General features: G+C 46.5%; 238 protein-coding genes, 2 tRNA genes, 1 other RNA gene, 4 pseudogenes and 4 CRISPR repeat arrays (2 of these 249 only partly in view). Of the genes and pseudogenes, 94 read left to right on the forward strand and 151 right to left on the reverse strand.

Annotation, left to right across the window (positions count from 1 at the left end; all coding sequences use genetic code 11):
- On the reverse strand, positions 1–2,677 hold the 5' portion of the coding sequence (locus ACMUEV_RS18915) for a DNA polymerase III subunit alpha (RefSeq protein ID WP_190648293.1). The gene continues 839 nt to the left of window position 1, outside the view; 2,677 of the gene's 3,516 nt are visible here — the first part of the coding sequence; its start codon is at positions 2,675–2,677; its stop codon lies off the left edge, out of view.
- Positions 2,678–2,916: 239 nt separating this feature from the next.
- Here ACMUEV_RS18915 and ACMUEV_RS18920 point away from each other — a divergent pair, with 239 nt between their 5' ends.
- Entirely contained in the window at positions 2,917–3,192 is a 276-nt protein-coding gene (locus ACMUEV_RS18920) for a hypothetical protein (protein ID WP_190648295.1), read from the forward strand.
- Between the two features lie 22 nt (positions 3,193–3,214).
- On the opposite strand, the gene ACMUEV_RS18925 is transcribed toward ACMUEV_RS18920, so the two are convergent.
- The 3 genes from ACMUEV_RS18925 to ACMUEV_RS18935 form a co-directional block, all read right to left on the reverse strand.
- Positions 3,215–3,745, reverse strand: a complete 531-nt coding sequence (locus ACMUEV_RS18925; protein ID WP_017287522.1) for a DUF2721 domain-containing protein — start codon at positions 3,743–3,745, stop codon at positions 3,215–3,217.
- 116 nt (positions 3,746–3,861) lie between these two features.
- Entirely contained in the window at positions 3,862–4,164 is a 303-nt protein-coding gene (locus ACMUEV_RS18930; RefSeq protein WP_190648297.1) for a cytotoxic translational repressor of toxin-antitoxin stability system, read from the reverse strand.
- Positions 4,161–4,379: a hypothetical protein gene (locus ACMUEV_RS18935; RefSeq protein ID WP_190648300.1), complete on the reverse strand. Its 219-nt coding sequence runs from the start codon at positions 4,377–4,379 to the stop codon at positions 4,161–4,163. The genes ACMUEV_RS18930 and ACMUEV_RS18935 overlap by 4 nt, the downstream gene beginning before the upstream one ends.
- Before the next feature lie 134 nt (positions 4,380–4,513).
- On the opposite strand from ACMUEV_RS18935, the gene ACMUEV_RS18940 reads away from it, so the two are divergent.
- Positions 4,514–5,626 carry a branched-chain amino acid ABC transporter permease gene (locus ACMUEV_RS18940; protein ID WP_415354620.1) on the forward strand — a complete coding sequence of 371 codons (1,113 nt, stop codon included), beginning with the start codon at positions 4,514–4,516 and terminating at the stop codon, positions 5,624–5,626.
- 2 nt (positions 5,627–5,628) lie between these two features.
- Positions 5,629–6,399: an ABC transporter ATP-binding protein gene (locus tag ACMUEV_RS18945; protein ID WP_190648302.1), complete on the forward strand. Its 771-nt coding sequence runs from the start codon at positions 5,629–5,631 to the stop codon at positions 6,397–6,399.
- Between the two features lie 148 nt (positions 6,400–6,547).
- Here the strand turns inward: ACMUEV_RS18945 and ACMUEV_RS18950 are convergent, their stop codons facing one another.
- Complete coding sequence (locus ACMUEV_RS18950; protein ID WP_017287517.1) at positions 6,548–7,039, reverse strand: DUF4168 domain-containing protein; 492 nt, start codon at positions 7,037–7,039, stop codon at positions 6,548–6,550.
- Positions 7,040–7,247: 208 nt separating this feature from the next.
- Between ACMUEV_RS18950 and ACMUEV_RS18955 the strand changes: the two genes are divergently transcribed.
- The gene (locus ACMUEV_RS18955; RefSeq protein WP_017287516.1) at positions 7,248–7,604 is read left to right on the forward strand and encodes a hypothetical protein; all 357 of its coding nucleotides are present in this window, start codon (positions 7,248–7,250) and stop codon (positions 7,602–7,604) included.
- 200 nt (positions 7,605–7,804) lie between these two features.
- Here the strand turns inward: ACMUEV_RS18955 and ACMUEV_RS18960 are convergent, their stop codons facing one another.
- Entirely contained in the window at positions 7,805–8,962 is a 1,158-nt protein-coding gene (locus ACMUEV_RS18960) for a transposase (RefSeq protein ID WP_415354608.1), read from the reverse strand.
- A gap of 67 nt (positions 8,963–9,029) precedes the next feature.
- Between ACMUEV_RS18960 and ACMUEV_RS18965 the strand changes: the two genes are divergently transcribed.
- Entirely contained in the window at positions 9,030–11,768 is a 2,739-nt protein-coding gene (locus ACMUEV_RS18965) for a GAF domain-containing protein (protein WP_190653366.1), read from the forward strand.
- Here ACMUEV_RS18965 and fghA read toward each other — a convergent pair.
- The 4 genes from fghA to ACMUEV_RS18985 form a co-directional block, all read right to left on the reverse strand.
- The gene (gene fghA, locus ACMUEV_RS18970; RefSeq protein ID WP_190653365.1) at positions 11,750–12,580 is read right to left on the reverse strand and encodes an S-formylglutathione hydrolase; all 831 of its coding nucleotides are present in this window, start codon (positions 12,578–12,580) and stop codon (positions 11,750–11,752) included. The two genes, ACMUEV_RS18965 and fghA, sit on opposite strands and share 19 nt — an antisense overlap.
- 19 nt (positions 12,581–12,599) lie before the next feature.
- Positions 12,600–13,709 (reverse strand): S-(hydroxymethyl)glutathione dehydrogenase/class III alcohol dehydrogenase, encoded by a 1,110-nt coding sequence (locus ACMUEV_RS18975; protein WP_190653364.1) that lies wholly within the window; start codon positions 13,707–13,709, stop codon positions 12,600–12,602.
- A gap of 89 nt (positions 13,710–13,798) precedes the next feature.
- Positions 13,799–15,004, reverse strand: a complete 1,206-nt coding sequence (locus tag ACMUEV_RS18980; RefSeq protein WP_190653363.1) for a homocysteine biosynthesis protein — start codon at positions 15,002–15,004, stop codon at positions 13,799–13,801.
- Between the two features lie 41 nt (positions 15,005–15,045).
- A complete protein-coding gene (locus ACMUEV_RS18985; RefSeq protein WP_190653362.1) occupies positions 15,046–16,014 on the reverse strand; it encodes a tetratricopeptide repeat protein in 969 nt (322 codons plus the stop codon).
- Positions 16,015–16,100: 86 nt separating this feature from the next.
- Here ACMUEV_RS18985 and ACMUEV_RS18990 point away from each other — a divergent pair, with 86 nt between their 5' ends.
- The 7 genes from ACMUEV_RS18990 to ACMUEV_RS19020 all read left to right on the forward strand — a co-directional run bounded on the left by ACMUEV_RS18990 (position 16,101) and on the right by ACMUEV_RS19020 (position 22,255).
- Positions 16,101–16,535, forward strand: coding sequence for a cobalamin biosynthesis protein (locus tag ACMUEV_RS18990; protein ID WP_190653361.1), 435 nt, complete (start codon positions 16,101–16,103; stop codon positions 16,533–16,535).
- Between the two features lie 79 nt (positions 16,536–16,614).
- Positions 16,615–17,082, forward strand: coding sequence for a pentapeptide repeat-containing protein (locus tag ACMUEV_RS18995; RefSeq protein ID WP_242044805.1), 468 nt, complete (start codon positions 16,615–16,617; stop codon positions 17,080–17,082).
- Between the two features lie 9 nt (positions 17,083–17,091).
- Complete coding sequence (locus tag ACMUEV_RS19000; RefSeq protein ID WP_190653359.1) at positions 17,092–18,204, forward strand: 5-(carboxyamino)imidazole ribonucleotide synthase; 1,113 nt, start codon at positions 17,092–17,094, stop codon at positions 18,202–18,204.
- A gap of 65 nt (positions 18,205–18,269) precedes the next feature.
- Positions 18,270–18,812, forward strand: a complete 543-nt coding sequence (locus ACMUEV_RS19005; protein ID WP_190653358.1) for a GNAT family N-acetyltransferase — start codon at positions 18,270–18,272, stop codon at positions 18,810–18,812.
- A gap of 180 nt (positions 18,813–18,992) precedes the next feature.
- Positions 18,993–19,177: non-coding RNA, 6S RNA (ssrS, locus tag ACMUEV_RS19010), on the forward strand.
- Between the two features lie 352 nt (positions 19,178–19,529).
- Complete coding sequence (locus ACMUEV_RS19015) at positions 19,530–20,837, forward strand: M16 family metallopeptidase (protein ID WP_225885701.1); 1,308 nt, start codon at positions 19,530–19,532, stop codon at positions 20,835–20,837.
- A gap of 134 nt (positions 20,838–20,971) precedes the next feature.
- The gene (locus tag ACMUEV_RS19020; RefSeq protein ID WP_190653357.1) at positions 20,972–22,255 is read left to right on the forward strand and encodes an insulinase family protein; all 1,284 of its coding nucleotides are present in this window, start codon (positions 20,972–20,974) and stop codon (positions 22,253–22,255) included.
- 6 nt (positions 22,256–22,261) lie between these two features.
- On the opposite strand, the gene fmt is transcribed toward ACMUEV_RS19020, so the two are convergent.
- Complete coding sequence (gene fmt / locus ACMUEV_RS19025; protein WP_190653356.1) at positions 22,262–23,224, reverse strand: methionyl-tRNA formyltransferase; 963 nt, start codon at positions 23,222–23,224, stop codon at positions 22,262–22,264.
- Positions 23,225–23,283: 59 nt separating this feature from the next.
- On the opposite strand from fmt, the gene ACMUEV_RS19030 reads away from it, so the two are divergent.
- The 3 genes from ACMUEV_RS19030 to ACMUEV_RS19040 all read left to right on the forward strand — a co-directional run bounded on the left by ACMUEV_RS19030 (position 23,284) and on the right by ACMUEV_RS19040 (position 25,407).
- A complete protein-coding gene (locus ACMUEV_RS19030) occupies positions 23,284–23,769 on the forward strand; it encodes a hypothetical protein (RefSeq protein WP_190653355.1) in 486 nt (161 codons plus the stop codon).
- Between the two features lie 26 nt (positions 23,770–23,795).
- A tRNA-Ala gene (locus ACMUEV_RS19035) sits at positions 23,796–23,868 on the forward strand.
- Positions 23,869–24,306: 438 nt separating this feature from the next.
- Complete coding sequence (locus ACMUEV_RS19040) at positions 24,307–25,407, forward strand: tyrosine-type recombinase/integrase (RefSeq protein ID WP_190653354.1); 1,101 nt, start codon at positions 24,307–24,309, stop codon at positions 25,405–25,407.
- Here the strand turns inward: ACMUEV_RS19040 and ACMUEV_RS19045 are convergent.
- The 21 genes from ACMUEV_RS19045 to ACMUEV_RS19145 form a co-directional block, all read right to left on the reverse strand.
- On the reverse strand, positions 25,404–25,640 hold the full coding sequence (locus ACMUEV_RS19045; protein WP_190653353.1) for a helix-turn-helix transcriptional regulator: 237 nt from the start codon (positions 25,638–25,640) through the stop codon (positions 25,404–25,406). The genes ACMUEV_RS19040 and ACMUEV_RS19045 overlap by 4 nt on opposite strands.
- Complete coding sequence (locus ACMUEV_RS19050; protein ID WP_190653352.1) at positions 25,570–25,788, reverse strand: hypothetical protein; 219 nt, start codon at positions 25,786–25,788, stop codon at positions 25,570–25,572. Before ACMUEV_RS19050 ends, ACMUEV_RS19045 begins: the two co-directional genes overlap by 71 nt.
- Entirely contained in the window at positions 25,785–28,940 is a 3,156-nt protein-coding gene (locus ACMUEV_RS19055) for a VapE domain-containing protein (protein ID WP_190653351.1), read from the reverse strand. Before ACMUEV_RS19055 ends, ACMUEV_RS19050 begins: the two co-directional genes overlap by 4 nt.
- The gene (locus ACMUEV_RS19060) at positions 28,940–29,293 is read right to left on the reverse strand and encodes a hypothetical protein (protein ID WP_190653350.1); all 354 of its coding nucleotides are present in this window, start codon (positions 29,291–29,293) and stop codon (positions 28,940–28,942) included. Before ACMUEV_RS19060 ends, ACMUEV_RS19055 begins: the two co-directional genes overlap by 1 nt.
- A gap of 188 nt (positions 29,294–29,481) precedes the next feature.
- Positions 29,482–30,432, reverse strand: a complete 951-nt coding sequence (locus ACMUEV_RS19065) for a hypothetical protein (RefSeq protein WP_190653349.1) — start codon at positions 30,430–30,432, stop codon at positions 29,482–29,484.
- Positions 30,433–30,464: 32 nt separating this feature from the next.
- Positions 30,465–30,755, reverse strand: a complete 291-nt coding sequence (locus ACMUEV_RS19070) for a hypothetical protein (protein ID WP_190653348.1) — start codon at positions 30,753–30,755, stop codon at positions 30,465–30,467.
- 142 nt (positions 30,756–30,897) lie between these two features.
- The gene (locus tag ACMUEV_RS19075) at positions 30,898–31,095 is read right to left on the reverse strand and encodes a hypothetical protein (protein ID WP_190653347.1); all 198 of its coding nucleotides are present in this window, start codon (positions 31,093–31,095) and stop codon (positions 30,898–30,900) included.
- Positions 31,096–31,119: 24 nt separating this feature from the next.
- On the reverse strand, positions 31,120–32,958 hold the full coding sequence (locus ACMUEV_RS19080; RefSeq protein WP_190653346.1) for a hypothetical protein: 1,839 nt from the start codon (positions 32,956–32,958) through the stop codon (positions 31,120–31,122).
- Between the two features lie 66 nt (positions 32,959–33,024).
- On the reverse strand, positions 33,025–33,891 hold the full coding sequence (locus tag ACMUEV_RS19085) for a hypothetical protein (protein ID WP_415354621.1): 867 nt from the start codon (positions 33,889–33,891) through the stop codon (positions 33,025–33,027).
- 11 nt (positions 33,892–33,902) lie between these two features.
- Positions 33,903–34,319 (reverse strand): hypothetical protein, encoded by a 417-nt coding sequence (locus tag ACMUEV_RS19090; RefSeq protein WP_415354622.1) that lies wholly within the window; start codon positions 34,317–34,319, stop codon positions 33,903–33,905.
- Positions 34,316–34,531, reverse strand: a complete 216-nt coding sequence (locus ACMUEV_RS19095) for a hypothetical protein (RefSeq protein WP_415354623.1) — start codon at positions 34,529–34,531, stop codon at positions 34,316–34,318. The genes ACMUEV_RS19090 and ACMUEV_RS19095 overlap by 4 nt, the downstream gene beginning before the upstream one ends.
- Positions 34,528–34,683, reverse strand: a complete 156-nt coding sequence (locus ACMUEV_RS19100) for a hypothetical protein (protein WP_415354624.1) — start codon at positions 34,681–34,683, stop codon at positions 34,528–34,530. Before ACMUEV_RS19100 ends, ACMUEV_RS19095 begins: the two co-directional genes overlap by 4 nt.
- 3 nt (positions 34,684–34,686) lie before the next feature.
- Complete coding sequence (locus ACMUEV_RS19105; RefSeq protein WP_415354625.1) at positions 34,687–34,878, reverse strand: hypothetical protein; 192 nt, start codon at positions 34,876–34,878, stop codon at positions 34,687–34,689.
- Positions 34,875–35,207, reverse strand: a complete 333-nt coding sequence (locus ACMUEV_RS19110) for a hypothetical protein (protein ID WP_415354626.1) — start codon at positions 35,205–35,207, stop codon at positions 34,875–34,877. The genes ACMUEV_RS19105 and ACMUEV_RS19110 overlap by 4 nt, the downstream gene beginning before the upstream one ends.
- 99 nt (positions 35,208–35,306) lie before the next feature.
- On the reverse strand, positions 35,307–35,543 hold the full coding sequence (locus tag ACMUEV_RS19115; RefSeq protein WP_415354627.1) for a hypothetical protein: 237 nt from the start codon (positions 35,541–35,543) through the stop codon (positions 35,307–35,309).
- A gap of 86 nt (positions 35,544–35,629) precedes the next feature.
- Complete coding sequence (locus tag ACMUEV_RS19120) at positions 35,630–35,860, reverse strand: hypothetical protein (protein ID WP_415354628.1); 231 nt, start codon at positions 35,858–35,860, stop codon at positions 35,630–35,632.
- Positions 35,857–36,198 carry a hypothetical protein gene (locus ACMUEV_RS19125; protein ID WP_415354629.1) on the reverse strand — a complete coding sequence of 114 codons (342 nt, stop codon included), beginning with the start codon at positions 36,196–36,198 and terminating at the stop codon, positions 35,857–35,859. The genes ACMUEV_RS19120 and ACMUEV_RS19125 overlap by 4 nt, the downstream gene beginning before the upstream one ends.
- Complete coding sequence (locus tag ACMUEV_RS19130) at positions 36,195–36,572, reverse strand: hypothetical protein (protein WP_190653381.1); 378 nt, start codon at positions 36,570–36,572, stop codon at positions 36,195–36,197. The genes ACMUEV_RS19125 and ACMUEV_RS19130 overlap by 4 nt, the downstream gene beginning before the upstream one ends.
- Positions 36,573–36,703: 131 nt before the next feature.
- Positions 36,704–36,922, reverse strand: a complete 219-nt coding sequence (locus ACMUEV_RS19135; RefSeq protein ID WP_190653382.1) for a hypothetical protein — start codon at positions 36,920–36,922, stop codon at positions 36,704–36,706.
- Positions 36,919–37,959, reverse strand: a complete 1,041-nt coding sequence (locus ACMUEV_RS19140) for a ParM/StbA family protein (RefSeq protein WP_190653383.1) — start codon at positions 37,957–37,959, stop codon at positions 36,919–36,921. Before ACMUEV_RS19140 ends, ACMUEV_RS19135 begins: the two co-directional genes overlap by 4 nt.
- A 375-nt stretch (positions 37,960–38,334) precedes the next feature.
- Positions 38,335–38,628, reverse strand: a complete 294-nt coding sequence (locus tag ACMUEV_RS19145) for a hypothetical protein (protein WP_190653384.1) — start codon at positions 38,626–38,628, stop codon at positions 38,335–38,337.
- 936 nt (positions 38,629–39,564) lie between these two features.
- Between ACMUEV_RS19145 and ACMUEV_RS19150 the strand changes: the two genes are divergently transcribed.
- Positions 39,565–40,152 carry a Uma2 family endonuclease gene (locus ACMUEV_RS19150; protein ID WP_415354630.1) on the forward strand — a complete coding sequence of 196 codons (588 nt, stop codon included), beginning with the start codon at positions 39,565–39,567 and terminating at the stop codon, positions 40,150–40,152.
- 30 nt (positions 40,153–40,182) lie between these two features.
- Here the strand turns inward: ACMUEV_RS19150 and ACMUEV_RS19155 are convergent, their stop codons facing one another.
- Positions 40,183–40,995 (reverse strand): hypothetical protein, encoded by an 813-nt coding sequence (locus ACMUEV_RS19155; protein ID WP_415354631.1) that lies wholly within the window; start codon positions 40,993–40,995, stop codon positions 40,183–40,185.
- Positions 40,996–41,392: 397 nt separating this feature from the next.
- Here ACMUEV_RS19155 and ACMUEV_RS19160 point away from each other — a divergent pair, with 397 nt between their 5' ends.
- A complete protein-coding gene (locus tag ACMUEV_RS19160) occupies positions 41,393–41,539 on the forward strand; it encodes a hypothetical protein (RefSeq protein ID WP_415354632.1) in 147 nt (48 codons plus the stop codon).
- Between the two features lie 153 nt (positions 41,540–41,692).
- Positions 41,693–42,130 carry a hypothetical protein gene (locus ACMUEV_RS19165; RefSeq protein WP_415354633.1) on the forward strand — a complete coding sequence of 146 codons (438 nt, stop codon included), beginning with the start codon at positions 41,693–41,695 and terminating at the stop codon, positions 42,128–42,130.
- A 504-nt stretch (positions 42,131–42,634) separates the two neighbouring features.
- Here ACMUEV_RS19165 and ACMUEV_RS19170 read toward each other — a convergent pair.
- Together ACMUEV_RS19170 and ACMUEV_RS19175 are read right to left on the reverse strand one after the other, a co-directional pair.
- A complete protein-coding gene (locus ACMUEV_RS19170; RefSeq protein ID WP_415354634.1) occupies positions 42,635–43,108 on the reverse strand; it encodes a Panacea domain-containing protein in 474 nt (157 codons plus the stop codon).
- A gap of 296 nt (positions 43,109–43,404) precedes the next feature.
- Positions 43,405–43,554: a hypothetical protein gene (locus tag ACMUEV_RS19175; RefSeq protein ID WP_415354635.1), complete on the reverse strand. Its 150-nt coding sequence runs from the start codon at positions 43,552–43,554 to the stop codon at positions 43,405–43,407.
- A 312-nt stretch (positions 43,555–43,866) separates the two neighbouring features.
- On the opposite strand from ACMUEV_RS19175, the gene ACMUEV_RS19180 reads away from it, so the two are divergent.
- Positions 43,867–44,085, forward strand: a complete 219-nt coding sequence (locus ACMUEV_RS19180) for a hypothetical protein (protein WP_415354636.1) — start codon at positions 43,867–43,869, stop codon at positions 44,083–44,085.
- A gap of 127 nt (positions 44,086–44,212) precedes the next feature.
- Here the strand turns inward: ACMUEV_RS19180 and ACMUEV_RS19185 are convergent, their stop codons facing one another.
- The 8 genes from ACMUEV_RS19185 to ACMUEV_RS19220 all read right to left on the reverse strand — a co-directional run bounded on the left by ACMUEV_RS19185 (position 44,213) and on the right by ACMUEV_RS19220 (position 48,893).
- On the reverse strand, positions 44,213–44,416 hold the full coding sequence (locus ACMUEV_RS19185; RefSeq protein WP_415354637.1) for a hypothetical protein: 204 nt from the start codon (positions 44,414–44,416) through the stop codon (positions 44,213–44,215).
- Positions 44,417–44,800: 384 nt separating this feature from the next.
- Positions 44,801–45,304, reverse strand: coding sequence for a hypothetical protein (locus tag ACMUEV_RS19190; RefSeq protein WP_415354638.1), 504 nt, complete (start codon positions 45,302–45,304; stop codon positions 44,801–44,803).
- A 149-nt stretch (positions 45,305–45,453) separates the two neighbouring features.
- On the reverse strand, positions 45,454–46,002 hold the full coding sequence (locus ACMUEV_RS19195; RefSeq protein ID WP_190650790.1) for a hypothetical protein: 549 nt from the start codon (positions 46,000–46,002) through the stop codon (positions 45,454–45,456).
- Positions 46,003–46,231: 229 nt separating this feature from the next.
- The gene (locus ACMUEV_RS19200) at positions 46,232–46,291 is read right to left on the reverse strand and encodes an excalibur calcium-binding domain-containing protein (protein WP_190650901.1); all 60 of its coding nucleotides are present in this window, start codon (positions 46,289–46,291) and stop codon (positions 46,232–46,234) included.
- A 3-nt stretch (positions 46,292–46,294) separates the two neighbouring features.
- Positions 46,295–46,639 carry a hypothetical protein gene (locus tag ACMUEV_RS19205; protein WP_190650792.1) on the reverse strand — a complete coding sequence of 115 codons (345 nt, stop codon included), beginning with the start codon at positions 46,637–46,639 and terminating at the stop codon, positions 46,295–46,297.
- Positions 46,640–47,404: 765 nt separating this feature from the next.
- A complete protein-coding gene (locus tag ACMUEV_RS19210) occupies positions 47,405–47,629 on the reverse strand; it encodes a metal-dependent hydrolase (protein WP_190650794.1) in 225 nt (74 codons plus the stop codon).
- Positions 47,605–48,231, reverse strand: a complete 627-nt coding sequence (locus ACMUEV_RS19215; protein ID WP_190650796.1) for a response regulator — start codon at positions 48,229–48,231, stop codon at positions 47,605–47,607. The genes ACMUEV_RS19210 and ACMUEV_RS19215 overlap by 25 nt, the downstream gene beginning before the upstream one ends.
- Positions 48,228–48,893 carry a sensor histidine kinase gene (locus ACMUEV_RS19220; protein ID WP_353736676.1) on the reverse strand — a complete coding sequence of 222 codons (666 nt, stop codon included), beginning with the start codon at positions 48,891–48,893 and terminating at the stop codon, positions 48,228–48,230. Before ACMUEV_RS19220 ends, ACMUEV_RS19215 begins: the two co-directional genes overlap by 4 nt.
- 102 nt (positions 48,894–48,995) lie before the next feature.
- On the opposite strand from ACMUEV_RS19220, the pseudogene ACMUEV_RS19225 reads away from it, so the two are divergent.
- The 6 genes and pseudogenes from ACMUEV_RS19225 to ACMUEV_RS19250 form a co-directional block, all read left to right on the forward strand.
- Positions 48,996–49,484: pseudogene (locus ACMUEV_RS19225) on the forward strand (ATP-binding cassette domain-containing protein); the annotation flags it as partial.
- 55 nt (positions 49,485–49,539) lie between these two features.
- Positions 49,540–49,989 carry a DUF2141 domain-containing protein gene (locus ACMUEV_RS19230; RefSeq protein ID WP_190650800.1) on the forward strand — a complete coding sequence of 150 codons (450 nt, stop codon included), beginning with the start codon at positions 49,540–49,542 and terminating at the stop codon, positions 49,987–49,989.
- A gap of 37 nt (positions 49,990–50,026) precedes the next feature.
- On the forward strand, positions 50,027–50,257 hold the full coding sequence (locus ACMUEV_RS19235) for a hypothetical protein (RefSeq protein WP_242044378.1): 231 nt from the start codon (positions 50,027–50,029) through the stop codon (positions 50,255–50,257).
- Positions 50,258–50,269: 12 nt separating this feature from the next.
- Positions 50,270–50,566: pseudogene (locus ACMUEV_RS19240) on the forward strand (fasciclin domain-containing protein); the annotation flags it as partial.
- A 6-nt stretch (positions 50,567–50,572) separates the two neighbouring features.
- A complete protein-coding gene (locus ACMUEV_RS19245) occupies positions 50,573–50,731 on the forward strand; it encodes a hypothetical protein (protein WP_017287495.1) in 159 nt (52 codons plus the stop codon).
- A 68-nt stretch (positions 50,732–50,799) separates the two neighbouring features.
- Complete coding sequence (locus ACMUEV_RS19250) at positions 50,800–51,237, forward strand: squalene/phytoene synthase family protein (RefSeq protein ID WP_190650802.1); 438 nt, start codon at positions 50,800–50,802, stop codon at positions 51,235–51,237.
- A 218-nt stretch (positions 51,238–51,455) separates the two neighbouring features.
- Here the strand turns inward: ACMUEV_RS19250 and ACMUEV_RS19255 are convergent, their stop codons facing one another.
- From ACMUEV_RS19255 to ACMUEV_RS19285, 7 genes are all read right to left on the reverse strand, one after another.
- Positions 51,456–51,887, reverse strand: coding sequence for a GlcG/HbpS family heme-binding protein (locus tag ACMUEV_RS19255; protein ID WP_036045643.1), 432 nt, complete (start codon positions 51,885–51,887; stop codon positions 51,456–51,458).
- 56 nt (positions 51,888–51,943) lie between these two features.
- Positions 51,944–53,131: a BMP family ABC transporter substrate-binding protein gene (locus ACMUEV_RS19260; protein WP_190650804.1), complete on the reverse strand. Its 1,188-nt coding sequence runs from the start codon at positions 53,129–53,131 to the stop codon at positions 51,944–51,946.
- A gap of 122 nt (positions 53,132–53,253) precedes the next feature.
- A complete protein-coding gene (locus ACMUEV_RS19265; RefSeq protein ID WP_190650806.1) occupies positions 53,254–54,486 on the reverse strand; it encodes an amidohydrolase family protein in 1,233 nt (410 codons plus the stop codon).
- A 203-nt stretch (positions 54,487–54,689) separates the two neighbouring features.
- On the reverse strand, positions 54,690–55,181 hold the full coding sequence (locus ACMUEV_RS19270; protein ID WP_242044381.1) for a nucleoside deaminase: 492 nt from the start codon (positions 55,179–55,181) through the stop codon (positions 54,690–54,692).
- A gap of 562 nt (positions 55,182–55,743) precedes the next feature.
- The gene (locus ACMUEV_RS19275) at positions 55,744–56,481 is read right to left on the reverse strand and encodes a hypothetical protein (protein WP_190650808.1); all 738 of its coding nucleotides are present in this window, start codon (positions 56,479–56,481) and stop codon (positions 55,744–55,746) included.
- Positions 56,482–56,584: 103 nt separating this feature from the next.
- A complete protein-coding gene (locus tag ACMUEV_RS19280; protein WP_190650809.1) occupies positions 56,585–56,845 on the reverse strand; it encodes a hypothetical protein in 261 nt (86 codons plus the stop codon).
- Between the two features lie 5 nt (positions 56,846–56,850).
- On the reverse strand, positions 56,851–57,225 hold the full coding sequence (locus ACMUEV_RS19285) for a GIY-YIG nuclease family protein (RefSeq protein ID WP_190650811.1): 375 nt from the start codon (positions 57,223–57,225) through the stop codon (positions 56,851–56,853).
- Positions 57,226–57,575: 350 nt separating this feature from the next.
- Here ACMUEV_RS19285 and ACMUEV_RS19290 point away from each other — a divergent pair, with 350 nt between their 5' ends.
- The 8 genes from ACMUEV_RS19290 (at position 57,576) to ACMUEV_RS19325 (ending at position 68,913) form a co-directional block, all read left to right on the forward strand.
- Positions 57,576–57,743, forward strand: a complete 168-nt coding sequence (locus ACMUEV_RS19290) for a hypothetical protein (protein WP_415354639.1) — start codon at positions 57,576–57,578, stop codon at positions 57,741–57,743.
- 237 nt (positions 57,744–57,980) lie between these two features.
- On the forward strand, positions 57,981–58,124 hold the full coding sequence (locus tag ACMUEV_RS19295; RefSeq protein WP_415354640.1) for a hypothetical protein: 144 nt from the start codon (positions 57,981–57,983) through the stop codon (positions 58,122–58,124).
- Between the two features lie 21 nt (positions 58,125–58,145).
- A CRISPR array of direct repeats spans positions 58,146–58,547; the repeat unit is 35 nt; unit sequence GTTTCCAACAAATCCGATCGCAGAAGATCGGCAAC.
- A 118-nt stretch (positions 58,548–58,665) separates the two neighbouring features.
- Positions 58,666–59,381: direct repeats of the CRISPR family, unit length 35 nt; unit sequence GTTTCCAACAAATCCGATCGCAGAAGATCGGCAAC.
- 120 nt (positions 59,382–59,501) lie between these two features.
- Positions 59,502–60,497: direct repeats of the CRISPR family, unit length 35 nt; unit sequence GTTTCCAACAAATCCGATCGCAGAAGATCGGCAAC.
- Between the two features lie 558 nt (positions 60,498–61,055).
- Positions 61,056–62,603 carry a Cas10/Cmr2 second palm domain-containing protein gene (locus ACMUEV_RS19300; RefSeq protein ID WP_190650815.1) on the forward strand — a complete coding sequence of 516 codons (1,548 nt, stop codon included), beginning with the start codon at positions 61,056–61,058 and terminating at the stop codon, positions 62,601–62,603.
- Entirely contained in the window at positions 62,591–63,631 is a 1,041-nt protein-coding gene (locus ACMUEV_RS19305; protein WP_190650817.1) for a type III-B CRISPR module-associated Cmr3 family protein, read from the forward strand. Before ACMUEV_RS19300 ends, ACMUEV_RS19305 begins: the two co-directional genes overlap by 13 nt.
- Before the next feature lie 19 nt (positions 63,632–63,650).
- Entirely contained in the window at positions 63,651–64,487 is an 837-nt protein-coding gene (locus tag ACMUEV_RS19310) for an RAMP superfamily CRISPR-associated protein (protein WP_190650819.1), read from the forward strand.
- Between the two features lie 2 nt (positions 64,488–64,489).
- On the forward strand, positions 64,490–64,921 hold the full coding sequence (locus ACMUEV_RS19315; protein WP_190650820.1) for a hypothetical protein: 432 nt from the start codon (positions 64,490–64,492) through the stop codon (positions 64,919–64,921).
- The gene (locus ACMUEV_RS19320; protein WP_190650822.1) at positions 64,921–66,597 is read left to right on the forward strand and encodes an RAMP superfamily protein; all 1,677 of its coding nucleotides are present in this window, start codon (positions 64,921–64,923) and stop codon (positions 66,595–66,597) included. The genes ACMUEV_RS19315 and ACMUEV_RS19320 overlap by 1 nt, the downstream gene beginning before the upstream one ends.
- A gap of 192 nt (positions 66,598–66,789) precedes the next feature.
- Positions 66,790–67,732: a CRISPR direct-repeat array (repeat unit 36 nt; unit sequence GTGAACCGATCCTTTGCGATCGGATTTGTTGGAAAC).
- Positions 67,733–68,556: 824 nt separating this feature from the next.
- Complete coding sequence (locus ACMUEV_RS19325; protein WP_190650824.1) at positions 68,557–68,913, forward strand: hypothetical protein; 357 nt, start codon at positions 68,557–68,559, stop codon at positions 68,911–68,913.
- A gap of 47 nt (positions 68,914–68,960) precedes the next feature.
- Here ACMUEV_RS19325 and ACMUEV_RS19330 read toward each other — a convergent pair whose 3' ends face one another.
- Together ACMUEV_RS19330 and ACMUEV_RS19335 are read right to left on the reverse strand one after the other, a co-directional pair.
- Positions 68,961–69,116, reverse strand: a complete 156-nt coding sequence (locus tag ACMUEV_RS19330; protein ID WP_190650826.1) for a hypothetical protein — start codon at positions 69,114–69,116, stop codon at positions 68,961–68,963.
- A 51-nt stretch (positions 69,117–69,167) separates the two neighbouring features.
- On the reverse strand, positions 69,168–69,692 hold the full coding sequence (locus ACMUEV_RS19335) for a hypothetical protein (protein ID WP_190650827.1): 525 nt from the start codon (positions 69,690–69,692) through the stop codon (positions 69,168–69,170).
- 165 nt (positions 69,693–69,857) lie between these two features.
- Between ACMUEV_RS19335 and ACMUEV_RS19340 the strand changes: the two genes are divergently transcribed.
- From ACMUEV_RS19340 to ACMUEV_RS19350, 3 genes are all read left to right on the forward strand, one after another.
- Entirely contained in the window at positions 69,858–72,341 is a 2,484-nt protein-coding gene (locus tag ACMUEV_RS19340) for a GAF domain-containing protein (protein ID WP_242044383.1), read from the forward strand.
- Between the two features lie 252 nt (positions 72,342–72,593).
- Complete coding sequence (locus ACMUEV_RS19345) at positions 72,594–74,723, forward strand: MHYT domain-containing protein (RefSeq protein WP_190650829.1); 2,130 nt, start codon at positions 72,594–72,596, stop codon at positions 74,721–74,723.
- A 110-nt stretch (positions 74,724–74,833) separates the two neighbouring features.
- The gene (locus ACMUEV_RS19350) at positions 74,834–75,544 is read left to right on the forward strand and encodes a MarC family protein (RefSeq protein ID WP_017287485.1); all 711 of its coding nucleotides are present in this window, start codon (positions 74,834–74,836) and stop codon (positions 75,542–75,544) included.
- A gap of 142 nt (positions 75,545–75,686) precedes the next feature.
- On the opposite strand, the gene ACMUEV_RS19355 is transcribed toward ACMUEV_RS19350, so the two are convergent.
- Complete coding sequence (locus tag ACMUEV_RS19355) at positions 75,687–77,207, reverse strand: ATP-binding protein (protein ID WP_190650831.1); 1,521 nt, start codon at positions 77,205–77,207, stop codon at positions 75,687–75,689.
- Positions 77,208–77,216: 9 nt separating this feature from the next.
- On the reverse strand, positions 77,217–77,957 hold the full coding sequence (locus ACMUEV_RS19360) for a hypothetical protein (protein ID WP_017287483.1): 741 nt from the start codon (positions 77,955–77,957) through the stop codon (positions 77,217–77,219).
- 1,339 nt (positions 77,958–79,296) lie between these two features.
- Between ACMUEV_RS19360 and xerC the strand changes: the two genes are divergently transcribed.
- The 3 genes from xerC (at position 79,297) to ACMUEV_RS19375 (ending at position 81,238) form a co-directional block, all read left to right on the forward strand.
- A complete protein-coding gene (xerC, locus tag ACMUEV_RS19365; RefSeq protein WP_190650833.1) occupies positions 79,297–80,427 on the forward strand; it encodes a tyrosine recombinase XerC in 1,131 nt (376 codons plus the stop codon).
- A 101-nt stretch (positions 80,428–80,528) separates the two neighbouring features.
- Entirely contained in the window at positions 80,529–80,855 is a 327-nt protein-coding gene (locus tag ACMUEV_RS19370; RefSeq protein WP_190650835.1) for a hypothetical protein, read from the forward strand.
- Positions 80,856–80,857: 2 nt separating this feature from the next.
- Complete coding sequence (locus ACMUEV_RS19375) at positions 80,858–81,238, forward strand: hypothetical protein (RefSeq protein ID WP_190650837.1); 381 nt, start codon at positions 80,858–80,860, stop codon at positions 81,236–81,238.
- A 97-nt stretch (positions 81,239–81,335) separates the two neighbouring features.
- On the opposite strand, the gene ACMUEV_RS19380 is transcribed toward ACMUEV_RS19375, so the two are convergent.
- From ACMUEV_RS19380 to ACMUEV_RS19415, 8 genes are all read right to left on the reverse strand, one after another.
- Positions 81,336–82,115, reverse strand: coding sequence for a hypothetical protein (locus ACMUEV_RS19380; RefSeq protein WP_190650839.1), 780 nt, complete (start codon positions 82,113–82,115; stop codon positions 81,336–81,338).
- A 224-nt stretch (positions 82,116–82,339) separates the two neighbouring features.
- Positions 82,340–82,858: a hypothetical protein gene (locus ACMUEV_RS19385; RefSeq protein ID WP_190650841.1), complete on the reverse strand. Its 519-nt coding sequence runs from the start codon at positions 82,856–82,858 to the stop codon at positions 82,340–82,342.
- A 321-nt stretch (positions 82,859–83,179) separates the two neighbouring features.
- On the reverse strand, positions 83,180–84,229 hold the full coding sequence (locus tag ACMUEV_RS19390; RefSeq protein ID WP_190650843.1) for a hypothetical protein: 1,050 nt from the start codon (positions 84,227–84,229) through the stop codon (positions 83,180–83,182).
- Between the two features lie 356 nt (positions 84,230–84,585).
- Positions 84,586–86,448, reverse strand: a complete 1,863-nt coding sequence (locus ACMUEV_RS19395; RefSeq protein ID WP_190650845.1) for a hypothetical protein — start codon at positions 86,446–86,448, stop codon at positions 84,586–84,588.
- Positions 86,449–86,512: 64 nt separating this feature from the next.
- Positions 86,513–87,340 (reverse strand): hypothetical protein, encoded by an 828-nt coding sequence (locus ACMUEV_RS19400; RefSeq protein WP_190650847.1) that lies wholly within the window; start codon positions 87,338–87,340, stop codon positions 86,513–86,515.
- A gap of 9 nt (positions 87,341–87,349) precedes the next feature.
- Positions 87,350–87,754: a hypothetical protein gene (locus tag ACMUEV_RS19405; RefSeq protein WP_348251568.1), complete on the reverse strand. Its 405-nt coding sequence runs from the start codon at positions 87,752–87,754 to the stop codon at positions 87,350–87,352.
- Positions 87,755–88,189: 435 nt separating this feature from the next.
- A complete protein-coding gene (locus tag ACMUEV_RS19410) occupies positions 88,190–88,504 on the reverse strand; it encodes a hypothetical protein (RefSeq protein WP_190650850.1) in 315 nt (104 codons plus the stop codon).
- 528 nt (positions 88,505–89,032) lie between these two features.
- The gene (locus ACMUEV_RS19415; protein ID WP_190650852.1) at positions 89,033–89,323 is read right to left on the reverse strand and encodes a hypothetical protein; all 291 of its coding nucleotides are present in this window, start codon (positions 89,321–89,323) and stop codon (positions 89,033–89,035) included.
- Positions 89,324–89,823: 500 nt separating this feature from the next.
- Here ACMUEV_RS19415 and ACMUEV_RS19420 point away from each other — a divergent pair, with 500 nt between their 5' ends.
- From ACMUEV_RS19420 to ACMUEV_RS19450, 7 genes are all read left to right on the forward strand, one after another.
- Complete coding sequence (locus ACMUEV_RS19420; protein WP_415354641.1) at positions 89,824–90,108, forward strand: hypothetical protein; 285 nt, start codon at positions 89,824–89,826, stop codon at positions 90,106–90,108.
- A 352-nt stretch (positions 90,109–90,460) separates the two neighbouring features.
- Positions 90,461–90,652, forward strand: coding sequence for a hypothetical protein (locus ACMUEV_RS19425; RefSeq protein ID WP_190650853.1), 192 nt, complete (start codon positions 90,461–90,463; stop codon positions 90,650–90,652).
- Between the two features lie 324 nt (positions 90,653–90,976).
- Positions 90,977–94,042: a VapE domain-containing protein gene (locus tag ACMUEV_RS19430; protein ID WP_190650855.1), complete on the forward strand. Its 3,066-nt coding sequence runs from the start codon at positions 90,977–90,979 to the stop codon at positions 94,040–94,042.
- Positions 94,043–95,564: 1,522 nt separating this feature from the next.
- Complete coding sequence (locus ACMUEV_RS19435) at positions 95,565–96,077, forward strand: hypothetical protein (protein ID WP_190650857.1); 513 nt, start codon at positions 95,565–95,567, stop codon at positions 96,075–96,077.
- Positions 96,074–96,700, forward strand: coding sequence for a hypothetical protein (locus ACMUEV_RS19440; protein WP_190650859.1), 627 nt, complete (start codon positions 96,074–96,076; stop codon positions 96,698–96,700). Before ACMUEV_RS19435 ends, ACMUEV_RS19440 begins: the two co-directional genes overlap by 4 nt.
- A 76-nt stretch (positions 96,701–96,776) precedes the next feature.
- Positions 96,777–97,169, forward strand: coding sequence for a hypothetical protein (locus tag ACMUEV_RS19445; protein WP_190650861.1), 393 nt, complete (start codon positions 96,777–96,779; stop codon positions 97,167–97,169).
- 1,157 nt (positions 97,170–98,326) lie between these two features.
- Complete coding sequence (locus ACMUEV_RS19450; RefSeq protein WP_190650863.1) at positions 98,327–99,247, forward strand: hypothetical protein; 921 nt, start codon at positions 98,327–98,329, stop codon at positions 99,245–99,247.
- Here the strand turns inward: ACMUEV_RS19450 and ACMUEV_RS19455 are convergent.
- The 6 genes from ACMUEV_RS19455 to ACMUEV_RS19480 form a co-directional block, all read right to left on the reverse strand.
- Positions 99,227–99,781 carry a hypothetical protein gene (locus ACMUEV_RS19455; RefSeq protein ID WP_190650865.1) on the reverse strand — a complete coding sequence of 185 codons (555 nt, stop codon included), beginning with the start codon at positions 99,779–99,781 and terminating at the stop codon, positions 99,227–99,229. The two genes, ACMUEV_RS19450 and ACMUEV_RS19455, sit on opposite strands and share 21 nt — an antisense overlap.
- 277 nt (positions 99,782–100,058) lie before the next feature.
- On the reverse strand, positions 100,059–100,655 hold the full coding sequence (locus ACMUEV_RS19460; protein WP_190650867.1) for a hypothetical protein: 597 nt from the start codon (positions 100,653–100,655) through the stop codon (positions 100,059–100,061).
- Positions 100,656–100,674: 19 nt separating this feature from the next.
- On the reverse strand, positions 100,675–101,043 hold the full coding sequence (locus ACMUEV_RS19465) for a hypothetical protein (RefSeq protein WP_190650869.1): 369 nt from the start codon (positions 101,041–101,043) through the stop codon (positions 100,675–100,677).
- A gap of 380 nt (positions 101,044–101,423) precedes the next feature.
- Positions 101,424–102,083, reverse strand: a complete 660-nt coding sequence (locus ACMUEV_RS19470) for an HNH endonuclease (protein ID WP_190650871.1) — start codon at positions 102,081–102,083, stop codon at positions 101,424–101,426.
- The gene (locus ACMUEV_RS19475; protein WP_190650873.1) at positions 102,080–102,550 is read right to left on the reverse strand and encodes a J domain-containing protein; all 471 of its coding nucleotides are present in this window, start codon (positions 102,548–102,550) and stop codon (positions 102,080–102,082) included. Before ACMUEV_RS19475 ends, ACMUEV_RS19470 begins: the two co-directional genes overlap by 4 nt.
- Positions 102,551–102,748: 198 nt before the next feature.
- The gene (locus ACMUEV_RS19480) at positions 102,749–103,765 is read right to left on the reverse strand and encodes a hypothetical protein (protein WP_190650875.1); all 1,017 of its coding nucleotides are present in this window, start codon (positions 103,763–103,765) and stop codon (positions 102,749–102,751) included.
- A 494-nt stretch (positions 103,766–104,259) separates the two neighbouring features.
- Between ACMUEV_RS19480 and ACMUEV_RS19485 the strand changes: the two genes are divergently transcribed.
- The 3 genes from ACMUEV_RS19485 to ACMUEV_RS19495 all read left to right on the forward strand — a co-directional run bounded on the left by ACMUEV_RS19485 (position 104,260) and on the right by ACMUEV_RS19495 (position 106,504).
- Positions 104,260–104,673, forward strand: coding sequence for a response regulator (locus tag ACMUEV_RS19485; RefSeq protein WP_190650877.1), 414 nt, complete (start codon positions 104,260–104,262; stop codon positions 104,671–104,673).
- A 432-nt stretch (positions 104,674–105,105) separates the two neighbouring features.
- Positions 105,106–105,179 (forward strand) — tRNA-Pro (locus ACMUEV_RS19490).
- A gap of 173 nt (positions 105,180–105,352) precedes the next feature.
- Complete coding sequence (locus ACMUEV_RS19495; protein ID WP_190650879.1) at positions 105,353–106,504, forward strand: tyrosine-type recombinase/integrase; 1,152 nt, start codon at positions 105,353–105,355, stop codon at positions 106,502–106,504.
- On the opposite strand, the gene ACMUEV_RS19500 is transcribed toward ACMUEV_RS19495, so the two are convergent.
- From ACMUEV_RS19500 to ACMUEV_RS19620, 25 genes are all read right to left on the reverse strand, one after another.
- Positions 106,454–106,771, reverse strand: a complete 318-nt coding sequence (locus ACMUEV_RS19500) for a hypothetical protein (protein WP_190650881.1) — start codon at positions 106,769–106,771, stop codon at positions 106,454–106,456. The genes ACMUEV_RS19495 and ACMUEV_RS19500 overlap by 51 nt on opposite strands.
- Complete coding sequence (locus ACMUEV_RS19505; protein WP_190650882.1) at positions 106,758–106,937, reverse strand: hypothetical protein; 180 nt, start codon at positions 106,935–106,937, stop codon at positions 106,758–106,760. Before ACMUEV_RS19505 ends, ACMUEV_RS19500 begins: the two co-directional genes overlap by 14 nt.
- Positions 106,918–110,553 (reverse strand): bifunctional DNA primase/polymerase, encoded by a 3,636-nt coding sequence (locus ACMUEV_RS19510; protein ID WP_190650885.1) that lies wholly within the window; start codon positions 110,551–110,553, stop codon positions 106,918–106,920. The genes ACMUEV_RS19505 and ACMUEV_RS19510 overlap by 20 nt, the downstream gene beginning before the upstream one ends.
- On the reverse strand, positions 110,550–110,954 hold the full coding sequence (locus tag ACMUEV_RS19515; protein ID WP_190650887.1) for a hypothetical protein: 405 nt from the start codon (positions 110,952–110,954) through the stop codon (positions 110,550–110,552). Before ACMUEV_RS19515 ends, ACMUEV_RS19510 begins: the two co-directional genes overlap by 4 nt.
- 163 nt (positions 110,955–111,117) lie before the next feature.
- Positions 111,118–111,798, reverse strand: a complete 681-nt coding sequence (locus tag ACMUEV_RS19520; protein ID WP_190650889.1) for a hypothetical protein — start codon at positions 111,796–111,798, stop codon at positions 111,118–111,120.
- Positions 111,799–111,875: 77 nt separating this feature from the next.
- Positions 111,876–112,079, reverse strand: coding sequence for a hypothetical protein (locus tag ACMUEV_RS19525; RefSeq protein WP_190650891.1), 204 nt, complete (start codon positions 112,077–112,079; stop codon positions 111,876–111,878).
- A 256-nt stretch (positions 112,080–112,335) separates the two neighbouring features.
- Complete coding sequence (locus ACMUEV_RS19530) at positions 112,336–112,656, reverse strand: hypothetical protein (protein ID WP_190650893.1); 321 nt, start codon at positions 112,654–112,656, stop codon at positions 112,336–112,338.
- Between the two features lie 2 nt (positions 112,657–112,658).
- Positions 112,659–112,949 (reverse strand): hypothetical protein, encoded by a 291-nt coding sequence (locus tag ACMUEV_RS19535; RefSeq protein ID WP_190650895.1) that lies wholly within the window; start codon positions 112,947–112,949, stop codon positions 112,659–112,661.
- Between the two features lie 3 nt (positions 112,950–112,952).
- Positions 112,953–113,126 carry a type II toxin-antitoxin system HicA family toxin gene (locus ACMUEV_RS19540; RefSeq protein ID WP_190650897.1) on the reverse strand — a complete coding sequence of 58 codons (174 nt, stop codon included), beginning with the start codon at positions 113,124–113,126 and terminating at the stop codon, positions 112,953–112,955.
- A 185-nt stretch (positions 113,127–113,311) separates the two neighbouring features.
- A complete protein-coding gene (locus tag ACMUEV_RS19545) occupies positions 113,312–115,153 on the reverse strand; it encodes a hypothetical protein (RefSeq protein ID WP_190650899.1) in 1,842 nt (613 codons plus the stop codon).
- A gap of 66 nt (positions 115,154–115,219) precedes the next feature.
- Positions 115,220–116,086 carry a hypothetical protein gene (locus tag ACMUEV_RS19550; RefSeq protein ID WP_415354642.1) on the reverse strand — a complete coding sequence of 289 codons (867 nt, stop codon included), beginning with the start codon at positions 116,084–116,086 and terminating at the stop codon, positions 115,220–115,222.
- Between the two features lie 11 nt (positions 116,087–116,097).
- Positions 116,098–116,514, reverse strand: coding sequence for a hypothetical protein (locus ACMUEV_RS19555; protein WP_415354643.1), 417 nt, complete (start codon positions 116,512–116,514; stop codon positions 116,098–116,100).
- 155 nt (positions 116,515–116,669) lie between these two features.
- On the reverse strand, positions 116,670–116,861 hold the full coding sequence (locus ACMUEV_RS19560) for a hypothetical protein (RefSeq protein WP_415354644.1): 192 nt from the start codon (positions 116,859–116,861) through the stop codon (positions 116,670–116,672).
- A complete protein-coding gene (locus ACMUEV_RS19565) occupies positions 116,858–117,190 on the reverse strand; it encodes a hypothetical protein (protein ID WP_415354626.1) in 333 nt (110 codons plus the stop codon). Before ACMUEV_RS19565 ends, ACMUEV_RS19560 begins: the two co-directional genes overlap by 4 nt.
- Before the next feature lie 99 nt (positions 117,191–117,289).
- A complete protein-coding gene (locus tag ACMUEV_RS19570; RefSeq protein ID WP_415354627.1) occupies positions 117,290–117,526 on the reverse strand; it encodes a hypothetical protein in 237 nt (78 codons plus the stop codon).
- A gap of 86 nt (positions 117,527–117,612) precedes the next feature.
- On the reverse strand, positions 117,613–117,843 hold the full coding sequence (locus ACMUEV_RS19575) for a hypothetical protein (protein WP_415354645.1): 231 nt from the start codon (positions 117,841–117,843) through the stop codon (positions 117,613–117,615).
- Positions 117,840–118,181, reverse strand: coding sequence for a hypothetical protein (locus tag ACMUEV_RS19580; RefSeq protein WP_415354646.1), 342 nt, complete (start codon positions 118,179–118,181; stop codon positions 117,840–117,842). Before ACMUEV_RS19580 ends, ACMUEV_RS19575 begins: the two co-directional genes overlap by 4 nt.
- Entirely contained in the window at positions 118,178–118,555 is a 378-nt protein-coding gene (locus tag ACMUEV_RS19585; protein WP_190652919.1) for a hypothetical protein, read from the reverse strand. The genes ACMUEV_RS19580 and ACMUEV_RS19585 overlap by 4 nt, the downstream gene beginning before the upstream one ends.
- A gap of 133 nt (positions 118,556–118,688) precedes the next feature.
- The gene (locus ACMUEV_RS19590) at positions 118,689–118,958 is read right to left on the reverse strand and encodes a hypothetical protein (protein ID WP_190652920.1); all 270 of its coding nucleotides are present in this window, start codon (positions 118,956–118,958) and stop codon (positions 118,689–118,691) included.
- The gene (locus ACMUEV_RS19595) at positions 118,958–119,944 is read right to left on the reverse strand and encodes a hypothetical protein (RefSeq protein WP_190652921.1); all 987 of its coding nucleotides are present in this window, start codon (positions 119,942–119,944) and stop codon (positions 118,958–118,960) included. Before ACMUEV_RS19595 ends, ACMUEV_RS19590 begins: the two co-directional genes overlap by 1 nt.
- 32 nt (positions 119,945–119,976) lie before the next feature.
- Positions 119,977–120,156, reverse strand: coding sequence for a hypothetical protein (locus ACMUEV_RS19600; protein ID WP_190652922.1), 180 nt, complete (start codon positions 120,154–120,156; stop codon positions 119,977–119,979).
- Between the two features lie 58 nt (positions 120,157–120,214).
- Complete coding sequence (locus tag ACMUEV_RS19605; protein WP_190652923.1) at positions 120,215–120,559, reverse strand: endonuclease; 345 nt, start codon at positions 120,557–120,559, stop codon at positions 120,215–120,217.
- Between the two features lie 14 nt (positions 120,560–120,573).
- The gene (locus tag ACMUEV_RS19610) at positions 120,574–120,756 is read right to left on the reverse strand and encodes a hypothetical protein (protein ID WP_348251660.1); all 183 of its coding nucleotides are present in this window, start codon (positions 120,754–120,756) and stop codon (positions 120,574–120,576) included.
- Positions 120,757–120,873: 117 nt separating this feature from the next.
- A complete protein-coding gene (locus tag ACMUEV_RS19615; protein WP_190652925.1) occupies positions 120,874–121,242 on the reverse strand; it encodes a hypothetical protein in 369 nt (122 codons plus the stop codon).
- Positions 121,239–121,364 carry a hypothetical protein gene (locus ACMUEV_RS19620; protein WP_277880449.1) on the reverse strand — a complete coding sequence of 42 codons (126 nt, stop codon included), beginning with the start codon at positions 121,362–121,364 and terminating at the stop codon, positions 121,239–121,241. Before ACMUEV_RS19620 ends, ACMUEV_RS19615 begins: the two co-directional genes overlap by 4 nt.
- A 237-nt stretch (positions 121,365–121,601) precedes the next feature.
- On the opposite strand from ACMUEV_RS19620, the gene ACMUEV_RS19625 reads away from it, so the two are divergent.
- Positions 121,602–121,877, forward strand: a complete 276-nt coding sequence (locus ACMUEV_RS19625) for a hypothetical protein (protein ID WP_190652926.1) — start codon at positions 121,602–121,604, stop codon at positions 121,875–121,877.
- 121 nt (positions 121,878–121,998) lie between these two features.
- Positions 121,999–122,586 (forward strand): Uma2 family endonuclease, encoded by a 588-nt coding sequence (locus ACMUEV_RS19630; protein ID WP_415354647.1) that lies wholly within the window; start codon positions 121,999–122,001, stop codon positions 122,584–122,586.
- Positions 122,587–122,619: 33 nt separating this feature from the next.
- Here ACMUEV_RS19630 and ACMUEV_RS19635 read toward each other — a convergent pair whose 3' ends face one another.
- Positions 122,620–123,201 carry a hypothetical protein gene (locus ACMUEV_RS19635; RefSeq protein WP_415354648.1) on the reverse strand — a complete coding sequence of 194 codons (582 nt, stop codon included), beginning with the start codon at positions 123,199–123,201 and terminating at the stop codon, positions 122,620–122,622.
- A gap of 270 nt (positions 123,202–123,471) precedes the next feature.
- On the opposite strand from ACMUEV_RS19635, the gene ACMUEV_RS19640 reads away from it, so the two are divergent.
- On the forward strand, positions 123,472–123,900 hold the full coding sequence (locus ACMUEV_RS19640) for a hypothetical protein (protein ID WP_415354649.1): 429 nt from the start codon (positions 123,472–123,474) through the stop codon (positions 123,898–123,900).
- Between the two features lie 90 nt (positions 123,901–123,990).
- Here ACMUEV_RS19640 and ACMUEV_RS19645 read toward each other — a convergent pair whose 3' ends face one another.
- Positions 123,991–124,551, reverse strand: coding sequence for a tyrosine-type recombinase/integrase (locus ACMUEV_RS19645; RefSeq protein ID WP_415354650.1), 561 nt, complete (start codon positions 124,549–124,551; stop codon positions 123,991–123,993).
- A 223-nt stretch (positions 124,552–124,774) separates the two neighbouring features.
- Here ACMUEV_RS19645 and ACMUEV_RS19650 point away from each other — a divergent pair, with 223 nt between their 5' ends.
- Positions 124,775–124,996, forward strand: coding sequence for a hypothetical protein (locus ACMUEV_RS19650; protein WP_415354651.1), 222 nt, complete (start codon positions 124,775–124,777; stop codon positions 124,994–124,996).
- On the forward strand, positions 124,993–125,418 hold the full coding sequence (locus tag ACMUEV_RS19655) for a hypothetical protein (RefSeq protein ID WP_415354652.1): 426 nt from the start codon (positions 124,993–124,995) through the stop codon (positions 125,416–125,418). Before ACMUEV_RS19650 ends, ACMUEV_RS19655 begins: the two co-directional genes overlap by 4 nt.
- A 306-nt stretch (positions 125,419–125,724) precedes the next feature.
- Here ACMUEV_RS19655 and ACMUEV_RS19660 read toward each other — a convergent pair whose 3' ends face one another.
- The 4 genes from ACMUEV_RS19660 to ACMUEV_RS19675 form a co-directional block, all read right to left on the reverse strand.
- Positions 125,725–125,925 (reverse strand): hypothetical protein, encoded by a 201-nt coding sequence (locus ACMUEV_RS19660; RefSeq protein WP_415354653.1) that lies wholly within the window; start codon positions 125,923–125,925, stop codon positions 125,725–125,727.
- A gap of 135 nt (positions 125,926–126,060) precedes the next feature.
- Positions 126,061–126,564, reverse strand: a complete 504-nt coding sequence (locus ACMUEV_RS19665) for a hypothetical protein (protein ID WP_415354654.1) — start codon at positions 126,562–126,564, stop codon at positions 126,061–126,063.
- A gap of 286 nt (positions 126,565–126,850) precedes the next feature.
- Positions 126,851–128,311, reverse strand: coding sequence for an ATP-binding protein (locus tag ACMUEV_RS19670; RefSeq protein WP_190649382.1), 1,461 nt, complete (start codon positions 128,309–128,311; stop codon positions 126,851–126,853).
- A 162-nt stretch (positions 128,312–128,473) separates the two neighbouring features.
- Entirely contained in the window at positions 128,474–128,677 is a 204-nt protein-coding gene (locus tag ACMUEV_RS19675) for a hypothetical protein (protein WP_190649384.1), read from the reverse strand.
- A 415-nt stretch (positions 128,678–129,092) separates the two neighbouring features.
- Between ACMUEV_RS19675 and ACMUEV_RS19680 the strand changes: the two genes are divergently transcribed.
- A complete protein-coding gene (locus ACMUEV_RS19680; RefSeq protein ID WP_190649386.1) occupies positions 129,093–130,250 on the forward strand; it encodes a tyrosine-type recombinase/integrase in 1,158 nt (385 codons plus the stop codon).
- Here ACMUEV_RS19680 and ACMUEV_RS19685 read toward each other — a convergent pair.
- Genes ACMUEV_RS19685 through ACMUEV_RS19695 form a run of 3 tightly spaced genes read right to left on the reverse strand, consistent with a single transcriptional unit; the run spans position 130,247 to position 133,058 of the window.
- On the reverse strand, positions 130,247–130,633 hold the full coding sequence (locus ACMUEV_RS19685; RefSeq protein WP_190649388.1) for a hypothetical protein: 387 nt from the start codon (positions 130,631–130,633) through the stop codon (positions 130,247–130,249). The two genes, ACMUEV_RS19680 and ACMUEV_RS19685, sit on opposite strands and share 4 nt — an antisense overlap.
- A gap of 50 nt (positions 130,634–130,683) precedes the next feature.
- The gene (locus tag ACMUEV_RS19690) at positions 130,684–131,247 is read right to left on the reverse strand and encodes a hypothetical protein (protein WP_190649390.1); all 564 of its coding nucleotides are present in this window, start codon (positions 131,245–131,247) and stop codon (positions 130,684–130,686) included.
- A gap of 17 nt (positions 131,248–131,264) precedes the next feature.
- A complete protein-coding gene (locus ACMUEV_RS19695) occupies positions 131,265–133,058 on the reverse strand; it encodes a M23 family peptidase (RefSeq protein WP_190649392.1) in 1,794 nt (597 codons plus the stop codon).
- Positions 133,059–133,248: 190 nt separating this feature from the next.
- Here ACMUEV_RS19695 and ACMUEV_RS19700 point away from each other — a divergent pair, with 190 nt between their 5' ends.
- The 3 genes from ACMUEV_RS19700 to ACMUEV_RS19710 all read left to right on the forward strand — a co-directional run bounded on the left by ACMUEV_RS19700 (position 133,249) and on the right by ACMUEV_RS19710 (position 136,325).
- On the forward strand, positions 133,249–134,805 hold the full coding sequence (locus tag ACMUEV_RS19700) for an ATP-binding protein (RefSeq protein ID WP_287456181.1): 1,557 nt from the start codon (positions 133,249–133,251) through the stop codon (positions 134,803–134,805).
- A 123-nt stretch (positions 134,806–134,928) separates the two neighbouring features.
- Positions 134,929–135,810, forward strand: coding sequence for a hypothetical protein (locus ACMUEV_RS19705; protein ID WP_190649394.1), 882 nt, complete (start codon positions 134,929–134,931; stop codon positions 135,808–135,810).
- Positions 135,811–135,842: 32 nt separating this feature from the next.
- Positions 135,843–136,325, forward strand: coding sequence for a hypothetical protein (locus ACMUEV_RS19710; protein WP_190649396.1), 483 nt, complete (start codon positions 135,843–135,845; stop codon positions 136,323–136,325).
- A gap of 43 nt (positions 136,326–136,368) precedes the next feature.
- Here ACMUEV_RS19710 and ACMUEV_RS19715 read toward each other — a convergent pair whose 3' ends face one another.
- The 4 genes from ACMUEV_RS19715 to ACMUEV_RS19730 form a co-directional block, all read right to left on the reverse strand.
- Entirely contained in the window at positions 136,369–136,686 is a 318-nt protein-coding gene (locus tag ACMUEV_RS19715; RefSeq protein ID WP_190649398.1) for a hypothetical protein, read from the reverse strand.
- 300 nt (positions 136,687–136,986) lie between these two features.
- A complete protein-coding gene (gene recA, locus ACMUEV_RS19720) occupies positions 136,987–137,856 on the reverse strand; it encodes a recombinase RecA (RefSeq protein WP_190649400.1) in 870 nt (289 codons plus the stop codon).
- A gap of 61 nt (positions 137,857–137,917) precedes the next feature.
- Positions 137,918–139,021: a hybrid sensor histidine kinase/response regulator gene (locus ACMUEV_RS19725; RefSeq protein ID WP_190649402.1), complete on the reverse strand. Its 1,104-nt coding sequence runs from the start codon at positions 139,019–139,021 to the stop codon at positions 137,918–137,920.
- Between the two features lie 388 nt (positions 139,022–139,409).
- Complete coding sequence (locus ACMUEV_RS19730; RefSeq protein ID WP_190649404.1) at positions 139,410–139,790, reverse strand: hypothetical protein; 381 nt, start codon at positions 139,788–139,790, stop codon at positions 139,410–139,412.
- Positions 139,791–140,311: 521 nt separating this feature from the next.
- On the opposite strand from ACMUEV_RS19730, the gene ACMUEV_RS19735 reads away from it, so the two are divergent.
- Positions 140,312–140,962 (forward strand): response regulator, encoded by a 651-nt coding sequence (locus ACMUEV_RS19735; RefSeq protein ID WP_190649406.1) that lies wholly within the window; start codon positions 140,312–140,314, stop codon positions 140,960–140,962.
- Between the two features lie 9 nt (positions 140,963–140,971).
- Here the strand turns inward: ACMUEV_RS19735 and ACMUEV_RS19740 are convergent, their stop codons facing one another.
- From ACMUEV_RS19740 to ACMUEV_RS19750, 3 genes are all read right to left on the reverse strand, one after another.
- The gene (locus ACMUEV_RS19740) at positions 140,972–141,484 is read right to left on the reverse strand and encodes a hypothetical protein (RefSeq protein WP_190649408.1); all 513 of its coding nucleotides are present in this window, start codon (positions 141,482–141,484) and stop codon (positions 140,972–140,974) included.
- A gap of 50 nt (positions 141,485–141,534) precedes the next feature.
- Positions 141,535–142,746 (reverse strand): hypothetical protein, encoded by a 1,212-nt coding sequence (locus tag ACMUEV_RS19745; protein WP_190649410.1) that lies wholly within the window; start codon positions 142,744–142,746, stop codon positions 141,535–141,537.
- Between the two features lie 481 nt (positions 142,747–143,227).
- A complete protein-coding gene (locus tag ACMUEV_RS19750) occupies positions 143,228–143,437 on the reverse strand; it encodes a hypothetical protein (RefSeq protein ID WP_190649412.1) in 210 nt (69 codons plus the stop codon).
- Between the two features lie 250 nt (positions 143,438–143,687).
- Between ACMUEV_RS19750 and ACMUEV_RS19755 the strand changes: the two genes are divergently transcribed.
- The 3 genes from ACMUEV_RS19755 (at position 143,688) to ACMUEV_RS19765 (ending at position 151,052) form a co-directional block, all read left to right on the forward strand.
- On the forward strand, positions 143,688–149,993 hold the full coding sequence (locus tag ACMUEV_RS19755; RefSeq protein WP_190649414.1) for an ATP-binding protein: 6,306 nt from the start codon (positions 143,688–143,690) through the stop codon (positions 149,991–149,993).
- A 55-nt stretch (positions 149,994–150,048) separates the two neighbouring features.
- Positions 150,049–150,678, forward strand: coding sequence for a hypothetical protein (locus ACMUEV_RS19760; protein ID WP_190649416.1), 630 nt, complete (start codon positions 150,049–150,051; stop codon positions 150,676–150,678).
- A gap of 95 nt (positions 150,679–150,773) precedes the next feature.
- Complete coding sequence (locus tag ACMUEV_RS19765; RefSeq protein WP_190649418.1) at positions 150,774–151,052, forward strand: GNAT family N-acetyltransferase; 279 nt, start codon at positions 150,774–150,776, stop codon at positions 151,050–151,052.
- On the opposite strand, the gene ACMUEV_RS19770 is transcribed toward ACMUEV_RS19765, so the two are convergent.
- Genes ACMUEV_RS19770 through ACMUEV_RS19785 form a run of 4 tightly spaced genes read right to left on the reverse strand, consistent with a single transcriptional unit; the run spans position 151,027 to position 155,294 of the window.
- Positions 151,027–152,526: a helix-turn-helix domain-containing protein gene (locus ACMUEV_RS19770; protein ID WP_190649420.1), complete on the reverse strand. Its 1,500-nt coding sequence runs from the start codon at positions 152,524–152,526 to the stop codon at positions 151,027–151,029. The genes ACMUEV_RS19765 and ACMUEV_RS19770 overlap by 26 nt on opposite strands.
- 21 nt (positions 152,527–152,547) lie before the next feature.
- The gene (locus tag ACMUEV_RS19775; RefSeq protein WP_190649439.1) at positions 152,548–153,000 is read right to left on the reverse strand and encodes a hypothetical protein; all 453 of its coding nucleotides are present in this window, start codon (positions 152,998–153,000) and stop codon (positions 152,548–152,550) included.
- A 2-nt stretch (positions 153,001–153,002) separates the two neighbouring features.
- Complete coding sequence (locus ACMUEV_RS19780) at positions 153,003–154,553, reverse strand: hypothetical protein (protein ID WP_190649441.1); 1,551 nt, start codon at positions 154,551–154,553, stop codon at positions 153,003–153,005.
- A 3-nt stretch (positions 154,554–154,556) separates the two neighbouring features.
- Positions 154,557–155,294 carry a hypothetical protein gene (locus tag ACMUEV_RS19785; protein WP_190649443.1) on the reverse strand — a complete coding sequence of 246 codons (738 nt, stop codon included), beginning with the start codon at positions 155,292–155,294 and terminating at the stop codon, positions 154,557–154,559.
- A gap of 230 nt (positions 155,295–155,524) precedes the next feature.
- On the opposite strand from ACMUEV_RS19785, the gene ACMUEV_RS19790 reads away from it, so the two are divergent.
- The 8 genes from ACMUEV_RS19790 to ACMUEV_RS19825 are packed head-to-tail and all read left to right on the forward strand — an operon-like array spanning position 155,525 to position 166,541.
- Positions 155,525–156,082 (forward strand): hypothetical protein, encoded by a 558-nt coding sequence (locus ACMUEV_RS19790; protein WP_199329366.1) that lies wholly within the window; start codon positions 155,525–155,527, stop codon positions 156,080–156,082.
- A 4-nt stretch (positions 156,083–156,086) separates the two neighbouring features.
- Positions 156,087–156,428, forward strand: coding sequence for a hypothetical protein (locus ACMUEV_RS19795; protein ID WP_190649446.1), 342 nt, complete (start codon positions 156,087–156,089; stop codon positions 156,426–156,428).
- Positions 156,425–159,211, forward strand: coding sequence for a hypothetical protein (locus tag ACMUEV_RS19800; protein ID WP_190649448.1), 2,787 nt, complete (start codon positions 156,425–156,427; stop codon positions 159,209–159,211). Before ACMUEV_RS19795 ends, ACMUEV_RS19800 begins: the two co-directional genes overlap by 4 nt.
- Before the next feature lie 11 nt (positions 159,212–159,222).
- Positions 159,223–160,086: a hypothetical protein gene (locus ACMUEV_RS19805; protein WP_190649450.1), complete on the forward strand. Its 864-nt coding sequence runs from the start codon at positions 159,223–159,225 to the stop codon at positions 160,084–160,086.
- A 13-nt stretch (positions 160,087–160,099) separates the two neighbouring features.
- Complete coding sequence (locus ACMUEV_RS19810; RefSeq protein WP_348251641.1) at positions 160,100–161,206, forward strand: hypothetical protein; 1,107 nt, start codon at positions 160,100–160,102, stop codon at positions 161,204–161,206.
- 8 nt (positions 161,207–161,214) lie between these two features.
- Positions 161,215–162,747, forward strand: coding sequence for a hypothetical protein (locus ACMUEV_RS19815; protein ID WP_190649453.1), 1,533 nt, complete (start codon positions 161,215–161,217; stop codon positions 162,745–162,747).
- Between the two features lie 3 nt (positions 162,748–162,750).
- The gene (locus ACMUEV_RS19820) at positions 162,751–165,906 is read left to right on the forward strand and encodes a hypothetical protein (RefSeq protein WP_190649455.1); all 3,156 of its coding nucleotides are present in this window, start codon (positions 162,751–162,753) and stop codon (positions 165,904–165,906) included.
- A gap of 53 nt (positions 165,907–165,959) precedes the next feature.
- On the forward strand, positions 165,960–166,541 hold the full coding sequence (locus ACMUEV_RS19825) for a Uma2 family endonuclease (protein WP_190649457.1): 582 nt from the start codon (positions 165,960–165,962) through the stop codon (positions 166,539–166,541).
- A gap of 4 nt (positions 166,542–166,545) precedes the next feature.
- On the opposite strand, the gene ACMUEV_RS19830 is transcribed toward ACMUEV_RS19825, so the two are convergent.
- The 7 genes from ACMUEV_RS19830 to ACMUEV_RS19860 all read right to left on the reverse strand — a co-directional run bounded on the left by ACMUEV_RS19830 (position 166,546) and on the right by ACMUEV_RS19860 (position 171,346).
- Positions 166,546–168,117 (reverse strand): Eco57I restriction-modification methylase domain-containing protein, encoded by a 1,572-nt coding sequence (locus ACMUEV_RS19830; protein ID WP_190649459.1) that lies wholly within the window; start codon positions 168,115–168,117, stop codon positions 166,546–166,548.
- A complete protein-coding gene (locus tag ACMUEV_RS19835; RefSeq protein ID WP_190649461.1) occupies positions 168,092–169,054 on the reverse strand; it encodes a XamI family restriction endonuclease in 963 nt (320 codons plus the stop codon). The genes ACMUEV_RS19830 and ACMUEV_RS19835 overlap by 26 nt, the downstream gene beginning before the upstream one ends.
- A gap of 97 nt (positions 169,055–169,151) precedes the next feature.
- The gene (locus ACMUEV_RS19840; RefSeq protein WP_190649463.1) at positions 169,152–169,739 is read right to left on the reverse strand and encodes a siphovirus Gp157 family protein; all 588 of its coding nucleotides are present in this window, start codon (positions 169,737–169,739) and stop codon (positions 169,152–169,154) included.
- 2 nt (positions 169,740–169,741) lie between these two features.
- Positions 169,742–169,930, reverse strand: a complete 189-nt coding sequence (locus tag ACMUEV_RS19845; RefSeq protein WP_190649465.1) for a hypothetical protein — start codon at positions 169,928–169,930, stop codon at positions 169,742–169,744.
- A 51-nt stretch (positions 169,931–169,981) separates the two neighbouring features.
- Entirely contained in the window at positions 169,982–170,212 is a 231-nt protein-coding gene (locus ACMUEV_RS19850) for a hypothetical protein (RefSeq protein ID WP_242044304.1), read from the reverse strand.
- Positions 170,184–170,681, reverse strand: coding sequence for a helicase-related protein (locus tag ACMUEV_RS19855; protein ID WP_242044305.1), 498 nt, complete (start codon positions 170,679–170,681; stop codon positions 170,184–170,186). The genes ACMUEV_RS19850 and ACMUEV_RS19855 overlap by 29 nt, the downstream gene beginning before the upstream one ends.
- Positions 170,678–171,346 (reverse strand): TetR/AcrR family transcriptional regulator C-terminal domain-containing protein, encoded by a 669-nt coding sequence (locus ACMUEV_RS19860; protein WP_190649467.1) that lies wholly within the window; start codon positions 171,344–171,346, stop codon positions 170,678–170,680. Before ACMUEV_RS19860 ends, ACMUEV_RS19855 begins: the two co-directional genes overlap by 4 nt.
- A 155-nt stretch (positions 171,347–171,501) precedes the next feature.
- Here ACMUEV_RS19860 and ACMUEV_RS19865 point away from each other — a divergent pair, with 155 nt between their 5' ends.
- Positions 171,502–172,509 carry an NAD(P)-dependent alcohol dehydrogenase gene (locus ACMUEV_RS19865; RefSeq protein WP_242044306.1) on the forward strand — a complete coding sequence of 336 codons (1,008 nt, stop codon included), beginning with the start codon at positions 171,502–171,504 and terminating at the stop codon, positions 172,507–172,509.
- A gap of 112 nt (positions 172,510–172,621) precedes the next feature.
- Here ACMUEV_RS19865 and ACMUEV_RS19870 read toward each other — a convergent pair whose 3' ends face one another.
- The 5 genes from ACMUEV_RS19870 to ACMUEV_RS19890 form a co-directional block, all read right to left on the reverse strand.
- Positions 172,622–173,146, reverse strand: coding sequence for a relaxase/mobilization nuclease domain-containing protein (locus ACMUEV_RS19870; RefSeq protein WP_190649469.1), 525 nt, complete (start codon positions 173,144–173,146; stop codon positions 172,622–172,624).
- A gap of 4 nt (positions 173,147–173,150) precedes the next feature.
- Positions 173,151–173,468, reverse strand: a complete 318-nt coding sequence (locus tag ACMUEV_RS19875; RefSeq protein WP_287456203.1) for a plasmid mobilization protein — start codon at positions 173,466–173,468, stop codon at positions 173,151–173,153.
- A 549-nt stretch (positions 173,469–174,017) separates the two neighbouring features.
- A complete protein-coding gene (locus tag ACMUEV_RS19880) occupies positions 174,018–174,152 on the reverse strand; it encodes a hypothetical protein (protein ID WP_277880242.1) in 135 nt (44 codons plus the stop codon).
- A 14-nt stretch (positions 174,153–174,166) separates the two neighbouring features.
- Positions 174,167–174,361: a hypothetical protein gene (locus tag ACMUEV_RS19885; protein WP_190649473.1), complete on the reverse strand. Its 195-nt coding sequence runs from the start codon at positions 174,359–174,361 to the stop codon at positions 174,167–174,169.
- 293 nt (positions 174,362–174,654) lie between these two features.
- Complete coding sequence (locus ACMUEV_RS19890; protein ID WP_415354614.1) at positions 174,655–175,446, reverse strand: IS5 family transposase; 792 nt, start codon at positions 175,444–175,446, stop codon at positions 174,655–174,657.
- A gap of 439 nt (positions 175,447–175,885) precedes the next feature.
- Here ACMUEV_RS19890 and ACMUEV_RS19895 point away from each other — a divergent pair, with 439 nt between their 5' ends.
- The 5 genes from ACMUEV_RS19895 to ACMUEV_RS19915 all read left to right on the forward strand — a co-directional run bounded on the left by ACMUEV_RS19895 (position 175,886) and on the right by ACMUEV_RS19915 (position 179,485).
- Complete coding sequence (locus ACMUEV_RS19895) at positions 175,886–176,131, forward strand: helix-turn-helix domain-containing protein (protein ID WP_190653379.1); 246 nt, start codon at positions 175,886–175,888, stop codon at positions 176,129–176,131.
- Positions 176,132–176,249: 118 nt separating this feature from the next.
- A complete protein-coding gene (locus ACMUEV_RS19900; RefSeq protein ID WP_190653378.1) occupies positions 176,250–176,741 on the forward strand; it encodes a hypothetical protein in 492 nt (163 codons plus the stop codon).
- Positions 176,728–177,822 (forward strand): ParM/StbA family protein, encoded by a 1,095-nt coding sequence (locus ACMUEV_RS19905; RefSeq protein WP_190653377.1) that lies wholly within the window; start codon positions 176,728–176,730, stop codon positions 177,820–177,822. The genes ACMUEV_RS19900 and ACMUEV_RS19905 overlap by 14 nt, the downstream gene beginning before the upstream one ends.
- Positions 177,823–177,836: 14 nt before the next feature.
- Complete coding sequence (locus ACMUEV_RS19910; protein WP_190653376.1) at positions 177,837–178,688, forward strand: hypothetical protein; 852 nt, start codon at positions 177,837–177,839, stop codon at positions 178,686–178,688.
- A gap of 14 nt (positions 178,689–178,702) precedes the next feature.
- Positions 178,703–179,485, forward strand: a complete 783-nt coding sequence (locus tag ACMUEV_RS19915; protein WP_190653375.1) for a DUF6753 family protein — start codon at positions 178,703–178,705, stop codon at positions 179,483–179,485.
- A gap of 78 nt (positions 179,486–179,563) precedes the next feature.
- Here ACMUEV_RS19915 and ACMUEV_RS19920 read toward each other — a convergent pair whose 3' ends face one another.
- The 6 genes from ACMUEV_RS19920 to ACMUEV_RS19945 form a co-directional block, all read right to left on the reverse strand.
- Positions 179,564–180,118, reverse strand: a complete 555-nt coding sequence (locus ACMUEV_RS19920; RefSeq protein ID WP_190653374.1) for a primosomal protein — start codon at positions 180,116–180,118, stop codon at positions 179,564–179,566.
- A gap of 84 nt (positions 180,119–180,202) precedes the next feature.
- Entirely contained in the window at positions 180,203–182,023 is a 1,821-nt protein-coding gene (locus tag ACMUEV_RS19925; RefSeq protein ID WP_190653373.1) for a DNA polymerase, read from the reverse strand.
- A gap of 39 nt (positions 182,024–182,062) precedes the next feature.
- Positions 182,063–182,782, reverse strand: coding sequence for a LuxR C-terminal-related transcriptional regulator (locus ACMUEV_RS19930; protein ID WP_190653372.1), 720 nt, complete (start codon positions 182,780–182,782; stop codon positions 182,063–182,065).
- A 126-nt stretch (positions 182,783–182,908) separates the two neighbouring features.
- Positions 182,909–183,889 carry a DUF5895 domain-containing protein gene (locus tag ACMUEV_RS19935; RefSeq protein ID WP_190653371.1) on the reverse strand — a complete coding sequence of 327 codons (981 nt, stop codon included), beginning with the start codon at positions 183,887–183,889 and terminating at the stop codon, positions 182,909–182,911.
- Positions 183,890–183,932: 43 nt separating this feature from the next.
- Entirely contained in the window at positions 183,933–184,523 is a 591-nt protein-coding gene (locus ACMUEV_RS19940; protein ID WP_190653370.1) for a methyltransferase, read from the reverse strand.
- A complete protein-coding gene (locus ACMUEV_RS19945; protein WP_190653369.1) occupies positions 184,520–185,164 on the reverse strand; it encodes a hypothetical protein in 645 nt (214 codons plus the stop codon). The genes ACMUEV_RS19940 and ACMUEV_RS19945 overlap by 4 nt, the downstream gene beginning before the upstream one ends.
- Positions 185,165–185,274: 110 nt before the next feature.
- Here ACMUEV_RS19945 and ACMUEV_RS19950 point away from each other — a divergent pair, with 110 nt between their 5' ends.
- Positions 185,275–187,005 (forward strand): type IV secretory system conjugative DNA transfer family protein, encoded by a 1,731-nt coding sequence (locus ACMUEV_RS19950; RefSeq protein WP_190653368.1) that lies wholly within the window; start codon positions 185,275–185,277, stop codon positions 187,003–187,005.
- Positions 187,006–187,093: 88 nt separating this feature from the next.
- On the opposite strand, the gene ACMUEV_RS19955 is transcribed toward ACMUEV_RS19950, so the two are convergent.
- Positions 187,094–187,270: a hypothetical protein gene (locus ACMUEV_RS19955; protein WP_190653367.1), complete on the reverse strand. Its 177-nt coding sequence runs from the start codon at positions 187,268–187,270 to the stop codon at positions 187,094–187,096.
- 323 nt (positions 187,271–187,593) lie between these two features.
- Between ACMUEV_RS19955 and ACMUEV_RS19960 the strand changes: the two genes are divergently transcribed.
- The 5 genes from ACMUEV_RS19960 (at position 187,594) to ACMUEV_RS19980 (ending at position 191,587) form a co-directional block, all read left to right on the forward strand.
- Entirely contained in the window at positions 187,594–187,773 is a 180-nt protein-coding gene (locus ACMUEV_RS19960) for a cytochrome ubiquinol oxidase subunit I (RefSeq protein ID WP_415354655.1), read from the forward strand.
- 16 nt (positions 187,774–187,789) lie between these two features.
- Positions 187,790–188,535, forward strand: a protein-coding gene (locus tag ACMUEV_RS19965) for an IS1 family transposase (RefSeq protein WP_415354656.1) whose coding sequence is annotated in 2 segments (ribosomal slippage) — positions 187,790–188,045 and positions 188,045–188,535 — 747 coding nt in all. Because the reading frame shifts where the segments join, the coding sequence is not laid out codon by codon here.
- A gap of 4 nt (positions 188,536–188,539) precedes the next feature.
- Positions 188,540–189,886: a cytochrome ubiquinol oxidase subunit I gene (locus ACMUEV_RS19970; protein WP_242045014.1), complete on the forward strand. Its 1,347-nt coding sequence runs from the start codon at positions 188,540–188,542 to the stop codon at positions 189,884–189,886.
- 9 nt (positions 189,887–189,895) lie between these two features.
- The gene (gene cydB / locus ACMUEV_RS19975) at positions 189,896–190,909 is read left to right on the forward strand and encodes a cytochrome d ubiquinol oxidase subunit II (protein WP_190653907.1); all 1,014 of its coding nucleotides are present in this window, start codon (positions 189,896–189,898) and stop codon (positions 190,907–190,909) included.
- A gap of 90 nt (positions 190,910–190,999) precedes the next feature.
- On the forward strand, positions 191,000–191,587 hold the full coding sequence (locus ACMUEV_RS19980; RefSeq protein WP_190653906.1) for a class I SAM-dependent methyltransferase: 588 nt from the start codon (positions 191,000–191,002) through the stop codon (positions 191,585–191,587).
- A 40-nt stretch (positions 191,588–191,627) separates the two neighbouring features.
- On the opposite strand, the gene ACMUEV_RS19985 is transcribed toward ACMUEV_RS19980, so the two are convergent.
- Both ACMUEV_RS19985 and ACMUEV_RS19990 read right to left on the reverse strand, forming a co-directional pair.
- On the reverse strand, positions 191,628–192,032 hold the full coding sequence (locus tag ACMUEV_RS19985; protein ID WP_190653905.1) for a DUF302 domain-containing protein: 405 nt from the start codon (positions 192,030–192,032) through the stop codon (positions 191,628–191,630).
- A 70-nt stretch (positions 192,033–192,102) separates the two neighbouring features.
- On the reverse strand, positions 192,103–193,542 hold the full coding sequence (locus ACMUEV_RS19990) for a dihydrolipoyl dehydrogenase family protein (protein WP_190653904.1): 1,440 nt from the start codon (positions 193,540–193,542) through the stop codon (positions 192,103–192,105).
- 645 nt (positions 193,543–194,187) lie between these two features.
- Here ACMUEV_RS19990 and ACMUEV_RS19995 point away from each other — a divergent pair.
- A complete protein-coding gene (locus ACMUEV_RS19995; RefSeq protein ID WP_190653903.1) occupies positions 194,188–194,832 on the forward strand; it encodes an NAD(P)/FAD-dependent oxidoreductase in 645 nt (214 codons plus the stop codon).
- A 249-nt stretch (positions 194,833–195,081) separates the two neighbouring features.
- On the opposite strand, the gene istB (ACMUEV_RS20000) is transcribed toward ACMUEV_RS19995, so the two are convergent.
- From istB (ACMUEV_RS20000) to ACMUEV_RS20010, 3 genes and pseudogenes are all read right to left on the reverse strand, one after another.
- A complete protein-coding gene (gene istB, locus ACMUEV_RS20000) occupies positions 195,082–195,879 on the reverse strand; it encodes an IS21-like element helper ATPase IstB (protein WP_415354657.1) in 798 nt (265 codons plus the stop codon).
- A 379-nt stretch (positions 195,880–196,258) separates the two neighbouring features.
- Positions 196,259–197,314, reverse strand: a pseudogene (istA, locus tag ACMUEV_RS20005) (IS21 family transposase); the annotation flags it as partial.
- Between the two features lie 197 nt (positions 197,315–197,511).
- Positions 197,512–198,222, reverse strand: a complete 711-nt coding sequence (locus ACMUEV_RS20010; RefSeq protein WP_415354658.1) for a transposase family protein — start codon at positions 198,220–198,222, stop codon at positions 197,512–197,514.
- Between the two features lie 255 nt (positions 198,223–198,477).
- Between ACMUEV_RS20010 and ACMUEV_RS20015 the strand changes: the two genes are divergently transcribed.
- Complete coding sequence (locus tag ACMUEV_RS20015; protein ID WP_190650907.1) at positions 198,478–199,029, forward strand: hypothetical protein; 552 nt, start codon at positions 198,478–198,480, stop codon at positions 199,027–199,029.
- 380 nt (positions 199,030–199,409) lie between these two features.
- On the forward strand, positions 199,410–199,715 hold the full coding sequence (locus tag ACMUEV_RS20020; RefSeq protein WP_190650909.1) for a hypothetical protein: 306 nt from the start codon (positions 199,410–199,412) through the stop codon (positions 199,713–199,715).
- A 31-nt stretch (positions 199,716–199,746) separates the two neighbouring features.
- Here ACMUEV_RS20020 and ACMUEV_RS20025 read toward each other — a convergent pair whose 3' ends face one another.
- From ACMUEV_RS20025 to istB (ACMUEV_RS20040), 4 genes are all read right to left on the reverse strand, one after another.
- Positions 199,747–200,307 (reverse strand): hypothetical protein, encoded by a 561-nt coding sequence (locus ACMUEV_RS20025; RefSeq protein ID WP_190650912.1) that lies wholly within the window; start codon positions 200,305–200,307, stop codon positions 199,747–199,749.
- A 261-nt stretch (positions 200,308–200,568) separates the two neighbouring features.
- Positions 200,569–203,280, reverse strand: a complete 2,712-nt coding sequence (locus tag ACMUEV_RS20030) for a filamentous hemagglutinin N-terminal domain-containing protein (RefSeq protein WP_190650914.1) — start codon at positions 203,278–203,280, stop codon at positions 200,569–200,571.
- Between the two features lie 410 nt (positions 203,281–203,690).
- Positions 203,691–203,885 carry a hypothetical protein gene (locus ACMUEV_RS20035; RefSeq protein ID WP_190650916.1) on the reverse strand — a complete coding sequence of 65 codons (195 nt, stop codon included), beginning with the start codon at positions 203,883–203,885 and terminating at the stop codon, positions 203,691–203,693.
- A 324-nt stretch (positions 203,886–204,209) separates the two neighbouring features.
- Positions 204,210–204,926: an IS21-like element helper ATPase IstB gene (gene istB, locus ACMUEV_RS20040; RefSeq protein ID WP_277880330.1), complete on the reverse strand. Its 717-nt coding sequence runs from the start codon at positions 204,924–204,926 to the stop codon at positions 204,210–204,212.
- A gap of 134 nt (positions 204,927–205,060) precedes the next feature.
- Here istB (ACMUEV_RS20040) and ACMUEV_RS20045 point away from each other — a divergent pair, with 134 nt between their 5' ends.
- Complete coding sequence (locus ACMUEV_RS20045; RefSeq protein ID WP_415354608.1) at positions 205,061–206,218, forward strand: transposase; 1,158 nt, start codon at positions 205,061–205,063, stop codon at positions 206,216–206,218.
- A 28-nt stretch (positions 206,219–206,246) separates the two neighbouring features.
- On the opposite strand, the pseudogene ACMUEV_RS20050 reads toward ACMUEV_RS20045, so the two are convergent.
- Positions 206,247–207,107: pseudogene (locus ACMUEV_RS20050) on the reverse strand (Mu transposase domain-containing protein); the annotation flags it as partial.
- 128 nt (positions 207,108–207,235) lie between these two features.
- On the reverse strand, positions 207,236–207,388 hold the full coding sequence (locus tag ACMUEV_RS20055) for an AhpC/TSA family protein (RefSeq protein WP_287457291.1): 153 nt from the start codon (positions 207,386–207,388) through the stop codon (positions 207,236–207,238).
- 342 nt (positions 207,389–207,730) lie between these two features.
- On the opposite strand from ACMUEV_RS20055, the gene ACMUEV_RS20060 reads away from it, so the two are divergent.
- From ACMUEV_RS20060 to ACMUEV_RS20070, 3 genes are all read left to right on the forward strand, one after another.
- The gene (locus ACMUEV_RS20060) at positions 207,731–208,174 is read left to right on the forward strand and encodes a hypothetical protein (protein WP_415354659.1); all 444 of its coding nucleotides are present in this window, start codon (positions 207,731–207,733) and stop codon (positions 208,172–208,174) included.
- A gap of 75 nt (positions 208,175–208,249) precedes the next feature.
- Positions 208,250–209,524, forward strand: coding sequence for an IS256 family transposase (locus tag ACMUEV_RS20065; protein WP_415354660.1), 1,275 nt, complete (start codon positions 208,250–208,252; stop codon positions 209,522–209,524).
- A 56-nt stretch (positions 209,525–209,580) separates the two neighbouring features.
- On the forward strand, positions 209,581–210,093 hold the full coding sequence (locus tag ACMUEV_RS20070; protein WP_190651065.1) for a hypothetical protein: 513 nt from the start codon (positions 209,581–209,583) through the stop codon (positions 210,091–210,093).
- Between the two features lie 281 nt (positions 210,094–210,374).
- Here the strand turns inward: ACMUEV_RS20070 and ACMUEV_RS20075 are convergent, their stop codons facing one another.
- Positions 210,375–210,827: a hypothetical protein gene (locus ACMUEV_RS20075; protein ID WP_190651068.1), complete on the reverse strand. Its 453-nt coding sequence runs from the start codon at positions 210,825–210,827 to the stop codon at positions 210,375–210,377.
- A 1-nt stretch (position 210,828) separates the two neighbouring features.
- Positions 210,829–212,148, reverse strand: coding sequence for a tetratricopeptide repeat protein (locus ACMUEV_RS20080; RefSeq protein WP_190651071.1), 1,320 nt, complete (start codon positions 212,146–212,148; stop codon positions 210,829–210,831).
- 121 nt (positions 212,149–212,269) lie between these two features.
- Here ACMUEV_RS20080 and ACMUEV_RS20085 point away from each other — a divergent pair, with 121 nt between their 5' ends.
- From ACMUEV_RS20085 to ACMUEV_RS20095, 3 genes are all read left to right on the forward strand, one after another.
- Positions 212,270–214,162: a hypothetical protein gene (locus ACMUEV_RS20085; protein ID WP_190651074.1), complete on the forward strand. Its 1,893-nt coding sequence runs from the start codon at positions 212,270–212,272 to the stop codon at positions 214,160–214,162.
- Positions 214,163–214,322: 160 nt separating this feature from the next.
- The gene (locus ACMUEV_RS20090) at positions 214,323–215,093 is read left to right on the forward strand and encodes a hypothetical protein (RefSeq protein WP_190651077.1); all 771 of its coding nucleotides are present in this window, start codon (positions 214,323–214,325) and stop codon (positions 215,091–215,093) included.
- Between the two features lie 13 nt (positions 215,094–215,106).
- The gene (locus ACMUEV_RS20095; protein WP_190651080.1) at positions 215,107–215,802 is read left to right on the forward strand and encodes a hypothetical protein; all 696 of its coding nucleotides are present in this window, start codon (positions 215,107–215,109) and stop codon (positions 215,800–215,802) included.
- A 47-nt stretch (positions 215,803–215,849) separates the two neighbouring features.
- Here the strand turns inward: ACMUEV_RS20095 and ACMUEV_RS20100 are convergent, their stop codons facing one another.
- From ACMUEV_RS20100 to ACMUEV_RS20115, 4 genes are all read right to left on the reverse strand, one after another.
- Positions 215,850–216,785, reverse strand: a complete 936-nt coding sequence (locus ACMUEV_RS20100; protein ID WP_190651082.1) for an META domain-containing protein — start codon at positions 216,783–216,785, stop codon at positions 215,850–215,852.
- 103 nt (positions 216,786–216,888) lie between these two features.
- Positions 216,889–217,569 (reverse strand): hypothetical protein, encoded by a 681-nt coding sequence (locus ACMUEV_RS20105; protein WP_348251656.1) that lies wholly within the window; start codon positions 217,567–217,569, stop codon positions 216,889–216,891.
- A 265-nt stretch (positions 217,570–217,834) separates the two neighbouring features.
- Positions 217,835–218,335, reverse strand: a complete 501-nt coding sequence (locus ACMUEV_RS20110) for a hypothetical protein (protein WP_190651087.1) — start codon at positions 218,333–218,335, stop codon at positions 217,835–217,837.
- A gap of 346 nt (positions 218,336–218,681) precedes the next feature.
- Positions 218,682–219,047: a hypothetical protein gene (locus tag ACMUEV_RS20115; protein WP_190651090.1), complete on the reverse strand. Its 366-nt coding sequence runs from the start codon at positions 219,045–219,047 to the stop codon at positions 218,682–218,684.
- 355 nt (positions 219,048–219,402) lie between these two features.
- Here ACMUEV_RS20115 and ACMUEV_RS20120 point away from each other — a divergent pair, with 355 nt between their 5' ends.
- Positions 219,403–219,963 carry a hypothetical protein gene (locus ACMUEV_RS20120; protein WP_190651093.1) on the forward strand — a complete coding sequence of 187 codons (561 nt, stop codon included), beginning with the start codon at positions 219,403–219,405 and terminating at the stop codon, positions 219,961–219,963.
- A 233-nt stretch (positions 219,964–220,196) separates the two neighbouring features.
- Entirely contained in the window at positions 220,197–221,051 is an 855-nt protein-coding gene (locus ACMUEV_RS20125; protein WP_190651096.1) for a hypothetical protein, read from the forward strand.
- A gap of 4 nt (positions 221,052–221,055) precedes the next feature.
- Here the strand turns inward: ACMUEV_RS20125 and ACMUEV_RS20130 are convergent, their stop codons facing one another.
- The gene (locus tag ACMUEV_RS20130) at positions 221,056–222,018 is read right to left on the reverse strand and encodes an endonuclease/exonuclease/phosphatase family protein (RefSeq protein WP_190651115.1); all 963 of its coding nucleotides are present in this window, start codon (positions 222,016–222,018) and stop codon (positions 221,056–221,058) included.
- Between the two features lie 82 nt (positions 222,019–222,100).
- Positions 222,101–222,540, reverse strand: partial view of a transposase family protein gene (locus ACMUEV_RS20135; protein ID WP_415354661.1) — the 3' end only. Its footprint extends 460 nt past the window's final position; the window shows 440 of its 900 coding nt (coding positions 461–900); its start codon lies off the right edge, out of view; the stop codon is at positions 222,101–222,103.

Here is a 222,540-nt window from a genome sequence, read left to right on the forward strand (position 1 = left end):
AGGCTTCTAAGGCGCGTTTGTTGATCGCACGGGAATCCACGCGATCGCATAAATCGGCTAAGGATTTGAACTTGCCATCTTGGTTGCGGGCTTCGAGAATTGCTTCGATCGCGCCCATACCGACGTTGCGCACGGCAGAAAGTCCAAAGAGAATCGCATCCCCGATCGGAGTAAAGTCAATGCCCGATCGATTGATATCAGGCGGAAGTACTTTGATACCCAAATTCAGACAAGTTGCAATGTAGCGCTGAACTTTATCTTGCTCTCCACTGTTGATGGTCAGAATGGCTGCCATGTATTCAACAGGATAATTTGCTTTGAGGTAAGCCGTTTGGAAGGTGACATACCCGTATGCCATTGAGTGAGATTTATTAAAGCAATATTCGGCGAACAACACCATTTGCTCGAATAGCTCTTCCGCGACTTTGGCAGAGACACCTCGCTCTTTTGCACCTTTGACAAACATGGCTTGGTGCTTTTCCATCTCAGATTTTTTCTTTTTTCCCATTGCTCGACGCAGCAGATCCGCCTGACCGAGCGAATACCCTGCCATGTCTTGAGCAATTTTCATGATCTGCTCTTGGAAGACCATGATGCCGTAAGTTTCTTTCAGGATTGGGGTGAGGATTTCGTGAGCATAGTCGATCTTCTCGCGCCCGTGTTTGCGGTTGATGAATTTAGGAATCAGCTTTGCATCGAGTGGTCCCGGACGATAGAGCGCCAGTACAGAAGAAATATCATCAATCCCATCCGGTTTGAGTTCACGCACGATTTGGCGCATTCCAGAAGATTCAAGCTGGAAGATACCTTCGAGTTCACCTCTTGCCAGTAGCTTGTAGACTTCTGGATCGTCGAGCGGCAAGGTATCGAGATCGAGTTTGATGTTGCGGCTTTGTTCGATTAGGTCGATCGTCTTTTCGATCATGGTGAGGTTCTTTAACCCCAAGAAGTCCATTTTGAGCAAGCCCAATTGTTCAATGTCTTCCATGGCGTATTGGGTCACAACACCGCCATCTTTGGTCATTTCTAAGGGCACGATTTCATCTAATGGATCTGCCGCAATCACGACCCCTGCGGCATGAACTCCGGTTGCTTTGTTTGTCCCTTCGATGCGGATTGCCATGTCTAACCAACGTCGATACGTAATCGGTGGATTGGTGTTGGGAATGACTTGATCTTGCTGGTACTTTTGGCTGAATTCTTTCGAGGGGGTTTCTTCGGGAGAAACCATCTTTTTGAGCTTTGTGGATTTGCCACGGAAAACGGGGATTTGCTTTGCCATACGATCGGCTTCGCTCAGCGGAATGTTCAACACGCGGGCAACATCTCGTAGGATGGCTTTTGAGTTCATCCGGTTGTAAGTGATGATCTGTGCAACCCGCTCTGTGCCGTATTTTTCGGTGACGTATTGAATTACTTCGCCGCGCCGCTCAATGCAGAAATCTGTATCTACGTCCGGCATCGATTTCCGTTCTGGATTCAGGAAGCGCTCGAAGAGTAGACCGTGATGAACTGGGTCAATGTTGGTAATTCCCAGTGCATAAGCGACGAGTGAACCTGCTGCGGAACCTCGACCCGGCCCGACGGGAATCTTATTGTCTCTGGCGTATTTGATATAGTCCCAAACGACTAAAAAGTAAGTTGAGAAGCCCATCTGCTTCAGCATGTTCAACTCGTAAACGAGTCGGTCTTGATATTCTTGGCTGATTTCTTCACGTGAGTTGAGCTTTTGCCGCTGAACTAATGCATCCCAAGTAATTTTTTCAATGTAGGAGTCGGCTGTATAACCTTCTGGAATTGGATAATTCGGAATTCTCGCTTCGCCTCCAAGCAGTTTGTATTCTTCAACTTTGTCTGCAACTTCTACGGTATTCGCGATCGCTGTTTCAATAATGTCTTGCGGCAAATGGTCGCGAAAGAGCGATCGCATTTCATCCGCTGACTTTAAATACTCAGTTCCGGTATATCTCAGGCGTTTATCTTCAGAAATCAGTTTCCCAGTCTGGATACACAACAATGCGTCGTGAGCTTCCACGTCATAGCAAGACACATAGTGAGAATCATTCGTTGCAACGAGTTTGATATCTAACTCTTTTGCAATTTGGACAATCTCAGGATTAACAATTCGTTCTTCTAGTAACCCGTGATCTTGAATTTCGAGATAGTAATCGTCTCCGAATAGCTCTTTATACCAAGTTGCAATCCGCCGAGCAATTTCAGGCTTCCCTTGTAGAATCGCTTGCGGAACTTCGCCACCGAGGCAGGCACTCGTCACAATCAACCCTTCGTGATATTCGGCAAGGAGATCTTTGTTGATGCAAGGACGCGAGAAAATGCCTTTACCTTGAACGCCTTTGAGATGTGAAATTGTGGTGAGTTTAACTAAGTTTTTATAGCCTTGAGTATTTTTCGCAAGGACAACTTGATGATATTTGGGACGGCGTTCTTGCTTCGTAATGTCGCCGTTGATGACATACATCTCATTGCCAATGATTGGCTTAACATTTTTACCTTGGCAAGTTTTAATGAGTTCGATCGCGCCATACATCACCCCGTGATCGGTTAATGCGATCGCAGGCATTTCGAGTTCAACGGCTCGATCGACCAGTTTGTCTAATTGTCCAGCTCCATCGAGCAAACTGTAATCGCTGTGAATGTGCAGACCGACGAAAGACATAATTCACTCAACCCACGCGAAGGAATGAGTCTTAGCGTAACCGATCTTGAACGCTATATTTATAAATTTTTTGAAGCTTTAACCCTACATATGGAGTTAACTCCTCAAATTTGGCGAACGTCCAAGGTCTAATACCAATGTACCAAATTTGGGGAGTAGGGAGTAGGGAGTAGGGAGTGGTTTCCATCTTTTCAGCCCATAACCGTTTACGCTGAAAATAGTGATTTCTATTGGGAAATATGTCGCAACTGATCCAAGTGATGCAAACCGTATTTGATAACCCTCCTGTGTCATTTAACCCAGCCAATCAAACGCTGAAAGGCTGGGCAATGTTTTGTTTACGCGATCGCGGTTTTATGGTTCAGCCTGCTCAAAATGCTGATTTTTACATTAGTACAAAGGGCGAAAAAACCGCATTTCGGGTGAGCCAGACTGAACCGAGCGACACGGCAACCGGATGGATCGTGGTGGATGCTGCGGGCAAATCTGCCAAGGTCATCGCACCGGAAGCGTAATGAACCTGTTTAGCGAACCTATTTAACGAACTGCAACGCGACGGATCGATCGGGCAACGCGAATTTTTTTAACTCGACGTTTTTTGGGCAAATCTGTTGAGAGGATATCTCGCATTTCTTGCCAAAACGGACGATCCGATTGATGCAAATCGAGCAAGACGATCGCAACGCTAAACAGCAAAACTCCAACCCCAGCCACGAACACTGCCATTGAAGAAGTGATTAACCATTCGGCACTAATCACCGTTCGGATCGACAACAGCAGCGTACTCGCAACAAATAGCGTCAGTGCGTAGTACATCACTAGAATGCCATTGTTTGCGGTCTTGACTCGCTGCTGGAGATGGCGCAATTGCTTTTGCAGCATGGCGAGGCGATTGGATTGCTCAAACCGATCGAGAATTTGAAAATATTCGATATTCGTAATTTGCAGGCGATTTTCGATCACACTGCGTCGTAGAAGTAGACCACCCAGTACAAATGCACAGGCAAGCAGCATTAGCACCGAATTGAGAATTAGCTGAATCAGTTGGGTTGTGTCGTCAATACTCATGCCGTGTTCTGATACTCTCTCTAACGCAAGCAGGATAACACAGATTTAGTACGAGGGTACTAAAATCTTTTAAAGAGCCTAGAAAGCATAGCTGGCAAGGGTTTGACGAATTGAACTCAAACGCTCGGTTTAGGCAGAATGCGAAGGAATTTAATAATCTGTCCGGTCACTTCGATGCTGATGAGAAAATTCTCGACCGTGAATCGATACCAAATTTCGCTTGTCTCAAGTGGTTGGAATTCGGGCAGATCTTGGAGTTGATGGGTGCGGTAAAACTCCTCAAACACAAAACTGTGCAGCTTTTGCATCGCTGCTGCTTCGAGTCCTTTGAGATCAATTAAGAAGGCGCGATCGTAGCGCACTTCTAACCTGGCTGGAAAAATCATGCTACCTGCCGATGAGGCTTTCGTCGGTTTCATAATGTGCGCGGTGTGGGTTGGAGGAGCGGTAAGAGTTGCATCGCTTCCTCGCGCGTTAGGGTGTCCCCCGGATTGTGAGTCCGTCTGCCATCAGCAATCGCTTTCAACATATACGCATCACAATAGGCTGTTTCTAGAACCGGCCAAAACGTTTCGAGTTCAGCATCAGACATGCGATCGATTAAATGGTGCGCGCGGTTGCGATAGAGATTCATAGCTAAGGAGGAGCAACTAGTCCCTTTGAGAATGCCCATCGATTTGCCGGAAATCCCGCTCAACTGGTGCGAATCAAGACAGATTGTGTTCCCGCTTACGGTACGATTTGCTTACACGATCGCAGTTCATGTTTATGCTAGATTACCTTTTCTCATTTGATCCCGGATTGATCGGCTATTTAGTGTTTCTCCTTGTCTCCGTTGCAATTTATGCAATTTTTAGTCTGGGGCTGAATTTACAGTGGGGCTACACCGGATTGATCAATTTTGGGCATGTCGCCTTTATGACGGTGGGAGCTTATACGACTTCGTTATTTACTTTAAGTGGAATGCCAATTTTCCTGGCTGTTTTGATTGGCGGACTATTGGCAGCATTGTTGGGCTTATTGATGGGGTTTTCAACACTGCGATTGCGCGAAGATTATTTGTCGATCGTCACGATCGGGGTTTCAGAATTAGTGCGATTAGTAGCGCTGAATGAGAGTTGGCTCACCAAAGGCGCATTTGGGGTTCAAAACTTTCCGTTGCCGCTGGCAGAATTTCGTCCCACTGTTGCGACTCGGATTGGCATGATTGCGATCGTCACTCCAATTTTTGCAGTTGTGATTTGGAAATTGGTGCAGCGGATCTTATCTCATAAAAAAAAGGTTCAGGCGATCGTATCAGGAGTGCTGATTTTGCTGACGCTGCGACTGTACAGTGTGGCTGCGGTAGCACTCTATAACTATCGGGACAATCAAGCGCGCAATGGACTGTTGTTCTTGTCGCTGATTACTTTAGCCATTGTGTATTGGGCATTAGAAAGATTAGTAAAATCGCCTTGGGGTCGGGTTCTCAAAGCCATTCGCGAAGATGAACAGGTTGCAAAGGCATTAGGTAAAAATGTGTTTAGCTACAAGCTACAATCCTTAATGCTTGGGGGCTTTATTGCAGGCATTGCGGGTGCATTTTTTGCTTGGCAGTTGAGTACGGTTTATCCGACGAATTTTGAACCGATTGTTACTTTTCAAGCTTGGATTATTATGATTCTGGGTGGAGCCGGGAACAATGCAGGCACGATTTTGGGAGCGGGCATCTACTGGGCTTACACTGCATTTACTCGCGATTTAGATGGAGTTCTTCGACTCGGGGCTGATCAAGTTGGGGCGCTGCGGATTATGTTGATTGGATTGATTCTCATGGTGTTGATGCGATTTAGACCGCAAGGCATTTTGGGCAACAAAGACGAACTGACACTAGGGAAATAATCATGCAGACTTCAAGTACTCCTGTCCTTTCTGCACGTGGATTGGTCAAAAGCTTTGGTGGAATTAAAGCGGTCAATCATGCGGCGATCGAGGTTCCCGCTGGAAGTATTACAGGCTTGATTGGACCGAATGGAGCCGGAAAAACAACGCTGTTTAACTTACTGTCGAATTTCATTCAGCCCGATCAAGGGCAAGTTCTATTCGATGGAGAGGCGATCGAGTCACTGCAACCGCACGAAATTGCTCAGCGTGGCATGATTCGTACGTTTCAGGTAGCGCGAGTGTTGTCGCGGCTTTCAGTACTCGAAAATATGCTGCTAGCGGCTCAGAAGCAAACCGGGGAGAATTTTCTTAACACCTGGTTACTAGCGGGTCAGATTCGCAAAGAGGAACGTGAAAACCGCGATCGAGCGATGGAAATCCTCGAATCAGTCGGCTTAGCAGCGAAAGCAAATGACTATGCAGGCGCACTTTCTGGGGGACAGCGGAAGCTTTTGGAAATTGCGCGAGCGTTGATGACGCGTCCGAGGCTTGTGTTACTCGATGAACCTGCGGCAGGAGTGAATCCAACGTTGATTCAGCAAATCTGTGAGTACATCCAGTACTGGAATCGGCAAGGATTAACGTTCTTGATTATTGAGCACAATATGGATGTGATTATGTCCTTGTGCGATCGCGTTTGGGTGTTGGCAGAAGGAACCAATCTTGCAGATGGAAGTCCTGCTGAGATTCAATCCAATTCAAAGGTACTAGAGGCTTATTTGGGACAGTAAAATTTTGGGATAGCAAAAAATCGACCAACTTGATCAAAGCCGATGAGCTTTGATCAAGTTGCAGACTAAATAGAAATCTTCTGAGTTCTATTCCTTTCAGACGCTCATTGGCTGGTATGCAGCACTTGAGAAGTGTAGTCGAAACTGCCTATTGGCGAATCATGTCTTGAACCTGCTGGCGCAATTGGGGATTCGATCGGACAATCTGGAAAATTTGATTGAATCGGGGGATTTCTAGCCCTTCTTTTTTCACCGCAGTTTCTACCTTAGAATCATTGTCCTTGCTGATTTGGGTCAATTTTGCAATTACACGATCGTACTTTTGCCGCTCCCCTGTTTCCACGGGTTTAGATGGCTTTTGCTGCGGATTGTTTTGAGAACGGAAGATCTCATCAAACCGTTGCTCGGTTAATCCTTCCGATTGAATTGCCTGAGTTGCCTGTTTTTCTGCTTCACGGCTGATCGCTAAGACCTGTTTGACTGCATTTGCAAATTGGCGAGTTTCGGCAGGAGTCACCGTCTGATTCGCAGGCTGGCTTGTTGGAGCAGGTTTGCTGGTTGGAGTTTGAGCTTGGACAGGCATCTGACACAGTCCACCTATCACCAAGACACATCCACTCAAGAGAAGTCGCTGAATCATTTTAATCTCCAATGTTTTGCGCCATCTTATCGAGGCAACCTGCGATTCACATCCGTTATCAGACCTTTGATCCGCGTTACATCTTTCAGCAAGTCCATCTGTAGATATACCCACATTGATAGAAATCAGTCCCCTTGATAGAGATAGTCAAAAAGCTCGATCGATAAAACAGTGAGTAGGTCAGTCTTTTTGCGTCCCCTCTAGCCTTATGTCTCTCTACCTATCTCCTCAACAACCTAGCCCAACTGCCAACACTCAAATCGCACAAATCCCGCCCGAACGCACTTCTACCCCCTCGAATTCTCCTCAGCCAGACGGGGGAATGGTGCTGATTCCCTTATGCTTTATTGCGATTTGGATTGGCTTAATCTATGTGATTGCTGATACTTGGAAGTACAACCAGAAATCGACGAGAGTTAGCCGTGAACTCGCTCGACTTCCCTGTAAGAAATGTCAATTCTTTAGTAATAATCATTACATGAAATGTGCTGTTAATCCTTATGTTGTGATGACATCAGCCGCAAATGAATGTCAAGATTATCGTTCAAAAAAGAATGGTCGTTAATCGCTCAAAAAAGAATGATTATTAGTCGAAAACCTGCGTTCTGCATGTAGATTTCCAAAAAACTCTGCCCATACTGAGGCTAAAAATAGAAACACGCTAGTTAAGAGTTTCTATAGAAGTTAACTTGTACGGATAGGGCGGAATTAAATGACGAGCGATGAGTTTCAGACGCTTAGTGATGTAGAAAACTTTTTGCTGTCTCACGATGAGAACGTGGTGACTTTGGAGAATAGAATCCTTTGATTTAAACGATCGCGCTTACTTTGAGAAGCACATGCCGTCGGTGGACTCCGACGTGGCAGAGGCTGAAATCGGGGCAAGGGTTGACCCAAATGACGAAGTTGTTTGAGATAGCGCAAACCAAGTTGCAGAAAACTCAAGCCTCGCTCTGGATGGGAATCGAGCCGTTTGCGTTGACCGCAACGCACGAGCAAAAAGCCTAAAACCAAAGCAATCAGCGTTGCCATATCGAGCAGCATGAACAGACGGGTAAGCCCTGTGGCATCGCGTAAATGAGAGCCAATGATGTCAAAGGCAGCAGATTTGTAGTCTTTAATGTGCGGTTCAATTCCGCCAAAGCGATGACCATAGCGCTCAAACGTCTGTAATGAAGGGGGTTGGCTACTGAGGACAGCCCAAGGCTCTTGTCCCCCTGGCAGTGTAGCAGTGGCGAGATGGCAGGGGATGTCTTCGAGAATTGTCACGTTCGGGAACAAGTAAGCCTGCTCGACTGGAGACAGCAATTGAGCAACAGACTGCGATACACCGGGAGCGAGGGTAATCGTGAGATTGCTTTTAGCCCGAATCAACCAGTCCCATGCGTGTCGATTGCACCACCGCATCAGTTCGCCATGCTCAAAGCCACGGTCTGCCAGCAGCGTCACCCGACAATCAGAGGGCAACAGGCTGAAAACTTGCTCTAAGACAGGAAGATAAGCTTCAAAAGCAACTGTTGCACTGCCATGTTCCAAAACCATCTGAGCTAAGGTGAACGAGCGTCCACCCCAAACAAAGCAGACCCCAATCCAACAGAACTGATCCCACAACACACTGGTATCGAGCGTCAGCAGCAAGTCTGTCCCGGCAAAGGCACAGAGCAATTGCTGCAATAATGGAACATAGAAGGTTTCAGCATTGACCTGCGGATTGGTCAGTAAGTAATTCAAGCGAGCATGGTGACTGCGGGCGGTACAACCGCGATGGCTCAAATAGGGCAACCAATGATTCAAGCAGGCGCTCTCGGATTGTAGAATTGCAGCAACCGCTTCGGATACGCCCTCTAAGTGCCGTTGGTCACGCGGTTGAATCCATTGACGGAATTGGTCGATTAGTTCACGATACAGATGGGGCAGTTGCATGAGATTGTTTTTGTGTAGGAACTTAAGCCTCTCACAATTTGCCCCGCCCAAGCCATTCTTGTCTCACATGAGACTCTCGATAAATCAGACGTTTCAGGACTTTTCTACATCACTAAGGTTTCAGACGAATGTTTCATCTCCGAATACAGAACTATTTGGGCGAGTGACACACTGGATTCGGAGGTCGAAAAGTTTATCTGAACTTTTAGCTGCGATCGCTCAGGAAATCGGTGCCGTTTTAAGTTGTGATCGGGTAAAAATCTACCAGTTTAATCCTGATGAAACGGGAACCGTAGTCGCAGAGTGGATTTGCGAACAACGCCTCCCTTCGCTGCTAGGGTTAACATTTCCTGCGAATGATATTCCCCCTGGAGCACGCGAACTGTTTGCAAGAACCGGAGCGCGATCGATTGTCAATGTGGCTGAACGTCGCATTGGACAAACGGGAATTGATTCTACTGCACCCGATGAAATCCGCTATCGTCCGCTGAACGCCTGTCATGCTGAATATCTGATGGCAATGGGAATTCAGTCTTCGCTGGTCGTCCCAATTTTGCAAGAAGGCAAGCTTTGGGGATTGTTTGTCATTCACCATGCTGAAGCGAGATCGTTTTCAGACGCACAAGTGAGTGCGCTGCAGATGGTCGTTGATTTGCTGACTGTAGCGATTGCTCAGTATCATTTGATCGAACAAGCGCGTGCTAAAGCCGATCGCGAATCGACGCTACGTCGCATTAGTTGCTTACTGCATTCGCTTTCGACGATTGAACTTCAAGCTGCTTTAGAAACAGCAGTTTCAGCCTTTGCAGGGTCAGGGGGACGACTGTGGGTGAATGCCACATCATTGGCAGTCGAACATTCTCCTCGCAATCTAAAACTGCCGAGTGCTTGTGTCAGATTGTTTCAATGTGGGAGCCAGCCGGTGGCTCCTAGAGATGAGCGTATCGAAACGGCTGAATTTGTGCTGCTCGAAGAAGACAGGGCTTGGCAAGATAAGTTTCAGTCTGAACAAGATTCAGTTTGGGCGATCGCGGATCTATATCAAGAGCCAGCATTGCAAAAGTTCTACCCTGCATTTCGATCGCTCAAAATCCGAGGGGTACTGATTTTCCCCTTGTGGTATCGCCGAGAATTGCTTGGCTATCTCACTATCTTTCGAGATGAAATTGAAACTGAGATTCTTTGGGCGGGGCAAATTAGCTCCGACGAGCGGCAGCTTTATCCGCGTCAGTCCTTTAAAGCGTGGTGTGAATCTCGACGGGGACAAATTCAGCCTTGGACAGCAGGAGATTTAGAGCTAGGTTGCGCGATCGCTCATCAGTTTTCAAGCGCGATTCAACAATATGAAACGCATCAACATGTGCAAAAGCTGAATGCCAGTTTAGAGATTCAAGTTCAAGAGCGTACGGCTCGATTGCAGAAAGCAACTGAGCAGCAGCATGTTCTGTTCAGTGTGGTGACGAATATGCGGAAATCGCTGCAAGTTGAGCAGATTTGTGCGACCGCAACCGAAGAGCTTCGGAGATCGTTGAATGTCGATCGAGTCTGCGTTTATCAATTTGATTTAGATCGTCAATACAATACAGGGCAGGTGATTGCTGAAAATATGGTTTCAGGACTTTCCTCTGTTTTGGGTACGCGTATCGAAGATTATTGCTTTGGAGAACGGTTTGCAAACCAATATCGGCATGGTCGGGTGAGTTCGATCTCAGATGTGGAAGCACTCGTAATCGAACCTTGTTATTTAGCAATTTTAGAGCGCCTTGCGATTCGTGCCCATTTGATTGCGCCCATCTTACGAGGAGATGAACTGTGGGGATTATTGTGTGTGCATCAATGCGATCGTCCGCGCAATTGGACAGAGCATGAGATTCAATTTGTGAAACAAGTTGCGATTCAGTTGACGATCGGACTTGAGCAAGCCGAATTGCTCTTGCAAACTCAGCATCAAGCTCAGCAGATCGAGGCAACGCTGCATTCTTTGAAGCATACTCAAGCGCAGTTGATTCAAACTGAAAAGATGTCGAGCTTAGGGCGATTAGTCGCTGGAGTCGCCCATGAGATTAACAATCCGGTCAGCTTTATTCATGGCAATCTCAACTATTTGAATCATTATGTGATCGATATGCTGAGGCTGCTTGACGCTTATCGCGCAGCTTATCCTGAACCTCGATCAGAAGTGATTGATCTGATCGAATCGATTGATTTTGAGTTTGTTCGCCAAGACTTACCTAAAATACTGGCTTCAATGCAAGTCGGAACAGAACGAATTCGCGAAATCGTGCTCTCTCTCCGCAATTTCTCACGGCTTGACCAAGCTAAAATGAAGCCAGTTGATATCCATGAAGGAATCGAAAGTACACTGCTGATTTTGCAGCATCGCTTGAAACCAAACGGGGGAGATTTCAGCATCGAGGTAATTAAGGAATATGCGGAATTACCCGCAGTTGAATGTTATGCAGGGCAGTTGAATCAGGTGTTTATGAATCTGCTGAGTAATGCGATCGATGCGCTTGAAACGGTCGAGAATCCCACAATTCGTATCCGCACAAAACAACTTCATGACGATCGCGTGCTCATTTCGATCGCAGATAATGGATGCGGAATTTCAGCCCAAACTCAGCTGCGTATCTTTGATCCGTTTTTTACAACGAAACCGATCGGAAAAGGAACAGGCATGGGATTAGCGATCAGTCATGAAGTGGTCGTGCGAGACCATCAGGGCAGTCTAAACTGTCATTCTGAACCGGGGCAGGGAACTGAATTTTGGATTGAAATTCCGATCCGTCAAAGCATTTCTGCATGAAAGCGAATGTGATCTTCAATGAAGGAAGCAATGAAATAGTAGCTGTGATCGTAGCCGGGTTGAATTCTCAGATTTAATGATTGTCCAACGTCTGCACAGGCTTGCTGAAATACGGTTGGCAAAAGCTGATTCGCGAGGAATTTGTCTTCGCTGCCTTGGTCGATGAGAATCGATCCGGGAAATTGTCCGACTCGAACTAGCTCACTCGCATCATACGATCGCCAGTCGTTCTGATTTGCTCCTAAGTAATTTGAGAATGCTTTCTGTCCCCACTGACATTGTATCGGGGCACAAATCGGTGCAAAGGCAGAAACCGATCGATAGCGATCGGGATTTCGCAAGGCGCAGATTAATGCACCATGTCCGCCCATTGAATGTCCGGTGATGCTTTGTCGATCGCGTAAGACTGGAAAGTTTTCACCAATTAACTCTGGGAGTTCATCGACGATATAGCTATACATGCGATAGTGCTGGCTCCAAGGTGCAGCCGTGGCATCGACATAGAATCCTGCGCCAGTTCCAAAGTCCCAATCCTCATCTTCCCCCGCAATTCCGGTGTTGCGGGGGCTAGTATCTGGCGCGATTAAGATCAGCCCATACTTTGCGGCAAACTGTTGTGCGCCTGCTTTTGCCATGAAATTCTCTTCGGTGCAGGTTAAGCCAGAGAGAAAGTACAACACTGGCAGCGATCGCGCTTTTGCTTGGGGCGGCAAATAGATCGAGAATTTCATCGGAGACTGACAAGCGATCGAGGCATGAGAATAAACCTCGATCGAGCCTCCGAAGCATTTGGTTTGACTAACTAAATCCATTGCAAGCTGCTTGTTACTTTTAGAACGTTACGACTGAGCGAATGACTTCGCCTCGATGCATCAGATCAAAGGCTTGATTGATATCGTCGATCGGTAAAATTTTCGACACCAAATCATCAATGTTGATTTTGCCATCCATATACCAATCCACAATCTTCGGTACATCTGTGCGACCTTTTGCCCCACCAAATGCTGTTCCTTTCCAAACCCGCCCAGTAACGAGTTGAAAGGGGCGAGTACTAATTTCTTGCCCTGCACCAGCGACTCCGATAATCACACTAACTCCCCAACCTTTATGGCAGCATTCCAAGGCTTGTCGCATGACTTTGGGGTTGCCAATACACTCGAACGAATAGTCTGCTCCACCTTTTGTAAGGTCTACTAAATACGGAACGATATCGCCTTCTACTTCGCTGGGATTGACGAAGTGAGTCATCCCTAATTTCTCGGCTAAAGCCCGTTTGCTCGGATTGAGATCGACTCCCACAATCATGTTCGCGCCGACCATACGAGCCGCTTGAATCACATTCAGCCCAATTCCACCTAAGCCAAAGACCACTACATTTGCACCGGGTTCGACTTTGGCAGTATTGATCACGGCTCCAATTCCAGTGGTCACACCGCAGCCGATTAAGCAGACTTTCTCGAAGGGAGCATCTTCGCGAATTTTAGCAACGGCAATTTCTGGCAGAACGGTGTAATTTGAAAAGGTTGAAGTGCCCATGTAGTGCAGAATTGGCTCTCCCCCGATCGAGAATCGGCTAGTGCCATCGGGCATCACCCCTTTTCCTTGCGTCGATCGAATCGCTTGACAAAGATTTGTCTTGCCGCTGAGACAGTACTCACAATTGCGACATTCTGGCGTGTAAAGCGGAATCACATGATCTCCAGGCTTAACACTCTTTACGTCGGCTCCCACTTCCACCACAATGCCTGCGCCTTCATGTCCCAAAATGGCTGGAAACAAGCCTTCAGGATCAGCACCAGACAGCGTATAAGCATCGGTATGACAGACCCCAGTCGCTTTGATTTCGACTAAAACTTCTCCCGCTTTTGGGGGTTCTAACTGCACCGTTTCGATCTTGAGAGGCTCTCCGGCTTTGTAGGCGACTGCGGCTTTCGTATCCATATCTTTAATTACCTAGTCAAACTTCATCGCAGTGTAGCGCTCCTGTCTCCCCTCAGGTCAACCCATTCAAAATTTGTCACCAAACGGATTTACATCCCTCGCATATCTTGGGGAATAAATGCGCGATCGTGGGGAATGGCGGCAACAGCTTCAGTTAATGTGAACGTGCCTGCCTCAATCCAGTGTTTTAGCTCGACTGCAACTTGGCGGGACAGATAAAGGCTTGCTAGCGGCGCGACTCTCACGACTTTGCCATCGATCGTTAATTTCCCAGACTTTAACTGGGCATAGTTCACCAGTCCAAAGGTGGGACGGACTCGGCGCGGAATCGAAAAATCAACGATCGGAGCAACCAAATCTTGATCTTGCACCGCACAATGGGCAATCACCTCTTCGCTCAGCACAGGCAACGGAATTCCCACCCCAAGCATCAAAGAAGCTCCATAGCCGCGGAAATAGCAGCCTCGCACCCAGCGCGCATCCATCTGTTTTGCATCACCAATTAATGCAAGTGTCGAAGCGGGTCCAATGGGTGTCCGATTGGGCAAGCGCTTTTGAAGTGGAAAATGCTGCGTTCCTTCCCAAGCGACATAGCCGATTCCCCCACCTAAAAAAATTCGTGACCCAATGCCAATCAATTGCAAATCTGGATCGTTCAACAGCGGCGAAATTGCGCCCGGATTTGAGAAAACGGCATTGCCTAACTGGGGCTGTAGCGCTCCTAAATACGTAAATAAAGGGCGATCGCCGCCATTCACGCCCACGATAAAGTTCTGATACAGATTGCGGGGATTAAATAAATAGAATTGATTAATTGTGTCGCGAGTAATGCTGGTCTCAAATGACGATCGCGGATAGCAATCCGTGACCTGGCCGACCGCTCGCAACGTCACTGATCGTCCGGCAATCAGATCCTCGATCACATGCCCTCCACCGCGCTGTCGCTGTCTTGCATCTGGGGATTCTCGATCGTCATGATCTAACGGCTCTGATCCGCCCGGATACTCCACGACCTGCGACGCACCTAAATACAAATCGACTGCGCCAAATCCGGCATATGCAGGCACTCCATCGACCCAACACTGGCGAATTTTGATCGGGGGATCAGTTTGTCCTAAGTTCAACACTGCCCCCGAAGACTCCATTGGCTCGAACGTGCCTGTCGTTACGACATCAACGAGCTTTGCGGTTGCAGCGACTCCGATTTCTGCCACTTGAGCTTTCACCTCTTCGGCAGTTCGTACGATCGCACTTCCGCGTTGAATTTTCTCGTTGATTTCAGCCAGAGTTCGCATAAGGCATCGGAATTAAGTCACCTCTGCCATTATGCGGCGAGTTAACTCCGAGCCGAAGTTGTTTTGGAAACTTCTTGAGCGAGACGCTGTTTGGCGCGGTTCAAATTGTTCTGTGCGGCTTCGTAGTTGAGATCCGTATCGACTGCTTTTTCATACTGCGCGATCGCTTCTCTGAGTTTTCCTTGCCGCTGCAAAGCAGAACCCAATCCATTCAGTGCAATGGCATGGGTATTGCCGAGATTGCCTTTGCGCTCACTCGGTTGGCTCAGCACTTCTCGGTAAGCTGTGATCGCGGCATCGAACTGATTCTGATTTGCCAAAGCATGACCGAGGAAAATATGTGCCCACGCATAGTCCGGCGCAACTTGAGCCGCTTTGCGATAGAGATTAATCGCTTCTTCTGTGCGATTTTGAGTCTGCAAGGCTCGTGCCAATCCGACATACGCGATCGCTTGCGCTTTCTCGGTTTGCTCAGGTGCTTTTAAGGCTTGTTCGTACTGCGCGATCGCTTCTGGGATTTTCTTCTGCTCTGCCAGCACATTCCCTAAACCCGCATAAGCCATCATCTGCTTCGGATTCGCCTCGATCGAGCGGCGATAAGCTGCGATTGCTTCCTCGTTGCGTCTGCGATCGGCTAGGGCATTGCCCAATCCGGCATAGGCAGAGGCATTTTGTGGATTAATTTCAATCGAGCGGCGATAGGCGGCGATCGCCTCTGCAATTCGACGTTGTTCGATCAGTGCTTGTCCCAGACCGTTATAGGCTTCAGAGTTTTCCATGTCGAGCACGATCGCTTTGCGATAAACCGCGATCGCTTCTTCGTATTTGCGACTCGATTGCAGTTCGTGTCCTAAATTGACGTAATAAGCAGGATCACCAAGCGAGAGATCTGCTGAAAGTTCTGGAGTAGAAGCACGAACTGCATCGCGAACATCATCGCATCCGGTGGTGAGTGCTGCTGCTGCTAGAGTCAAAAGGAGGGGGAGAGCCGATTGCTTAGAAACTTGCATCTTTTTTGCCCTAAAACGTTGGTGACAAGTCATTTTCCGTACCCAACGCACCCTAATTTGTTCTATTTTGCACTAAGTTGGCTGCAGTGAGAATCCGTACTCAAGAACTTTTCGACAATTGGCTTAACCTGAAACAGTCGCCGCTTTGTCTCTGGATTGGGATTGGCTGTCGTCGAGGCACGACCAAGTTGATCATTCAAACTGCAATTGATCAAGTTCTCGATCTGTATCAATTGGAGCATAGGACGATCGCAGGAATTGCAACGCTCGATCGTAAATCTGATGAAATTGGACTGGTCGAATATTGTCGAGATCACGCTTTGCCCTTACGATGCTTCTCCGCAGATCGGCTGAGTGCGATCGCGGTTCCCAATCCGTCTTTACAAGTTGCGATGACTGTACAAACGCCGAGTGTGGCAGAAGCCGCAGCAATGTGTGCTGCGCAAACGCAAATTTTGAAAGTGCCGAAACAAGTGATCCAAGGAGTGACGATTGCGATCGCGGAAAGTTCGCTACAGTGAAGGGTGTTGAATCGGCAAGATAGTTATGGGACGGCGAATCGCGATCGTATGCTTGACTCTCATCTGTAGCGTTTGGATCATGGCAAGCGCTAGTGCTGATCCCATCGTAGGAAAACGCTACGACCAGCAATATCGCCCGCCTTTGTCTTATAGCAATGCAGATGTGAAAGGGCAGGATTTTTCAGGTCAGACCTTGAGATTGGCAGAATTTACGAATGCCAATCTCACAGATGCAGATTTCTCGAATGCTGATTTGTCCGGGGCTGCGATGAGTGCATCGAATATGACAGAGACGAATCTGCATGGTGCAAATCTGCAACAGGCAATGGTCGATCAAGTTCCAATGGTGCGGGTGAATCTGAGCGATGCGATTTTAACGGATGCAATGTTGCTGCGTAGTGAATTCTTGAATGTTAATATCACTGGGGCAGATTTTACGGGGGCAATTCTCGATCGCTATCAAATTCGAGAGTTGTGCAAGGTGGCTCAAGGAACGAACTCAAAAACTGGGGTCGAGACTCGTGAGTCGCTCGGTTGCCCGTCTTAGGAGGCAAGTATGAACCGAGTCGGTGTGATTGGCGGCGGACAGTTAGCTTGGATGATGGCAGAGGCAGCCAGAAAGCTGAATCTAACATTGGTGGTGCAAACCCCAAATGAGAGTGATCCAGCCGTGTCGGTAGCACAAGAAACGCTGTTTGCGCGGGTGAACGATGCCAGTGCAACCGAGGTTTTAAGCACGCATGTCGATGTGATTACGTTTGAGAATGAATTTGTCGATCTCGATGCGCTCGCTAAAATTCAGAATGTGACCTTTCGCCCTAGCTTGTCTGCATTGCGACCGTTGCTGGATAAGTATGTGCAGCGGGAATTTCTCAAAACTTATGATCTCCCGACTCCTGATTTCTGGTTACTTGGTGAGCGAGATGTTGAATTTCCGGTGGTCTTAAAAACTCGTCGGTTAGGCTACGACGGACAAGGGACATTTATCATTCGCGATGCGGCAACTTGGGAAGCAACGATCGAGAAATTGCAGAATGTGCCGATCGTGCTGGAAGAATTCATTCCGTTCGATCGCGAATTAGCGGTGATGGCGGCTCGCTCAAGTTCGGGTGAAATCGCAATCTATCCGATTGTGGAAACGCAGCAAGAAAATCAAGTCTGTCGTCGAGTGATTGCGCCTGCTGAAGTTTCAAAAGATGTTCAGCAAGAGATTCACCGAATTGCTCAAACAGTACTAGAAAAGCTCGATGTCGTCGGAATTTACGGGTTTGAGCTATTTCTGACAAAAGACGATCGCGTTCTTGTCAATGAAATTGCACCTCGAACGCACAATTCAGGACATTACACGATCGATGCTTGTGAAACCTCACAATTTGAACAACAGCTTCGAGCCGTGAGCGATTTGCCTTTGGGCAGTCCAGCCTTGAATTGTCAGGGTGCGTTGATGGTAAATTTGCTCGGATTTGAGCAAGCAGAAAGCGAGTATTTAGAACAACGCAACGCGATCGCTCAATTGCCCAACACGTTTGTGCATTGGTATGGCAAATCTGAATCACGCCCAGGTCGAAAATTAGGACATGTCACGGTTTTACTAGACGATGTGACTGATCTGAGGCAACAAGCGTTAGAGATTGCTAGCACGATCGAAGAGATTTGGTATCGGCATTAAAGGAGCACTCGGCTTTTTCAGTGGTAGGATTTGCCCATAGCAGTTGATCGAACTGAAAGCGTTTCATGCTAACTCACGCTCCCCTAGAAACACCTCGATTAAGTCTTCGCTTTCTATCTCTAGCAGATGCGCCGTCGCTCCAGACTGCAGCAAGCGATCGTGAAGTTGCCGATATGATGATTTCGCTGCCGCATCCGTATCCTGAAGGCGAGGCAGAACGATACATCCAAGCACAAATTGCGGCGGCTGAGGCAGGACGATCCTTTGCCTTTGCGATTGAGCGTAAAGCTGAACCAGGATTATGTGGCGTGATCGAAATTGGCTCGATCGAACTCGAACATGCTCGGGCAGAACTGCGGTTTTGGCTGGCAGTTGCGCTTGGGGAACAAGGATATATGAGCGAAGCCTTACAAGCTATACTTCGCTTTGGATTTGAAAACTTAAACCTGAATCGAATTGATGCCTATCATCTGGTGAGAAATCCGGCTTCTGGAAAACTCTTTCAAGATAATGGATTTGTGCAAGAAGGCGTGCTCCGTCAAAGAGTGCGTAAAGGAGAAGTCTTTGAAGATGTGAAACTCTGGTCAATTCTGCGAGAGGATTGGTAGTGCGATTTGAAGCTCTGACAAATCGGCGAACGGCTAATCTCGGTTAGAGGGCTAAAGTTGCAACCTCGCAAAGACATTCCATCCCTCTAGATGGGCGATCGCTGCCAAAACTGATTTCCTCTCTTTATCCAAAATCTCCCTGCTTCCCAACTTCGGATTGACCCGCTAGAATAAGTGAAGGATTTGCTGCGGCGTTGGTGACTGCCAACAATGTTTTATGATCTATGTTTTTTGAATCTGGGAGTCTACAAAGGCTGATGGCAGTAGACCGGGCTTGTACCCGGAAACTTTATATCCGCCACTTCGACACCCACCTGGTTTTAACCAGGTCAAAAACTGAGGTAAGACGGCGTTGCGGTATCCTACTTCTTGATCCCTTACTAGAACCTAGTAGGGGAGTTTTTATTTTTAAACGCCCATATCCCGAAAGTTACGTTTTATCAAAAATATATTCTGAACTGTGTTTTGCAATGGGTTTTGTGCAATGAATGATCTAATTGAGATCTATCTTTTGAACGATTTATCTTCTGCACTTTGACGCAAGAAATTCATCCTGAATTATTCAAAGATGTTGCATGATTCTTAAGCTTTTCATATTTGAAGCAGGCTTGTCAGTTTTCTAGATCACAATCTGCTTTCTTAAGAAATCGATCCCCAAACCTTCGTTCTTCAATTAAGCCCTTGAACATTTATCGATCGCCCCAAAACGCTCTTTTCGTGCCTGCGACTGTTCATCGCTTCGACAATGGTTTAACGCTGATTCATCATGACTTGCCGACGACCGGGATTGCTGCGATCGATGTCTGGGTGAATGCAGGCTCGATTGTAGAACCGGATGAATGGTCAGGCATGGCGCATTTTCTCGAACATATGATTTTCAAAGGAACCGAGAAAATTGCACCGGGCGAATTTGATCAAGCGATCGAGAAACGGGGCGGCATGACGAATGCTGCAACGAGCTATGATTACGCGCATTTCTACATGACCACTGCGGCACAAGACTTTGCCGACACTCTGCCGTATTTAGGCGAACTGCTCTTAAATGCCGCGATCCCCGAAGACGAATTTGAGCGAGAACGGGAAGTCGTTTTAGAAGAAATTTTGCAGACTTATGACAATCCAGACGCGATCGCATTTCAATTTCTCGCGGAATTGGTGTATCAGCGACATCCGTATGGGCGATCGATTTTGGGCACAGAAGAAAGTTTGATGAGACGCTCCGCAGCAGAAATGCGATCGTTCCATCGCACCCATTATCAGCCTGAAAATATGACGGTCGTGGTCACAGGCGACATTCGACTAGACCATGTGAAACAGCAAGTTGAGCAAGCCTTTCACACCTTCCCAGAGGCAGACGCATGTCGAATTCACATCGCCGAGGCAGAACCCCCGATTACAACGATTCGCCGTGAAGAGATTCAATTGCCTCGCTTAGAACAGGCAAGATTATTAATGGCTTGGATGGCTCCAGGTGTGGAAGCTCCGGTAGGGCAAGTTGACGAAACGCTCCCCTGGAAACGCTTTGAACAAGCGAATCAGCAAGATCCGCTCAGAGCAGCATGTGGACTCGACTTGATCTCAGCCGTTTTAGGAGCAGGACGCACCTCGCGGTTGGTACAAGAGCTTCGAGAAGAGCGACATTTAGTGCAGGGAATTGACTGTAGTTTCTCGCTCCAGCGTGATTCCAGTTTGTTTACGATCGCGGCTTGGTTAGATGCCGACGATCTTCAACGGGTAGAAGCCTTGATCTGCGATCGCTTATCGCAATTGATGACAGTTCCCATTTCTCAAGCCGAACTCGATCGCGCCAAGCGGCTTTTGTGTAACGATTATGCGTTCTCGATCGAAACGCCTGGACAACTTGCCGGACTCTATGGCTACTACCATTCGCTGGCAGAAATTACTGCTGCTGCGGCTTATCCGCATCTGATTCAGTCCTTTACGGTTGAAGATTTGCGCGATTTAGCCAGCCAATATCTTTCGCCTTATCACTATGCGGCGATCGTTGTCACACCGGGCGACTAATGATCGCATTGCTCATCGAATTCGCGCTTCGAGTCTATCAAGACAGACTTGATTTGAGTCGCCGCGAATCGATTCGAGAAGGCAGATTCCCGACCGATTGCTAAAATCAACACACGTCAATTTTAAGAACGATCGTGACTTCAACTATTGCTTTGCCCCATAATCGCATCATTCATCGCACGGTTTTAGACAATGGCATCACCGTGCTGGTCACTGAAAATCCGTCTGCTGACATCATTGCAGCGCGGCTTTTCTTCAAAGCGGGTAGCCGTTGGGAGTCGATCGAGCAAGCTGGACTCTCCCACCTCGTTGCCGCTGTGATGACGAAGGGCACCGAAAACCATTCGTCTCTAGAAATTGCCGAACGCGTTGAATCGATCGGAGCGAGCCTGAGTACGGATGCGGCTTCAGATTACTTTTTGCTCAGCATCAAAACGGTTTCTGCTGATTTTCCCGAAATGTTGAAATTAGCAGGAGAACTACTGCGATCGGCAACTTTTCCAGAATCAGAAGTTGAACTCGAACGTCGCTTAGCGTTACAAGCAATTCGATCTCAGCAAGAACAACCCTTTACAGTGGCACTCGATCGCTTACGCCACGCCATGTATGGGGATCATCCTTACGCACTCTCAGGCTTAGGCTCAGCCGAAACCGTTGCCAATCTAAAGCGCGAAGATTTACAGCACTACTATCAAACCCATTTTCGTCCGGATAATCTGACAATTAGCATTGCAGGACGAATTACACCCGAAGAAGCAGTCTCACAAGTTGAAGAAATTCTCGGCAGTTGGCGCGCGCCCTTAGTTCCCTTGCCGAATCTGAATTTACCGATCGTCGCTTCTAATCCGACTCGCAACGCTGTTCCACAGGATACACAGCAATCGATCGTCATTCTGGGCTATCTTGCACCTTCTGTTACGCCCGAAACGATGGAAGACTATGCTGCGTTGAAATTGCTGAATACCTATCTGGGCAATGGATTATCCAGTCGGCTATTCGTGGAACTGCGAGAAAAAAGAGGCTTAGCCTACGAAGTCTCAGCCTTCTATCCGACTCGGTTAGATACGTCGTACTTTGTCACCTACATGGGCACTGCACCCACCAATACTGCGATCGCGCTGTCTGGTTTAAAAACAGAAGTCGATCGACTGTGTGATGCACCGCTGAGCGCGGAAGAAATCCAAGTCGCCAAAAACAAATTACTCGGACAATACGCGCTTGGCAAACAAACTAATTCGCAACTGGCGCAAATTTTTGGCTGGTATGAAACGCTAGGTTTAGGGGTGGAATTCGACAGTCAGTTTCAAGACGCGATCGCGAAGGTTTCCGCAGAGGCCGCCCAAGAAATTGCTTGTCGGTATTTTGGTGAACCTTACATTTCATTATTAGGGCCTGCGGACGCGATCGAGTCGCTCTAGATTTGCTTAGAGTGCTTCACCGATGGTAATCCGCATTCCATTCGCAAAATCCCATCCAGACTGGGCGCGTTTCCCGGCTAGCTGCACTTCTTTAAGCAGTAATGCCCCTGATCCAGTCTGAATCACGGCTCCCCAATTTTTGACAATTTCGACCACTTCGCCGGGTGTTCCAGTCGGCAAGTTTAACGCGCGCAATTCCTCAAATTCATTCAAAAACTCTCCTTCAAGCGGAATTGTGTGCATTACTTTCAGCCCAGTTCCTCGAAACTGAGTGTTGCAATTTGGGTAAAACCCTCGAATCTGATTGTGAAGCTCGATCGCACTTCTTGACCAATCCAATTCGTAATCCGGCTTTTTAATCAAGGGCGCATAAGTGGCTTGTTCGTTGTCTTGTGGAATCGGTGTAATCTCCGGAAATTTCAACAAGGTTTCCATTAGCAAATCAGCGCCAATTGTACTAAGACGAACTGCCAAATCATGCGCGCTATCAAACGGCGCGATCGCTGTTTTCGCAATCAATAACATTGCCCCTGTATCCATGCCCGCATCCATCAGCATCGTTGTAATTCCGGTTTCTGCCTCTCCGTGATACAAACACCATTGAATCGGAGCAGCTCCACGATATTTCGGCAAAATCGAGCCATGCACATTCACACAGCCCAATCGCGGCATATCTAGAATTTCCTGCGACAGAATTTGCCCGTATGCAACGACGACAAAGGCATCTGCGTTGAGCGATCGCAAATACTCTAATCCCTCTACATCTTTTTTAATACTCTTCGGCTGCAAGACGGGAATTTCGTGTGAAAGCGCGATCGCTTTAATCGGCGAAGGCGACAGTTCATTTCCCCGTCCCCGCCGTTTATCGGGCTGAGTCACGACAGCCGCGACCTCAAACGAGTTGGATTTCAGCAATGCTTCCAACGTGGGCACTGCGAATTGAGGCGTTCCAAAGAATACAATTTTCATCAATTTGAGTCTCGCTCCCGACAGACGCTTACACTAATTCAAGCTGATATTTTGAACTCATGAAGCCTAAATTTGCAACGATCGAAACCTGGCAGCAGGCAGAACTTCTAATGCAGCCTGCTTTTATCCGCCTGATTGATAATCTTCGCAAGCAGTTGGACAGTTCCACCTGGCGAGGAACCTATCAGGATGTGCAAATTTGGGCAGATGACATTTCAGATGAGACGAAAGCGCAGGTTTTGCAGCTTCGACAACAGCTTGAGACGGCTTCACCAGAGCAGACCGCAGAGATTGAAGCCGAATTGTCTCAGATGCCTTCACCATATCCTGGATATGAGTTGCATTTAGAGAAAGACGATCGCCAAATCAAAGTCGATCTGTGGGAATTATGCTACCGAATTTGTTTTCGCTCTCCCATGCTGGATGAGCATCCCGTTGATATCGATACCCATTTGATTGATGAAACAGGCGATGTCGATTGGAATCAGTTAGAAGAAAAAACGAAACAAATTGTTGAACAAGTTTTTGCAACTCTACCGGAGTAAATGCAGTAGGATAAATAATAACTTGGGGGGCTATAGCGCAGTTGGTAGCGCACTTCAATGGCATTGAAGGGGTCAGGGGTTCGAATCCCCTTAGCTCCATATCCTAGAAACGCTGATATATCAACGTTTTTCGGGCTTATCCTCTAGTGTTGGGTGGTTGATCCATTCTCAACAAGTAGCGTCTGAAACCCTCAGAAATCGTCAGAGAGGTTCGTAAATTGGTCTGAGTTTGGGATGACTCCCTCAGTAACGAACAACGCGATCGGGTAGAGTTTGAAAAATAAACGTAAGAGATGGGGTTTTTGGTGGTAACGGTGGTAACGGCAGTCTGAAAACCTTTATTCATAGGGATTTCAGTTGTTACCACGTCGTTTTGAGGTGGTTTCGGGGTGGTAACAGAAGTGCGATCGTGCAACAAACCAAGCTTGACTGAAACCCAATCAAGACAAGGGTTCTATGCCTGTTACCACCTTAAAGATCCACCTGTTACCACCTCGAAAACGATCGTTTCGTTTTGATCAATCAAGGTGGTAACAGATGGCAAAATCCAAAAAAGGGAGCGTTGCAATTTCCGTTGTCGATGGTCGGTTCCGTTTGCGGTGGATGTATTTTGATGAGATTCGCAGGCAGAAAAGGTACACGCTTTCGGCTGGAGCCGAAAATGAAGTGAACCGCGCCGCAGCCGAGAAACTCGCTAGGACGATCGAACTTGACATTGCCAGCGAGAATTTTGATTATTCACTTCGCAAATACAAGCAGGGTTTAGATCGTTCTGAATCAATCACAGTTGAAGCTTTATTTGATCGCTATATTTCTGCTGAGTTATCGATTGATCAGACAAGTTCGATCGAGCGCTACAAAACAATCCGGAATCATTTCACTCGATTTCAACGGTCAATGACTGGGGACGAATGCACTGAGAAAAAAGCGATCGCGTTTATGCACTACTTACAGGAGCGTGGACAAAGCGGGGAAACCGTAAACATGAATCTCACTTGTATTCGCGCGGTATGGGTTTGGGGGATTAAGAAAGGATTGGTGCATGTCAATCCGTGGCTTGATTTGAAGGTTGAAGTCGAGCCTAGAGAGCAAGCTAAGCCGTTCACCTTGGATGAAATCAGGAAGATTCTAGAGGCATTCCAAGGCAATTACTATGAGAACTTTGTGCGCTTCATGTTGGGTGTTGGATGCCGCATTGGTGAAGCTGTAGCACTCGATTGGATCGCAATAAATGAGGACTGCTCAGAGATATTCATCAAGCAGGCATATAACTTAAAAGCGCGCAAAATTAAAGGCACAAAGACGGGGAAAACTCGCCATGTGCCTGTTAGTCCTAAAATTCAAGCGTTGCTGCAAGAGTTGAGACGATCCTCTGATTCAGAGATTGTGTTTCCTTCCCCTAAAGGTGGTCGCATCGATCGCGCCAATTTTCGTAAGCGACACTGGAAGCCAACCTTAGAGAAATTAGGCATTGAGTACCGAAGTCCCTACAATGCCCGTCACACTCGTTGGAGCCATGAAATCAAAAATGGGTTAGATATTGCGACTGCTGCAAAATACGCTGGAAATCGCCCTAGAACAATGATGGATCGATATCTTGGTTCAACTGGTAGTCCGAGGTTGCAAGACTTCGACTAGGCACGTTTACGGCTAAATAGCTCTTTCCTTTTTGCCGAGATCGCTTGTTCATGCGCTGTTGGGTCACTCTGGAATCGAACAGCGATATCAACCATGTCAGGATCAAAGCGTCGCAGTTTTCCTTTTCCGCCGTAGTGAATCCCAGAGACTAAGTAACCATCTTTAATCCACCGCTCGATCGTCGATTCCGATAATTTCGTTCTCTGGCAAGTTTCGTCGAGAGTGAGCCACATCGTTTTTCTTCCGTCGATTTGATTTGTAATTTGCGTAAATTTCGAGCGTTGGGATAACTCCCGTCAGTAACTTGATCGCGCCTGGATTACGGGCAATGCGATCGATTAATTTGTGACAATGCAGCCGAAGCTCATTCAGCTCACTCATGCCGATTGCCTCTCTCGATAAGGCTCACACTCTCGAAGCAAGTACTTCTCACCCGCTTCGTTCTGAAGTTTGTATTCGCCTGTAGTCTTGCCTCTCGGTACTTTGACGATCGAGAAAGTTGTGCCTGTAGGTTTGTGGACTGCGATCGCGTTTAGCGTTACCCAAGCAGGAAGATCAGGATTTTTCGGATTGCGCGGTTCAGTTGAATCAAGTTGCTGAACGATATTTAATTCAGGTTTAGCCCAGCCTTTGGTCACTTTGCCATCAATCCGCTTTGAATCGCGCTGCCAGCCTGCTTTCTTCAAGATTTCAGCAACTCGCATTTGAGAAGCCTTGTCCTGCTTGGAAACCTCAATTTGCAAGGGTTTATCAAGGATTTCCTTGGTTGTCACAAAATCTCGATCACCGGTATAGCTCAAAACTGGATCTGTCCAAGGATCACTTGTTTGAAACTGTTCTGCAATTCCTGAAGCTGCAACCTCCTCTAAATCAGTGAGCCAATGTTGTTCGCCTGATTTGTAAAGTGCAACTGCGGCTGCCCAAATGCGATCTCGCTCTGCTTCAAGAAGTTCAGTATCAATATCCTTCAAAACAGGAATCACCCAGAATCGACGATTGCCAGTACTATCGCTCAAAAACTCGTCTTGGTTGGTGGTTCCAACAATGACGGACGATCGCAGCATCTCTTCAGTATCCCGCCCATAGGGAGGACGAACAAAATCAGTCGAACTGCTTAGAAATGCTTTTGTTGAAGCAACATCTTTTCGTCTGAAGACTGTCTCTAGCTCAGCCCACTCAACGAACCAAACTCGGTGAAGTTTTAATTTTTCGTCCTTGTCCGAGACATTGCCTAGTGAATCGTCAAAGTATTGATTTCCACCTGCAAGCAGTTTGAAAAATGTCGATTTTCCTGCGCCTTGCTTGCCTTGCAAAATCAGCGCTGTGTCTACTTTGCTGCCTGGGTTGTAAGCTCTGGCTACTGCCGAAATCAAAAAACGTTTCAGCATTGAATTGTAGATCGGCTCATGTTGTCCGAAGTAGCGCTCTGCGATTTTGCCTAGGATTTGAATGCTGTCACCATGCTCTTTTGAGACTCGATCGAGGTATTCGACGATCGGACTATAGGAATTCCGCTTCGCTACTTTGACTAAAATTCCCTCAAACTCAGTCTTAGTCTTGAATTGGAGCGACTCATTAAGGGTAAGTTCGACTCTGGCAGTTCCTACCTGGATAGGTTTTCCGTCAAGTTCTACTTGCTTTTTGAGTGTGTTGAATCGTAGCCGATCGCCCAGCTTCACCAAGGTCATGCAGTCGGACAGAATTTTATCTGAACCAACGATCGCCCAAACGCACCGTCCTCTGAGTTCCGCAATTTTCCCGAAATCATCAGAACGTCTTAGCTCTGCCAAAATTTCACGGGTTGCTTTGAATACGATCGACTCAAGTTCTTTCGCTTTTTCCTCAAGCTGACTAGCATTCAAACCTTTCCCAGTTCGAGCAACTTCAACGCCCAAAACTTCCTGAAACTCTGACGATAGAAGGTGGATTCCACACAGTCCAAGCCATGCCTTTTGGTGTTTTTTGAGGTCGGTTGCTTCCGGCGCTTGCGCCCAAATCTCAGGAACAGACTTTAGGAATTCAGGGAGAGCTTGAAATCGTGCCCAATTATAGGGAGGTTTTGTCAGGATTTCGCAGGATTTGGGAATCCAAGTCGATTTCTCCAGCAGTCCTTTAGCTTCTGAAACCGCTCTATCAAAAGCCTCAGAGCTTTGAGCCACAATCAGATCGTCAAGTCCCTTTGCGATCGCTCCATCCCATTCTGCAACTCGCACACCGATACCGTCTGCTTCTGAGCGAAGCAAGGTATCCATCCTCCGAATTGCACCTGCAACACGCTTCTGGGTGCTGGGATGAGAGTCTTGGTCGAAGGCAAGAATAAATTCTCTTTCCTCCTGACAGAACCGTTTCAAATCGTCGATTAGGCTATACGTGCCGTCTTCGTTCTTGTAATAACCCGCATTGCATCCATAGAGAGAGATCGTGACATAGCCTTGACTGATTGCTGAAAGAGATTTTTTCCCGCCTTCAGTGACAATAATCGAAATTTCTGGGTGACTCTCAACAAAATCCCAGAATGAGCCGTCTGAGGGGAATTTAACCTCATATCTTTCACTGATTCTTGCACGAATTGATACGGGAATCGGAGGTAGATAAGCTCTCGAACCATTGCCCTTTGGTGCTTTGTAAGGCTTGCCGTACCTTGCTTTCTCAGAATCCCAGCTCTGATAGCTGAGTTTTGCTTGCCACCGTGAGCCATCCTCACAAAACATCAAGGCAGCAAAGTAGCTTTCTCTGTTGCTAAATCCTGCTTGCGAGTCGCTCTGGCTCCATCCCAAGAATTCCGCGATCGGATTTTCTACAGGTTCACCATTCTTGATCCGTGTGTCACTAACAATTTCGATCTCACCTTCATCAAAGAAGTCGGGATGGATTGCACTACCTTCAATAAACTCGCTCCGAATCCCCTTTTCAAACTCGTCAAAAGTTTTGTAGAGGATTTTCTTCTTTAGCGGGTCTTGGTGAAGTTCTCCACCGTCAACTTCTTTTGCGATCGATGGATTGCTGCTCTCTGTCGAAAGTTCTGCCGGGACTCCAATAATTCGATCAATTGATTTGCGTCCCTTTCGGCATTCCCCAGCAATTCTGTCTGCGCGATCGTTCCCTTCGATGCCGCTATGTCCCTTCACCCATTCCCACTGAAGTAGAGGGACACTGGACGCAAGGGTGTGTAATTCTTCAATCAGAGCGCGGTTTGCTACTGGCTTTCCTTCTGAAGTTTTCCACCCATTCTGCTTGTATTTTGCACCCCACTTCGTTACTGAATTGATCACGTACTCGGAGTCTGAGTAGATTTTGATCGGGTAGGTGACACCGAAATCTATAGCTAGCTTTACGGCTGCGATCGCTGCTTGAAGCTCTGCGATTTGATTTGTCGCCAAATCTTTTGTACAGAAACCAAGCTCTCGAATCGTGCCATCAGAAAAATAGATAGCAACTCCACAACCGCAAATCATTTCGCGGGTTCCACTGCCATCACAGTAGATGGCTTCGATAGTTGTTACTGATTTCTGAACCAGAGAGGAGAGAGCCATTAGTCAAGTCCTCCCCCGATCGCTTGCTGTGCGGCTGCCCAGATTCGATCGATATCAGTTGGAACGCCGCGATCGTCCAAAGTCCAATCGAGTCGAACAGTCCGATCAAATAGTTCGCGAGCTTGATCCTTTGGTAATTCAAGTCGAAGCGTGAATGTGCCGTAGCGCAGGCAGTAGCGATCTCCTTCAAACTCTGAATTGATTGGCTCAACGGTTAGTGTCAAAATCGGTGCGATTGTGGGCAATGCCCACAGTTCGGCAAGCTCTAATTGTTTGGATAGAAACTGTTCTGATCTAGACTTAGGCGATACAATTGAGTTGCGGTATCGCGATCGCAAAAGATTTTGTACCATTTTCGGTTGAATATATGTTGTCAAACCCTGGCTCGAACCGGGGTTTTTTCGTATCTGGAAAGCACGATATACGATCCATTAGTAAATTCGTATCCCCGTCTCAGGATAGAAAACGCTGAAAGCTTTACATAGTAACTATTTCAGTTATATAAGTTGAAAGTCGGAAAAACGGGAATTTTTAGAAATTCCTATTGCTTTTTCTTATCTTCGGGAATATTGGTCATACGCTTGCGTCCAGATCTACCCTTTTCTCGCTTTTGGATGACATACACTTGCCCGGTTTTTTCATCTGTGATCGCATGACTGAAAGCTTTTTGTGGATCTTCTTGAATATCTTTTGCCCAGTCTTCCATCGCAGCGATGAAGGCTTTGTACTTCCGCTTTACAGCCGATCGCGCTTTCTTGACGGTGTTGTTATCAGATGGCTGGGGGATAACGATCGTTTGAATTGCTACAAACAGATCGTGATTAACGCGCCAATCTGTCGAGTCAGGATAGGGGGTTACTTTTTGTCGGCGATTTGCAATTTGTCGGTGACTTGCAATTTCTTTTCGAGTTGTCGCGAGAACTTGTTTCGTTGACGGCTCCCTTGCCTGAACAGATCGATTGATTTCTTCAAGCATTGCCATTGTGAACCCTTCCAAGAATGTGCAACGCCAAGGATTAGGAACGTCAATCAAGTCGAACGCTTTGAAAAGTGCTTCGATCAATTCAAACTTTGCGTAGACATATCCCCCGTGACTCATTAGCGCTCGATAATCCTTCCGGTTATACGGATATTCATTGACTTTTGGGTATTTCAAATAGTCGCGCAGACACCATGCGATCGCAACCTTCCACCCCATCAAACCAGCTTGAGCTATTTTCAAATCTGCAAGCATTGTGGGATTGCCATCGGTTCGATCAATATGCACCTCTAGTCCATTCATCAGCGCATTCAGACAACCTGTAATATCCATCTGCTGTGCAGAGACGATCAGCAAACGGTGAAGGTCTGGCGGAAGCGTAACGCCGATCGTAATTTTGTCGAGGTAACGATCGACAATCGGGATTGCTGGAGGTGTAACAACAATTTGAGAGCCAGATCTCTGATAGTAGGTTTTCTTGAAGTTGACGACTGGACGGTTCAGGTTTGACATTTTCTATTCCTCTGTTATGTGTTCGATCGCGCTTATCTCGCTTGTGGCAAATCAGCGATCACGTCAGACAATCGTGCATCATCCAAACCTGCCGTCACCATTGCAGCAAAAATCGCTTGCTCCAAATTGGGAAAGACGCGATCGAAGTAAATCTGTCCTGAATAAACACTCCAAGAAATGCAGCGAATAAATTCACCGAGAACGAGGGTAAAGCCGAACGATTCAAAATCTAGATTGATTCGGCAAAGTATTTCGCCACTGCTGAGAATTTCAGGATTGAAGCCGCGATCGAGTAATTGATTCAAAAGTTCAGAGAGTTTCATTTTTCAAAGTCCAAATAATTTGCGTTCAACAGATCTCGCGATTTGCATTCGTCCTGCTCGAACCGATATCGAAACAATGCCCCTTTCTGGGTGCTGCCAGAGTTGATGTGAGCCTTTCCCGTATCGAAGGAACTGCCAGCCTTTAGCGATTAATTTCTGTCTGAAGTTGTGGCACATAGTTGGGTATTTGTTGATAGTTTAATTGCGCGATCGTAGAGCAGTCTAATTCTGTATCGCCTGTATCGGCTTCTGTATCGTATTGGCTGTATCTCTGTATCGTATCGGTGAAACAGCCTGTTTCTTCGTCGATACAGTGCCGATACACCCCGTTTCGATACACCCGATACAGCGATACAGCGAGTTATTAACTGTTAGCAAAGAACGTTCCACCAACCTCGTAAATTTCGCCTTCGAGCGTCATTACATCCAGATAAAGTTTGATGTCATCAGTAGACATTCCTTTAACAGGCTTTCTTGCTCTGCCTGCTAAATCTCTCGGTTTTGAGCCTTCACCATTTGCCAATAAGAAGCGCTTGATTTCTGCTCTGATCGCGAGTTCTGACGAGTCAGATTCAGCATCGTCTGATGTAACAGAATCGCTGTGATAGAACTGCTCGATCGGATGTTCAGCTTCAGTCGATTGCATTAAAGATTCGAGTGATACCCTGCGAGATTTTGGCTCTGTTTTAGGCACTGATTTTGCAGCAACATCTCGAACCAAGTCGGGATAAACCGGAGTAATTCCCCACGAATTTGCGATCGAGTCGAAATATACCCGCCCGGTTGCATCCAGTTGTGATGGCGTTGGCTTGCCACTAAAGAACGTCGATCCATTCGCAATCAATCCTTGATTCGATGCAGCGAGTAATAACACCCGCCTGTAAACGTTTCGAGTACCGCCAGAAATCCCAAAGTCGTCAGTATTCGGTGATTGGCTCACTAGCCATCCGTACTGCTTAGAACTCCGTCCCATCGAACACAGCGCGTTAAACCCTGCCATCAGTCCTTTGAACCACCGCCCGGTTTTTTCCTTGACTGCCAAGGCTTCATCAAAAATCAGAAGCTTCATCGGTGCATGTGAGTTTTGGAATTCTGCGATGAAGTGATCGATCGCGTCTTGAATCCCCTCCATATCCTCAGCAGGCGTGAACGGACGAATGGGACATTTCAGCAAGCGATCGCACATTTTCCAGTAGTCTGCCTCTGCCGGATCTGACTTCGGATCAATCGCCCAAATCTGGCAATCAGGGTGCAACTGCTTAATCCAGCGGGTTGCATACGCGATCGTCAGTCCTTTACCTGCTCCAGGTTGCCCGACGATCAAAGTCGATTGCAGATGTTCAGCGAGGGATTTCGCAATGTCCTCTGATGCCTGTTTTTGAGCCACAGAAGCGACGCTTTGAATCATTGGCGAGGATTGCACCTCTACTGCATTCAATCGGGTATTCGTCCCGATTGTGGGCACTGCCACAGGTTGAAAAGACGATCGCGCCTTCTCCCCTTCAATTGCACCCGCGCTTTGTAGTCCATATTGGGGGAAGCGCTTCGATGCTTCTGGCAGATGGCTTGTATAAATCGCAGGATTGCCTAGAACGTCTCGCAATGCTTGGGGATTCGCAAAGTAACTCTGAATCGTTCCCGCGAGAAACGCATCAATGAGGAACTGATAGCACGCCCATCGTTGTGTTGGGTGAACATGGCTCATTGCTGACAGCAAGCCTTCGGGGGAGAAGTGGAGCAATTCATACTCAATCTTTTCGCGATCGCTCAAGTAGGCTGCATCCTCTCGAATCGAATCCCGCGCACCCTGAATCGCAGAGACATCGTAAGCGTTTCCGGTTTCGGTTGAACTGGACAACTCAACATCACGCTCGGCTTGGGTCTTGCTGGACAATGGCATGATTTGAAGCTTTCCAGTCTGTAGCCATTGGGCAAAGACTGCCATCGAATAGGCGATCGCGCCTCCTGCGATGATGAGTGAGCCTAACGGATTGCTGAGGATGAGTAGCGCGCTTCCTCCTGCAATACCTCCAAGCCCTGCGACTTTGCCCACTCCAGCATCAATCTTGGATGTCTTGATCTCATTACGCAGGCTATGTTTACGGGTTTCAATGAAGTTGAGCGTGTCGCCCATCTCTAGCAAGGTTGCAGGCAGGAGGTGGTCATCCTGCATTGATTGAGGGTTAAATTTGTTTAGGCTCATGAGCTAACTCCTGATGAGAACTTGAACAGACGCGATCGCGCACCCAACGATCGCGCTTTGTCATATCTATGCGGATTCAGATTTGTTTGCAGAAGGCTTTCTAAAGTTCAGTACTTTGGGGAAACGCTTCGATTCAGACTCAGCCTTCACGATGTCCTCATTGGCTTGCCAGAGTGCCACAAACTTTTCTGCGGCAAAGACATTGATGTAAGTCCAGATAGCAGAAGTGACGAAAGCGCTAGGACTAAGGAACATGAACCGATAAAGCGGTGCGACGGCTGATGCAATGTCCACAACATAGGAAGCTCGAACCACACCTGAGATCTTTTTATGATTGGCTGTTCCTGCTTGCTTGTAGGCTCTCGCTTCAATGTGAACAACGTCGATCGCTTCTTTTGGGACATCACCCACTCGGAAATTCTTCACCGATTCGTAGTCCTGCTTAGCTTTGGCAACAGATTTTTTGCCGCGCTGCAAGTTGGCTTGAACTCCCAGAATGACGATCGAGATAATGCCCGTCACATAGAAGTTTGGATCAGCAAAAGCAATCCCAATATTTTGAATGTTGCCATTATTGGGACTGAACGGTTTCGGCATGAATGACGGGTGAGTTTCAGCAATATATGAGCCGTCGAATTTACCAGTCTTCGAGAAGTGATTGCCGATCGCGAGTGCTTGCCAATAAGACTCAGCACTGCATAACCAGAAGTAAATTGCGATTGAGCCAAGAAAGATACGTTGTCCTCCTCTCGGAGCCGTACACCATTTATAAAGGGCGGCTGGACGGGAGAAGAACCACGCGATCGAGTCTGCCATTGAACCAAATAACTCATCTGCTGTCGGTTCAGTGTTGTGATTCGCTTTTGCTGGCTGTGCTGTGGACGATTCGGGCTTTGTCTGAGTTGAATTATTTTGAGCGCTACGAAGTGCCATGAGTGTTGCTCCTATTTGAGTAATGGGTGTTCAGGGTTATTGCAAACAGTTGTGTCTGGCGTGAATTTGCGATCGCGCCAAATTCCTGCACAGCGCTCGAACTTATCGAAAATCAATCGAGTTTGAGTCGGTTGCGTCTTCCAAAATGGAAGCCCTGGCTTGATTTGCTCTCGGCTCACATCGTTGATAATCAGCCGATGAATGTTTAACTGATCTGCCTTCTGAAAGGCTTTAGCCTCTCTGTCTTGTGCATCGGCTTGCTTCTCTGCAATTTGGGCGCGCTGCTCAATCTCAGAGGTTCGTAGGTCGGTTTGGTGCTGCTTTCCCGCTTTGATGAATAGCTGAGTTCCACCGATCGCGGCTGAGAATAGCAGTAACCCGATACCAAGATTTCGAGAGGACTTGTAAAGCTGTTTGTGTAGGCTCATTTCGCCCTCCGTTGCTCGATTCGCTCAACTTCATCCGGTCGGATTGTGTTGTTTCTAATCCGGTCAGAATCGGTGATTGCTGGACGATCGGTGGGTACTTCAAAGCCTTTAATCGGTTCGATTTGTGGCTTATGGCTGACAGGCTGACAGCCTTGGATGATTGCGCCTGTCGAGATTGCGATCGCGAGACATTGAATGGAAAAACGTATCATTTCGCCCTCCGTTGCTCGATCGCGGGAACTTCAACCTTGAATAGAACGCCCTGGTCGCGCACCCAGTAGCCAGCGACGAAACTGAGCAGGACGCAACCAAATACAAAAATCCCGCTCATCATCGAGCCATCATCACGGTGATAGTTGCTCACGGTTTAATCCTCCGGGATTAGATTTTCTAAATCGTTGGCAAGGTCTTCTACCAGGAATTGCAGATCAGGTAACTCGTCTTCATCCAAGCCGGAATTTTCGACGATGCTACGAATCTGCTGCATTGTTGCTTTCACCCGCTCTGAAGCCATATGTTCGAGCGGGTGTGGGATAAATTCGTCTTTGAGGTCGATCATTGAATTAACCAAGCGATGACTGCCCAACACTGAATCGGGTCTGTCAGAGTCGATAAGCTTTCAAGTGCAAACAGCATTGGATCGTTTGCCGATTCGTTTTCCATTGAGGTTTCAACGCCGTCCCCGATCGCGTCTGAAACGCTTGTCCAGAAGTCATCTTGAAGCCCGGACTTCAACCCCCAAGCATGAACCCCAAGCACTGCAACTAATGCCGCTTGATCGTTATCAGATAGGCTGCAATTGCCTGCTGCATCCTCGAATTTTTCTGCGAATTCCTTAATCTCAGTAATGTCGTAATTTCCGCCGTAATAGCCGATTGAGTTAGCCATGATCTCGATTTCTCCGTTCGTGTATTTGTTGTGAGAAGTTGTGAGTAGCGATCGCCCGTTTCTTCGCGGGAGTAAGCGATCGCGGTTTATTGTCTAGCCCTAGCCTCCAGCGCATTGCACCTCGCTCGTAGCGTTGCCGCGAGTGCATTCAGCAACAGATGCAGGGTTCTTTTTGAACTCGCGATCGTAAGTTGACTTATCGATTTCCTTGCCATCTTGCTCGTATCGAATGTGCTGCAAGTTTTGTGGCTGCGAGTGAGAGGCAATCAATGCGATCGCGCTCCCTGCTCCAAGGCAAACTGCGGTAATACCCGCGAAAATTCCGAAGCGGTCCATAATGAAAAATCCTCAATGATTTTTAGGTTTGTTGGGGTTTAGAAGCCGTCCTGGTAGTTTGGTAGCTGTGGGACGGCTTTTTGATGTCACCAATCGTCGTAATCGTCCCAATCGTTCGTGATCGGCGTTCCGTATCTCTTGCAGAAAATTTGCTCGCCTTCACCTGGATTGGTTAGCTCCAAGTCTGCGATCGCGATAAAGTCCCTGAAAAATCTCAACCTTGCCCGATCGCCCTGAATTTCGACGATTTGATTTCGCTGAAAAGCTGATAGATGACCCGGACACGTTCGCCAGTGGACGAAATTGCCAACTTTCATAAATCTCGGTTATCGAGTCGTTTTGGAAGCTCAGAAGCTTGCAGCACCATTTGACGCATACGATCGAGTGCTTCGAGTTCCTTAGCTGGCATATCTTGCAGCTTTGTTTCGAGCAGTGCCGAAAGCCTGCCGAGACACACGATCGTGTCTAATCTCGAACTCTGCTCGAATGTCTTGCGGCGATTCATAAATCCGTCGAAGTGGTGAACCTCGATCGGCTCGCCTGAAACAAGCGATCGCCCTATGGTTGAAACCAAGAAGGCTAGATCACTGAAGCTCGCTTTGAGCATTGAATCACCGCCGTAAAAGTTGCCAATACTGACAAAAAGTTCGCTCATAATTCCTCCCAAACTCCGTGTTCGTTGCGCTTCATAGGGATGATCTCGAATTCGGTGCAAAGCTTGCCTTTGAAAGGTTTACCGAGAAATTCTTCTCCGGTTTCATGCGCGATCGCTTCAGTGCGGCATAGTGCAACAAACTCGTATATCCCGCCAAAACCGTTGTCTATGCGAACACCAAAAGCGATGTCTGCATCGTCGAGATCCGGCAGTACCTTGCACTTTGCGATTAGCTCACCGGGTTCGATGTAGGACTGTCCTATTAGTTCAAGATCGAAACCCTGAAAGCCAGGGTGATTCTTTTGCAAATAAAGCCCGATCGCTGTTCTGATTTCTGCGTCGGATAGCTTGATTGAAATTGAAGTTGATTGCATTTTGAGAAGTCCTGAAATGATTGTGTGCTGACTCGTCTAACTCTAAGTATCAAGGGGGATTCGGGATTGCTCCCAGTGCGAGGATCGGAGTTGCACCGATCCAATCGGCTTGTTTACCGATCGCTGTTCTATCAATCGTCTGTGCTTGTCCAGTCATCTAAACCATCAAGCTCGAAGCTTTCAGGCTCCTTGCTACTCAATTGCTTGGGACTATCAGAGCGATCGCCCGTGAAATAGCAACTCAAGATGTGAGTATTGATAATGCTTGGATCGGTTGTGTTTAGCTGCCGTCCCACCTCGAAGAAAGCATCCTGAAGATGGGACGGGATTGAAGCTCTAACCTGCTTCATTTCGCCTCCAACTGTGCAACTTTGCGAGATGCCAGAGTGTAAAGCCCTCGCGCATTTGCCCACAATGGATCAGCCAGAATCTTGATGCCTTTTTTACTAAGTAACGATTCGATTCCCGGCAGTTGTGCCCCGCCTCCGACTGCGATCAAAGCTGTCGCAGAATCGCGCCGATCTTCCCACGGGCGAACTGTCGGAGCCAATACTGCTTTAACCCACTTTGGCAACTCTTCACGATAGACCGCTTCAAAGTTCCAGTCTGGGTGCTGAGTGCCATAGGTGAACGTTTGCGCTTCGATGCCCTTGCGAATCAAGTGCCGATCGCCTTCTTTTAGCAACCGCTCTCGAATCGTGTCATGAGTCGCAATCTGATCGATCAACTTCTCAACGCCTCCGTTTTGGCTGTAGCTGCGATCGGTCATTTTCAAACCATTGAAGCTACTCACAATCAGCGTTCCGTTGCCCAAATCGTAAAGGATCGCGTTCGTGATATCGGCTTGCTTTTGGTAAGTGATGATTGCGCCTGTACCTTCTTCAAGCCCTGCCACAACCTTGATCGAGACAATCGATTCTTTGTTGCGGAATCGAACATGATGCGAACCTTCGAGCGATCGTTTCAAAGCACTCCCAAGCGTCTTAGAGTCATGCACCGAAACTGCTAGGGCAATGTTCCATTGATCTCGATGTGCATACTCTGACAAGGCAGAGAGGAACAATTGCAGCCCTAGATTCGGTTTTCCTTGCTTATCATCGGTAACTCGACGAATGGAGTTCAGTCCGTTGTAGTAGGCATTGATGCCGCCGATCCACTGCTTGCCGATTAAGTCAGTGCGATCGCCCTTGAGATATTCGACATATCCTTTAACGCCATCGGGTGAACGCTCATCTAATTCGTGAATATAGCTCTCTGTGCGGGTTTCAGACATTGCAGAGACAAGTTTTAACTGTCCGTTGCCAATATCAGCACCCATAGGCTGTAGTAGGTTGTCATAGTCAATTGCAGCCAGTGGACGAGATGCGCTAGTTTGCTGTGAAATCATAGTAAATGGCTCAAACCTTGTAGAGTTAATGTTTTCAGTCGTTTTAAGGTAACTGGCTACAGTAGGCTGTCTTATCCTGCTATAGCCAATTAAGGGGGGAAATTTAGAATGGCGAGATCGAAGCAAGTGAGCAAGCTTTTTTCGTTGGCTTGACGAATGAGGCATCGCCCCAATCTGCCGCAGCGCGTAATCTGCAAACTCCGCGATCGAACTCTCGGCACTGCGAACAGGTTGGTTGTGGGAAGTGCTGCGGAGTGAACGTTCTCTTGGCATTGATCTCGGCTAACATTGATGGATACCTCGTAGTAGGGGTTGTGCAGAAAAAAGAGCCGTCCGATGTTTCTCAGGCAGGGACGGCTTTTTGATGCGTGGAAATTAGTTCAGAGTTGGCGATGCTGGCAGACTCGGAAGAGTGATCGACGGCAGAGCAATGCTGATTCCGAAATTGTTCAACCAAGGCACGATCGCATTGTCGAAGTAGTTTCGAGTATTGCGCCCGGTTGAAATTGCCCGTCCGCAGATGAAGCCGATCGCCGCAAAGAATGCGATCACATCGTTCCAAACTCGTTTGTGGTCAAGAGACATCGAAACAATCTCGCCATCTCGAACAACGCTGATTCGTTGGCTTGTATAAGCTCCGAGCGTTGCAGCAATTAATAGAGTGAACATTGTTGAATTACCTCATGTAGTGTTTGAGGCTGGAGAATCCAGCGGATCGGCTTCTCAATACAGAAGCGCGATCGCTGAAATCTTTTCTTGTGGTTGTGTTCGTGGCGGTTGCAATCCCGCTTTAGAGTCCTTTACCAGTCACCCCGGACTTATTGAAGTCTTTCTGTCTACGAGGGGCATCCGTTGAGCGAACCCTCCGTGAGGGACTTTCACCCCCGGCTTGGGGTTGTCTCTCCCCTCGCTTGAATTCAATATAACTTGATTCTTTTCAAACTGTACCGTATTTGATATGAGGATTACTTAATCAAAAAACTCGACAGAAATTGGACTTAAACTAAACGATACAGGCAGATTCACGTTTCAAAAACGGTACTTTTTGATATAAGTATACTTAATCAAAAACGGTACTTTTTGAATGCTATAGTGAACGCACATTGTTTAATAGAGGTGAAATCATGTTTGTGTTCGAGATGCCCAGGAAAGATACAAAACTACGATTAGACGATCGAATCCTGGATGCGCTACGCAAGAAGGCAGAGGATAGCGGTATCAGTTTCAATTCGCTATGTGAGTCAATTCTTTTTACCTATGCAAAATCAGCGGGGTTGCTCCCTTTAGATGCTGAACCACTGCCAGAATCACGAGGGGGGAAACGCCCTAATGCAGGTAAGAAACCGAAAAAATCTGAGCAGGAGAGCGATCTCGCTGATTCCATTTGAATACTGAGACACAAGCTTTAGAATTAGTTCTAAATCGCTTAAACACTAAAATTTCAGAACTAGATTCGACACTGAAGAAGACACGAAGGAATGGATGATTCAGCTAGAGCGAGAGGATTCATGGTTGAGATCTCGCTTCTGCTGAAACTGACGAAGATCGCTAAATTCTCGAAAATTCGGACTAATCTTGAGACAGGACAAAGCGAGGTGAATCGTCATGACCCAAGCGAAAACACGATTTAACACGATCGAGGAATATCTTGACTATGACGATGGGACAGACACCCGCTATGAGTTGGTTGACGGAGAATTGATCGAAATGCCTCCAGAAAGACCGCTCAACCGTCGAATTGCCATATTTCTGCTTGCAGAATTTCTCAAGCTGGGAGTGCCGACCGATCAGCTTTCCCTCAAAACTCAAATTGTCATCACGAGTCGCAAAGTAACGGCACGGGAACCTGATTTCGTTGTGCTTTCCCCTGAATGCGCCAATGCACTAGAAGGAGCCAGCAGCGACATCATCAAGACCGACATGCCAGCACCCTCGCTGGTTATCGAAGTCGTTTCGCCCGGTGAACCTGGAACTGATAACTACGATCGCGATTATGTCGATAAGCCAAAAGAATATGCAGCGCGGGGAATTCCTGAGTTTTGGCGCGTCGATCCGAGCCGCGCAGTTGTGGCAGTGCTCTCTCTCAGCAGTGAGACTTATCGAGTTCGAGAGTTTCGAGGGACTGATGCGATCGTCTCTCCCACATTTCCCAATCTGCAATTGACGGCTGAGCAAGTTCTAAATGCAGGTTGAGCCGTCCTAAGAAAGAAATTTGACGAGACATCAAACTTTGTTTTTACGTAAACGCTTGTACCCAAAAAACAAACATCCCAATGACAAAGCCAACCCTGACAAGACGACTGAACCGTTGTCATTAGAGACAGTGGAGACTTGATTATTTTGTGGCTGTGCTGCAATTTTGTCTGAATCGGTCACTCTTGAGTTCTGATCGCGCTGTGACTCTATATTTTGAGAAGCAGAGTTGGAATTATCGATTTGCGCCTGTCTTTCAAATTCCTTGGATGGTGTTGACTGTCCCACTGAACCACCAACTACTTGAGCAAATCGTAATGCTTTGTCACGATCTGTGAAACTCGCAATTTGAACCGAAGGAGTGTTGGTGTTTGTTCGCATTGTTTTTATTGCATCTTGACAATATTGAGAGCGGATTTTACTCAAGTCGCCATTATCAATAAACACGGGATACCACGCCCTGCCTTCACCGATGGAAGAATCACCACATGATGATCGTGGGAATTGAAACTCAGGGGTGTGTGACTCTGCATCACTATCGGGCGTAAATGATGCCTGTGGAGTCTGAGTTTCAGCCATTTGTGGCTCTGCATCACTATCGGGTGTAAGTGGTGATGTCTGCGGATACTGAATTTCAGGTGTCTGGATTTCAGGGGCTTGAATTTCAGGGGCTTGGATCGGTTCAACATCTTCTGATGTAAACGATTCGCTACTGTCAGGAGATGAGGGTGATTCTAATGGATTGACATAGGGCGAATCGTAAGGAATGAAAGATCCTCTTACGCTGGGGTTAGGTGCTGTATAGACCCCACTCCCTGGTGCTGAGCGATAGTGAGGAGACACATAAGTACCATCTTTACGAAAGTAACCCCTGACACGGACTCTACCGCCTGAATACCTACTCCGCCCGCTAGATCTACCGCTTGAATAACTGCTCCGCCCTGAATAACTACTGCGCCCACCCGATCTCCCACGCGCAAATACTGGCTCGGAAACATCTGATAAGAAGATGGCAAGTAGAAATAACGATAAATACTTTGATCGAAAGTAGCGGAGAATACTCATATGTTTATTGATAAGAACGCTGAACCCCCTAAAGTATGTAATTAGGGAAGATTTCCTATTGAAAAACGAATAAGTCTTTAAATAAGACACTGAGTATTTGAAGATACTTTATAGTTTGAGCAAAAAATACTGCATGGAGGATCTATTGATCGCGGTTGGACGAAACGAATCGTAATTGCTCAACCAGGTTGACCTAAGCACGGCTTCTACAGAAGATGCCGATCGCTTCGGCTTGCCTGTTGAGAAATTGGTTAGCCAGGTCACGGGACTGCTCGCACGTCCGGCAGTGGGCGGTGGATACGAGTTTCAAAGATCACTCTAAAAATTCTTCTAAACAGGACAGCGATCGCGCTCTCGAAAGAATGCGATCGCTGTTTTCTTGAGATCAAGTTCAAATCGGTTAAGAAGATTCAATGAAGCTTAAGGATGTAAAAGAAAATACCCGTAAGATGGAGCGTTTCTTCAGCTAATAACTATGACCATCACTAGAGACGTTATCGCGCAGGTTATACAAGTCAATCCCGAGCGCATCAGAGAGTTTTATCAAAACGGCAACGCGATTCGCGTTTTTCTCACGGACTCCCAAGAGGTTTTGACTGTGAATCTCGATAAATGCAAGCCTTTTATTGAGGAGAACCAGGGTGCTATACCCAAGCCACAGAAAGAGGGGACAAGCATAACTTCTTGGACAATTACGAAAGGCATTCTTGGAGCTATCGCGATTCTCTCACTTGGTATCGGTGCGATTCAGATTATTACGATTGCCAATACTGATCAGGGTGGTGAATTCCGCAGAATGGCAGATGAAAGTGAATTCTCCCTTTTCAAATACAACGACGCATTGTGCAGAAGTTCAGGGGACAAGCAGGCGTGCGATCATGTTAAAGAATTCTTTGATAAGCGCAAAAGATAACGATATCGATTTGAATAACTCACGGTTGATTACACCAAGCAGTTCTCTATTATGCTCTGTCCTCAATTAAGCACGATCGCGCTTGTGACTAGTTTCTACTGATAAAGATTGTGATCAGGGTCTAACCAAACAACGTAAAAGATTTCTTCTATGAAGAATCCGTGTACACGACCATGCTCGTTCGAGGACAGTGAAAACTGATAGGGTTTATCAATTAACTGATCCTCATTTGGAATACCAAAAGAAAGCTCGCAAGTATCCTCCCAAGCAATTGGGTGGCATCGAAGAGACTTGCTCCCGTTTTGTTTTAAGTCTAAGGAGTTCCAGCTAGACAAATCACGTAACCTTTCAAGCAAAATCATCAAATATGCTGAATCACGACCGACAACTGAGAATCGATCGTGATTTAGTTGAAAATATTTGTACGAGAAACTTATTCCAGAGGGAGGAGAGAGTTTTGTAGGTTTAATCCTGGATGAAGAATCGCGTGGAATTTGTGTTTTACTAAAACGCTGTTTCTTCTGATTCGACACGAGATCCGTAGTACTCCTTCATCCAGTTTTTCTCGATGATTGCATTAGAAGGCACATCCATCGGTATTCCCCCACGGGCGCGAAGCCAAGGCTCCTCTACATGAGTCATTCGCTCAAGCTCATAACCATCACAAGCAAAATACTCGCTAGACACTTCTTCTAAAAAATCTAAAGCATTATTGAGAGTTACGCTAAGCTGCCCTTTATCAACGTCCTTGCGAATAGGCGACCATCCAAAGCGCTTAAACTCATGGTACAGAGAGGGAATGACAGGTCCATGCACCCATGCCTCAAAATCCTCATCAAAAAGAGGCTCTCCATTGAGTGCCAAATGCCATGCCTGGGCATAGTAGACAAGTTTTTGAAGCTTAAGGTTACTGACAAATGAGCCTGTATTGTTCGCTAGACAAATAAAATATTCTGCTACGTCAAAACAAGTAGGCATAATTAACCTCCTGCTTAAGTTTCTCCATACGTTTTATAAGCATACGCAATTTCGTTCCCAAAAAAGGTGCATGTTAGTACACTTGTGTATTGATTTGTGACACCCTAATCTTGCACTCTAAGAAGAAAAGCGAGCAGGTTTCTTCTTGGCAAATTACTCTATACAGTTGCTCACGTTTGTAATGCCGTAATGTTCGCTAATTTGCGCGATTTCATGAGCTACATACCCCTGCTTGGACGAATGGGTGATCGCGCTTTAACAAAAGGAATGCAATCGGATTGGCATCGCGTTCCTTTCTATCCAACTCGGAATCGCTTCGATTTAGTGTGACCATTGATAAGTTGAGCCGATAAAACCGATCGCGCAAGCTCTGGACCAAGCGCGATCGCGTCTAGTCCAAACCTATTTTGTAGTCCCGATCGCTGAAAGCCTTGCTGTGTCTGCATTTACCCAATCAGGAAAGCCCAAAAAGCTGGACTGATTACTGGGAATGCTGCTATAAAGGCAGAAGTTCAGTTATTTTCTAGAGCCTGAAAGCCTTTTTAGGCAAAGATTATATTTCTCGTTGCAGAAACACTGGACTAAAAAAGGACTTTTTGGACTAAATATTGATTAAGTTTGGATTTGGAGAATAAAAGCGAGTATACCAGGGAGAGCATTTATGCTTATCAGCGAGACTTATGATTTTTCTCGTCTCAAGTCGCAGTTGAGATAATGAGATGAGCATCAATGCATGTCCTATCTGAGACTAAATCAAAATGGCAGAGACAACCATTTGTTACGACTACGAACAGAATGAAGTGAGACTGTTTACCGATCGCGCTGGTGTGGCAAATCAAATCATCAAGCGATCGCGGGGAAAAGCGCAGGTGATTGAATCGAAGTCGGGCGATCGCATCGTTGCTTGGAATATTACCCTACCGATCGAGCTTTGCAGAGGGGCATATGCGATCGCAAAGGTTCTCAGCCCAGATTAGGCGAAATTGCTCCTGCGAGAATGCCCTGCAAGGTGCTTCTAAAAAATCTCCGGTACGTTTGTACCTTTGGATGCGACAGTTTTGATGCAGATTTAAACATCCAGATCAGGCAGCCGCGATCGACTTTCTAATCAAGCGGGAGAAAATCATCTAGATTACTAGCATTAATCTCATGGATCGAGTTAAGCCCATCCAATACTGATTGCATCTGTTCTCTTACATCTTCTCCTGCAATATAAATCGCAGCAAGCGATTCAAGTTCTTTGTGCAATTTGTATTGCCGTTTGCTGCGCGCGATCGCGACTAAAAGCAATGGTTCGGTTGGTGTCATCGATCGCGCTCCTCTTTCATCTCAGATTCTGATTCCTGGCTCTGTTTCAACAGACTCTCATGTATAGCAACCAGCTTCATGATGATCTGGGATGTTTCACGGGAAAGTTTTTTCTTACCGACTGTACCAGACTCGTCTTTATCCACGATCGCGCTCCTTTTTGAGGGGTAACTAATGGTATGTCAGATCGTCTGCTCCATTCTGTAACGGTAATCTCCACGCTTTGTAAAGATTAGTTTGTGGGACTGAAAATCAATAACCTGTAAGACTTATAGCTGTTTTGAAGATCGATTTGGTGGGACGGGTTTTACATTCCACCCCCCCTACTTTTCAGATTGGGAAAAACTGCGCGATCGGGACAGAATAAACTCTGCTCACAATTTCCTATGCCGCGATCGCTTGAGTCTGAACCACATAGCCTGCTTGAATCACCCGACCAATAGCGATCGATAAGTCCTGATACTTGAGTTCAGAATCGAGTCCAAGTAATGCACAACGCCGTTCAATGCAGCGCATAACGCCATCCAGGTATCTCGGATCGCCGCACTTGTTTTCCTCGATCGTCACTTCTTTTACGATCGCGCCTTTCTCAGTCATGCCGTCTTCATTGCGCTTGGTTCGCTTGGGAAGCTTCGACTTCTCCCATTGTTGCCAATACTCGGATTCAACCAAATCAATCTTGGCAAGCTCCTGCGCGATCGCCTCGTCGAAGTCACGCAAGGCAGACTCACGCCAGCGCTTCCGAATCAGCTTGAGATCGTCGCTAATCTGTTGCTGAGACACACCTAGAACCTCAGCGATCGCAGTCTGCGTTTCTCCCTGCAAGTACCGCCGCGCAAGCTCGACTAAATCTTTTTCACGTTGATCAGGATGACGCTGCCCAGGCATAGAACGAAAATACTACAGCGAGACTACAACTCCTATAATACAGGCGCATTTCTGGCTACAGTACGATCGTTCTATGAACTGGCTGCCGTCTGCTCGAATGGGACGGCTTTTTATTTTGGCAGCGCGATCGTGCTTATTCGTTAACATCATTAACTTTGTCTCAAGTAAGAGATTGCACGGATTCCCTGAGATATGTCAGGCTCAGTTGAGATTGGTGAATAAAGATAATGGACTGCCAAATTCCCACTGTCTTTTTCAAACGCAATCATTTCGGGAAGGTTGACTGAATTTGCTGTGAAAAGTGACTTTAATGCGTTTCTAAAAGATTTTTGTAGCTCGATTAACTCTTCTGAATCCCCAGACTTCTCGTCCCTGAAGCAAAGAGGAATATATCCACCATATCTAAATTGCCCTTTCCATATCTCAAACGTTGACCTGAAAGCATCTTCAACAAATTCGTCAGTCAGGCTGAGAACCACTTCTTCTGTGGGGATTCGATCTGAAGCAATTAGCCAGAGTTCATCTATCTGGTGAGCCATGATGTAGGCAGCAAGCTGAATAGCACCCTGAAACGTTTTGTCACCTTGATGATCTTGCCAGACTACTGAACACTTTTGCCGAAGCCCTTTGATGACAGATCCGATGAAGTGTTCATCGTCACTATCAGAAAACAACGCATAACCAAAGCAAGTACTCATCGTTACCTCGTAGCGGGATCGTCAAATGAAGCACTCCATACTACTAACAGGGATAATCTCAGCCGTAAACTTTGTCGAGTCTTTATAACTAGGGAGCGCCAGTTCTCAAATTGACGCTCTCATCTCCAAACAAAAGATCCCGCCAGAGTGACGGGATGGATGCGTGAACTGACAAATAGATTAATCTCAGGATTCCCAAACGATCTGTAAGCGATCACACTCAAATCTATTAGGGCAACCTCTCGCAGGCTTGCCCGTCCTTATCTCTATCAAGACGGAATGGATGCAAAGCTTAGCGATAACCACGAATGACTACTTCTTTCAGAAGTCGCTTGAGGTCATCAGAGACCCAGAGTTGATTAATCTCACGATGAAGCTGCTCGGTAGAAGCTCCCTGGTGTTTGCGTTCTAAATACACTCCGCTTAAGAGTGACTCAAGCCCAAACTTTGACAGAGCCTCACTGGCAACACCAACTACCCCTAAAAAGGCAATACCACCTAATATCCCGGCTGGACCTAAAGCCGCTAAAGCTGCGGTGATAGCGGCGGCTCCAGTCAAACCAGTTGAAGCCATTGTTACTAAAAGAACAACTCCTGGAAGACCTAGAGCAGCAATTTTACGCACAACCTCATCCATAACTACTCTCCTCAATTAACTTTTAATCGTCAGTGTGTAATTACCTTTGGCACTGAAAAAACGCTCCACTTTACGAGCGTTCTGCGACACATCCTGATAATTTATGGAATCTTTGCTTACGTAGAACAATTCAGCACGATCGCACCCTTCAATTGATCGTCAATCGCATCACTCTGCCCAAAATCCCCAAGCCACTAGCCCAAGCATTATCGCCAGAATCAGCCATGCCGAGATCTCTTCCATTGCCATTAGGGAGAGGGGATGGGTTAGGTTTCCCAGGGAAAGAGTTCGGCAATCGAGGTGGTAACACCTTATTTTTGAGGTGGTAACAGCGCTGAAAATACTGTAATTACTGACTTTTAGCCACCTAGGCTGACCTACCATGAGTACACCTGTTACCACCTGTTACCACCTCAATTTTCAAGGTGGTAACACTCAAAAGTGTTAACTCGTCGGCACTTTGGGTTACTGTTACCACCGTTACCACCTATTTCTTATAAAACAGTTTTTATTTTGGGTGTAATCTGATTGGTTCGATATTGGTATTGTTGTTATTGCAAATTCCGGAATGCAACCTATATCTAGATTATGAGAAAAGACTATGCTCAATGGCATTGAAGGGGTCAGGGGTTCGAATCCCCTTAGCTCCATACCTTTCAGCGATCAAGCTTGGGAGCGTCCCTAAATCATCTCTAAAGCTGTTTGTAATGAATAGCGGGAGTGCAATATTAAGGGCGTATTCACAGCCTTTAAAGGCAGTAGCTTCTATAAAAAGCTATGAATACCTTTTTTAGTTTTTAGCAGCCTTTGCAATTCGGGCAATATTCTAAATCTGATGGGTTGGAACAGCTCGAAGGCAACGCTTTTGTATTCGAGTTCTTTAGCGGCATGCCATTCCCACAACGCTTTCATCCGTGGATCGGCTTCTGCCAAAATTTTGTGATGTAGAGAAACTTCCGATATCCTTAGATCAAATTCCGCTGCGCCCACAGTGCTGCTGCTACTCGATCGCGCATTCCTAACTTGCTCAAAATTTGAGTCACATGATTTTTGACGGTTCCTTCGCTGAGGAAAAGCTCCTGTGCAATCTCTTGATTGTTCTTCCCCTCACCTACTCGTTTCAATACTTCAATTTCACGTTTGCTTAATTCGTCGAGATGGCAGTTCGAGGACGGTGGTTTCAGTTGAGAAAAAGCTTTGGGTGCAATCGTCGGTCCAAGTTGGCTATATCCTTGAGCGACCGATCGGATTGCAGTCGCAATTTCAGGGGCAGGAGTCCGCTTCAAGAGATATCCGAGTGCCCCGACTTGAAGCGATCGCAGAATGTACTCATCGTCATCGAAGGTGGTGAGGACTAAAATCCGAATCCACGGATAGTACTGATGAATTTCTTGGGTAGCTTGTACGCCATCACAAACGGGCATTCGCACATCCATCAGAATCACATCGGGTTGTAAATGCTTTGCTGCCTCGATCGCTTCTTGTCCATTGGCTGCATGACCCGCAATTTCCAGATCTGCTTCGACTGAAAGCATGGTCGCGAGTCCTTGCCGGAAAATTTCCTGGTCATCGACAAGCAATAGACGAATCATAGCGGCAGTATGATCGAGATTTGAGTCCCTTGAGTAGGTGCGGTTTGTAACTCGAACTGTCCGCGCAACAGTTGAACTCGCTCGATCATACCCTGAAGTCCAAATCCTGGCTTGAGTGTTGTTGCATCAAATCCAATTCCATCATCTTTGAGATTGAGCATTAGACCTGCTGGTGTTTGATCGGCAGAAAAGTAAACGTGAGTTGCTTGGGCATGTTTCTGAACATTCATCAATCCTTCTTTTACAATGCAGTACACTTGATAGCTCTGATAAACAGGGAGATGCGGCAAGTTTACTTTCCATTGCACTTGAACCGTTGAAGTTTGTCTGAGTTGTTCGAGGAGCGCAACCAAGGCGTGATTCAGATCGAAGTCAGATTGACGCATTCGATCGAGAGCTTGACTCACATCCTCGATGCACTGTCGCGCTAATCGTTTTGCGGTATCGACAGCTTGAAACGATTGATCGAGATTGTGCGATCGTAGGGTTTGAGCAACCGCAAGCTGGGTATCTAAATCGGTTAAGGTATGTCCGAGCGAGTCATGAATTTCTCGTGCAATCCGGGTTCGCTCTAGGGTAGCGGCTAAAGATTCAACTTGTTCGGTCAGTTCTTCGATCTTCTGATCGCTTTTCTGTTGCACCACAATCATCTGGCTGAGCATGACCGTGAAGAAACTGGCAGCCGTGTAGATGGCAAGCGTAAAGATGATAAATCGAATGGGGTTGCTGAGATTCAGACCGAGTGGATCAAGCGGAATTGATTGCTGAAGGCGATGGATCAAGAACTGTGTGGAGCAACACGATCGCAGTTAGTTCAGGCAAGACGGCAAATTGGCTACATTTTTCAAGCACACAATCTACTCAATAGCTTAACGGCTCAAGAGAATGTAGAGATGACGCTGGAGTTACATCCCCAGATTCCTTGGCGCGATCGCCAGCAGAAAGCACAACAAATGCTGGAGACGGTTGGACTAGGAGAGCGCACCACTTACTATCCAGATAGTCTCTCTGGCGGGCAGAAGCAGCGGGTCGCCATTGCCCGCGCGCTCGTAGCGAATCCTAAGATTATTCTCGCAGATGAACCCACGGCTGCACTCGATAAGAAATCAGGACGCGATGTGGTCGAACTGATGCAACGGCTTGCTCAAGAGCAAGGCTGCACAATTTTGCTTATTACGCACGACAATCGCATTCTTGATATTGCTGACCGAATTATCGAGATGGAAGACGGTTACTTAATTCAAAAAGACTAAGGATGCCGAAATAGTTTCTGAAGCAAGTTCACGGAGATTCTACCAGGAGAAAGACATGAACGGACAATCGATCAGTTTAGCGATCGTATCAATCTTAGGAGTACAGATGATGACATTACCTGCGGATGCCGTCTCTAATAGCCGTCTTACTGTTGAGGTTAGCGGCTTGAGAAACCAGAATGGAACGCTGTGTCTGAGTTTGTTTTCGAGTGAACAAGGCTTTCCAAATCAAAGCGATCGCGCCATTGCCTCTCGCTGTATTGATGCTAAAGAAGCGACAGCTACCTTTGATCAACTGCCACCGGGACGATATGCCGTTGCTGTTATTCATGACTCTAACGACGATGGCAAGCTCAACACTGGTTTTCTCGGCATTCCCAGAGAAGGGTTTGGCTTTTCGCGCAATCCGAGAATTGGAACCCGTGCGCCGAGTTTCAGAGACACTGCCTTTCTCGTCGCTGGAGAAAGCACCAAGATTCAGATCGCTCTGAGATATTTGCTGTAAAAATCTTTCGCTGTTATCTACAAGGATTTACTGTGTTATGAACTGCTCAAAGCTCAATATTATTGGTTTCGCGATCGTTCTCTCAAGCTTTGCCCTCAGCTTCCCTGCTCAGACTTGTCCGTCTGCGTCAAAGTCTACATCCGTTCAAGCTTCCGCTCGTCAGCCCCAAACGATCGTTGATATTGCCGCCTCGAATCCAAACTTCAGTACGCTGGTTGAGGCAGTCAAAGCCGCAGGACTGGTTAAAACGCTGTCTGAGCAGACTTAGTTAACAGTTTTTGCTCCGACTAACGAAGCCTTTGCTGCATTGCTTCCAGGAACGCTCGAACAGTTGTTGAAGCCCGAAAATCGTGCAGCACTGAGAAAAGTACTGACCTATCATGTGGTTCCAGGAGCATTAGAGTCAAAGAACCTGCGCTCTGGTCAGGTGAAATCAGTGGAAGGGAGTCCGGTGAATGTTCAGGTGGCAAATAATCAGGTTAGGGTCAACGATGCAACGGTCATTTCTGCGGATGTGAAAGCAAGTAACGGTGTCATTCATGTCATCGATCGTGTGATTCTGCCCCCTGATCTCTAATCTTCTATGCTGCAACTTACTTTTGCCGAAAACGCACCGTCTGATATTGCTGATGCTTACGATCGCTGTCGTCAACTCACTTGCGTGAATTCGACCACGTTTTATCTCAGTAGCCAACTGCTGCCGCAATTTAAACGCCAAGCAATCTGGGCAATCTACGCTTAGTGTCGGCGCACGGATGAACTAGTGGATGGGGTTGTATCTGCTGCTACCACCTTGCTGACATTAGACAGATGGGAAAGACGGCTCGAAGCGTTGCGGGTCAGCCACAGGACGATTACGATGCAGCCTTAACAGATAGCATCGAACGATTGGAGATCGACATCCATCCCTTTCGCGAACCGCTCGAAGGTCAGCGAATGGATCTCCGTCAGAATCGTTATGAAACCTTTGCCAGCTTGTATGACTCTTGCTGCCGAGTTTCGGGGACAGTGGGGTTGATGTCGCTTGCAGTCATCGGGACGCAACCAACTCTATTCAATACGCCTTGCTTTTTCGCGGCTTCTCATGCACTGTTTCCAAACTCGCCCGAAAGCTCTCCCATTCAATCTCTTCCCCTAAACGCACCAGCAAGTCTTTCTTCTGTTCCAACTTCGCCTAACGCTGTTCGATTTTGTCTTTCCCGAACCCCTGTCTCATCAGTACTATCCTCCCAGTATCCCTGCTTCTAGCCTGACACCCTTTTTCCTAGTTGGCTCTGGGCTTAATCTAATTTTTCGAGGTGCCCTATAGGTAATGTAGAGTGTTTACTACTGAAATAGAGATATCGAACTATATCTGAGTTTCATCCACAAAAAACTTCTAGTGCTGCCTCAGTTCTTAGAGAATGGTTAAGAAGTTTGTGGCTAAAAACTAGACGATTCGTAAATTTATCGTTGCTCAATTCTTTTTAACTACCTGCTTCAGATGAGATCGCTGCTTTCAAAGCCTCAATTGCTGCTTCAGCAACTTCAATATCCTGCTCATCTGTGCCAGAACCAATGCCAATACCACCAATCACCTCGCCATGAATCTCGATCGGTAAACCTCCTGCAATTGTGGCAAACCGATTTCCCGATGCCAAGGCAATTCCCACTGCTAAGTCAGTTGGTAATTGCCCTGTAGAAACCTTTGCCGAAACTGCCGTATAAGCCTTTTGAATCGCAGAAAATTGGCTATGAAGTTTAGCCCCCTCCATCCGCTCAAACACCATCAAATTGCCCCCTCGATCGACAATGGCAATACATTGAGGCACACCCATCGCTTCAGCTTTTGCGATCGCTGCTTGCAACAGCACCTTTGCCCCCTGAACAGACAAGTCCAAAACTCGATTTACATACATTCCAAAACTCCCATAAGGCATGAAGAGAACTTGTCTAGAATAGCCTCAATCAACACCTATTTTGTCCCTGCATCTCCTAATATGCCTTCCACTAACCAATCCATTTTCTGCAACTGAGGATCTTGCAAGCTATACGTCTTTCCAGATGGGATCACAACATTTCCTTTATTGTCTTTCAGTTCCCCCTTAAAAATCGCCAAACTTCCATCAAGAAGCTTCGCTTTGGCAGCTTCCACTGCGTTTTGCGCTTCAGCACTCACAGATGCACCAAACGGGGAAAGCTTACAGAAGTCCTCTTTCAGTCCGCCTGCAACAACATGAGGAATCCCGCCATTCATCAAGGTTTTGCCAGCTTTAACCATCTCAACATAAGTGCTGTAAATCTTGCCCCAATTCCACTCCACGCCTGTTAAATACCCTTTGGGTGCTAAACTTGCCTGATTGATATGGTAGCCAGAGGAAAACGCACCTCGTTTTTCAGCAGTAGTAATGATGACTTTCATGTTATCAACTCGACCGGTCAGTACGTCTGCCCCCTGATCGAGCAGGCTATTTGCAGCTTCAGCTTCTTTGACAGGCAATGACCAGTCGCCTGTTACAATTGCCTGAACTACAATGTTCGGTTTAACACTTTGCGCTCCTAGTGCGAAGCTATTCGCCTCCCGTAAAACGACAGGAATAGGTTTTGGAATGATGAAGCCAAGCTTACCAGTCTTAGAAGTCAATGCTGCTACAATCCCTGCCAGATAAGCAGGTTCAACTAAGTCGCTGAAGTAGGAACCGACATTCTTAGGATATTCATCCTTGTAAGGTTGATTTGGATGAAAAAGTTGAACTTCTGGGAACTCACGAGCAATCTTTAAGCTGTGAGGATTGAAGTATCCATATGAGGTTGGAAATAAAACCGTCGCCCCATCCTGCTTAATCATGTTTGTCATCGTTTCTTCGGCTGCCGTCGTCTCAGGAACGCTCGCTTCCTCAACAATTTTGACTCCACTCAGTTTATCGACAGTTGCTTTGCCCTCAGCATGGGACTGGTTATAGCCATAATCATCTTTGGGTCCGACATAAATGAATCCGATCTCAAGGGGTTTAGAACTGGGTGTAGGATTCGGATTCGTAGCTATATTCGAGGTGGGTGTGCATCCTATCCATAAGCGAGAACTTGCACCAAATGCTCCAGCAGCTAGCAGACCCCGAATGACTGTGCGGCGATTCATAATTCGGTAAGATCGATTGCTCATGTAATTGTTTTTTAGATGATTAATCTCTTACCTCTAAACAATGTGGAATGCTGTATCGTCGGTTTCTATTTCATCTTCTTAAAAGAAGCATAGAGACGCTGCCATTTTCACTAGATAAGCAATCAAACAGATTTGGAAGTCCAAAACTGGGATTCACATTTGCGCTGAGCGACAATACGCCCACGCTTAATCACCGTTCGTTCAAGCGGAGCAGCCGCGATCGCTTCAGTGACAGAATGAGCATTCAAGATCACCAGATCGGCAAGATGACCCGGTGTAATGCTGTGATTGAGTTCTCCGATCGCTGCGGCAGCCTCAGTTGTCGCCATCGCTAAACATTGTGCCTGCTGGCTTGCAGTCCCTAAATGCAGCACCTGCGCCAGCAATGTACAAATCTTTAGTACATCTCCATCTCCGAAGGGGGTAAAGAGATTTTGTACATTGTTCGTTGCCACACCAACCGTCACGCCGGAGGTTGCCAAGGTGTGAATCGGAGCCACGCCGCGTCGGACTTGATGCGTATCTTTTCGCGCCATCATATACAAGTCAGATGCAGGCAAAGCGAGCAGCGAAATTCCCGCTAAACGTATCGATCGAGCAAGCTCCAAGAGTTCTTCAGGGGGTAAGTTCGCGAGTTTGGTCATATGCCCCAAACACACTCGTCCTTGCCATCCTCGCCGTTGAGTTTCTGCAATCACAAACGGCAGCATCAACGGCAAGTCATCATCGAGAAAATCAAGGTGAAAATCGACATCACAATCAAACTCCTGAGCAATGTCAAACACGATCCGCACATTCTGCTCTGGGTCTGGATCGACGTAAGGAGCAGAGCCAATCACATCTGCTCCTAAAGCGACTGCCTCACGCAAAAGTTTCGGAAGATGGGGTTGATTCGTGATGCCTTCTTGAGCAAACACAGCCAGTTGGAGTGTAATTCCCCAGGCAAATTCCTGTCGCAAGGGTAGCAGAGCTTCCATTCCGGTCAATCCAATGACTTGATCCACTTCGACATGAGATCGCATCAGGGTTATCCCCCAGGAAATCGCTTGCCAGAGTGCCCGTCGCGCTCTGGCTTGAATGTCTGCAACGGTAAAAGCCTGCTTTGCTTTTAGGGTTTCTCGCATTGCCTCGTGAAAGGTACCTTCTACAGCAGGAGTGCGATCGAGCAGAAAGACTTTATCGAGGTGGATATGAGCATCGACTAAGCCTGGAATCACTAATTGCTCTTGGGCATCTAGAATTGTGTTTCCCTGGACTGCACGATCGATCTCGGTAATGATTCCGTCTGTGATTGCGATCTCCCAAAGTCCCTCTTGCTCTGGCAAACAAGCATTCACGATTCGCAAATCGACCATTGGCTCTGTTCCTGTTAATTACCGGGTTGCCTTTTCCGTATCACTGAGCGCTACTTCCAGCCCATGAATTGCCGCTTTAGCCAAATGTACAGTAATTTTTTATTTGTCATGGTGACGCATGAGTGTCATTAAGACTATAAAGCCTATCTCTTCTAACTTTTAGCGTTCAGTGAAGCCATTGACACTGTAGCTATCACACAACGTCACTCCGTTGGGGATGAGCGATAGAAGCGGCGGTGCAAATTGTGTACTTGCACTGCAAGTTCGGGAACCGGACCCTCCACGACCACATCCGGGACGACTTCCTGGATCGGTAGGGAACGTACGGGAAGGGGAGGAACCCCTAGCTCAGCAAGCCAGGTTGCCAACTGCTCCGAGGAGCTTGCATACACAATGCGACCCAGACCCACCCATCCATGTGCCGCCGAACACATTGGGCAGTGTTCACCGGAAGTAAAGACGGTCGCTGTAGCTCGTTCTTCAGGAGTCATGTTTGTCGCTGCCCATCGTGCTAACGCGAACTCAGGGTGGCGGGTTTGGTCGCCAGATGCCACGCGGTTGTAATCCTCGGCAAGAACGGTTCCATCGGCAGCAACAAGGACAGAGCCAAACGGATGATTGCCTAGCTCTAGTGCCTCGGCTGCTAGTTCTACACAGCGACGTAAATGTTGCAATTCGGTATCGTTCATCATCATTCGCTTAAGTAACAATTCATCAGAATTCCTATCGAAGTGCCCAGAATAAGATGAGATTCGCCCATTATGCTTATACTGGTTTCCATTCGGGCAACCGAATGGAAGAGCAAGACACTTTTATTAAAACTCGATCGCTGAATTTGCGCTAGGTTGTCGATCGCGATTCCGAAGTTCAATGGTTCAATATGGTGAGGAGTGTACATTCGCACATTACATTAAATGTTGCGGTTCGCAAATTAATGTCGGTTTCGGACTAATTCGCCGATTTTTGCTAGTTTTCGTGAATTAATGTCACTCAATTCAGATTCTTTCCTATTCGCCGATTAATGTCGTTCTTCACGTTTTTCTTAGATTGTTAAGAATTTTCAGATCAGTGTTGTGCGACCTATGTGTTATTCCAGCGATACAAGCTTCGATAATGTAGAAACTCAATCAATACATAACCAATTTATTTCTCGATCTCTTTTTACAGCCTCATGCCGTTGAGGTGCGCCTTTCAGTCCTCCCAACTCTCGGTGAAATCTTGCTGACGCATTCCATCTAAATCAATTCTGGAGTCCTGTTAAGCTCTTTTACGACGTAAAGTATCCGCGATGTATGCTGCGTTAATTGTGCTTCCGATTAGGGAGATTCTACTATTTGCAGGGATGGTGTAGAGATTGGGATCGAGTTCGCTGATTGCGGCGGATTGTCCTCTTTCACCGCGATAGTAGATGACGATCGCGGTTCTTTGGCGATCGAGGTTGTCGAGGAGTTCTTTGAATATCTGTCGGATGTTGTCGTCGGGAAGTACTTTTCCGGTGGGATTGTTGATCAGGTCTAAGACGATGACGTTGGCGTTGTGAAAGATGGGATTGTCGAATGGTTTGAGGACGATGCGGGGGAAGCGATCGCGGAGGAATTCGTATTCGATGGGGATGTCATTGGGGGCTTTTAGGGTGATGTAGTGAACGGTGATTTCTTCTAGGAGTCGTTCGCGATCGAGGATTTGTTCGAGATAGGTGACTCGTTTGCCGATGGTGGTTTCGATTTCGCGGGTGATGACTCCTTGGACGAGTTGCTTGAGTTCTTGGCGTGCGTCTTTGAGTGTGGTTTTGAAGAGCCAGAAGCTGATGCCGACGACTCCTGCAATTAGGAAGCCAACGACTGTGACAAAGGTTGTGAAGCTGGTGCTGAGGCGGGTATTGGCATCTTGGAGAAATTGCAGTTGGCGGGTGAGGAGTTCGATCGTGGCGGAATCGACGGAGGTTGGTTTTGGGGTGGCTTGGGCGAGTGTGAGCCAGAAGGAGTGCCAATACATGAGCGGGTCAGCCTAAATGAAATGATGGGACGGTCAAGAAATAATATGTTTCATCGTAGTGGCTTCTCTTCGATTTGTTGCTGCTTTGTCGCGAATGGTGACTTTATGGTTGGGGAAGTTGCCCTTTGGCAGCAGCTAATTGAATTTGGAGGGTTTCAACTTGTTCGCGCAATCGTCCTGGGGATTCGATTCGACAATCCGAAAAGGTAACAGCATCGATATCTAAGAAAGATGCGATCGCCATTTCAATTACAAACTCGATCGGCAGATCTGTCTCTTGGGCGTAAGTCTCTAATGCTTCACGAATATTTGTTGGTAAGTGATTGAGAATGCTTTTGAGGGCAGCAATGTCTGTTGTTTGCATTGGTTTCACTCTTCAGCGCGGATTCTAATGTTATAGCGTGGTTTGAGTGTCTGAATCATTAGGGTTTCAAGTTCTAATTGTGATCGTCTCCATTCGTTCGATAAAACTACCGTACAGATCCGAATGTCGTCTGGATCAATTCGTTCAATATATGCCCAAGAGATTGCTTTGTGACCGCCTGTAAATCGAGTCCGAATGTTGGCTGCTTTGCCAATGTATAAGATTCCTTCTTTGCGATGTTTGACTGCATAAATTCCAAGCCGATTGGGGAGATCTGCATAGTCTTTGGATAATGGGCAGCATTCGTCAAATGGAGTGTCAATGAGAATCTGAAGAATCCTGATTGCTTCTTGTTGAATCAACTCGGTGTGATCGCTCATTTCGTCTCAGAGATATGCTCATCTATAGAAAGACTATTTATTGATTCTTGCAGTAAAATGCGATCGCTCAAAAAGGATGAAGATGCTGGAAAGGAAGACCTGTTGATTTTCACTAAGGGTGGCAAAACTCTTTTTGTGCGATCGCTGTTTCCTCGTGCCGCAGAGATCAGAACGCCTGAATCAACGAATGAGCGTTTCATGCGAGTTCGTCTAAGTTGATGTTGCTGTGGCGATCGAGAAATTGTCGATCGAGGTTTCATCTTTACGGGCTGTGAATTGAGGCGAGATCGCGCTTTTCAAAAAAAAAGCCCGACCGTTATCGATCGAGCTTTGAGGAGAATTTCAAAACATTGCAAGTAGAACGCTTACTTCGACCCGGAGAACTGGGAGATTCAGTTTCCAACAAATCCGATCGACTTGCGATCGGTAACTTTGTCACTGACGTAGTAACGGTTCTGCTCGGTATTACAGCGTTTCCAACAAATCCGATCGCAGGTCGATCGGCAACTCGAAACTGAAGGACAGTGTGCATCTGCTGAACAAGTGGAGCTTCCAACAAATCCGATCACAGATCGATCGGCAACACGTCGTTCTGGCTTCTTTCGCTGCTGGTGCTTTTGGTTTGTTTCCAACAAATCCGATCACAGAAGATCGGCAGCCAGTGCCAGGAAGGGCAGGTCGCACTTTCCGAGTGGTAACGTTTCCAACAAATCCGATCGACCTGCGATCGGCAACAACAAACCTTCACATTTGATGTGGTAGGCGATTTATCGTTTCCAACAAATCCGATCGCAGAAGATCGGCAACGTGCAGGAAAGATTGAGGCAAGCGCAGAGTCAACCCCGTTTCCAACAAATCCGATCGCAGGTCGATCGGCAACTTTCGCAGACCGCTCCTAACACTGCGGTGAATAATCATGGGTTTCCAACAAATCCGATCGCAGATGATCGGCAACAGAGGTGATTTCAACGTATTCAACATCGTTGGAGCGCAGTTTCCAACAAATCCGATCGCAGATGATCGGCAACCGCAGCTCGAAGAAGTTCAGCAACAACAATCAGCGTTATCGTTTCCAACAAATCCGATCGCAGAAGATCGGCAACAGGAAGTTGGAAAGCGTGGCAAGCAAGTCTTTGCTAGGTTTCCAACAAATCCGATCGCAGAAGATCGGCAACTCACTTGCATGGTTATCATAACCCTGATGGAAGTCTTGGTTTCCAACAAATCCGATCGCAGAAGATCGGCAACCGGAGTTTGAGTTCGGGCGGGAAACCATCCAGATCACTGTTTCCAACAAATCCGATCGCAGAAGATCGGCAACTCTCAAGAGGAGAACCGCCAGAAAGTTGCTAAGCATTGGGAGTTTCCAACAAATCCGATCGCAGGTCGATCGGCAACCTCAGCCCCAGCTGCATCTCGCTCTCGTGTGACAAACATTGGGTTTCCAACAAATCCGATCGCAGATGATCGGTAACGTGCAACGGTCAACACTGGTGGAAATCGGACAGAAGTTGAGTTTCCAACAAATCCGATCGCAGAAGATCGGCAACTGGCTATTTTTCAAAAGCTGGTCTCACTCCTGATCAAGGGTTTCCAACAAATCCGATCGCAGATGATCGGCAACCTGAACGGGAACAAGGTCGCATCCGCTCTGGTTGTTCTGTTTCCAACAAATCCGATCGCAGAAGATCGGCAACCGAGTGTCATATTACGACCCCAACTTGCAGCGCGTTGTATATCAGTTTCCAACAAATCCGATCGCAGAAGATCGGCAACGCTTCTGTAACTCAAACGAATGATGAAATCATCATTCAGGGGTTTCCAACAAATCCGATCGCAGAAGATCGGCAACAGGATGGAAGATTGAAGTCTCCATTCAGAAATGTGAGGTGTTTCCAACAAATCCGATCGCAGAAGATCGGCAACATTCTTGCAGTGGCAACACGGCAGGGAGCAAACTGTGGAAAGTTTCCAACAAATCCGATCGCAGAAGATCGGCAACTTATGCTCCAGATATCGTGTGTATCATATTGTCTCCTATAAGGTTTCCAACAAATCCGATCGCAGAAGATCGGCAACACTTGCAGCACTGGTGACGCAACGGGTTCACCGATTGCTCAGTTTCCAACAAATCCGATCGCAGAAGATCGGCAACCGCGTTCATTCGATGCAGTGTTGGGTCAATTCGGCAAACCGTTTCCAACAAATCCGATCGCACGTCAATCGGCAACGTTGAATCAACTTGGACTGTCTAACGAACAGGCTCAGGCTCTGATGTTTCCAACAAATCCGATCGCAGAAGATCGGCAACTTTCTACGGGAAGCATCAGCAATACCATTACGAACCCGTTTCCAACAAATCCGATCGCAGAAGATCGGCAACAGCGCAGCGTCAAAAGCCTGCTGACAATTCTAAGGCAATCAAGTTTCCAACAAATCCGATCGCAGATGATCGGCAACGAATTATTGGAACTTCGATACTGTTATTAGCTGTGGTTTCCAACAAATCCGATCGCAGATGATCGGCAGCCAGAAACAATTCTGGCTTTGTTGTTTGTGGCAGGTTATACGAGTTTCCAACAAATCCGATCGCAGAAGATCGGCAACGCCAAACAAAAGGACGAACAATGGTGATTGACGCAGCACAGTTTCCAACAAATCCGATCGCAGATGATCGGCAACCTCTTACCCAGCAAGAATATAGGGAATTGATTGAATTTTGTGAGTTTCCAACAAATCCGATCGCAGAAGATCGGCAACTGTCGGTGCGTGGGATGGATTGTTTTAGATGAGCAGTGTTTCCAACAAATCCGATCGCAGAAGATCGGCAACTCGAAAAAGAATGACACCGCTCGACAAATCATGATGAAGTTTCCAACAAATCCGATCGCAGAAGATCGGCAACCTCAGCATGACAGCAGAAAACAAGCAACAACTTGTCCAGTTTCCAACAAATCCGATCGCAGAAGATCGGCAACCGCAGACAACGGAAAACTCGGAAAGTCACCCCCAAAGTGAGTTTCCAACAAATCCGATCGCAGATGATCGGCAACAAGTTTTTTATACCCAACATATGTTGTAGGGCTGATTGAGTTTCCAACAAATCCGATCGCAGAAGATCGGCAACGGCGTAGGGAGCTGGCTCGGCGGTGAGGTATCGCTCAGTTTCCAACAAATCCGATCGCAGATGATCGGCAACCACAGCGAGTTGAAAAACTTTGTACTTTTCGTTCTCGTGTTTCCAACAAATCCGATCGCAGAAGTTCGGCAACTTATCTCTCCAGAAGTATTACACAGAAAGCGTTTCAGAGGGCAAATCCACGCAGGTCATTTTCACTATCAATAACAACTTCCTTCCTGAGAATAGAATGGAGTTTCAAGCGCTGAAATCCTTGCCACATAGACGATCCACGGAGGTCAACGAAAGAATGGCACTTTCAGAGATCGATCGACCTCCGTGGAAATTGGGCTTCTCTATGGTTCTTCACCCGCATACGTCCATCGTTTCCGGTTTTAGATGGACGAAAATCTGTCAGACGTGCATCCCTTCAAAATTTTCATGCACACTTTCAAAAATTTCGTCCATGTTGCATAGAGCAACGTCCACCGTTTCAAAATTTATATAGGCGCTGCTCAATCACACCTGCACACTTTCAAAAAATTCATGCACACTTTCCGGAGTTTCATCGATACTTTCCAGATTTTGATACATCCATTTAACCTAAGTATCTATGAATAAAAAAATACGAGTATTATGACAAAGCTGATCCGGATTCCTGATCCTCACAAGTGAAGCGATAAAAGATAGTTCGCCCAAGTCTCGCGATCTCATGAGCATCGAAACCAAAACAATCTATACCGCGATCACCTTTGCCCCCGTCCAAGGCTTCATCGAAAAATCCCGCAAACTTCGCGACCTCTACGGAAGCTCCTTCATCCTCTCCTACCTCGCCAACGCCCTTTGCGACACCGCCAGAACCCATCTCCCAACCTCCGATCCTCCCTATTCTGGCTATCCCGTCATCTCCCCCGCTCTCATCGATGTCACCCAAGGCACACCCAACCTCATCCTAATCGCCGGACATCTCCCCCTCGACCTTGCCAAAACCGAATTTGACAAAGCTTGGAGCGCGATCGCAAAACTCTGCCGAAGCGCGATCGAACAAAGGCTCAAAGGCTTCGATTATCGCTACTGGAAACGCGAATGGTCACTCTGGGAAAGCCACGCCTGGGAATTCTTTCACGCCACTGGAGACACTCCCGAAACAGCACGTCGCAATCTATTTGAAAAAAAGCGATCGCGCAATTGGACAGGCATCAACTGGAGTGGAGAAAGCTCAACCCTATCCGGAGCCGATACGATCGCGTATCCCGGAATGAATGAAATTAGCAACCCCAAACAGCGCAACATTCGAGAGATTGACGACAAAATTAAACAGTTTTATCAACAGTTAAGTCAATGTTGGGGCGAATCGATCATTGATGAACGCGAACAACTCAGCGTTCCAGAATTGATCAAACGCTTAGTCACAGTGGATGCGATAGCACAAGCACTCCCGAACATCGAAACACCTGGCTCATTTCAACGATTGAATCGCTGGAAAGATCAAACACCTGAAGATGTTGATCGAGCAGAAGCAAAACGCTGGACAGGATGGTTTCTCGGAGATGGCGATCGAGTCAGTGATTATCTAAGAACGCTCACAGAATTGGAACAGCACAACTTCAGTGCAGCCATGCGAACCTGGGGAACCTCACTCAAAGATCAGCTTCCGTCTACTCGCATTCGAGATGGGCGGATTATCTATGCAGGCGGAGATGATTTTCTGGGTGTACTGTACCGAAACGAACCTGATCCAGCCCTCACTGCTTGGGAATCTCTGCAATGGCTTTACACATTCCCAACCATTTGGAACAGTCATGGATACCCGATTACAGCCAGTATCGGATTTGTTTGGGCGGCTCCGAATGTGCCACAGCGAGATGTATTGCAGCATTGTCGAGAAGCAGAAAAATCGGCAAAACAGAACGGACGCGATCGCATTGCATTGAGAATCTTGTTTAACAGTGGCACTCATTTAGAGTGGGTCTGTCCTTGGTGGTTACTAGAACCATTGTTAACGGGATATCGCGATCGTAATGGCATCCAAGGCAAGCAAGCCAACTGGACACACTTCTACAATGACGTTGCAATTCTCGAATCTCGCCATGCCTTTCAGGGAGAACAAACCGAGGTTGCATTCTCGTTACTAGCCGTCTACTTTCCTCAAGATGTAGTTGAAAAACTGCGGCTATCACACAACCCCTCAAATCCTGATGGATTCAATCTCTGGATCACTAACCTTGCGAAAGTAGGATTTCATCTATGCAACAGTTGAGCCAGCCAAAGACTTTGCCTGCGTTTCAGTATCTAATTGCGATCGAGCCTTTGGGCTTACTCTACGGTAGTACGGGTCGCTTTCTCTCACCTGAGAACTTAGTCGGACGCTCAGGCACTCAATTTCCGCCCAGTGCTGCAACATTATCAGGCTTATTAGCTGCACATTACAGCGATCGCCCAAATCATCTCCAAGATCTCCAACTTGCAGGAGCATTTTGGGCATGGAGCGAAAACCCGCAAAACTTCTATGTTCCAACACCGTTTAACTATCTGGTACAGCAAGGAGAAATTGTCGATCGCTTAGTTCACAAGGGCGATCAGTGGCATTCAGAAAAGACCGTAAATAAAGTCGATCGCGATACTTGGATCGCAATACAAGATTGGAAAAATCCGACTCAGACCCATAGCAACCCCTGGGAATATCTACCCCATTTGCATCCTCGATTACGCCAAGATGAGCGGCGAGTTGCAGTCGATGAAGAGCAAGGCAGTTTGTTTCTGGAAAATGCGATTCAGATGCACCCTGAAGCTTGCTTAGTTTACTTGTCGAATACAGCGATCGAGGATGGATGGTATCGATTTGGAGGGGAAGGGCATTTAGTTTCTGTCCGATGTTTGTCGATCGCTGCTGAAACCCTTGAAATGCTGCGTCAGCCTGTTGGGTCGAGCTTTGCTTTGATTACTTCTGCGGTTTGGGGGTCGAATCGACTTTCTTATCGTCAGCCGCTTTCATTGCAAGACAAAGATCAGCAAATTTGGGACGTTAAAGCCTTGTTGACCGAGCGACCGACTCCGTTTCGATATCGCTTTGGCAATCGCAAAGATGAAAACAATCAAGATGTTCATCAACCTCATCAGCCGAAGCTTTTATCTCGCGGACGATATGCAGTTCCCGCCGGAAGTGTGTATGTCTTATCGCATGAATTATCAGCTTGGCAGGATTGGGAGCTAGATTGGTTTCCCAAAGAAGGCGTTTCACTCAAACGATGGGGGTGTGGGTTAGCTCTGCCTTTGTCGATCGCATAATTTTTCACAACCTAGGACTATGTACAAGAAAGCTTACGGCATCATTGAAACGCTCGCTCCTGTTCATGTTGGGGCAAGTGCTGGTGAAGAAACTGGAAATCTCAATTTGATCTTTCGCGATCAGTTTACTCAGACAGGCATCATTCCAGGCAGTTCGATCCGGGGAAGATTTCGGGCGGATATGCGCCAAAAGGAAATCGAACAAGGCGTAGAAGATTGCCCTGAAACCGCAAATTGGTATGGACATCATGTGATTGCAGGACAGCGAGACGGAGGAACCACTGAAGCACAAGTGAAGTTTGAGTATGCTTCGTTAGTTTGGCTGCCTGTGTTCTGTCCGGGACAGCCGATCGTGTGGGTGACTTGTCCTTGGTTACTTCGTCGATATAAGCAAATTGTAGACATAAAAGCAGAGCTACCAAAACCTTACACGGCTCCCAAAGGACTCCAAGGTAGACAAGTAGACGGCACAAACGGAAAAGTTTTGTTCTTTAACTTAGGCTTTCTGAAAATTGAACATGAAGCGGATCTCTCAATGTGGATTCCGTCTGGGATTGATATCAATTCAAATAACTTAGTCGTCGTCGATGACAATGACATTGCAATGCTGCATGATATGGCTTTGTTTCGTCAGAGTCGAGTCAAGTTACTCGATGACATGAAGAAAGTTGATACGAAAACCGGAGCTTTTTTCAATGTAGAAGCTTTGCCCGAAGGCAGCATTTTAGTCTTTCCGATCGCATTAAAAAATCCCAACTGGAAACCGTTCAATGGCTCTGATACAGACGAGCTTTACTTTGGTGGATTAGAGTCGATTGGCTTTGGGCGGTGTCGTGTCACAGTAAAAGGAGAATAGTTATGGCTTGGCAATCTTCTTGGCAACCTTATGGACTTGATCGAGCGGCTCAAAAGCTCGTATTGCAATATCGCGATCGCGGTGTCCTCAATGAGTCTCACAAAATGCGCTTAGCTGTTGCTTACGGTCTAGAACGTTTCTGGGGCGAACATTTGCGCTTCAAAGGAAAAACTAATCCGAAGCAGGAAGACATTAACAAATCTGATTACTGGAAAGCTACGTGGGATGCCTTAGTTGAGATTCTCAAAGAAGCAAACTTTACTATCCCTAATGACTCAGTAAGCGTCAAAGATACAAAGCAGATCCAAGCCATGTCCGAAAAACTTTGGACATTGAGCATTGAAGAACAACGCATTGCGATCGCAGTCCTCACCCAACTATGTGATTCCTTAGTATGGTGGACGCAGCGCTACAAGACGCGGGAGGTAGAATAATGACGATTGTCCCAGAGGCGTTTAAGAAAGTGCCGATGATGTTTCAGGCACAAGTGAGCGGACGATGTCAACTCCACTACATTGCAAATACTACTGTGGAACAGTGGGCAGATGAGTGGATTGATAAAGTCGATCGGCAACTTCCAGAATCTCGATCGGGGGCGCAAACTCGTACTTTTACGTTTACTTGGCGATTGGTGTCAAATAGTGGAGTCGATGATAGTGTGATCCGCCCAGTGATTGGGGCGCGGGGCTATCCTTACTATCCCGGTAGCAGTATGAAAGGTGTGTTTCGTCGAGCTTGTAGCTCTGAGCAGGCAGCGCGTTACTGTGGTAAGCCTTTGCCGGGGAAAGATTGGGAGCCGGGAATTTTGCGATTTCATGGGGGCTATCCGGTTAATAGTGATTGGACAAAAGGCTTGGTTGATTTGGTGCATCCGCAGCAGGGGCGACAGGTCAAAGACCAATCTGAAAAGTCGAGCGCATTTGTGCAGGTTTCGCTCTATCAGCCTGAAATGCGGTTCGAGATTTCGAGTACTGAAACGCTGAGTGATGCGGAGTGGGAGAGCATTTGGGGGATTTGGGCGAAAGCGATCGCTCAAGGGATCGGTAGTCGGGTCTGTGCAGGCTATGGACAGCCGCAGCTTTCTGGAAAAGTAGAAGCATTGTATCGAGTCCGACTGAAGGGACAAGGGCAGGCGGCGAAGCGGATTGATGAGTCGGGAGAGTTTCGACCGAATGCGTTTCGAGCGGCAATTCGGGGTCATGCGATGCGGATTTTTGGCGGATTGACGGATGAGCGATCGACGGAACAAATCGTCGATCGCTTGTTTGGCGGAATTCGCGATCGCGAAGGGACAACGGGACTATTGATGATGCGATTTCAAGCGTCGCATTTGGAAGTAAAACCGTTTGGTAGAGGGGCTTTTGCTCAGCCTGCTTATGAAGTCGAAGGTGAGCTAGCTTGGATTCTTACGCAGTCGAAGCTCGATGAGGCAGAGCAGAAAGCGTTGCGAGCTTTGATCAAGGCTTTGACCCAGTTTGCAATGGTATTTGGTGGGTTTGGGAAGTCTTGGCGACGAGCGGATCATCGATTGTTTTTCGGGGAGTACTATGAGGACTCGCATAAGCCGCTGATTGGGTGTCATTGGCAATGGGTGGGGGAGGCTTCGCTGGTCAATGATGTGCAGGTGCGAAAGCTCGATCGAGTTTCTGAGTTTATCGACAAGGTGCGGGAGGCGGCGCGGGATTGGATGAGATTGCAGAAGATTCAACCTGCAAGACCTGCGGATTGGCGGGAGAGTTGGCATCCGGGGCGGGTTGAGGTTTGGGGACGGGAGGCAAGCGATCGAGAGGATAGTGAAGCGATCTCTTGGCTGCATGGGGCGTATCAGGAGAAGATTGCGGGGGTGCAGGAGCGGGGTTCGATTTATGAGTCGTCTTTGACGGGGGGTGTGGGGAGGATTGGGCGATTGTGGCATCGAATGTATCCGGTGGTGGGGTTGCGTCCGCCTGAAAAGCCCGGAGGGAAGCCGATTCCAAAGCCAACTCCGAGATTTTTGGAGGTGTTGACGATTTTTCCGGATGAATCGCGGGAGTCGGAGCAGTTTTTGCGGTTTTTGCAGGAAAATCAGGGGACTTTGAGGGGGTTTCGGCGGCTTTGGGGTGGAGAGTAGAGGTGCGAGACTGATGCAAATTGGCTGCAATGCTGATTCTTTGGTTTCGAGCCTCGATAGCTTGTGGTGTAAGGGTTTTGGAGAATTCGGGCGAGATGGATTCGCAATAATTGGGGGATTATTGACTTGAAAAAAATGAGGCTCGCAAATAGGATGTGGAAGGCTGACAGGATAAGGATTCTGTGAGCAGGGGTGAACCGATCCTTTGCGATCGGATTTGTTGGAAACTCCTTTGAGTTTTTCCATCAAGGCACCCGTACAGGTTCAGTGAACCGATCCTTTGCGATCGGATTTGTTGGAAACTTTCCGACTGAGCCTTTCATGGCTTGCCTTAATTCTTTTTGTGAACCGATCCTTTGCGATCGGATTTGTTGGAAACTCAATAGTTCCTGCAGAGACATCCAGAACAGCATAAGTGAACCGATCCTTTGCGATCGGATTTGTTGGAAACATAACTGCTTTTGCAGTATTGAAATAAGCTTCAGGAGTGTGAACCGATCCTTTGCGATCGGATTTGTTGGAAACCCACAGAAGATCAACTGCTTAGGCGGAGTTCCTACCACGATGCATCCAGGCGTGAACCGATCCTTTGCGATCGGATTTGTTGGAAACCCGTCAATGTACTGAACTTCGTATCCTCGCCATCCTGTGAACCGATTCTTTGCGATCGGATTTGTTGGAAACTCAACGTAATCGACTGTGTAGCCTCGCCATCCTTGGTAATGGTGAACCGATCCTTTGCGATCGGATTTGTTGGAAACTTCTTACAGGTAAATCTAAACTCCACGTACCGCTTACCGGTGAACCGATCTTTTGCGATCGGATTTGTTGGAAACACCGTTCAGTCAATATTTGTTTTCTTGGTTGTCCGTGTGAACCGATCCTTTGCGATCGGATTTGTTGGAAACACAGGTAAGAATAAATAGTGTCCCCAAGCTTTGCCTCTGCTCTTGTGAACCGATCCTTTGCGATCGGATTTGTTGGAAACGAATAAAGCTTTTCATCACCATCAATTGGAGTAATGGAGTGAACCGATCCTTTGCGATCGGATTTGTTGGAAACGGAAGCTTCTTAACATCTTTGATGCCATAGATTTCAAGTGAACCGATCCTTTGCGATCGGATTTGTTGGAAACTAGTGCGATCCCATGTGTTGGCGGAACCAGTTTCGATTAGGATTGCCGATCATCTGCGGTTACGCAAACGTGTGCCGAAAGCATCGGATTTGTTGGAAACGTCTGATCCTGTCCCTGCCCTTGTCATTGACCTTGGTTACTGATCGTCCGCGATCGTATTTTCTTCAAAGCTCGAATCGATAGATCGAGCTTTTTATTTGAAAGATTATTGGCTGCGCCCAAATGAATTCTATTGATCGATCTCGGAATGCAAGTAATACAGATGTCTCTATACGTCACGTTAACCTTTGTTATTTCTTTTTGTCGGCACAAGTTAAAGCCGCAAACAGAGCCATGATGCTCTCCTGGAATCACTCTCAATCACCAAGTACATGTGATGCTGTCCAGAACGTCTATACCTCTATCTCAAGAGTGTGGGCATCTATAAAGCCTGTCGTATCAATAGTTTTAGATTCTTTTCCACACTGGTTCACTGCATTTTGAATGGAATTAAACTTTAAAGAGGTGATGGTTCGTAAATAGTACGGCTCTTATTGCAAATGCTAAAAATCAACTCAGGAGGGCATTCGCGAGATCGCCCTACGTCAATAGCATTGAAGGGATCAGGGGTTCAAATCCCCTTAGCTCCATAATCTGTGAACAGTGACAGTCTCCGTTTCAAACGAACCTCTGCAACTCTGCTAAATACTTGTCAATCATTCCGACCAAAATCCTTGATCTGATTGATGCGCGATCGTAGAAGGATTTGCATAACTTACCGATCTTGCCCGTGTATGTTCTCGACCATTCAAAGTTCTGAAACAGAAACAAATCGGAGGTAGTTTATGGCGACAACAAAATCTTTTGACCAATACACGGTCACCCTTTCCGGCGGAGTTGAAGGTCGTGTCGGCTTGCTCATGTGCTACAGCGGCAACTCATTCGTCGGGCGAATTGATTTTTACCCGGATGGAACAGCCTTGACTCAGGACTATCTCTGGCATCCTGCCCCAATAGGAGAGTACATCGTGCTTCACATGCCGATGAGTCGCTTCGAGGCAGTTATGGCGACAGTACGGCAAGAGAAACCGCTTCAACTTTACATCAATGTAAACCGTAGCAATGGCGCTACCACTTCAGGATACGGCTCTCTGACCACGAGTGAGAAAGAGCCGATCGGAGAGGAGGAAGGTACGGTCTAGGAAAAGATAAACCTAGAAAGCATCCTCATTGAAAGTATCGCTTTCCTTCAGACTGGTTTTGGAGCGGGTTGAGACAAAGCCCGATAGCTTGATTTGCGGAAATTCCACGGCATCACTAGATTCCGTTGATTCCAAAACGCCCGCCGTTTCAGTTGAGCATCCGCTTCAACCGTCAAGCATTGTTTCGCGTTGCATCCGTTCAAGTCTTGTCTGTACGCAACGGCTTGTCTAGACTTAAACTTGCAAAAACTTGATTAGCGTTTTGCTGACAAGGTTTGATCAGATGACACAGCTCTCTCTTTAACATTGTGCTCCGACGCTAACATTGTTTTCACTTGTTTCAGTAAGTCGTCTTGTTCTTGTCGTAAAGCTTCTAATCGATCGAGCACTTCTATCAATCGTTGAGAAGAATCAGACTGAGCGAATCGACGCGGCAAAAGAAGCCGTTTGAAGCCAGTCAACGGTAATTTTAGAATCGATGAAATTAATTGCACCACTGCATCCACGAGCGCGGTTAACAAACTGAATGCGAGCCAAAGGACAAAAATCGCAATGCCAATGCTCCAAAGCGGATGCAACAGAATCCACGCAAAAATGGGATGCGCATCGATCCAAGCGTGCACAGAATTTTGGACATTCGCGGTAATCGCATCGCTTAAACTTCTAGCTTCGAGAAGAGGAAGAGTCGCCGTTTCTTTCATTTTTTCTCCCACACCTGAAAGAGTGCCTTCAATTTGCTGCATCCTTTCAGAAATTCCAGTTGGAGTAAGCGGATTCATCGTGTTCTTCCTCAAGACGACCTACTCTTAGCGTGCTCTAAATCGAAAAAAATTGCACCACGATCAAAACCATGGAGCAAAATGCAGCAGAGATCAAATGCTGAGACCTAGGGCGAGCTTTCTAGAGATTTTCGTCAGAAGAGCCATTCAATCATGTTGCTCCACATGTCTAGAACACGACTGGATACAGCTTGCCAAGAACTCTGTAAACTGCTCAAGCTAGAGCGGGCTGCGGTTTATCGCTTCAATGAGGACTGGAGCGGTGAATTTGTCAGCCAATTCGGGATTGTCGAACCGTTTTGGGAGCAGACGAATCCCTTTGGTAAAAATTTGGTTTGGGAAGATACACACCTCCAAGAAACTCAAGGTGGACGCTACCGCAACAATGAAAGTTTTGCGATTTCGGACATTTATCAAGCCGGACACTCGCGCTGTCACCTAGATGTTTTGGAGCAGTTCAAAATTCGCGCTTATGTCCTGGCTCCCATTTTTACCGGAACCAAACTCTGGGGACTCATCGCCGCTTATCAGCACTCTAGCCCTCGCCAGTGGCAACCCTTTGAGATTGAGTTTCTAGAACAGGTGGGTGCCCAATTAGGCGTCGCCATCCAACAAGCCGAGAATTTAGAGCAATCGAAACAACGGGCGATCGCGCTGCAAGATGCGATCGCCCGTCAACGTGCCCTCACCGAAGTCGTTGGCAAAATTCGCTCCTCGCTCGACATTCACTTGATCTTGAAAATGACTTGCCAGGAGGTTTGCAAACTCTTGCGGGTTGAGCGCGTTGCTGTCTATCGCTTCAATGAGGATTGGAGTGGGGAATTTATCAGCAACTTTGGCATGGTCGAACCTCAATGGGACAGCATCAATCCTTTTGGACAAAACTTGGTTTGGCAAGATACTCATTTGCAAGACACTAAGGGCGGACGCTATCGCAACAATGAGCATTCTGCCGTCAATGATATCTACCAAGCTGGGCATTCGCGCTGTCATCTCGAAATTCTAGAGCAATTTAAGATTCGAGCGTATGCGCTAACCCCGATTTTTGTCGGACGCAATCTTTGGGGACTGCTTGCTGCCTATCAACATTCTGGAACGCGCCAGTGGGGTGAAGTCGAAGTTGAGTTTTTGGGACAAGTTGCGAGCCAGCTGGGTGTGGCAATGCAAAGTTCCAACTTGTTGACGCAAACTCAAATTCGCGCCAATGAACTACAACAAGCTGCTGAACAACGCCGGATCTTGTTTGATATCGTCGTCAAGATGCGGGAGTCACTAAACTGGGAAACGCTCGTTAGAGCAGCACTGCCAGAAGTGCGGCGAGTACTCAACGCTGATCGTGTCGGAATTCTCCGGTTCGATCCAGATTCTGGATATTGCAGTGGAGAATTTATTGCCGAAGATGTGCTGCCGAACTTGGACTCTGCCCTCAATGTCAAGGTGCACGATCGTTATCGCGATCAGCACCTCAACCAATTTTCTCAAGGAACTGCCCAAGTTATTTCCGATACGACCAAACTTGAGGCGAAGCTGCCCTATTTCGATGTGATTGAGTGGTTCCAGGTGAAGGCACAAATTACAGTTCCTCTCATGGAAGGCGATACCCTTTGGGGGCTGCTATGTATTCATCAATGTGGTCGGACTCGCCAGTGGGAAGAGACTGAACTAGAATTTGTCACCCAAGTCGCAGCGCAAATCAGCGTTGCATTGCGCCAAGCTAATCTCTTCCAGCAATCGAGTCTACTCGGACAAACGCGAGAAGAAGCAGATCAACTTGCCCAAGCCCTTAGAGACCTCCGTGCGGCTCAACTTCAAATCATTCATGCCGAAAAAATGGCGAGTTTGGGACAATTGGTTGCAGGTACTGCCCACGAGATTAACAATCCGATTAATTTCATTCACGGCAACCTAGAACACGCTGAACAGTACATCCAAGAGTTACTGCACTGTACGATGCTCTATCGAGAGCATTGCCCTGATTCAATTCCCCAGATTCAAGCGCATTGGCAGAATGCGGATCTAGAGTTTACAGTCGAAGACCTACCGAAAATGTTGGAATCGATGAAGGTGGGCACAGAGCGAATTCGCGATATTGTCACATCTTTGCGGAACTTCTCACGCTTGGATGAAGCCGAGTTTAAGACCGTAGATATCCACGATGGTATCGATAGTACATTGATGATTTTGCAGCATCGCTTGAAACCGTCGATCGATAGCCCGATGATTCAGGTGGTCAAAGACTACGATGCACTCCCCGCGGTGGAATGTTATCCCGGTCAACTGAATCAGGTGTTCATGAACTTGCTGTCAAATGCCATCGATGCGATCGAAGAACGAAATGTTGAACGATCACCAGACAGCCTTGCAACATCCCCAGGCAAAATTCGTATTTCCACCGCGATGATCGATCAAGATTCTATCTCGATTCGGATTTCGGACAATGGATTGGGAATCGATGAAGCAGCATTGTCTCGGCTATTTGACCCCTTCTTCACTACGAAAACGATTGGGAAAGGAACAGGCTTGGGGCTGTCGATTAGCTACCAAATTGTGACGGAAAAGCACCATGGCAAACTCTACTGCCACTCAACCTCTGGTCAGGGCGCTGAATTTGTCGTTGAGCTACCGATTCGCCAGGCAGGTGTGAGGTAAGTGAGCAGGTAGAACGTCGGTTAGCTCGCCCAAGAGTCCTGAATTGAACGACAGTTGAATGATTTTGCACTCCAGATTTGTGTGAAACGCGCTGTAGATTCAGGACTCGAGCGATTGCAATTCTCTAGCCAGATATCGTACAGACATACACTAAGATTTTTCTCTGAGTATTACCTTGCTCTTATACAATTGCGATTTCTTGGGAATCCTCACTCCAGTATGTCTTATGGACAAGTCTGGAGTTAGTTGCTCATGCACGTCGCGATCCATCACTATGATTTTGGCTTGGTTGGCTTGTCAATCGTCATTGCCATTCTTGCCTCATACAGCGCTCTAGATCTAGCAGGGCGAGTCACAGCGACCCAGGGCAAAACCCGATTTGCTTGGCTATTCGGCGGTGCGGTGTCGATGGGCATCGGAATTTGGGCAATGCACTTTATCGGTATGTTAGCTTCGTGTATTCCCATACCCGTCAGTTACAACTGGTCTATGGTTGGCTTGTCGATTCTGCCCGCCATTGGCGCTTCTGGAGTGGCATTGTTTATTGTGAGTCAGCCCCAGATTCACCTCACCCAAATGGCTCTAGGTAGCATTTGTATGGGATTGGGCATTGCCGTGATGCATTACAGCGGAATGGCAGCAATGCAGCTTTCTGCCACAATTGTTTATGACCTCAAACTGGTTGCGGCATCGGTTGGAATCGCGATCGCAGTTTCAGGTGCCGCACTGTATCTTGCATTTCGGCTGAGAGAGCAAAACTCGTTAAATTGGGCACTGAGACGACTTGCCAGTAGTACGCTGATGGGGCTTGCCATTCCAACGATGCACTACACAGGCATGGCAGCCGTTTCCTTCCGTGTGATCGATTCAGCCCTCCCCATCCAATCGAACTTTAATGCTGGAATCTTAGCGATCGATATTGGTCTAGGTGTAGGACTGATTCTGAGTCTGGTTCTCCTGAGCGCCTTTCTAGATCGCACTCAAGCCCAACGTCTTGCGCAAACTCTACATAAATTACAACAGACGCAAAGCCAGTTGCAGTTACAATCTGAGCAACTCCAAGAATATAGCCACAGCTTGGAACTGAAAATGGCGGAACTCGATCGCAGTCGTGCGTTTTTACAAGCCCAGCGGGAGTCTTCGTTAGATGGGATTTTGGTTGTCGATTGCGATCGCAAGATTGATGCCCATAACCAACGATTTCTAGACCTCTGGCATGTCCCGATCGATCTGAGAACGACCCGCGATGACCATCGAATGTTGGCGTATGTCGCTGAACAAATGCTAGATCCCCAAGCATTTTTCGAGAAAGTCATCTATTTCTATGATCAGATTCATGAATCTGATCATTGTGAATTACTGCTCAAAGACGGCAGAACTTTAGAGCGAACGTCAGTTCCGGTGAATGCAGAGAATGGAGAAAATTGGGGACGAATTTGGTATTTCCGAGACATCACAGAGCGCAAACGAGCAGAAGCAGAAATTTTGCAAAAAACTCAGGATCTAGAGCAAACGCTCATCGAGTTGCAGAATACGCAAATGCAAATGGTGCAGGCTGAAAAAATGTCGAGTCTGGGGCAATTAGTGGCGGGCGTTGCTCACGAAATCAATAATCCCGTGAATTTCATTCATGCCAACTTAGAGTATGTGGATCAGTACAGCCAAACTCTGCTCAATTGTGTGCGTCTCTACCAGAAGTCCTGTCCTCCCTCTATAGCTGAAATTCAAGTAGAGGAATTGGACTTGGAATTTGTTCAGCAGGATTTGCCCAAAATTCTCAGTTCGATGCGAAGCGGGACAGAACGAATTCGTCAAATTGTGCTGTCACTCCGCAATTTCTCACGTCTCGACGAATCGGAATTCAAAGCAGTCAATCTGCACGAGGGGATCGACAACACGCTACTCATGTTGCAACATCGCTTGAAAGCGACTCCGGAACGTTCAGCAATTCAAGTCAAGAAGGAGTATGGCAACTTGCCGCTTGTCGAATGCTATGCTGGACAACTCAATCAGGTGTTTATGCATATTTTGGTGAATGCGATCGATGCGTTAGATGAGCGAGATGCCAAATTACGATATCTAGAGAGCCAACTCAGCCAAATCCACATTCGGACTTCTGTCATTGGAACGCAATGGGTGCAGATTGCCATCTCTGACAATGGAATCGGGATACCCGCAGCGGTGAAGCACCGGATTTTCGACCCGTTTTTTACCACAAAACCGATTGGTAAAGGGACAGGTATCGGAATGTCGATTAGCTACCAGATCGTCACCGACCAACACGGTGGCAAACTCGAATGCTGCTCTCTGCCAGGTCAGGGAACAGAATTTAGAATCAAGATTCCAATTTGCCAACTAAACAAGCATGAAGCTGTCGTTTGACGATCAAAAGTAGTCGCACTCGGGATGTGATCTACTTATCTATGCCGATTCGGGATAGATAAAAATCCTGCAAGCTATGGAGATAGTTTTAACGATCACTCAAAGCCATCATGTTTGATGCTCAATTTGTGTCGCTCCCTGCCGACTGGCACGCTTTCACGCAACATCTTCCCCTTGCTTTCATCGCCAAAGCCTTTTTAACGCTGTTTGTCATTATCGATCCGATCGGGTTAGTTCCCCTGTTTATCTCGCTGGTTGAGGGGCGATCGCTAGAGGAACAAGCGCGGATTGCCCGACGCGCTATTTTCGTCTCCGCCGCAATTCTTTCGACATTTGCTCTCTCTGGAGCCTTTGTTCTCCGCTATCTTGACATCAGCATTGAGGCATTTCAGGTGACCGCAGGAATCTTACTCTTCAAGATTGGCATTGATATGGTGTTTGCCCATCGTGAGCGAGAAACCAAAGAAGAAGAACAAGAAGCACACATGCGTCAGGATGTGAGTATTTTTCCGTTAGCAATTCCCTTAATTGCAGGTCCTGGTACACTCGCCAGTATGCTGATTCTGATTCAGGAAGCTGAAAGTCATGTGTTGGGAGAAGTGATCGTCTTAACGGATGCCGCGATCGTACTGTTGATTGCTTACGGATTGTTAATGCTGGCAAAGTATTTAGCCCAATGGTTGGGACAGACAGGGGTGAATGTGGTGACTCGAATTTTAGGAGTGTTGCTGGCAGCACTAGCAGTGCAATACATTGCAGATGGCACAATTGCTTTGTTACAAGCGGGTGTGATCCACTTTTTGCAGCAGCATCCGGTCTAGTGAGCGGACATTCGGATGTCAAACTCATTCTGAAATCGGGTCAAAGATGATGTTGCATCTTCACCCCTCGATCGACTCTCTAAACTGGAGCGTGTTGTTTCAGAACTCACCCAACATGTTGCAGGCATAGAATCCTTGGCAGCTAGTTTTCGCTTCTAATAGCAAGGTTTTGCTTTTGTGAATCTAATGGCTCCTTGAGCGGTAATATGATTGCAAATTGGCTTCCTTGACCTAGCTCGGATGTAACTCGAATAGTTCCGCCATGTTTCTCAATAATCTGGTAGCTAACAGAAAGCCCCAAACCTGTCCCTTGACCCACAGGTTTCGTCGTGAAAAAAGGCTCAAATAGGCGTTGCATGACCTCAGGTATCATGCCAACTCCATTGTCTTGAATGTAAATGACAATAGCACCCCCCTGCTGTTTTGTTGTAATTGTAATGGTCGGAACGAACGTTGTAGATACTTGCAATCTTGTCTCGATCGCGTCGATCGCATTGGACAAGATGTTGATAAAGACTTGATTCAGTTGGCTAGCATCACAGTTCACTAGCGGCAACTCACCATACTGATGAAATACCTGAATTGCAGGCAATCCTTTCTTGGATTGCAGACGATTTTGCAGAATTAATAGAGTATTGTCTAGTCCTTGGTGAAGGTCAACAGGCTTCATCCCTGTCTCATCCAACCGCGAGAAATTTCGTAATGCCAGCACAATTTGGCGGACGCGCTCAGCACCTGACCGGATCGACTTCAACAGTTTTTGCAGGTCTTCCTCAAGAAAATCGAGACCGATCTCGTCGATTTCTGCCTGAATCTCTGGATCAGGATTTGGATAATGTTTTTGATAGAGACGCAGTAATCGCAGCAAACTCTGGAAGTACTCATTCGCAGGTGTGATATTGCCGTAAACAAAGCTGATCGGATTATTAATCTCATGTGCTACACCCGCGACAAGCTGCCCGATTCCTGACATTTTTTCTGTCTGTATAAGCTGCGTTTGAGCTTTTTGCAAATCTTGGAGGGCATGGTGAAGCTGTTGGGCTTGTTCTCGCGAATGGGCTTCTGATCGACGTAATGCAACTTCTGTTTGCTTGAGACTTGTAACATTGTGAAAAACTGCAACTCCACCTTGGATCTTGCCAGTCTCGTCTGGCAGAGATCGTGCAGTGACACTCAACCAATTTTCCACCAATGGCTCAGCAGTGCGGGCAAAAACTTCGGTTGCATCGACCGACTCACCTCGAAGTGCTTGCATGAGAGGAAATTCTTCGATTGGATAAGGTGTGGTTTGGTCGGGTAAAAACAGACCTTGGGTGTCTCTCCAGGTTCTTGCCCAATTCGTTAAAGATGAACTTGCGCGAATCCCTAAAATTGTTTCAGCGGCAGGATTCAGAAACACAAACTGACCATGCTGATCAGTCACAACAACTGGATCACCAATACTGTCTAACATAGACCGCAGGGCTTTTAGGGTTGTTTCTGCATGACTCAGCTGTTGTGTATGTTCTTGAAGTTGTGCGAGCGCTTGTTCTAGCTTCGTCGATTTGCTAGAAGTTTCTTGTTCATAGACTTCCAGCAATTGTTCTAGGGTTACAATCTGTGCCTTGAGTTGTTCAATTTCTGCTGATCGATCGGTTTCGATGACTTTGTTTTTTGGTTCCACGACAATTACTTAAGCACGGACTACACAACGAAAAACGGACTGCTGGTCGAATGGTAAGACTGCCATTTTGATGTTGAGGGTTAAAGGCTTAAAAAGCTCAGCAATGTCCCGCTGAATTGCTATTTTGGAGAATAAAATAACTGCGATTAGGTTTCCAGAAGGCAACATGCCTCCAAAACCAAGGACTGATTTGATTTGGAACGGGTGAATAAAGTCTTCTTGAGCCGGAATATGAATCGAGCCTTTGGCTTCTGGAATATGAAAAACGTTGTAGGTGCGCTCTTGTAAGTTGACTAGCAGATCGGGATCAGGAGACAGTACGTTGTTAATGGTTAGCCCAAGTTGGGAGATCAATTGGGAAATCATTGGAGCTTGAGCAACGATTTGTTCACTGGGTAATGGAATGGCTTGATGCCCCCTTGAAGCAGCGCGATCGTTCCATTCGAGTTGATCCCCTGCTGTTGCTAATAGAGTTAGACACTTCATCTCTGGCTGTGCTGGTGAATTGCTCAGCATCCGATCAGCGAAGTGTCGAAGTTCTGGATCTAGATCATGATAGGCATGAGTTTTAAAGAATCGAACTAGCGCGAAAGCATTTTGACCTGTTTCTGGGTCTAGAAAGTGCTCGTAGAAATAGCGTGCCGTCCGGTTTGCAACTTCTTCCATGCTGTCTGCTCCGGTGCCTAGCTTGCGCAGAGCCGCGCCACACTCAGTCATATCTCCTAGGGTAAACTTGGTTAAGCTATACATAGTTACAGGCACTGTAGTTAGTTTCTTTGTGCACTCAAGCAGGAAGTCTTTACAAAAGCACGGAAAGTCTCTCAGTGCATGAAACGTAACTCCTACTCAAACAGTCAATCTTGCGATGTCTATAAGATTCCCGCTGACGTTCGCTGTCTAACAATGTGCTTTGCGCACTCATTCTTCTGATGGTGCGGATGCTGCTCTCAGGTGAGCATTTCGCGATACTTTATATGTTGTTCAAACTGCTAAGCCGTGCATCAAGCTTTTTTGCTACTGGATAATATTGGTTTACTACGTGCATGTATCTTGAGGATTGAATGAAACTAGCGTCCAACTCAATCTTTTGAGATTACGATCGCTCAACGAAAAAATCTGTATTTCATTTTTTACTTTAGTAAAAAGATTTTTTATTGAGGAGCAAGTATATGGCTTAAGTTACAAACTCTAAACTGAGTACCCAGTAAACGAGCTATATTACACTTTGTTTTCAGTGTTGCCGCGATCGCACTTTTCAAAAGAGAAGCTCAACCGTCATCGATGATCAGACTGGCTCAGAAAGAAACCGAATATTGTGTTCTTAGAAACGAGTCACCTATCTCGAACACATCCTCGATCTCCAAAGAACCGCGATCGTCATCTACTATCGCGGTGAAAGAGGACAATCCGCCGCAATCAGTGAGCTTGATCCAAACATTTACACCATTCCCAAAAACAGTAGAATCTCCCTAATTGGAAGCACAATGAACGCAGTCTATCTAGCTGATACTCTACGTCGTAACTGATCATAACCCGATCTTAAAATCGATTGAGCCGGGAAAAAGGGAGCAGGTTGCAGTCGCAGACGTATAACCATTACGCTGATCAATATAAACGTTCTTCGAGATGTCTCCAACGAGGCCCCAACTGGGTTGAATAGTCTCGCAGCACCTCGGTGCCAATTTGGCGGAAAACGAATGTTGCCTATGCGGACATTTGTGATATCCTAAAAAAGGTCAAGCGATGACTCATAAAAAATATCCAATACTTTCTGCTGTTGGATTATCCTTAAATGATGATTCGATCGCTGAAACCTTATATCGGGGCGTAGCGCAGCTTGGTAGCGCACTACTTTGGGGTTCCCGTAAGAGAGAAATAAGATATCCTCTGAAAGCCTGTCACAGACGGGCTTTTGACGTTTAAGGGAATTTTATAACTCTCTAGAGAAATGCAGGTCAAAACACTGATTCTTTCGTTTAGGTCTTAAAACTTTGGCGGAAAATCGGTAGAAAGTTTTGAGGGTCTTTCAAGTCATTTTTGGTTTCTACCACTTTCACTGAGTCTGAGAATCCCCCCTGGAGCACTCAGTATGATTAAGGTGAAAGTAGAGGTCGATAAAGGTTCTATTCGGCTCCGTTGGACGTATCCCAAGGGTGTTAGGAATGCCTTATATGTTCCAGGGGGCATGAGTGAGATCGCAAAGAATCAAGCCGAAAGAAGGGCTTTGGAGATTGAAAGTGACATCCTAATGGGTACTTATGATTTCACACTTGATCGCTATCAATTCCATCAAGCCCCCCTGGCGATCGCTAACTTAACTGTGATCGCACTTATGGAGAAGTACATTGAGCACAAATCCCATGAGACAAAATCAGAGAGCCTCGAAAAGTACATTGCAACATTGCAAAGAGTCAAGGAATTCTACAAACCATCGGTGAAAGCAATTTCGGTCGATCTTGAATCCGCTGCGAAGTTTCGCGATTGGTTGAAAACCCTCAAGAATAATCAGGGGTTGCCATTATCCAATGTGACGATTAAAGAACGTCTGCAAATTCTTGCAAGTTGTTGGAGTTGGGCAGAGGTTGAAAAAATCGTCTCAAGTAACCCCTGGAAACGGGTCAGCCGAACCGTAAAAAAGCAGAAATCCCAGCCAAAACCTTTGAGTCCCGGAGAAGTATTAAAGGTCATTTCGACTTACCAAAGTGACCCCTATTACTCTTTCTACACAGATTTAGTTCGATTGCTTTTAGGGACGGGTGCAAGGTTTGGGGAAGTCGCCTGTTTAACTTGGGGAGATGTTTCAGAGGACTGCGATCGCATTCACTTCACTAAATCATTCTCCAGGGGGGCTACTAGCCCGACGACCAAGAATGAGAAAACAGGTTGGGTGAACCTCCCAAAAGCTCTACAGAATCTCTTAAAACGCCGAAAGCTCTCTAGAACATCAGATAAAGCGTTGTTATTCCCTTCAAGCCGTGACGGCTCTGAAATTAAGGATCAGACATTCCGAGGAACTTGGATAGTCATCCTGAGAAAAGCCAATATCGAGTATCGAAAACCCTACAGTACTCGATCCACACTTATCAGTTATTGGTTATCTCAAGGGGAAGACCCCGCGACGATCGCACAAATGACCCGAACATCCGTAAAGATGATTTATGAGCACTATGCAGGGTCGATCAAAAGTGATGTAGTACTCCCTGAAATGTTTGAAGATTGATAATCAGAAAGTTACTTTTTTATTACCCCCTGGAACCATTCAACATTCTCTAAGGATCGCTGAAATTCGCTCTATAATTGATCTAGAGAATTCCTAGACAAATGCGTGATATTCAGCTAGCAACCTTCGAGATTAACTTTGAAACTTGGCAAGAATTCAAAGACAAAGCTTCTCAAAATCATCGGAGTGCTTCATCAGTGCTTCGAGAATTTGTAGATGCTTATCTCCAAGGTGATTCACATTCTAGAAGCGTCTCAGACAGTGATGAGGATTTGGTGAATCTGATCCAGGGGATGATCCGAGAGTCTTGCAGCGATCGCATAGATGCCATTGAAAATCGCGTAGATGCGAATGAGAAAGTCTTAGGTCAACTTGGAGATAAATTCGTAAAAATCTTGAATGTTTTGAAGATAACTAGAGGAGCCTGAAAATGCTTGGAGCCGTTCGATCAACTGTACCCGTTTCAACCGCAACTACACCCCCCTGGATCACTGCTAATCTCCAAAACGGTTGGACTAGCTTTACCGATCAAAACACCGTGTATCCCCCTGTGTCCTACCGAAAACACCTAAATGGTATGGTTGAGCTTCAAGGGATGGCTACTAAAAATTCTCCAGGGGGTTCAAACGTTCTTCTAAACCTACCTGTGGGTTTTCGCCCGAATGTCGCAAAACGCTTTCCGGGATCTGATCCGAATCCCTTCTCACTCATCATTTATCCATCAGGGGATCTACAGTTAACCTATCTCACCGCAACCATATCGAGCATTGCTTTTATCCCCCTGGATGTGATCCAATTCTTTGCAGATTAATCAAACTCAAAAAACCGGAAACGCTTACTGCGAAAGAGCTACAAGCAATTAAAACACCCCCCTGGAACCTTCTAAGAGTTCCAGGGGGGTTAAAGTATCAAGCACCTTTTGGGTGAATCGTCAGATCTAGTGGTTTGCCTCTCAGTTTTTTGTTGATGCCCTCTTGAGCGATCGCAACCAGTTCTAAGAGTGCCGAATCGTCAAATCTTGCAAGCCATAGTAGATGGTCTAAATCACTTCTCCCAAGCGTTGAGAAGGCTTCTAGGAGGTTCTTACGGCAAATCTCAGGATCACCATCACCGCACCAACCGAGAGCAGTTGAAATTAGTCCGCTTGCAGCCCCCCAAGAATTCAGAGTTTTGCCTTGAATGCCACTTGCCAGGGGGTGCATAAAAATTGTGGATCGATCTACTCCTATCCACTGGAAATTTTCAACCACTTTAATGGGTGAATCAGGACTTGGGAAAAACTCCAGTACGGCACAAGCCCCGAAAGTGAGGTATACACCATCATCAGAGACTCTCACAGCGCTCTCTAAGGGCACTTTGAGGGATGTCAGTCGCTCTGCTAGTAGCGTCCCTAAAGCGTGTTGATAGTGCTTCTGAATGCCCCGATTGAGATGCTTGAGAATCTTTTGAATGAGTGCTGGGTGTGCTTCAGTGTGTTGGATTAACCAAACTGCACAATAGCGATCGCCAAACTCATGAATCACTTTTTGGGCAACCTGTAGAGCTTGAGAGAAATCCTTACGCTTTGCAACTCGCTGGAAGTGGTTGTTAATCCGGGTTAAAAGCTTCATGCCAGCGGGTTTGAATGCTCTCTCGAATTTCTGATTATCTTGCTTCATCTTTTTAGGGGGTGTTGCGAGTGTTTTCATGGTTTTTGGTAACTCACTAGTGCGCGATTATGAACGAGTTTTCAAGGGTTTCAGAGGTTTAGAGGTTGTCACCATGACTCTGAGTTCCCAGGGGGTATCAACGAATTTTCAATGGTTTCAGCGGTTTTGTGTGACTCTAGACTCTCTGATCTGGATTTTCGATTTTTGGCAACCCCCTGGAACTCTTTGGAGCGATCGCGGGATTTTTGAAAGTTCCAGGGGGTTTATTTACTCAGAATCGCTTGAATACTATCCAACTTGTTTTTTAAGTCATGGTTCTCAATCTCCAACCGTGTAATAGTGTCGCTATAAGATTCTGTTAGTGGTTCGTGTTGGATTGGGTTATCAAGTACAGCTTGGAGTCTCTCTAATCTCTCTGAGAATGCGGGGGAAGCTTGATCTAGAAATTCCCTAGCAGCATTCAAAAAGTTGTCTACCATCTGTTCATTAGCTTGTCTGATTGCTGTAGCTTTTGAATTCCCTTTGTACCCTGGTAGTATTTGCATCTGCTCTAGCGTTGGAACAGTGATTTTCAATGAACCCGATATAGTCCATTGGTTGTACAGGTTGAATTGCTTCTGTTCACCAGACTTTTTTGAAAAACGGTAAATCTTACCTGATTCCTGTACCTCAAGCATATCTGAGAGTACTTTTGTGATTTCACCTAATCGCTCACTGTCAGTCCCAGAGGGGAACCCAGAAACTACAACCGCATCACCCACAAGTAATTCCGACAATTTCATGATTTAATCTCCTTTAAGTTAGTGACCCCTGGAACTCTTAGAAATTTTACGATCGCTTTGAAGGCTCCAGGGGTTGGTTGTCACATATCCAAATCATCAAGGTTATCCAGGGGGTTAGATTCCGATTCTTCCTTGGTGAGATCTGGAGCTTTTTCTACAGGGGGTTGAGAACTATTTGAAGTCCCATGAGCGCAAACAGACAGTGCAAAAGTGACAGTCTCAGCCTTGTTCCCCCGCAATCTGGGGTATCGGCTCCAAATCATTTCAAGGAATTCAGCAACTACCGGGGTTTCACTAATGGAAAATCTGGGGGTTCTCTGCTTACTTGGCATCTTTTTCCTCTAAAGCTTTTGCAAGGGTAAATACGCCTTCAACATTAGCGCTTAGAGGGTTGTTAACGGGAGTGTAACCCCTGGCAATTAACCATTCACGGACACAGGGAATTAGAACAGCTCCCCCAGTTGCAAAACGGTTTGGGCATTCTGCCAAGTGATGCCTCGCGAGTCCTTCAATATCCCCTACAACCTTCTCTAACCATCTGTGGGCTTCTCTGGTAACTGCATCAGAGAAATCAACCCCCTGGAACATATGAGTAGGGTTATCGATGACTGAACGGGATTCCTGATAGGTCATCACCCGTTTAAGGGTTTCATTGACTTCCCGACATTTTGCAAACTCAGAGATGAGTCTTGCGGTTCCCTGATCAATCAGTTGATAGGGCTGATCACACCCGGTCATCAGTTTTAGACCCGAATAGGGAGCAATCATTATAGTTTGACCCCCCAGATCCAATAGAAGGTTAGCAGTGGTTGTTGGATTCTGTGATTTGATTGCTCCAACTCCCTCGACTAACACGCGATCGCATTTAACAGTTATCTCTTTTACTTCATCGTCTTTTATGAAAGTAAAGACACCATTCAGAGCCTCTTTCATCTCTGCTCTGTAGGCTTCAGGATTATGTACAGAGGTGTAAGCAGTAATTGAATCACCGTCTGTAAGGTCATCCCACATGCAATGAATCAATGCTGGTAAAACCCAAGTCGCTTTCCCGTCAGGAGTATCCTTAATCCATTTGGCTCCAGGGTATTCCCCAATCCCAAACTGACGGGTTAAAACTTCGCCTGATTGGCTAACCTTACCTTTCTCGCTGTAGGTGTACTGATCGACATCTGCACTAACGAGAGATTTCACAGTTTTGTGGACTTTATCACCAAAGGTTACAGACCCGCTTTGACGATCTGTAGGAGCCTTTTTGGTCATCTTTGAGTAGACCACATCAATGTTTTGATTGCCCGGATCAATGCTGGCAAGGAATTCTGTAGAAGATTTGATCTTCTTTTTTGTAGAACTGCGCTCTGTTGTTTGCACCATCTTAAACCTCTATTTTTGTCTTTCTTGAAACGCTACCTTATGGAGTAATTTAAGTAGCTAATTGGTAGCCACCTAAAAATACTTTAGCGCATAAGGCTACCTATTGGCTACCATTTTGCATACCTTTTCGACCATTTTTGGGGCTTTTTAGGGGTTCCAGGGGCTTTCTTTGCTCTAAAAATCCCCTGGAACCTATTAGAAAATCTCTAAATTCTCTAGTATTTTCTAACATTAATTAGAGCCGTTTGTAGCAACCCATTTTAGGAAAAACCTGGGGAGCATTTTGGGGAACAGTCTGGGGAACAGTCTGGGGAGCGGCTAGGGAGCGCTGTTCCCCGTTGTTCCCTGACGTACCCTCAACTTGTTCCCCGCTCCCTAAATTGCTCCCTAACGGGTTTAATGTTAGGAGAAAGCGTATACTTACCTTTGTAATCTTGAGAAACATAGCCTTTACCTCTCAAATATCTAAGGGCAATTCTGACTTTTTCAAGATTGTTGGGAGCCTGAATTGAGTCAAAATTGACCGTTTTCCGGCTATTTCTCAGAGCGTCATAGATTTCTCTTGGACTCCGATCACTTTTCCCATGAAGGTAACGCAAGACAGCTTGATGAATTGGGTAATCGCTCCAAGCTGTGAAGAATTCCCCGCTATCTTCCTCAGATGCTTCTAAGCTTTTCTCTAGATGTTCGACAGGGTTTTGAATGATTGTCTTAGGGGTTGCCATCTTTTTTAGATCTGGCAACTCTCCCACAGGGAGCCAATGAGAACCAATGAAACAAATGCGATCGCTGTTAGGCACTGCCTCCGGATCAGTAATCGTAAAGTTCGCTTTGATTTGGTTGAACAGTTCCCAATCAAACCCAATCTCTTGACCATTCCAGGGGGTTGAACGATTAGGGTGAATCGAAACATAGCAGAGTTTCAATTTCTTCACAGCTTTTGCATCTTGAATTAGAGAACCTGCAACAAACTCAGGGGCAATTGTCCAGATTGCTTGCTGTCTCTTTTTCCCACTTGATGAAAGTGTTGTAATTTTGTCAGCAATGATTGTGAGAAGGGGTTTAAGAATCTCTGAGTGTTGGTTTGAAGCAGACCCAAGATAGGCAATCTCATCCACAATTAGGATTGCGTTTTGAGTTCTGTAAAAACTCTGCACTAACTCAATCGCTCTTTTAATGATTTGGGACGCTTGAAAAGCATCCATCGCTGACAAATCACACTGGATCGTTTCTGTTGCATGGCTCCAGTAATATGAGTCCTCATCCCCAAAACTTGCAAGGTTCAGATGGAAAATTTTACAGCTTAACGAATGATTCAACTCTCGGCTTGCGACGGCTGCAAAGTAACTTTTTCCCGTCCGCTGTGCCCCGAAGAATGCACGGGATTGATAAGGGTCTGCCAGAATTTCCGAGAAGCCTGTGGGCATGTTCCAGGGGTTCGATTCACCCCCTGGAACACTTGGGGAAACTCCAAAAGACTGGTCACTGATCGCAGGGGCTTCAATGGCACTCAAACGAGTGTTAGAACCGATTGCAGGGGTTCCAGGGGGTTGAACTTGGGGGAGTTGTCCATCTTTATAAACGGCTTCAAAACCTTCCCCCGCCCACTCATCAATGATTTGATTTGAGTGCAGTGCGATCGCGGCTTTCTCTTCAAAGATCCCCTGGAAACTTTGAACGATTGCAGCTTCTCCAAAGTCTAAGCTCGAATCCATTCCTAGATGCGTGTGTTGCCCTGCATAGCTTCCAAACTGCTGAATCAGTTCGTCATAACTCTCTACTAAAATTTCAGGCTTTAGCCCCCGCTTTGAAAGAGCATACATAACTTTGAGTAATCCAGGGGCAGTTCTCAAAACCGCATACTCAGCGTTTCTCTGAGGTTCTTCAGAGTTACTATCCCAAGCTAAGGAACCCGCAAAGATACCTGCTAATGCAGGGATAATTGCTGAGAATCCGATACCTGTAGATGCCCCAATGAGAATTCCGATCACAATCCCGACACCCCCAGCACTTGCACAGATGACCTTTGATTTCTCTGTGGATTGGGCGTAGTCTTTAACTAAGGGTCTCAATTTGGTTAGAGCCTGTTCAACACTCAAACCCATCTCTAGAACCAAGTGCCCAAACACAGTTTCATCATGATCAGGGTGAGTTCTGTCATAGGCTGAACGGTTGTAGCGAGAAACGTAAGAAGCTACTGTAGGGGTAATTCGGGACATAGATTGAACTCCTGAAACAACTGAAAAAGCTCCAGGGGGGTGCATCCCCTGGAACCCTAGAAGACTACTTGAAGCGGTTTTGTGCATCTTTGCGATTCTGCCGACGCATTAAAGCTAGTTGCTGAGATTCACGGGTATTGAGTCGGATTTGCTCTTTAGCGGCTCCAAACCCAAAGAAGTGCTCAAACCCAAGGGTACAGAGGTAAATCATGATCAAAGCCCCAAGGCTTAACAAACCCCCTGAACCAATCAAATTGAATGCAAAAGCAGCTTGAATTAGCTCAAAACCTAGTAGGGCATATCGAATGAACACATTTCGCTTGTGGTTGTGCTGTGCTGCATTACGTGCCCAAAAAGTTGCCTGTGGGAGCAGTGTCGGGGCTGAGTCATCCATTTTGGGATTCACAAATTTGGTCATCCCTAATTTGAAAGCCAATTGCTCAGCAATTTGACTATCCATCTTCGGTAGTTTTGGTTGCAGTTCCTTGTACTGAATCACAGCCGCGATCGCAAGACTCAACAGCCCCCCGCTCAACTGTCCAAGGAAACCTAGAGATACCAGGGGACTATTTGCAATTGCGGGTAAGATCACCGAAGAATAACTGTAAGCACTCAAAGGTAAGCAGATCCCAAAGGCTGTTCCATAACCAATCAGCATCCATGTATTGGGGTTCATCACAGCGTTTTTGACCCATGCAAGGATATCGCCAATCCAAGACATCGGATCACCCATTGGGACTTTTACTTGCTTTGCGTTGAAATCTTCAAATTGTGGGCGATTCTGATCAAATTCTGTATCCCCTGTGCGGATTTTGCGGGTTTGGGAAAAATCCCCGACTCTCTTTTGTAATCGGCTTTGTGCGGAATTTTCAGAAACTTTGGATGCTCTCATGATTGGCTCCTATTGTTGACGGGTTGATAAAGCTTGTTTGAGTTTTTCAGGGGCAATGTTGCGAATGTCGATTGCTCTACCCCCAGAAGCGATATCGGCTGTCTTACCTGCATTCAGATCACAAACCGTTGCACCCCCTGGTAACTTTCGATTAGTTTTTCCGTAGGTCACGATCGACCCCTCAGTGATTGGAGTAGATGGGCTGATCATGATGCAGGTTTTGGCACGCTCCAGGGAGATTGCAATACCTTGCTGAGTCTCACTTTCAATCTCTCTAATGGCTTCTTGGTTCGCTTCAGATTGTTGAGTAATTGCTGTCTGCTTGGCTTTTTGTGCTGATTGATGACTCATAAAGTCATGCAGAGCAGGAAATAGAGAGGCACATACAACAGGTACAGCAATCAAAGATCTCATCTTAGGCTGCATTACTTTGACCTCCGTTGCACCTGCTGAATCTCTGGGAGTTTGATGTCAATCTTCAAACCGTTATCCCTAGACCAATAACCTAGAGAGAAAGCAGCAATCACACAAAGGACTGTAAGGATTCCCCCCTGGGTTGAGCCGTTGTCTTGTCGGTAGTTCATAAATTTTTCAGATTGATTAGCGGGGTAGATCTTGGCTTCTAACTGGGCAAGGAACACTAGGCTTACCAGGGCAAGGAACACTATCTGATATGGGTGCGGGTTGCGCTGTTGTTGCGTGTGTGCAACCTAAAGAGAGGCTTACCAACATGATGAGAAGCAAGAGCGCTATTTTAGTCATTTTGAAACCTCATAGTTTTTGAAAGTGTTGAGTGTGAAGCCCCCTAGAACCTTCGAGCATTTCGCGATCGTCAGGGGGAGAATCAAACTAAGCTGGGACGGGTTTTTCAAGCCACTCTGAGAGCACTTCGAGCAGGTAATGAGCCTCTTGAACATCCGCTTCAGAGCACCAATCAAAATCGATGGCTTCCATTGAGCGATAGCAGGCGATTGTTAAAACCACTGCATTGCCCTCTTCATCAAAGAGGTACTCTCCAGAAACTTCATCACCCTCGAAGGTTTCGGCATCTTCTGAAGAGAGAAACTGATGCAACTTTTCTAGATCTTTTTGAGAGCACCCAGAAAATACTTGAAAAGCGACTTCCCGGACATGAATTTTAGGATTGGTAAGTAGTTGTGGCATAGTAAAAAAGCTCCAAGTTGTTTATGAACTTCCCCTGGCACTCTGCAAAGCCCTAAGGGGTTTTGATTAGCGTTTCGCGTCGAAATTGGTGATCGCTGGACGATCCGGAGGGGTTTCAAGGGATTGATCAATAGCCGCGACGAATGCCGCACAAGCGAGATAACCGATGCACATAAGGCTTAGACCGAAAACTACTTGGCGAATTTGAGAGGGCATTGTGGAGGCTCCAAGGTTCGTGAAAAGTGACTTTTAGAACGGGATCAAGCTTGCAAAGTGACAAGCGGTTTTTGTGGGTTTGACCGTGCAGTTTTCCCACTCTGCGATCGCTCTCAGTCTGCAAAGCCCGTTATCAAATTCCCTACACTGTGAATGTGAACACGTTGGAGCGGCTTGAAGAGGTTCGGAGAGCGTCTGAAGTGGCTCTACCGGAGGTTTTGAAAGCTCTGTTAGCATAATGGTGGGATTGTTGTGGAAAACTTTGAATCACTCCCCTGGGGCTTGTGGAGAGTCCCAGGGGTTATTTTTTGGTTACTTCTGAGAGCTTGGCAGTGAGGGTAAAGAAATCGTGGGAATCGTGAGCGAAACCCCGAAGCTCTGAGATATCCAGGGGGCAATTGCACTATCGAAGTAGTTCCGAGTGCTATTACCTAACTCGATAGTGCGAACCCGAATCGATTTGAGCATCTGCAAAGCTTCTAGAAAGTCTTGCCAGATTTGTTGATAGTCGATCGACAGATGCCAAATCCCCTGGCTGTTACAAACTTTGGTTCGAGCGTTTAAGTAGGCTCCGAGGAGCATCGAAAAGAGAATCGTGAGCATTTTGAAATCTCCTGAAATTTTTGAAAGTGGTTGTGGGTGCTCCAGGGGGAGCAAAAGCACATCTCAGAATTGGACTGAGAACCCCTACGGTGTTGTGGGGTGAACCATCTGCGCTAAAAGAGTTTTCCTTCTCTCTTATGGTTGTGTTCAAGGCGGTTGCAATCCCGCTTTAGAGTCCTTTACCAGTCACCCCGGACTTTGTTTAGTGGTCTACCGTTTCTCAGGTGGGAGAGTCTCACCTTCCGCCCACTTTGTTTCGGGGTTCTTCCCCGTCCGGGGGGTCAACCGGACTCGCCTTCGGGGTTGTCTCTCCCCTCGACAAATTCAATATAATTCAAATCTAATATGTTTGCAATATGTTTGAAATAGATTATGGCAAGAAATTTCACGAATTCCATAGAGAAACCGTGATAGCTAACATATTGCAGACATATTAGATTTGAATTAGAGTGTTGGGGTAAATGATTTCAATTGCCCCTATGGGGTCGGAGCACAGTATCATGCAGACATTACAGAACTTCCCAAAGCACTTCTTTGAGGCAATTAACGCGATGACTCGGCACAGAAAAGCAATAACTTTTACCCTGGATACCTTAGTTATTGATGCGATCCAGAAAGTAGCAGAGTCTCATGGTGATTCAACATCCAGACATATCGAAAAAGTTCTGTTTGATTACTGTAAGAGCCAAAAAGCAATAGAACCTAGTGAATCACGGTTAGGGGAAAACCGAGGGGGCGATCGTAGAAAGAAGCCCAAAGATTCCACAACTAAAAGTGACGCATAAACACCCCCTGGAGCACTACTAGACCCTTCAGAGATCCATTAATGCTTAATCAGCTACCCCTAGATCACTTACATGGCTCCAGGGGGTGTTTTTGACGGCAATTTTTAGCGATCGCTCACAAGGAATCTTTGAGCATTTCCTAATAGCTTCAAGGAATTTATTGGTAAATTCATCAACACTTTCAGATCACATCTGTTGACAAATTTATCAGCAATTTAAGGTCAAATATTGACATTCAAAAAGACATTTAGTAAGCAATAAATTAATGATTGACATATAGATAAGAATTACTTATTATTGAAGTTAATGCAGCAATATCTAGATTGTCTCAAACAATTTTAGGAGTTAAAAGATGGCAAGACCGGGAAGATTTATCAACGCAAATTACGAGCGAATTACGATCGCTTTTACATCGGCTGAGTACGATGCTTTGATCGCTAAAAAACCTCAAAATATGCCCGAAGCAACCTTTGTGAGACAGGCAGCTTTTGAGCGTTTAGGAATTGACCCTAAGACGGTAAATCAAACTGTTCAAGCAACTTAGAGCAAGACTTAGAGAACATCTTAGGAATTCTCAAAAGTTCCAAAAGTCACTTTTTGATTTGGTGAGAAATCAAAAACCCCCTGGGACTCTCTAGATGCTCCAGGGGGTGAACAAAAAATAATTTTCAGGTCGTGTGTCTGTTTTTCATAACCCTCTTGAGAAACCGCAAATTTCGCAAGATTCACTTTCAAATATGAGGTCAAGGCGATGAAAGAGATCGAAATGGATTTGTTCACTGAAACCAACGAATCAACCAACAAACCAACCAGCAATCAAGCTGACAACTCCATAACTAATTCAATCAACGATTCAAGGTTAACAAAAATGACCATACATTGCAAGAAATCCGGCGAAGCCCAAGCAGAAATCCCAGGAGTTTCTAACAATGGGTTAGGAAATTCGAGAGATTTAGCGATCGCTGATAGTGCTTCTCGAACTCCTGTGATTGCTCCAGGGGGGGCTAAGCCCAATCACCGTCAGGAAGTAATCGGATTTGCAAAAAAATTACCGAAAGATTGTGAATTGACTCCCTATCGGAAACCCCTGGAGGAAGAGGAGCAAGACAGGAAACCCGCCTGCGCGCATCCTAGAAAAGCGAACAAAGCGACATATCACAGTGACCCTCTAACACCTGACACAATCCAGACTGCACCTCAAAGCATGGTTGGGGTGGGCTTGAATCTGAGAACTCGTTTCTTCTCAATTGATGAGGATTCCCCACTAGCAGCAGAATGGTTAGAGCGTTTCAGAATTGAGCATAATCTTTCTGAGTTGCCTGAGACTTTTACAGTGTGGAGTGGCAGAGATGGGAGACAGGCAAGACTCTTCAGGCTCCCCCCTGGAATTTCTCTCAAACTCAAGCAAATTTTTGATAAATCGGATTCTACACACCCAATTCTGGAGTTTCTAGCAGGCAAGAAGTATCAGAACTTGTATGGGTTTCACCCGATCACAGGAAGTTACCAGAACAATGGCTTAAAGAAAGATGGAGTTTGGCATTTTGAGACTCTCCCCCTGGATTGGTGTGATGCGATCGCAAAGCTCCAGGGGGGTAAATCTCAATCCTTTGAGAAATCCGAAAGTGCTGCTGAAAGTAGCTTTTTACCAACGGTCTACTATGAAACCGATGTAGCTTCTAAGTTGGCTGAGGTTACGACGAAACTTGGCTTTTTACAGTTTGAGGATGGCTGTGAAGAGTTCAGACCTGAATGTGAACATGCTTGGGCTAACGTAGGGTTGATGTTCAAACAGATGACTAAAGACTACCCAGAAGCAGATGAGGAAATCTTTCAGGCTTGGGTCGAATGGTCGAGAACGGCTAAGGACTTCAAAGACGAACCTGAAGACACCTATCGAGAAAAATGGAATGCTTGGGGCATCAAACCAGAAGGAGAAGCAAAAACAATTGGAAGCATTTTCTGGAAATACAATGATGTGTTTCCAAAGATTCAGCAAACCCACCCAGAGAAAGCCGCAGAGGTTCAAAAGCGGCTGAAAGAGATTGAGGCAAAGCGATGTGTTCCTAGCTTCGCAGAGAAAGTTCAGAAACTCGCAATTCAGATCATGGGTCAAGACTCCTATGAAGCTTTGGAGGAGAAAGACGACCCTACAAAGCTTTTGATGTCTCTCCCTGAACACTGGGGATCAGCCCCAGTGCAAGACCTAGACAGAGCAAAAGAGGAGATCCTGAAACTCGCAGTTTTGTACCTCAATAAGCAACAAATTCACTCATGCCACCGTTCAGGGTTTGAATTTGACGATAAGTATCTAGGGAGCCTTGTAGAGAAGGAGATTCGCATCTTACGATCACAGGGGAAAACCGAAGAAATCCTAACTCTTTCAGGTGCATTGGTTTGGGGATGGCTGAAAAAGGATGATCCTATCTTCTACGATTACCTGATGATGCTTAAAAAGTTTGGGGAACGCCTGAAATACAACGAACTTAAGCTAAACATTGAGTTAGATGGTCAAGAGTTGAGTCTTGAAGCAATCAAAGCGGATTTGTCGATCGATCATAACTTTAAGCCTGCATCTCGAAATAAAGACGATATAAGGGATGCAGTGATCAAAGCGGCTAAAGCACACGCTTATCACCCGATCGTTGACTACCTTGAAGGAGTACATCAAAAATATGGGGATGACACCTCAATTCTCCAGGGGGTTGCTCAAAGGTATTTCGGTCAGTCAAGACCCATCTACAACACGATGATCATTAAGACCAAGGTTGCGGCTGTTGCTAGAGTATTCGATCCGGGATGCAAGGTGGATACTATAGCCATTCTCCAGGGGGGGCAGGGTTGGTTGAAATCTACTTTTTGGCGTGTTCTGGCAGCTAGAGATGACGCTTTCATTGACTCGCTAAACAACTCAAACCCGACCGATGAGATTGCTAAGATGCACAAGCATTGGTTCTGTGAATATGCAGAATTTGAAACAGTTTTTTCTGAGAAAGCGCTATCAAAAGTAAAAGGTTTCGTCACGAACAAAACAGATGTAGTTCGATTACCGTATGCCCGTGCGGATCAATCTATGCAGCGTAGATTTGTGTTAGTTGGCACTACAAACGAGACAGAATTTTTGATTGACCCCACTGGGGAACGCAGATTTTGGATTATCCCTGTATCGGGCAAAATTGATATTGCTCTGTTGAAAGAGGAAAGGGATCGGTTATGGGCAGCCGCAGTAGCACTTTATAAAAGTGGTTATCAATGGCATCTAACAGATGATGAAGAAAGAGAAGCAAAGCTGATTGCAGATCAGTTTCAAAGAACAGACCCTTGGGAAGAAGAGATCAAGGCTTCTTTGCAGGGTAAAGCTATGGTTTCGATTAAAGAAATCCTTGACTTTAATTTGCAATGCCCAATCAATCAGCAGACCCAAAGAGAACAGAAACGAGTTTCAAAAATCTTGACTCAGTTGGGATGGGAGAAAAAGAATCTCCGAGTTGATGGAAAACAGGTTAAGCGTTGGGTTCCTAGCAATGAAGTGAAAGCTGAATATCAGGGGAACCAGGGTATTGCTCGGAGCGTTGCGCCTGGTAATGAAGTGAAAGCCGAATATCAGAAGAACCAGGGGGGGACACAAACCCAAGTGGAGCCAACTATCGAGGATCTTTTAATCTTCCAAGAATCCCTGATAGCGGATGAGTTCTTTGATCAAACTGAAATCAGAAACAAACCAGTCCCTAGACTTTGGGATGCCAAGATAGGCGATCAAGTATGGGTTTCTGATAGCGGGAAATGGAAAAGGGCAACCGTTGTAAAAGAGCCTCAAGAAGGCATCATGGATGTCTGTCAACGCTGGACAGTGGAAATTCATTGGACTGGAAGACAAGTGGTAATTACAAATAGCGCAAATAGCGCAAATATGAAACCGATGGAAGTCGTTTAAGCCATTTGAAACGAAATCACACAACCCCCTGGAACCTTTCAAGCGATCTCAGAGATCTCTCAGGGTTCCAGGGGGTTTCCTCTTTTCAACGAATTTTCCTTGCTACCCCTTGCTACCTCTGCTACCCCATGCTACCCCTAGTTTCTAATTAGGGGTAGCACCCTCAAACTACCAGGGGGCATGGCTTTCAGCTTACTGCTACCTCTGCTACCCCTATTTTTAATAAAAAGTAAAAATAATTTATTTACGGGGTAGTGCGCCCCCCTGGTGCTGTTGACACCCCCTGGTGCTGTTGATTATTTCAAAGTTTAGAAAAACGGGTCTTTAGGGGTAGCAAGGGGTAGCAGTCTCCCCAAAACCCTTGCAGCATAAGGATTACAGACTGCTACCCCTAGGGGTAGCACGATAAAATCTATAGATATAGGGGTAGCAATAGATTTTTATCTATGCAAATTCCTAAAAGCTTTACTGTTCAAGCTTTACAAATAATTGAGGTCTCTAAAAGCCATTAAAAACGCGATTCTTCAGGCATTTCTTGATGCTTTTGTAGAGATTAAGCAAATTAATGATGAATCCTTGATGAACTCGCTGATGGCAAAATAACTGTGCTATAGGGTGTAAAGCGTTATACCCCCTTAACTCCCATGATTTCACTGATTGGTCTAGTCATTACAACCTATACGGTTCCCCGTCTGCTGTCTGAAGTTCTTAACGACAAAAACTCTAACTTTTCCAGGGGAGTCTTCACTCTCTTTTTTGCACTAAACCTAACCGCTAGTGGTCTTTTAGTTATCAAGGTGTTTGAACCTAAGGAGGCTCCGAGCAACCCCCTAGGAATTGAAAGATCTCCGATGACTCCTTGATTTACACCCCCCTGGAATCTAAAGGATTATGCGATCGCTCTAAAAAGACCGCTCCAGGGGTCAAAAAGATACCTGAATTCCTAAGGGAATTTATAGGGGGGGTATCACCCCCTGGCACTCTGTAAGACAACCTAGAGATCCCTAGAACATCTAAATTAATCTAGGATCAAACATCCTCTCTGATCGGTCTAAGTGGCGATTCTAGCCCTTCTCCTCGACTTATGCCTAGAATTCCTAACTAAACCCCTATAGACATTTACAGGGCATTCTAGAGGGGTGTATTAATTTATCAACAGTATTCAGTAGTGTCGGAAAGTGACTTTTTGTAGAGTGACCCTGGAGCCTTGAGGATCTTCCAGATTTTTGAAAATCAGTTTTAGGGTTGTCTTTTGGGAGAGTTTCGCACCATAGTAAAATTTGTCAACCATCCCCCTGGAGATCTACGAGATGTCCCGAAGAACTCCCAGATACTCCTCTAGTGGTCTTTTAGGTCTTGAGTTAGTCCTTTTGCTCATTCTGGGGCTAGTAATAGAGCACAAATGCTTTCGAGTGATGTGTTCACCTAATTTCTGAGCAAGTTCATAAGTTCATATAGGAAAATGTGTACACATCTGCCCTTGAGGTTAAAGGTCAAGGTTTAGCCAAGGCGAAATGAGATAATGGAACTGATTATTGATGCGGGCGGTACAAACGATAGATTAGCTGTTGCATTAGAAACTTGCAGTAGACAGCATATTAGAAATGAAAGACCTAAAGAATTACCTCCTGAGATGATTCAAGCGGGTTTGGAGATGGATAGAAAGACAAATCCAAACGCCAAATTACGATCTGCTTCATCGACATACAACTGTATGGGGATGGTTTTTGCCTCGCGACGAACCTGTATCGACATTGAAGAACTTGAATTTATTCTGAAAGAAGACAAATATCGAAGACTCTCAGGATTAAACGAAGTCGAAGTCGGAGATGTTGTAGTTTATTACGAAAATGAGACCCCAACACATGTTGGTTTGATAATCGGTCTGGAGTTTGACATTGCCAATGCCTCGCGAGAGGTTAAAGTGTTAAGTAAATGGGGGCATCATGGTGAGTATATCCATCTCATTCAAGATGTTCCATATCAATATGGAATTCCAAAAGCGTTCTGGACTGACCGGAGAAAGCCATCATGAAGTTCGATGAAGTGTTAAGGTCTCTTGAAACCACCGAGTTTGCTGCTCAAGCAAATTTGGCTAGTGGGTATAAAACTTTCATCCGGTTCGCTTATGAACACGAAGCAGTTACAGAGCTTCTTAGAAAGCTTTCTAAATCGTCACGACAGCGACATCTTGTTCTAGCACGGATTAGACATTTAGCCAAAAAAGATTTCGACTTAAACTATAGAAATCCTTGGGATGTAGCTCTGGCTACCTACATGCAGACCTTGAGCTTGGTCGATCTAGATTTAGCTCAAGAGGGAGCTGCAATTGTTGCCAAGATACCAAACTGTTGGTGGAGTAATAAAACGGCTCAGCATTTTCTGACGTACTCTTCGTTTAAGGAAATTAAAAGCAATACGAGCGTTAGTAAGTATGAATTAAGACAGGAATTTTTCTACTCCAACTCTAGACCACAAGCAACAGTTCAAGTGACCCAAGAAATTCGTCGAAGCCAAAATTCTCAAATCACTGGGCAATCTGTTAAGAGTTACGCTGTTGCAAGCACAGCCTCTACAGTTTCTTCAACAGTACGCGGCAGTCTAAATTTTTCTGTTACAGCGTCCAAGGGTTCATCAGAAGTTTTTGTTACAGCATAGTTAGGCAGGGATAATGCTTCATCACATCTGGACAGTGCTTTGTACAAGGAGCATTACTAACGCAGACACGAATAGTGTGACTCTTTTCGAAATCCCAGAAGAGATAACTGTCTATCGAAATTCAGAAGTACAAGAAACTAACACGGCTGTACAAACAAACATACTTGTAAATTTTGATTTAGTTACATTCTGGGAAAGAGAAAAAGAGGCTCAACCTGCCAAAGGGGAAATTAGGCTCTTACTCATCTCCCCAGAACAAAAAACTCTAGAGCAAACAATATATCCTCTCGATCTTACATCTTATTCAAGAAGCCGTTTGGTTATCCGAATACCGGTAGTAACAATGTCTAGTCCTGGAGTATATAGATTCCGACTAGAGCTTTACGAAGAGGAACAATGGAGAGAAGTAGCCAATATCCCTCTTATCGTTAGGGAGGAACCAGTTACTCTTTCATCAGAAGATGTCTAGCTAGACTATAAATTACAATTTGTCCTCTGTTTAGGGCATTCTTAATCTGGGCAATCTAATGCAATGAATAGAAAGCAATTGCAAGTTCACCCCAAATTCTTTAAGAAATTACTGGGTTGATCGAGTACCGCCCAAAAGGAAAGTCAACACTCGTCAAACTCATCAAGTAAACCGTTTTTGATACGTCAGGATGCCAGGGGGATTAAGCCCCTGGTTTTTTATTGGGGCAAAACTCAAATTTATTGGGGCAAAACGCTAAAATCCTTTCCTAGTAAGGATTTCAAGCATTATTGGGGCAACATTGGGGCAATTTTGAAAAATGGCTAGAATCCTTACAGCTTATAGGGTCTATCGATTATTGGGGCAAAACTGGGGCAACGTCTAAAAACGGCTAAAACGCAGTATTGGTAAGGCTTTCAGCCTCTATTGGGGCAAAAAATCGCGTTTTTTAAGACATTTAGACAGATTTGAATTTGTTCCAGGGGGGTGCTTTAGGGGTCTGGAAATTCTGATTCATCTGTTTGAGTCTTCTTGAAATGGCTGAAACCCTTACAGAATTATTGGTGCAGAAAAATAGAGAACAATAGTACTATATTAAAGTAGTACATATATATTAATAGATAATTCTTGCCCCACTATTAAAGGGGAACAGATTTAGAAAACTCCAACAAATAGAGACAACCCCCTGGAACTTGAAACACCCCGAAGGGGCACACCCACAGACCCAAAGAAATTTCAAAATGTCTTAGAAAAGGCGATTTTTTGCCCCAATAGAGCCTGAAACGCTTACCCCATAAGGCTTTCAGCCGTTTTTAGGCGTTGCCCCAGTTTTGCCCCAATAATCGCTATAACCCATAGAGTGTAAGAGTTCTAGCCATTTTCTAAAATTGCCCCAATGTTGCCCCAATAATGGCTGGAACGCTCGCATAGTAAGGCTTCTAGCGTTTTGCCCCAATAAATTCTAGAGTTGCCCCAATAATTTTTTGAGTTGCCCCAATGAACCACCCCCCTGGAGCTTGGAAGGAGTTATTCAAAATTAATCTGCTCAGTTCACCATCTCCTCAGAATTACGATATATTTGTACTATTGATGGGAATTATGATTGATGGTAGAGTTCGGATTTTCAAGATTTTTCAGATAATCCCGGATAGCGCTCAATGACATCTCAATCTTTCTTAACCAGTAGCGCAAATGCAGCCACATCTTTTGGGTTGGTAATTGAGTTTGAGAAGGCGAGTGAGAATCCTTCTAGGGTTTTTTCCGCATTGACTAAGCTAATCGAAGCCTGTAAAACCGTTGATGGTTATTTAATACAATCGATTCCTATAGAGGTAGAACCCGTCTTGCTTCTTGAAGACGTTCAGCAGGGTTCAATACGTGTCTGGTTAAAAAATGCTTTTAAGCTGCCTGATAACTTACCAACAAATAATATTGATCTCAATCTCCTGTCTAAATATTTGGCAAAAGCAAAATACTTCATAATTGACTTTTCAAATGGTCGAACAGAAGTAACAAATGTTGGACTCACAGATACACAGTTTAGGATTAATGAACTGCTACATGAAGTGAACCCTACTAGGGATATGCCTGTTTATACCGATATTAGTAAGAAAAATCTCCTAAACTCCTGTAAAGAGTTTCAGGAGGCAGTAAAGCCCCTAAGTTCTCAGGACAAAGCAAAAATGATTCTACCTGATGGGCAAGAAACTACTTTTAATTTAGTTTTTGATTTCTCCCCAGATTCGATAGAAAAGATCCTTACTGTTCAAACCATTAAAAATACTTCTACGATGATTCTCAAGATAAAAAAACCGGACTATCTAGGATCTTCCAAGTGGGAGTTCTATCAAGATAAGGTGATTGAAGTTAAGGTGTCTGACTTTGAGTGGATCACTCGATTTCGTAGAAGAGAGTTCCCATTAGCCCCTGGGGATTCTATAAAAGCAACTGTTGAAGTTACCTCGAACTACGATGCGGATAACAATTTGGTCTCAACAAAATATGAAATTCAAGAGGTTCTGAGCGTAGTTCCGGGTAGTTCCCCAACATCCCCAACATTATTTGATTTGGGTGAGTGACTCGCTTAAAGCCTTTTGCCGTACCTTTTTAGTGATACGTAAATCTTTTAATAGCCTTCTAAAGAGTTTTCCATTAAAACTACTGCTGGAAGTAATGAAATCTATTTGGTCTAAAACAGCTTTAATAAGATGTATCTTCTTCTCAGGGTGTATTGAATCGTCTTTTTGCTTTAGCGTAGTGATGTTCTGATAAATCAGATTTATCAGTGTAGCCTCTCTTAGTTGGTAGAAAATTACTGGCTCCTTTTTGGCGTATTCATAGCAACTAAAATCTGAGCCTAAAATATCTAGGATAGATACGCTTTGTGGATTATTCTCAGAAGCTCTGAGATACAGTCTCAAGCCTTCATAGATGCTTGTAATTTCCTTATATAAGCCTATTCTTATTTGCTTTTTCTTAACTTTCACCGAAAAGTGGTTTTTGATTGGTTCTGTGAATACAGCAGTTATAAACCCAAGCACAGCAGCGATTATAATTTTCCAATACTCTATGTTCATGAAATCGCTGATTATTTTCCAAGGCTCTATATTCATGAAACTGCTCATAAGACACTACAAACTTCTGTAGAGAGTTTTAACATCGTGTCAGTGTTTACCCTGATGGATTGAAAAAGATTTACACAATCTTCATACTTATGATCATTAAAGCGCACTGTATTCATTGCCCCTAGGGGCTTCTAAAGGATCTCTTGCGGTAGCCCAAAAAGTTCCAGGGGGTAAACAAAAACCAGGGGGTGGCAAAAGTCACTTTCTTGCACCCCCTGGAACCTTGCAGATCATTGCGATCGCTCCAGGGGGTTGTCTCAGTATTTTAGATGCAAGTCTTTCCAGTAAATCCAGGGTTTGACCCTAACACCGTTGATTGCCCTACAGAGACAAAAGCGACTCGATCCGCTCCCCCATAAGCTGAATAGACAGCTTTTCGGATTGTCTGAAAGCTTTCCATCGATAGCCCAGTATCAATGAAGTTTTCGTAACTGACCAAAGCAAGCCCCTGGGATGCAAAGATCTTCTGCTGAGAAGCATTAGTCAGCAACACCCAATAAGATTGGCTCCCATCGGATTGTAAGACTTCTAGGGCTTTGCCCCCTGCAACAATACCATGAACTAGGATCGGGCAATTTGCGTTTAGTGTCGGGGTGTTAGGGGTAGCTTGAGGGGTGCTAGGGGCACTCTCTGAAGGTTCTACGGTAGGTTTACCAGATGGAACTGCTACGGGCGTGGTTTGGGCAACCTGAGACGGTTTAGAGGGGCTTAGAATTGCCCCTAGTCCCCCTAGAATGACCATGACAGGGAAACAAGCCCCTAGACAGATTAGAAACCATCTGGAATTGCGATCAGCGCGGGTTTGAGCACTGTTCGCCCAGTTGCTTAGAATTGTAAAAATTTCTTTGAGTGTGTCTTTCATGATTGGTTAATGCTTGGGTCTAGCGCTTCAGAACGTACCGATATTCAGGGCAAACAGAACTTAGCGCGATCACATCTACTGCTAGGTAGAAATCAAGTATTTCAAGCTGCCCTTGCCGATCAAGCTTTTGCATGGTGGTGAGCCGAATACTTGTTAAATTTTCCAAGGAGCCTTCAATTTTTGCAGCTTGGCAAGTCGAATCAATTGCGTCTGCGATCGCGTCTTCCCTGGCAAAGTATTTTGCGTAATAGCGTTTAGCAATTCTGCGAGTTTCAGCGATTTGATATCGATTGGCTTGAAACCCCCTGGTTTCTTGTGCAGAAATTGCGGGGGCTGTTAGACCGATTGCAAGGGCAGTTAAAGAGATAATTGATAGTTTGGTCTTCATTGTGATTAGTACTTTGTTTTAGTTTGTGGCTAGTTAGTCAAGAATTTGAGAGCCAGAATCAATTTACAAACCTTTTACCCTCGATCAGTTCAAAACCTTCTGGGCACTTGCACCATAGATTTGATGTTGCCCTCTAGAGCACAGAATTAACCCCAGAAATGGTTCCGGTTTTCTCACAGGTAAATAGATGAAAATCTCGATTGGTTTAGGTTGACTCCGGTGTATTTAAGCCGAATAAAACACTCATCGCCATTTACAAGGCATCGAGGGATGTATTAGTTGCTCAACACCTAAAAAGTTACTTTTAGAATTCTGATCACACCTAACCCCCTGGAACTTTGAGAACCATTGCGATCTCTCTTGAAGTTCCAGGGGACGCTCTACCAGTTTCTTTTATATCCATGCAAGGCTGCAAACTGCTTTAGGGTAGCTCTTGTTACGCTCCCCCCCTGGGAATTGACCCAACTGTGATAAGCCTTGTGGATATCTTCACAGATAGCAATCAAGTTTTTCGGGTCAGTTGCTAGATCCGGTTGTTCACTAACACCTTCGATATGGTGAACGTGGCACTCTACACCTTGTCCAAATGGTTTCCCAGACAGTGCACAATGAGTCGCCTTATTTCTTACAGACTGCATGGCGCTGATCTTTTTCCGGTCTAATTCTTGCCCTGTCAATTGAGCATCCTTGAAGACTTCAGGATTATTGGCTAACCAGGCTGAAATATAGGCTCTAGCTGCAAGGTATTGAGTTTTCTTCTTTGGACTCTCCTCACCGAGTTGTTCTAGAAGAATGTCTATCCCAATATGCTTTAGATACTGATCATCATTTTCCTTCCAAATGTACGGCTGAATGAATCTTAGGTGAGATTTGATGATGTTCAAAGCATTTTGCTTACTATGTGTTAGTAAAACACCATGCATTTCGCTTGTAGGAAAATAGGCTTTTCCATCTCTTAGCTGCATCTTGGCAAAAAGGCTTTTGAATTTGTTTAGTTGCCCCGGACTTAGATCAGTCTCTATTTGAATAACGGAACTCACTTATCCAATCCCCCGTTGGATTTTACGAAGGTTCTACCAACTTCATAGGCATTGATAAGGTTGTTCATTTGAGCTTCAGAACCCCCGTTGTCAGGGTGATAGCGTTTCGCTAAGCGATAATAACGGCGTTTGAGAACCGATTCAAAGTATGCCCAGTCATCTCTACCTGTATCTTCTGGCTCGTTTTCTAGCGCTTCAGGAGACTCGAAAACTTCATCAGACCCAACCCCCCGTGGATACACTAAGTCAGTTAGTAGTATATCTAAATCACTTTTCGCCGCCGTTTTGGACAATTCTGATCGCAGTGCTTTAATTTCCGTTTCGAGCTTACGGATTTGTGCGTCTTTCTGAGACTCTGCATTTAATTTGTCACAGAGTTTCTGCCAACTTCCAGCCTTAATCTGGAAATGATCCTTAGCCTCAGAAAATTTCTTATATTTACTCTTCAGGTCTTCAACGGTATACATTTTTATGCCTAAACTCCTACATTTTGGGACAGTGCAATGTCTAAAAGCCAGTCAAAAATAACTAGACTTTGTATCTGAGGGAACAATTTCTGCTCTATCTTTCACAAATAACTACAGAAATTATTCCCATAACAAGGGGATCTCAAGAAGATTCTCTGAAGCTCCAGGGGGTATTATGATTCCCCTAATTCCCTCCCCCTAATTCGCGATCTCTTCTCCGGGGTTTGTGCTGATCGCCACGATCACTGGCGAAGCCTCAAAAACGTTCAAAGGTTTCTCGAAACGGCTCCAGAAATCATTACTAAGCAACAGCGGGTCAGGTGTAGGGATTTGAGGGGTGTTATCAGAGGGTGTGATTGCTCCAGGGGTGATGCTGCTAAGGTCAATAATCGAAGCGTTACCCCCTGGAACCCATGAGGGGGTTGAAGGTTGATTTTTGGGTTTGAAAAACTCATCGGCAGCTTTTTGGATCTCAGGGTCGATCGGTGTGGTTGGAAAGAGTTCTTCCCCAGGGGGTAGAGTGGATTCAACTCGGGTCGCTGTACTCCAATCAAACGGTGTGGGAGTTCCTAAAGACTCCCACCAATTACCCGATGGTGGGGGAGTCTCCGGAGCAATCTCTAAAATCGACGGAAGCACTCTACAGAAAGGCTCAAGGTTTTGTTCTGAATCCTCAAAGCCCCCTGAAGTCACGTCAATTGGATTAGGGGATAGTGGGGTTTCTGAAGGGGTGTACCCCCCTTGGTAATAATTTGGGATTGTGTTCGAGGGAATGTTTACAGGGTTATAGATTCCTCCAGGGGGTGGTGTGTGGTCTGGGGGAACCATAGCCCATTGAGGATCTACCTTCTCAAAAACCCGCCCCTGCAAGTCCATTTGGAGCGTCACAAACTCGTTATCAGCCAAGTCAAAAGCTCTCAGGCTCCCCCCAGGAGTTAATTGAACCCCTGGGTCATAAAGGCTTTTAGAAGCCAATTGCTGCATGGTGTAGGGCACGTAAACGCCATTTGTGAAACTCTTGTAAGCGCTCCCTAACGTTCTTTCAGTAATGTCTTGAAATACAGCAGATCCAGGAATACTGTAAACCCCCTGGGAATCCATAGAGTAATTCTGAAAAGCCCTGGCAATGATCACCCGACCATCCTCATATTCAAACTTATAGTTCTGGGCATTGCGATCGGCTGTAGGGGTTCTTACAAGATCTCTAGAAACCATCCGACCATGTATAGGGGAATCTGAAAGGATGAAGTCAAAAGGGCTTTTGAAGGTACTTACAGTAATCTGTGGATCGATTAGCGATGCACTTCTGGAGTAACCTAAATCCGGTGTGAAACTGCTCATAAGACACTACAAACTTCTGTAGAGCATTTTTAACACCCTATCAGTGTTTACCCTGAACTGTTGGGAGCGGATTCATACAATCTTCATGCTCGTAAAGAATCGTTAGAGTGCGCTGTATTCAGTATTCTCTAAACTATTCAAGCGATTACGAGAAGCTCTGATAAGGCTCCAGGGGAGTATTTTTGATTACTCTCGATTTCCAAAAGTCACTTTTGATTACCCGAAATCCTGAGACCCCTGGATATGTTGATGTATAGGTTGGCTTCTCTACGTCTCTCACCTGAGTATGACGCAATTACGCTGCCGAATTGACTTCATTAAGCCAAAGGAGGAGGAGGACGTAAGGCATGGAGCATTCTTCTAGCTAGGTGAACGTTACTGGTAAAACACAAGCTGATCAACCGCAACCTTTAGCAGGAGTGACAGTCTTGCTGGTAGAGGATGAGCTTGATATCGCAGATTTACTGCTGTTTATTCTGGGTGAAGTTGGGGCAGAAGTCATCTGGGTCATGCAAGCCAATGAGGCATTAGCACGGTTTCATCACTCTCGTCCAGATATTCTCCTTTCTGATATCAGATTGCCTGACTATAATGGCGATTGGCTGATCCAATCAATTCGTCAGGCAGAATCAGGAACGATGCCTCCCCTTCCAGCGATCGCCATCACGTCTTACACACGAGAATTTAGCGCAGACATGATCTTGGAAGCCGGGTTTGATCGGTTCTTTCCTAAGGGCATTGACGCAGAAGAAATCATCTCAACTATTCTCGATCTAATTTGACTGAGGTTAAGTTGCCCCGGTTAGGGTGACTGGCAATCTGATCTAAGAATGCTCTGAGCTGCTGATCTAGATTTGAACTCCTAACCCCCTGGAACTCTCAAAGGGCAACCCTAGAAAACCCAAAAACTCCAGGGGAAGTGCTTTTGATTATCCTAGATTCCATCGAGTTACCCTAGATTCCCATCGAGATCCTCAACCTCCCTGAATTTTTCGGAGCGGCGGGATTTGAACCCTCGATCCCTACTAATCCAAAAACTTTTGATAATTTGTCGCGCTTTCGACAAAGGGGTATACAAATTTGTTTACAGTGTGTTATTGTGAGAACCGCGACTCAGAAATTTGGTAGAAATCTGGTAGAAATGCCTTTCGACCGAACTTTGAGAGCGGTAGAAACAGTTTGCAGGTCTTTCAAGAATTGACCGCAAAGAGTATCGGGGCGTAGCGCAGCTTGGTAGCGCACTACTTTGGGGTAGTAGGGGTCGTGGGTTCAAATCCCGCCGCTCCGATTGAATGAAAGCCAGTCTATGACTGGCTTTTGTCGTTTCAGGGTTTTAGAAAATTAGTGGTATACGCTCTGGTATATTTGTATGTTCTGGTACGGTTTAATGCGGTTTTCATCGGGGTCTTGGTATAGGATTTGGTATACCAGTTAATTCAGGAATTGAGCCGTATACCACGAATGGCGAGAGACAAGGTTGAAGTCAGAATTGATGAACTTCGAGGCAATCTGCGCCTGCGATGGACGTATGAGCGCAAGCGGTACTGTTTAAGTCTGGGATTAAGAGATAACCCCACAAATCGCGCTCAGGCTCAGATGAGAGCATCTACGATCGAGAGAGATATTGAATACGGGATGTTCGATCCAACGTTGTTCAAGTATCGGTCCGAGAAATATGGCAACACGCCGATCAAGGTCTATGAACTGTTTGAACGATTCATCGAACACAAAAGCAAAAAAATTGCAAAACAGTCTCTAGATAAGTATCACGGCACTCTGAGCAACCTTAAATCTTATTTCCGCGAACGCTATGCAGGAAATCTGACAGATGCAGACTGCGACAAATTTAGGTTATGGCTAACAGATAAACTTGCACCCATAACCTTGAAACAATATTTGAGCAACATAAAATCAGCCTGGGAATGGGCGATCGCTCGAAAAATGGTGAGCGAAAATCCTTGGATTAATGTTGTGAAGGAAGTGCCACGAGGCAAGGTTAAAAAACCTCAACCCTTTACAGTTCAAGAAGTACAGCGTATTATCCAACGCTTTAGAACACACCCAGAATATAGCTATTACGCAGATTATGCGGAATTTCTGCTTTGTACTGGATGTCGAATTGAGGAAGCGATCGCACTGACTTGGGACGACGTGACAGAAGACTGTTCACAAGTCTGGTTTGGTAAAGCCTACAACCGTGGCGATTTGCGGCAATTGAAGGCAGGGGATGAGGGATTTGTACCACTCAGTAAAAGCCTTCAGCAGATGTTGTTGAGACGACGACCGATCGATGTGAAACCAGAAGCGCTCATCTTTCCAACGCCTCGGAAGGGCGGATACATGGATAACGCAAACTTCCGAAACCGAGCTTGGAAAACAGTTCTAACCGAGTTAGGTATTCCGTACCGCAAGCCAAACACCTCTCGGCATACCCTTATCAGCTATTGGCTGAAACAAGGTGAAGATCCCGCTACGGTGGCAAAATACACGCGCACATCTCTAAAGATGATCTTCGAGCATTATGGGCACTACATCCCAAGTAAAACGGCACTTCCAGAGATTCTAGGCGATATTCTTCCGCTTGACTCGGACGGGGGTGGAACCGGGGTGTAGGGCTTGAAAACGTTCGATCGCATTCAGGTGCATCTCCGGATCTTTCTGGCACTTTGCTGTCAGCCACACCTCAATCATTCGCTTGTTAAAGGTCAGTTTCCCTTTCGGTGTGGGTTGAAAGTAATGAACGCCGTTAATCCACGCGAATGCATCGTTTTTAATGCGAATCTGATCCCATAGTGCTGTGCTACCCCAGTCTAGATAACTCAGCAGTTGATCTTGGTTGATGACTTCAATTAGCTCAAAGAAATTATTATCGGTTGCCATATTTTCGGTTCGACTTGTATTCCGAGTAGAGAACGAGAGCTTTTTCAGCCAATTTCAGAAGCTTGATTGCACCGGGACGTTTCGCGATCGCGTCAATCAGTTGATGACATCGCATCCGCAAATCATTCAGTTCAGTTTTTGAATTCTCAGGTGTTGACTGGCTCATGCCACACCTCCGGGGGCAATCCAAAGGTGAGCAGCGCGGCAAAGAATCGTCTGCGAGTGTTCCAGCCGATCGCCTTCCAGATTCGTCTAAATCCGTCTGTTCCGAACCCTTCAAAGAGTGCAGAAACAATCTCTAGAACCTCTTCTGCTTCAGTTGCGTGTTCGAGTTCAGAGGGCAGGATTTCCGCGATCGTTGCTTCTTGTGGTTCAAGTTGTGATCGATATTGCTCGATATCCTCTGCCGTTTTTTCAAACAGTAAATCACGCCAATAAGTCCAGCCGCCGCGATCTCTGAACCACTTTGAGACAAACCCTTGAGTGCAATCTGCAAACTGAGCGATCAACTTTTGGGTGAGCTTCAAACCTAGCCTTGCTGCTTCGCAGACAGCCTCAAACACTGATTGAGCAATCCGTTGCTGTTTCGGTGCAGCTTGATAGCAGATATCGATCGCTTCAATCTGCTCAACTTCAAACGGCAGTGAATCTTCGCTAATCCAATAAATCGAGAACTGCTCGGTAGGGTAGCGATCGCTTCTCTGCCGTCCTGCCAACTGCTTGATTTCCGCGTCGATGCGGTACTGATAGTACTGCTCGAAACTAAAATCAGGATTTGCAATACAGGCAAACTCGTCCTCGATCGCGCCTTGATTTGGTTTCGGCAGTCCGTGGACGATTAGAAGGGGTGAACCTGCGATTTCGTTTGAACCGCGTGAATTACTCAGGTGTCGAATTTTAGCCTCGAAGCCAGTAACACCTTTGTAGTCAGCGAGTTCAAGCGAATCAGCACCTTCGCGTTCTTGAATTGCTGTATGCAGCAGGTCTAGTCGATCGTTTGTGGAATCAGCACGGTCTTTTGCACAACGTCCGAAGCCCAACACTTGATAGTGCTTGAGATTGTTGGTTTTTTCTTGTTCAAGTTCACAGATCAGTAAATCTTCAATCCCTAGCTGAGCTTTAAGGATCGACGGTTCGATCGTCGCATCCAAGTAAAAATTGAGCGAAGCTCCTTCCACAAGCTCTTTGATCCGATTGTTCGGCAAAGTCAGCACAACCTTGCTGTCAAAGATTCGGAAATTCCCTAATCCTTGCTCTGGAGAAAACAGAATATTGAGGATCTGCCAGAGCGTTTGTGTTGGCGCACTTCCAATCCGCGCTAAAGCTTCTTGGCGATCGCTTTGCTTATACCGTTCGGTGTCGGCTTTTGCGTTCTGGTACTCAGTTTCGAGTTGATTGCACTCTGCAACAGCTTCAGGAATTTCGTGTTGCAGTTTGGATTGCTTCTCGATCAAGTTCCAGTACTCTCGAATCTTGGGTTGTAACCCTTTGGTTCTTCTCGCTAGACGAAAGAGTAAATCGTCTACTTGCGGGATGTCGCATGGGAGTTGCCTTTTTAGTTCTGCGATTTTACGCTCACACTCAAAAAACTTGCGCTGTAACGACTCCACGCGAGATCTAGCGGAATTCAGCGTTGCTCGAAGTTCCGAATTATCGCGGGATTCAACTTTCACCAAATCTTCGAGCGATTTGCAAAGGATTGGTCGAAGTACATCAAGGATTTCTGCTTTTTGTGTGCTTGAAAGTTGAAAGTCCAACTTCTCTAAAAAGCTCTTAGCGGTAAAGCCCCAGCGATCGGAGGGATTGTAAATCTGCTCGAACAAAAATAGCCGAATCGATCTTAGTAGCTCGTAGATTTCGGGTGCTTTCTCCTCAACGTTCATCCACTCAATCGCGAGATCGGAATCCTTTGCGGTTCGGACGATTGGCTTAATCAAAGCGCTGATTTCTTCCCAAATTGCGATTAGATATCCCGGCAAATTTGCGGGTGCTGATTGAGGGTTAAGCCGGATCGTTCCAGCAACCATTGAATTTTTACGCTGAAACCGGAAGCCGAAACCGGAACCTTCCTCTCTGGCACACTGCGAAACGTAGGCGCACTTTTGGCAGATTGGGTTAGTCGCTGCACTCCCTTCAGAACCGTAGCCTTTCTCCCCAGCTTTGAGGAATAAATCCGTTAGGTGGCAATTTCCTGCGTGTGTGCCGTCTGAGATTGGTTTGCGAACGACGTTTCCGCTTGGAGTTCGCTTCTCAGTAGCCTCGAATCCTTGGTTTCTGACTGGTAACTCCTCGAAGTTGTGTTCGATCGTCGCCGTCGAAGGACTTCTCGATTCATTGGTGAGATACCACAGGTTGAAGTTTTCCTCTTCCGCTCCAAATTTCGCAGGGTCTAGCAATCCTGCGTAGTGAGATTTGCCGCTTCCAGTCCCAGACCGATCGAGAACATGCTTCCAGCCTTTCTCAAAAGCCTCGTAAACGAACAAATTGCGATCGCTCATTGTTCTGAGTGTGAAGGTTGGCAACTGCAAACCAGGCTGATAATCGGGTAAGGTCCTAGGAACATAGCGCTGTTTCTTGGATTGTTCGGTTGCGATTTCAGGAGCGCGATCGCGAACTTTGCGCCGCTTGTCTGTGCGAACTTTGCGGCAAAATCCCTTGAAAAAAATTAGATTGCGTTCCCGATCTTCTGCCTCATCGCAACGCGCTTGCTCGTCTTGCTCTGCAATCTTCTTTTTGTACAGAGGATCGTTTCCAAGGTCAAATGATTTGCGCTTTGGAGGTTGCCAACCTTGAAGGTCTGCAAAGCGCCAGAGAGTACCGTAACCGAGAGCTTTAGTTTTGCCGCCTTTGATATGCCGCCAAACGTCATCAAACCCGCTATCTGTGTGCTTATGACTTTGGGCGCTCCATAGTCGCATATCATGCTCTGATACTCCGCACTCATGAGCAGCAAGAAGACTATCGCGCCATTCGTACCAATCGAGCGAATTTGGATCGATGGCATCGAGCAACACCAAAGCGGTGATTTCTTCCGATGGATCATAGTTTGGTTGCTGTCTGCGAATCTCTTGTTGTCGTAGAAGCTCTTCTACTTTGCGCTGCCGTTCCCGTTCCTCTTCCTGTTTGCGATCGCAATATGCAAACAGATAGTCCTCTAGCCACTGTGGAGCATCTGCAATCTTACAATCTTGAAAACTGCGAATCCACTTGTAGAGTCCCGTTTGTGGGTGCGTTGAAGGCGGAATAACCGACTGACAGCGAGCGTGTCTAAGATCAAGTTGCTGCTCACCATCTCTTACGACGTTATTGGTGTCATAGATTGGGAGGTGAGTAAATTCATTCTCTTTAAGCCGCGCTTGAAGTGTATCGCTAATGCGATACATCATTCCCTTGCGTCCGGACTTGCCAGAAGTCCACTCGACCGTTTCGGGAACGTCCCCTTGGGATAAATCATTCAGAATCGCGATCGCGTTGAATCCGTCAACGTCAACGCCAATATATTCACCACCAAAACGAATTCCGTATCCGTCTGGGTGAGCCGTCCAATGCTTCTGCTTTTTCTCGCTCCATTGGCGATCGCCGTTCCGAATCAATCTGATTAATTCTTGACGTTCGATCGGCTCTTCTAACTGCCAGCCCTTACGATACGGTCTTTTCTCCCGTACCGGGGTTAGAGAGATCGTTTCGGGAACGGCGCGCAGTCCTTCAATTAGTCGATCTTTTAGCGACAACGTTGCAATAGATCCGCCGATCGCTTCTTCTTGGAATCTTGAGAGGCTCATACCGCACCTCCCTCGATCGCTTGCTGTGCAGCAGCCCAGATTCGAGCGATATCAGTCGGAACACCGCGATCGTCCAAACTCCAATCGAGTCGAACAGTTCGATCGAATAACTCGCAAGCTTGAGCTTTTGGCAATTCAAGTCGAAGCGTGAATGTGCCGTAGCGCAGGCAGTAGCGATCGCCCTCAAACTCTGAACGAACTGGTTCGATCGCTAATTCCGGTTTCGGCTTCGGTCGAGGCGACGTTCTCGGTGGATTCGTCGGGCGAGTCTGTGTCGGCTTCGGACTTTGCGTCGCACCATTACCGGGGAACAGCGAGAGTTGAGAATCATTCTCAAACCTGTTACAATTAGGAGGAAGTTTTGGGGGAGTTCCCCGTTGCAAAACAGAAAGATTTTTCATTATTGTTAAGGCTCATTTAGTTTTTAGCCCCGCTGCAAACGGGGTATTTTTTTGCGTAATCGTATGTTGACACAAGTACAAAAGTTCCCTGCGAAAAACTTTTTTCCTCTGCGACCCTTACGCAGTAAGTTTTCTGGCTTTCGTAACTTAATAAACTTTTTGTCTATTGTTCCGAATTCTTCTTTCCACCCTGACGACTAGGGACGAATCGCCCATTGATCGCGCTGTATAGAGTCGTGTTTCTCGAGTTCTTTAGCGCTGTGAGTTCGCCTCGTTTCTTCGCCATCCGCCTGAAATAATGTTTGCTGAACTGGTCATTTCGATCGGCAAGTTGAATCGAGTGATTAATGAATTCCCACGTCATCGGAAAGCATTCTTGCTCAAAGGGATTTTCATGGTTCATCAACTTGCGATTCTGGGCTTGCATCAATTTATGCAGAGATGTTGCTGTCTCAGATTCGGGCGCAATCACCGAGTCAAGTGTCAGCCCGTCTTCTAAAAATAGAACCTTGAATGCCTGAAATTTTGAGACTGGAAGAACGTCAGATGCAAAATCTAATTGCTTAATTACTGCGATCGCTGATAGCCAAAAGCGAGCATGAGCGTCAATAAGCTCTTTATGCCCCTTGCCTCTGGGAATTGGAACAGGTTTATATTTGCTGTTCCAATCCAGTTGAATAACACGCATCAAAACAAAACGCTTAAGCGCCATGAGTCCAAGTAACTTATCAGGAGCGCCCGAAAAAATCGCGGTTTCGACTGCTCCAAGCTGAGAAAGTGTTTCTTCCCAATCGCTCGTCTCTGGAAGTTCAATGTAAGCGCGGTTATAGATATCGATTTGCATACTTCTGCTCACTGCCAAGGTACTCCCGTTACTCCCAATCCAAAAGAAACCACTTAGAAGTGGTCGATATTGCGTACTCAAGATGCCGCCTCCGGGGGTTTTTCTTGCGAAAGATCGGGCAGTAATCCCGCAGCAATGAGCGCTTTGCGAATTGCATCCGATCTCTTTCCCTTCGGAACAGTCGATCGAAAGTGCGCCAATTCGTCTGCCCGAAGACTGATGAGAAATGGAGCGCTATTTACCTGATTGCTGTATCTGCTGTCACAACGATCGCCTTGCATAAAAACCTCCTATCTAGCGTCTTGCTTAGGCATCTTCCAAGCTGTGACGCTATATAAATACAAACACTTGAACTATAAGATACATGATCATTTCAGAGAAATGTGGATTTTTGAAAAATAAATTTTCTGTAATGGCAACGCTCAATATGATGGCTTCGATTCACATGTCAGACAATTGTCATACACAAACACTAATATTAGTGTTAACAGTTCTGTGAATGGGAGTGTGATTGCTTTTGACGCGATCGCCTCTGGCTCATGCCGTCTCCATTTCTCGAAAATGCGCGTTTCGTTTTGAGTGAGCAATCCATAGCCCAATGTCTTGTTGTGACTGCCAGCAGTTGTTAAGCTCAGTTCGTTTTTTCTCACTCAGGGTTGCGATCGCGAGTTCCTTCCAGTGTCCCGATCGATTGTGTGGAGTTGGAACCCATCTAAATATGCGCTCCGGATTGTCTTTACGGCTTGAAACCCAGAAGAAGGTGCGATCGTTGCCTGCTCTCGTTTTGGCGGTGAACTGTAGCCCAATTTGGCAGAAGTGGGTGTTCTCTGAAACAAAATAAGCTGCAAGTTTCATCATTCCTACCTCGTTTTTGGATGTTCAGCGATCGCTTCAGTCAGTCTGGCATCGTCGAAGCTTGCAGCCATCATCGCTGCAAAGATTGCTTGACTCAGCGTTTCAAAGCAGCGATCGAAATAAATCTGTCCTGCGTAACTGCTCCATGCAATGCAGCGCATAAGCTCGTCAGGAACGAGGGTAAATCCGAAGCTTTCATAGTCTAAATTGACGCGGCAAACTATTTCGCCAGTGCTGAGAATTTCGGGGTTGAAGCCGCGATCGAGTAATTGATTCAAAAGTTCAGAGAGTCTCATTTTTCAGAGTCCAAATAACTGCCGTTCGAGTCCTTTCGAGATGCGCTGTTTCATTGCGCTTAAACTAATCGCGATCGTCCCTCGCTGTGGATGGCTCCAGATTTGATGTGAACCTTTCCCGAATCGTTTGAATCGCCATCCTTGAGCGATTAATTTCTGCTTGAATTGCTGAGACATATTGCTGCATTTGTTAATAGTTTAATAGTTCAGTTGTAGAGTGTAGCGTTGTAGCATTTTGAGCTGTAGCACTGTAGCATGTCGCAAGCTGTAGCACTGTAGCAAGGGGCTGTAGCACCTGTAGCACCGTTGCTACACTCTGCTACACGAATATTTTCGCTACATGATACAGACTGCTACAGAGGCTAATTGCTGTTAGCGAAAAACGTTCCGTCAACCTCGTAGATTTCATCTTCGAGTGCCATCACATCGAGATAAAGTTTGATTTCTTCAACAGGCATTTTACGGACGGGCGATCGCGCTTTATTAGCAAGGTCACGAGGTTTAGAGCCTTCACCATTTGCCAATAAGAAACGCTTGATTTCTGCTCTGATCGCGAGTTCTGATGAGTCAGATTCCGCTTCATCTGATGCGACAGAATCGCTGTGATAAAACTGCTCGATCGGATGTTCGGCTTCAGTCGATTGCATTAAAGATTCGAGTGATACCCTGCGAGATTTTGGCTCTGTTTTAGGCTCCGAATTTGCAGCAACATCTCGAACCAAGTCGGGATAAACCGGAGTGATTCCCCACGAATTTGAGATCGAGTCGAAATATACCCGCCCGGTTGCATCCAGTTGTGATGGCGTTGGTTTGCCACTAAAGAACGTCGATCCATTCGCAATCAATCCTTGATTCGACTTTGCCAGTAACAGCACCCGACGATAAACGTTTCGAGTACCGCCACTGATACCAAAATCATCAGTATTGGGCGATTGACTGACTAGCCAGCCGTACTGTTTAGAACTCCGTCCCATTGAGCAAAGCGCGTTAAAACCTGCCATCAGTCCTTTGAACCACTTCCCGGTCTTTTCTTTCACCGCGAGGGCTTCATCAAAAATCAGAAGCTTCATGGGTGCGCGTGAGTTTTGGAATTCTGCGATAAAGTTATCGATCGCGTCTTGAATCCCCTCCATGTCTTCAGCAGGCGTGAACGGACGAATGGGACATTTCAGCAAGCGATCGCACATTTTCCAGTAGTCCGCCTCTGCCGGATCTGACTTCGGATCAATCGCCCAAATCTGACAGTCAGGATGAAGCTGTTTGATCCAGCGAGTTGCATACGCGATCGTCAACCCTTTTCCGGCTCCTGGCTGTCCGACGATCAAAGTCGATTGCAGATGTTCAGCAAGTGATTTAGCAATGTCCTGTGATGCCTGTTTTTGAGCCACAGAAGCGACGCTTTGAACCATTGGAGAAGATTGCACTTCTACCGCATTCAATCGGGTATTTGCCCCAATTGTGGGCACTGCCGCAGGTTGAAATGATACGTTCGCATCTTCGGCTCTGATTGCGCCTGCGCTTTGCAATCCATATTGAGGGAATCGCTTCGCGGCTTCTGGCAGATGGCTCGTATAAATCGCTGGATTGCCTAGAACATCTCGCAATGCTTGGGGATTCGCAAAATAGCTCTGAATTGTACCCGCGAGAAACGCATCAATGAGGAATTGATAGCACGCCCATCGTTGTGTCGGGTGAACATGGTTCATTGCTGACATTAAGCCTTCTGGCGAGAAGTGGAGCAATTCATACTCAACCTTTTCGCGATCGCTCAAGTAGGCTGCATCCTCTCGAATCGAATCCCGCGCACCCTGAATCGCAGAAACGTCGTAAGCGTTTCCGGTTTCAGTTGAACTGGACAACTCAACATCACGCTCGGCTTGAGTCTTGCTTGATAGCGGCATGATTTGAACTTTGCCAGTCTGTAGCCATTGGGCGAATACAGCCATCGAATAGGCGATCGCGCCACCTGCGACGACGAGTGAGCCTAACGGATTGCTGAGAATGAGTAGTGCGCCTCCGCCTGCAATTCCCGCAAGCCCTGAAACTTTGCCAACGCCTGCATCAATCTTGGATGTCTTGATCTCATTACGCAGGCTATGTTTACGGGTTTCGATGAAGTTGAGCGTGTCGCCCATCTCTAGCAAGGTTGCAGGCAGTAGGTGGTCATCCTGCATTGATTGAGGGTTAAATTTGTTTAGGCTCATGAGCTAACTCCTGATGAGAACTTGAACAGGCGCGATCGCGCACCCAACGATCGCGCTTTGTCATATCTATGCGGATTCAGATTTGTTTGCAGAAGGCTTTCTAAAGTTCAGTACTTTGGGGAAACGCTTCGATTCAGACTCAGCCTTCACGATGTCCTCATTGGCTTGCCAGAGTGCCACAAACTTTTCTGCGGCAAAGACATTGATGTAAGTCCAGATAGCAGAAGTGACGAAAGCGCTAGGACTAAGGAACATGAACCGATAAAGCGGTGCGACGGCGGATGCAATGTCCACAACATAGGAAGCTCGAACCACGCCTGAGATCTTTTTATGATTAGCTGTTCCTGCTTGCTTGTAGGCTTTCGCTTCAATGTGAACTACGTCGATCGCTTCTTTTGGGACATCACCCACTCGAAAGTTCTTCACTGATTCGTAGTCCTGCTTTGCCTTGGCAACAGACTTCTTACCACGCTGCAAGTTGGCTTGAACTCCCAGAATGACGATCGAGATAATGCCCGTCACATAGAAGTTTGGATCAGCAAAAGCAATCCCAATATTTTGAATGTTGCCATTATTGGGACTGAACGGTTTCGGCATGAATGACGGGTGAGTTTCAGCAATATATGAGCCGTCGAACTTGCCCGTCTTAGAGAAGTGATTGCCGATCGCGAGTGCTTGCCAATAAGACTCAGCACTGCATAACCAGAAGTAAATGGCGATGGAACCGAGAAAGATTCGTTGTCCTCCCCGTGGAGCCGTACACCACTTGTAAAGTGCAGCAGGACGGGAGAAGAACCATGCGATCGAGTCAGCAAGCGAACCGAAGATTTCATCAGCAGTCGGTTCAGTGTTGTGATTCGATTTGGGCTGAGTCGAATCTGATCCGGTTGCTTTGGGCTGAGTTGAGTTGTCTTGAGCGTTCCGAAGTGCCATGAGTGCTGCTCCTATTTGAGTAGTGGGTGATCAGGGTTATTGCAGACGGTTGTATCTGGCGTGAATTTGCGATCCTTCCAGATACCCGCGCATCGTTGAAACTTGTCGAAAATCAATAGGGTTCGACTCGGTTGATTCTTCCAACCTGGAAGACCTGGTTTGATTTGCTCTCGGCTAAGATCGCCAACAATCAGCCGATCGATGTTTAACTGATCTGCTTTCTGAAAGGCTTTAGCCTCTCTGTCTTGCGCGTCTGCCTGCTTCTCTGCAATTTGCGCGCGCTGCTCAATCTCTGCGGTTTTCACATCGGTTTGATGCTGTTTACCTGCTTTGATGAATAACTGGGAGCCTCCGACGGCGGCAGAGAAAAGCAATAGACCTAATCCAAGGTTTCGGGCGTAGAGGTAAAGCTGTTTGTGTAGGCTCACTTCGTCCTCCGTTGCTCGACTTGTGGGACTTCAACCTTGAATAGAACACCCTGGTCACGCACCCAGTAGCCAGCGACGAAAGCAAGCAGGACGCAACCAAATACGAAAATCCCGCTCATCATCGATCCGTCATCACGGTGATAGTTGCTCACGGTTTAATCCTCCGGGATTAGATTCTCTAAATCGTTGGCAAAGTCTTCTACCAGGAATTGCAGATCAGGTAACTCGTCTTCATCCAAGCCGGAATTTTCGACGATGCTACGAATCTGCTGCATTGTTGCTTTCACCCGCTCTGAAGCCATATGTTCGAGCGGGTGTGGGATAAATTCGTCTTTGAGGTCGATCATTGAATTAACCAAGCGATGACTGCCCAACACTGAATCGGGTCTGTCAGAGTCGATAAGCTTTCAAGTGCAAACAGCATTGGATCGTTTGCCGATTCGTTTTCCATTGAGGTTTCAACGCCGTCCCCGATCGCGTCTGAAACGCTTGTCCAGAAGTCATCTTGAAGCCCGGACTTCAACCCCCAAGCATGAACCCCAAGCACTGCAACTAATGCCGCTTGATCGTTATCAGATAGGCTGCAATTGCCTGCTGCATCCTCGAATTTTTCTGCGAATTCCTTAATCTCAGTAATGTCGTAATTTCCGCCGTAATAGCCGATTGAGTTAGCCATGATCTCGATTTCTCCGTTCGTGTATTTGTTGTGAGAAGTTGTGAGTAGCGATCGCCCGTTTCTTCGCGGGAGTAAGCGATCGCGGTTTATTGTCTAGCCCTAGCCTCCAGCGCATTGCACCTCGCTCGTAGCGTTGCCGCGAGTGCATTCAGCAACAGATGCAGGGTTCTTTTTGAACTCGCGATCGTAAGTTGACTTATCGATTTCCTTGCCATCTTGCTCGTATCGAATGTGCTGCAAGTTTTGTGGCTGCGAGTGAGAGGCAATCAATGCGATCGCGCTCCCTGCTCCAAGGCAAACTGCGGTAATACCCGCGAAAATTCCGAAGCGGTCCATAATGAAAAATCCTCAATGATTTTTAGGTTTGTTGGGGTTTAGAAGCCGTCCTGGTAGTTTGGTAGCTGTGGGACGGCTTTTTGATGTCACCAATCGTCGTAATCGTCCCAATCGTTCGTGATCGGCGTTCCGTATCTCTTGCAGAAAATTTGCTCGCCTTCACCTGGATTGGTTAGCTCCAAGTCTGCGATCGCGATAAAGTCCCTGAAAAATCTCAACCTTGCCCGATCGCCTCGGACTTCGACGATTTGGTTGCGTTGAAAAGCTGATAGATGCCCCGGACACGTTCGCCAGTAGACGAAATTACCAACTTTCATAAATCTCGGTTGTCGAGTCGTTTTGGAAGCTCAGAAGCTTGCAGCACCATTTGACGCATCCGATCGAGTGCTTCGAGTTCCTTAGCTGGCATATCTTGCAGCTTTGTTTCGAGCAGTGCCGAAAGCCTGCCGAGACACACGATCGTGTCTAATCTCGAACTCTGCTCGAATGTCTTGCGGCGATTCATAAATCCGTCAAAGCTGCTCACCTCGATCGGCTCGCCGCTCACCAGCGATCGTCCTATGGTTGAAACCAAGAAAGCCAGATCACTGAATGATGCTTTGGGCATTGCATCGCCACCGAAAAAACTAGAGATTTTAGTAAGAATCTCGCTCATAGCTGTTCCCATACTCCTTCACTGTTGCGCTTCATAGGGATGATCTCGAATTCGGTGCAAACCTTATCCTTGAAGGGCTTACCGAGAAATTCTTCTCCGGTTTCATGCGCGATCGCTTCAGTGCGGCATAGTGCAACAAACTCGTATATCCCGCCAAAGCCGTCGTCTATGCGAACACCAAAAGCGATGTCTGTATCGTCGAGATCCGGCAGTACCTTGCACTTTGCGATTAGCTCACCGGGTTCGATGTAGGACTGTCCTATTAGTTCAAGATCGAAACCTTGGCAGCCGGGGTGATTCTTTTGCAGATAAAGCGCGATCGCTGTTCTGATTTCTGCGTCGGATAGCTTGATTGAAATTGAAGTTGCGTGCATTTTGAGAAGTCCTGAAATGATTGTGTGCTGTCTCGTCTAACTGAGTATCAAGGGGAAGTTTTAGAGCAATATCGCATTGCATTCGATTGGGATTCGATCAAAGCAATAGCAGATCGCGAAAACTTAATCGTTGTCAAAGTCCGGTGAATGGAGGAGGTTTAGTCGTACCTGACTCACTCGGTTCTATTTCGGGTGAGTTTTGGGTAGGTACTGCTGAGTACTGCTGAGTACTCTCGTTTTTTAGTCCAGATTCGGCTAGTAAAGAACCACTACTAGATAGAACTGACATCACAACATAGTTAGCAGCGTCATCGATCGAACAGTACTCACCCGAATCGACTAATTTTTGAAGCCTTGCGATCGCAGTGCTGCTCAGTTGAACAATGTTCTTCTTTTGGGACATTACAATGCCATTCCCTTGATCGTGATGTCTTGTGGCGCAGGTGCAATTTTGAACCGTCCGTTAGTCGATTGCTCGATCGCGGTTGCCAATGGTGCTGAACCTCCCACTAGCAAAACCTCACCTAAATCCGAGAAGAATCCTGTCCACTGCCCCCGCGCAGTGGTGCGAATGTCGTCTAACCAGGTGGATACACAGGCATCAAACTGAGCTTTGAAGTTCACCCCGTTCTGTCCAGTGGTGTAAGTGCCTGACTCTATTCCATCCAGAATCGAAGCAATATCAACGGATTGCCCCGTAGCTTTGAGCAATCTTGCTTGGATGCTATGCCCTAGCGCGTTTGTGCCTGGGAGTGTAATCGAAGCTTCTCGGATCGATGTCCCATCCGGTGCATAAAGCCGTCCTGAACTGGTTCCGCCTCCGAAATCGATCACGCCATTGATTGCACCTAACCACTGATACAAGCCATTTTTGATGCCATATCGGTAAGCTGCGGTGGCTTCCTCGATCGCGGTTGCTTTAACAATCGTGGCGATTAACTGTTTCCCGTTGCGAGTGTAGTCGTGCGTCCCTTCGAGTGCTTTCACTGCGTTGAGTGCTTCTGCATTCCGGGTGTCAGGAACAGCAATCAGTAGATTCTCAATCCGAATAATGTTTGTTCCTAGATTCGGTTCTAATGCAGTGAAAACCAAATCCTTCATCATTGCCAGCTTGCCTTTATCAAATGCTGCTTTCCCTTTGAGCGATTTAGCCAAAGAACCAACTGCATAGATACGTTTGTCGCGTTCAATGACGATCGTACCTGCGTTCGGCTCCGGTGCATCTTCAAAGCTCAAGTCGAAGTCACGCACCACAGAGGCAACTCTAACAATCTGCCCTCTAGCGTCGATAAATTCGGTGAACCGATTGCCAGGATTGACGCAGACAATTTCTCGAATTGCTTGGTAACGCTGATTAATTCTTTGTAGCTCAGTTATAGGTTGATACATTGATGCTTTCCTGTGTGGTGTGAATGAGATGCTTATCGAACTCTGGGGTTAAGTGTTGTCCAGCCCTTATGAGCAAGAATGATTTGCTTTGCCGCTTCGGTTGGATTCCGAAACCCGTTTGTCTCTGCGATCGTTCGGCAGTACTCCCAGATCTCGTTCGGCATCCGCATCTGTCCCGACTTGGGGATCTCGAATTCTTCATTCGTTGACATTGGTTCTCCTGTTGTAAATAGGTGAATATGGCTCTAGCGCTTGACTAGAGCCGCTAAGTTATCCAAAAAGCAATTGTTCCTTTAGGGAATTTCCGGTGACTTCCCGCGCTGGTTTCATCGATCGCGGTTGGTACAATTCCCACGGGTTTCGAGAACAGCAAGGACAAAATTTAGGCGCATTCTTGAGTCGTTTCAGATGCCGCTCTAGTCTGCGATTCCCTCGCCACACACGAACTACGGTGAACTTGATGCCGCGCTGTTTTGCTGCCCGAATTAGCGCTACGCCGGATGTTCCGTTTAAGTGGGATTGAATACGATCGCTCAGACAATCCGTGAACCCGACATAATGCCGGGTTGTGTGATTCAGACTGATGCGATCGTGGAAGTGGAGTAAATAAACCATCACTTCCACCTCCGCTAGAACGGAATCAAATCTGCAAAGTGGCAAGGCTTGCGATCGGGTGCAACGTAACAATTGCTCCATTCTGCTCTTGCTCGAAGCTTGCAGAGTCCGTTTTTAAATTCTCTGCATTGTGAGCAAGTTGGCGCGCTCGGATGTGAAACGATAAACGATCGCTTGATTGCGGTTGCTTGTACCATGTTGAAATACCTCGTCATTGGGGTTAGAGCCGTCCCGAATGTTTCTCAGGCAGTGGGACGGCTTTTTGATCGGGAATTACTGAACTTGCGATGCTGGCAGGCTCGGAAGTGAAATCGTCAGTTGGTTGGAAGACCAGGAGAAAGCAGCAAAGCGCCAATCGCTCTTGAGTGTTCCGCTCGGTAACTGTCATCCCATAGCATCGGGAGACTTTCATAAACAATCGGTCTTCCAACCGTTCGCGTTACAGAATCTCCATCGGCGTTGTAAACAAACAATCCAATAACAACGAGAAAAGCCTTTTTTCCTTCGTACTCGCCTTCAACAAGATCTCCGAGTAGTGGAACATCAGAAATATTCTGGTAAAGACGATCTCCGCCGTTGTAATTGGGTGCAACAGCAAAATCTAAGTAGAACGAACCATCTGGTGATGAAATCTTTTTGCTCAACGCCAAACGAATGTCGTTTTCAGCTTCTTGCGGTGTCATTGGAAAAATCCTCGTAGGGTTTGAAGCTGGAAGAATCCAGCAGTTGATCGCGTATCGACAAAGTGAACGCGATCGCGTGTGAAATCTTTGCAGCACAAAATAAGCTGTGTGCCTTGTGCCATACCGCTACTAGATTCATCGGCAAGTCTTGAGGCGATTCAGTTTTCTTGGTTCAGGTGTCGATTTGCTTCGACATTTAGATAATAGCGTTATTTATGGGTTTCGTATGTGTAAAACTCATAAATAAAACAGAGTCAATCCAAATTCCCTATAGAGCCTAATCTATGTTTTTTACACATATAAAATCTGTGTTTTACTGGCATAACGTATGGATTAGATACAATTAGGAGTTGATTTTTATGTCGGCAAGTGATGTGGGAAGACCGAAGCGATCGCGCAAAACTGATCGGGTGAATTACAACCTAGACAGCGCTTTACGTGCCATCCTGCAAGATATTGCAGAACGCAACGGACGCAATGAAGGTTCTCAGGTTGAGCAGTTGATTTTGTTCTACGAAGCCGCTGAACAGCTTAACAGCGAAGGAACTCCACTTACTTTTGATGCCATTAATGCCAGAATCAGACGCATTTGGACAGCTCTAACGAAGGATGAGAAAACGAGCGATCTCGCTTGATTTTTTTTGTATGCTGAAACACTAAAACTAGTTTTGGTGTTGTGAAAACCAACGATTAAAACTAGTTTTGGTGCATCACAGATGTGACAAGATTTAGAGAACAGCGTAGGGAGGTTTCCCCATGACTCAAGCCAAGCAACGATTTAACACGATCGAGGAATATCTTGACTATGACGATGGGACAGACACCCGCTATGAGTTGGTTGACGGAGAATTGATCGAAATGCCTCCAGAAAGACCGCTCAACCGTCGAATTGCCATATTTCTGCTTGCAGAATTTCTCAAGCTGGGAGTGCCGACCGATCAGCTTTCCCTCAAAACTCAAATTGTCATCACGAGTCGCAAAGTAACGGCACGGGAACCTGATTTCGTTGTGCTTTCCCCTGAATGCGCCAATGCACTAGAAGGAGCCAGCAGCGACATCATCAAGACCGACATGCCAGCACCCTCGCTGGTTATCGAAGTCGTTTCGCCCGGTGAACCTGGAACTGATAACTACGATCGCGATTACGTTGACAAACCAAAAGAATATGCAGGGCGGGGAATTCCTGAGTTTTGGCGAGTCGATCCGAGCCGCGCAGTTGTGGCAGTACTGTCTCTCGGCAGTGAGACTTATCGAGTTCGAGAGTTCCGAGGGACGGATGCGATCGTCTCTCCCACATTTTCCAATCTGCAATTGACGGCTGAGCACGTTTTGAGTGCAGGTTGAGCAGGAACTACTCGATCGGATTTTCCATAACTCTTAGGAGCAGTCAGCCTTCACTAACATATGAGCTGACTTCCAAGCAGTGAGTGTTCTGCTGCCGATTTCTCTGGTTTCGATACGATCGCGCGTTAATCTGATACGAATTACAGCTTTTTCAGCCTTACCAAGAGCTGCTGCCAGCTCTGGTGTGACGCTAAATCGATTACCTTCTATTCGCTGTAAGGGGAAAACTTTTCCGTCTATTTTTATTGCCGCTTCAACCGCATCAAGATAGGTTGTGTCTCGACTTGTTATTACATAGTACTTTGCGGTAATTGCTCTCTGTCCAAGAATAGTAATCACCCCTTCCTCTAATAGATCCAACGGGAAAAATGGATTTTTGAAATTCTTGTCAAAGACAATCAGACTTTCTTCTTCTGAGAAACTATCTCGAAGAATAACAGCAGTTGACCAAGGAACTCGATTCAAGTTCAGCTTCTCAACCTCAATCACAGGTATTGATGGAAACCTTTTCGAGTAGAGTTCTGAATTCTTTATGCAGGCTTCAGAAGCGATAGCTGGAAGTGTGAGGGCAAGCCAAGAAAGAGTAGCGACAGACAGTGCAGCAACAAGTTTCATGTATCTAATCAGACAAAACATCTGACAGTGAATAGTAAGTGCCAGCCAATGCAACGGCTTATCACTTCTCTGTAAAAAACAGAATCGCTAAATAAATGCTGAGAAAGTTAAAGTTCGTATGAAATAAATCGTTTTCTTCCAGAGTGAGATGGCTGTTCTTTTATCAGTGCTTCATGAATTCAAGTATGTAGCGCAAAGTTTATGTGAACTCAGTATTTTTGCAGAATCCAGGTAATTATTATTCTCACCAAGTCCCATTATTCAAAGATCATGCTCTCGAAAGAAACGATCGCGCAGGTTCTAAAAATTAGCCCAGACAAGATAGACAAATTCGGTATCAATCAGAAATGTGTGAATGTTTGGTTAAAGGATTCGCCGGAGATACTATCTGTCAGCTTTGAAAAATTAGGAATGAAGCAGGAAGAATTGATCTCTCCTCCGACTTCTATTTCATCCTCTACTGCATCAGTCGTGTCGGTTGTAGTTGTAATGTTTGTATTTATGTCCTTAAGTCTGGTAATCAAAAATTACAAACCTGCTGACGAGCCTTTTGACATAACCGCTGAAGCTAAGCGATGTATTTTATCTAATTCGGGCGATGGAAAATATGTCACCCAAGAGGATATCGATCGGATTCAAGTAAACTGCGGCTATCTGCTTCGGGAAATAGAAAACCAGAAACTTCTAAAACGAAAGTAGGGTTGAGCGAAAATACAAATAACCCGGCAAATTCACAGTTCAAAGACTGAATGCTTGCTGCGTGAACTTTTCCACTTTCTGTGGGGGAGTTTAACCAATATAATGGCTCACATTCGTAATATCCCTATGTCCGCTAATCTGCGCGATTTCATGCGGTGCATAGCCTTGCTTGTGCAAATTGGTGATGCCGCTTCGACGAAACGAATGGGTAGACGCGCCATCTATACCAATACGATCGCAGGCTTCCCTCAGAATCTCGTCTGCCATCCGCGCCGTTAGGTGTCCAGTCTTGCTACCACGTCTGCCGGGGAATAGGTACGCAGAATTGATGGAGCCGCGCTCACTCATCCAGTCATCAAGAAATGGTTTCAGATTTGCATCGATCGCAATCTGACGAGTTGCACCCTTACCCTTTGTTGTGGACTTCCGAAAGGTGATCACGCCGTTCTGAATGTCGCTCACCTGCAACTGGACACACTCACTGATCCGGCAAGTGGTGAAATAACAAATCGCAAAAATGCATCGATCGCGATCTGTCTGCAATCCCTCCGAGAACAATTTAAGTAGCTCATCCGCACTGAGTATTTTTGCTTTACCGTGTCGATTATTCTTCTGTGCAATATTCGGCTGAAAGTTTAGATCGAAGTTCATTTGCGCTGTCTCAAAAATCACTGCGGAATCACCCTTTTATTGTACTTCCGAAAATACCATTTTCGGAAATAGAGGCATAAAAACCTCATTCTTTCGCACTTTTGGCTGAGTCTCATCAAAATCAGCGCCTTTATTGAGAATGAACCCCTGTTATTGAGAAAACAAGGTTAGCAGCGTTATCGAATGAGACTTAAAATAAGACAAGTGTTCCCGGTGGAGAAAGATGGCTGAAACCAGTATTGTTTACGATTACGAACAGAATGAAGTGAGAGTGTTTACCGATCGCGAAGGTATCTCACGGCAGAACAGAAAACGACTGAAGGGGAACTGCGCGATCATGGAAAACCGATCAGGCGGTCGCGTGTCCAGTTGGAACATCACGATCAACATGAAGCTGTGTCGAAGTGCGTCTACGATCGCGAAAGTGTTGGGGAGTCCAGAATGAGTCAAACGGTGATGGTAGGGACTCGCGTAAGTCCTGACACTGAGCAACGGATTAAACAACTCGCAGAGCAGATGGGAATAACTCCTGCTCGACTCATCGGGAATGCGATCGCACAATATCTGGGTGATGATGTTGCACCTTCACCTGTCGATCGGTTGTCTGAATTAGAGCAAACGGTTTCGGCATTGAATCGACGCATTTCAGGACTGTCTCAGCTTAAAAAGTCCCCTGAGAATCGACTGCAAGATACCTCCAAAGAATCACGGGTATCTTTGGACGTTTCGGACAGCGTTAAGGCAGATTGCCCCAAGTGCCAGAGCGATCGCACTCGTCGGGAAGGACGAGGCAAGGTTAGGACGAACGGAACACGGAGCCAGAGATTTTTATGCCGGGATTGCGGGAATTTGTTCGCGATCGGTTAATATACTCCCCTTCACCCTTGGATGTCTGAAAATCTTGCACAATGAGCGATCGCAGGGGAAAGCGCAGGTGACTGAATCGAAGTCGGGCGATCGCATCGTTGCTTGGAATATTACCCTACCGATCAAACATTGCCGGGGTGCATATGCGATCGCGAAAGTTCTCAGCCCAGATTAGGCGAAATTGCTCCTGCGAGAATGCCCTGCAACGTGCTTCTAAAGAATCTCCGGTACGTTTGTACCTTTAGCTGCAACAGTTTTGATGCAGATTTAGACATTCAGAACAGACAGTTGCGATCGACTTTCTAATCAAGCAATCTGGATGATTTCCAGATTGCTTGCATTAATCTCATGGATCGAGTTAAGCCCATCCAATACTGATTGCATCTGTTCTCTTACATCTCCTCCTGCAATATAAATCTCAGCAAGCGATTCAAGTTCTTCATGTAATTTTCTTCGCTGCTTACTGCGCGCGATCGCGACTAAAAGCAAGGGTTCGGTAGGTGTCATCGATCACTCTCCTTTTTGAGGGGTAGCTAATGGTATGTCAGATCCTCCGATCCATTCTGTAAAATCCACCCCCCCTACTTTTCAGATTGAAAAAAACAGCGCGATCGGAACAGAATAAACCCTGCTCACGATTCCCTATGCCGCGATCGCTTGAGTCTGAACCACATAGCCTGCTTGAATCACCCGACCAATAGCGATCGATAAGTCCTGATACTTGAGTTCAGAATCGAGTCCAAGTAATGCACAACGCCGTTCAATGCAGCGCATAACGCCATCCAGGTATCTCGGATCGCCGCACTTGTTTTCCTCGATCGTCACTTCTTTTACGATCGCGCCTTTCTCAGTCATGCCGTCTTCATTGCGCTTGGTTCTCTTGGGAAGCTTCGATCGCTCCCACTGCTGCCAATATTCAGCTTCGACTAAATCGATTTTGGCAAGCTCCTGCGCGATCGCCTCGTCGAAGTCACGCAATGCGGACTCACGCCAGCGCTTACGAATCAGCTTCAGATCGTCGCTAATCTGTTGCTGAGACACGCCTAGAACTTCAGCGATCGCAGTCTGCGTTTCTCCCTGCAAGTACCGCCGCGCAAGCTCGACTAAATCTTTTTCACGTTGATCAGGATGACGCTGCCCAGGCATAGAACGAAAATACTACAGCGAGACTACAACTCCCATGATACAGGCGCATCTCTGGCTACAGTACGATCGTTCTATGAACTGGCTGCCGTCCTCCAAGCAGACGGCATTTTGTTTTGGGAGTGCGATCTCACTCATCCCAAATAAAAAATCCCACCATCGCTGACGGGTCTGGACTAATAAATTTACCTATTACATAACCATTACATAAGCAAAGTCTTAGTTGGAGAGCGTTTTGGGCGATTTCTCAAGTCATTCGCCTTTTCTGATTACATAAGCCTGTATAGAGTTACGCCCAAAACGGAATGTAACTCGCGTGTTTTCTGGATGTATTGCCAGAGTCGTAGGGCTTTATTCGATTAGCCTTCAATGTTTCAGAAATTATCTTCGATGCCACGGGATAATTCTTGTCGCTAATACCAAACCGCTCCCTCAGAGAAGTGTTAGTCATCTTTTTGTTTGATACCCAGCAAAGACAGGCGTGTTGATAACAGGCTCTAATACGATCAGTGCGATCCATGCCTGTTAGAGACTGTGGAGCATAAAGAATAGCTTTAGTATGGTTTGACGTTACTTGAAAGTCAGGAGGAGGTAATTGGTATATTTCTACCTGGAAGATGACCTTATCAATACCGCTGCCTCTTTCCTCGCAGATATTCAATCGTCTCATTACGGAAGCGAGAGTTTCATTACGAGAAATAGGTGGCTCATCAATGAACCTTAGGGTGTCAATTAGCGGTATACCAGGGTTCGTGATTTCGATCCGGTCTGAGAAAATCTCAATTGTTGAACTAGTACCAGTTATCGTAAAATCTTGATGAATTAGAGCATTGGCTACTAACTCGCGAATAGCAAGAGAGGGATACATTTGCACATTTCGACGCAAGGCTCTGCCAATCTCTTCGTTTCGCGGAAGCTGATCTCCTACATAGGTTACAAGAGCTTCAAAACCAATTGCATAACCTTTTGTACTGACAAACTCCTTGATACCATTGGACCGATCGCTTCCCTTATAGAGAATAACTCGAACTGCTTTTCTGGATAGACCTTCAAAGGCTTGGATATCTCGCGCATACAAAATAGCGCCTAAGTTTGTAATACTATAATCGCCATTTTGCTCAACAATTACTTTCTCCTTAATCAGTCGTTCTGTAATAGCGGATCGATTCTCTGGAATAATTTGACCAAACATTTTGAAGAACTCTGGATAGTCAATCAGACTAAGAACTTCTTCAATCTGCAAGCCTGACATAGCAATTCTTTTTTCAAAGGTATGATGCTGAAACCGCTGCCAAAGGTTGCGCTCTTTTTCGGGATATTCTTTTATTTTCTTCTTATAGCTGCCAACTCGAATAAACTCTGTTTCTTTGAAGCGAACTGGAGTATGAGTTGCTGAGGGGACTTCAAAAATAACCACTGGTTTCTCATCAACTTGAAACTCGTGGATACGAAAATCTAAGCGAGGGAACAGTAATCGGGATAACCAGCATTCTAGATCCTCATTTCCGACCTTACTGGAATTGGAACGAGGCTTAAAGCTTGTCCCCAACACTTGATGTGTGGAATTCTCTACGCCCCAAACGAGGTAAGCCCGCTCCTGCTGATGTAATGCCGCTGAGTTTGACAAAGCAGAAAGATACTCACCAATTTCCTCTGAGTTTCCATCGTTGTGCTTAAATTCAACCCACTCGGTCTCCTGTGGAAGTTGCAAAAGGCGATGCAATAACGTGGTCAACTCAGTTTCGGTCATGTTCTAAAGTCTAGCTATATAAGAGTACATCTCGTAGAGTCTAGCAGGAGTGCCTATAAGATTACCCATGAATCGATTCAACTGAATCGCAATGATTTTTGTACAGGGGTGATTGAGGTAGATTTTATAATTTGTTATCCCTCCAGAATTTTCAAAGCCGATCTACCGATCGCACTCGGAGCCGTAGAGAATCTTTCTTGTGCCGTCTGGGGAGAATCGAGCGCACCAATACCCATCAGCAAGCCAGATCCGCAACGGGTGATGGATAAACTTGCCGTAGATGAAGGCGGAAACCACGATAACTAGGGATAAGATCACGACCCCTTGAACTACTTTCAACGGTCGGGCTGTCCATTGATTTTCCATTGGCGCAAATCTTGAGGGAACGGGCTTAGGATTCCCAGACGCGGACTTCGTCGATCGCAAATTGTTTGAATTCAAACAAACTTAACAGTGCAAAAATATTCCAATTCCTATAGTGTTCTTATAAGGATTGGAATATTTTTTGGTATACCACTCTGATTAATCGCTAATAAGTATTGATTTCATGCAGTTTTTACGGTTCTCTTTTTACTTTGGGGTAGTAGGGGTCGTGGGTTCAAATCCCGCCGCTCCGATTAACGAAAACCGTACAACTTAAGGGTTGTACGGTTTTTTAATGAGAATTTTCTGTCTTCGTAGTGTCAATTAGGCGGGACGATTTAGGGCGATTTGGGAGGTTTGTTGGGGGAGAATTGGGGGGAAAGAGATCCTGTTGTCACCCCAATGGAGATTCCCCCCAATGCCATCCTCAAAAGCGTCAAAAGGCACAGTGACAGTACGTTCCAACGACGATCGCCTCTATCTTCGCTGGTCTTGGTCAGTCGAATTGGGGGGAAATGGAAAACGCTACGAAATTGCGATCGGGCTACCCGATACAAAAGCCAATCGAGCAGCGGCAGAACTGCAAGCCAAGTTAATTGAGCGAGACATTGTAAATCAGCTTTTTGACCCTACTTTGCGGAAGTACCGGGGCGATCGTGCGAATGGCAAATTGACGGTTGTAGATCTGTTTGAAAAGTTCATTGCAGCAAAAACGCCTTATGTCTACAAATCAACGCTGATTAAGTACCGAGGATTGCTCACCCATCTCAGAAAGTTCTTCAAATCCAAAGCAGTGTTGAGTGTCGGAGAGGCAGAAGCGATCACATTCCGAGATTGGTTAACCCAGAGCGAAAACCTAGCCCCTGTGACCGTGAGAGATAAGCTTTACCTTGCATCGGCAGCTTGGGATTGGGGAATTGAAGATGCGAGAATCCCAAGTGATCATAAGAATCCTTGGACTCGATTGTGCGAGAAGCATAAAGTTCCACCGAAACAGAAAAAGAAACCCCTCAGCATTGAAGAAGTTCGGAAAATTGTACAAGGATTTCGCCTTGATCCCGAATATTCTTACTACGGCGATTTTGTGGAGTTCTTCCTAGGGGTTGGATGCCGGACTGGAGAGGCTGTAGCGTTGTGTTGGAAACATTTTAGTGATGACTGCGGGGAAGTTTGGATTGGAGAAAGTGTTACGGTTGATGGCGATCGCAAAGCCACCAAAACCAATGAAGCGCGTTCCTTCCCACTGACACCACGTTTACAAAAGCTAGTCCAGGCACGTCGCCCTGAAAATGCTGATCCTAATGCCTCCGTTTTTCCATCTCGTCGGGGCAGGATCATCAACCCACGTAATTTTGCGAAACGAGCTTGGAAGACCATTCTGAAAAAGTTGGAGATTGATTATCGTCGTCCCTACATCAGTCGGCACACGAATGCGACGATCTCAATTTATGAGTATGAGGAAAATCCCGCAAGTGTTGCACAACGTCTAGGGCATGATCCACGGACTTTATTTCGGAACTACGTGGGTGATTATGGAAAACCGAATGCGCCACCCGATTTTTTGGGTGATGATTAACTTGCCTTGCGTCCACGCTTCTTCGGTTGATTACTGGACGAGTTGCGGGTGAAATGCTCGATCGCTCGATAGTGAGCAACGGGGTTACTCCGATTTCGATACCAATCTTTGAGAAGTTCTGCGTGGTAGACAACTTCGCCACCATCATGCTGCCAGTGAATTCCCTCTACTAGGCTGCTCCCTTCTGCGACTCGCCAACGATCCAAGGTTTTCCAGTGCTTGCAAACGATTTTAGCGGCATCATGTTTATCGATCCACTCAGGAACAATTGTAGGTATTTCTAGTTGGGCAACTTTGGCATTGACTTCTTCTAAAAGTGCTTCGGCTCGCTGAAAGAGTGCGATCGCTTGTTGCAAAAGGATAGTAGGATCTTCTTGATTCATAAGGCAACATTGCTAAAGATGAGCGTAGAAGACACAAAATTTGTGAGTGATTAGTAACCATTTACTTTGATGCTTTTTTCTAGGTGATACTCAGAACCGTTCCAGGCATAGAGCATTTGTCGAATCTGGTTTCCCTCCAATTGATTCACAATGAGCGATCGAACTGATTGAGTCCCAGTCTGAGCAATGAGTGGGATCGACTTGGGTAAGTTTGGGGACAAATAGGTACTCCAAGCCAAAGAGTGGGGACGATTAGCCTGGAAAGCAACGATGAGGCAACCCAACTCGCCACATAACTCAGAGGCTTGAGAGAAGTTGAGAAAAAAAAGCTCCTCTTTGCCATGTAAATAAGCAATTTGAACTGGGACTGTTTTCTGTTGCTCTAAAGAGAGCGAAGTAGATTGTTGAATAAAGCTGTACAACGTTTCTTGTGGGATGCCCTCAGCATCCTTCCATTCCAAAGGTGTTCCTACCAAGACAAGATTCTGTCTAGTGCAACCAGATAAGTTGAATCCTGCAACCAAAAGAGCAATGACAATCCCAACTTTGAGCAGCAATATAAATCGCAGCAATGACTTCGATGGAGATGGAAAAGATAGTCGAATTCGATTCATGAGTGTAAGTGGAGTTTTCAGCAGTTTCGATTCGCTTGATAGTGCTGTCTTGCTTTGATTCCGTAGTCAGATAAAGATAAAGCTCCAAATACATCCGAGCTTTGACTATCGATCGCAGCAGCATCACCGCCAAAGTGTTTTTGGGCAACACGTTCGATTAAGCGATCGCTCGTGAAGCGTTGCCCTGTTCGTGGGTCAACTTCCTCAGCACTGGCATTGATTTTTTGGACAATGGAATTCTGAAAAGCTTGATCTTGATCCGCAGGTGGGAAGAATTGCATCAAGTCGCGCTCACTGGGTAAGTCACCGTTTTGAACACGTTTCAGGAATTCAGTTCCACCCGGTTTGGCTTGAATCAGTGCGGTCGCAAACTCGTTGTATGGCATGAACTGATATTTGCCTAATGCTCGACCGCAGTTCTTTTCGTCATCCGCACAGGTGTACACTCCAACTGCCATGTAGTCTTGCTGACTTTCAAGTGCAGCTAACGCTTGAGCAAATCGATCTAAATAGATGCTTTGTACGGTTTGACCTGAGCAACGGCTAGGAATTCGTCGCGAGGAGTCGGTAGACTCAGGGGATGCTTGCTCTGCGGAACGGACAGCTTGACTGGAAGTGGCTCGTCCGGTTAAGCTTGCTTGCCAATCCGATGCACCAATGAACATGAGGGAGTTCGTGGAATACCGGAAGAAGGGAACAGGTCCCAGAATGTAGGGTGATGAACCACAGACGCTACTGAATCGAAAATACAAGGTGGTATCGACTTGATCGGTTTGCTCACTGGGTTCCATCACGACAACTTTGAACAGTGAGCCAAAGGGATGTCGCCCCGTGGGTTCTTTGCCTGCATTGATGCCTGCTAAACAGCCTTCTCCACCGTCCACGGTTTGATACTTGCCGGAAATCCATTGCAGTCCTTCTGAACGATTCCGCCGATTCCGTCCCGTATTTTCTAAATCATCCAGTTCGATGTAGGCGCAATTGCCAGTACAAGCAACACTGAACCCTTGTTGGTAGGAACCGGAAATCGTGCGATTCCGCTTTGCTTCTTTTGCGCCATAAATTATGTCAATTCGAGCAATTGTGCCGCCTACTAAATTGAGCGGTTGAGGAAAAGCATTGAGAGGAAGTTGGCTCAACCCAGGAACCTGACTGACGATCGCAGTCTGCCAATTTTGGAAATTCTTGAGGGGAACCGCATCGAGATTAGGAATGGCAGAAAGTTGATAGGGAGTGAGATTGATGGACTTGAGTGGGCGAGATGCGATCACAGGATCACTGGCTAACAGTTGTGCGATCGTTTGCCCTGGCTTATTGCCCACCAACTCACGGATGGGCGGAACTTCGCTGATTTTGCGCTCAGCTAGATTAGGGACGATCGCAGCAAGATGCCCAAGGGTTTGTTGAGTGGCTAATTCAAACTGACTCAACGCAGTATCTTGGGTTGTGATGCCGCTGCGTTCTGTAATGAGGTTCAGTGTTAACTCCTCGGCATGGAGGGCGTGCGCTAAGTCACCCAATCTCAAGACTTCATCGATCTGTTGTCCTGCCGTCCAATGAACCGAACGATCCGAAAGCATCACCTGTCCACTGGTCTGAATTGGTGGCAGCATCGACAAACTGATCACGCTCCAATCCGGCAGGAGCAACGACTGTCCGGTTTGAGTAGTTTCGATTTGCGTGGGTAGGGAAGTCTCTGTTGGTTGCCCAGGATTGATCGTGCTGACGATCCAAAGACTGCAAGCTAGACAAACTAGAATTACCTGAACCCAGAGCAAGGGGCGGCGCAAGATCCTTCGAGGTCGCAACATAGCCAGTCGTCTCAAAACACTGCCTTTTGTTGTAAGAAGAGACTGCGACCGCCTGCCTCTGGAAAATGGCACTTTGTTAAGCTGCAATAGGCTGTGACTCTACTATTTGGCAGAGGTTTGACCCCCAATGTGGAGAGGACAATCAGCAGTCATTCTGATTCACTCGATCATTGTTCTTTCTTTCACGACAATGATGCCTTCCTTGATGAACGATCTGATTCAACTATTGCGATCGCAAGTTCAGATTGTGGCAATCCAAGCGCCAGCGACAGAACGACATATTCTGCTGGAGCAGTCCTTACAATCTGCCAAAAATGGACTTTGCTTCTGGAGTCGCGGTACTCAACATCTGCAAAAGGTTGAATTGCTGAACGGGCGCCTTCAGTTTTCGACTGAATACTACGATGCAATTCCTAATATTTTGTGGTTTATCTTATCTCACTACGAGAAGGGTGTGTTTGTTATCGAAGGTTTGCTCACGCTTAATCAAGCAGGCGAACTAGATCCAGCAATCATTGCGAAATTGATTGACACATTTTATGAATTACGATTTCATCCTAATCTAGAGCTACTTCTGATTGACGATGTGATTCATCTGCCAATATCGTTGATTCCACTCATTCCGACTCTGCGTTACCCGCTCCCCAATCCTCAAGTCGTCAATGATCTCATCCAATCGGTTTACTCTACCCTGAATGACCCAGAAGTCTTGCACCGCATCAGTCGGGCTTGTCTAGGGTTGCCGCTAGGGGAATTGAAAATTGTTTTAGAGCGACACAAAGGAACTTGCTGTACCGTCGAGGATTGGGCGCGATCGCTCCTGACTTACAAAGTCTCGAAGCTCCAACAGCGCGGCTTAGAATTCATGGCACAGCCCGATGTACAACCGATGGGACTGGACTTACTAGAAGCAATTTTGGATCGAGACTGTGCTTTGCTATCACCGGATGCCAGGAAGTACGGGCTGTCATTGCCGAAAGGGATTCTGCTGTGGGGACCACCCGGAACCGGAAAAAGCCTGTCTGCTAAATATGCTGCTCATAAAATGGGTGTGCCTCTGTTAGCAGCGAACTGGGGAAGTTTGAGGTCGCCAAAGCCAGGTCAATCTGAACGCAATCTGGATTTTTTACTAGAACAGTGCTGCGTTAACGCTCCAGTCGTTCTCTTCTTTGATGACTTTGACAAAGGCTTTGCAGGGTGGAATTCGGACACAGATGGGGGCATTGAGGGGCGATTAGCAAACAAATTACTGACTTGGATGCAAGAGCGAATTGAGCCTGTCTATGTGGTTGCGACCTGCAATCGTTTAGAGAAGCTGCCACCGGAATTGATTCGCCGCTTTGATACGATCGTGTTTGTCGATTTACCTCATGCAGGCGCGAGGAAAGATATTTTCGAGGTGCATCTAGCCAAGTACTTTCCAACTTTGCCCAAGTTCACCGAGTCCGAGTGGCGAAAGTTGCTCAAGATGACTCATCTTTGTACGCCTGCTGAGATTGCGTTGATAGTGCGGAAGACGGCGCAGGAGGTGTTTTATCAAGGTAGACCGGGACGGTGTGCGATCGCAGATTTGTTAGAACAGCGTTCTCTAATCGTTCCTGCCATGATTCGGGAAGAGGAAGCAATTTTGGCAATTCGGAACCGAGCGTCTTTTGCGCGTCCGGCGGCTTCTTACGATCGCAGCCAATGGACATTACCAGAGCAAAAACTTTTCCAAGTACATGAGAAAATATCAACCGATCAATGAAGAATTTATAAAGTGTGCGTTGCTGATTTGAGCTGGACGAGGTGACGAGGATTACTAAGGATACTCCATCTGCATTGAATGAACATGGACGAACAACAATCCGTCAAACGGTCAGATTTTTTCATGGGTACAAGTTTCTATCTCAATGGAAACGCTCGATTCGTCTCACAGAATATTCGAGATTTGGGAAGCAAGTTTCAAATTAAGATGGTGGAACAGAGCAATTCGCCAATTGCCTGTCGTGAAGGCTTTGCCTTTGAATTTCTCGATGCAATGGATCAGCAATTTCATTTAGGTGGAAAAGTCCAGGTTGACGTTTTAGGCATCAATGGAAAAAATTCCCCTGACATTCAAATTCGAGATCGTTTTTCCGGCAACGTTATTCGAGAACAGCAACATAAGCGCAGCGCAGGATTAGCAGACAATGCGGCGAAAAGTGGCGCATACGGAAATCAGGAAATCAGAACTCCTAAACAGCAAGCTCAATCCCCGAAAAATTCAAACGTTCAAGAATCGAATGTTTCCGCTCAACAAGTTTCGGAAGGTGCAAAACGTCCGCTCAAAGCAATTCGACAGTATCAAATTAAGAGCGCAATTGTAGAAGTCAGCCATGCAGCGGCAACGGGCGCAGTCGCTGGAGGTACAGTAGCAATTCTACTATCAGGGCTGACGCACTTTCTAGCTGTAGAGCGAGGAGAAATAGAACTCGATCAAGCGATTGTTGCTACATTTCTAAGTGGTCTGGAAGGAGCTTTAACCGGGGGCGTTAGTAGTGCTGCATTTGCTGCGATCCCAGCCTTTCTCCCAGTGTTGGTTCCCGTTCTGCACATTGTCTCTGCATCGTTAGTCGCTTTGGGTGCATATCAACTCGTGACACAGATTGGGCAAATTCTGGATCACCATTCATTGACGCAATGCAATGCAGTTCTTCGGACTATTCATCATCAAGAGTCCAAGTTTTTTGAAGCTCGCGCTCAACGAGTTGTCAACTATCTTTTGAGCTAATTGATTCAAACCACTTTATATCCCCCTCTACTATGCACATTAAACAAGCACGTCAACTTCTGCGTGATATTGAGGCGTTACTCTATCAAGGGTCTTACTTGGATTTGTTCTTCCGACAAATTTCTAATGAAATTCGAGTGGCAGATGTTGATGGATCCTTTCACGAAGCTTGTGTAAAATTGGATGCGCTTGGTGCGCTTGATGCAGAGCTAGACCAGTTCCTCAATGATTTTATTCGAGAGCAGATGAAACGATTTTATGAACAGCTCTACACGACTCGAAAGTGGCATCTGCTACATGGTCATGTTTATCGCTATTCAGACGTTCTAGCATTTGTGCAAGAAAGCCAAACCTTGATCAATCTGCTCAAAGCTAAAGTTGAGCGGATTCACGAGGCTGCTTGTGAAACTTCCAACGAATTAGAGGAATACATTCTTAACCAATCTAAAACTCCTCGCGTAACTGGTGTTTTAGTGGTCGAGGGTGAGAAGCTGGTTCCTCTATGGATTTCCTAGTAATCACGATTACTTTTTAAAGGAAGCTATCTTTGTGAGATCGTCACCTCTTGGCTTCTTTTTTAAGTCCTTTGAGATAATAGCTGCGATACCTCTTGCCTTCTCGGAATCGCAAATAGGGATAAGGACCGCATCCATTGATTTGCTTCCAAGCAATATGGGCTGATTTGCCATTCTGATTGCGATCTCTAGTGGTGTTCATTGTAGTGGCTAGGATTTCTTGGTCTTGTATGATCGCTTCTTTCAATGCTGATAAGGCTGCGATCAATTCGCCAAGTTCCAAAGGCGAAAGTTGGCAGGCAAGTTGAAGCAATTCTTCAACGGTAATAGAATGCTGGAAACAAGGACACTTCCGGGACATAATTCAGCAAAATTTAGGGTGCAACGATTCACTGCAATGCCTAGTCAGTAAGCAAAGTTATGCACCCTAAACTTGAAGGCTGAAGTCAGGCGAACTTAATTTAGGGTGCAAGATTGGGCGTTGCTGAATCAGCGTATGAATTCCGAACCGCCCTAACCCTCTCCCTAAGGAGAGGGAACAAGAGGTTTCTAGCTCCCTTCTCCCTGAAGAGAAGGGCTGGGGATGAGGGCAAATCATACTTACATTCAGCAACGCCTAAGATTGTTGCAATAGCATGTCTGATCCAGGTTTCGCTGCACCCTAAAACTCATCGGACACCAACTGTGGATCGCTTTGATTGAACGGTAGCTTTTCGTCAGGCACGAAGCCCCTGCCAAATTGGAGGTTCAGTTCAACGGAACGAAATGGCGATGCGACCTTATTTTTGACGGCTTTCACCTTGACAACGATGCCATATTCGTCTGTCCCTCGTTTCAGTGTTTGAATCCGTCGCACCTCCAGACGCAGAGAAGCATAAAAGCGTAGTGCCCGACCGCCTGTAGTCGTTTCCGGTGAACCATAGACGACACCTTGCAGGTAGCGAAGTTGATTAGTAAAGATGACGATGCATTGGGATTGGGTGGCATTGAACCGTGCCACGATACGGCGCAAAGCTTTGCTCATCAGTCGAGAGTGAATGCCGACAAGGTAATCACCAATTTCGGCATCGCGCTCTGCTTCGGGAATCAAGGCAGCGACGGAATCAATCACAATGACAGAGATCGCTTTCGACTCAATTAAGGTTTCAACGAGTGCCAGTGCCATTTCAGCAGAATCCGGTTGTGAGATAAGTAAGTTATCTGTGTCAACTCCCAATTGACGGGCATACTCTGGATCAAGCGCGTGTTCTGCGTCAATGAATGCGGCAGTTCCGCCATACTGTTGCGCTTGCAGGATAGCATGGAGGGCAAGTGTAGTTTTGCCTGAGCCTTCAGGACCGAAAATTTCAATGATGCGACCTTGAGGCAATCCTCCACCCAAGATATTGTCGAGCTTCGGAATCCCCAAGTCTAACGTCTTGATGTCCAATCGTCGAGTGTCGCCAAGGCGCATGAGTGTGCCATAGCCATATTGTCGATCGATGTTCTGAATCAGCTTTTGAACGGATGAATCGGTTGTGGAATGCGTCATAACTGCTGGAAGGTGAGTGATCAGCCCTGTCTGAGCGGTAGCTTGCCTTCCAGCAAATAACTTACCTGATTGCCGGAATTTGGATGGTAAATGTGGTTCCTTCAGAAAGGATAGATTGCACCTCGATTCTGCCTTGGTGTGCGGTAACGATCTGCTGACATAGATAAAGTCCTAACCCATTTCCCGATTGAGAACTCTGACCGGGTGTAAATCGCCTGAATAACTGTTCCTGCTGTGTTTCAGAGATGCCAGTACCTGTATCGATTACTTCAATGACTGCCCAGTCAGCCTGATCGATCAAGACTCTTCGGAGCCGAATTTCCACAAAGCCTACGTCTGTGAATCGAATTGCATTACTGACTAGATTCGTGAGCAAGCGATGTAGCTCTAAGCGATCGCCCCTTGCTTCAACGAATCCAGCATTGACTAATCGCAGTTCGATCCCTTTCTGAGTCGCAAGCGATCGCAGTTCTGCTAACACCTCTCGGCTCAGTTCCACCAGGTCTACTGGGAAAAATGCAAGTGCTTTGTCCTGGGTGTCGTATTGATAAGTTTCTAGAGCAGTCTCGACAATGTTGAGCATTGCTTGGTTATTGCTAATCAACTGCGCTAACGGCGGTTGCAAGTCCAGCAATGTGTTGCCAAAATCTCCAACTTGAATTTGTTCCAGCATTTGATTGGCAGCTACAATCGGTGTCCTCAGATCATGCGTGAGTCCCACCATCATTGAGGCTTGTTCTTGCGAGGTTTGGATTTGGTCATTCCAGATTTGCTTGAGAGCAAGCAAACTCTCAACTCGCGCCACTAATTCATCAAGCGAGTTTGATTTTTCAACAATGTCGATCGCGCCTGCTTCAAATACCTCCATCAACGAGTAGTCGTAAGCCGTGATCAGAACGATTGGAATGAAGGGCAAAGCTGTGTTCTGGTGAATTTGTCGCGTGACCTCGTAGCCATCCATTCCAGGCATGACGACATCGAGCAAAATTAGGTCGGGTGGTGCATTTGTGATAAAGGTGAGGGCTTCTTGTCCAGTCTGTGCAATTGCAACTTGGTAGCCTTGCTGTTGCAATGCTTCTTGGAGCAATTGCAGACTGCTGGGAGTATCATCAACGAGAAGAATAGTTGGAACGGGAACAACTGAGGAAGCGGATCTTGAGTGCATAGATTCACACATTATCTCGATCAGAATGACAAATCAGACTGCACCCTAAAACTGCACCCTAACCCTGAATCGTGCTAATTTTGAGACTTTAGCTAACGTCTCAATCCAGAGAAATCGAGACATTGGCTTAGATCACCCATGTAAGAAAAAGAGATAGATTTCAGGAATATTACTTAGTTCAGGTAGTGTAACGAAATTGGCTGAATTTGTGAAGTCAAGACCGAGTCATAAATTCGCTCAATAAGGTATAAAAACAGCCAATTTTGAGGAACCATGAGTCTCTAATTCTGCACAAGCAAGTGGTCACTTTTTAATGCGTCTATTCTGGTATTGATCAGAGTGAATTCTAAACTTGGAGCAGAAATTATAGAACTGGTGAACTTCCAGGTTAGCCTTGCTGATAGGCTTGCAATCCTAACAAGATGAGATGAATGACCATCTGATCTGGGTTTCGTTGGCTATTGGTTGCAAGGGAACGGATTTGATCCAGTGGAACCGCCGGATTGAACAAGATGAGATTGCGCTTTAGTTCCTCAGCCAGGCTGTGTTGGCTTGCTAGAGCTTGCGATCGTAGTTCTTGACCCAACTCAGAGGTCAACACAACTTGCAAAATTTCTGACACGAGCGGAGAGCGTTTCTTGTTGCTTTCCGTAGTGCATTGCTCATCGATCGCGGCAAGCAATTCAGCAGTCATGTAAAAAGTCGGACGGCAGGCTTGGTCAGGGTCAGGAGGATCAGTTGAAGCGGATTTGGATTTTGCTTGGGGCATAAGACAACCATCGCGAAGGGGTGGTCGGTTTTCATCCTATCGGGATCATTTCATCTGACGCAGTAGCGGTACTCCAGTTTCACGAAAAGACCATATTTGAGGAAACTATCTAAATCGTTTCCTTACTGAAGCTAAATTGAGATCGGTTCAGGGAGCGAGGGCAATTTCTGATCAAGATGTGCCAATTTGAAATTTGGAACAAGACGGAGCCAGAAATCAAGACCTATTTTATAGAGTCCTACTTAATCAGATTTTTACAAAGTCTGTTGCAAGCTTCACATTAGCTTCAATCCGTTTTGTAATCTCTCGTAACGCAATCAGGGTTTCGGTCTGCCATACAGAGGGTTCATTGCTACGAAGAAATAGACCACTCAAGCGATTGGGACGGGATAATTCGAGTCTCACCTTCTGGCTTGAACCTCGAACGATTCAAACTTTGCGACTCAGCAATAATGGCGAGAGAAGCAGGGTTGGAATGCGTGAAGCTGCGTTGCAAACCAAATGATGACAGGGTGATCAACATGAAGATGCGTGTTGCGATGATTGAGGATCACAGTCTACTTTGTACGGGGATTAAAAATGCGTTAGCCCAACAATCTGACATTCAGATTGTTGGAGAGGCGGCGACAGCGACGGATGGATTGATTTTGTTGCAGGAAACTCAGCCCGATGTCGCGATCGTCGATGTCGGACTGCCCGATTTTACGGGCATCGAACTGATTCAACGGTTCCGATCCTCTAAGCATAATCGGGCGGAGACAAAGTTTCTGATTTTGACAGGCTACATTGATGAGTCAATGGTGTTCAAAGCACTCGCGGCAGGCGTTGACTCTTACTGCATCAAGACGATTAAGAACAGGCTACTTCTCGAAGCACTGAAAATAACTTATGCAGGTGAGCCGTGGTTAGACCCTGCGATCGCACGAATTGTCTTGAAGCACACGCAGCAAGCGAACCTCAATGCAATGCTCGAAGATTCTCCCTTAACGACGCAGGAAGTCGAGGTATTGGGATTGATTGTGCAGGGTCATACGAATAACTCGATCGCAGAAAAGCTCTTTCTCAGTTTGGGAACGGTCAAACATCATGTCCGCAGTATTTTGGGCAAGCTTCGAGCAAATGATCGAACTGAGGCAGCCGCGATCGCAATGAAAGCCAGAATCATCGAATAATTTGTTCCGTTAACTGGAATCTAGAAAACGCTCTTTCAAATCCATGAGCAGGGTGTGCAATTCAGCGTGATCCAACTCGAACTCATTCAATGGATCAAGATTGAGTTGATGGAGTAGATGCGCGATCGCACAGCGTAAATGCTCCTGCTTGATCTGGGTTGAGCTATCAAACATCAAAACCCATTGCCGGAGATCAAGAATATTGGGATGAGCCTGCGCCCAAGTCATGGCTTCTGCAATCAAAATAGAATCGCCAGAGTTTAGAAACTGCTGCATCCTGTTAATCTGCCTAGCTCGAGCAAGTTCATTTTTTTGCTGTTCCTGTTGCTGTTTGATGAGTTCAGCTGCTTGCTGTCGTGCTACTTGCTCCGCTTGTAAGCGCAGCCGCGTTGCTTGAAGTAAAGCATGGATTTGAGTGGGGTCGATCGTAGTAGATTCAGAAGCATTACGACCTGAATCCTCTGAATTGAACTCCTCTAAATTGCTAGAACTATTGCCCTGAGTAGCATTACTGCCATCCATGGGAAATAAGCTTGTCGGACAGTGCCCGTTAGATGCTCCTCCATTGCAATCTAACGGGCAGTTCGATTTGAAGCTAGAGGGGTCTGGGGGAGGTCGGTGAGATGAGCCGGATGCCATAAATCTCGATGACGATACAGAGTACTGCCACCAATGCCGAATTGAAGCAATTGCTGAAATCGAGCAGTTGCTCCAGTTGCTAAAATATCTTGTTCTATTAAATCTGTGATCGCATCTCGAATCCGAACTCTGGCATTTTCCAATTGTTGCTGATTCCAAGTCGATGGGGTTTCTACATTGGTTTTCTTTGCTCGTTCGCCATAGTGAAAATAGCGACTGTTTTCGATACACCTTGCCCATTCTGCTGCACGATGTTTGATCTCATGCTGATGACGGCACCATTCTGAGTAACCAGGGAGTGCTCTCGCCACTGCCACAATTTCATCAATCAAAGCTTGTCCTTCTAGTGGTTTGCCGCCGAAGAGAACATGGTGGAAGATGTAAGTCCGCATCGCAATTCGACCGAGCAGACGGTTAGTTTGCCCGTAGTCTGTCCAGCCTGCTTCGATTTCAGCATTTAAGTCGCTCAGGAATTTATCTGCCTTGCCAGAAAACTGGAAAGGTGGTCGCTTCAATTGTTTGAGAATTCGCCTGAGAACATCAGTATCCAAGTCGTTTCGAGCTTGAGCGAATTTCCATTGCTCGACGAAGCGATCATGGCTACTCCAAATCGGTTGAAAGTCCTGATTCACGAGATATGAACCGATTTGCAATGGTAAGCGGTGAGCATTGAATAAGCTCGGCTCAGTGCTGTAGGGTTTGGGATTGGGGAAGAGTTCGAGGTGTCCAGGATGCAGTTTGAAGCCAGCGTTTTCGAGCAGGGTGGTGAGCGCGATCGCAATCTTCCAAGAATCCTGGATTTGCTGAAACGGAAAGTACAGATGTAAGCCCCCGCTGTAGCTCGATATGCAACCGATATAGCGAACGATTCCTAACGGTTCCACAGCTTCCACAATCGAAGGAATAGCGAATGGGTCTTGATTGGGATGGTAGGGGCTATTGATGTCGATATCGAGCAGAAAGTACTGAGTTTGGGAGCCGAAGCGAACGCCGTACAGGGAAGAACCCTGTTGAATGATGCGATCGCTTAGTGGGTAGCGCGTTTCCGTTTGCCATTCGACTTTGGCGTTGGCTGCGGTATGTGCTGCCCAGATAAAGTCATAGCGATGCGGGAAGAGGCTGAGAAACTCGTTGTCCTCTTCCACAAATTGAAACGATCGCTGTGACGTTGTGTGAACGATAGACTACCTCGACTGCATCGAATTCCGTCATAGCCTAGCAGTGGTCACAAATTGGACTTTGAACCAGGGTGCGATCAATCTGATCAGAAGAATCAGACTTGTGACCATTTTTTGCAACACTGATAGGGGAAGAGATGCAGGAATTTTTTTGTAACTTTAAGACAGAGTGGGAGTTAATTTTGAGATAGGTGAGGGGTATTTCTGGAATAGGTGAGGGGTATTTTTTAACATTCCTCTAGCGACGATTGCTTTGCACTGCAATGGATTTACTGACAGGTAAGATTGTGACACTGAAGTAGGGTGAGGGGTATTTTCGTGGATCTGTAAGCACGATTTTAGGGTGCAGAAAACCTTGAAATGCTCTGATCTCAGCCTTTTCTTGCACCCTAAAAATGAGCTATTGCTTGGGTTGAGATGAGTTCGATCTCATGACGGGCACGGGAACTTATACCAGCAGTGCGATCGCGCCAATCATGCCAGCCAGCGATGTGATCACGATCACGAGCGCCAAGATGATTTCGGTTGGACTGGTTCCGTATTGCATCCATGCAGGGAGCCTCGATCGCACCTTCAATGTCTTTTTCAGGTTGAGATTGCCTTTGGAAGAAATACGGAAATTTTCTGGCTCAGATCCCTGTCGAGGGGTATTATGCAAAAATCGTGTCGGGCTAAGTTGCTCGATTCGGACTTAGGCAGAAAGCTTCAGACTGAGTTCCCAAAAATGGGATCTTAGGTGGAAAATTTCAGTCCAAATATCCAAATAGTAGTCATACATATAGCGGTTCCTGCTGACACGAGGTACACTCAATCCCCTGATTTATAAGCTTTTTAGCCCTCATTAGCGCACCTCATTCGATTCGGAATTGCTGTAAATCTTGTTGCTTTTGATCGATTATGATTGATGCATGGATAACGAACTAGTCAGATACTCAAGAGCAGGTGATGTATTTCACTACCGATGGGCAGCACGTCGCTGCTTAAGAATGCTTCATCCAAAATCTCCAATTAAACACATAGTAATTGAGGGTTCAAGGGAGAATGCAGTTGCTGGAGAGTATGTGATTGATGTTGCTGAGTATGCTGAAAATGCAGAAGAATCTTGTGAGGACATTACATACTTTCAGCTAAAACATTCAACTCAAAGAGTGAATGAACCCTTCAACTTAAGTGATCTAAAGGATACGATCGAGGGATTTTCAGAACGGTTTTCTGCTCTCTTTAATGAAGATGGTGATGCACATCGAAGCAAATCTGTAAGATTCTCAATCGTTACTAATCGGCAGATTGCTAATTCGTTTAAAGCAGGTGTTCTCGCTATTAGAGATGGAGAGCAAACTGACAAACAATTTCAGAGGACGATCGAGAAATACACGCAACTCAAAGACGAAAAACTTCGGCGCTTTTGTGTCTCTTTAGAATTGATTGATGGAGAGGGCGATTACATTGCACAGAGGCACCAGTTACACGCTGAAATTTCAGAACTTTTAGCTGGAGCTGTTGCTAGTGCTGAGATTGATAGTGTGGTTGCTCTTGTACAAGAAAAAGCACTACCAGGCAGTAATGGTGAGATCGTTCGCGAAGAGATCCTAAGACTGTTTCATATCACATCTGACAGAGATTTATTCCCTGCACCTCCAGAGATTGAGAAGTCTAAGGACTACATCAAGCGGGAGCAACATGAAATTCTAGTTAGTAATATTCTTGAATCTTCTACGCCTTTAATTATTCATGCGAATGGAGGCGTAGGTAAATCTGTCTTTGCCCGCCAAATTACACAGTCTTTGCCTGCTGGTTCGTTAGGAATTGTATATGACTGCTTTGGCTCTGGAAAATACCGCAATGGAAGCGAACCTCGGCATCGTCACCGTGATGCCCTTATACAAATCGCAAATGAAATTGCATTACATGGTTTATGCGAACTTCTGATATCGCAATCTAATGATTATTCTGCGATTCTAAGAGCATTTTTATTACGATTAGATAAGGCCGCTAAAGCCCTACGTACAATCAACCGAGATGCTGTTTTAGTGATCTTAATTGATGCAGCAGATAACGCGGAGATGGCTGCAAAGGAATTTGGTGAATCTTGTTTTGTTCATCAATTATTACGTGAAGAGCCACCGGAGGGAGTCCGAATCGTTGCACTATGTAGAACTGAGCGAGTTAATCTTCTCCAACCCTTGAGTACAGTTCAGCAGCTTGAACTACTTCCTTTCAGCGAAATAGAGACTCTGGCTCATCTGCGAGAACATTTTCCAGATGCAGCTAATATTGACGGGGTTGAGTTTCATCGCTTAACTGGTGGAAATCCACGAGTACAGGCAAATGCGCTAAGCATAAATCACAATGACGTCGCTGATGTTCTATCTGATCTTGGACCTTCAGTGACCACAGTTGATGAACAGATTGCGGCACAGCTTGAGTCAGCTATTTCTAGGATCAAGGATAAACTACCTCATGACTTTCAGCAGTATATTGATAGGATATGTCTAGGTCTTGCAAATTTAACTCCATTTATCCCAATTCAAGTACTTGCTACTGCTGCGGAGATTGAAGCTTCTACAGTCGTAAGTTTTGTTGCCGATCTAGGGCGACCTCTTTGGATATCTGAAAACTCAGTTCAATTCCGAGATGAGCCAACAGAAACTTGGTTTCGAGCAAAATTTTCTGCATCAATGGAGCAGATTGAGGGGTATGTTACTCGCCTTAAGCCTCTAGCATCTGAGTTCGCCTACGTTGCTCAAGCTCTACCTTCCCTATTATTACAATCTGGGAACTACGACCAACTTATTGGTTTGGCACTCTCTGATAATTTACTGCCTGAAGACAATCCAATCGACGAACGGAATGTTCGAGTGTATCGTTTGCAGTTTGCTCTTAAAGCAGCCTTGAAACAGAAGAGATACGCTGATGCAGCAAAACTGGCTTTACGAGCAGGAGAAGAAGTTGCAGGTGACAAGCGGCAACTTGAACTTCTTAAGCAGAATGTGGATTTGATCGCACCATTGCAATCTCAGCAAAGAGTTCAAGAATTAGCATTTCGACGACAGCTACGTAGTAGTTGGAACGGATCAGAGAATGTATATTCTGCTTCACTTCTATCTTCTATCGCTGAGTTTAAGGGGGAAGCTAGAGGCTTTTTAAGAGCGGCTGGCAACTGGTTGAGTTTGTATTTCGAGGAGCACAAGAATAACAAAGAGCAGCCACACAGCGAGGAGCATCTCACGGACGCTGACATCATGGAAATGGCAACTGCCCATTTTCTTCTTTATGGGACAGAGAGGTTAGTTGATTTTATTTTGAGTTGGCAGCCGCCAGAGGTTGTGTTCCACATTACACGATTACTTATCAAACGTCTTGTTGATGCAGGAGATTTCATGACTGTGAATGAGATCTCGTATCTCGGGTGTCGCAACCAATACTTGATGATAGCTGTCGCAGATGAACTAATAGCAGTGGGTAAGTTTCCTCCTATTGATGCGATGCAAATATGTCTAGATTTGTTAGCCCACAAACGAGTTCGTATCCCTAAAGCTACTCAAAATTGGCGTGAACAGCCATTTACATCAGCGATTGTTTCATTTCTAGAAGCAGGTTCTGCGCTAGAACTCTCCCAAACTAAAATCTTGCGGATTCTAAATCACTATCTTCCTCAAAGAGCATCTGGACTAGTTAGTAATGATTATCAGGATGGTGAAAGGTCCCTCTTTCTTCGAGGAACTGCTTTAAGAGCAACAATCTTAGGCAATTTCGCTCCTGACCTCGAAGTCCTAATACCAGAGAGGCTACTTAAAGATGAAGACAAAAAGAACTATCAAAGGAGCCAAAATATAGAGGAATTCAAACAAGTTGTTGGAGGGTTACTACCGTGGTATTTGATTCGCTGTCGTGCTTTACTTGGTAAAAAGGAAAACATTAAATTAGCTTTTCAGGAAGCTAATGAGCGTTCAAAGAAGGCACGATCGCAAAGATATAGACAACATGACCGTCTGCCTTTCGAGATTGCTCGTGTTCGTTTTGAGAGTTTATCCTTCATGAAGGCTTGCGATACCACTGATAAAGAGATCAGCCCTGATAAGATTTTCGACAGCGAGTACAGTCTCTCCCTCGTAGCTCATTTAAGGGCAGTTCGGGCTGCCTACCGTCTGGAACATCTTTCGCCGATTAGAAACCAACTTGAGCAATCTTGCTATGAAAGAGTAGCATCTGTCTCAGATGAAGGTCCTGAGGCAACAGCTAACTACTATATTGATCTTGCCAGGGCTGTGCTGCCCATTAGTCCTACGGATGCAGCAGCTTATTTTAATTGTGCAATCGAGGCAGTCTCAAAATTTGGAGATGAATTAGTTGAGAGATGGGAAGCTGTTGTCGCTATGGCAAAGCGATCTGCTGAGGGTGAAGGGTCTTTTCCAGAACTTGCCTACCGCTTCATTCGTTGTGCTGAGTTAGTGGGTGATAACGTAGCTCGGGAAAAACATTGGAATCGCAATGAAGCTGTTCAAGTTTGTGCAAAGTTATGTCCTGTGTCAGCTTTTGCTGCCTTGAGCCGCTGGCGCGATCGAGATGTCGGATGGTTTGAACGTCAACTCCCTGCTTTAGCTTCTGAGGTTGTGCGTTCCAAAGTGATTGCACCATCAGTTGGTTGGTCGCTATCTGCATTTTCTTGGCAGTATCGGTTTGACGAGTTTGCAGTGCTTTGTATAGAAACTGAATCTGACAAAACTCGTCGTCAATACATCTTGGATACTGCTTTTCGAGATCTTAGACTAAATGATTCCTCAGAAAATAATTGGCAGTCCCTTAACAGAGTTTCTGAAAAATTTTCTTTAGAAAATACGGAGATTCATCAAATTCAAAAATTTGATGCTGAACAAAAGCAGATAAAATCAACGTTCCAGATAAATGATCAGAAACAGGAATACGAAGGCATTGATAGAAAAACACAAGCGGTTGAGCTGAAGGAGATTTTTAATGCTCTTGACCTAACCAAAAGCACAGAATTAAGTACTGCAATAGATCGATTTGATGCTTTGCCTCATCCACGCTCTTCAGAAGCTTTCTGGAAGGAGATAATTAAGCAGATCCCTGAACACAAAGCTAGTGATTTTCTACAGGCACTTGTAGATGCTGAAAATGCTGATTTATATGATATCAGATATGCCTTATATAACTTTCCAGATAGCTATCGTCAAAAAATAAGTGTTAGGAAATCATGGTCTAGATTCCTTGTACAAATTGCTCGACGTTTTGCTTGTAAACTCACAAATTATTACATACGTGATGACTTTATTAGAGGAATTAAAGTAAGCGATAGTGAATTACCTTTGATTTATGAAGGTATCGTTCAAGGATTGTCAGACTCTTTTAATTTAGTAGATGCAAGCACGCTTTTTGGGTTTTCTGAAGTCGTGTCATCATTTATTTCACCTCAAGAAGCTAGAGACTTGCTTGAGTTTGCACTCTTCCGGTTTGAAATGCATATTAATCAGGATTATGGGGATGGTCCTTGGGATAGTTGGCTACTTCCTCCACATAATATTTCAGATGCATTTACAGGCTTTGTTTGGGCAGCATTAGGTTCACCTCGTTCTAGCGTGCGATGGCAAGCTGTACATTGCGTCCGAAGACTAGCAGAAGCAGGTTGTGGACAAGAACTCAATTCCTTCGTTGAGTGGATGAGGCGAGACTGTGTCCATGCTTTTGGAAGTCGTACTTTTCCTTTTTATAATCTTCATGCGCGATTGTATTTATTGATAGCTTTAGCACGTATATCTATAGACAATCCTGAACTGTTACGCCATCATCACCTGCTCTTTAAACATCATGCACTTGATGGCTCACCCCACGCACTCATCCAGAAATTTGCAGCTGAGATTGCTTTATCTATTGAAGCTGCTTTTCCAAAAACTTACGAAAGCAATGTCGTTGATATGTTGCGCGCTGTAGGCACTAGTCAAATGCCAGTTAAAGAGATTGACGGATATAGAGAAAACTTTCAAGAAACTCCTTGGCACACTAGAGGTGAAGTTGATTGCAATCTGAAGCTTCACTTTGGCTGGGACTTCGATCGGTACTGGTTTGAACCACTTGGTAGAGTATTTGGTATTTCAGGACGACAAGTCGAAGAACTGGCACGTGAAGTTGTCCTGAAAGAATGGAGTATTACGATAGGCGATGATTTCATTCGCGATCCTCGTTCTAATCTATGGAATTCTTATCAGACTGAACGCGAAACACGGCACAGTCATGGAAGCTATCCTCGTACTGATGACTATGGCTTTTATATTTCCTACCATGCGATGTTAGCTGTTGCTGCAAAGTTGTTATTAGAAATGCCTGTCGTTCATAGCGATAGCTGGTGCGAAGACGAATGGACTAATTGGTTTCAACGCCATACCTTGACTCGTTCTGATGGTCGATGGTTAGCTGACAGACGAGATCCGCCTCCACTAGAGCGACGTGCCTGGTTATCAGAGAAGCTAACTGAGAATTGGCATCGGGACATCAAGCCCGATGATTTTCTCGATGGTCTACTAACCAATTACAAAGGAGAAACTTGGTTAAATATTCGTGGATCTTGGAGTGATAGCGATAGCGGAAGACAGGAAAGCTTTTACATTACAAGTGCGCTTGTTGCCCAAATAGCCTCTGAATCGTTATTAAATGCATTGAGTACCTGCCTGAACCCATATAACTTTAAACTTCCTGCCTATGAGGAAGAAGAGATGGAGTTTAACGAACCTCCCTTTGAACTACAGGGATGGATTTGTAGAGGTTCTCAAGATGGGGGGCTTGATGCTGCTGACCCCCATGCAGGTGAAATTGATTATCCACCTTATAGAATCGGCGCTTCAATCATTAAGCAACTTGGACTTTCTGTAGATTTAGAACAACGAAAATGGTCTATGGCAGGTAGGATGGAAGAATCACTCGTTTGTAAACTTTGGACCACACCTAAAAGCGAAGATAAAGAAGAACCACCTAAACACGGAATACGAATGAGTGCATCATTGGAGTTTCTAAAGCAACTCTGCGCTACTCTTAAGCGCGAACTTATTATCGAAGTACAAATCGAGCGTCGTTTGCGCAGATCGTCATATTACACTAGGAGCGATAATGACGGAGAACACCCAGCCGCAAATAGTAAAGTTTATATCTTCTCAGCAGACGGTAAACTTAGGGATACAGGCACGTGCTATCAGCTTAGGTAAGGCTCTTGTCCAAGAGCTTAGTCTCGAACCTGGAGTTGATACGCTCTCGAGATGGATGGCACACTATATTACTGAACAAATTGCGATCGCAGAAACTACGACAGGCAATGAGAAATCTGAAGCGGAACAGCGATGCTTTGAGACGATTCTAAAACTTTGGGAGCGTCGATCATCGTTACCGAACGGTCGATATCCCTTTAAGAGTTTTGAGTCAATTTTTAAGGCTCTGAACAGACTCGATCCAGAAAATACACAACCCTACTATTTTGATGATTCCCGTCCTCAAGCGAACGTGAACAAGGGGAATGAGGAAACTGAGTCTGAAACGGATAAAGTTCAAACATGGGTAAATATCGCGCTTGGTGTTGATCGTGCAGCACGTGTTCTAATCGATTTTGCACTTAGGGAAGCCGCTTGTAATGCAGTAGATGAAGAAACTATTGCTTGGCTTGAAAATGCTACTGGTATTTCTGATGATAAAAATGATGTTTCTATAGTTATTCGGCTTGTTAGAGAATCCCAAGAAGACAACGCTGAGGAAGAAGTCCGTGAACAAAAACGTCGTGAACTGAGTTCAAGGATTGAGAAGCTCAATATGTTGATGGAGCTTAGCGGGTTACTGCGTGATGAACTGACTGAGCATCTTGAGAATATCTCAGATGGAGATTTCAGTACAGATTCCTAACACTGCGTGGCATTGGCAAAGTGACTTCGTTAAGGTTGGGCGGTGACGGGTCGCATAGGTGACGAATAACGTCTGCGATCGCATTGATCGCATTCATGAATCTTTCGCTACGTCATGATTACGTTCCGGGCGCAACCCAAAGTCCAGTTGCCTACATCGAGGGAATATACGTCAAAGAAAATTACCGTAAGCAAGGTCTTGGAAAAGCCCTGATTCAACATGCTGAACAATGGGCGATTGAACAAGGGTGTATGCAATTGGCTTCAGATGCGCTGCTCGAAAACACAGAGAGCTATGAATTTCATACGCATATTGGATTTGAAGAAGTTGAACGAGTTGTCTGTTTTATTAAGCCTGTGGTTGCGTCTCATTAAGCAGTTTACTTTGATCAATCGATTGAAGTTGCCGTTTACCACTTTCTACCATCTTGACCCAACTGACGCTGCGATCGAGTTGCTCTGCTAGCTCAGCCTGACTCCACCCTTTTGCAATTCTGAATTGCTTCAACTGATGCCCAGACTGGATTATTTGGGAAGTTGACAGCTTAGGTGAGTCAGCAGCTTTCTTTGATTTAGACCTAGATGTTCGATCGACTTTTGAAGCGGGGGCAAGTTTATGCATGATGTTGCCAGGGGGATTAATCCAGAGCCTCCCCGTCAGTAGATGCTCAAAGCTGCCGCGAACCCGTCGCTTGGTATGAATTAACTGTTTGTCCTTCGGTGCGTTTGCATCGTCTGTCCAAAATGCGATCGCATCTTCTGGATCATCTGGAATCTGTTCTAATTCTTTTATCGTTGGTGTCTCAACCCAATACTGCATTGGGTAAGTCTTCGCATCAGGGGTAATCTGCCAACCTTTGGCGAGGAGCGATCGTAAAACACAAATCCACTTCCGCACAATGGTTTTTCGTTCTTGCGAATCCGTTCGAGCCGCTTGTAGGTCTGCTTCTCCAAAAGCAACTTTCATCAAAGTCTCGACCGTGATTGGGCTAATCCGATTCACCCTCGTTTTGAAGAGTAGCCAGGTGATCAATCGAGCGGCTCCCTCCTGGTGATGCCACATCCCCATCAAGTCATGCAAGATCTGTTTCGACAAAATGCCGCATTCGTAGTAACCCAACTCATTACATTGTCGCTCTTCATTCAAGAAGTACTCTGCCCAATGCCCACATCGGACTTTCAGTGTAAATCCCACTAATTTTTTGCTGCCAATCGGCTTGCCTTGAGCATCCGTGAAGCAGTTTTGATAGTGCAGGATCGGTTCAGCAATCTCCCAAAGCCAAGTTCGACTGACTGAGAACATCGGCACTTTACCCTGAGAGGGATAGGAGATGTAAACCAACAGTCGGCAAGGTTGCTTTGCCCACTCCAACATTTGCCCTAACTTCTGTTGCTTGTTCAGCTTTTTATTGCGATTCAGCCCCAAGTAGTGTTCGAGTTGCACATCACTGAGGACGAAGGATTGCTCCCACGGGCGTTCGAGTTGAGTGGCGTGCGCTGCATAGATCAGATGTAGACAAGCTGCACGAATATCGAACTGTTCAATCAGTGCCAACGCCGCTTCACTTTCCAAGATCGCAGGGTGGTCAGTGTGAAGATCTTCTGTAAGCCAGAATGAAATGTAGCCTTTTCCTTTCGCTACAAGGCTTTTGTAGTGCGGTAAATCTTGATCATTCTGAAGCCAGCCCAAATCTTCGCCTTGCGTCAAGATGTTGCAACTTTCCCAAATGAGGCGGTTAGAAGCAAGTCGATCTGTTGAACCATCCGGAAATAAATCTGGACTCGTCGTTGGGCGGGAAAAAGCGGGGTAGCGTCCTCGCCGATTTGCATAGTTAGAAGCTTGAGTCATGATGTCCATTGACTGATATTGTTAACGGCGATGAATCCATCCCTGTGGTACTGTTCGAGAAGCTTCGACAATGCTGTATTCTGGCGTTCCGGTAGCAATAGCAATCTCAAACGAATGAAGCTGCGGCTTGCCCTGTGGATCGATCGTTTTGATCAGTAGATTGGTTTGTTTTGAAGACGTGACACCTGGAAACTTCAGCGGTTCAATTTGCCGCAGAAAAAGCGTTGAAGCTTGACCCGATGTAATGGGAGTATCCAGCGTATAGACCAGCCTGGACGGATCGGCGAGGACAACGCTGTTGATTTTCTGATTTGTGCGGCTGAAGTCGATCGCTGTGATTCGTCCAGCCCAAACTTTGATTGCGATCGCACGAGATATTGGCGCAACTGTTCTGATTGGGCGAGGATGAGCTTGAGCAAAACCGGGAGCCAGCAGCACAATGCTGAGGGTGAACAATACTGAGAATGGCTTCATGGTTAGCGCTGAATTTCAAAGAAGGATGTGAAGACCAGTGAGACGGGTTGATCTTTTGGAATCGTAAGTATTGGTGCTTGACGGGCTGTTGGGGGCTGCTCGGCTCGTTGCTTTAGGAGATCGACTGTCGTTTCCAGCACACCTTCGATCGCTGCTGCCAACAGATCGGGCTGACGATTCGTGCGGCGTGAAATTTGCGTGTTACCAAAACTATCGCTGCTGATTACGTTCTCTGCTTGAGGGAGATTGATCACCTCGCTAGCTTTGGCGACACCGCTCAATGTTGCGATTAGAAGATCTCGTCCTGTATGATCCTCTGATTTCTGGCTTGCTTGAGCGATTAAAGGTGTGCCATCCCTGCCACGTATCGCTAAACTCCCTGCTGGCAGTTGCTGCTGTTGGATGTTTCCGAGACGATTTCTGTAGACGATTGCAACTGCATTTTGATGAACGAGATGCGTCTGCGGATCAACTTTGACGATTTCAGTTGCAATGAGCGTCCCTTTAGGTAACGCGATTCGATTGTCGATCGCAGGTACGTCTTCTGTAATCTCAACTAAAGCACGCTCTCGGTTACTCTCAGTGGCAATTGCGGGAACAACAACTTTTGCCGGAATTGTAGTTCCGATCGCAATTTGCATCGGCGGATTGGATAAATCGGAAGGTGAAAATTCTGGTTGCCTAACTGAACTTGGAGATGCTACTTCAGAAGGGATTGATCTGGATCTTGCGGCATCAGTTTGAACTGTATTCTCTGTACTCATTGGATTGACCACGACTTCTGGTCGTTCTGTTGCAGCTTCATCTGCTTCTTCCATACCGACTTGAACCATTGGAATCGTTGAATTAGAAGCAATTACTGTCCGTTGGGACGTAGCTGAATCTGTAATCTTCTCCGCTTGCTGCTGTCCTAGTTTTGCTAATGTATTCCACTGAGTGTAGGGATCAGGTGCTTTAGGCGGTTTAACGGCTTGAGTTGCTGCGACTGTGCGAGTCACTACCGGAGTTGGAGCCGAAACAGAATAAACTCTGCGTGGTGGCTCTGGTTCAGTGCTTGCAATGCGTCGAACCGGAGGAGATCGGTTTGGTTCAGTCGCTTTTTGAGTTGACGGTTTCGCGGGTGACTTCTTGGGTTTCGTTTGCGTCGTAGATTTTGCCTTCTCTAGAGAAGTCTGCTGATCTTGAAACGCGAGTTGGCTTTTCAGTCTTCCCTCCGCGTTGGGAACGAGACTGGGGGTTGGTGTAGCTGAAGTCACAGGTTCTGCTGCCGGATTATTTTTAGGCGCAAAGAGAAGGAACCAGATGCCTAACGCACCGCCGCCCAATGCCCCCAGAGGCAAGGCAACACTGGCAAAGCGAATGATCGGATGCTCATAACTGGGACGAGTATCCCCACCTTCGTTTTCCTGAATCAGTTTGTATTGATCGTCAATCAGCTTCTCGGTTTCGTTCGGGCTGTAGCCGACCAATTGAGCCGCTTCTGTCGCATCAATTGAATCAGAGGCGGTTTCCGGCGTAGAAATGACTCGAATTTTATTTTGGAGAGAAGACATAGGCTAATTGGGGTTAAAAGGCTTGATATCGGTAATTTCGAGTCCGGCTTCTCGAATGCTGTAAATGACGCGCTCAACTTCCGTTGCGGTTTTGCCAAGCGGCGATCGCGGAATGTCTACCGCTTCTAGCGTAAAGGTGCGATTAAACGGAATTTCTTCGATTTGTCCGGATTGCTCAACCACATTACGGGTAGCGATCAGATCTACTTCATATTTGCCAAGCGCGATCGTTCTCGGTTCTGAGACGTGGCGAATGAGAATTGTTGATCGTACATTGCCACTAAAGACCCCCGCAGGCGTTAACTCTGAAATCATTCGCCTCGATTCTTCCCGAAAGCTAGAGCCTTCAGGTTTCTGTTTGCCACTCAGCAAAAAAGAAGCGAGATAAGCGGTTGTTGTTAGCTTTTGATTGCCAACTTTCTGCCCCCTATCGGACTGATTGGTTCCAGGCAGCTTGCTTTCCCAACTCCAAGTAAGAGTTGCCCATTGCCGCACTACATTCTTAATCGTTTCAGCAGTGCGGTAGGTTCCAGCCTCCTCACGCATCGCAACTGCACGACCATCGACCAATTGCACAAAGGTTATCTTGCGTTCTGCCAGTGTATTGACGCGCCAACTTAGAAATAGAATTAATAGCGTTTGAATCCCTACAAAGAAGCTCAATGCAGCAAAGCAAAGTGGAAGTAGATTCTTGCTTTCGGATAGCAGGCTCGGCGGCTGAAATCGTCGAATTTGCCTCATAGCCAGACATAGTACGGTTCAGGCATATTTTCCAGTGTCTCTGGTTTGGTTGTCCTCTGCCGTTTGTCCTCTGCTAGATGGGAGGAGTGCAGCGATCGTAACCATAAGTTTTACCCTCCCTGGCCGCTTCAACATGAGTTCCTCCAACGTTCTGGAATTTTGGACAAATAGCAGGGGCGATTACTCTAAGTTGCTGTGCAAGATAAGCCAGCAGTATCGCTGGTTGATTTATGTATCCGATTCGTTCTCACTCTTCTAGAACCGCTGTTTACAGCTTTACGGCGCAGGATTATCCGTGGCTGACCACTTGGACGGCGATGTTAGGCTACTTTCTCTGGAAGGCTCCGATTTTGATGGCATGGTTTGCGCTGCTGCTCCTGCTCATTTGCTCGTTTCGTCGGATTTGCGATCGCTTGCCTTACCGTAAAGGCTGGCGACGGAAAACCTCCTCCCGCAGTTTGCTGGTCGTGTTTGGTGCGATCGCACTTCTGGTTAGTACAGTAATGCCTGCCCATGCGATCTTTCTCTCTGGTATGGAAGAATTCATCACTCAACTTGCATCTGAAAGTGCGGGCGGCGGAGAAGGAATTTCAGAAGAAGCGATCGCGCTTGTATTCAACGTGATTCGGGCTGTATTTCTTCTCTTGGTTGCCGCTGCTGCTCTGTTTGCCTATAACCAGGCGCAACAAGGCAATGACTGGCGACCGATCGCAACCCAAGTGGGATTAGCCTTTGGCATTGTTCTGGGGCTGGACGTAATCACTGCTATCTTCGTCCCGGAAAGCTAACTGTATGAGAGATCCAGACAAGACGTTTATCAAGGTCAACAAAGCTCTGGGCAAAATTCCGAGTATTGGACCGATTCCTGCCAATCAGATCTTGCCTTGGATTAGCATTCTGATTGCGTCCTGGCTCGTCACGATGGAATTGTTCAATTTGGGTTTAGCAGTCTTTTTTGCGATGTCACTTTGGCTAATCTCGACCTGGTGGCTCTTGACTGGAAAACGCGCTTACCACTTTCTCGATCGCTTTAAGTCGCCCCCTGGTCACGATTGGATGACGGGCTATGTTCGTTATCTCCCTTTGCTCCATCGACCTGCTCGCTGCCGAAATAAATGCTCAGCAAGGAAATGAAAAATAAGCTCAAATCAACGACAATTCTCTCTCAAAGCGATCAAAAACAGCAGTTCTATCCATTTGAGAACTGCTTAGATTTGTGCTGTATGGTGCGATTGCTAAAAGATAACCGCGATATTGGTGCGTATTTACTGAATCGAGGTAATCTGTGGCAATTGGTGTTTGGCTTTAGGCTTCAAGGCTTGCATCCTGAACTGACGCGAGAAGAAGTCATGGCGATCGCATCTCAACTCGAAGAGGCAATGAAAGAATGTGCGATCGGAGAATCGCTCCGGTTTTACTTCAGTTGCTTTGCCGATGACACTCAGCGCCAGTACGCTTTAGAGCAATTGATTAGCAGAACGACTGTTCCTTTAGCGATCGTGCTTGGACGCTCCGAGCAAAAGCGGATTCAACAACTCACCCACGAAGGAACGCGACGGCAGTGGACTTCGCTGATCTTTTGCACATATACAATCAATGCTACTGGTCAAGCCCGATGGAGTGATTGGATTAGTAAGCTCTCGCAACGCATGACAAATCTTCTAGATGCCATGCGAGGCGGGAAGCACGAGCAGTCGCAGCAGTTCTTGCACAAGCTGATGAATGATGGGCATGATGCTTTCCTGAACTGGGAAAGGTTACTGAACACCAAAGCTGGACTAGAAATTACGCCGCTTAATGCTGAGGCACTGTGGAACTGGCTTTGGCAGCAATTCAATCGCATGATTGCACCGCCCATTCCTCAATTGTTAGTTTGGCAACCTGCAATTTCAGGAACAGAATTCGTCGAAATTACTCATTCAGAACGACATTCCACCACGATTCTGATTCAAGGCTCTCAAGGACAATCTGCCTGCCCTGAACACCGTCAAAACCGCGAATGTGTTTGGGTGAATCGTCGCGTTGGTGGGCTATTGGTGATGCAAGATGCTGTAGAAGGATGGCTCAATACGCGGACGCAACTCGCAGCGATATGGAAAGCAATGTCTCAGCCTTATGTTCGTGATACCGAAGTTTGGGTTGAGATTGTGCCTGCGTCCCGATTTCTAATCAATGACAACTTAGCCAGAACTGCACGTCAATCTCGTACTGCATCGACTCGCGCACTCACACAGGGACAAGGGCGAGATATTGGGGCAGAGGTTAAAGCGGAAGAGAGTTTTGAGGCTCAGCGTAAGCTTTACCAAGGCGCGATCGCACTCCATGTCGCGGTTGTGTTCACCGTCTGGCGCAATACAACGGATGAACTTGATCAGGCTTGCGAACTATTGGCGCATAGTTTTGGATCGGCGAATGTGGTGCGATCTCGCCATGTCTGCTGGCAGGTCTGGTTACAAACCTTGCCGATTACCCTCCAACGGCTTCTAGAATTCAACGGACTGCTGGATACGGAAGATCGACGACTAACGCTCGATAACGAAACTGTAGCTGGAGTACTACCGCTCACCGTGCCACGCGATTTAGACTCGCAAGGTATCGAGTTCATCACAGCAGGCGGCAAGCCGATTTATATTGATCTGTTTGAGAGCCAAACGGTTCATGCTTTGCTAACTGGACAAAGCGGTTCAGGAAAATCGGTTTTGTTATCGCAATTCATCTTTCGAGCCTTGCTCTGCAACATCCCAATCGTTGGAATGGATATGCCCACTTCGGCAGGAGAATCAACTTTCAAAACATTAGTGGAAGCATTGGGATCTGAGCGTGGCGCATATATCGACATCCGCACTGCTCATGACAATCTATTGCAGCCACCTGATCTAAGAGCGTTTCGAGGGGACGAATTCGATTCTCGGCTCAAATCTTGGCGAGAGTTTGTGAGGCAAGCGCTCAATACGATCGTGATGGGCAAACTGCATCAACCACACCTTGCTCAGCGAGTGGATGACTTGTTGCTGCAAACCCTGGATGTATTTCTCGAAGATACTGATATTATCGAGCGGTACAATCTAGCATTCCAATTCGGTTGGCAGTCTTCGGAATGGCAGCAGATGCCAACGCTGCATGATTTCCTACGATTCGTCTCGAAAGAGCGGCTAAATCTAAACTCTTTTGAAGCGATCGATGCTCAAGCGATTAATCAAATTCGTGCCCGACTTCAGGCAATTCTGGTTTCTCCTCTAGGCGATGCAATTGGGCGACCCAGCAATGTGTCTCCAGAACCGTTCATGAAGTTTTTCGCATTGACGGGACTGACGAATGATTTTGATTCTCTCGCGTTGTCGATCGTGGCGCATGGCGCTTGTATTCGCAATGCGCTGTCGCATCCAAAAAGCTTATTTGTCGGCGATGAGTTATCGACACTGCTGAAGAAAGATGGGTTTGCCAAGGTGGTCGGTGAACTTTGTGCGACGGCTCGAAAAGATGGAATTTCGATTCTGCTGTCGTCGCAAGACCCGGATACGATCGCAGCCTGTTCTGCTGGAGCAATGATTCTACAAAACTTGACCTACCGCATTACTGGAAGGTTAGTCCAGAGCGCATGTGCCTCGTTTCAACAATATCTTGGCTATCCGCTCGAAACGATTGTTCGCAATGCTTCAGAAGCCTATCTACCGCGCCGATCGAGTTTGTATTCCTGCTGGTTAATTGAGCGGAGTGGACGATTTTGGGATAGCCGCTACTACCCCGCAGAGATGCTATTGGCAACGGTGGCAAGTGGAGAAGACGAACGGGCAGCCCGCGATCGCGCCCTCACTCAATTTCCCATCACAGAAAGCGGCAGAATTCGAGGTTTAGCAGCTTTCACCCCTATCTATGTTGCTGCTCTGAAGGAAGGAAACGGTTTTACTCAAATTTGAAGGAGATCAAAATGCGTTCATTCAATCGAAAATTACTCATCACAGTTCTGATTGCAGCAGCATTGAGCATGCTTCAAATTCAACGTGCGAATGCTCAATTAACCGATGCGAGTGGACTACCCATCAGTACTGATGGCTTTGCAGGTCCGCTCCAAAATCGCTTCAATATCAGTAGCCAGATTCCGAATCGTTGGTTAAACATTGCCAAGTTCTTTGGAGTTGAACAAGGTACGATCGACCAATTGCTAGATTCTGCGATCGCATCCCTCGGCATTCCCGATCTAGCCCAACTCACTGCCAATATTACTCAAGGCAATCAAGACCAAGCACCACCGACACAACTCGCAGCCGCTCTGGAAAACCGAAGCAATGAACCGAGCTTCAGCATCAGAAACGATTTGTCTCGCACCTCAGAATGGAATGCAAGCCGGGGCACAGCTTATGGCTCAACACTGAGTGAACAGGCTCAAATCCGAGGTCAGCAAAAACGAGATGGAGTCAGCCAAGCCGTTCAATCTAATCGGTTTCTCGCAGATGAATCCCAAAGTTTGGATGTGACTCAGCAGATTCTTCAAAATGTCTCGGCTCAGTTGGGACAGCAAGCTGAGGTTGATGCGGCTTTGTTTGATGAGGCTGAACAATCGCGGATCGATCGTGCTCATGATCTGTTGTTGCAGTCGCAGATTGCAGAGTTAACATTAGGGCGGAATGTGAGCGATCGCAGAACGGAAAAAGCAACAGCAAGATCCGTGACACAAGGAATCGCGTGGCTCAATCTTCCAGGGAGCAAATCTCTAACCGCCGAAACAACCTCACAGCGTCGTTCTCGCGCAGAATCGAATCCTCCTGTATTAAGTTCTACTTTAGGGGAGTAGGAGTCGGGGTGTGATGCTAACGATTGCTCTACTTGCACAACTCCCCGGCAGTAATCAAGCTGGAACTGCCGAAAATACAATCATCAATACGCTGGAACTGAGTCGTGCCACTTCTGGTGCCTGGGATCAGGCGTGGCAAACGATTTTTAGAACCAGTGCGGCATCTGGAGAAGTTGGGTTGTGGCTGGCACTAGTCCGATTTGCTTTGATCTTGGGGGCAGTGTCGATTCTCTTTCTAGCACTCAAAGAAGGCAAGGAAATTCTCGCTCGTCAATCTTGGTCAGATCTGGTCACGATGTTTGTGTATCCGCTAGTCGTCATGTTTTTCTTATCTGGAAACGGTCAGCTACTGGCAAACACCGTTCTTCTGATGCGTCAAGTAGCGACCGTACAGATTCGTGAAGTGCTAGAGATTCAAGTAGGCGGATTGACGTTCAATCAAGCGATTTCTAATGTAGCGCTGTCACAGGCAGGTCGAACCCAAATTGAAGCCATTTACTTGGAATGTCGAGATAAAACCGGAGATGCACTGATTGCCTGCTGGAATGATCCGGCGAAGCGAGAGGCGGTAGAGCGGATTGTGAGTGCGGCAGAACAGGCGAATCAAGGAACACTGAATTCGCTACAGAGATTTGCTCAAGCCATTCTGAACGGAGGCGAGGGCATCAATGTCGCTGAATTTATTACGGTTCCCCTGCTCAAGCTGGTCGAAACACTCCTTTGGGCACTGACTTGGGCGTTTCTGAATGCGCTGGAAGCTGCATTGCTACTCACGGCTCTATTTGCTCCGATCGCAATGGCATTGAGTGTCCTTCCACTCGGCAGTAAACCGATCTGGGCATGGGGCATTGGCTTTATGTCCTTGTTTGGGATGCAACTCGGTTGGAATCTGCTCGTTGGGCTAGTCGCGTCAATTTTAGTGATCGCGGAGGCCCAAGCCATCTCAGACCTGGCTTTCCCTGTTTTCATTGCTATCTTTGCGCCTGTCTTGGTTACGTTCGTTTCCGGTGGTGGTGGAATTGCGCTCTATAACGCCTTGAACAATTCAGGAGGTGCAGTGTTTAACGGACTCTCTAATCTCACGGGTGCAGTTACGTCCCTCGTCATTCGCCGGATGTAGGAGGACTCATGGTTGCCACTACGCGAAAAAGCCGAACTCGCAATGCCTATGCTCATCTCACCGATCCAGCACGATTGAAGCACGTTTACAATACGCTGGCAAAAGCGCTCTCTGCCGCTCCGGTCGGTGAGTTGTCGTCGTGGGAAGAGGTGAAAACGCACGTTGAGCAGTTTTCACAGACGACCGGAAAAGCCCCGATCGGGATGGAACTGTGTGAGCGGGATGGCGAAGTGTGCGGTTTCCGGTTCTACTTGCAGCAATATCCCGATGAGCGCACCAGTGGCTCTTATCTAGTGAAAAACCTCAAAGCCGCTGGAATTAATTTACCTGTGGAGGATCACTATTTCACGCCCTCTTCCCTCTCTGCTGTGCTGGGTTTAGAGCAAGCAGCTACCTTAGATGAAGACATGGGTTTAGAGGATGATGAGCTATCAAGGATCGATGAAACTTTAAGTTCAGTGGGATTGATTGATGAAGCGATTACTCCCCAACGGACTCAAACTGCCGATCAATCTCGTTCTCAACGAGGTTCCACTGTTCAACCAAGAATGCAATCGCCTGATTCTGTCACTGCAAATGTATTGGATACTGCTAATTATGCGAGTCAAGAATTGGCAAGAAGTAATAGCGCTGGCATTGATGGCATCAATTTAGCAGGAGGAACGAGTCAGTTTGCAACAAGTGCGGCGGCGGTCGCCTTTGCTTTGATGAAAACGTTGGATAATCCGGATCAGAGATATCGATCGCGCCTCAAGCGGATTGCCCATTTTGCGACTCAACAAGCAAATCGGCTGGATCAGTTGTTCGATCGGGCTGAGGAATTAGAAGTCGCGACTGAACCTCCTGAAGCACCCGCAAACCTGCCTGAAATTGCTGAACCATTCACAGAAGCAGCAAATGTCCTCACTCGTCAGACCAACAAGCTATCTAAAACGCTCGATTCATCGCTCTCAACATTGCAACCGCTCAAGCTGGATCGACAAACTGCGATCAAAGAGCAACTGAATCAGATTGAAGAATACTTGCAACAGCTTTCACAACGCTTAGATCAACTCGAAGCCATGATGATACGGTTAGAGCAGCAGGTTACGGAGCAATCTGAAGTGATAGCGGCATTCCAAAAGGAACAAAATTCAGGATTAGACGTACTGGATGCGCTTGTGGACGAGCAACCAACTGTTGATCATACGATCGCACTGCGGATGATCGAAAGTTTTCAGCAACAAGTTCAGTTTGGTGATCGCGCCATCACATTTGCTTGGACAGACGGGGAAGGAGAACCGAAGTATGAGTTTGATGTAACAGAGCGCCAAGCCGATGGCACACAATCCATGATTGGTCATAGCGCGAAGAATAGGGAGCTAGTCTTTGCGGCAGTGTTGTCTGAAAACAAGTCACCTCAAATTAATCACTGTTCCATTCCATCCGCGGAAATAGAATCTTTGGCTCAGGATTTGGCTCCCGAAGCGCTTGAACAGCCTGAGCCGATGCGACATCAGCGGCAACGACAGCTTAACCGCCAACGTCTCCCGGAGTTATAACAGATGGAGACAAAACAGCTAGAAGGGGGTGGATTATCGGTTCCTGTGTGCTATGTGACACAATTAGGTGAGCGTCAATGGCTGGAGCCTCAAATTTTGCGTCATACCTTACTAGAGCAGCTTTTTTCGTCTCAGGATCTCAAATCATTGGCGCTGGTTAAACTGGATCGTGCTTCCTTGAATGCAGACAATCTCAAAGCGGCTCGATTCGAGGATGGGATGATTCGTAAACTGACATTTAGTTCAGATCGCAATTTCTACTTTGCTGACCCCACCCTTGCTGAACAAATAACCCAATTCTTTGCGGCGGAACGAGATGCAGCATGTCGTTATGGCTCGTTATTGGTTAGTGATTGCTACAAAGGCACTACGACAATCGAAACGCTAAAACTGAAGTTAGTCGATTACACCGATCCTGAATTTGCGGCTTACAAAACGCACGATTGTCACGGCAGAATCTCTCCTCAGTTAATGCGATCGCTAGCCTTCGATGGAACTACACCAGATCGCCCTTTCCAATTCCGCATGGCGCACACAGCATCATCTGATTTAGGCTTCAGCTTTTTAGCAAAGGGAACGGTTTTGGTCGATCCGACGTTACCAAGCAATGTTGATTTCGTATTGGATCGATCCTCAATCAAAGGCATTCACAAAGATCAGCTAGAAGCATTGCCGTGCGGAGAGTACGAACTTTCGCAGGTCGTTCTGGGCAATCGTGCAAATGCTGAGGTAGCACGATATAGCAATTCCTGGCAATTCTCGATGTGGTACTCCAAGTCAGCAGTACTTGCTGATTTCCTAAAGCCAACCTTGAAGAAAGCACAGGAGTTGGCCGAAAAGCAACGTGACCCAAAGCAGCTTGCTCAATATGTTGTCCAACGCTACGACCAAGAGCAAAGCGATACAGAAGGTGACGAGCAGGAACCTCAAGAATCTCGCATGATTTCGATTCTGAGGCACGATCGCTATGGATTATTGCTGTACGCGCCGAAGGTGGTGGATTTCTTAGAATCACAAACGGCAAGTCGCTGGCGTGAATTGGCTGTGAACTCTGGTTTCCAGCATAGTTCTGGTATGGCACAACCTGGACGAGAACTGCCTCGCGGAATGATTTGTGCGCCTCACTTACCAAAAGGCAATGTCGTTGTGACTCGTTACCCGATCGTTTCTTCCGACAACATTCGCATTTATCGGAATGTTCATGATCCAACGCTTTCTCAAACGGAAGGTGTCGTATGGATTAATCCCCGTGATGCGGCTGAATATCATCAATGTGATTTTGATGGCGATCAACTGATTGCGACTCCGGCGCAGTGGATACCCAACATTGCTAAGGAGACGCTTCGAGCCGGAGAGCCAAATCGCTTTCCGTCGATCGTTAAACGCCCCAAAGTCCCTTACACTGAAGTCCAAACTGAACAGGGGCAGTTCGTGTACAATACCTTGCCGAAAGTCGCAGCAGCCGTTTGTCAAAATGGAATCGGACGAGTTGCAATGCTAATCGGGCGAGTTCATACGGCTGTGCCAACAGAGGAGGAATCGGCTTCACCGCACAATCAACGGCAGTTTGAGAAATCACGACATCAACTTCTGAATCGATTGATGGCAGCGCTTCAGGTCGAGGTTGATTCTCCCAAAAGTGCAGAGCGTACTGAAACGATTGACCCGAAGTTACTCGACGATGCAAAGCAATGGTGTGAAAAGCATCCTTCACCATTTTTTGATTTCCAGAAAGATCCAAGACTGTACCGTCAATTCGCTCTGCCGACGCAAGCATCAGGGCAACCAGAGGTTTCAGTAGTGTGTGTGCTAGCAGCCGAAATCAATCCACTCTGGGAAGCAACTCAACTTCAATCGCTGCCTCGTGAACATTTTCGGTATCTCTTTGATCGTGCTGAACTCGATACCGATGCTTTGGATTGGGCAGAGAATCTGAAGGAACGTGCACAGCAAGCAACAGCGCAGATTCGACAACTGGTTGGGGAGGATGCGGAAGGATTTAGGGTGGCGATCTCTGCCCTAAACGAATCCTTTCGCGCTGAAATCAACGAGACGTTCTCCACTCCTGAAGAACAGCGATCGATTGCCGCAGCGATTTGGTACACCCAACACACTCGCCCAGAACTGGATCGCCCTCGCAAACAATCGATGAGCGTTGCAGCAAAATTACCGATTACTTTTAGCCAAGGCACGTACAGCTTACCCAAGAGCCCCTATGAATTGGAAGCTCACGAATTGAGTGTTCCATTTGATCGGGCGCAGACTTGGATGCAAATGCTTGAAGCACGCCATATTGAGTATGAAGCGATCGTCAATCCTGCTTTACCCGTGGTCGATTTTTACTTGCCGACGCTATCTGAGCGCAATGCGGCTGTCTTGCAGCAACAGTTTGGGCATCAGGTGGTGGATGTCGATCGCATTCCCAACGATTTACGAGTGGTTCCGCCTGCTGATTTTACTTGGGCGCATTCAGTTGGCGATACTGGAAAAGCATCGCTGGCATACACGCTGATGACCGAGCAAGTAACGGAGCAGCTCCAGAACTTTGAGGTGAGCCAAATTAAAGTGATCGGCATTACTCACAACGACTATGCCAATGAAGATTTCTCTCGCTGGCAAGGTCAAATTGAGATTGAAGTGGTTCCCTATGCCCTTGAACCGGAGCATCCGAAGTACTATGCGATGAATGGGATTCCAGTGCTACAAGTCGTCGGAGGTGGTGTGCTTGGAACCTTCGCACCAGAAACAGCAAAACTACCAATTGGAACCCGATTTGAGGCAACGGTTGAAGACTTTACGCGCTCGATGGTGCAATTGCGAGTAAGTGATCAGCTTGTGCTGTCACCAGAGCCTTCGATATCAGACGAACAGAATGCAGTGCAGCGCCGTCTAGCTGCGGCGATCGCGCAAACTTATCAATTGCTGTCGTCGCCAGCCGAGTCGGTGGAGTTGCCGATTGGGGAGCGGTGGACTGCGATTGCATCAATCACTGGCGACTACACTGTAGAAGATAATGGCAACAGATTAGTCTGTCAGGGCAATTTTGCATCTGGGGCAGTGAGTCAATTCCTGAGTCAAACGGATGCAGATGAATTCCAGCAAATGATGCAGCAACGAGATGCGGGTTCTCGAAAGCGACAATCGATCGTCGAGCGATGACGAGCCTGAATCTCGGCTAAAATAAGGGCAAGAAAATTCCGAAAGAGATCGCAATGGTTCAACTGCAAGACCGAACGACTGACCAGCTGCTGACCTTGCCAGGGACTTGGGAAGGCTTCAAACTGGTGCGGCAAGGATTGCAGGATTCTCCGGGTGCAAAATTGTCATTTTATGAGGGAGTGATTGAGATTCTCATGCCTGGAGAAGCCCACGAACTCTTCGCCCACATGATTGGGTATTTTGTGACGACCTTTTTGGCAGAGAAAGGTATCCTTTTCGTGCCCACTCGGTCTAAAGATCAGGAACGTGAAGGCGTTGCAGCGGTGCAAGCAGATGAGTCGTACTGTTTAGGACGGGCGAAACCAATTCCAGATTTATCAATTGAGGTGGTCTTCACGAGCGGAGGGGTCGATAAATTAGCGCGGTATCTAGCCCTGGGTGTGCCAGAAGTTTGGTTTTGGCAAGATGGCACGTTGGCACTGTATCACCTGCGAGCGGAGGGCTATGAACAGATTGTGCGGAGTGAACTGCCTGGACTGGAAAATCTCGATATTGAACTGCTCAAGCGTTGTCTCTTAATCGCTGAGACAGATACAGTAGAAGCAATTCGCGCGTTTCGGAATGCGATTTCCTAGTCATTCACTTAACGATTGTTTCTATAATTCTCAACAATTCTTCTGCTGATGCACTTGCTAATTCTTTAGGTTCCAATTTGTGTAATCCATCGCCATAGACTCGACCTTCTGCAATCAAGTGTTGCACTGGAATTGACTTAAGTGCATTCCAGATAGAATGGCATTGTTCAGGATGAGTAGAGAGAAGACGCGCAAGGTCAGACTTGGGATACATCATCAAGTAAACGTTGGGCGCGATCGCACTCGAATGATTCAGAATAAACCGAAATGGATTACCTCGCTTCGCGCCTGTTCTACCCATGTAAGTACACAGAAACGGCGCAGGTTGTCGATTCTCTTGCAAGTACCAGAGAGATCGATGCCGACACAAATACCCCTCCGCAACGCCAGCCTTTACTCCACTCTGAAGGTATTTCCAAACAGCAGGACTTTCTCTTTGTAGTTTCTCTGGTGAATCTGTACAGGTGAGTAGAAACAGCTTACGATCGAGAACTGGATTGCCTTGTTCATCTGCCAAGATTTCATCGCTCGGTAAATATCGAGAACTAGGCAGGATTGGGGTAAGAAACTCCTGAGAAATCTCGAAGGCTTCGATCTGCTTAGGTGTGAGGATGAAGAACTGATTGGCTCCAGTTGCTACTCCTCGCTTAATCTCAAATAAATCGGACAACTTAGCTTGCGGCGCATCTTGACGTTGGGAAGCGACCGTAATTTGTGTCCATTTTGCTGAAGTCCTCAGCGTCTTGGTTGAAATCAGCTTTGTGATAAGAGGCTTGTCAATGCTACCGCTAAATGTAAATTCGACTGCATGATCTTGTTGAAGTCGAGTGTTGCGAAACCAAATGATTGAAGATGAAACTAAAGCATCACCAAACTGTAAATCTTCTGGTTCAAAGCGATGAACTCGCAGTAAACTCACGCTATTGAGTAAATATGATTTGATTTGCTTGCCGTAGTTGACATCCATGAACTCAGATGGAATCAACCAACAAGCTAACCCTCCTTCAGTCATCCACTCATGCGCGGCTAGTAGAAAATAGCAATACAGTCCAGCCAAACCACTGAGTTGAATTCCAGACCGCGCGATCGCAAGCTCTCTGAGCAACTGCTTCTCTGTCGTAGATAGGTGATGATGTCGAACATAGGGCGGATTGCAAATGAGCAGGTTTGCTTTGGATTGCTCGTGCTTTGGAGTCGCAATTTTTGTAAAATCGGAACACTCAACTTTAAGAGAAGAGGATTTCCAGAGTTTTTGAGCGATCTCAGCCACATTCGGATCAATTTCGTACCCGATCGCACGTTCAATCTGTTCGCTGGAGAAGGTTTGAAGTAATGCAGAATAGAAAGAACCTGTGCCGATCGCAGGATCGAGAAAGCGAACTTTTTCTTTAGGGGAGAGCAAAGATTTTGAGTAGTTGAGAATTGCGCTCGCGAGTGCATTGGGAGTCGCAAATTGCCCTAGCCGATTGCGCTCTGCTGCACTTTTAGCAGTATCCAACCGAGCCTGCTCTAGCACTCGCTGGCACTCGATCGATGTGAGGTCAAGTTGCTTATAATCCGAGGTCTGTAAAATCATCAATCCGGTGCTCCCAAACCCAATCAATCCCTTCAGCCGCTTCGTAGCCCAAGTAGCTGCTATCAAAGTAGCCACACAAGAATAAAACGAATTCGATCTGTTCGCCATAGGTGGCGCGTAATTGTCTCATTTTCTGAGCTTCTTCTTTCTTCCGCTTATTCACATTGGTGAAGTCTCCCGCTGATTTTGCCTCTACCAGCACCGGAAAATCTCCTGGCTGTGCGGTCTGCCGCATAATCACTGCATCAATTGGAATGTTGATTGTTTTCTCTCCTTCCATTGTTAAATTCACAGGGACATTTAACCGAAAACTGTAAGTTCCAGGTGGCATTTCAGTGAATCGCACTCTCTGTCCGGCAGGAAGTTCCCGGTAGTGATGCGCGTTTAGCCATACTGCAATCTCCTGAAGTTGCCGCATTTCTTGAGCATTGCGAACGATCGGATCGGTGGATGCCCCGCACAAGCGATCGGCAATGATCGTTGCAGCACGATAACGTTCAGCTTCTGTAGGAGATTGATCGGTGGCGAGCCAGGTAAAGATATCACGATCTACCAATCTTGAAATGAGCGTTGTGATTTTGCCAAGTTCTTCGCTCAATTGCTCGGCATTCAATCGAGTAGGCAATCTTCCTTTTTCTAATCGCTCCACTAGACTTTTAGAAACAGCGGCTAACCCAATCAATCGATCTCGTGCCAGTGGTGGGCACGTACACATTCTCAGCGTTGCGAGGATCTGAGGATTCTGTTGCAGAATCTGTGGCTGTAAGTTTTGCAGATTATCCGTGGTTTGCAGGGCGGCTGCGACAACTTCTGTGATCTGAACACGAGTGTCATGAAATGCCTGTGGTGCAAAAGTCATGAACCAATTGTTATACAGATTCACAGACTGAGCCACATCTGCGTTCCAACGATTCGGTTTGTCACGATTTACAGCCATGCGAGTCCTGCATACGAAAACAGTTCTACTGTACTCCTACAGTTCACTGATGCAAAGAACTTGTTGCAGAAAATCACGACTACAGGTTGAAACAGCGTTAGGTCGAAGCTTGCATCCGTTCCAAGCTGGTGGGTGCAATTTCATAGACCACTTTGCGCTTACGTTCCACTAAAGTCCCTGGTACTGGTATCCCTTGCTTCCACGCATTTTTAACTGCCGTTTTGTCTACTTTGCGTTCCACAATCTCTTTAACGGTGATGTAGTCCTCTGGAACCTGCCCGAAGTCAATCACTTCACAGGATGGCGGATTCAGCTTGATCCGAATGCGTCGATGTTGCCCGATCGCTTCTTGCGCCATCAAGTCTGCGGAATTGAGCGTCAGAATCGTCTCATCGAGTCGTTCGCGCCAGCGGGTGAGCCTTTCAATCTCTGCGGTATGGATTTTAACGAGATGCTCCATTCGCGCCTTGAGTGCCGTGATTTCGGCATCAATCTGATCTGCTAATTCAGCATGAGCATCGATCGCAGCCTCTTCGCTTTCTTGGAGTTGCCAAAGCTGTTGAACAATTTCGGCTTCTTGCTCTGGGGTTTCGGCGGCATCTAGCTCTTGCCAAGTTTGCGATGCCAGAATGCTGATGCCCTTGAGAGATCGCACTGCCACTGATTGAGGAATCGAGTTTGCCATCGTCACCATCTCCCGCAAATTTGATAGTAATCCTGCCGAGTTGTAATTTCTGCTTCAAGCTGAGCGAGCAACTGAGCATCAGCGTTCAACGCTTCAGGACGGGTTATGCGTAGCCCCATTTTGCCATCAGAACTAGGATTCTGAAGCAATTTCAAAATTTGAGCAATTCGACGAACAATGGAAGGTTTCATAATGTTCTGCTTGAGCCAAAGTCAACATTACTGACGCGGTAGCGGTTAGTATTAGTTGAGTGCAGCATCTGGATTAAGCTTTTGATGATTTCGCCGCGCTGCTTCCTGAAGTAGCAGATCCCAATGTCTTAAGCGTTCACCTTTCTGGACAACTTGTTCTGCTGCTGCGCGGGCTTGTTCTAAAATCGCAGCATCTTTCACTAAATCTGCGATCGCGAACCTGGGAGCGCCTGCTTGAGAAGTTCTTAGAATTTCACCTGCACCCCGAAGCTGGAGATCCATTTCTGCGTTGCCTTCGGCTCCCGCGAAGCGTGTCCGCAAACCCATTCGCCGATCGTTCTAAAACTTCAAGACGTTCCCTAGCAGTCGTCGAATCTGAAGCATTCATCAGTAAGCAGTACAACTGTGTGTGCCCGCGTCCGACTCGTCCCCGAAGCTGGTGTAGTTGAGACAAACCAAATCGTTCAGCATGTTCAATGGCGATTACAGTTGCGTTTGGAACGTCAATTCCAACTTCAATCACAGTGGTTGAAACGAGAATTTGGGTTTGGTGATTGCGGAATTGCGCGATCACACTTTGCTTCTCTTCCCCATTCATTCGACTATGCAAAAGTCCAACCGTGTGATTTGGAAATTTGGCTTGATAGCGATCGTAAGCCTCCATCACAGATTCCAGTTCTAAGGTTTCAGATAACTGTTGCTCTAGGCTGAGTGAATTGCACCCTAAATTGATCCCACCCAAATCTGTCAAGTTGGCTTTCGCAACTGATCCAGTCCATTCAGAATCAAATCGAGTCCAAACTCAAAATCATGGAGTCCGTCATAGCTGCCATCGATGACGCGATGAGTGAGATAGTTCATGTGGGGATATTGTTCTGCTGAAATCAGCGGCAGACCCATTTTTGCAGCTTCTGCATACTCCGATGGCTCAAACGGGAAGTTCAACTCCTGAAGCGTAAAGCCGTAAATGTGACTGTCGATCGCATTCCAGGCATGATCCGCCATCTCCAGCGAAAAGCCTGCCGCGTGGAGACAGCCCAGCGTGGCATTGATATAGCGCAACATCGCGGAACCCACATTCACCCGTGACACGATCGGTATCGTTGCCCAGGGGTGACGGAGCAAAACAGTATGAGCAGAGCGCGATCGCTGCCGCATTGCCGTCTTCCAGTCGATCGTCAAATCCGGTAACTCAATCTCGCTAATGACGAGCTCCACAAGGCCATCGATTAAGTCGTCTTTGTTCGTCACATGGTTGTAAAGCGACATTGCCTTGACACCCAAGACTTGGGCAAGCTTGCGCATGGAAAGTGCCTCAATCCCTTCCTCATCGGCAAGGCGGAGGGCAGTCGCTAACACCCGTTCTCGACTCAGGGGCAGTTGAGGGATGAGGTTTGAATCTTGCGTCTTAGCCATATCGTCCTTCACGAATTCCGAGTATTAGTTCGAGTTGCACTGACTCGCCCCTCATCTTGACAAACTTACGCCGTAAGTTAAACTTACACTGTAAGTCTAATCTTAGGAGGATTAGCTCAGACTTGGGCAAGTGCCTCCTATCACTGGAGAACATCATGGAAGCAATCAGCCCCTCGACTCAGACGATGAAAGCGATCGTGCAAACCGAATATGGTTCTGCGGATGTGTTGAAATTGGCAGAAGTCGCGCGACCTGTAGTGCCAGACAATGGCGTGTTGGTGAGAGTTCATGCCGCTGCTGTCCATGCGGGAGACTGGCATCTGATGCGAGGAACGCCATTTTTGCTTCGCTTGATTTATGGCGGACTTAGATCGCCCCGGATCAAAATCCTGGGATGTGACGCAGCGGGAACAGTAGAAGCAGTCGGTAAGGCAGTGACGCGGTTCAAGCCGGGAGATGCCGTCTTTGGAGATTTGTCAGAATCGGGGTTTGGGACGTTTGCGGAATACGTGTGTGCCCCTGAAACGGCATTTGCCTTGAAGCCGACGAATCTGACGTTTGAGGAAGCGGCAACGGTTCCGGTTTCCGCATTGGCAGCACTTCAAGGACTGCGAGACGTGGGGCAGATTCAAGCAGGACAAAAGGTGTTGGTGAACGGCGCGGCTGGCGGGGTTGGGTCGTTTGCAGTGCAGATTGCCAAAGCGTTTGGTGCAGAGGTCACAGCAGTATGCAGTCCCAGTAAAAGCGAGATGATGCGAACCCTTGGGGCAGATCACGTTCTGAATGCGATTCCAACAATGAATCAACCGCAGTATGACTTGATTCTAGATGCGGCTGCTTACCATTCCGTTTTTGAGGTATTGCCTGCGGTGAAACCCAAGGGTGTCTATGCACTTGTGGGAGGATCTACGGCTCGATTGTTCCAGGTAATGTTATTTGGAGCGGGGATTTCAAAAATCAGTCGTCGCACGGTGAAGTTTCTAGCGACTAAGCCGAATGCAGTAGATCTAATTGTTTTGAAAGAGTTGATTGAATCGGGCAAGATGCGTCCCTTTGTCGATCGCTGTTATTCCTTAAATGAAGTCCCTACGGCGATTCGTGCGCTCGAACAGCGGCAAGTGCGAGGGAAAGTGGCGATCCGGATTGGAGCGGCAGGGGCTTGAAGCGGTCGTGTGATCGCATTTAGGGTGCAAAAAATGCTGAAACTGCTGGCTTGTGGTTAATCACTTGCACCCTAAAACGGCGCGATCTGCTTCAGATATCTCTACGAGATCGCTATAACTCGATTTGCTTTTTCTGAGGCAGGCAACTTGCCTTCTCTTTCAGTTGAATCTCTGGGGACTGTGGTACTTCCCAACACGCTGGCACTGGTGTTAGCTCGAACATTTGCTCCAATTGTCTGGTCACTGCTTGCAGTCGATAGTGATCCCATCGATCTGATACGCAAGAGCCATCAAAGCGAATCCGACTTGTGATGATATGAATGTGGTCATGAGCGCGATCGCAATGCCGCACAACGACATAAGGATTATCATCAAAGCCCATTTGCCGAAAAAATGCTTGCGCGGCTTCACACCAGGATCGATCGTCCAAGCGTTCGCCCAAAGGCAAACTGAGCGAAGCATGATACATACACCGCTCAACTTTGGTATTCAAACGTCTCAGACAGTTCAATTCCTGTGCTAGATCAGCGGGCGTAAAAGTCGCCAGATTCGTTTCGAGCAATTGCGCGCCGGGTTTGCTCAGTGCGTAATTGAGAATCGGATAGAAGGCTTTGCCTTTGAAATGTTTACCAATCATCAGATTATTGAATAGATTGAACAATCAGTTTTCTTGCGTCGTTAATCAGTTCCACCGCTTCATCTAAGGACGTAGAGCCTGACTTGCTGGGGTAGTTTGTGTTCAATTGATTGAGATTTTTGGCAATGTTACCCAGTCTTTGATAAAGCTGGATTAATTGCTGCGATCTGGCTGGATCAGTGGATTCAGCTTGCTGCAAGAGAACTCTCAGTAAATCGCTAACGGTTAGATCCGATTGACTTGCTAGGTGCTCTGCTCGTTGATATTCCTCTGCGGTTGCGCGGAATTCAATGCGATGAGGGTATTTTGACGTTTTCGCCATAATCGAAATACGAGCGCTACAAAATGCTTGATAGGTTGATGCGGGGGAAGAATGCTGCAACGATCGCATCAACGATTTCAGCTTTATCTTGTGTAGTTGATTGATTAGATCGAGCTTCACTAGCCAATGCCCAAATCATAGCGATTTTTGCGGCAGATCGCATTCAACTATTCTTCCTTGGCTATTTGTACGGGTGCTGACATAGCTTGCCATGATTTTTGACAGGATTGAGCCTTTCAAAATCGAGTGCTGCCTGATTAGCTCTCGCCGCAGAATGCGGCTGAATTCACGATTGATATGACTTCTCTGTAGAATCTGGCAAATAGAATGAGGCATTTTGCGACAACTCTAGCATTGTCGTTCTCGTTGCCACAAAATGCCACTCTGAAAAAGCTCCGTTTTGATCGAACTGAGGCGTGATGAGGGGCAAATAAACAGCAGATGCAGAGTACCAGGATAAACTGTGGAATTTCGCCGCAGAGTGCCATGCTAAAGGCGATGAAGTAGGGGTAACTTTGCCTCACCAATGGCGTGATGAGGCAAAATTGCTTAGGCGATCAGTGCATTGTGATCGCTTGCTCGATTGAATGCTCGCTGACGCTTGTAGAACGTGGCAAGTTGCCGCTGACGCTGAGCGCGAACTGCCTCAATTGAGGTCATTCCAAACTTCGCCGCTTCCACCATCAATTCATCCAAGCTCAGTTTGCCATACTGCTTCTCAAGTGCAGTCTTGAATGCTTTCCAATCAAACGTTTTGCCTTGTTCGCTGCTTTCAGTTCGAGTACTCGTCCGGTTATTTCTCGTAAGGTGTTAAAGACCATCCGAACTTGAACTTCACCATTCAAATGAGCCGTCGCGGTATCAATCAGAGGTTGATGTGAATTGCGAACCATCGTGTTTCTCCTTGTAATTCAGAAATAATTGTTGAGTGATGAACTCGCTTCGATCGCGACCTGTGGTCGTTGATTTATTTCGGTTGCGGGAGCTTTGCTTTTGCTGAAGGCGAGCGCTATCACACCATGTAAAAAATATGACAGCTAATAGCTGTCCAGATTGAGTTGTGTGAGTTGCATTCATCTATTGCTCAAAAGCCACGAACATTAGATTTGATAAGGAAAGTAGCAGCTATTCTGCACAAACTCGGTTTGTCTAAGAGGGTGTTTTAAAAGTCGGAGTCGGTCAAATTTTATGCCAATCTCCTAACCATGATCCGAATCATTGCTAAGTAAATCCAAGTCTCTGAAGTTTCTGGAAGTAACTCATAATCCCGAACTAAGCGACGACAGTGCATCAGCCAGCCCAGAGTTCGTTCCACCACCCATCGCTTTTTGAGCAGGACAAAGCCTTTGGTTTGTTCCGGGCGTAAGACCACTTGGACAATCCAACGACAGATGGTGACCACCCAGTGCATAAAGGGAAAGCCATCGAAGCCGCCATCCACCCAAATCGTGTGTAGACGAGACACGGCTTTCCCGCGTTGTCGCACCCGCTGGAGGACAGTTTTGCCGCCGGCGCGTTCTGGGGTGCTGGCAGCAGTGACAAAGACCCGTAAGATCAATCCCAGCGTATCGACCGTGATGAATCGCTTGCGCCCTTTGATCACCTTACCTGCATCAAATCCGATTGCTGCATGCACTCCTGCCGCACTTTTCACGCTTTGGCTATCGACAATTGCTTCAGATGGGCTCGGAGAGCGCCCGACTTCGATGCGGATGCAGCGATAGAGACGGTCGTGAATGCTCAACCAGGTTCCATCCTTACGCCAATTACGAAAGTAAGTGTAGACCGTTTGCCAAGCTGGAAAATCTCCAGGTAACGCTCGCCACCGCACTCCTTCGACTAAAACATAAAAAATTGCATTGAGAATGTCCCATAAGTCTACTTCTCGCGGTCGTCCCCCTGGTTTTGCATCAGGTAGCAGGTCGCTCAACAATTCATATTGGGCAGGAGTGAGGTTACTGGGATACGATTTACTCATGTAGCTCTCTCGGTGCTGTGCTTTTACGTATTTACAGCTTATGACCGGAGAGCTTTTTTACAGCCTCAATTGTCTTTTAAAACATCCTCTAAGGCTAAGTGATATCGACCTCATGAAAGCGTTGAGTTAAAGCCTTCAAACGCTGGCTTGGTCTAGGATATGACGATTTGAACCAAGCAAATGTCCGGATTTACGAAGAAATCAGGAGGTCAGAACGTTTGCTACCTTGTGAAAATGACAACACATAAAGGGTAAGGATGCAAATGATCGACGAGTTTGAAGCATGGCTCGAACTCAAACTGCATACCAGTATTGCAAAACAGTGATTCATAATTTCAGGGTGCTGAACCGATTTCTCTCAATGAGCAGTTCGTTGAAAGGGGTACATTCTCTATCAGACTCATCTAGCAAAACGGCACTACCGTGAGTAGGAGGAAATATGGCAAAAGCAGGACAATCCCTCAAGCAAGTTCTAACAGAACATGGAATTAGTCAAAATCGATTAGCGATCGCAATGGGAATTAACCGCTCTACTGTGCATCAATGGGTAAATGAGATTAGCGATCCGTTAGCTGAAGCAGTGACAAACGTCATCAAAGGCTTACGAGTAATCGAACCCACAGCAGCGGAACAGTTTATCGCGCTTTATCTAGAACAAGACCAGACCCCTTCAAACCCAGATTAAATTCAACTTGGAGCGGTTAGCAGGGCAATCTGAACAGGTTGCCTCTGCCATTTGGCAGGAATAGCAAAACGGTAGAAGAGTATCGCCGTTTCTTTTCCTGCCATTTTTCAGAGGCGAAATGCCGCGCTCTTCCTTTAAGGTCAGAGTGTTGTTTGCCCTAGTATTTATCATGAGCAACACGATCGAGCAAGTCGAATTGTCGTGCCGATTGCGAGTTCCTGCAACTTCACAGTATGCTCACTTGATCCGCTACCTCAAAGAGCATCCCTACAAAAGCATTCATACCTTTTTGCTAGATGCAGCAATTGCGTTTTACTTACCTCAAGCCTTCATTGAAGGTTCTGCCTCAACGGAGTCATTGCAAAATGCTGGAAGACTGTCTATCTCCGCTTTGTTAGCCCAAGTCACGCTGATTGCAGTACAAGTCAATGCTTGTTTACCCGATGGGCACAAGCTACAGACTCCGCTCTACGACTGGGAGATAGGTCAATCAACGTTTGCCCAGCCTGATGCGATCGATCACGCTGAATTTCGCACTGCTACCTCTCTTTTCAATCCGTTTGACTTCGCAGATTTCAACGCATCGGGACAAGCTTATGAGCATCGTTAATCAGCCTCATCGATTAGTTGCTGCGATCGATTTCGGTAGTTCTGCAACAAAGGTCATCTATGCCCTGCATGAACAAGCGCAAACGCCAGCCAGCTTAGTGATGGCTTCTGAAGTGATTCAAGTGTCTTCTACAAAGTTGGATTGCGGTCAGGCTCAAATCGTTGCGGTTTGCCCAAAGAACCGCGCCTGGGTTAAGTTGGGTCAGGATTGCTGGGCAGTCGGACACTTTGCCAAGCGGTTTCATGCCCATGCGGGTCTGAATCAACCTAAGTTCGAGCGGGCAACTTATAAGACGTTGGCAGCAATTTGGGTGATCCAGCAGCGGTTGCAGTTGCCTCAGCAATTTGAGCTTTCGTTATCTTGTGTATTGCCGCCGAATGAGTACGCTGACCGCGATCGCGTTGAACGTCAACTTCAGATTGCACTGAATCAATTCCAAACTGCGACGGGTTCTATAGAGGTCAAACTCATCCAATTTGACTGTCAGCCTGAAGGAGCCGGAATTGCAATTCATTATGCGAATGCTGTGAATGGTGATTTTGCAATGCGTCAGATTGCGATCGCCATGATTGGACACCGAAACGCAAGTGTCATCACCTTCAATCAAGGCATGGTATCAGTCTTCAAATCCTCGAACCTCGGTTTCATTCGATGTTTGGAGCAAATTGAGCAACAAACAAGTGGGCAACCACCGGAACGATTACTACCTGCTGTTGTGCGGTGGATTGCCTCGAAAGATGAAAGGGCATTTAACGCGATTGCACGCTCAACCCATTATCGAGACGAAGAGATCCAACAATTGGTAAAAGCGACCCAGCAAGCTAAAGCTGATTACATTCAGGCACTTCTGTCCTGGTTACAGGAAGCCGTTCCAGACCCAATTGATGAATGGATCTTCGCGGGTGGAACCACGAATTTAATTGCACCAGATTTAGTAGACTTCTTTGGCAACCACATTTCATTCCATGCAAGCATTGAAGTTCCTGAAACTGTGGACAGCAGCAATTATAGGCATCGGCTTTCAGACGTATGGGCATTGTTTCAATATGCTTGCTCACGTCACCTTCAACACACCGCTTGATTGAGGATAGGACTATGCAACCCACAATTCATCTCGTCGATGGCTCAGGAGGCGGGCGAGGCAAATCACTGTTTACCTGTGCAATGGCACACTACAACCAAGTGCATCAGTATCCAGTTCAGCTATTCGATGCGGATGAAGCGCATCACTACAACGTCAAGAAGTTTTATGCGGATGCGATCGCGCTCATCCTCAGCGAAATCGAATATCAGGATCTCGATCAAATCTGGAATGTAGTAGAACGCGGTTTAATTCCAGTTGTCAATTTACCAGCAGGCTCCCATAGTTTTGTTTCAGGCTGGTTTAAGAGAACTGGATTGCTAGAACTAACACAGGATAGTGAACCGATTCGCTTAGTTAAATGGTTTTTGTGTAATCCAAGTCCACAAACTTTAACACTGTTTGAGCAATCCCTGGATGATTACTCAAGCTACGCTGATCGTGTGACGCATGTGTTTGTTCGCAACCTACATCTTGCAACCGATCGACAATGGCGAGAATTTACTAGTACGCTCGAAACAGCAAAAACAGCAGCAGGTAAACCCTGGCAATTAGTCTTTGAATCGCCTCAAGTCAAGGTCATCGATTTTCCAAAATTTCCGCCGTATGAGCGCGATCGCTGGGAAAGTTTAGGCTGGAGTTTGGCGGAAGCAATTGCACCCTCTGATCAATTTCATCTGCTCGAACGCCAGCGTATCGCGACGTTTCTCAAACAATTCTCGCAAGCCATAGACGCAACTCAGATTTGGGACAATGTGCCGACAAAACCCGAGGTACTGAAGCGATCTCAAGCGATTCAACTGCAAGAAAAAACTCAACCCCAGAAAGCCAGCCTGAAAGGATTCGCCCCTAGTAAGTCCAAATAGCGAGAAACTGAATTATGGTTCGCCAATCCCCTGACGAGATATTGCTGCTTGATGATGACATCATTGCAACCCCACCTCACGCTAATGTTGCTAAATTACCTGTGCATATGAATTCTGCACTAGATCATTTGCTGATTGGAGAGCCGGATCACGTTAAAGCTAAAGTGCTTGAAGTGTTGATGCAGTACAATCTCGATTCTGATGATCCAGCATTTATTTTGATGGCTGCGACTGGGCGACTGCAAGCTTTACTAGAGGAAAAGCCAAAGGATCTGAATGCTCTGTTTGAACAATGGCGGGACGATGTTTATCGGCAGGTGACAGACTATCGTGAGGGACTGAAAGAGTATGAGAGAACTGCGCTAGAGGCTCAGAGAACTGCGATCGCGCAAACTGTCCAGGCGTTGATTCGCAAAACCGCGATCGATCAATTTATGCACCAGTTGAGCGCAGCTTCGACGATCGTTGCCGCAGTCATTCTTACTGTTGCCGCAGGAGTCGGAGGGGGCGCTGGATGGATGTACGCGCAGTGGCAGCGATCTCAGATAGAAGCTGATCCGTCTGGTAAGCGTCAACTCACGCTTGATGAAGCCAATACGCTCAAATGGGCAATGAGCCGAGAAGGTCAATTTGCCAGGGAAATGATGACTTGGAATCAAGATTTACTAATTCGCAACTGGCAAGGACGATTTGCCTGTGAGGATCAAGCGAAAAAGCTAGGTGTGGTTCTCAGAAGCGGAGAGCAAAAAGTAGACTCTGGATTCTGTACACTATGGATACGATCAAATCGGCAATAAGTTGAGGTTAGCAAAAAATAAAGCCTGACTCACAAGAATCAGGCTCATGCAGTAGGTCAGACATTCGCAGACATTCAATTATTCGTCATCGAGATCCGAATCATCTTCGTCAAGCAACTCATCTTCGTCCTCATCATCCAAATCCAAGTCATCCAAACTATCCAACACATCTGGTACATCTGGCTCATTGGATTTGCGATTATTGCGGCGTTCCAGAGATCGACGATTCACTTCGATTAAAGTGCGAATGCCAGCTTCCGAGTCTTCAGGAATGGAGGCATCAAAGTTAGATGCGATCTGCGCCATCACTGCCAATTCAAACTTGAGCGCATCCGGTTCACCAAAGAGCTTCGGAAAGACTTTGGTGTTCCAAGCTTGCCAATCGAAAGTGCCGTTGTTGCGTTTGACTGACGCGGAGACAGCATTGCCTAAAATTTCTCGCAATCCGTAGTAAGCAGGAACCGTTGCACTCTCCGCTCGCAATGGCATTTTGATTTTGTAAGTTTGAAACAATGCGTTCCGAATGGCTTTGACTGCGACTCTCGGATCGCTCAAATCCAGCGTTGCGCTTGATTTAGCAACTGACTTTGTCGTTCTGGTGGTTCCATTCTTGACTTTGTTCGTTGTGACCATTGGAATGAGACTCCTTTCTCATCACTTTCACCCCATTCGCCGCCAGAGGCGGCAAGGCATTGAGAATGCCGCCTTCATTCATTCTCATCCTGCCCAGCTCTGACCGATTTGTACATCGACCGTGACTGGAATTGGATTCAGAATGTGTTGAGCAACTTTAATCATGTAGCGTTCAACAAGTTGACTCACATTCAGTGCGATCGCTTCAGGGCATTCCACCAAAATCTCATCATGTAGCATCCCAATCAATCGAGCATCCGGCGGCAATCGTTGGCTCAGTTGCACCAACGCCATCTTGGTAATATCGGCATTCAGTCCTTGAACGGGATGGTTGATCATTTCGTTCAGGTTGGGACGATCTCGCCAAAGTCGCCTTCTGCCCGTGAGCGTTCTGCAATTTTTAATTGAATGCACATAGACGTTTTGTTTCATCTGCTCATGCCATGCCTTAATGCCAGGGTATAACTCAAAGAAGCGTTTCCGGAATCGTCTAGCATCAGCCAAACTGAGCGAAACGCCATATTTGATCAAAGCCTGACTCTGAAGTTTGGCTGCGCCCATCCCGTAGATCAGCCCAAAGTTAATCGCTTTCGCCAGTCGTCGCTCTTCTTCAGTGATTGATGCAGGGAGCTTATCGAGTAGGAATGCGGCTGTCAAGCAGTGTAAGTCTTCCCCAGCTTGAAAAGCTCGCTTTAGCTCTGGGTCATTGCTGATTTTGGCAACAATCCGCAGTTCAATTTGCCCATAATCACTTTTGATCATGACGTTCCCCGGTGCTGCCACGAAACACTGTCGCAGTTGCTTCTGTCGAGGAATGGTTTGGAGTGCTGGATTGCGGCAACTGGCTCTACCGGATCGCGCTCCCAGTTGATACCAAGTTGGATGAATTCGCTGAGTTGTTGAGTGAATGGTCTGTGGCAGGGGTTCGTAAAAACTGTCAATCAGTTTCGTCAACTGTCGGTACAGCAGTAAAACAGGAATAGCAGGGTGTTGATCGGCGACTGGAAGAAGCGATCTCTGACTCGTCGATTTGACTACTACCCCATCTGCTGCCAGTGCTTGTTTGATCTGAGCCGATGAGTTGGGATTAATCTCATTTGGATGTTCAGAAAATAAATTAGACTGCTGTACTCCGGGTAATCGAAGCTGCTGACGAATTTGAGTGAGAACCTGCGTTTGTTGTGCTTTGAGGTCAATGGATTGCGATCGCAGTCGTTCTCGATCGATGCCAAAGCCATGAAGCTCCATCTGAGCAAAAGCAGGCATACACTGAGATTCAAGCTGCGCGATCTCACTCAGTTCAGCAACGATCAATCGTTGAACTAACGCATCATAAACAGGTAGCAAAATCCCTGCATCAGTTGCAGCATATTGGATTTGCTTAGAAGTGAGTCTATCTTGAGAAAAATCGCTCTGCTGTAGCGTTTTGTTCAGAGTTATGCTTAATAGCTTTTCGACGACGGCTTGTAATGACGATCGCAGTGGAATGCCTGCTGTCCACACTTTGAATGCGAGCTGCGTGTCGAAAAAAGGTGGCTGAAGCTGTAATCCAGCTTGGGTGAGGAACTGCCAATCGAATTTGAGATGATGTCCAATTTTGAGAACAGAGCTTTGCAGCAGGGATTTGAGTTGGCTCAGTTGCTGAAGCTTGAACAAATCGACGACTACGACAGGCTGATTGGGGACAGCCAGTTGAATGAGCCGGAGTCGATCGCAGTGCGGGTCGATGCCAGTCGTTTCGGTATCGATCGCTAAAATTGGAGCATTGAACAAGGGTGCGATCGCAGTTTCTAAATCCGCATCCGAATCCACGAACTGATAAGGATAAGCAGATCGAACGACAGAACAGTGGTGAATTTGAGCATGATCTTGCGTGTCGTCATAGCTGTAAAAATCGATGGACATGGAAAGTGGCGATAAATCTTCCCAGGCTCGTGGCGGTCGCTATGCGAGATTCCGTCGATACTGGCGCAAAATCCCAGAATCAAGCGCACGACTGGCAACTTCCGTTCGACTATGTGCGCCAAATTTCTGCATCAGCATTGAAACATGACCTTTAACCGTGCCATTCCCAATGTAAAGACGAGCGGCAATTTCTTTATTGGTCAGTCCCTTCGTCAAGAGTTCCAGCACATCAACTTCACGTGTCGTCAAATGTTCGACCATTTGCCACGATTCCTCGAATAGCTGAACGGCTGCTGTAGATTCCGCAGCGGCTTCTTGGTGTACAGGTTGCGATTTCTGTTGCAGGAGATGATGTGCGATCGCAGGATCAATCCAATGATTGCCTTGATAGGTTTGCTGCAACGCAGTCGTAATCAATCCAATCGAATGATGCTGAAGGCAATAAGAATCAGCGCCCCTATCAAACGCAGATAGAATCATTTCAGGTTCCCGGTTTGCGGTCAGTACCATAATTTTGATTTTGGGATACTGCTGCTTGAGCGATTGAATTACGTCGAGTCCGTGCATTTGAGGAAGGTCAAGATCTAAAACGACGATCGCGGGGGACTTGGCTTTGACCAATGCTAAGCCTTTCTCGCCAGTTGCCCCATGACCGACGACTTCTGCTTTTGGAATCTGTTTTGGCAGCGCTGTTGCGAGTCCAACTCTGACTAAATCCTGTGGCTCGATTAAGATAATCCGAATCGTCTGGTTGACCATCCTGATCCCCCTTCTGATGTCATTTTTACACGTCTTTGCTCAGTATTAATGACATCGAAGGGGGCGGTCAGGCATCATCCAGATGACTAAACGATCGCAGTCACCTGGACAAAAATTGCAGATGGCTCAATCTTCCAGTTCGTCATCGTCAAAGTCAAACTCGTCGTCCGACAGCGTCTCTGCATCAGTATCCAAAATGTTGAGGTCATCCAGTTCATCATCCAGTTCTAATCGAGCCGATTTGAGTCGCTGAGTTGCGCCTGGGAGCAGGTCAGGTTCTGCGGAGAGGGATGGCAACGCTTGCGGTTCGGTAAAACCTGCAATGTTGTCGTGAATACCCCAGATCAGTGCTTTGGTGGTTGAAGTTCCAAGGAAAAGCTGAGGCAAGTTCTCGATCATGGGTGAGGTAATCGCTTCAGTCTTGCAGCACCACGATTTATTGTTGCCTTCACCTTCTTTTACCGCCTTGAACGTGACCTCCAGAACGCCCAGACTGCGCCACTTGTCACTTTTGCCGGAGTAGCGTTGTCCGGAATAATCCGAGAACGTTCTTTCGAGCTTGCGGTAGAACTCTTCACGCGCAGATTTGAAACTCCATAGCGCCACATTCTTGAAACGCACGACGATCGGGGTCGTGTGCAACGGTTGATTGTCTTCGTCGAGAAAGACGATCGCGTGTTCTGAGCAGGCATCCATCGTCTTCTTGTCAAACGCATTGCGATATTCGTCATAGAGTCCAACTACAGTGCTGCCTAAATCTTCAACGTCGTTCTTGTAGCGAATGTATTCTGGAACAAATGCCAGCACGAGCATTCGAGTTTCAGTGATTAGCAGTCCATTCACTTCTTCAGTGAGTTCTACCGTGTGCAGTTCTTCTTCGGTGGGTAGATTGAGCCAACCTGCTTTGTCCAGTTGGTCAGTTGGGATTAGAATTCCTGCGGGTTTATCGTTTACCACAATGCCATACGGCAACTGCGGACGACGAATTTGGTTATACGACTCATGCAGCAGTTCTGGATCGATCTCAAAAGCGATTGCTTTTGGCTTCGCAGCTTTGGCGGCTTTGACGGTTGTGGTTCGAGAAGATTTTGCTTTGGTGTTGACCATAACCCAACATTCAATTCATCACTGCAAAAGGGGCGATAGCCACCTATTTCCTGATAATGACTAGATGGCTCTCGACAGTGACGGGGCGATCGCTGTTCCAGAAAATCTCAAACGGAAGCTCGATCAGTTCAGCTTGAACGCGATGTAAAAAGCTCCGAAAATGCTGTGCCCTCGGACAACTTGTATGCTTCATCGAATTGCTCACTACACTGACCAATTGACCATTTGCAGCAAGAAACTCATCGTAAGCCCGCTTGATATGTAGTAAATCAACGCCGCGCTGATGAATGCTGGCAGAGAAGGGAGGATTCATCAAAATCAGATCGTATTGCTGAATCGGCTGACAAGCTAAGAAATCTTGCCCAACGAGCCTAAATCCTTGTTGAAAGAGTAGAAGTTGAAATCGTGGATCACGTTCGATGACATCTACTTCAATGCCCTGATTTCTCATGGCTTCTGCTAACACGCCTGATCCCGCGCTCGGCTCTAATGCTTGCATTCGGGCTTCAATGACGACTTGTTCCAGCATGATTTCTGTCAATTCTGGAGTTGAGGGAAACCAGCCATAGGGAGGGTTTTGAAGAATTTCATCATAAAGAGATCGGAGCTTGGACGGAAAATTGACGATGTTCATAGTGCGACTTCATGAATGCTACTTAAATCAATCGTGTCAATGTTAGGTTGATTAGAAGGATCAATTGGCTCAGCGCTAGATTGATCCTTTAATTGAGTGAGCAATGTCTGTGTCGTGATCGCTTGCAAATCTTCATTCCAGCAGTGCATTGCTTTCTTGACAGGTCGATCTGGGTGCAACGCCAAGACAATCAGTTTGACTTGATTTGGGTCTGCTTCATAATGCTGGGTTGCTGCCCACAGTTTGATGCGATCCACCCAATTCAACTCTGGCTCTCGAATCGCCCACTCAAACAGCTTGGGAAACCCATGATGAAAGCCAACATTGATCTCAACCTGTACATAAGCGCGATCGCACAAATGAGCCGAAATCGGATGCTGTAGTTTTAGTTTTTTGTTGGACTGTAGTGAATTCGGAAGCAATTCCTGAACTTGCTCAACCAGCGATCGCAATGTCGGATTGTTGTCCAACAAAGGCTGAATCGGTAGTCCCATCTGCTGTTGTCGAATCGCCAACTGTAAATGCTCTTGTAGGGATTGAAACCGAGAAGACTGTAACGGGGGGTGAGAGGGTTGAAAATCTGCGATCGTTAATAACATACACGCTGATGAAATGCTGCTGCCTGACTTGCCGGAAGGCATATCGACCTCTTCGAGTCATCTCCCAGATAGCGATTAAAATCAGCCCATTTAGCAGTGTATGGGTGACATTGAACAGCACATGATTAGCGTTGCTGTACTGTAGCCTTCTTATGTCTCAGATTTCCCTAGACAACTATTTCTCTCCTTTACTCAAACTTTTTCAGGGTGAACAAGCACCTGGAAGTTGGTTACTTGTAAGTGTGCTAGTTGTCGTCATCGTTCTACTACGTATCAGTGGCAACCGTAAAGGCAAGATTACGACTGGGCGAATGGTGGGAACGGCTGAAAAGCTGGCTGCGGTGAATACAGCACTGAAGCAAATTCGAGAACGGAAGCACGATCGCATCACGCTCTGGTGTGGAAAGCCGAGATCTTGGCTCAAAGGTTCATTAGGAGGAGTTGGAACTCGTCTGCAAACATTACTAGGAACACCCCCAACCCTTTATCTACCGGATGCTCAACGCAGTACCTTGGTTATTGGGACACCTGGAAGCGGAAAAACTGCCAGTGTGATCGACTCTGCTTTGGAGAGTGCCTTTGTTCAAGGATTTCCGGTCATTCTCTACGATAAGAAAGGTTCACAAATGCAACTTCATGCTGCTCTCGCGGCTCGTTATGGATATCAAGTTTGGGTGTTTGCACCGGGTGAACCATACAGTGGAGTCCTAAATCCGCTTGACTTTATGCGAGATGGCTATGATTCCGTCATGGCAGGCGAGATCGGACAGGTGATCAATCGCAATGCTTCAAAGGGTGGCAAGAGTGATGAGTTTTTCTCAACGGCTGGGGATTTACTTGCCAAAGCATTATTACAATTAGCAAAAGTGACTCAACACGCAGATATGGCAATGGTTTACGCCTTGTTGCGACTGCCCAACTTAGTTGAACGGCTGGATCATGCCGTTCAGTCGCGTCAACTCGATGAATGGATTGCGACCTCTTTCAATCAGTTCCTGAGTGCGAAAGATGCAGAGAAAACGATTTCTGGAATTCTCACGACTGCTGCTGCAACATTTAGCAACTTTATCCAAGCAGATTTACTTCGCTCTTTTATTGGCGAATCAGACATTCCAACTCAAATTCAGGGCAGACAGATGATTGTCTTCAAACTGGATGATGCTCGTCGGGGTGTGATTGGTTCATTGTTAGCCGCAGCATTGCATTTAGTAATTGTCGCGAATCTCTCTCAACCTCGTACAGATCCCTTGATTATTTCACTTGATGAGTTACCATCTTTGAAGCTGGAACGTTTGCCACAGTGGATTAATGAGTATCGATCGAATGGTGCTTGTTTTCTACTAGGAATTCAATCGCTGAATCAGCTTTATGAGCAGTATGGCGAGAAATTAGGGAATGCAATCGCATACGCCTGTAGCACTCACATTTTGTTCAATCCTGGCGACTTCAAAACTGCCGAAGAATACTCAAAACGGTATGGTGAAAAGGAAATCACGGTACGGAATCGATCAACCAGCCAAAGTACGGGAGTCCATCAAAACCGCTCAACGAGTTGGAATGAGTCGCTTCAGAAGATTTCAATCCTGACCCCTGATGAGATTTTGCGATTTGAGCAAGGGAAGTGCGTGATTACGAATCCAGCATATCGATCGCGGGGTGAAGGCTCGATTCTCTATTTGTTGAAAATTGAGATCGCGCAATCCGAGTTCGCATACCGCAAGCGAACCGAGCAGTTATGGGAACAGCAAGTTAAGCCTGCGTTGCAGCGACGAGTTAACTTATTGGATCGCCAAGCGCTAACTGAGGCATTGTATGCTCGAATTGAAGCCGCAGAAAAGCTGCTACCCCTGCTAGATCTAGATGAAGAGAGATCGTCGAAATGAAGGGCAGCAATCCAGCGATGGGAAATGCGGAGAGCTATTCAAATGTATTAGACCATCTAGCGTCTCCGTAGCACCTATTGAAACTACTTCAGTATTTGACTTCTGTTCTATTAACATGGATGGCTAGCGGGTTTTGTTCTTCCTGTCTTTCCACAGCGCCAATACGAGAAACCCGTTGCCCTGTCACGGTCAAAGCATCTTCAATGTAACCCGTGACCGTGACATCTCCGGTTTTCAGAAGATGCGTGACATACTTGACGGTCATAATCGCACTCCTTTTTCAATGAGGTTTTATCAAGTCTGGCGGCTTATTACTGAGTCTTTTGACAAAACAAACAGGAATATGTCAGCCAATATACTGATTATATGATTGAATAGTTTTATATTCAGATTAGAAGATTAACTTAACAAAGTCGGGTTTGCACTTTTTATGACTAGCAACCTTAATGGACTTCTGAACAATCTAGAGCAACAAATTCAACATGCTGAGACCCATCTCATTGCTCGATCAGGTAATCAATCCTTTTGTCAACTTGGCAAAACCAGAAAGTAACCTAAAGACTTGAAATATTACGAAGGTAGACATTCATGCAGTTTCTTGCGGACACTGTTGCGCTCTCTCGGATGCAGTTTGCACTCACTGCTATCTTTCATATGCTCTGGCCCGTCCTGACGACTGGGATGGCAATTTATCTGGTGATTGTCGAAGGAATGTGGGGCAGTGTTCTAGATGTGTGGATATATGGCAGAATGAAAACGATGTGTTAGAGGGCTGAGTCTAGAGATGGTCCTAGAACCTGTTCAATGTCCCGATTGCCAGAGTGTGGATGTCGTTAAGCATGGTCGCAGTGCTGCTGGAAAACAACGGTATTGTTGCCGTAACTTAGAGTGTTCCAGACGATCATTTATCTTGAACTTTAGCTATCGAGGACGACTGCCTGAAGTCAAAGCGCAAATCAGTGACATGGCAATCAACGGCAGTGGTATTCGTGATACCGCCAGAGTGTTGAAGATTAGCCCAACGACTGTGATTGAAACGCTGAAAAAAAGTCAAGCCAACTTGAACAAGTAAACACAAGTCTGCTCGAACAGCACCAACCGGATAACACGGCAGTCATGGTCGTCAGAGTCGAGGCGGCGGAGCTGGACGAGATGTGGAGTTTTGTCGAGTCAAAGCAGCATCAACGATGGTTGTGGCACGCGATTGACCATCAAACTGGAAAAGTACTTGCCTATGTGCTAGCCACCCATGAAGACTCAGCTCTTAAGCAACTTCAGCAACTGTTAGCTCCTTTTTCGATTCAGCGGTTTTACACCGATAGTTGGGGAGCTTACTTGCGATTGCTAGATGAGCAGCACCATACGGTTGGCAAAGCCAACACACAGCGCATTGAGCGGAAGCATCTAACTTTGAGAACTCGGATCAAGCGACTTGCCAGAAAGACGATCTGTTTTTCCAAGACTGAGAAGATGCATGATACTGTGATTGGATTATTCATCAACCGTCATGAGTTCGGGCGAGCAGTATAACGTTATGCCCACACATCTAGAACACTACCGAATGTGGTTAAAGACACGCAACCCAGATTATTACCATCATGCCCGCTTCTGGTCAAAGCTCTACGTCCTCAACTTTGGCATTGGCGTGGCATCAGGATTACCAATGGAGTTTCAGTTTGGGACGAACTGGGCACCCTTCTCGGAAGCCGTGGGTGATTTTTTGGGCAGCATTCTTGGCTTTGAAGGCGCAATGGCGTTCATGCTAGAAGCGGGCTTTCTAGGCATTATGCTGTTCGGTTGGGAGCGGGTGCATCCAGTGATTCACTACCTTGCCACCATCATGGTTGCCTTTGGTGCTAATCTGTCCACTTTCTGGATTTTGGTGGCAAATTCTTGGCTACAAACCCCAGCAGGCGGTGAGATGGTCGATGGTAAGTTCATCGTCAGTGATTACTTCCAGGCGATCTCGAATCCTTTTATGGTGAAAAGCGTGTTGCACATGTTTTTTGCCACGCTGGAAACCTCTTTATTTGTGATTGGTGGCATTAGTGCCTGGTATATTCTCAACAACCGCCATCAAACCTTCTTTGCCCGATCGCTCAAAATTGTGCTAGCCGCTGCGATCGCCGTTACCCCACTGCAAATCTACATCGGACACCTGAGCGCTGAGCAAGTGGCTCACTATCAACCCACCAAACTGGCGGCGATGGAAGCTAAGTGGGAAACTAGTCCTGCTGGACAGCCTGCCGATTGGAGCCTGCTTGCACTCCCCGATGAAGCCAGCCAAACCAATAAATGGGAAATTACCATCCCGAATGGGTTAGGCTACATCCTGGAATTTAAGAAGAACCTGTCTGAACCCATCCGGGGCTTGAAAGAATGGGCACCGAGCGATCGCCCTCGCATGGTGGGACTGATCTACTATTCGTTCCGGATTATGAGTGGGATTGGCTTCTTTTTGGCGGGATTGATGCTGTGGAGCGTGCTGAAATGGCTATTGGGTAACCTCTCACCTGAAAAAATTGCTCAGCAAAAGTGGTTCCTCCGCACCTGGATTTTTGCCGCTCCGCTGGGCTACATCGCCGTTGAATCAGGCTGGATTGTCCGCTGTGTAGGGCGACAACCCTGGACGCTGTACGGGCAAATTCGCACCGCTGATGCAGCGTCTCAACTTCCCGCCAGCAATGTGCTGACTTCCCTCACCCTGTTTGCGGTGGTTTACTCCATTCTGTTTGTCTCAACGCTGTACTTTGGGAGTCGAATTATCCGCCACGGCCCCAATCTAGAGTTGCCCGTACCAGGGCTAGACAATCAATCGGCGATCGAAACAGAACCCGCGACATTTGTTCCTGATCAACGTCCTGTAGAGGCTCAACAGTAGGTCACTAATATGGACGCATTACTCCACTTTTTGCCGCAAGTTTGGTTTGTGATTCTAGCACTGTTCCTGTTTCTTTATGTTCTGCTGGATGGCTTTGATCTGGGGGTTGGCATTCTTTCTCTGACCAGTTCAGATGAAGCACGCCGGAGCCTTTTGATGACCAGTCTGGGGAACATTTGGGATGCGAATGAAACCTGGCTAGTGCTGATGGGGGGAGCCTTGTTTGGAGCGTTCCCCCTGGCCTATAGCACGATCCTCAATGCCCTGTATATCCCCATTTTCATGATGATTTTCGGGCTGATTTTTCGGGCGGTGGCGTTTGAATTCCGAGAGCATTCCGATCGAAAGTTTCTGTGGAACTTTGCCTTCGGGGCTGGCAGCTTTATGGCGGCACTGGGACAGGGCTTTGCGCTAGGTAGCGTGATTGAAGGGATCGCGGTGGATGAGGCCGGTCACTTTATCGGCTCCACCTGGGATTGGTTAGACTGGCGATCGCTCCTGGTTGCCCTCACTTTGATCCAGGGCTATGTCCTGATTGGCTCTACTTATCTCATTTTGAAAACGGAAGGAGAATTACAAAAAACTCACTTTCGCACTGCTAAGCTTGCCGCTATCACCACGTTTATTGGCGCAATTTTAATCACGATCGCCACTCCCATCGTCTATGAAGCGGCACGAACTCGATTGTTTAGCCCACCGTTGGTTTACATCTTTGCTGTCATTCCGGTACTGGGTGTGGTGCTGGTGGGACTGCTCTTACGAAGCCTTAATCGGGAAGAAGAAAACACGCCCTTGATCTGGACGATGCTGATCTTCTTACTCACTTTTATTGGGTTAGGACTAATCGTATTTCCTTACATCATCCCGAACCAAATCACAATCTACCAAGCTGCTGCTGCTCCCAGTGCGTTAGTATTCATGCTTATCTTTATTGGCTTTCTGATTCCCATTATGTTGTTTTACAACATCTACAATTATGTAGTGTTCCGAGGCAAAGTCGTTGGTGATGTGTATGGAGAGTAATGAGAGAGTGAGATGATAAAAGAGTAATTTTTCTCATCACCTCTCAATCACCTTCTCAAGATCCCATGGTCTTAAATTGTGATATGAATTATGTGGAATGAACGCTACAGCCAAGCTGAATATGTGTATGGTAAGCACCCCAATGATTTTCTGGTGGAAGTGGTTCAGCAGATCCCCAAGGGGCAAGTTCTCTGTCTGGCAGATGGAGAAGGCAGAAATGGGGTATATCTAGCGCAACAAGGATACCAGGTGACAGCAGTTGATGCTTCTTCTGTCGGATTGGAGAAAGCCCGAAAATTGTCAGCAGAGCGTTCTGTAGAGATAGAAACGATCATCGCAGATCTGGCTGAATTTCCCATTCAACCAAATTCTTGGAATGCGATCGTCTCTATCTTCTGTCATCTCCCTCCGATTGTCCGCGCCCATGTTCATCGGCAGGTGGTTTCTGGATTGCGATCGGGCGGAGTATTTGTGTTAGAGGCATATACCCCCCGTCAACTCCAATTCAAAACGGGAGGCCCACCCACTGCTGAGTTGACGGTGGAATTAACCGTCCTCCAGCAAGAATTGGAAGGCTTGGAGTTTAAGCACGCGGTTGAATTGGAGCGAGACATCCAGGAAGGGTTATTTCATCAAGGACGCAGTTCAGTTGTGCAAGTGGTTGCTATGAAAGCATAATCGACCGCTTATCGAGCAAAAAACTGCTATATTATCCCATTTAGACTAGGGATTGAACCGCAGGGAGGCGAGCGATCACCGCCTTCACCTTCTGGCTGGCATTCGTGGCAATTTCCTTTGCATTGGGGGAAGGAATCGCGGCAAACATCGCGATCGGATCAACGGCTGACACTTCCACACGACCATCTTCATGTTCCTGCACAACTACGTTACAGGGGTACAACACTCCAGCTTTATCATCCTCATGAAGCATCTGATAAGCCGTTTGAGGATGACAGGCTCCCAGAATGCGATAGCGACGGAAATCAACTCCCAGCTTCTTCTTGAAAGCGGCCTGTGCGTCAATTTCGGTTAACACTCCCATGCCTTCTTGCTGGAGTGCTTCAGTAACCTGAGCGATCGCCTCATCAAATGAACAATCAACAACTTTGCTGAAATGATACATGATTGAATGTCCTAATGAACTACAAAAAACAAACCTTGAAGACAAGCCGTAACTGATCGGAATAGTCGATCTACAGACGATACAGCGTACGTGTGATCGCCCTAAGCCAGGACAATTTCATCCGCTTCATCATCCAGGTTTCGGCAATGCGTTTATTGAGAAACGCCATCGATGGGAACGAGTGCTGGAGGAATAGAATGTCCACCATTCGCAATTTGCGCTGGATGGCTAATCCCCACTCGTTGACCATCTCTCCTGACCCTTCCCCCACCACCGTCGCCGCAAAGAGTTTTCCAGTGGCATTGGTCAGCACTTTGACAAACCCGATATCAACTCCCTCTGCGATCGCTGCTCCATAATCTTCGTAGCGCACTTGCACCGTTTCGTAAGCAGTTTTCTGCGCTTGCAGATCTTCCTCACTCGGGCCAACATGAGAAATTTGGGGTTCGGTGAAGACCGTCCAAGGCACGACGAATTGACGGAAATCCTGTTTGAGGGGGTGAGGCATCAGCGTGTTGATCAGGGCGATCATGCCCTGGTGCATAGCAGCGTGAGAAAATTGAGCATAGCCGTTGCAATCTCCTACCGCGAAAATATGCTTCTGGCTCGTTTGCAGATAGGGGTTGACCTGAATCCCTGTGGAGTCATATTTGACCCCTGCCTTTTCCAGGTTTAGCCCCGAAAAGTCCATCTTGCGACCTGTGGCAACCAGAAGTTTTTCGGCTTCCACAACCTCACCCTCTTCTGTCAGCACTTTTACCCCACCCTCTGGTGTCGGCATAATTTGCTGAATCGTCTGACGGCGCAAGATCTCAATGCCTGCTTGCTGAAAGGTATCTTCCAACAATTTCACAGCATCGGCATCAACCCCTCGCAGCAAATTCGGGCCGCGAATGATCATCGTGCAGCGACTCCCCAGACGGGAAAACGCTTGAGCCATTTCACAGGCGATCGCGCCACCTCCCAAAATCACAAGACTTTCGGGAATGCGATCAAGGCTGAACAAATTGTTATTCGTCAGCACCTCTACCGAGTCAATGCCGGGGAAGGGAGGAATGGCGGGTTGAGTTCCAGTGGCGATGAAGATACGCTTGGCGATGATGGTGCATTCGGCTGTGCCGTCTTCTTGGAAATCGCCTACAGCAACCGTGTGTGGATCTACGAAGGAAGCGGTTCCCTGTTGGAGAACCAGATCGACCTTCTCAAACATTCGCTTCGTTTTGCTGTTGTTGATGTAATGAATATCCGATTGGATGCGCTGAAAGGGATTGCGTACCTGGGGCAGGGAGACGGTTTCCAGTTCCATGCGATCGAGCAGGCTTACTGCATTACGAGTTTTCGCCATGCGAAGTAATGCCTTACTGGGAATACATCCCACATTCATACACTCTCCGCCCAGGCGATGGCTCTCAATGCCGCAAACCTTAAGATCCATTTCCGCTGCCATTGCAGATATAGCCATGCCAGCAGGCCCCATACCAATCACCAGAACATCATAGTCGTATGCCATGACTTAACCCCTTACAAACGTATCGATAGAATGGGTGGGATTCTTAAAAGGACAAAAGCAAACAAGTCAGGGGTGAGTTCCACAAAGGAAACTCCTTGCATTACACCAACTGCCAATCAATGTAGCGAACCCCTTTGTTCACAATCCTATATTTGTTTATATAACCATACAGTTATCTTGTCAACAAAGGCGGCAACGGAGTAGTAATCCTGATTTTGAGATTGGGCTACGATCGTGCCTGAATCCAAGGAGAGCCAAGGAAATTAACACGCAGGCTTCATACCTCAGCGAAGGTGAACCCTTGCCCTCTCTTGCACTTCTCTTTGTACAGGATGGAGCAAGATTTACAGTTTTTAACAAAAAAATAATAGACGCGGCTTGAACTTTATATTATCGTATGGTTATATAGTATCAATAGGGCGATTCAAGCGAGTTACATGGAATTGGCTTTGGATGCCCTGCCAGGAGGTATTCGTGCCTGTCGATCAAGAGCTTCAAAAAACCGAACTTCAAGCAAAGCTAATTGGGTGTTCGAGGGGGACGTAGAACCTTGAGTGTTCCTCAGCAGATGCTTTGAATGCATTGACTCAACTGGTCATGACGTTGGCAAAGCTGATTGACCTGAACTATAGGAGCGGCATAAATATGGCAAATATTGTAGTGATCGGTGCAGGGTTAGGGGGGTTGCCAACGGCGTATGAGTTGAGGCATTTATTGCCCGATTGCCATACTGTCACACTCATCTCAGAACAACCTAAATTTACCTTTATTCCTGGTCTGGCGCGAGTTGCCCTGGACATTGACCCATTGGATCACTTTCAGCTTGAGATAGAGCCGTTAGCCAGACAACATGGTTTGGATCTGGTCAATGGTCGGGTAACGGCGTTTAATCCTCACAGCAAACGGATCACTGTTGAGAATGGGCAGACGATTGATTATGACTATGTAGTGATTGCCACGGGTCCGGGCTTTGCCTTTGACCAGATTCCCGGATTGGGACCGCATGGAGGCTACACCCATTCCATTTGTTCTGCCTCCCATGCGCTGGAAGCACGAGAAGCATGGCTTCAGTTTCTCGAAAAGCCCGGTCATTTCGTTGTAGGAGCCGCACCGGGAGCCGGATGCTTTGGTCCTGCTTACGAATTTGTCCTCATGGCAGACTGGATTTTGCGGCGCAAAGGACTCCGGGACAAGGCAACCTTAACGCTCGTCACCCCTGAACTGTCTCCCGTCAATTACATTGGCACATTTAGAGCATCAATTTTCTTCTCCTTTTTGCTACAAAATTGAACTTCAAATCGATGGAATGGGATCTGATCAAAATTGAAAGCAAGGTGTAGATCATAACCATCCAAAACGACAACTAAAAATGCTGTACTACTGATGTGGACTGAAATTGGACTCAATCTGAGTAGTACAGGGTCAAAAAAGCAGCAGAAATTGTCAAACTGAATCGTTGAAATCCAGGCTGGACGGAAGAACTTCTGCACTTTTAAGCAGAGCCTCAAGGTAAAGTGAGTTCAGGATAGGAGTGCTGAATTAAGTCGTGTGAGTGCGTGAGATTGCGGCTTGTTTGCGAAAACTCTCGGCTTGCATTTCGAGAATGGTCGCGTGATGGACTAAGCGATCTATGGCAGCGACCGTCATCATCGAGTCCGTAAAGATGCTATCCCACTGGCTGAAAGGTTGATTGGCTGTAATCAGTAGACTGCGCCGTTCATAGCGATGAGCAATCAACTCAAACAGCACCGAGGTTTCCGCCTCTGACTTTTTGACATAGCCCAAGTCGTCAATGATCAGCAGATCGTACTTATCGAGTTTGACAAGAAAAGCAGGTAATTGCAGTTGTAGTTTTGCTTGCTGAAGTTGCTGAACGAGCGTGGTGGCAGGCAGGAACTTCACCCATTTGCCCAACTCTATCATGGAACGCCCTAGTGCCGAACTGACATGTGTTTTCCCAGTTCCACTCGGTCCAAAGATGAGGATATTGGAGGCAGTTTGCAACCAACTGGTCGATTCGGCAAATTGCATCACCACTGCCGGATTGAGACTAGGAACATGAGCGAACTCAAAATTAGACCAGGATTTTCCGCAAGGCAATTGCGCTTCGGTGAGCGCGCGGGCAATCCGAGCCTGGTCGCGACGGGTTGCTTCCCCTTCGGCGAGTGCTAAGAGGAATTGAGCGTAGCTCCAATTCTCCTGAGTGGCTTGATGTTCGACCGTCTGCCAATCGGACAGGAAGTGGCTCAACTTGAGGCGTTTGAGCACCGTCGTCAGGGTTTGGTAGGGACTCAACTGGGACTGGGGATTGTTTCTGTGTTTGGAAGAGTTGGTCATAGCTCGATAGTGCGTGTTGCATTGAAGCAACTTCGGGAACAGGTAGGGATTTCATCAGATTGAATCGATGTTGGAGACGAGAGAGGGTGAATGTACCGGCTGCAAGCTCAGTTTTGAGATAGTTCGCCACTTCGACTTCTCGGTCTTGAGTGGCTGCAATGTACAAGGCCTCAACCATCCAACGAGCAGCAGTATCGGGATCAGTGCCGCGTTTCATCTGTTGCCAGAGTTCGCGCCAGTCGGCATCGGGCAGTAAGTCTTCCTGCCATTGGCAGTGCAGAAATGCTCTGGGTTTTCGACGCAGACTCTCGACGATATGGCGATAGTTGATGCAGCGCGCCCGTCGAATCGTTGCACTGCCATGGACATGAAGACGAGGCAACACAACGACTTGAGTCGTGCCGACAAAGCCCGCAATCTGGTCGTGATAGAGATGTAATGTCAGTTGCTGCCCAATCAGTCGAGACGGCACACTGTAAAGAATGCAACGCACACTGATGGTACTGTGGGCACTGACTCGACTACTTAAAACCTCATAATCCGCCGTCCGATATTGCGGTAAGCTTTGCAAAGTGGAACGTTCCAGCTCAAATTTTTGCTGGCACTTGGCATTGAGCTTTGCTATCACCGATTCGATGAACACCTGATACTGAGCGACACTCTCAAAATCAAAGCTGCCTCGACGGTACAGCGCCTGACACAATCGGCGTTTGAAGTACCCATGAGACGACTCGATGGAACCGTTTTCATGAGCCACGCCTGGGTTGTTTCGAGTCGGTTGCATCCGGTAGTGGTCACAGATCGCGGCATACATTTGCGTCAATTGCGGATTGCGGCTACCCGTGTTGCGATATGCCGCACTGAGACTATCGGTGCGATGTTGCTGGGGCACTCCTCCACAGGCAAACAGCGCATTTTGTAAGCCTTGGGATAAGCCCACAAAGCTCTCCCCACCCTGAATTACCTGCACATATTGCCACCCACTAAACGCCAGTCGATAGTGATACAAAATGTGCTGAAACGCTTGTCCTCTGACTGTTACGGTGACACCCTTGAGGTGCGTAAAGTCAGACAGTCCCAGGACTCCCGGAGAATGCTGAATCTTGAACATCACTTCTTTCGGTTTCCCGTGTTGAGCTTTCCAATCTTTGACCCGTCGTTCTACGGTTCTCAGTTTGTCGTCATATTGTCCGGGATATAACTCTTGCAGCGTTTCAAACAACGTGATGGGGTGTAGGCGAGGTTCTCGTTCTAGCATCGGAAGCAAGTCTGCTTCCCAATGCCCATCGAGTGGGTCTTTGCGGGTTTTCCAATCTCTCGGTCGTCCGCGTTTGGGTCGATGCGTCCCATTTTCAATCCGCTGGGCGGTACGTCTTGAAATCCCAGCTTTGGCTGCCGAGGTTTGTCGGGAATGTCCCGATTGTTTCGCGTTCATGTACAGTTGAACCTGTTGATATTTTATTGATACGGGCACTAGGAAGTCTCGAATTGCAAGTTTGGACGCATCCTAGTGTCTTTTCTTTGAAGATCTCGTTGGATCAAGATTGCTGAATCAAGCTGCTCGATCTGATCCGGTTTGCAAATGAGAAGGTGTTCTCTTATTTGGAAAATTTGGGGTGGGCAACGTAATTGTCAGTTGAGCCAATACAATTGTCGCGCCATACGAATATTGACATACTCGGATTGCAAGCCTTGAAAGCCTAAATCTACCTCGATTGGGATCTCATCCGGGATATGAAAAGCGATCTCCTCTTCCGCTTCAAATCGCTTATCGTGGAGCTTTCCCTCACGAGATGGACTCAACACTAACACTCGCTTGGTTTGGTCTACTGCCGCAAGATGCTTGCGAGTATGTCGGCGCTTTTTGCCGGAGTAGTTCTGCGTCTGAGTGTCTGGATCTTGCGGACGTTGAATCGGGCGCTCTGTCCCATCAATCATCACCCGCTCCACACCTGGAAACATTTCTAGGAACGCTTCAATACTCCGCAGCTTGCGCTCTGGTAGCACCATCTCATGACCCAACGCTGCTTCAAGAACAGGTTGCAGTTCGTGCATCCATTCGTGTGTTTGGGAGCGGTCCAGGTCAAACAAAATTCCCGCTAAATCAAACGTCGGGTAGCACTTGAAGTAGAGCAAAATATAGAACAGCTTCGCTTCTATGCTTTGCAGTCTCGCTTTGCGTCCACCTCCCCTTGCTCGTTTTCGCACGGGCTTTGCTGCTACTCGACTTGCCTCATACGCCTGCTCAAAACTCGGCAGCAAGGCATCAAAAGCTTTGCGATTTAGCCCTGTCAATGCTCGCAGCAGTCGGTCTTGGTTCAGTGCGCGTTCAAGGTTTAGCATCGGGTAAGATGACGGTTCTCTTGTCTATTATCACTTATTTCCCAACAGGTCTAATAATCGGTCAAGCCTAACGATAAAGTTGCTTGTGGGTGGATAATGCACAGTTCTTTGATCGATCGTAACCTTACAGTCCTTGTGAAGCGCTGTAGAGAATGGATAAAAATTAGATCCTGCTGTTCTGAAATGGGTGATGGCGAGATTGTCCTTGTGGTATGAAAGGTACGATGGTCTACTGGGTCTGTCAGGATGTAGTATATGGTGTTGCTCAAACTTCTAGGTTACGCGATCGGCAGTGTTGTGATGTACTGGGGCTTGCTATTCGTACTCGTTGCACCCTGGGTGTTGGCAGTACTGTTAGTTGTGCTGATCAACGGAGCTTGGAATCACATCACTGGCAAGACTGACGAATGGAAATGGTTTATTAATTGGACTGAATCCGTTGCACAAACAGTTCATCGATTTCAGTTTGAGTGGATTGGTTGGATTCCTGGCATTTTGATTCAGACGTGGTATGCCGGATATGCCGCGAATTTGGTGCACACCTCAGCTTTAGGAAAGACAACAACTGATGTGCTCATCCTTCAGTTAATGGGGGTCATTGGCATCATTGCAGCCGCAGTGATTTTTTACTGGCTTTATCGCTTGGTGGTGCAAGTTAAACTGAGTCAATGGATTTACATACTGGTGGGTGGCATTTCTTTAGTTGTCTATTTCGTATTTTTGCAACATCCCCAAGTGGCTCAGATATTGAGCGAAAGCTGGCAACACATCTTTGCAGCCCTACTTCCCGCTATGATGTCGCAATGATGAAGGGTTCTACGCAATTCTTGTCTCTTAAGATTAATCGGCGCACTAGGTGACAGGCTTTTTCCTTGACTAGGTAGATTAACAACACACTATCGAGCAGCTTGGAATAGCTGATCACACTCGATCGAGATAGCGCTATCTAGCAGGATGAAATCGACTAATTCTAGGATGGGGAAACGCTCTACTAGAGCTTTGTGGCATTCAATTTCAAGCAATATTGCAACCTCGTTAGGAAAATTATTCATAAAGATTTTATGAAGCCTTGATAGGGAAGAATTGAGGTTGAAATAATGAATCATCCCCCTTTCTGTATAGATTTCCCGATTCAACACCTGCTTAAAAATTTCTTTTGGAGTTCCGATCAACGATGAGTAGTAGAGATGCCCGAAACAGTTTCGCTCCTGGCTGTCACACCGGGAGACTTTTCTGATGATGCCTTGGTTGAAATTATTAAAGCAGTCGCGCTGTGTGGAGAGCAGCCGATCGCGCAATTGGCTTCGTTCATCCGCAATTTTCGCAGGCTGGAAGTACCGCTAGAGACGGATATTTCGCGGATTTGGAGAGATTCATACGTTGAATCGCTTTGTCATGCGCTGTATCTAGCATTGATGCAGGAAGAGTTGCTTGATTTTTTGGGGCGATTGGACTTGGATAAATTGAGAGCTTGGGCACAGCGATCGCGCTAATCGATCTGCTCAAGTTTTCTATCAAGACAGATTACTGAGTTTGGAGCAAAGACACGGAAAAACTCCGTTTCAGGTCTTCATTGAAAACTTGCTGCCACTCACCATGAAAACCAACACCCACTATGTAGCGATTTTTCATACAGCAAATTATTACAGTCAGTCCTCGCTCTAGCCAATCTGAAGCAACTGCGTAAGCATGGTCACGGTGTTGAGACTGAAAACAGGCGGCTTGATAGAATAGGTGTGCATCATAAGTAATGCCATCACAAAGGCGATCCTGAAACCAAAATCTGAAGAAGTGGCAGTCGCTTTGATTGGCAAGAAGCAAGGTCATAAGAGCAGCTAAATTTACACATGGATCAAAAAAGTTCTTCTTATGGTGCAATCTTTCCCAGACTGCTATTGACTTTGCGTTCTTTATGAAAACTTCTTTAGAAGACACGTAAACTTTAAAGAAACGGCATAATCGATGTGCTGTTAGCAATCGCGTTAAAGCAACACAGAAATTCCAAACAGAAGCACGATCGCGCAAATAACCGCCCACTTCAGCAGCAACATGCTGCCACGAAGCATGAGCAATTCGTGGCAGCATGTTGGGATAGAGTTGCTGCTGTGATGGGCGTTTGAAGCCACTAAGAATCCTATGGATGACCTAATCGTGAGCAAATTTGGATAGCAGCACAACGTCGATCCAGATCTGCTTACATCTCAAATTGCGATAGTGCATATGGCGCATGTTGCACAAATAGTGCTTGCCTCATTTGCCCTCAAACTTTGGAGTGCCAGACGTAGGGTGCCTGTTCAACAACATCATTGCGATGTCAGAAGAAGACTACTTCTGGAAAGCGGAGAGTTAAATATGGCTTTGAGTTAAGTTCAGCTTGCTAGCACAAGTGGCAGATGGAGTGCTGGAAGTAGGATGTGCTGCAACTAATTCGACTTTTCCAGTTTGGGGATTACGAGACCAAGCCGTCGCTTCTACGAGCGTGGCAGTCTGAGTTAAAGCTGGCGCGATCGCAGGTTTGTGAAAAGCCGAGAGATCACGCATATCATTCCAGGAACGATCGTGGCTCACGTTCTGAGTTGGATTTTGAGGAATCCCACCACGTCCTGTAATCACAAAACTACTGCCTTGAGTGCCGGAGCAAGCAGCTGCGACTTTTTGGTCTGAATCGATCAGCGTGGTAGAGAGTTGGACTAAGCCAGAGTTCGGATCGACTCCGACATTGTTGACTTCAACAGTGCCATTCACACCAAATTCAGAACTAGCGGTGATGTCGTTTTCAGGGGTTTGGCGATCGCGGTATTGTAATCCGATAATGCCTTGAGTCGTAATTAGGATATTTCCGCCTTTACCTTGAACCGCATTGGCGACAATGTCACTATCTTCTAATCCGACAATGATAGGTGCATCGATGGTAATGTTTCCGCCAGTCGAAGTTCCAGAGGCACTCGTGACGATTTTGCTACCCTGCCGGAGTAATAGCAGATCGCGAGCTTGAAGCCCGATATTGCCTTGGCTGCCCCCATTGACCTCTGCTTGCAAGCTCGCTCCATTATTGAGAAAGATAGTACCCGCAGCAATATTGAGGTTGCCTGCATCTCCGGTTCCGATGTTACTGACTGTGATATTAGCTCCATCTCGTACACTTAAACTATCAGTACTGATATTTACAGAACCTGCTGTAAATGCACTTGCCGAGGACGCAGAAATTGCACTCGGGGAATATTGCCCATCTACCAGAGTGAGAGAGCTCCCTTGCACATCTAGGGTATTAACATTGAGGTTCACATTTCCGGCAGGACCATTCCCCTCGCTAGAAGACGTGATTTGCCCACCATTAAAAACGCGCAAACTGTTGGCATTCAGATTAATGTTGCCTCCCTGGCCCGCACCATTCTGACCTAATGCCACAGTGATTCCACTGGAAGTTTTGCTAAAAGGCTCAAACACGAAATCGCTGACCTGCACATCGGTGGCTTGAATGGTGATATTTCCAGCGGTGCCCCGACCTGCCAGCACAGGGATCGGATTCCCTGAAATCGCACTAGAAATCGTTCCGCCTTGAGCAAGGGCGAGTTGCCCAGTGTTAATCGTAATATTGCCCCCTTGACCATCCACAAAATTTTGAATGGAACTAATGATTGCGCTAGTGAAATCGTTGGGGCTGTTGCCGCGAATCTCAAGACTCCGAGTCGCCGTCACGGAGATATCTCCAGCTTTACCCGTCGTCGGTGCGGGTGAGAAGAAGGGATTGCCCAGCAAATCAGTGCTGATGCGCCCACCATCTAGTAGGCGTACTTGATCAGCAGTGACCGTAATTGCTCCACTGTTATTCTGTTGCCCGCCTGAAACGATTGTTGTAATGGCACTTGCTACCTGAATCCCTGTCAGTGGATGGGGAGATGGCGTGTACCCACCAACTTCGATATCTGTAGCACGGATCGTAATGGATCCGGTTTTGGCGTTATTGATGGGAACAAAGGTTATCAAATCCGCTCCCCAGTTAATGGAGGTTACCCAAGCCCCGGTGGTCGCGCGTAATTGCGGAGTGTCAATCGTAATATCTCCAGCTGTCGCCCCGCTGCCTGTTATGCTGGTCGCTAAGCCTGGAGGGACCATATTAACCGCCTGAGACACCCCCAGTAGATTCACAAATTCTGTGGTCTGAACCACGATGCCCTGTCCACGCCCGTTGGCACCTGTCAATGATTCGATGTGTGAGCCATTTTGCAGAGTTAACCCCCGCGCTCGGATATTGATAGGACCTCCCGTAGCTCCACCAGTGTTGAGATAGGCGTAGTTCTGAAACGTAATATCTCCCCAATTTGGCGATGGCGATGCACTTGACAATTGCCAGTTTCCAGAATCGGGAATTCTCACCGTACCATTTCGCATTGCCCACAATTCCACATGATTATCAGGTGCGAAGAGCGTAGCGCTATTGACATCAACTTGTCCGCCAATCAGCGCCAGCGTTTGACTTGGAGCCATTGATAAGGTCGCTGGTCGAAAGAGAAAATTATTAATAGGTACTCCTTCGACTTGAATCGGTGCTGCATTGCTCCCCATTTGCAGACCGATCGGCACACTCATCGTCAGTAAGGGCGGACTACTAGGATTGACGGCACTAAACTCAGTCCCATCGGCAAACTGGATACTATTAGCAGTCGTTCCGACAAATGATCCGCCAATATTCAACTGGGCATTTGCCCCGAACAGAATGCCACTGGGATTCAGCAGAAACAAGCTGGCAGTACCATTGGCTTTGAGGAGTCCATCAATATTAGAAGCACTACCTCCGGTGACGCGGGCAAAGATAGTTTGTACATCTAAGGCATTATCAAACACCGCCGATCCACCCGTGGGTACTGAGAATTGGCTGAAGCTGTGGAACAGGTTAGCACCATTATTTGGACGAGTTCCGCCTGTAATTATGAAGTTAGGATTTCCTGTCACCACTGTGCCAAGGGTGCTATCAGGGACAACGGCTTGGGCACAAACTTTTTCTGAGATTGCAACTGCCCCTAAGATTGCCAAACCCAATTGGAATATGCATTTCATCGCTGCAAACCTCAGAACGATTAAGACGGTAGGTGTAGAGTGCCCTAATTCATTCATGGTGTAGTAGGGTATCTACCCTATTTATCCCCGATGAAAATTATTTCATCAGTAAAACTTACATGATTCGAGGCGGAGAAACCGCACGGTTGCGGCGCAAGACCCTGTTAGTGGATGTCAGCGAAAGCCTGATTGAACGCCAAAAGAAACAGCGCCTCTACTCCAGTAGGAAGCAGAAATGGCACACACTAAAACGATCTAATAAATAGCTCCCACTTTAGGAGTAACGGAGATCGTGGACATAGCAATCGCGTTAATTGATCAAGTCGAACGATTCAGAGGTGATTTGCACACACAAAAAACTCCGCAGCATCATGTCTCGGAGTTTTGCTAATCTTTGTTTTGACAGATAGCTATGCCGCGATCGCAAATCTCTCAGCTTTACACCAAGCAATGTAGATTGCTTTGTAGAAGGACTGAGTTTGGGGCAAGAACTCATCGAACGAATCAATTACCCAATCCGTTGCAACAGGCTGCATCCAAGTTGGATGCTCGGTTGCTTCATAGTTCATCAGTCGATCTCCCACAACGGGAGCTTGACCTAACATATTGAAACCGAACTCAAGCTCTGGCTTGCCGACTTCATCTAGTATGAAGTGTCAACTACCCTGCCAAAATTTCTCGTTCAACTTGACCGGATTGAGAATGTGAAAAGTAACCCGAAAAGTAATTGACACCCTAGAGCGACAACTACTTAGATGCGAAGACTGTACTACTGCATTGGACTAAATCTGGACTAGGTCGGCAGTAGTACAACGTGTAGGATCGCCAAAAATGGGTGAAGAGAAAATTCTAAACATGCGGAAATAGCGAGGGACTTCTGCGGGTTGGAGCAGCATGCCCTCACAAACCATGAGATCACATTCTTGGTTTTACTTTGCTTTAGATCGCTTGTCAGCGGTTTGTCTACGAAAACTCTCAGCTTGGATGTCCAGAATCAACGCATGATGAACAAGGCGATCTACTGCTGCGACGGTCATCATGGAGTCGCAGAAAATCTCATCCCACTGACTAAAGGGCTGATTGGCAGTGATGAGCAGACTGCCTCGCTCATAGCGGTGAGCAATCAGTTCAAACAGCACCGAGGTTTCTGCCTCTGTCTTTTTGACATAGCCCAAGTCATCGACAATCAGCAAGTCATAGCGATCTAGCTTGGTTAAGGCAGCAGGCAGTTGGAGATTTTGCTTCGCGTGCTGTAGGACTTGAACTAAAGCAGTAGCAGTACTAAATTTGACTCGTTTGCCGAGTTCGATTAAGCTGCGTCCCACTGCGCTTGCCAAGTGCGTCTTTCCCACACCGGATGCCCCAAATAAAAGTAAGTTCTCTGTCCGCTCAACCCAACCTGGATCTTCAGCGAGTTGCTTGAGAGTAGCAGGGTTGAGCTTGGAACAATGCCCAAATTCAAAGTTGGAGAACGATTTTGCTGCGGGTAACTGGGCTTCGGAGATGGCACGAGCAATTCGGGTCTGGCTGCGCTTCTCGGTCTCTAATTCGCACAGTGCCAGCAAGAACTGGGCGTAAGACCATTGCTCCTGAGTGGCTTTCTGTTCGAGGTGTTGCCAACCTGTGAGCATGTGGCTGAGCCGCAGGTGTTTGAGTTGTTGGCCTTAGTGATGTAGAAAAGTCCTGAAACGTCTGATTTATCGAGAGTCTCATGTGAGACAAGAATGGCTTGGGCGGGGCAAATTGTGAGAGGCTTAAGTTCCTACACAAAAACAATCTCATGCAACTGCCCCATCTGTATCGTGAACTAATCGACCAATTCCGTCAATGGATTCAACCGCGTGACCAACGGCACTTAGAGGGCGTATCCGAAGCGGTTGCTGCAATTCTACAATCCGAGAGCGCCTGCTTGAATCATTGGTTGCCCTATTTGAGCCATCGCGGTTGTACCGCCCGCAGTCACCATGCTCGCTTGAATTACTTACTGACCAATCCGCAGGTCAATGCTGAAACCTTCTATGTTCCATTATTGCAGCAATTGCTCTGTGCCTTTGCCGGGACAGACTTGCTGCTGACGCTCGATACCAGTGTGTTGTGGGATCAGTTCTGTTGGATTGGGGTCTGCTTTGTTTGGGGTGGACGCTCGTTCACCTTAGCTCAGATGGTTTTGGAACATGGCAGTGCAACAGTTGCTTTTGAAGCTTATCTTCCTGTCTTAGAGCAAGTTTTCAGCCTGTTGCCCTCTGATTGTCGGGTGACGCTGCTGGCAGACCGTGGCTTTGAGCATGGCGAACTGATGCGGTGGTGCAATCGACACGCATGGGACTGGTTGATTCGGGCTAAAAGCAATCTCACGATTACCCTCGCTCCCGGTGTATCGCAGTCTGTTGCTCAATTGCTGTCTCCAGTCGAGCAGGCTTACTTGTTCCCGAACGTGACAATTCTCGAAGACATCCCCTGCCATCTCGCCACTGCTACACTGCCAGGGGGACAAGAGCCTTGGGCTGTCCTCAGTAGCCAACCCCCTTCATTACAGACGTTTGAGCGCTATGGTCATCGCTTTGGCGGAATTGAACCGCACATTAAAGACTACAAATCTGCTGCCTTTGACATCATTGGCTCTCATTTACGCGATGCCACAGGGCTTACCCGTCTGTTCATGCTGCTCGATATGGCAACGCTGATTGCTTTGGTTTTAGGCTTTTTGCTCGTGCGTTGCGGTCAACGCAAACGGCTCGATTCCCATCCAGAGCGAGGCTTGAGTTTTCTGCAACTTGGTTTGCGCTATCTCAAACAACTTCGTCATTTGGGTCAACCCTTGCCCCGATTTCAGCCTCTGCCACGTCGGAGTCCACCGACGGCATGTGCTTCTCAAAGTAAGCGCGATCGTTTAAATCAAAGGATTCTATTCTCCAAAGTCACCACGTTCTCATCGTGAGACAGCAAAAAGTTTTCTACATCACTAAGGTTGTTGGCTCAGGATTTGATACGGGGTCTGACTCATGATGCAAGAGTTGGTCATAGAGGTCGAGATTGTGCTGCTCCACCACAATTGCAGGTGGAGCGGGAGTGTCAGCGAGTAACTGGAAATGGCGTTGCAGTCCGACCAGCGTTAACGTGCTGTGACGAAATTGAGTTTGTAAGTAATTCAGCACCGTCGCTTCATTGTTTTGAGTTGCAGCGATGTAAAGCGCTTCGACCATGAGGCGAGCCGCACTGTCGGGGTCAACCGATGCTTTTAATCGCAACCAGAATTCCCGCCAATCACTGTTGGGTAGAATTTCTTGTTGCCAAGCACAATACAGGAAAGCTCTCGGTTTTCGGCGCAGACTTTCGGCTAAGTGGCGATAGTCAATGCACCGCGCTCGTCGATGCGCTTCACTACCATGCACATGAATACGGGGCAATTCAACGACTTGCTGCTGATTGAAGTATCCGACAATCCGGTCATGGTAGAGATGCACCGTTAAGCGCTTTCCCACCAGACGTTCTGGAACGCTGTACAACACACACCGAATAGTGAGGGTTCTGTACTGGCTGACCTTCGCACTCAGGACTTCATAGTCAGGATAACGGTACTTAGGCAGGGATTGCAAGACTTGTTGCTCTTGTATAAACTTCTCATTGCATTTTGCATTCATCTTTGCAATGACTGTTTCAATCCAGCTTTGATACTCACTCACTGTCGCAAAATCGAAACTGCCGCGCAGCAATAACGATTGCTTTAATCGTCGCTTAAAATGTCCGTGAGAAGCCTCAATCGCTCCATTTTCATGTGCTACCCCTAAATTGTTGCGCGTGGCTTGCAGGCGATAGTGGGCGCAGACTTCCTGTTGAGCGACAAACCCACTAGCACCGTAGAGAACAACATCATAGGAACGCTCAGACATGGCAGCAAGACTTCAAGTTACTCTGATATGTTGACCTCCGACAGCGAGGACAAGAACGAGAGCGGTTAACTCATATTCTCAGCAAAACCTAGAATGGGCCGGTCTCGATGTTCATAGAGTAATTCACTCTGAGCATCAAACAAAAACGTTGCGCCGTGCTGGGTGAGGTAGGAGGAATCTGGCACATAGGTTTTCCAATGACTTAGCACTTCGGTCATATTTCGCAGTCGCAACTTCTAAAATCTGCGATCGCTTCTGGGCTAGAAGATCTTCAATACCCAAACCTGATTGAATTGCTATCCTCCGATCCTCGTCCTTCAAAATCGCATCGAATTGCTAGCTCTAGTTTAGAACACCCAATTCGGTCGGAGCATAATTATTCGCTGAGACAATGGGAGTGCGATATGTCATAGCGTATCTTCGTTCTGGCACGGTCGAAGTAATTCCACTTTTTGTTATGGATGCCGCGATCGAAGACTATACAACCTAATCAGGTGCATAACCTCGTGATCGCGGCATCCTAAACCTAGAGCAGCGACTGCATTTGATTGAACAACATCATGAAACTATTTCTGACTTTATCTCTAGTTGGAACAACGCTTCTCAGCCATTTTTCCCAAGCATTTCGCCTGCATCCTGTTGTCATTGCAGGTTTAACGACAGGGATGATCCTAACTTGCAGTATGACGATCGCTCAATCCGTGACAACAGGTTGGTTATTCAATGGACAAAGCACGCTCAACCAGATCACGCTCAACGGTATTAAATATACTGGAGAATGTGCTGCGGGTCCATTTTTTCCAGAACTGACAGGTACTTTCATCTCTCAAAAAACGCCTCCCGCACCTCATACTCGTGTCCTCATCAAAAACGTAACTTTGGGTGTTGCAACCGATCCAAATCCATATACCAATCGCGAATATGACGAACGCCGCCCTACTTCTGAAATTGCTAAGATGGATTTCTCACGAAAACATCGGATGCGGAGATGGGTTATGCTCTGATCTGGTGTATGGAAAATAAGGAGAAAAAAGGCGTATCCTGCTGAAAGACAAAAAAGATCAGATGAGGAATACACCGTGAACAATGATAACTTAATTGCATTCAAAACGCCAGGGACAACAGAAACATTCACAGATGCGCTGACAGAATTAGTGCGACAGGGCGCACAGCAAATTATCGCTCAAGCAGTCGAAGCAGAACTGAGTACATTTCTGAGCCAGTACCAGCAGTTAAGAGATGAACAAGGACGCAAAGCAGTGGTACGCAATGGATATTTACCCGAACGAACAATCGTCACCGGAGTGGGAGAGGTTGCTGTCCAAGTGCCAAAAGTCCGAGATAGAACGGGAAGCGGCATCAAGTTCAATTCGAGCTTACTTCCACCGTACTTGAAACGTTCGCGTTCGGTGGAAGAAGTGTTGCCTTGGTTGTATCTTAAAGGCGTGTCTACAGGCGATTTTAGTGAAGCATTGTCTTCGCTGCTAGGAGCCGATGCTGCCGGGTTGTCATCGAGTACGATTAGCCGCTTGAAAGCGAAATGGATTGAGGAACATGAACAGTGGCAACATCGCAGCTTGAAAGGCAAGCGGTATGTGTATGTCTGGGCAGATGGCATCTACTTCAACATTCGAGCCGAAGATGACCGCTCTTGTATGTTGGTGATCATTGGGGTCAGCGACACGGGACACAAAGAACTGCTGGGACTTGAGTTGGGATTTCGGGAGTCCGAGTTGAATTGGAACAGCTTACTGCTGCGTCTGAAAGACCAGGGCTTAAAAGAACCGCCAGAGCTAGCAATCGGAGACGGAGCATTAGGATTCTGGAAATCTTTACGGCAAGTGTTTCCCACGACGCAAGTTCAGCGTTGCTGGGTGCACAAAACTGCCAACGTTCTCAACACCTTGCCCAGTTCACAACAACCGCAGGCGAAGACAGCGCTCAGAGATATCTATCTCGCTGCCACTAAAGCGGACGCGGAGACTGCGTTTGACCGATTTATCAAGACTTACGAAACGAAATATCCCAAGACCGTGGAATGTTTAAGCAAAGACCGGACTGCATTGTTAGCCTTCTACAACTTTCCCGCCGAACACTGGTTGCATATTCGGACTTCAAATCCTATCGAATCAACGTTTGCCACCGTGCGCTTGAGAACCGATAAAACCAGAGGCTGTGTTTCACAGTCAAGTTTATTGTCTTTGGTTTTCAAACTCGTGCAGTCGGCTCAGAAGCGGTGGTTACGGATTCAGAAATTTAATCGATTGGCGGAGGTGATTGAAGGAGTCAAATTTACCGACGGAATTCGTGCAGGTGAGCGCGATCGTTTAAACCAGAAAAAAGATGCGGCTTGATTTTCTCGTACACCAGATTTGACAATATTCCGCGGAGATTTGGCGTTGTACAAGGGTTGAATACATTCGAATACACGATTAAACGACGAGATAAAGTCTTAGAAACTGGAACCTTTACTTCAAACATTACTACTAGTGTCCGTGAGGAGGAGCGCAATGCAACTTGGATTCGCGATAAGGTCTGTGCTAATAGGTCTGTTTCGCTAGATGTCTGTGCTGATGTTCGGAGCCGCCGCGCTCGACAATGCCAAGATGGTCGCGTTCTTGAATCGGAACTTACACCCGACGATCCTGAAATTACTAGCCGTATCTATAATGACACCGGAGAAACCCTCACGTTTCGATATGATAATCGAGAATATCGGCTCTCGCCAGGAGAATATACAACACTCAGAAGTTTTGAAACACCGTTCTCTGAATCTCTTTACTTCAATACGACCTGTAAAAACTGTCGCAGATTCAGTTCATCTAGTAGCTTCACTCCTGGTAAACGCTATCGATTTACTGCAAACAAGCATGGTGAAACTCGAACGATTCAACTAGAAGATTATCCTCGCTCGAATTACTAGAAGAATTGAAAAATGGCTTCAGTAAAGATTCTCCTAGTTCTCCCAAAATCCCCCTGAACTCCCTTCAAAATGATAAAGGTGTTACTGATTGAGTAACACCTTTCACTCATCAACAGAATAGACGTATTCTCCACATAGAAAAGTACTTTGGCGAATAAAATGCCAACTCGATTCTAGCAATTAATCATCCTAGTGTGCGGAGCTTGTCTAACTGGGCTATCAATCTTTTCTGATACTCTCAGCCATACGGCTCAAGCACAAGCTGAATCGAAAACGACACCTTAGCGTTTGATATGAGAGGAGCTATGTGGCTGCCAACCATTTGGTTCAAGGAGATAAAACCGTTTTGCTTCTCTCTCAACAAGAAAGAGTTTCACCTTTGTGCCTACTGCTAGAGGGCGTGACTGTCTTTGAGAACCTGGCGGCGAGATTGGCTTTCGATCTTTAATCGTGGTGTAATGCACCTCAATGGTTTGTCCAGGTTTCAACTGCGCTGAAAGAGATTTGTCCACTCTTTCAATCCGAACTTTGGCAATATGCTCGTAGTTCGTCCCGTATTGAACCGGAACTTCTCTCGTTTTAATCAAAGTGACCTGACCTACCACAATATGAGTGGCACGTTCTCTCAGTTTTTGCTCGGATAGAGGAGGAATGGCAGAATGAACTGATAGAGAAGTTATTAGAGGAATTGAAACTGCGATCGCTAGCGTAACCCATAGTAGTTGTTTTTTCATATCAAGGCACTCGCTTCAATTGGTTTAGAGCATGACCATACCATTCTGTATTGCCTTGCTTTTGATATAGTTCAACCGCTTTTTGAAAGTCTGAATGTGCTTCTCGCTGATTTCCTGCTGCTTTAAAGATCATGCCACGACTGTAGTAAGCATCTGCTAATTCTGGATTCAGTTGGATCGCTTGAGTGTAGTCTGCGATCGCGCCTTGACGATCTCCTAACTCATCTCGAAGCCCCGCTCGATTGTAGTAGGGTGGCACAAATTTGGGATTGATCCGAATCGCTTGAGCGTAATCTGCTAGCGCTCCTTGGTTATCTTTCATCGCTACACGAGCCGCACCCCGATTACTGTAGGCTTCTACATATTTCGGTTGAATTTTAATCGCTTGAGTATAGTCCGTGATTGCGCGTTGATTGTCACCAAGCGCGAAGTAGACATTCCCACGATTTTTATAGGAAACACTATCATTGGGCGTAAGTTGAAGGGCTTGGGTATAGTCTGCGATCGCGCCTTGATGATTTAATTTTGACCGAGCATTTGCTCGATTCTTGTAGAACTCGACTTGGCTGGGTTGATGCTGGATTGCTTGGGTATAGTCTGCGATCGCAGCTTGGTAGTTCCCTTGCATCACAGCAATGTTGCCTCGATTATTGTATGCCGAGGCATGAGTTGGATTTAGTCTGAGGGCTTGAGTGTAGTCTGAGTAGGCATTTTGGTAGTCTGAAAGTGAAAAATATGCATTTCCACGATTGTTGTATGCTATAAAATAATCCGGTTTATATTTGAGCGCTTGAGTGTAGTCTAAAATTGCAGCTTTCTGATTACCTAGCTCTCTGAGAACATTGCCTCGGTTATAGTAAGCTTCAGCAAAATCTGGTTTGTATTTGATTGCTTGAGTGTAGTCTGCGATCGCACGTTGAGACTCTCTTAAATCGATGTAGGCATTGCCTCGACTAGCGTAAGCCTGAGGGAAATCTGGTTTGTATTTAATCGCTTGAGTGTAGTCCGCGATCGCGTTTTGATAGTCTTTCAATGCTACATACGCAAGTCCTCGATCGTGGTACGCCTCGACAAGGTTAGGCTGAAGTTGAATCGCTTGGGTGTAGAGTGCGATCGCGCCTTGCAAATCATTTTGATCATGCTTCCTTGAAGCTTGCAGCAGTAGTGCTCGTGCAGTTGAGTTATTCTGAGTTTGAGCAACAGGAAATGCAACCGACGGAGATAAATTGATGCAGATTCCGCTCCAAACTCCTGCGGCTAAAATTAAGGCTTGCAAGCGTCTGTAAGAAACGTTGGAAGATTTTGGGAGAAAACTCATCATCTTAGACTGAAAGTGTGTTGTGTCTCGATCTAGGGTTCACCTTGGTAGAGGATATGCAAGCTGCATAAGCTCACGATCGCGAAACCGGATACCCACTCACAAGTGATGAACGAGATGACAGATGTACAGATTTCTTCCAGTCGGGCTGCTCTTGATTAATGTTCTTTGGACAAGTACTGCTCAGCCAGCTCACGCCCTGAGCCTGAGGTTTTGTGTCAATCCTGATGGTACACCTGATTCTCCATCGCTCAAGCATACTCAGCCAGAAAATACTGAGTGGGAACAGGGTCAAGAACTTGCCCAGATTGCGATCGCATTCTACCAAGCCGGAAAACCTGATCAAATGCAGCGGGTGAATCAACAGATTCAGACGAAGTTTCGCTACTCAGCAGAGCGGATGAGGATTTTATCAGCGCTGCAAATGCTCATCGTTGGGAATCAAGAAGCAGCACTTTCAGAGTTATCAAATCTAAATTTAACTGAACAAGACGCAACTGCCATTCTGATAGAAATTCTCAAGCTTCCCGAAGCAGATCGAGCAACTTGGGTTTTGCAGGCTGTTGATCGACTTCCAGATCGCATGATCAATGTGAAATTTGCTTGGCTCTTGGGTGTTGCAGATTCATATCCAAATCGCACCGAGTCGATGAAATTACTAGCAAAAGCGCGATCTCTACTCTATGAAGAATGGCAACTTGATAAGTGGGTTGATCTTGCAGAAACTTATCGGAGAGCAGGAGACGCTCAGACTGCACGATCGCTTTTAGAATCTGTGATCAAAATAGGACTGCCGCAAAACAAAATAGCAGCAGTCAGTCGGGCTTATGCGATGCTAAATGACTTCAATGCAGCGCAGAAGTTGATTCAGACGATGCCCGCAGCACAGCATTCAGTTCAGACGATGCTTGCATCTCAGAATTTAATGTCGGTACAGCCTATACCTGATGCTCCAGACAATGTTCGAGCCGCGATCGCACTTCAGTTTTCAGATCGTGGAGATGTCGCTCGCAGCAATCATTTCCTCAAACAAATTCGCGATCCTGGCATAAAACGGGATATCTCTTCTCAGATCATTCAGAAACTGCTGAAACAAAATCGCAAGCTTGTCTTACCAGAAAATGCTTCTACAGTTGAACGACAAATTGCTGAAATGGGAAGATTTCCAGGGCTATACGCGCTGATTAAAGATTGGCAGTCTATTCAGTTTCAACAAAATGCAGTAGCATGGCTCATCTATCGGGCGGCTCAAGCGAATCAGACGATAATTAGCGATCGCATGTTGACCCAACTGCGAGGATCTGATCTCAACTCATTCATTCGAGCCGCACAACTCCTCAATCAAGTGGGCTATCAATCGAAAGCACAAAACTTACTCATTGAAGCAATCGAACTCGCAAAACAAAAAGATTCAGCATTGATTCCATCACTGGCAGGACTCTTAGCAGAGACAGGCAACTTTCAGCAGGCAAATCGATTACTAGACGAACAGCTTGCACAGTTTGAGCGCAATCCAAAAGAAGCCAACTTACCAAAAAGCATTTCTAGCCCTGGTGACTTTTCACTCTTCTCTGAGGAGAGTTCCCTCTCACATTTCTTCAAAGAGCAGGTTTTCTCGTTGAGTTCTTCCCAAGCCAAGCAACTGCACAAATTGAACCCAGAACAAATTTTGCAATCAGTTCCGCCGCTCCAGAAGGATGTAAAAGCGATCGCGTATGGTCATTTTGCGAAAGAATATAGTCGTGCCCGCAACTTTGCCAAAGCAAATGAATTGCTGCAAAAGATTCCAGCGCGATATTGCAAGTTCAGAACATCAATCTATCAGGAGCTAGTTGCTCAGGCGACGATCGCGAAAGATGCAGAAGTCGCCCTTACGGCAATAGCACAAATTCATCCGACTAAGGAAAATCAAAGATTTTTGCGTGCTCAGTTTCTTGCGATCGCGCAATTCTACATTGAACAAAACAAAGGAACAGAAGCCATTCCGCTTCTAGAACATTTGCTGAAACTTTTATAGGGTGCAGAGCAGGGGCATTGCATAACCTCAATCTATTAAGATTCTATACCTGCTCAAGACATTTCATCTTGTTCGTCTGCTGCAATTCGAGAATGGCTTAATTTGAAAAATTCGATGTCTATTGCTTATTGCTAGCACTTTACTTTCTAAGGTTTATCTAATGCGTCATCTCAGTTTTGTCTGTTTTCTTAGTTGTTTCGCGATCGCGGGATGCAATGCCGCCCAAATCGATGCGAAAGTCACTCCAACACAAGCCACCGCTCAACCTTCTAAATCATTAAACATTCAAATCAATGCTCAAGTGGAAGAATCTCCAAAGCCAGAAGCAAATCAGATCGCAGAGGGGCGCTACTGGCTCGGAGGAACTGGTCAAGCACTGGAAGTCCAAGGCGAACGCTTTCGCTATGAAACTGAAGGAGGGACGCAACCTTGGCGATCGCTCTCCGAACTTCAAGCAGTAAAAACTGGAGTCGTCTTTGATGGCAAGCTTTATTGGTGCTTATCGACAATGCAGCCGAAATCGGGGGCGGCTACTTGTTCTAAAGAGGGTTGGGTCACACAAGAATCTTCTTCAACTCCAGCCGAATCTTCAAGCGAACCGAGCCGGAAAATCAACTTAAATCTTGGAATATACAATGTCGGCTCAACTTATATTCAAATTGCGGCAAAAGGAGACAGACAATGTTTGCATATCTTTTCGATGAAAGGCTGGCGAGTTGGTTCAATTACTCCTGATGATCAACGTGAAGGATTTTACCGAGTTCAAGGATGGGACAATATCAGGCTTTCTCAACCCGATCCTGAAACCCTTCTCATTGATGCAGTTGCGTATCAAGCCAATCCCCAATTTCCGCAAGACATTGATGAAAACCTTCAGAAATGTTTAGATTCTGAGGCTCCTTTTGAGAGAACAGGTCAAGGACGAACTTAATCAATCTAAAATCATGAAACTACAAACGATCGCACTCACCGCCTTTCTCAGTCTTTTAGTTCATGGATGTAGCTACAGCAAGACTGCTACTCCTCCAGCACCTAGCACACCTGTAGCGAGTTCTTCACAATCTACTGACAAATCAGAGAAGAGTGTAGCTTCGACTAAAGCCGAGGAATCAACTCAACCTACAGCTTCTTACAAAACAGAAGAATCTTCTCAAGTCAAGCAGCGAGTCTCAGAAGCACGGAATGTCGATCGTACTCAAGAAGTAATGGGTAACGCATCAACAGGTGAAGAAGTGACCTTGATGCTAGATTCGATCGAGGTTGCGTTACGAAGTATCGGTTTTGAGCGACCGACTTACTCTTTTAGCTATCAGATCGGTGCTGAAAAAGTAAATGCTGTGACTTCTTGCAATGGCGAATTCCAGACGACCAAAGATGGGACTTTCTATGACAATCCAGTCAAGCCAGCTTCAGCAGCAACTCAGAAAATGCTCGATCGAGTCTGCACCTATCGTGTCAAAGCTTTCCAAGTTGTGAATCTTCCTGCATCCGTGAAAACTGAGCCACAAGGCAAAACGCTCTGTACTGTGCAAAATGCTCAATCGATTACGACTTTTGGACAGCATCAAGATTACGCAGGTTGGTTTTATACTAACGTTTGCGGCAAGATAGGATTGATCAATCGCGCTCAAATTCAATAGAGCAAAGGGATTTTCAACAGTTTTGTCAGTCTATCAGACTACCTGCCTCAATTATCAGGTAGTCTGAATGTCAGTACTCCTGCCTGATTTCCTTGTTGGAAAAACAGCTTCAAGTTTTGAGCATGATTGATGATTTCATATCGCTGCACAGTTTCTAGTTTTGCTAGAAAACTCTGCTCAAGCTGCATTTGTGAGAGTGAGCACATCTTCTCTGTCGTCGCAATTCCTCCGATTTTGATTCGATTTCGTGATGCCTCGTAAGCAGCAGAATATTCATTACAGCCAGCAGATCCACCGATTGAATCTGCTGTGAATTTCAGCGTAATTGGCTGTGGTGTGGTTTGAGTTGTTGAACCGATTGTGATTGAGCTCAGGTGCCAATCTGTGTTTTTAAGCTGCGATCGCATCGGTGTAAAACCCAAAAATCCTTTACCAGAAGCCGCTTTATACTCAATAATTAATTTATCGGGCTTCAGGAAAGCTACAGCGTAAGACGCTTTTAGAGCAGAAGCAAACCAATTTTCTCGATTGGCAACTGCTGAAATACATCCCCTCTTTGTAGAAATGATTGCTCTTGGTAGGTGCAACTGGAACTTTTGGAATTGATACTCCGCTGAGTAATCATTGCAGCCTGTTGAGCCACCAAGCCGTTTCCCATCAAAGCGAATTGTGATTGGATGGCTGGGAAGTAATCGGATAGACTGTCCCTTCGATTTCCACTCTGAAAGTTGCCAAGTAATTCCTTCAAATGCAGATGAGTCAGGCTGATAGAGGTTGACAGGACGAGGAATGGTGGCGAGGATTTTAGATTGAGCAGAAACCGAGTTAAGAGGAATCGTTGACGTTTTCGATTGAGCCGGAATGCTAGAGAAAGCCGCGATCGTAATCGCGCCGACTAACATTGGGATAAGTCTTTTGAAGGTAAAGTCGAATTTTTGCAACATAATATTGGGGTTTTCGATGTCGAAACCGAGCAGAACCATGCTTGATCTTTTGATCGAGTACATATCCTTGCTCTTGAACCTAGTTTCTTTCACCCTGAAGGTACGGTCTCATATGAATTGCTAAAGTGTCCAATGGTACTCACTATTCAACCTTCATACATTTAAGCATGGCGCTTCGTGCTTTCATAAATCCAGTCATACTGGCACGAAACACCTCTTTGCCATCGAGGTGCAGTGTGACTTCATTCTCTGCATTCGCATGACGCATCATTCCTAACACGTCAGCTAGAACCAGAATTCCAGAGTTTTTGCCGTGAGGTATGAGTGCCGCATTGATGGGTACAGGTTTAGCCCCCTTGAATGTGAGAGTAGGCTGAATCTCCCTAATCCCAGTAGTTGCAGGCATTCCAACGCCTTGAAATAGGATTGCGCCCGCGCCCTTTTGACTCGGGCCAGAGAACAACACAATATTAGATACTTTGGGAGTCTCAGTAAATGAGACAGCGCAATTTTTTCCAGTTCCATCCCCTTCGGAAGTCATCAACCATATTCCTACGTTGGGTTCGTGAAACAGAATTCTTCCGTATTTTGCTTCAAATTCTGCCCGTTTAACCAGCGAGTCTAGCAAGCTCATCATTGCTGGATCTGGAGGGAGTTTGAGTGGAGCGGGTTCAGATCTAGGGGGTTTAGGAGCGGGGAGATTGATCGCTGGTGTTTCTTCTACCCACGCGCACGCAATCCCCGACTTGTTGGGTTGCCCGCTGGTAGGATCCGGTACTCCGACTGGGCATTGCCAACGAGCGTTAGCTTTAGTCATCATCATTGTACTGGTGACAAAGATCGATAGAGCAGACAAAGCTAGTTTTGTGGATAGAGAAGAAATTCTGGCGAGATTCATAGATACTTTGTGGAAATGAAAGAAACTCAGTTGTGAACAGAAGTAGCTTTGACTTAGAGTGCTCTGTATAGATTTAAGTTTCGAGTCTAGAGAGGTTATGCAATCTCATTCTCCACTTCAAAATATTGCCATCATCCATAAACGAAGCCAGCTAATGCTCCAGTTGAGCGGCTACCGATAACTTTGAAGATTACCGACAAAGATTTTCAAATCGACCCATACCTGTTGCGGGTACTGAACATTGATAGGTTCCTATCAGAATTCGACCTTTTGAACCTATCTGGAAGTGGCGTAATTCGACTGGAGGCGGACTCGCTCCTACTCTAGAAGCCTCCAACTGGAGATTCTCAAATCTTGACATCATACAGAAGTTACGGTCAGCAGCACGTACCGTAGCATTTCTGTCTGGAGGACGTGTAATCACAGACAAAATGAGTCGATTATCGTCGGATTTGGGACTCTGCCACTCATAAAATGCAAGTGGTACATTGTCTCGGCTGTAAACACCACAGGGTGTGTTTTCTCCCTTTCCACCCTGTAAATTTATAAAAAGCCACTGAAGACGAGTAAGGGTATAAGGTTGTTGCCAGATGTCTTGAGCTGGTGAAACCTCGGCAAAAACTGGTTGCTGACATAGCGCTGCCATGCCTATAGCTGCAATCTTAGAGAGAAAGAGAACCTGTTTTTTCATAAAATCCTAGTACTTATACTCTTACTCAAAAATTCTACTCCCTTATTTCATAGCCAATTGAAAAAAGGGAGTGACGCCCATTTGCTGCCTAGATTGTCATAGCAGGGACATTGCTAAACATGGTCGCACTACTGCTGGAAAACAACGGTATTGTTGCCGGAATGCCGCTTGTAAGCAACGATCGTCCATCTTGCACTTGAGCTATCAAGGATGACTGAAGGAAGTAAAGCAACCAATCAGCGACGATTGGACTCAAGCATCAGGGTGATAGATTGAGTCCAATCTTTAGCTAGCGATCGAGTATCGCCTGTCCAGATTTAGAGTTCGCTTCAGTTCACAAAGTCATTTACTGTTTTTTATCAGTGAACTGACGCACAGGTTCTTCTAGTCTAACAGGTGCGCTTGGCTCTTCTACTTTGACATCACCACCGAATGAGTCCCTGACTCGGCTAGGATAGCCGACTGAACCAGGTTTAACTCCGTCTGGATAATACCATTCCGTGATGAAGCAGTAAGATTGGCAAGTCCAACGACCATAGGGACTCTCTAACCGGTTAGAGTAAGTCCCTTGACCCTGACCCCATCCACCCGTTGTGTGAGTACTTGGATACTCGCGAAGACCAACGCCTCTGTCATAATCAACAGCGATCACGGGTGCTACTGAAGTCAACCCACCCGCCAAAAGAATAAAGATCGGCAAAAACTTACGCATTCAATGTTTCCTTAATTCAAATTGGGACAATAATGAACTTAGCGAATTGGACTAGCAACCATCGGAGCAAGCGATTGAGTCTAATCTTTGGCTTGTTCGCAATTGAGTGTGTCAATCGCTTGTCTAGGTGTAGAGTTCGCCATTCGCGAGGTTATGCAATTTCCTTCGTGATTTTTACTTCAATGATTCGACATAGGTGAGCGGAATTGATCGAAAGGGATCTGGTTGACAAGGGTGCAAGATATCAGTTTATGTTCACGGCTATCAGGTTATACAGACACAAATTTCGGGAGTGCATAACCTGATTGAGAGTAAACCCTATCTCTATACAACACATGCATAGGATGCTTTCCAGATGCAACTCAAATTTATGCGTCAGCTTGGGTTTCTTTTACTGTTCAGCAGTCTTACGATCGTAGGCGGCAACGCTCAGATTCCTGCAAAAGCTATACCTTCCAGATCAATGCTGTCCCCTGCCAAGCCAGAAACCAAGTTGGCTCAAGCAGAAACTTCACCCTACATTGGGCTCATCTATTCTGAGGTTCCTGAAGGGTTAATCTCTGGAGGTGGTGCAGTTATTGACCAATGGCATCGGATTCACGTCGTTGAACAACCCGGTAAAGCAATGTATCTATGGCTCGGTGAATTGCTGAGATATGATCAAGTCGGTCAGCCCGTGACTCAAGTTCTCGATGTCTTAGAGTTACCTCCTTTCTCCAAGTCACAAAGGATTGCTTTTCGATTTTGTCGGCTAAATGGCAAGGTCGATCGCGCAATTGCTGCGATCGTGAAAATGACGGAGACTGAATACTACACTCAGATCAGTCATGCATGGCGCGTGAATACTCAAACTGGCAAAATTGAAGTGATGAGTACTCAGGGAGTTGACTGTAAAAATCAAGGCTGGAAAAGCTAACATCACGCAGCGTAACCTCTTTCAAGGAGCTGGCGCGCCTGCCACTTGTGAAGCTAAGGAGATTCAGCTCTGGTCTTAGCTGACACCATGAAGATGATGCATTATGCCAATGCAGAGAATGAAGTCACTTCGCGACTGGATGGCAACGAGGTATTTTGCGCCAGTATGCCTGAATTTATGAAAGCACAAAGCGTCATGCTCGAATATATGTGTACTAACTGATAAGATTACTCATGAAGCTTCATTTTATAGCATATCTAATCTCTGTAGCAGTCATCAGTCCTCGCCCATCTCTTGCCTCGAATCTGCTTCAAGATGGGTACTACTGGACAGGGACTTCTGGAGAAATGATCGAAATTCAAAACAATCGTATGATTGTCAGCGATTCATCAGAGCGATCGCTGACCCCTTCAGAGCCACAACCTATCAACGAAGGTATTTTCTTCTATGACGATCGTTACTGGTGTCGATCGGACATTGATCCTTACAATGCACGACTCGAAGACTATGAAACCGTAGAATGTACTGCAAAAGGTTGGGTATCAGTCAAAGCAAAGCAACCTAAATATTGCGAACCCAGTGCCTACCAAGATTTCTTCGTGAACTTTGTGCGAGGATATGACGACCAAAAGAATGAGGTGCGTAATACTTACACTGGGTCAGAGGTCAAAATTGCGAGCTATGAGCAGCCCGATCGAGTGTCTTTTTCAATTAACAAGAAATTGTATCAAGCATTCCGTTTAGGGTTGAATCAAGGTTGGATCTATGTCGATCGTATGAATCGAAGCTTTATCGACCAAGAGCAGACTCTCAACAATCAACCGAATCGCATGAGACTAAGGCTAGATGTCTCTTTTCCTGATAAATCTTTCGTCACGCGACTCAAAGCACGTGAATTTGTACGGCTTGCATTTCGGGAAATCAGCGATCGTAAGTTTCGGGTTGATTATTATGCAGCGACCTATCGCAATGTAGAGGGTGCTGCTTGGGTTGAAGCCGACAAACAGTCAGCAGCAGGTGGCTATGTTTTTGAGCATCACAATGGATGCTGGCACTTGACACAAGACTTGCGAATTTTAGAGCGATAACTCGCTACTGATTACGTAATTCTACAAGAAAGGGGAGATGGTCTGAACCGATCGCTGATCCAATCGATCGCTGAACTGTGACCAATGATCGATCATGAAAACAGTGGTCGATCGCAATCTTCATCAATGGCGGAAATTCAGCCGACCAAGTGGGTTGAAATCCAAACCCTCGTTGTGAATTCAACAGTTGGCTGTCTTTCTCCAATCGTCGCAGTCGAACCGACCAAGCAGTGCTATTAAAGTCTCCAATGACAACGACGCGCTTCTGTTGGTGGAGCTGAGCTTGGCTCCAAGTAGAGACTGAATCAAACTCAATCTCTTGATAGGCAGAGGTTTTCGGACTGCGAGGACGAATCACATGATAGCTTAGAATCACAAGTGGTCTTCCAGCATAAGTCACAGTCGTTTCGAGTAAAGGTCGATCGCTATCTTTCGGCAAGTGGATGACTTGGACTTGCTCAACTTTAATCTGCTGATTTTGTTGAGGGACTAATATGGCGCTGCCTAAAGTATTATCGAGTGCTTCTGCTTTAAGAATCTGATACTCTGGTAGCTCAGCCTGAAGCCGAGCTAGCCAAGCAGGGGTAATCTCTTGTAAAAGCATCAAATCGACAGATTGCTGCTTCAGGTAGCGGATGGCTTGCTCAGGCTGAGAATTATGGCGATCGAGATTTGCATGAAGAAGTCGTATCGTTGGAGCTTGAGAATTTTGGTCAACCTTAAACGGTGCGAAAAAGAGCGGTGCTAACAAGGCTAGATTTAGCATTAATGGAATGAACCATACGATCGACCATTTTTGTTGGAGTAACAATCCGACGAGTAATGCTGCAATAAGTGCTAGGCAATATTGAGGTCGAGGATGATCCAAGAGTTCAAAACGCCACCAGAGCGCCCCTGCAAATCCTAGAAGAGATGCGATCGCACTGAATGCAGCAACCACATGAATAAAATTGAGAAGTAGCAACATCTTAGTCAAGCTCATCGATCAGGAATAGAGTTGTTGGGGAATAAGTTGTAGAGTTGTGAAATTCCTGCTTTTTGCCATCAGGTTAAGCAGCGATCAAGTAAAAGTTCCAGAGTCCGGCAGCAGTCAGCATCAAACGGTCATCAAAATCTTGTGTGCGATTCCGATAAATCGCACTCGCCGCCCCATAACGCTTGATGCCTGCAAACGCATTTTCACAGACAACTCGCGATTGGCTCAAACTGCGATTTTCTTGTTTCTGTTCCTCGCTTAGCTCACCTCCTCTCGGTTTCTTGTGTGGAATACGAATATTGACATACTCGGATTGCAAGCCTTGAAAGCCTAAATCTACCTCGATTGGGATCTCATCCGGGATATGAAAAGCGATCTCCTCTTCCGCTTCAAATCGCTTATCGTGGAGCTTTCCCTCACGAGATGGACTCAACACTAACACTCGCTTGGTTTGGTCTACTGCCGCAAGATGCTTGCGAGTATGTCGGCGCTTTTTGCCGGAGTAGTTCTGCG

Source organism: Leptolyngbya sp. FACHB-1624 (assembly GCF_047649235.1).
Classification (GTDB): Bacteria; Cyanobacteriota; Cyanobacteriia; order Leptolyngbyales; family Leptolyngbyaceae; genus Leptolyngbya; species Leptolyngbya boryana.

What these genes read in the sequence shown, in the direction of transcription:
- ACMUEV_RS19480 (WP_190650875.1), bottom strand. Translation starts at nt 103,765, where the DNA reads ATGGTTTCTAGAGATCTTGTAAGAACCCCTACAGCCGATCGCAATGCC.
- ACMUEV_RS19185 (WP_415354637.1), bottom strand. Translation starts at nt 44,416, where the DNA reads ATGACACCAACCGAACCATTGCTTTTAGTCGCGATCGCGCGCAGCAAA.
- ACMUEV_RS18920 (WP_190648295.1), top strand. Translation starts at nt 2,917, where the DNA reads ATGTCGCAACTGATCCAAGTGATGCAAACCGTATTTGATAACCCTCCT.
- ACMUEV_RS19410 (WP_190650850.1), bottom strand. Translation starts at nt 88,504, where the DNA reads ATGCCACAACTACTTACCAATCCTAAAATTCATGTCCGGGAAGTCGCT.
- ACMUEV_RS19215 (WP_190650796.1), bottom strand. Translation starts at nt 48,231, where the DNA reads ATGATTCGTCTATTGCTTGTCGATGACCAGGAAATTTTCCGGCAAGGA.
- ACMUEV_RS19070 (WP_190653348.1), bottom strand. Translation starts at nt 30,755, where the DNA reads ATGAAACTCTCTGAACTTTTGAATCAATTACTCGATCGCGGCTTCAAT.
- ACMUEV_RS19675 (WP_190649384.1), bottom strand. Translation starts at nt 128,677, where the DNA reads ATGGAAAATCAATGGACAGCCCGACCGTTGAAAGTAGTTCAAGGGGTC.
- ACMUEV_RS18980 (WP_190653363.1), bottom strand. Translation starts at nt 15,004, where the DNA reads ATGCGAACTCTGGCTGAAATCAACGAGAAAATTCAACGCGGAAGTGCG.
- ACMUEV_RS19265 (WP_190650806.1), bottom strand. Translation starts at nt 54,486, where the DNA reads ATGGTCGATTTGCGAATCGTGAATGCTTGTTTGCCAGAGCAAGAGGGA.
- ACMUEV_RS19370 (WP_190650835.1), top strand. Translation starts at nt 80,529, where the DNA reads ATGCGTGATATTCAGCTAGCAACCTTCGAGATTAACTTTGAAACTTGG.
- ACMUEV_RS19385 (WP_190650841.1), bottom strand. Translation starts at nt 82,858, where the DNA reads ATGAAATTGTCGGAATTACTTGTGGGTGATGCGGTTGTAGTTTCTGGG.
- ACMUEV_RS19110 (WP_415354626.1), bottom strand. Translation starts at nt 35,207, where the DNA reads ATGGCTAACTCAATCGGCTATTACGGCGGAAATTACGACATTACTGAG.
- ACMUEV_RS19455 (WP_190650865.1), bottom strand. Translation starts at nt 99,781, where the DNA reads ATGAATATAGAGCCTTGGAAAATAATCAGCGATTTCATGAACATAGAG.
- ACMUEV_RS19350 (WP_017287485.1), top strand. Translation starts at nt 74,834, where the DNA reads ATGTTTGATGCTCAATTTGTGTCGCTCCCTGCCGACTGGCACGCTTTC.
- ACMUEV_RS19475 (WP_190650873.1), bottom strand. Translation starts at nt 102,550, where the DNA reads ATGTATACCGTTGAAGACCTGAAGAGTAAATATAAGAAATTTTCTGAG.
- ACMUEV_RS19245 (WP_017287495.1), top strand. Translation starts at nt 50,573, where the DNA reads ATGCTGCAACTTACTTTTGCCGAAAACGCACCGTCTGATATTGCTGAT.
- ACMUEV_RS19805 (WP_190649450.1), top strand. Translation starts at nt 159,223, where the DNA reads ATGCGTTCATTCAATCGAAAATTACTCATCACAGTTCTGATTGCAGCA.
- ACMUEV_RS18965 (WP_190653366.1), top strand. Translation starts at nt 9,030, where the DNA reads ATGAGACTCTCGATAAATCAGACGTTTCAGGACTTTTCTACATCACTA.
- ACMUEV_RS19090 (WP_415354622.1), bottom strand. Translation starts at nt 34,319, where the DNA reads ATGAGCCTACACAAACAGCTTTACAAGTCCTCTCGAAATCTTGGTATC.
- ACMUEV_RS19755 (WP_190649414.1), top strand. Translation starts at nt 143,688, where the DNA reads ATGGATAACGAACTAGTCAGATACTCAAGAGCAGGTGATGTATTTCAC.
- ACMUEV_RS19250 (WP_190650802.1), top strand. Translation starts at nt 50,800, where the DNA reads ATGGGAAAGACGGCTCGAAGCGTTGCGGGTCAGCCACAGGACGATTAC.
- ACMUEV_RS19615 (WP_190652925.1), bottom strand. Translation starts at nt 121,242, where the DNA reads ATGACACCGCAAGAAGCTGAAAACGACATTCGTTTGGCGTTGAGCAAA.
- ACMUEV_RS19450 (WP_190650863.1), top strand. Translation starts at nt 98,327, where the DNA reads ATGACATCTCAATCTTTCTTAACCAGTAGCGCAAATGCAGCCACATCT.
- ACMUEV_RS19730 (WP_190649404.1), bottom strand. Translation starts at nt 139,790, where the DNA reads ATGCCCCAAGCAAAATCCAAATCCGCTTCAACTGATCCTCCTGACCCT.
- ACMUEV_RS19600 (WP_190652922.1), bottom strand. Translation starts at nt 120,156, where the DNA reads ATGTCAACGAATGAAGAATTCGAGATCCCCAAGTCGGGACAGATGCGG.
- ACMUEV_RS19495 (WP_190650879.1), top strand. Translation starts at nt 105,353, where the DNA reads ATGGCGAGAGACAAGGTTGAAGTCAGAATTGATGAACTTCGAGGCAAT.
- ACMUEV_RS19060 (WP_190653350.1), bottom strand. Translation starts at nt 29,293, where the DNA reads ATGGTACAAAATCTTTTGCGATCGCGATACCGCAACTCAATTGTATCG.
- ACMUEV_RS19420 (WP_415354641.1), top strand. Translation starts at nt 89,824, where the DNA reads ATGCAGACATTACAGAACTTCCCAAAGCACTTCTTTGAGGCAATTAAC.
- ACMUEV_RS19005 (WP_190653358.1), top strand. Translation starts at nt 18,270, where the DNA reads ATGCTAACTCACGCTCCCCTAGAAACACCTCGATTAAGTCTTCGCTTT.
- ACMUEV_RS19840 (WP_190649463.1), bottom strand. Translation starts at nt 169,739, where the DNA reads ATGGCAAACTCGATTCCTCAATCAGTGGCAGTGCGATCTCTCAAGGGC.
- ACMUEV_RS19080 (WP_190653346.1), bottom strand. Translation starts at nt 32,958, where the DNA reads ATGAGCCTAAACAAATTTAACCCTCAATCAATGCAGGATGACCACCTC.
- ACMUEV_RS19785 (WP_190649443.1), bottom strand. Translation starts at nt 155,294, where the DNA reads ATGAGGCAAATTCGACGATTTCAGCCGCCGAGCCTGCTATCCGAAAGC.
- ACMUEV_RS19135 (WP_190653382.1), bottom strand. Translation starts at nt 36,922, where the DNA reads ATGAAGCAGGTTAGAGCTTCAATCCCGTCCCATCTTCAGGATGCTTTC.
- ACMUEV_RS19285 (WP_190650811.1), bottom strand. Translation starts at nt 57,225, where the DNA reads ATGAGCGATCACACCGAGTTGATTCAACAAGAAGCAATCAGGATTCTT.
- ACMUEV_RS19540 (WP_190650897.1), bottom strand. Translation starts at nt 113,126, where the DNA reads ATGTCTCAGCAATTCAAGCAGAAATTAATCGCTCAAGGATGGCGATTC.
- ACMUEV_RS19535 (WP_190650895.1), bottom strand. Translation starts at nt 112,949, where the DNA reads ATGAGACTCTCTGAACTTTTGAATCAATTACTCGATCGCGGCTTCAAC.
- ACMUEV_RS19955 (WP_190653367.1), bottom strand. Translation starts at nt 187,270, where the DNA reads ATGACCGTCAAGTATGTCACGCATCTTCTGAAAACCGGAGATGTCACG.
- ACMUEV_RS20085 (WP_190651074.1), top strand. Translation starts at nt 212,270, where the DNA reads ATGTACAGATTTCTTCCAGTCGGGCTGCTCTTGATTAATGTTCTTTGG.
- ACMUEV_RS19870 (WP_190649469.1), bottom strand. Translation starts at nt 173,146, where the DNA reads ATGATTGGTAAACATTTCAAAGGCAAAGCCTTCTATCCGATTCTCAAT.
- ACMUEV_RS20030 (WP_190650914.1), bottom strand. Translation starts at nt 203,280, where the DNA reads ATGAAATGCATATTCCAATTGGGTTTGGCAATCTTAGGGGCAGTTGCA.
- ACMUEV_RS20090 (WP_190651077.1), top strand. Translation starts at nt 214,323, where the DNA reads ATGCGTCATCTCAGTTTTGTCTGTTTTCTTAGTTGTTTCGCGATCGCG.
- ACMUEV_RS19960 (WP_415354655.1), top strand. Translation starts at nt 187,594, where the DNA reads ATGCAGTTTCTTGCGGACACTGTTGCGCTCTCTCGGATGCAGTTTGCA.
- ACMUEV_RS18930 (WP_190648297.1), bottom strand. Translation starts at nt 4,164, where the DNA reads ATGAAACCGACGAAAGCCTCATCGGCAGGTAGCATGATTTTTCCAGCC.
- istB (WP_415354657.1), bottom strand. Translation starts at nt 195,879, where the DNA reads ATGACCAACTCTTCCAAACACAGAAACAATCCCCAGTCCCAGTTGAGT.
- ACMUEV_RS19690 (WP_190649390.1), bottom strand. Translation starts at nt 131,247, where the DNA reads ATGAATCGAATTCGACTATCTTTTCCATCTCCATCGAAGTCATTGCTG.
- ACMUEV_RS19335 (WP_190650827.1), bottom strand. Translation starts at nt 69,692, where the DNA reads ATGAATCCGCTTACTCCAACTGGAATTTCTGAAAGGATGCAGCAAATT.
- ACMUEV_RS19235 (WP_242044378.1), top strand. Translation starts at nt 50,027, where the DNA reads ATGAACTGCTCAAAGCTCAATATTATTGGTTTCGCGATCGTTCTCTCA.
- ACMUEV_RS19875 (WP_287456203.1), bottom strand. Translation starts at nt 173,468, where the DNA reads ATGGCGAAAACGTCAAAATACCCTCATCGCATTGAATTCCGCGCAACC.
- ACMUEV_RS18995 (WP_242044805.1), top strand. Translation starts at nt 16,615, where the DNA reads ATGGCAAGCGCTAGTGCTGATCCCATCGTAGGAAAACGCTACGACCAG.
- ACMUEV_RS19105 (WP_415354625.1), bottom strand. Translation starts at nt 34,878, where the DNA reads ATGATCGACCTCAAAGACGAATTTATCCCACACCCGCTCGAACATATG.
- ACMUEV_RS19390 (WP_190650843.1), bottom strand. Translation starts at nt 84,229, where the DNA reads ATGGTGCAAACAACAGAGCGCAGTTCTACAAAAAAGAAGATCAAATCT.
- ACMUEV_RS19645 (WP_415354650.1), bottom strand. Translation starts at nt 124,551, where the DNA reads ATGAACTTCGATCTAAACTTTCAGCCGAATATTGCACAGAAGAATAAT.
- ACMUEV_RS19165 (WP_415354633.1), top strand. Translation starts at nt 41,693, where the DNA reads ATGACCATCACTAGAGACGTTATCGCGCAGGTTATACAAGTCAATCCC.
- ACMUEV_RS19205 (WP_190650792.1), bottom strand. Translation starts at nt 46,639, where the DNA reads ATGGATGAGGTTGTGCGTAAAATTGCTGCTCTAGGTCTTCCAGGAGTT.
- ACMUEV_RS20055 (WP_287457291.1), bottom strand. Translation starts at nt 207,388, where the DNA reads ATGACCGAAGTGCTAAGTCATTGGAAAACCTATGTGCCAGATTCCTCC.
- ACMUEV_RS19465 (WP_190650869.1), bottom strand. Translation starts at nt 101,043, where the DNA reads ATGAAGACCAAACTATCAATTATCTCTTTAACTGCCCTTGCAATCGGT.
- ACMUEV_RS19620 (WP_277880449.1), bottom strand. Translation starts at nt 121,364, where the DNA reads ATGGCACAAGGCACACAGCTTATTTTGTGCTGCAAAGATTTCACACGC.
- ACMUEV_RS18955 (WP_017287516.1), top strand. Translation starts at nt 7,248, where the DNA reads ATGTCTCTCTACCTATCTCCTCAACAACCTAGCCCAACTGCCAACACT.
- fghA (WP_190653365.1), bottom strand. Translation starts at nt 12,580, where the DNA reads ATGGATTTAGTTAGTCAAACCAAATGCTTCGGAGGCTCGATCGAGGTT.
- ACMUEV_RS19880 (WP_277880242.1), bottom strand. Translation starts at nt 174,152, where the DNA reads ATGGTGGAAGCGGCGAAGTTTGGAATGACCTCAATTGAGGCAGTTCGC.
- ACMUEV_RS19590 (WP_190652920.1), bottom strand. Translation starts at nt 118,958, where the DNA reads ATGTCCCAAAAGAAGAACATTGTTCAACTGAGCAGCACTGCGATCGCA.
- ACMUEV_RS19585 (WP_190652919.1), bottom strand. Translation starts at nt 118,555, where the DNA reads ATGCACGCAACTTCAATTTCAATCAAGCTATCCGACGCAGAAATCAGA.
- ACMUEV_RS20095 (WP_190651080.1), top strand. Translation starts at nt 215,107, where the DNA reads ATGAAACTACAAACGATCGCACTCACCGCCTTTCTCAGTCTTTTAGTT.
- ACMUEV_RS19850 (WP_242044304.1), bottom strand. Translation starts at nt 170,212, where the DNA reads ATGGATCTCCAGCTTCGGGGTGCAGGTGAAATTCTAAGAACTTCTCAA.
- ACMUEV_RS19715 (WP_190649398.1), bottom strand. Translation starts at nt 136,686, where the DNA reads ATGTCCCGGAAGTGTCCTTGTTTCCAGCATTCTATTACCGTTGAAGAA.
- ACMUEV_RS19910 (WP_190653376.1), top strand. Translation starts at nt 177,837, where the DNA reads ATGCAACCCACAATTCATCTCGTCGATGGCTCAGGAGGCGGGCGAGGC.
- ACMUEV_RS20105 (WP_348251656.1), bottom strand. Translation starts at nt 217,569, where the DNA reads ATGATGATGACTAAAGCTAACGCTCGTTGGCAATGCCCAGTCGGAGTA.
- ACMUEV_RS19775 (WP_190649439.1), bottom strand. Translation starts at nt 153,000, where the DNA reads ATGAAGCCATTCTCAGTATTGTTCACCCTCAGCATTGTGCTGCTGGCT.
- ACMUEV_RS19565 (WP_415354626.1), bottom strand. Translation starts at nt 117,190, where the DNA reads ATGGCTAACTCAATCGGCTATTACGGCGGAAATTACGACATTACTGAG.
- ACMUEV_RS19510 (WP_190650885.1), bottom strand. Translation starts at nt 110,553, where the DNA reads ATGAGCCTCTCAAGATTCCAAGAAGAAGCGATCGGCGGATCTATTGCA.
- ACMUEV_RS20035 (WP_190650916.1), bottom strand. Translation starts at nt 203,885, where the DNA reads ATGTTAGGTCAAGCTCCCGTTGTGGGAGATCGACTGATGAACTATGAA.
- ACMUEV_RS19440 (WP_190650859.1), top strand. Translation starts at nt 96,074, where the DNA reads ATGAAGTTCGATGAAGTGTTAAGGTCTCTTGAAACCACCGAGTTTGCT.
- ACMUEV_RS19575 (WP_415354645.1), bottom strand. Translation starts at nt 117,843, where the DNA reads ATGAAAGTTGGTAATTTCGTCTACTGGCGAACGTGTCCGGGGCATCTA.
- ACMUEV_RS19405 (WP_348251568.1), bottom strand. Translation starts at nt 87,754, where the DNA reads ATGAGATCTTTGATTGCTGTACCTGTTGTATGTGCCTCTCTATTTCCT.
- ACMUEV_RS19560 (WP_415354644.1), bottom strand. Translation starts at nt 116,861, where the DNA reads ATGATCGACCTCAAAGACGAATTTATCCCACACCCGCTCGAACATATG.
- ACMUEV_RS19815 (WP_190649453.1), top strand. Translation starts at nt 161,215, where the DNA reads ATGGTTGCCACTACGCGAAAAAGCCGAACTCGCAATGCCTATGCTCAT.
- ACMUEV_RS20020 (WP_190650909.1), top strand. Translation starts at nt 199,410, where the DNA reads ATGCCCGAAACAGTTTCGCTCCTGGCTGTCACACCGGGAGACTTTTCT.
- ACMUEV_RS19340 (WP_242044383.1), top strand. Translation starts at nt 69,858, where the DNA reads ATGTCTAGAACACGACTGGATACAGCTTGCCAAGAACTCTGTAAACTG.
- ACMUEV_RS19395 (WP_190650845.1), bottom strand. Translation starts at nt 86,448, where the DNA reads ATGTCCCGAATTACCCCTACAGTAGCTTCTTACGTTTCTCGCTACAAC.
- ACMUEV_RS19435 (WP_190650857.1), top strand. Translation starts at nt 95,565, where the DNA reads ATGGAACTGATTATTGATGCGGGCGGTACAAACGATAGATTAGCTGTT.
- ACMUEV_RS19940 (WP_190653370.1), bottom strand. Translation starts at nt 184,523, where the DNA reads ATGAACATCGTCAATTTTCCGTCCAAGCTCCGATCTCTTTATGATGAA.
- ACMUEV_RS19515 (WP_190650887.1), bottom strand. Translation starts at nt 110,954, where the DNA reads ATGAAAAATCTTTCTGTTTTGCAACGGGGAACTCCCCCAAAACTTCCT.
- ACMUEV_RS19605 (WP_190652923.1), bottom strand. Translation starts at nt 120,559, where the DNA reads ATGGTTTATTTACTCCACTTCCACGATCGCATCAGTCTGAATCACACA.
- ACMUEV_RS19045 (WP_190653353.1), bottom strand. Translation starts at nt 25,640, where the DNA reads ATGTGGCTCACTCTCGACGAAACTTGCCAGAGAACGAAATTATCGGAA.
- ACMUEV_RS19315 (WP_190650820.1), top strand. Translation starts at nt 64,490, where the DNA reads ATGGCTTGGCAATCTTCTTGGCAACCTTATGGACTTGATCGAGCGGCT.
- ACMUEV_RS19145 (WP_190653384.1), bottom strand. Translation starts at nt 38,628, where the DNA reads ATGTTCACTCTATTAATTGCTGCAACGCTCGGAGCTTATACAAGCCAA.
- ACMUEV_RS19820 (WP_190649455.1), top strand. Translation starts at nt 162,751, where the DNA reads ATGGAGACAAAACAGCTAGAAGGGGGTGGATTATCGGTTCCTGTGTGC.
- ACMUEV_RS19520 (WP_190650889.1), bottom strand. Translation starts at nt 111,798, where the DNA reads ATGCAAATCGATATCTATAACCGCGCTTACATTGAACTTCCAGAGACG.
- ACMUEV_RS19280 (WP_190650809.1), bottom strand. Translation starts at nt 56,845, where the DNA reads ATGCAAACAACAGACATTGCTGCCCTCAAAAGCATTCTCAATCACTTA.
- ACMUEV_RS19140 (WP_190653383.1), bottom strand. Translation starts at nt 37,959, where the DNA reads ATGATTTCACAGCAAACTAGCGCATCTCGTCCACTGGCTGCAATTGAC.
- ACMUEV_RS19830 (WP_190649459.1), bottom strand. Translation starts at nt 168,117, where the DNA reads ATGATTTTACAGACCTCGGATTATAAGCAACTTGACCTCACATCGATC.
- ACMUEV_RS19095 (WP_415354623.1), bottom strand. Translation starts at nt 34,531, where the DNA reads ATGATACGTTTTTCCATTCAATGTCTCGCGATCGCAATCTCGACAGGC.
- ACMUEV_RS19275 (WP_190650808.1), bottom strand. Translation starts at nt 56,481, where the DNA reads ATGTATTGGCACTCCTTCTGGCTCACACTCGCCCAAGCCACCCCAAAA.
- ACMUEV_RS19040 (WP_190653354.1), top strand. Translation starts at nt 24,307, where the DNA reads ATGGCAAAATCCAAAAAAGGGAGCGTTGCAATTTCCGTTGTCGATGGT.
- ACMUEV_RS19735 (WP_190649406.1), top strand. Translation starts at nt 140,312, where the DNA reads ATGAAGATGCGTGTTGCGATGATTGAGGATCACAGTCTACTTTGTACG.
- ACMUEV_RS19990 (WP_190653904.1), bottom strand. Translation starts at nt 193,542, where the DNA reads ATGGCATACGACTATGATGTTCTGGTGATTGGTATGGGGCCTGCTGGC.
- ACMUEV_RS19905 (WP_190653377.1), top strand. Translation starts at nt 176,728, where the DNA reads ATGAGCATCGTTAATCAGCCTCATCGATTAGTTGCTGCGATCGATTTC.
- ACMUEV_RS19130 (WP_190653381.1), bottom strand. Translation starts at nt 36,572, where the DNA reads ATGCAATCAACTTCAATTTCAATCAAGCTATCCGACGCAGAAATCAGA.
- fmt (WP_190653356.1), bottom strand. Translation starts at nt 23,224, where the DNA reads ATGAAAATTGTATTCTTTGGAACGCCTCAATTCGCAGTGCCCACGTTG.
- ACMUEV_RS19180 (WP_415354636.1), top strand. Translation starts at nt 43,867, where the DNA reads ATGGCAGAGACAACCATTTGTTACGACTACGAACAGAATGAAGTGAGA.
- ACMUEV_RS20130 (WP_190651115.1), bottom strand. Translation starts at nt 222,018, where the DNA reads ATGTTGCTACTTCTCAATTTTATTCATGTGGTTGCTGCATTCAGTGCG.
- ACMUEV_RS19945 (WP_190653369.1), bottom strand. Translation starts at nt 185,164, where the DNA reads ATGCCTTCCGGCAAGTCAGGCAGCAGCATTTCATCAGCGTGTATGTTA.
- ACMUEV_RS19400 (WP_190650847.1), bottom strand. Translation starts at nt 87,340, where the DNA reads ATGAGAGCATCCAAAGTTTCTGAAAATTCCGCACAAAGCCGATTACAA.
- ACMUEV_RS19525 (WP_190650891.1), bottom strand. Translation starts at nt 112,079, where the DNA reads ATGCAAGGCGATCGTTGTGACAGCAGATACAGCAATCAGGTAAATAGC.
- ACMUEV_RS19300 (WP_190650815.1), top strand. Translation starts at nt 61,056, where the DNA reads ATGAGCATCGAAACCAAAACAATCTATACCGCGATCACCTTTGCCCCC.
- ACMUEV_RS19790 (WP_199329366.1), top strand. Translation starts at nt 155,525, where the DNA reads ATGTATCCGATTCGTTCTCACTCTTCTAGAACCGCTGTTTACAGCTTT.
- ACMUEV_RS19950 (WP_190653368.1), top strand. Translation starts at nt 185,275, where the DNA reads ATGTCTCAGATTTCCCTAGACAACTATTTCTCTCCTTTACTCAAACTT.
- ACMUEV_RS19500 (WP_190650881.1), bottom strand. Translation starts at nt 106,771, where the DNA reads ATGGCAACCGATAATAATTTCTTTGAGCTAATTGAAGTCATCAACCAA.
- ACMUEV_RS18925 (WP_017287522.1), bottom strand. Translation starts at nt 3,745, where the DNA reads ATGAGTATTGACGACACAACCCAACTGATTCAGCTAATTCTCAATTCG.
- ACMUEV_RS19885 (WP_190649473.1), bottom strand. Translation starts at nt 174,361, where the DNA reads ATGGTTCGCAATTCACATCAACCTCTGATTGATACCGCGACGGCTCAT.
- ACMUEV_RS20075 (WP_190651068.1), bottom strand. Translation starts at nt 210,827, where the DNA reads ATGAAAAAACAACTACTATGGGTTACGCTAGCGATCGCAGTTTCAATT.
- ACMUEV_RS19260 (WP_190650804.1), bottom strand. Translation starts at nt 53,131, where the DNA reads ATGAGCAATCGATCTTACCGAATTATGAATCGCCGCACAGTCATTCGG.
- ACMUEV_RS19630 (WP_415354647.1), top strand. Translation starts at nt 121,999, where the DNA reads ATGACTCAAGCCAAGCAACGATTTAACACGATCGAGGAATATCTTGAC.
- ACMUEV_RS19545 (WP_190650899.1), bottom strand. Translation starts at nt 115,153, where the DNA reads ATGAGCCTAAACAAATTTAACCCTCAATCAATGCAGGATGACCACCTA.
- ACMUEV_RS19825 (WP_190649457.1), top strand. Translation starts at nt 165,960, where the DNA reads ATGGTTCAACTGCAAGACCGAACGACTGACCAGCTGCTGACCTTGCCA.
- ACMUEV_RS19550 (WP_415354642.1), bottom strand. Translation starts at nt 116,086, where the DNA reads ATGGCACTTCGGAACGCTCAAGACAACTCAACTCAGCCCAAAGCAACC.
- ACMUEV_RS19305 (WP_190650817.1), top strand. Translation starts at nt 62,591, where the DNA reads ATGCAACAGTTGAGCCAGCCAAAGACTTTGCCTGCGTTTCAGTATCTA.
- ACMUEV_RS19650 (WP_415354651.1), top strand. Translation starts at nt 124,775, where the DNA reads ATGGCTGAAACCAGTATTGTTTACGATTACGAACAGAATGAAGTGAGA.
- ACMUEV_RS19725 (WP_190649402.1), bottom strand. Translation starts at nt 139,021, where the DNA reads ATGCACTCAAGATCCGCTTCCTCAGTTGTTCCCGTTCCAACTATTCTT.
- ACMUEV_RS19625 (WP_190652926.1), top strand. Translation starts at nt 121,602, where the DNA reads ATGTCGGCAAGTGATGTGGGAAGACCGAAGCGATCGCGCAAAACTGAT.
- ACMUEV_RS18950 (WP_017287517.1), bottom strand. Translation starts at nt 7,039, where the DNA reads ATGATTCAGCGACTTCTCTTGAGTGGATGTGTCTTGGTGATAGGTGGA.
- ACMUEV_RS19425 (WP_190650853.1), top strand. Translation starts at nt 90,461, where the DNA reads ATGGCAAGACCGGGAAGATTTATCAACGCAAATTACGAGCGAATTACG.
- ACMUEV_RS19115 (WP_415354627.1), bottom strand. Translation starts at nt 35,543, where the DNA reads ATGGACCGCTTCGGAATTTTCGCGGGTATTACCGCAGTTTGCCTTGGA.
- ACMUEV_RS20010 (WP_415354658.1), bottom strand. Translation starts at nt 198,222, where the DNA reads ATGCTAAACCTTGAACGCGCACTGAACCAAGACCGACTGCTGCGAGCA.
- ACMUEV_RS20015 (WP_190650907.1), top strand. Translation starts at nt 198,478, where the DNA reads ATGGTGTTGCTCAAACTTCTAGGTTACGCGATCGGCAGTGTTGTGATG.
- ACMUEV_RS19985 (WP_190653905.1), bottom strand. Translation starts at nt 192,032, where the DNA reads ATGTATCATTTCAGCAAAGTTGTTGATTGTTCATTTGATGAGGCGATC.
- ACMUEV_RS19765 (WP_190649418.1), top strand. Translation starts at nt 150,774, where the DNA reads ATGAATCTTTCGCTACGTCATGATTACGTTCCGGGCGCAACCCAAAGT.
- ACMUEV_RS19150 (WP_415354630.1), top strand. Translation starts at nt 39,565, where the DNA reads ATGACCCAAGCGAAAACACGATTTAACACGATCGAGGAATATCTTGAC.
- ACMUEV_RS19360 (WP_017287483.1), bottom strand. Translation starts at nt 77,957, where the DNA reads ATGTATAGCTTAACCAAGTTTACCCTAGGAGATATGACTGAGTGTGGC.
- ACMUEV_RS18960 (WP_415354608.1), bottom strand. Translation starts at nt 8,962, where the DNA reads ATGCAACTGCCCCATCTGTATCGTGAACTAATCGACCAATTCCGTCAA.
- ACMUEV_RS20045 (WP_415354608.1), top strand. Translation starts at nt 205,061, where the DNA reads ATGCAACTGCCCCATCTGTATCGTGAACTAATCGACCAATTCCGTCAA.
- ACMUEV_RS19705 (WP_190649394.1), top strand. Translation starts at nt 134,929, where the DNA reads ATGGGTACAAGTTTCTATCTCAATGGAAACGCTCGATTCGTCTCACAG.
- ACMUEV_RS20110 (WP_190651087.1), bottom strand. Translation starts at nt 218,335, where the DNA reads ATGAAAAAACAGGTTCTCTTTCTCTCTAAGATTGCAGCTATAGGCATG.
- ACMUEV_RS19935 (WP_190653371.1), bottom strand. Translation starts at nt 183,889, where the DNA reads ATGGTCAACACCAAAGCAAAATCTTCTCGAACCACAACCGTCAAAGCC.
- ACMUEV_RS19710 (WP_190649396.1), top strand. Translation starts at nt 135,843, where the DNA reads ATGCACATTAAACAAGCACGTCAACTTCTGCGTGATATTGAGGCGTTA.
- ACMUEV_RS19670 (WP_190649382.1), bottom strand. Translation starts at nt 128,311, where the DNA reads ATGACCGAAACTGAGTTGACCACGTTATTGCATCGCCTTTTGCAACTT.
- ACMUEV_RS19085 (WP_415354621.1), bottom strand. Translation starts at nt 33,891, where the DNA reads ATGGCACTTCGTAGCGCTCAAAATAATTCAACTCAGACAAAGCCCGAA.
- ACMUEV_RS19610 (WP_348251660.1), bottom strand. Translation starts at nt 120,756, where the DNA reads ATGGTACAAGCAACCGCAATCAAGCGATCGTTTATCGTTTCACATCCG.
- ACMUEV_RS20060 (WP_415354659.1), top strand. Translation starts at nt 207,731, where the DNA reads ATGAAACTATTTCTGACTTTATCTCTAGTTGGAACAACGCTTCTCAGC.
- ACMUEV_RS19065 (WP_190653349.1), bottom strand. Translation starts at nt 30,432, where the DNA reads ATGTCAAACCTGAACCGTCCAGTCGTCAACTTCAAGAAAACCTACTAT.
- ACMUEV_RS19995 (WP_190653903.1), top strand. Translation starts at nt 194,188, where the DNA reads ATGGCAAATATTGTAGTGATCGGTGCAGGGTTAGGGGGGTTGCCAACG.
- ACMUEV_RS19635 (WP_415354648.1), bottom strand. Translation starts at nt 123,201, where the DNA reads ATGAAACTTGTTGCTGCACTGTCTGTCGCTACTCTTTCTTGGCTTGCC.
- ACMUEV_RS18985 (WP_190653362.1), bottom strand. Translation starts at nt 16,014, where the DNA reads ATGCAAGTTTCTAAGCAATCGGCTCTCCCCCTCCTTTTGACTCTAGCA.
- ACMUEV_RS19900 (WP_190653378.1), top strand. Translation starts at nt 176,250, where the DNA reads ATGCCGCGCTCTTCCTTTAAGGTCAGAGTGTTGTTTGCCCTAGTATTT.
- ACMUEV_RS19660 (WP_415354653.1), bottom strand. Translation starts at nt 125,925, where the DNA reads ATGACACCTACCGAACCCTTGCTTTTAGTCGCGATCGCGCGCAGTAAG.
- ACMUEV_RS19920 (WP_190653374.1), bottom strand. Translation starts at nt 180,118, where the DNA reads ATGGTCACAACGAACAAAGTCAAGAATGGAACCACCAGAACGACAAAG.
- ACMUEV_RS19505 (WP_190650882.1), bottom strand. Translation starts at nt 106,937, where the DNA reads ATGAGCCAGTCAACACCTGAGAATTCAAAAACTGAACTGAATGATTTG.
- ACMUEV_RS19640 (WP_415354649.1), top strand. Translation starts at nt 123,472, where the DNA reads ATGCTCTCGAAAGAAACGATCGCGCAGGTTCTAAAAATTAGCCCAGAC.
- ACMUEV_RS19800 (WP_190649448.1), top strand. Translation starts at nt 156,425, where the DNA reads ATGAAAAATAAGCTCAAATCAACGACAATTCTCTCTCAAAGCGATCAA.
- recA (WP_190649400.1), bottom strand. Translation starts at nt 137,856, where the DNA reads ATGACGCATTCCACAACCGATTCATCCGTTCAAAAGCTGATTCAGAAC.
- ACMUEV_RS19320 (WP_190650822.1), top strand. Translation starts at nt 64,921, where the DNA reads ATGACGATTGTCCCAGAGGCGTTTAAGAAAGTGCCGATGATGTTTCAG.
- ACMUEV_RS19780 (WP_190649441.1), bottom strand. Translation starts at nt 154,553, where the DNA reads ATGTCTTCTCTCCAAAATAAAATTCGAGTCATTTCTACGCCGGAAACC.
- ACMUEV_RS19170 (WP_415354634.1), bottom strand. Translation starts at nt 43,108, where the DNA reads ATGCCTACTTGTTTTGACGTAGCAGAATATTTTATTTGTCTAGCGAAC.
- ACMUEV_RS19740 (WP_190649408.1), bottom strand. Translation starts at nt 141,484, where the DNA reads ATGGATGGCAGTAATGCTACTCAGGGCAATAGTTCTAGCAATTTAGAG.
- ACMUEV_RS19860 (WP_190649467.1), bottom strand. Translation starts at nt 171,346, where the DNA reads ATGGCTAAGACGCAAGATTCAAACCTCATCCCTCAACTGCCCCTGAGT.
- ACMUEV_RS19120 (WP_415354628.1), bottom strand. Translation starts at nt 35,860, where the DNA reads ATGAAAGTTGGCAATTTCGTCCACTGGCGAACGTGTCCGGGTCATCTA.
- ACMUEV_RS19190 (WP_415354638.1), bottom strand. Translation starts at nt 45,304, where the DNA reads ATGCCTGGGCAGCGTCATCCTGATCAACGTGAAAAAGATTTAGTCGAG.
- ACMUEV_RS19760 (WP_190649416.1), top strand. Translation starts at nt 150,049, where the DNA reads ATGGCACACTATATTACTGAACAAATTGCGATCGCAGAAACTACGACA.
- ACMUEV_RS19835 (WP_190649461.1), bottom strand. Translation starts at nt 169,054, where the DNA reads ATGGCTGTAAATCGTGACAAACCGAATCGTTGGAACGCAGATGTGGCT.
- ACMUEV_RS19655 (WP_415354652.1), top strand. Translation starts at nt 124,993, where the DNA reads ATGAGTCAAACGGTGATGGTAGGGACTCGCGTAAGTCCTGACACTGAG.
- ACMUEV_RS19030 (WP_190653355.1), top strand. Translation starts at nt 23,284, where the DNA reads ATGAAGCCTAAATTTGCAACGATCGAAACCTGGCAGCAGGCAGAACTT.
- ACMUEV_RS19770 (WP_190649420.1), bottom strand. Translation starts at nt 152,526, where the DNA reads ATGACTCAAGCTTCTAACTATGCAAATCGGCGAGGACGCTACCCCGCT.
- ACMUEV_RS20100 (WP_190651082.1), bottom strand. Translation starts at nt 216,785, where the DNA reads ATGGTTCTGCTCGGTTTCGACATCGAAAACCCCAATATTATGTTGCAA.
- ACMUEV_RS19325 (WP_190650824.1), top strand. Translation starts at nt 68,557, where the DNA reads ATGGCGACAACAAAATCTTTTGACCAATACACGGTCACCCTTTCCGGC.
- ACMUEV_RS19220 (WP_353736676.1), bottom strand. Translation starts at nt 48,893, where the DNA reads ATGCTCAGCCAGATGATTGTGGTGCAACAGAAAAGCGATCAGAAGATC.
- ACMUEV_RS20115 (WP_190651090.1), bottom strand. Translation starts at nt 219,047, where the DNA reads ATGCGTAAGTTTTTGCCGATCTTTATTCTTTTGGCGGGTGGGTTGACT.
- ACMUEV_RS19680 (WP_190649386.1), top strand. Translation starts at nt 129,093, where the DNA reads ATGCCATCCTCAAAAGCGTCAAAAGGCACAGTGACAGTACGTTCCAAC.
- ACMUEV_RS19685 (WP_190649388.1), bottom strand. Translation starts at nt 130,633, where the DNA reads ATGAATCAAGAAGATCCTACTATCCTTTTGCAACAAGCGATCGCACTC.
- ACMUEV_RS19255 (WP_036045643.1), bottom strand. Translation starts at nt 51,887, where the DNA reads ATGTATGTAAATCGAGTTTTGGACTTGTCTGTTCAGGGGGCAAAGGTG.
- ACMUEV_RS19530 (WP_190650893.1), bottom strand. Translation starts at nt 112,656, where the DNA reads ATGATGAAACTTGCAGCTTATTTTGTTTCAGAGAACACCCACTTCTGC.
- ACMUEV_RS20080 (WP_190651071.1), bottom strand. Translation starts at nt 212,148, where the DNA reads ATGATGAGTTTTCTCCCAAAATCTTCCAACGTTTCTTACAGACGCTTG.
- ACMUEV_RS19430 (WP_190650855.1), top strand. Translation starts at nt 90,977, where the DNA reads ATGACCATACATTGCAAGAAATCCGGCGAAGCCCAAGCAGAAATCCCA.
- cydB (WP_190653907.1), top strand. Translation starts at nt 189,896, where the DNA reads ATGGACGCATTACTCCACTTTTTGCCGCAAGTTTGGTTTGTGATTCTA.
- ACMUEV_RS19270 (WP_242044381.1), bottom strand. Translation starts at nt 55,181, where the DNA reads ATGATGATGAACGATACCGAATTGCAACATTTACGTCGCTGTGTAGAA.
- ACMUEV_RS19915 (WP_190653375.1), top strand. Translation starts at nt 178,703, where the DNA reads ATGGTTCGCCAATCCCCTGACGAGATATTGCTGCTTGATGATGACATC.
- ACMUEV_RS19595 (WP_190652921.1), bottom strand. Translation starts at nt 119,944, where the DNA reads ATGTATCAACCTATAACTGAGCTACAAAGAATTAATCAGCGTTACCAA.
- ACMUEV_RS19000 (WP_190653359.1), top strand. Translation starts at nt 17,092, where the DNA reads ATGAACCGAGTCGGTGTGATTGGCGGCGGACAGTTAGCTTGGATGATG.
- ACMUEV_RS19345 (WP_190650829.1), top strand. Translation starts at nt 72,594, where the DNA reads ATGCACGTCGCGATCCATCACTATGATTTTGGCTTGGTTGGCTTGTCA.
- ACMUEV_RS20025 (WP_190650912.1), bottom strand. Translation starts at nt 200,307, where the DNA reads ATGCTGCCACGAATTGCTCATGCTTCGTGGCAGCATGTTGCTGCTGAA.
- ACMUEV_RS20125 (WP_190651096.1), top strand. Translation starts at nt 220,197, where the DNA reads ATGAAGCTTCATTTTATAGCATATCTAATCTCTGTAGCAGTCATCAGT.
- ACMUEV_RS18945 (WP_190648302.1), top strand. Translation starts at nt 5,629, where the DNA reads ATGCAGACTTCAAGTACTCCTGTCCTTTCTGCACGTGGATTGGTCAAA.
- ACMUEV_RS19810 (WP_348251641.1), top strand. Translation starts at nt 160,100, where the DNA reads ATGCTAACGATTGCTCTACTTGCACAACTCCCCGGCAGTAATCAAGCT.
- ACMUEV_RS19195 (WP_190650790.1), bottom strand. Translation starts at nt 46,002, where the DNA reads ATGAGTACTTGCTTTGGTTATGCGTTGTTTTCTGATAGTGACGATGAA.
- ACMUEV_RS18975 (WP_190653364.1), bottom strand. Translation starts at nt 13,709, where the DNA reads ATGGATACGAAAGCCGCAGTCGCCTACAAAGCCGGAGAGCCTCTCAAG.
- ACMUEV_RS19125 (WP_415354629.1), bottom strand. Translation starts at nt 36,198, where the DNA reads ATGAGCGAACTTTTTGTCAGTATTGGCAACTTTTACGGCGGTGATTCA.
- ACMUEV_RS19055 (WP_190653351.1), bottom strand. Translation starts at nt 28,940, where the DNA reads ATGGCTCTCTCCTCTCTGGTTCAGAAATCAGTAACAACTATCGAAGCC.
- ACMUEV_RS19795 (WP_190649446.1), top strand. Translation starts at nt 156,087, where the DNA reads ATGAGAGATCCAGACAAGACGTTTATCAAGGTCAACAAAGCTCTGGGC.
- ACMUEV_RS19845 (WP_190649465.1), bottom strand. Translation starts at nt 169,930, where the DNA reads ATGAAACCTTCCATTGTTCGTCGAATTGCTCAAATTTTGAAATTGCTT.
- ACMUEV_RS19310 (WP_190650819.1), top strand. Translation starts at nt 63,651, where the DNA reads ATGTACAAGAAAGCTTACGGCATCATTGAAACGCTCGCTCCTGTTCAT.
- ACMUEV_RS19895 (WP_190653379.1), top strand. Translation starts at nt 175,886, where the DNA reads ATGGCAAAAGCAGGACAATCCCTCAAGCAAGTTCTAACAGAACATGGA.
- ACMUEV_RS19970 (WP_242045014.1), top strand. Translation starts at nt 188,540, where the DNA reads ATGCCCACACATCTAGAACACTACCGAATGTGGTTAAAGACACGCAAC.
- ACMUEV_RS19570 (WP_415354627.1), bottom strand. Translation starts at nt 117,526, where the DNA reads ATGGACCGCTTCGGAATTTTCGCGGGTATTACCGCAGTTTGCCTTGGA.
- ACMUEV_RS19380 (WP_190650839.1), bottom strand. Translation starts at nt 82,115, where the DNA reads ATGAAAACACTCGCAACACCCCCTAAAAAGATGAAGCAAGATAATCAG.
- ACMUEV_RS19175 (WP_415354635.1), bottom strand. Translation starts at nt 43,554, where the DNA reads ATGCAGACACAGCAAGGCTTTCAGCGATCGGGACTACAAAATAGGTTT.
- ACMUEV_RS19890 (WP_415354614.1), bottom strand. Translation starts at nt 175,446, where the DNA reads ATGAGTAAATCGTATCCCAGTAACCTCACTCCTGCCCAATATGAATTG.
- ACMUEV_RS19865 (WP_242044306.1), top strand. Translation starts at nt 171,502, where the DNA reads ATGGAAGCAATCAGCCCCTCGACTCAGACGATGAAAGCGATCGTGCAA.
- ACMUEV_RS19665 (WP_415354654.1), bottom strand. Translation starts at nt 126,564, where the DNA reads ATGCCTGGGCAGCGTCATCCTGATCAACGTGAAAAAGATTTAGTCGAG.
- ACMUEV_RS19980 (WP_190653906.1), top strand. Translation starts at nt 191,000, where the DNA reads ATGTGGAATGAACGCTACAGCCAAGCTGAATATGTGTATGGTAAGCAC.
- ACMUEV_RS19695 (WP_190649392.1), bottom strand. Translation starts at nt 133,058, where the DNA reads ATGTTGCGACCTCGAAGGATCTTGCGCCGCCCCTTGCTCTGGGTTCAG.
- ACMUEV_RS19580 (WP_415354646.1), bottom strand. Translation starts at nt 118,181, where the DNA reads ATGAGCGAGATTCTTACTAAAATCTCTAGTTTTTTCGGTGGCGATGCA.
- ACMUEV_RS19050 (WP_190653352.1), bottom strand. Translation starts at nt 25,788, where the DNA reads ATGAGTGAGCTGAATGAGCTTCGGCTGCATTGTCACAAATTAATCGAT.
- ACMUEV_RS19700 (WP_287456181.1), top strand. Translation starts at nt 133,249, where the DNA reads ATGATGCCTTCCTTGATGAACGATCTGATTCAACTATTGCGATCGCAA.
- ACMUEV_RS19415 (WP_190650852.1), bottom strand. Translation starts at nt 89,323, where the DNA reads ATGCTCACGATTCTCTTTTCGATGCTCCTCGGAGCCTACTTAAACGCT.
- ACMUEV_RS19925 (WP_190653373.1), bottom strand. Translation starts at nt 182,023, where the DNA reads ATGTCCATCGATTTTTACAGCTATGACGACACGCAAGATCATGCTCAA.
- ACMUEV_RS18940 (WP_415354620.1), top strand. Translation starts at nt 4,514, where the DNA reads ATGCTAGATTACCTTTTCTCATTTGATCCCGGATTGATCGGCTATTTA.
- ACMUEV_RS19375 (WP_190650837.1), top strand. Translation starts at nt 80,858, where the DNA reads ATGCTTGGAGCCGTTCGATCAACTGTACCCGTTTCAACCGCAACTACA.
- xerC (WP_190650833.1), top strand. Translation starts at nt 79,297, where the DNA reads ATGATTAAGGTGAAAGTAGAGGTCGATAAAGGTTCTATTCGGCTCCGT.
- ACMUEV_RS20120 (WP_190651093.1), top strand. Translation starts at nt 219,403, where the DNA reads ATGCAACTCAAATTTATGCGTCAGCTTGGGTTTCTTTTACTGTTCAGC.
- ACMUEV_RS18935 (WP_190648300.1), bottom strand. Translation starts at nt 4,379, where the DNA reads ATGAATCTCTATCGCAACCGCGCGCACCATTTAATCGATCGCATGTCT.
- ACMUEV_RS19230 (WP_190650800.1), top strand. Translation starts at nt 49,540, where the DNA reads ATGAACGGACAATCGATCAGTTTAGCGATCGTATCAATCTTAGGAGTA.
- ACMUEV_RS19460 (WP_190650867.1), bottom strand. Translation starts at nt 100,655, where the DNA reads ATGAAAGACACACTCAAAGAAATTTTTACAATTCTAAGCAACTGGGCG.
- ACMUEV_RS19930 (WP_190653372.1), bottom strand. Translation starts at nt 182,782, where the DNA reads ATGGTCAACCAGACGATTCGGATTATCTTAATCGAGCCACAGGATTTA.